We start from the raw sequence: 230,686 nt of genomic DNA, 5'->3' as shown, positions 1-230,686 counted from the left end.
GCTCCAGGCCGGCTACTCTGCTCTTCTGCTCATCTCTGCTCATCTCGTCTCAGCTCACTTTCCAGAATTAATCGTTAGGAAAAACAAGACCAATCTGCTGCCGGATCTGATCCATCACCTGCATGGTAACGTAGGAACGTTCATACGTGTTCATATCCGATTCCTTTTTGCCCTGCTGAATCAGATTGACAAACTCCTCCACCTCATAATACATCGACGGGTAAATTTGCTCGGCAGTGAGTTTTTCCACCGTACCATCATTGTAGCGTATCTCCGCATGTTCCGGTGAACCAATTTTGTCAATGAGGATGCTGCCGCGTTCGCCCATAATTTCACTTGGAACGTGAGAATTGGAGATTTTGGAGTACGTCACTACCGCTTCCATCTCATCATAATTCAGAATAACACTGCCTTGTCCATCTACCCCTGATTCCAGCATCAATGCCTGGGACTGAACTTGTTTAGGCTCGCCAAACAACGTAATCAATGGATAGAGACAATACACACCAAGATCCATTAACGCTCCATTAGCAAGATCGGGTTTGAACGCATTCAGGACGATTCCTTCCTTATACTTGTCGTACCGGGAAGAGTACTGGCAATAGCTCGCTACATATTTACGTACCGGGCCAATTTTATGTAGGTGAGATTGAACCATTTTGAACGAGGGAACAAGGGTCGATTTCATGGCCTCCATGAGCAGAACTCCATGTTCTTTCGCTGTATCAATCATACGACGGACCTCTGCTCCATTGGCGGCCAAAGGCTTCTCGCACAGTACATGTTTGCCGTTTCTCAGAAACAACTCTGCCTGTTCCGCATGAAAGGTATTCGGTGTAGCAATGTACACGGCATCGAGCCCATCACTCGTAGCCATCTCTTCGAGGCTAGTAAATCGAAGCGCAGCCTGATATTGATCTGCAAATGCATTAGCTTTATCTTCAGTTCTTGAGTACACGGCGGTCAATTCGAATCCTTCGACTTGTGCAGCGGCCTCAAGAAGTCTCTCTGTAATCCAGTTGGTACCTACCACTCCAAAACGAACCATTCAATCTACCTCTTTCGTAAATAAATTTCACAATTAAACAGCTTGCCATCCTGTACATTGTAGCCTATATTTCAACCTGATTGAAGGGATGTCCATTTCCAACATATTGATATCTTGCTTTTTTGTTTGAAACTTCGTCGATTCCCATAAATCAGGGGTATAATGAGACTTGAGGTGATTCTTTTGGAAAGTCACAATTCCTATCAATCAGATTCAGTTCCTATAGATGACAAACAGTGGAATGCCATTATCCACAACGATAGCAGCTTTGATGGAAAATTCTATTACGGTGTCAAAACAACAGGCATCTTTTGCCGACCTTCCTGCAAGTCGAAAGCACCCAAATATGAGAATGTCTCTATATTTAACAATCCTGAAGAAGCTTTGGCGCGACATTTCCGTCCATGCAAACGGTGCAAGCCAACGGGCGAGCGAGTTCCCGATCAGGAATGGATTTCCGTTGTAACAGACTATATTGAACATCATTATGCCGAGCCCCTTACACTTGATATTCTAGCAAATGTGAGTCACGGTAGTCCGTATCATCTGCATCGGGTGTTCAAACGGATTACCGGCCTAACTCCGGTGGAGTATATTCAGGAAAAACGAGTCACCGAAGCCCGGAAATTGCTTGAAAGCACCCGGCTTACCGTCACAGATATCGGTCGACAGGTTGGCATAGCCAATCCGGCGTATTTTATTACAGTATTTCGAAAACATACAGGATGCACACCTGCCAATTATCGTGAACAAAGGCGTGATCAATTATGAAGACCAGCTTAGTATACAAAGTACCCAAAACGTTGCTGAACAAAGGAACCGGGTTCCTTAATGGTTATACGCATACGCTGAATCCATACACAGGCTGCGCTTTTGGCTGTTCCTACTGTTATGTAAGGCAAATGCCCGTATCTTTATTTCGCAAAGAGCCATGGGGCAGCTGGGTTGATGTGAAACAGGAAGCCGCCAATATGTTTGCCAAGGAGCTGAAGCGTGCGAAATCGAAAGGTAAAGTCACTATTTTTATGTCATCTAGTACAGACCCGTATCAGCCCGTTGAATATAAGGAGCAAATCACGCGGTCTTTGCTAGAAGTCATGGCTGAGCATCAACCCGATTTTATATTGGTTCAAACCCGAAGCCCATTGGTGACCCGAGATATCGATCTGCTGAAAAAGTTGGGTGACCGGGTCCGGGTTAGCATGACCGTGGAAACGGATCTGGATGATATCCGCAAGCAGTTCAGTCCTTCAGCTCCGCCAATCGCGGGCAGATTGCGTGCCCTGGAACAACTGCAAGATGCCGGTATCCCCACACAAGCTGCTATTGCGCCAGTATTGCCCAGCAGCGAAAGCTTTGCAGCCATTCTGAGGCCGCTTGTTGATCGTATATGCATTGATGATTACTTTATGGGAGATGGCAGTGAGGGCAAGCGAACCCGGAGACTTGGCATGAAGCCACTTTACGAACAAGTGGGCAAGGAAGATTGGTTCAGTCCTGAGGCATACAAAATGGTAGTCGAGCGAATGAAGGCGCATTTTGAGGAACATGAAATATGGATTAGCCAGGCAGGATTCGAACCCTAATCATGCTTGATATAAATTGAAAATAGCCCTGCTTCCCACGTATCGGGAGTCAGGGCTATACTTCTAACTTAATCGATTATTGATCAAGTGTGTATAATGGAAGATCTGCCGGCAGTGCAGCTGGGCGCTGACATGTGCTATCCATTTTATAAAAAGTCTGCTCATCCGAAGAATCATGGAACGCCCACATCGCTTCAAGCACATGGTAGGCCAGCTCTCCACTTGCTCTATGAGCACGTCCGCTGCCCACGGCATAAGCCATATCTGCAACACCGATGCCACGTGTATTTTCCTGATATCCTGGCAGAAGCGGTACCTCAGTCCATTCCTCATCACCTAGCAAGCGGTAACGAACTGGACCACCGAATGTGTTTGGATCAGGAACCTGTAGTGTTCCATGCGTGCCGTATACTTCAATCGGTGGCAACACACTTCCGCCAAATACGTCAAAACTCGTAATCAGCGTGCCGATAGCTCCCTGCTCAAATTGCAACAATCCGGCTACATGCGTCGGAATTTCAACAGGGATGCTCTGACCCCGCTTTTTCTCACTCGTGATCGTCCGCTGTTCCATCGCTTTGCCCGTCATGCCAGCAATGGACTTGATTGGTCCCAGCAATTGTACGAGCGCAGTCAGGTAATAGGGCCCCATATCAAACATCGGCCCGCCACCGGCTGCATAGTAGAACTCCGGATCTGGATGCCAATGCTCATGCCCACGGCTCATCATGAATGCGGTAGCGGCCACAGGTTTGCCAATGACACCATCCTCTACCACTTTGAGTGCCGTCTGAATGCCTGAACCAAAGAACGTCTCTGGCGCACAGCCTACCAGCAGCCCTTTGCGCTTAGCCGTTTCCAGGACCGCCTGACCCTCTTCACGTGTGACTGCGAGTGGTTTTTCCACGTAGACATGTTTGCCTGCTTCGAGCGCTCTCAAGCATACATCCGCATGAACGGCAGGGATTGTCAGATTGATAATCAAGTCGATCTCAGGGTCTGCCAAAATTTCATCTACCGTGTATACGTTAGGAACATGATAAGCAGCCGCCTGCTCCTCTGCCCTGTTCCGATCTAGATCTGCAACCGCTACAAGATCAAGCACCTCAAATCGGTGACAGTTCTCCATATAAATACCACTGATTTTACCGCAGCCAATAATGCCTACTTTCATTGTTTTCATGCGTGGACTCCCTTCGTGTTCCCAATTGATATAGCGCTTCCAAAACAACTTAAGACCGCTATTATGTGGGTCAATATATTTATCTCAACGGATATGAATTAGGTTTAAATTAAATTAGTGATTTTGGTTATCAGCCATTCCTGTGTAAACTTCAGCCACTGCGTCCTTGCGGCTTTGCGCAAGTGCTTTGCCTGCGGCAGTCCATTTGAAACCACTACGCATCATCTCAGTAACTTGTTTCATCTCCACGATATCTGCATGGTGTCCGAGCGAGTTGTAGAACACACGGCCTGCACCCCAGCGTTTGGTCCAAACGACTGGCATATCTACTGGGCCATTCGCTGCATGCGGACCGTTAACAATTGGGAAGCGTGTCGTTGCCAGCACTTCCACAGCAGGGTCCACGTGCAGGTAATACTGTTCACTTTTCACCTGGAAATCTTCAATATGATCCAATAGCGGACTGGAACCACGTTTCATGTTTACCGTGTACTCTACGCCGTCGTTCCCTGGATGCGCAACCCACTGCCCACCCGTCATGAACTGCCAGTCGACGTTGTTACGGAACGCATCACACATCCCGCCGTGAAGACCCGCAAGACCCACGCCGCTCTGAACAGCCGCAGATACGTTATTGACCAGTTCCTGTTCAATCTGTCCCATTGTCCACAGCGGAACGATCAGATCCAGACCCAGCAGTTTCTCTGCATCCGCATAAGCTTCCAGTGTATCAGAGACTTCAACCTCGAATTGTTCTTCCTTCAAAATGCGTTCAAAAATCGCTGCTACCTGCTCTGGTTCATGTCCATCCCAGCCGCCCCATACGATTAGTGCTTTGCTCATCACCCATCACTCGCTTTCCGGAAGTTAAGTTATTGTCATTCTCTATCGGACCTTATGCAAACTCAAGACCTCTCCGAGGTCAACATCCTAGCTTAAATCTAGCTTATTTATTTCAAATGAGTGCCAACATGATGTCCACTTCACAATTCAGTGGTTTAATGCTTACATTTCTTCTAGCGACACCCAGCGACGCTCTGTAACGGAACGTTCAACAGCTTCTAATACCGCTTGACAGGCAACCCCATCGTGGAAACTTGGTTCAGGCTGCCGTCCTTCGGAAATCGCGGTCACCAGTTCCAGCATTTCATGTGTGAACGTGTGCTCGAATCCAATCGTATGTCCCGCAGGCCACCACGCCTCAGCATATTTGTGTGCCGGATCAGTCGCCAGAACACGGCGGAAGCCCTGCACATCTTCATCGTCCTTCGTAAAATACACTTCCAGTTCATTCATCCGTTCAAAATCAAACCGGACGCTACCGAGACTGCCATTGATTTCAAACGAGTTGGTACTGCGATGACCTGCTGCAAAGCGCGTAGCTTCGAAGCTTCCTAGTGCACCATCTGCAAACCGTGCGAGGAACAACGTGGCATCATCTACCGTTACTTCGCCCTTCGGAGCATCTGCGTTCGAACTGCCTTTGGCACTAAGTCCGGTCATTTCCGAAGCCAGCGGCCGCTCTTTAATGAACGTTTCGCTCATCCCGATTACTTCCTTGAATTCACCCACCAGGAAACGTGCAAGATCAATTAGGTGTGCGCCGAGATCGCCATGTGAGCCGGAACCGGCTACTTCCTTTTGCAGACGCCATACCAGCGGGAACGAAGGGTCCATGATCCAATCCTGAAGGAAAAACGCACGGAAATGATAGATTTTGCCTAGGCGTCCGCTTTGCACCAACTCTTTAGCCAGCTGCACCGCTGGAGAGAAACGGTAGTTGAATCCGACCATGTGCGCAACTCCTGCTTCTTCAGCAGCCTGGAGCATTTCACGCGAATCAGCTAGCGACAAAGCCAGCGGCTTTTCACAGAACAGATGTTTACCCTGACGAGCGGCTTCCAGTGCGATTTCCTTATGGGCATCACTTGGAGCGTTAATATCGATCAGATCGATATCATCACGCCGCACCAGCTCGCGCCAGTCCGTTATACTTTCAGACCAGCCGAACTGACTGGCAGCCTCCTGAACTCCCTGCTCGTTCCGTCCACAGATTACAGACATCTCCGGCTGCAGCGGGGCAGACGGGAAAAACATCGGCAGACTGCGATAAGCGTTGCTGTGGGCTTTCCCCATAAATTTGTATCCAACCATTCCGACACGAAGACGCTTTGACATGGTCACTTCCTCCTTTGGAATATAACTAGCAATGTATTAATTACGGATTGAAGAGGCACGGATGATCAGCTCTGTAGGCAACAACTGCCTTGCTGTTTCTGAGGGAACTTCGGAATTCACTGATGAAGCTGTTGCTCCCAGTGATCCGTGAATAAGTTTGGATGCGGCCAGTTCTCCCATTTCATAAAAGGGAACCCTGACGCTGCTCAGCGGCGGAACCGCCATCTCGGCCGCATCGGAGTCATCATAACCTACAAACGCAGGGAAATCCTGAACCTTGATCCCACGCTCACGCAAACCATGCATAACACCGATTGCCATCCGGTCATTCGCAGCAAATACAGCGTCAATCTCGTTAAGCCGGGCTGCAATGGTGGCAGCTGCCTCCACCCCGCTTCGTCTGCCATAGTTCCCCTCCAGCAACAGACTGGAATTTATATTCATTCCGGCCTCATTCAGTCCGATATGAACGCCCTGAAGCCGCTCCTGACTGTTGGAATAACTATCCGGACCATTAAGAAAGGCGATATTCCGGTAGCCCTGATCGGTAAGGTGACGGATTGCCAGCCTGCTGCCCTCCACATGATCGGCATCCACTTCCATGAATGATTCACCTGCAAAGTGCTGGCTCATAATGCAAAAGGGATGTCCTTCCTGCTGAAGCCTCTGCATGGCTGCCAGTTCCCCATGATCATCTCGTGCGCCGAGAATAATGCAAGCATCCACTTTCTGACGGCGGAACAGATCCGTATAATTCATCACTTCACCCGGTGTCCTGAACATGACCAGCAGGTCCATGCCGTTGTCCCTGGCTTTGCTCCCAATGCCACTCAGCATTTCCGAGAAGAAATACGCCGAGAACAAGTGTGCTTTCGGGACGTAGGGCAACACCACGCCAAGGTTACCGCTTTTACTTCTCGCAAAGCTGCGGGCCAGTGCGCTGGGGACGTAACCCAACTGCTCGGAAGCTTCAATAACCTTACGGCGGGTTTCCTCTTTAATAGGACCAACGCCATTAAGAACTCGGGATACTGTAGCTTCCGAAACACCGGCAAGATCAGCCACTTCTTTACGGGATGCCATGGATCTCACCTCCTTCATGTTTCCTGAACACCTGCCAAAACGATGCAATGTATCAAATAATTATGTACGCGCGTACATCTTCTCATGTGTTGTAACCGTTGTCAATGCTTTTAACACAAAAAAAGATGAGGATTTGTGTAAACAAATTCCCCACCTCTTGCTTACTATATTTTCTTGTAACTTGTCCTATATAACCTTCTTCTTCACTCGCTTTCACACGGATTCATGTTGGGGCAGACCAACTACAGTGCAGACCTATATCAGGTCGTCACACCGTTACCAACAGATGATTGACTGAACTCAGCCTGTTCCATAATAGTGACGTGACTTTGAATGCGATCTAAAGGCTCAGGTGTAGATTGAAGCTGCCGCACTTTGTGCAACACTTCCTTATTCGGAAGGAAATGCTGAGAACGGATGAAACGAATCGTTTTGGTTTTGGCACGCATGACGATGGAATCGGTCTCTGCCCGATCATCCGCGAGGTAACGTACACCACCAAGAATCTCACCCGGAGTAACACCTGTTGCTGCAAAAATAACATCTTCCGTACCGATCATATCCTGCATCGTTAATACTTTGTAGGGATTATCGATCCCCATTTGCAAGCAGCGCTGGAATTCGTCTGCGTTCGCAGGCATCAGGCGACCTTGAATCTCGCCTCCCAGGCAGGACAAGGCAGCTGCAGCAAGCACACCTTCTGGTGCCCCGCCTGATCCGACATACAGATCAATACCCGCCTCTGGGAACGCAGGTGCCATCGCGCCTGCAACATCACCATCGCTGAGGAACTTGATCCGCACACCAACCTTGCGCAATGTCTTGATCGTACTTTCATGTCGTACACGGTCCAGAATCATGACTGTCAGATCTGAGATGTTTTTGTTCAATGCTTCAGCGGCTTTCTCCAATGTCACCTCAACCGGATCTTCGATACTGACCTTGCCCACCAGAGCAGGCCCTACAGCCAGCTTCTCCATGTACATATCCGGTGCGTGGAGCAGGTTGCCTTTTCCCGCCACTGCAATAACCGATAAAGCGTTGTTCAGGCCCTTGGCTACGATCTCTGTACCTTCCAAAGGATCTACAGCCACATCAACCTCGGGGCCCTCAGCGTTGCCGACTTCCTCGCCGATATACAACATGGGTGCTTCATCCATTTCTCCTTCACCGATTACCACCGTGCCGCGAATAGACACGGAATCGAACATGGCGCGCATAGCCAAAGTAGCCGCCTCATCTGCACTATTCTTGTCGCCCCGCCCCATCCAGGGTGCTGAAGCTAACGCAGCCAATTCTGTTACTCGGACAATTTCCAACGCCAGTTCGCGTTCCATTTTTCCCACTTCCTTTCCAGTTTCCAAAAGCATACATTGAAAGCGGTACTAAATCCATCGCAAATCCATATGAAATTGATCTAAAACGGGAGTAATAACCCGATTTTGAGAAATCACCCCATTCTGTCCCTCATCGATAAATGAACACATTTACACAGCTTTGAACATGCCATTTTACGAGTCTTATCCACCGTATTATATCTGGTTTGAAGCAGTATATTTCATCTTATATTTTTCGATATTCTATATTCATTGCGTTGAGTGTTTCTCAGGAATAAATCAGAGTTAAAATTTGTATAACAACGGTTTATGAACATATAAGTTGCAATTATAGAGAGGAATCTCATCCGTTCTCAAGTTCTTCGAAAACGATTTATAATAAGACCCCTACAACCGTCCTGTACTCTTAAAGGAACAATATTGAAGACCATTTAAATGAGGTTTTTTATTCAAAGATTTGAACTGGAAATTGACCTAAATCCAGCTGTATCCGCCCCTTAAACATGGTTAGCAATATAGATACAGCTTATGGAGGTCATCGAAAATAATAAGTTTACATAATAATTATTACGTTATTGAAAATTCGATTATTTTTATTTCCCCTCAAAAGGTCTATTTTTTCCTCAGCTTTGTGTCACATAAATAAGATCTGACTCTTTGCTCAAACTATGTAGGTTAGCAGGTTTCTGCCTCAGCCCCCAACATGGCAAGTGCAATTTTCAGAAAATCCTCTTTTTGAATCTGCAAATGACCATATCTAAAATGATATCCCCAACGTGTCTGTCCCCGAGTAAGGATCAGTTGGTCCAGCAGATCAGCGATCTTCACCTGCTGACAAGGATAATACTGAACATTCCTCCGATACGGTACAAAGGAATCTGACACATGGTACGTGTATACCTGATCGTCTATTATGCGCCCTATGGCGGTGAATGCTTGAAGTACCTTGCCTCCTTGCATGCTTGTTCGCGGCGAATAATAGATCAGCCAGTCTCCTGCATTCATTTTGCGCAGAGAAGCTACCTTGCCGTGACAGAGCTGGGCGAAGCCCCCTTCCACCCCTTTTCCCACATGTGATGCAGACACAACGCCGATCCAGTATCGGTTTCCTTTTTCAGATTCAGCCTCAACTTCTAACTGAGAAGCCAGGAGTTCACTCGTATGAATCTGCATAATTCCTTTGCTGGTAGCCATCAAATCATGCTTTTCCTTTTCCTGTTCATTCATCTCTGCACCTGTTCTTCCCATGCCTTCTTCAGACGCTCAAGCTGCAAGAAATGATGACGATAATGCATCTCGACCAATGCAAACCATTCCTCTGCATTCAAACCACCGAAGCTTGGATGTGCCAACGTACATTCCTGTGTTGTTTCTTCCAACAGCACTTCCATTCTCCGCATTTCATCCCTTACCTCATTAAATCCTTGAATTATTGATTCTCTTCCATCCGGTTGTAGTGGAGTATACTCAGGAGAAGCAGGAACGTGGATACGTATCGGAGGAAAACTTGCTTGCGCAAAAACAGCTTCACCTGTTTCTGTTTTGCCCTGGTTTCTCTTCTTGCCCGAGTCCTCGTCTGCGCTTATACAAAGTTGAACATTGGCTAAATGCATTTTCATCGCAGACTGAATTAAATGCTGGTACATCTGGCCCATCGACCACTCAGTCTCACTGGGTTTGTAGCTTAACTGAGCATCGCTCATCAGCTCCAGTTCCTGCAAATAACGTTCCAGCGTCAGTTCAAAATCACGTCGAATCTCATCGTTGTTCCTTGTTATTATCGTTTCCATACAAATACACAGCTCCTTCAATCGGTTATAAACCGATCATACACAAACACTACTGACAGCGTTATGTCAGTAGTGTTTAAGGAGATTGCTTGCTTCCTCGCGAATTCGAATTCTTAATGATTCGGGCTCCAAGACCAGAGCCGAGGCTCCCCATCCAAGTATCCAATGCAGTACGTCTTCTGGATGCCTTACACGAAAATCTGCGTATAATCCATCTGTTTGCAGTTCTGCTTTCTCCATGTAGTAATTATTCGCTTCAATCACTCTATCTGCAATTCGACCATGAAACCAAACACGGACATGCACATCACGGTTGTCAGGTGGTGAGTAGCTGTGAATATTAAAACCTGGAGGAAGATCGAATGGGTCTGTGCTAATCTCCAGATCACTCATGCGGGATATACGAAAATGACGAATCTCCTGTCGCAAATCACATCGGGCAATCAGCATCCATGAGCCTTGCATCCAAAGCATCCCGTAAGGGGACGACATACGAACGGTCTTTTGTACGGTTTCATTAACCGTTCCAGGCTTATGGTAATGAAACCGGATTTTGAGTTTATGCTGCATTGCCTTTCGGATGATTCCCATATGTTCGATCTCTCGCTCGTGTGTATCACTGTCCGGTGAACGAAGTAAACGGATACCCTGTTGTATCTGTCCCACCTCTTCCCGAAGAGGCACAGGCAGGATTGCTTCAATTTTCGAACGGGACGTAAAGGATGTACTTTTGTAGTAGTTATCGAAGCGCTGTTCAACAAAATCAAGTCCGATTAGAAGTGTAACCGCTTCTTCAGCTGTGAAGCTGATCGGAGGCAAAAAGTATCCTTCCATAAGTGAATATCCTACTCCGGGTTCTCCCACCACAGGAACTCCTGCCTCACATAACGCCTGAATGTCTCTGTATATGGTTCGGACACTTGTTTCAAACAAGAGGGCTAAATCTTCCGCACGTTGAACCTTCCCCCGCTGCAGCTCAAGTACGATAGCCAGCATACGATCCGATTTGTTCAAGAACACACCTCCTTGTGTGTAATACTAATTACACTCATCTTCATTGGACATCTATTATAAGTAACATATGGACAATTGAAAAGCATACTGATTAACAAGCCCTCCTTGTGCTCAAGTTGACCCATGATCGTATGTTTTCATTAAACAACAAAGACCAACCCGCAGAGTATAGGTTGGTCTATAAAAACTTTTATGATATTGAAATTCAGAGAAAGCTCGGACCTCACTACTTCCAGGATCATTGGGTAGAACCCCTCCTATCGTGCTCATCAATCACCTTGTTTACCGCTCGTAGTATTCCTCCACAATATCCGTATTGGAAGCCGCCTTCTTCCACAAAAGCCGCTGAATTGGATGCAACTTCCCTTACTCTTCACCATGTATCCCTTCAATTGTTGTTATTTCACTGCCAACACATTGATAAGACATAACGAGACAGGAAACCTTCGTAATAATCATCCTTATCTATCGTCCGTTAGAGATAGTTAGCAAGCAATATAGATACAGCTTATGAGTTAATCCAAAATAATAAGCTTACATAATAATTGTTACGTTATTTTAAGTTCATTTTTTTGATGTTTTCTTTTAAAAGGTCGATTTTCTCCCCATCTTTATTCACCACATAAATATGGTCTGGTTTTTTGTCCAAACTTTTACCGCTAATCATCAATTGGTGCCCGCCTTCTATGTTGTATTTTCGAATATATAATCCCGATCCTTCATCTTCATAAGGGTACGCTGCAAAATCATTCCATGTCAGGCTGTCTCCTTTCTCTGCGAGAGTATTTAGTTTTTTTAAGGGAATGGATGTACTCGCCCCCCCCTGATCACTATTTGCCTGACATCCTGAACAAAATGCAACCAAAAGCAACAATACTAAACTGAGTTTTCTAGGAATAAGTTTTGTCATTATTCTTCCTCCTTAAATCTTTATGTGGAATAATTTGTAATAAATATCTTGCTTTTATCACTATTGTACCATAACATAATTACCGTATATTACATTTTTTTGAATTTATTCGAGAGGGGGTTCTCTATTCATAAGCACAGTTGAGTTAAACACATTTCACATCGCATTTGGAATCAAAATATTTAATAAATTTCAGGAGGGGACGTAACAATGAAAAAATTAGTTTCATCTTTATTTGCAATGATCTTGTTATTCACACTAGCGTTACCTGTATTAGCTGAATCAAACAGTTCCAAAAAGGATACTTCTCCCGCAGCTGAAACTCAAACATGGTTGAATTGGTTTGACAAACTCACTAAAGAAGATCAATTAAAAGTAAGTTACAAACCAGCTGAATTAATATCTTTTAACGAGAATGCCCTCCTATCGTTACCTAATGTAGACCCATTAGCTTCTTTCGCTCCAGATACTAAAGAATGGTTGAACTGGTTTAACAGTTTAACAGAAGAAGAACAATTACAGGTGAATTATCGACCTGCTGAATTCGCCTTATTGAATAAAACAGAAGTCACTGTTCATGAAACCCAATACAACAACCAGACTATTGATTCTAAAACAAACTCAAATGATCAATTAACTCTTCAAGCTCTTGAAACAATGCCTACTGGTGGATATGAACACCCTTATTCTTCAAGTGCATGGGAAAATTTGACGGATAAAGCTAATTGCTATGCATACATGTTGAATACATCCACATATTCTGGACATAAATTACAACCAGGTGAACTGGCCGGAAAAGTTTTTACAAGTTTAACTTCTTCGAGCATCATTAGTGCCTCTAAGCTTGACATGCCATATTTAAATAAATCCCTACGAACTTCTACATATAGTGAAGTTCCTGGATACAGAGAGTACAAGGTAGCACTTGTTATTGCACCAAATTATGATTATCATTGGTACAGACAGGATGCTGATGGTGGGTGGTCACATAAGCGTGGGCTAACTGCTATTGATTTTAGAGATGCCAGTGGTAATTCGATTCGTAATCCACAAACAGCTGATCGTAATTATGGAAATGGTCTGAATTATTCGACTTGGGGCGGATGGTACATTATCAAATATTAATCGTTAGAAATAAAGACCGAGCGAAGCGGAGATATGCCCTCCAGCGCCCGGTCTTCTTTAATTCCGTAGTTCAATCACAGGTCAATTACTTTCTTCTCTTCCGTTGTTAAAATGGATGATGATAAACAGGTTTCTCCTGCGGTACGAACTGCACGAAGAATCCCTCCATATCCAGTACAGCGGCACAGATTACCGCATAATCCCATTTCGATCTGTTCCTGGCTAGGCTGCGGATAGCGATCTAGCAATGCCTTGGTGGAAATCACCATCCCGGGTGTACAATACCCGCATTGGAAGCCGCCTTCTTCCACAAAAGCCTGCTGAATTGGGTGCAACTTCCCTTCCTCTTCACCATACAACCCTTCTATTGTTGTTATCTCGCTTCCAACACATTGATAAGCCATAACGAGACAGGAATTGACCGGCTCTCCATCCATCAGTATCATACAAGCACCACATCGGCCAACTTCGCAGGAAACTTTCGTTCCCGTTAGATTCAAATGCGAGCGCAGTACATCCACAAGACGGTTTGTCTGGGCGATGTGCAATTGTTTCTCCTCGCCATTCACAACGGCTGTCCAGAAATTGCCCAAAGGTTCAGTCATGATGAGCTCACTCCTTCCTGAAGCAAGACGCCAATTGGTTTGATCAGTTGATCGCGCGGAACCGGCAAACGATTAACCCACACCCCTGTAGCCTGATGAATCGCAGCGGTGATGGCCGGAGCAAGCGCCACCGAACCAATCTCGCCAATCCCCCGTGGTCCAAACGGATCTCCCTCTGGCAGATCTTCAATTGCCTCCACCTCCAGGTTGGTGTGAATGTCGCGAATCGTCGGAATCAGGTAGGTGTCCAGATTGGTTGTCATATAGCGACTGTCTTGCATCACAGCATCCTCGGTCAATGTAAAACCCAGAGCCATTACACTTCCGCCTTCGATCTGTCCGATGAATCCCATTGGATTGATGACAGGGCCAGCAGCAACCACATGCCTCGTATCTAGCAATTTGGCTTCTCCGGTTAGCGTGTTTACCTCCACTTCTGCCGCTACTGCCGCATACGTATATAGATAATGCCCACCCACAACATTGTCCGGCGTGGTCGGATATTCAAATTGAGTATCAAAAATCCATTCTTCCTCTTTTCCATGCTTCGCCAGATCAACGTAAGAAACAACAACTCTGGAATTCATCGCCGGTTCATTCGCTGTAACTTCTGGAGAAAGCTGTCCCTTGTGCCATACTCCCTCAATTCCAGTAATCAGTTCGGCAGCCGGAATTCCTGACAAAGCAGAGGCTACTGACAAGATTTTGGAGCGGAATGGTGTCTGTAATCGCTGGAGAGCCATCCAGGCCATCGTCGTTGAACGCGAAGCGGTGCTTGAACCACTGTGTGGCACTCGATCCGTATCCCCAATGATTATGCTTAGATCGGATGTTGAGCAGTAGAACAGATCGCAGAGCATCATTTCCAGCGTAGCAATAAGTCCCTGACCGAATTCTTCGTAGCTGAATGCCACTTCAATCTTACCTTCGGCATTCAGAGATAGACGCCCGCCCGCCGGATCGGGAATGCCATAACCAAGCCCTGCTCCGTGCATCGCGATGGCTGCACCTACTCCACGTTTAATCCAGGGAGGTAGAGCAAGATCTGCCGAGGGATATTGATGCTTTTGCCATAACTCCGAACGATCCAGCGCCTCCCATACTTGCGACAGACCATCCGTGACCAGAATCCGTTGATTTAGTGGCCCTGGATCGGTCTTTTCCCTCATGTTGCGTCTCCGAAACTCCCAGGGGTCTATATCCATAATCTCGGCGAGTCGATCCATCTGACCCTCCATTGCAAAGATCGCCTGATTTCCGCCAAATCCGCGAAACTCTCCCGACACCCCATTATTCGTATATACCGAGACACCCTCCACATCTACATTGGGAATAGAATAAGGTCCGAGACAGTGTTCCGTGCAAAAATTCAGGACGGGTGCCCCCAGCGTGGCATATGCTCCGGTGTCTGCGGTAATGCGGACTCGGTGAGCCTGGATCATGCCTTCACGGCTGATTCCGGTCTGCATTTCAATTTTCATCGGATGACGCTTTAATCCTGCACGTACGGATTCTTTGCGTGAATTGTGCATTTTCACAGGATGTCCGGACCTTAAAGCAAGCAGTGCCCCATAAGGCTGTACATTCAGCTCATCTTTCCCGCCAAAAGAACCGCCTATCGGAGACGAGACCACCCGAATATCTTCTTCGGAACAGCCAATGATTCGGGCAAGCTGCATCCTGTCCTTGTAACCATGCTGTGTCGCCGCGTAGACATGGAGTCTCCCACTTTCATCAGGAACAAATAACCCGCCTTCCGTCTCCATATAGGCATGCATCTGGCGAGGGGTATAATACGTCTCACTCACAATATGTTCGCATGCAGCAAAGCCCTCATCTACATTGCCTCGTTTGATTTCGGTACGGTGCAGCACATTGCCGGGACCATGTTCATGGAGCTCAGGTGCACCGGGTGCCAGTGCAGCCTCTGGGCTGTCCAGCGGAGTCCATTCTTCATACTCAACCCGGATGGCATCCAGAGCGAGCGCTGCACGTTCCGGGGAGTCCGCAGCAACTGCGGCAATGGCATCACCGACATAACGAACGACATGCTCGCAAAATACAGGCTGATCCGGAGTTGCAATGCCAAACAGGTTCAAACCGGGCACATCTTTCGAGGTGAGTACGGCAAATACACCCTCTATAGCCTCCGCTTCGGTTATATCGATAGACAATATGCGGGCATAGGGGTATGAGCTTCGAAGGACCCTTCCATGGATCATATCGGGCAGCGTCATGTCTGTCAGATATTGAAGCTGTCCTGTTACTTTGCCTACCCCATCTGGCCGCAGATGCCAGCGTTTCCCACTATTATCCCGATTCAACAGCATGATCTCTCTCCCCTTTCTCCCCTCAGAAGCTGTTGGGCTTACACTTTGCTTCTCCAAAATGGTTTTCTTCTATGAGTGAAGTGCTTCCCAGAGTCCGGCTCCGAGCATATTACCTGCCGTTTGCTTACGGTACTGTTCTGTAGCAAATGCATCGCTATAAGTCACGAATTCCGAAGCTGCCGAGGCAGCTAGCGATAAAGCTTGCATAACAGAAGCCTCCACGCCAAGAAGCAACTTTTCCGACTCCGTAAGTCGCATGGCCATGCCTGAACCTCCACCTGCAGCGATCGCTATTTTATTCCAGCGGCCATCTGCATCCACTTCTCCGTGAAATGCAATCGTCACCAGCGATGCTGTAAAGGTCTCCCGCCGACCCAGCTTGCGGTAAAATGAAATTTCACGCGTCGCAGATGCCCGCTCGCTGGTGACATCAGGGAAAGGCGTATTTTCCAATGGAATATGAATTCTCATTAATACATCATTCGGGTTGCGACTGCCGTCACGACCACCGTTCAGCCAGGACGAAAGACTGCGCATCTCCATGCCGTTGTCCGTCAACCAGTACAGCTGTGCATCGTAGACAAGGAGTGCGGGAATGGAGTCTCCTACTCCCGATACAATGTTTCCGCCAATTGTCGCCATATTTCGAATAGAAGGAGCGGCGATAGCGTTCATTGCAGATTGCAAAATGGGCAGCTGTTGTAGAAGAACGTCTGTGGCACAATGACTTAATCGCGTCAGTGCTCCAATGACCAAATCATCTCCATCCACATATACGCCGCTTGCATCTGGAATACGAGCAAGGCTGATCATATGCTCAGGTACAGGTACAAGACCGCCCTCCCACTGAGTACGTAATAATGTGGTCCCTGCTGCAAAACAATACTTCCCGGACAGTTCACTCTTTAAAGCTTGAAGCTCATCTAGATTAACGGGCTGCCAAACCGTTGGTTGTGCTCCAGACCCATATGCCGACATGACCATCCTTCCATCTCCCTTCTCTACCTGGAATCTGTCTGCGGGACGTTGGATATGAACGAATGATCCAAATAATTCTTCAAATCATATGGGACTGCAACAATAAGGTCAATTATCTTCACATCATTTTGGATAAATGTATAAATAGACTCTTTGATTTGTGCCTGATGCATTGTTTACTGTGATAAGCTAACACAAGCCATTTCATAACCAATTAGATCAAAACAATAAAGAGGCCAACCAGATGGTCTGGCTGACCTCATTACTGCGAGAAATAATACACAAGGAATCGCTCCTTCTGCCTTGATTTTCATTCATCTTATGCCATTCACATAATCCAAAATACGTTCCAGCTCTGGTTCGGTATCCGCATCCCAAAAGCTAAATTCAGACAAAGATACATGCTTGCCTGCATATTTGGGATTGAGCATGATTTTTCGCGCTCCCTCATCTCCGCTAAGCGACAAAAGAGGCCCCAGCATATGTTCACGAAAGGCGACCGGAGGCTTGCCTCCACCGCCATCCGTAGCTGCTGCATAATCACACAGTTTGTTGACGGCTAACGCCTCAGCAACCCTGTTAATATCTTGTGCCTGCAATAGCGGCTGATCTGCCAAAATTATCATCACACCTTCTGGCTTGTATGCTATAGCAGACAGAATGCCACAGTGAAGGGACATGGCGATACCGTATGTATAGTCGGTACAGATTGCAATCTGAAGCCTCGTCCTCGTATCTGGAGTACAACCATATGATGCTGCATTGAGCCACATGGAGGGGATCCACGCTAATGAATCCTCGGGTTTGACCACACAGATAACTTTCTCCAAATCGGATTTCAAGGCAGCTTCCAATGTCCATGCGGCCAAACATCTTCCATCAGGCATGACGATAGACAGTTTATCCCGCCCCATTCGGCTGCTCTTACCTGCCGCTAGCACGATGCCCGTCAGTCGCATGTGCAATCCCCCTCTGTACGTTGCGCCGCTCTGCGGCAACAGCTGCTCTTTTACAGGCAATAAGTTCTGCTGCGATGCTGATTGCGATCTCTTCCGGTCCATCGGCACCAATGGTCAAGCCGACGGGTGAATGCAACTGTTTTAGTGGAGGGAGATCGTTCAGCAAACGTGCTGTTCGCGTTCTGGAGCCCATAATACCAAGGTACGCATAATTCCGATCCTCAAGTAATTCAAGAAACTCCCGTTCTCTAGGAAACTGATGACTCATCAATACGATATAATCCCCGCTTTGGATATCCAGTACAGGCATGATCTCACTTGGGAAACCGCGAACAAACTCAACACCCGGAAAGCGTTCAGTGGTGCAAAAGGTTTCTCGCCAATCCGCTACAACCACACGAAATCCTGCTGATTTGCCCAAACGGGCGACCGGGATTACATCATTTCCGGCTCCAATGATAATCAGACGGGGTTTGGGCACATATTTTGCGGAGATCTGTAAAGGGATATCAGTCAATCCATGCCTCTGAAGATCATTCTCTCCAGAATTAGATGCGACAGCGTCAGCTTCAGACGAATGAATAACAACTAACGATAGTCGCGGTGTATCCTCTGTAATCAATGTGTTTATTGGACCTAGAGAAGCTCCCTTGGCAACTGGAGAAGGGGATAACGATGTCTGGCTTTCCGCATCCTCAGCGAGCTGAATCACATAATGAATTCGCGTGTATTGATCGTAGAATGAACGGGTTAGCTCCACAGCTGATCCAGATTGAAAATACGTATGCATGTGAGACAAGATCGACCTGAGTTCAGCACATACCGGCTCTAGCAGCACTATAATTAACCCGCCGCAGCCAATCGTTTCTCCCCAGGACAAATCATCTTCGGGACGCATATCATACTCCACGAATTCCAACTGTTGTGTATCCAGCACACGGTCCACCCTAGCCTGCAGATCACTCTCCAGACAACCTGGACTGATACTGCCATACATCACACCTTCTTCGGTCAAAAGCATAGAGACTCCCTGCTTACGGTAAGCATGACCTTCTACCTTAACCGCTGTTGCGAGAACACAGCGCGGTTCCCGCGCTGCAATTGCACACAGATCATGCATTTCCATCGCGTCTCCATCCTTTCAGGGATTTGAATCCGAATCCGAAGAAGTGAATCTTGACCTTTTTAGCGAAGATTGAAAGTCCAACTTCTGCTCAGACAGTTCATTGGGTGAGTTTCATACGGCTGCGTTCGATTAGATGCGTTTCATCAATCTTGCAATACTTTTATCCGATTCACGAAGCACAATGCCACGATCAATCGTTTGAATCTTCCGGTTTTGGAGCACGATGCTTCCATCAATAATAACGGTGTCTACACAGCTGCGAGTTGCGGAATAGACTACACGGGAATACACATCAGTCTCATAGGAAGGGTACGTATGAAAATCATCCAGATCCAGCAGCAACATATCTGCTTTTTTACCCACTTCCAGACTGCCGATTTCCTTGGACATTCCGAGCACTTCTGCTCCACCCATCGTCGCCATACGCAGCACCGTACGGGCGTCCATCACTGTTGGACCGTGAGGCACCTTTTGAATGAGCGCGGTCAGGCGCATTTCCTGGAACATATCTAGATTGTTGTTGCACGGCGCACCATCGGCACCAATCCCTACCGCAATCTGGCGATTCAGCAGATCAGGAATATCCGCTATACCTGAGGACAGTTTCATATTCGATCCAGGGCAGTGGGTGACTTTTACCCCGCGTTTGCGAATAATCTCCTTCTCTTCCTCACTCAGCCACACACAGTGGGCAAGCACCAGTCTTGGGGTAGCTAGACCGATATGATCCAGATAGACGATGTTTCGCATGCCACGTTCGTGTTCTACCAGTTCGATCTCGCCACGATTTTCGGAGGCATGGGTGTGCACTTTCACATGGTACTTATTCGACAGGTCACGTACCTCAACCAATAATTCTTCGGTGCACGAGACGACGAAGCGTGGACAAAATGCATACTGAATGCGGCCACCCCCGAATCCATTCCATTTCTCCAGCAAATCGACACTTTGTTGCAGCGAGGTAGCCGTATTTTCACGCAGCGGTTCAGGAACTTCATCCCCGTGATCCATCATCACTTTACCGGAAATCACCCGAATGCCGCTCTGTGCCATCGCCTGAAAAGCCGAATCGGTATGATGCACGGTCTCCATATCCAAAATGGTTGTTGTCCCGCTGGAAATCAATTCGCCCAAGCCGAGCATCGCCGAGTAATAGACAGACTCTTCATCATGCGCTGCCTCAAGCGGCCAGATGCGTTGACGAAGCCAATCCATCAGCTCCAGATCGTCCGCACGTCCGCGGAACAAGGTCTGACACAGATGAATATGCGTTTGGATAAAACCTGGAAGCAGCACTTTGCCTCGAGCATCAATGACCTGATCTGCCTGAACATCGATATGCTCTGCAATTTCTTTGATTTTATTGTCCTCGATCAGCAAATCTCCCGTAAATACATCCTCTTCTGCATTCATTGTGACGAGTTGTGCACCTTTTAGCAGGATCGTTCCCATGATAATCTCCCCTATCCGTATCTATCTGCGTAAATTTACTTATTCTGATCCTGCATTTTAAAGATGATCTTCTTTGGATCCATGCATGATGCTTTACATAAATCACGCTACCACCCGATAGCCATGCCATCTCCCCTGGGATCTGCTGCCCCGCTAATCATGCCATCTTCACGGATGACAATCCCTTGTGACTGCCCCATAATTCCGTCCCACGGCGCTCTGGCTTCGACGTTATGTCCCCATCGGGCAAGCGTGTCACATACGTCGTCATGATAGCGGTTCTCTACTCTCAGCGTGTCACCTTCTTCACCCCAGGTACGCCCATACACCCAACGCGGTAGCCCAATGGCTTCCTGAATGTTCAGACCATAGTCCAGCACACCCGTAAGAATCGATAACTGTGTCTGGGGTTGGCCCTCACCACCTTGCGTGCCTACGAGCATATAAGGTTTCCCGTTACGAGTGATAAGACCCGGCATTAGGGTGTGGAATGAGCGTTTATTCGGTTCCAATACGTTGGCGTCCTTCGGATCAAGTGAGAAAAAGGAACCGCGGTTCTGCATGATCACACCCGTATCCCCAGGCACATAAGCAGCGCCAAAATCAAAGTACAGGCTCTGAATAAACGAGACGGCATTGCCTTCATTGTCCACAACCGCTGCGTAAGCCGTATCCTGACCCATCATTTTGGACAGAAAAGGCTGTGCCACAGCAGGTGGAGCGGACTGAATCTCGTTCCATAACTCATTTCCATAAACCTTGGATAACAGATTTTCCAGCGGAATATCCCTGAACTCCGGGTCTGTGAGATAACGATCACGTTCACGAAAAGCCTTTTTGACCACTTCAGCCATCAGATGATAGAACTCGGGGGACGTCCGCGCAATGGAAGAAAGATCAATATGTTCCAGCATATTCAACATCATCAGCATCGAGAAGCCCTGTGAATTCGGCGGCATCTGGTGAACTTGATAGCCACGGTAATCGGTAGTGATCGGCTTCACCCACTCTCCCTTGTGAGCCGCGAAGTCCGCTGGAGCGAGCATGCCGCCATCCTCACGAATAGCCGAAGTTAGCTGCTCCGCCAGTTCCCCGGTATAAAAAACATCACGTCCACCTGCCTGAATCAGGCGAATGGAAGAGGCAAGATCAGGCTGCAAGAGTAGATCGCCTTCCTGCAAAAGTGTACCAAAAGGGGCAAATACCGCTCGCAGCGGTGAATGCCCCATAATGAAATCCTCATCACGTTCCAGCCACAGGCGCAGATTTCGGGATACAGGGCATCCCTTTTCCGCATATAGCGCAGCTGGTTCAAGCAACTGTTCCCACTTTAACTTCCCATAGCGGGACCAGACTTCCCACCATGCATCTACCATTCCAGGAACGGTAATCGCACTAAGCACACCTCGCTGAGGAATGGTGCTCATCCCCATCGCTTTGAACGTGTCGGCATGAATGCCTGCTGCTGAACGACCGCTACCGTTGTAGGCCGTTATGTCACCACTTGCTCCATCGTGAATTAGAAAGAAAGCATCTCCGCCAAGTCCTGTCATGTGTGGGTAGACTACACCCAGTGCGGCACTTACAGCGACAGCAGCATCATAAGCGTTACCACCTTGCTGGAGGATTGCGCTGCCAACCGCACTCGCTAAATAATGTGGGGAGGTAACCATCACCTCCCTGGATATCGGCATCTGGTTCAACATAAGACGCCCTCCTTTCCGGCATACACATCCAGCGCTGCCTGCACGGCCTCGCCTGCTGGCAAGGCGTGACGATGACGCAACAGTACAGCTTCCAGTGCGCCCAGCACATGAAGTATATTTTTGCGCTGGCAGCTGAATCCCATCGTACCAATACGCCAAATCTTGCCTTTCAGTGGTCCAAATGAGCTGGCAATCTCAATACTGAAATCGTTCAGAAGCATGTTGCGTACCGACTCACCATCCATACCATCGGGTATTTCGATACAGGTGACCACTGGAAGTTTACTGGACATCTCTCCATACAGTTTCAGCCCCATGCCCTGAATCCCCGCAACCAACGCTCGTTCATTAATCCGATGTCTCTGAAAACGGGCATCCAGACCTTCCTGAAGCAAAATTCGCAGTCCTTCGTGAAGACCGTAGAGCATCGAAGTGGCCTCCGTATGATGGTTCAACCGTGCCGAGCTCCAGTAGTCCTGCAATTGGCTCAGGTCAAAATAATTACTGGCAATCGTGCGCCCTTCAGCCCGAGCACTTGTTGCATCCCGGAGCCCTCGTTCGACGGTTTTGCGGCTCATCAGTTTCTTCTCCACACGGCTGTTATACGTTATTGGCGCCATCCCGGATGGAACGGACAAACACTTCTGCGTTCCACCCATCACCGCATCCAGATACCAGGCATCCGTCTCGACAGGTGTACCGCCGATTGTGGCAACTGCATCGACGACAAGTAAAATATCGAGTTCACGACAGGCTTTGCCAATCTCGGCGAGGGGCTGCATTTGCCCGGTTGATGTCTCGCCGTGAACCATCGCAACCAAACTCGGCTTATGTGCATGGATCGCCTTGATTACCTCTTCGGGATCAAATACCGTTCCCCATTCTGTTTCAAAAAAGATAACCTCAGCACCACAGCGTTCCGAAATTTCAACCAACAGATGTCCGAAGCGTCCATAGATGGGGACCAACACCTTGTCCCCCGGTTGAATCAGACTGACCAACACGGCTTCAATCCCTGAGCGGGATGTGCCATCCACCGGATAACACCACTCATTATCTGTCATGTATAGTTCACGCAGCATAGCCATCGTCTCATTCATCAGGGAAGTGAACTCCGGATCAAACTGCCCCAAAATTGGGAAGGATAATGCCCTCAGAACTCTTGGGTCAACTTCAACTGGCCCCGGTGTCATGATCGTCCGCAAGGAAGGGGACAATTCTTTATAGTTGGACATCTTCACTCAACTCCCGTAACCGTATTTATAGAGTAGCTGAACGAGAACCCGGAAACCTTTCATCAGGTCCTCTTCAGCTGTATATTCAAGGGGATTATGGCTAATGCCATCTTGGCTAGGTACAAAGATCATCGCTGTAGGGCAAGCCGGCTGAAAGATCTGCGAATCATGTCCTGCGCCGCTTGGCAAGTGCATATAGGATAATTGCTCCACTTCACAAATATCACGAATGTCTGACGTAATCTGTTCGTTCATCGGAATAGGTGTGACAGACAAGTGCTCCTCCCAGTTCAGTCCGAGCTGTTGCTCGGCTGCGATTCTGCTAAATTCCTGTAGCATATTGTGCCAGCATCGATCAATGCTCTCTTGCCTGATATGCCGGATATCGAGCGAGAATACGGCCCGGGATGCAACGACGTTACCCACACCCGGATCAGCTGTTATTCGACCCACAGTGGCTACAAGTGGTTCTCCCGCTTCAAGCGCAATGCGTCTTACGGCTGTAATCATCTCGGCTGCACCTGCAAGTGCATCCTTGCGCCAGGCCATCGGTGTAGTTCCGGCATGATTGGCTTCGCCACCTACTGTAATGCTAAAGCGTTTCTGGCCTACAATATCCGATACAATACCAATTGAATGGCCCAATCGTTCAAGGACCTGACCTTGCTCGATATGAAGTTCGATAAATGCACCGTATGTGTGTGAAGCCATTCTATAGCTACTATCTGGTCCAAAGCCTGCATCATGTATTGCCTGTGCAAAGGTAATGCCTTCTTGATCCTTCAAATGCTGAACTTCTTCCAGCACGCTTACCCCCGTTATACTTCGTGATCCCCAATAAGCGAAGGGGAATCGACTACCTTCTTCCTCGCATAGGGACACGACTTGAAGCGTTCGTTTGGGTGCCCCAAAATTTTTCTGTAGATACTCTAGCGCGAGCACTCCTGCAACTACGCCATATGCACCGTCATACTTCCCACCTTGTACCACGGTATCGATATGGGAACCCGTAACAATCGGCGCCTCTTCCATTCCTGTTCCTGAACCCGTACCGTGCAGAGTTCCATACAGGTTGCCCGATTGATCAAATTCAGGAGCCAACCCGTTCTCCTGCATTTTTGCCGCTAGCGCATGCTGTGCCTTACACCATGCTTGGTCGTACAAAAGACGTGTCACACCTCCCTGGGGATCAGCGCCATATGTAGACAACCAGTCAAGCATGCCTTGCAGCTGCACCTGCTCCAATTGCGGCAAAGCCTGGGTGGGACGTTCCGTACCGGAAGGCGTGTGTACTTCAAAGTCAGTCATAATACCCCTCCGTTCCTTCAACACCAACCGGAACAGATGAGTTAGCACGGATAAATCGTCCCACAGGTTCATCCGACAATCCTGTTTTTGAACTGTATACTCGTGTGCCCCGGCAGAACACCTCTGCAATGCTAGAGGAAAACGTGCGTCCCACATAAGGACTCTGTTTATGTGTGTAGTGCAGATCATCCGTATTTAAGGTGGTACTCTTCTCCCAATCAATTAGTACCAGATCCGCATCCTTGCCGATGGCTATCTCACCTTTTCTCTCCAACCCAAGTCTTCTGGCAGGTTGCAGAGACAGAACTTTTCCGAGCAGCGGAAGGGCTACATTTCGCTGAAGATGTCCTTCCTCCAACATGAGCAGCAGCGTACTTTGCGCACCCGAGATGCCACCCCAGATTTCAAAGAAATTATCAGATTGTTTCATCGATGGCGGACAGGGTGAGTGGTCGGATGCGATAACATCAATCAGACCTGCTCCCAGCGCATCCCATAACCGATTTTGCTCAGCCATACTCCGCAAAGGTGGCGCACACTTCGCTACAGCTCCCAACCGGACAACATCCTCCTCTGTCAGAGTCAGGTAATGGGGACATGTTTCAGAAGTTACATCCAACCCGCGCCGTTTTGCCTCTGCAATCAGATCAAGCGCTTCCCGTGTACTGATATGAACAAAATGCAGTGCACATCCGGTTTGCTCCCCATATCGCAGTGCTCGTGACACCGCCTGAACCTCTGCTTCTGCTGGGCGAGATTGCACGTAATCCATCGGGCCAATTCGTCCATCTGCAATACTTCTGGCTCTCAGTTCAGCAACCATCGTCTCGTCTTCGGCATGAAGCGCCAGCACACGGTTTAGTTTTGCGATCTCGTACATGCCATTCAAAAGTGTATCGTCATCCGCTCTGGCGAAGATGTCTTCCCCTTCTCCGCCAGGTTCGGACATAAATGCCTTGAATCCCGCCGCCCCCATATCAGCCAAAGGCGCAAGCTCACCCCGATTGCCGGGAACAAGTCCTCCCCAGAACGCATAATCAACATAGGATTGACCGTCGGCTGCTTTCATTTTCGACTCCCAAGCCTCCGGTCTTATCGTTGGGGGGACACCATTAAGCGGCATATCAACGTACGTCGTAATTCCACCAGCAGCTAGTGATGCGGATCCCGATTTGAAACCCTCCCAGCTCGCGAGTCCAGGTTCATTAAAGTGAACATGAATGTCCACAGCCCCCGGCATCACTGTGAGGCCAATTGCTTCTATTATTTCAGTATCTTCATCACCCACCAGGTGTGAGGACAAAGCTGATATTTGTTCACCAGTAATCCCAATATCCAGTTCTTCCACGCTATCTCTCAACACAACCCGGGCCCCCCGGATGATCGTATCTAATCTTGTCATATGGATGACCCTCCTCTGATCAGAACCGGATTCGTATATTTCAGCTTCCCCGGTATGTACTGTAACCTCCAGGCGCAATCAACAGAGGAATGTGGTAGTGACTTGAAGCATCGGATACGGCAAACCGGATCGGCACAACCGTCCATAATGCCTGCCCTAATTCTTCAAGAGATCGCTGTGCGTAATATCCCTCAACGTTGAAATGAAGCTCGTAGACCGCTTGCTCAAGCTTCCCGCCTTCAAGCAAAGGTGCATCCAGACGCCCATCGGCATTGGTCAACGATTCAGCAACTTTCATTTTGCTTTCCTTCTCGCCATCTCTGTGTAATACAAAAAGTTCAACCCGCACGCCTGCGGCCGGAACGCCCTTGGAAGTATCCAGCACATGCGTAGTAATCCGTCCTCCAGCTACCGACATCATGCCTCACCTTCTCTCTTCGAGCCCCTCTGGTCAGCCTCTAGATCATCCCTTGTCATTGAGAAACCCTGAAACCCATAAGGAGGCCTGGCCTCGGTGAATACTTTGCCTTCTCCTTCTTTTACTTCCTCCAGCACCGTTTCCCATGTCCGATTGTTGGATTCAAATGAAACCTCACTGAGCTGTCCAAATCGTCGCAATAGCCTTAGTCCAATCTGATAAATTAGATGCTGAATGGATGCCGAACGACACGCATGGAACACGGCTGCAGCTACATCTCTTACCTGCTCCGCCGCTACATAACGTCCGCGCTGATCGTCCATGCCATCTCTCGGGTCTTCGTAACGCCAATTGATATTCAGGAAAATGAACAGTGGACGGTCCCATGTCTCGGGTAAGGTGGTGTGCTCATCCTTGACGAAACCGGCAAATTCACTGCCTTTGACCTTAATCAGCCTGATATCTGCGACACCACTGAAATGATTGCTCAGTTCAACCTGATTTCCTTTTCGCTGCGCTTCAATTGCAGCCGTCGCGCGATCATTCTGGGAATAACGGAATACCAGCTCGCTTGCACGAAGGCTTCCTTCTCTGCGAACAGGCACATCTTCAAAAGGAATCTGATCTGCCGTCATTTGCACTTTGGTCATCTGCGGATATGTCTCCAGAAAACGTCGGCTAACGTAAGCGAGAAAACCCTCCACCGTAGCTCCGTAGTAATCCGCAGCATGTTTCAGGATGAAATTCTTCATTGAATCCGTTGCAACGACGCGAGAGTTATCTCCTTCGATAAAAGAAGGCAGAAATTCGTCGCCTTGCACGGCTACTTTAATGTTTAATCCGAACAGGATATTATTCCGTCCGGTGAATGGAGATTCCGGGATGGGCTGAATACCCGTCAACGGTTTGGCGTATGAGCGGTATATCCATACATCTCCTTTGCCGTAATACATGGTCCGTTGCTTTACTTCGGATGGCTTAAATTCAAACTCATGTTCATGACCAATCTGCACCAGCCACTGTTCCAATCGAATGGAAGCAATCTTGAACACTTCCTTCAGGGCGGTCTGGAATTCCTCCTCTCTTCCTCTCCGATTGCGCTTCCGCATGGACTCCAGGATGGACTGAGCTGTGTGACCTTTCACGGCCAATATAAAAGGAAAGCCGAATTGGCTTGTATATTCTTTGTTTAGTTTACTAAGTTCGTGATATTGCTCCGGCGAAAGTGAATTAAGCCCTGCACCAGCCTGTTCTTGAACAGAATTGCTGCTCATGCTGATCCGCGCACCGAGATCCGGGTGATTGCAAAGCAACTGCAACTTGACCTTCTCATCGGATGTCTGAACTGTGTTCTTCATGACATTCATCATGTGTTCAAAAGAGTCAAATGGCCGTGAAGGCCAGGAACGCTCCGCCACCCAAGGCGATTCTTCGAATAGTCCGCCAAACGTATGCACGAACTGTGTGATAGACCAGTTGTTAACGAGTTTAATGAAGTCGCCCATGTTAGAACCTCCGGTCTTCTGTGGATTGTTGTTTTTCATTTTAAGTGTCTCTCGATACTGCGACAACAATATTTACGTAATTTTGTAATATAACATAACATCAGTTATGTGATTTGTTAGCAATGCACGGGAATTGGTTGTTCAAATGTAATGAAAAGCTGAAAAACCGCACTTCCTCAAGGGAAATACGGTTTTATCTGACATGCCTGTTTCATTGTCATGCTGCACAACACTTGTTCTGGATAATGATTATGATCATAAAAGTATTTACGTATTAAGTAGGTCCACTCTTCAGTTAATAATGCTGCGAATACGGCCTAGCCGTAGTTTTGTCCCGCACAAACTTACGGAAGGTGAATACGAGCTTTAATTTTAGCAAATCATTAGTCTTCTTAAAGTCCATTTGCAGCAAACTTCCGACTTTCTCCATCCGATAGGTAACGGTGTTCCGATGGACAAACAGTTGCTTCGCAGCTTCGTTAATGAGTCCATCATTCTCGATAAAAGATTCCAACGTATTCATCAGCACCTGATTGGGATCGCCGTCCCTGGCCAGTAAAGGCTCAAGTACTTTATTGCAGTAATTCTCCATGATGTTATCCGGAACATGTTGGAATACATAGGCGAATTCCAGCATCTCAAACTGGAGAGCCCGATCCTTCATACCGAATCGGCGAGCCAGTTGGCGGGTATCCAGACATTCCTGATAGGCTTCGCGTAGCGACTTCGGCTCATGCTTCATTTTGCTGATCCAGAAACGCGGTGCAGATGCTCCCTTGGCTTCCTGTGCTGCAAGAACGTCACCGAATCTATTAAGCAGGAATGCTGATAATTCCTCTCCATAATCCCTCCCCGTTGGACAGGTATAGATGGATAGTATGCCATCTTCGATCTGAAAATGCTGTGAGGCCGTGAATTGCATAAGCGGATTGTACTGCAACTCACGGTGGATCTGCTTCAACAGCTTTCCTTCTGCAAAAACAGACGGTTCCAGTGTGATCAACACGCATTGGTAGGTCCCCTGAAATAGATGAACGCCTTTATTCTCGCTGAGCTTGGTGAGTTCATCTACCGTCATTTTGTTATCTAGATATTGGGTTAGCAGTGTACGCATCTCATCCTGAACGGTGGGGTTAATGTGTTCTCGATAGGTCATATCCATATAGAATGCCAGGACATCCGCAGCCTGCTGAAACAATTCTTCCTCCGCTCTAAGTGACAGCGCCGAGTCTGTGAAGACGAGCAAAAATCCGTATTCTTCATCATTCTGCTTGATGGGTACCCGGTGGCAGCTTCCCTGATTCCATTTCACTCGGTGCATGACGGATTTCCAAGGCCAACCTTGTACTACAGCATCTCCCGCAATACCTTCGCTACCATAGAGCACATGTCCGCGGGAGCCAATAACCGCAAGTGGATAATTCAACACGGTAGCTAGTTCGGCAAATACATTCCGATGCTGTTGCTGCTGCAATGCAAACTGCATCAATTTTTTCTGTTTTTGCACCACCTCGTGCAGTAAACGATTGCTGCGTTCATGTTCAGCCTTGAATAACGCATTCATCTGGTCGGAAAATGTAAACTGAAACGGCAGTTCCAGTAGCGGTAACCGCAGTCGATCTGCTTCCTCGATAATCCCTTGCGGAATGGCCTGCCAGAAGCGGCCCAATTTAATGCCAAGCCCAGCACAACCACGTTCGTTCAGGCGGCGCATCAAACGAAGTGCATCCGTCTCATTGTCTTTCATAATAAACGCGGTTGTGAACAGCAGTTCTCCGGATTTGATCCAATCCGCTATATCTGGAGCGTCCATGACGTTAACGGATTTCATCATCCGCGAAGTCCCTTCCCCACCTGCAACCAGTCTGGCCTCAGACAACGGGTATACCTGTAAAGCCTCTTTAACCGTGAGCTGCATGGACATTACCTCCCATATATATAACGCATAAAGCCGTATATATCCTTGATTTGGAACTGAACAAAGATTGAGCACTTGGTTTCAACCATTTTATTGAAATAAACCTTTATTGTTGTTAAGTATTATAACATCATTTTTATTTTAATAGCTTACATGAGAAAAAAATAAAACCCATGACACAATTGCAGCAATCGTTGCGCAACTGGCATAGGTTTTATTTTTGAGTTAATACTGTTGAATTTCAAACGGAAAAGATCAGATTCCCAACGTTTCATGACTCAGCCATAATTTCATGCGGGAGAGTACCTCTTTCATATTGAGCGGTTTGCTAATATAATCCGAAGCTCCTGCCGCGATACATTTATCACGATCTTCTTTCATGGCTTTGGCAGTCAAAGCAATAATAGGGAGCTTCTTGAGATTCAATCTATCACGGATCTGGCGAGTGGTCTCATACCCATCCAACTCTGGCATCATGATATCCATCAAGATAATATCTGGATTCGCTTCTCCGCTCTCTAACATCTCCAGACACTCGTAACCATTCTGAGCTGTTATCACTTTCATGTCATACTGCTCAAGGGCATTTGCCAAGGCATAAACATTTCGAATATCATCATCGACAACGAGAACCTGACGACCATTCAATAATGATTCTTCAAGTGGAGTCAGCAACATCTCGATTTTGGTTGAATTCATTCCTGAAGCACTGTTTATTTCAGGAGCAGTCACAGCAACCTCATTCAAGAACAATCTGGAGTTCTGCATAACCTCAGGCTCTTCCCTTCTAAGCGGGAGGAATAGGGTAAAGACACTTCCTTGTCCTTCGCGGCTCGTTGCCGAGATTGATCCTCCCAACAGATTGGCAAGGGATTGAGAGATCGACAGTCCCAGTCCGGTTCCACCGTATTTTCGAGCTGTGGCTCCATCGGCCTGTTTGAATGCATCAAAGATCTGCAGCAGTTTGTTCTCCGAAATACCAATTCCGGTATCACTAACCGAGAAAGCTATAACATCCGTCTCTGCTCCGCTCCCTTCAGGATTGGACAGACTCACTCTGGAAATAGTTAAGGCCACTTCTCCTTCATTAGTGAATTTGAATGCGTTGGAAAGCAAATTTCTCAGAATCTGATGTAACCGCATCTCGTCGGAAAAAATCGTTTCCGGCAGAGGGCTTTGAAGCTGAATACGGAAATCAATTCCTTTTTGCTCAGCCGTTTTCAGGAAATATTGATTCATCGCTTCGGGCAGGCTTCCAAGATAGACATCATCCAAGTCCACTTCCATCTCCCCGGCCTCCACTTTGGAAAGATCGAGAATATCGTTAATCAGATTCAACAGATCCTTGCCTGATGCATGGATCACCGAAGCATATTTCTGTTCTTCACTGTTTAAGTGCTGATGCTTGTTCTCAGCCAAAATCTCGGACAGAATCAGCATACTGTTCAGCGGAGTACGCAGTTCATGCGACATATTCGCCAGGAACTCAGACTTGTAACCAGAGCTTGTCCGTAACTGATCCGCTACTTCTGCAAGTTCACTGGCAGAGGTCTCAGCCGCATTTTTCTGCAGTTCCAGACGCTCGTTCAACATGTGCAGTTCTTCAGTCTGCATATGTAACTCTTCCGTCTGAGACACCATCTCTTCGGTCTGTGCCTGCAATTTCTCCGATTGTGTCTGCAATTCTTCATTCAGTACCTGGGATTCATCATACAAATGCTGTAATTCCATGCGTGTGACGGTGGAATGAAGCGACACCCCGAATATTTCGATCAGTTCGGTTAGCAGCTTTGTTTCCTTAGGTTCGATTGGCTTCATGGAAGCCAGTTCGATTACAGCTATCGTTTTACCTTCAAATACCACAGGTGCTACCGTGAGTGATGCAGCTGATGCATCACCAAGACCCGATGAGATACGAATATAATTTTGAGGCAAGTCGTTCATTTGCAGAACCCGCTTCTCAATTGCACTCTGACCAACTAATCCCTCACCCGGTGCAACGGACACTTTACCAAGGGAACGCTCTTTCTCGCCATCTGCTGCATACGCAGCTACACGAATGAGACGATTCTCTTTCATCGCATATAACACGCCATACGGGGCTTCCAACAGGATAGCGACCTGGTTTAGGAACAAGCGTGACAGTCCCTCCAGGCTCGTAGGGTTCTGCAGGAGCGTGGCGATGTTGGCAACCTGATCCTTAAGTCGATTCTGTTCCTGTACCGTGTCCAGCAATATATTGGTCTCTTGGCCCAAATCACCGACTTCATCATGTGTTCGGACAACAATACGCTGTGTAAGATTGCCGCCTTGGGATATGTCGGTGATGGTTTGTTTGACTTCACGCAGGGTTTTGACGATATTACCCGAAATGACAAGCGCTGCGGCTACAGATAGTCCAGCAACGACAGCCCATAAGGTGTACATAATCGTAAGCAGTGTGGAGCTTCGTTCGGCGAGCTCAGTCACCCGACTCTCCGTAAGGCCCATCTCTGTGTTGCGGAAGGTTTCAAACTGGGACCGTAACAGATCAATTTCGCTTTTCCCCGGATCGGAATGGAAAAAATCAATAACTTTCTCCTGATCCCCTTGTCTTTTTAGGGCTACCGAGGCTGTTCCGGCAACATCAATCCAGCGGACAATATGTGATTTGATGTTCTCCAGGCTCTTCTGCTGGGATGGGTTATCGCTAACCAGCTCATACAGTTGGGCATAATTGGAGTTCCATTGGGTCATCGCTTGGGTGTATGGCTCCAAATAACTTTCTTCCCCAGTAATCATGAATCCCCGCTGTCCTGTTTCCATATTCAGAACATTTTTCTCAATTGCGTTGGTCAGGTTATGCACTTCCAGGTCGTGGTGGCTGATAAAATCGATTTCCTTCTGCGATGCATCAATTTGGGCAGATAACACCAGCAAAACAGCACCAAATAACAACACAACCACTAGATAGCCCAATAGAATTTTGGAGCGTATCGTGAATCTTCTCTTTTTCGACAACGCAGAAACCTCCAATGAAATAAACAATTCCGATCGATTAAAAAAACAGTCGCATATGTAGTTTATATGTATACGTATAGACTGACAAGTATTAGTTCACGAAACCTCACGAGCTAAAAAACGACCTGCGGATGCAGGTCGCTTGTTTATTAGAATGAAGTTCGCATGATAATGATTGATTAGGCTTTCGGAGCAATCATTTTCGCTGGATCAACATACTGATCGAATTGCTCTTCCGTAAGCAGACCTGTCTGCAAAGTGGCTTCTTTCAGAGACAGTCCTTCCTTATGCGCAAGCTTGGCAATTTTGGCTGCATTCTCATAACCGATGTGCGGATTAAGAGCAGTAACCAGCATAAGCGAATTATTCAGATTATGTTCTATCTGACTGAGGTTAGGCTCAATACCCACCGCACACTTATCATTGAATGCAACGATGGAATCAGCGAGAAGCTGAACAGATTGCAGGAAGTTATAGATAATAACCGGTTTGAACACATTCAACTCGAAGTTACCCTGACTTGCCGCGAAGCCAATCGCCGCATCGTTCCCCATCACTTGCGTAACCACCATGGTCATCGCTTCGCTCTGGGTTGGATTCACTTTACCCGGCATAATGGAACTGCCCGGTTCGTTCTCTGGAATACGAATCTCTCCCAGACCACTTCGTGGGCCACTAGCCAGCCAGCGAACATCATTGGCAATTTTCATTAAGTCAGCTGCAAGCGCTTTAACTGCACCGTGAGCGTAGACCACTTCATCATGACTTGTAAGCGCATGGAATTTGTTTGGAGCGGATACAAAATCCTTGCCGGTATGCTTGCCAATTTCTTTGGCTGTATAATCACCAAAGTCAGGATGTGCATTAATTCCGGTTCCCACAGCTGTACCACCAATTGCGAGTTCTTTCATATAATTAACACTATCCCGGATCATGCGTTCACTCTTATCGAGCATCGCTTCCCAGCCGCTGATCTCCTGACCGAGTGTAATTGGCGTTGCATCCTGAAGATGAGTACGTCCAATTTTGATAATATCTTTGAATTTTTCCGATTTGTCTGCAAAAGTGGCTTTCAGCACCGCGATTGCCGGCAAGAGCTGATCTTCAACAGCAAGTACACCTGCAACATGCAGAGCCGTTGGGAATGTATCATTGGAGCTCTGGGACATGTTCACATCATCATTCGGATGCAGACGTTCTTCCTTGCCCTTTTGTTCCAGCAGCTGGTTACCCAGATTGGCAATGACCTCGTTTACGTTCATGTTGGACTGTGTTCCGCTACCCGTCTGCCATACCACGAGCGGGAAATGATCATCAATTCGGCCTGCAATAATTTCATCAGCGGCATAAGCGATTGCATCCGATTTGGCAGCGGACAATTTACCTAATTTATGGTTACTGGCAGCAGCGCTTTTTTTCAATATGGCAAGAGCACGTACAACTTCCATCGGCATATGCTCGCGACCAATCGGAAAGTTCTCCTTGCTGCGCTGCGTTTGAGCTCCCCACAGCCTGTCGGCTGGTACTTTCATTTCACCTAACGTATCTCTCTCAATGCGGTATTCCACTTGCTTTTCCTCCTCCAAAAAGATGGTTTGGGTCTCTACAAAAATACGTATACATTCTTTTCTTCACAGCATCTTGCATCTGTTGATTCCAAAATTAACTTTGGGCTTTATGCAAAATGCTTTTATGAGCAAAGCTTGTGTATCTTGTCATATTATACATGATTGCCTGACCGGTTTTCACCTTTTCGACAAAAATGTAAGCGTGACGCAAAATGTCCGAGTATTTATTTTTGCGGTTTAATCGGATAAAGACGGCTGGTTTGCTCAAATAATTCGCCCGGCTCAAGACCAATCAGACCGATCTCTTCAGCAGGAATGCCTTGTACATTCGGGGCATTAACCAGGTTCATCTGTGGCTCAGGACAGAAGAATCCGCCAGTCATATTGTTATTCCAGATCATCCAGTGCTTGTATGACGTGCCTACATCGTATACCAACTTGTCACCGGTACGATGATCGGTAAGCTCCATATAGTTTCGCCCATTCTGCGGTTCTGCAGTGTAATGGTTGTCCATGGCTGCAAAAAACGGACTAACACCCTCACCCTTTAATTGCTCTTCCTCTGGTGTAAGCGGTTGAAATTGTCCCGTAGGCAAAGAACGTTCATTTAATTCACGACGCTGACCAATCGTTATTTTGGCCGTGTAATCGGATGTATGGCTTTCCGGTGCAAAAGGTACGCTAATGGCTGTATGGAATGCGAACAAATTCGGCATACGTTCCTTCCCGTTATTGCGGACATTCAATTGCTGCTGAAGTCCCAGACTACTCAGCGAATAACGGAGTGTCACTGTAAAGGTGAATGGCAGGTATTTGTAGAACACATGTCCTTCTTTCACTTCCTGACTTAGCAAAACATAACTCTCCAGCTCGTTAGATCCGTAGCCCTCAACCTTCCACTCGGCATCATGCAGAAATCCATGCAGATGGTTACCTGTAGCTTGTTCGTTTATAGGTAGTTGATAGACTTCGCCGTTCCAAGGGAATCGACCATCCTCATAGCGATTTGGTGGAGAAAGAATCGGTATACCGTAAACGGCAGGTGCTGCCATAAACTCGTCCATATGTTCCTGGTCTGGCTCACGCAAATAACGGAATCCCTGCTCTGTATCACGGAAAGCAACAAGGTTGGCACCCACGCTCGGAATAACAGCTGCTTCGAATTGATTAAAACGAAGCCAGACGGCTGGTATACCTCCAAATTGTTCTTCGAAAGCTGCGTTTTGCTGTGTCATCGTTATATGTACCTCCTGCATACTAAGGTTATATTATACGGCTCGACTATATCATGACCACGCACAAAATACCAATCTATGATAGAGAACAAATTCATAATAGAACGAAAAAAAAGACAGCTACGATGCTCCGTGGCTGTCTCCATCCCCTTATGTTGCCGTACTGAAATCATTCAAGATTTCAAAGATATGCCCATACATGGCATCGGCTCTATTAATCCACATATTTGCCGTGATCCGGGACGGCGGTCTGTTCAAAATCAAGATCGAGCCGCTCCAGCGAATCTCTCAGCATTTCTCCGGTTAAGGAATGACCGTGCCCGGTAACAGCAACTATGGGCTCCAGTCGTCGAATAAGCTGAACTGATCGATGAGCCGCTTGCCAATCCGTCGTGAAATATGCAGGTGGACCGTGCAACTGTTTGTCCTGAAGCAGCACACTCCAGAGCGATTCCTGTTTTACAGTGACGATCGCGTCTCCCGCAATCAGGATACGGTCTTCTTTTCGAAATAGCGATACATGGCCCGGTGTGTGACCGGGAGTATGCAGCCATTCCCATCCAGAAACACCTGGAATTGAATGATCATCCGGCAGACTGAATATCCGATCATCGAGATTAATAGCTTCATTAGGATAAGCAAATGACAGCCGTGCCATCAAACCGCCACCTACAGTAGGGTCCGCCGGAGGGTAATCTTTCACACCTGTCAAATAAGGCAGTTCCAGTGGGTGTGCATACACCGGGACACCCCAGAATTGTTCGAGTTCGATGACGGTCCCTACATGATCAAAATGACCATGTGTCAAAATAATCGCAGACGGTGGACCAGGAAAGCGTTCAGTTGCAACATGAAGAATCTGATCAGTGAAACTGGCCATTCCAGTGTCCACGAGCACCCAGTTCCTGCTTCCAGGCTCCCCGATGAACACAACATTAACGAACAGTGTACGCAGACTGAGGATATCGTGCGCGACTTCTTCAAGTCCCGTCATTCCTGCTGTAATCAGATTGTCAGATGCCATTCACGGTTACCTCCCATTCAGGCGGATTGTCTCTCTGGTTCCATTCATCTGTCATAGACTTCCCTTTTCTGGAGTAACTATTCCTTATTCCCAATAAAATAGACGGTGGACGCCCTGTTTCAGGCATACACCGTCTAGTATAATCAGCTACATTCCATATTAGAACAAGAACCTCTCGGTCCTATTATGCCGGGTAAGCATCCAGTGCCGCATCAAGCAGTTGATTGTACATATCATCATCGTTTTCAAGCAGCTCGTCCATACGCAGCAATTCATCTTCATCACCGGATTGTTCAGTGAAATGCAGACTATAGTCCCAATCCTTGCCGTTCTTGCTCATAAACGTAATCTCATAAACTGACTTTTCGCCTTCTGCACGAAAAACCGTATTTCCTACATAATTCTTCTCATCTTCACGACGCATCTCTGCACGAATAATCTCAATATTCACAATCGTTCTCTCCTTTAATCTCTCTTCAGTTGCAGGTCTCCACAATTTATGGTAAACCTAGTTTGGTAATTATTATTGGTTAATTGTACAATATATATCGTAGCAACGTATACCTTATTCAATGAGGGAACCTCACTGACTCCTTACATACCTGTAATGAGGACTATAATAACAAACAGCTACGACATTATACCAAACAGGAGGAACAAATAGCATGAACAATTTTGAAACGAATTTACAACAATATGCCGAACTGGCAGTCAAAGTGGGTGTCAATGTCCATCCTGGGCAGACGCTCGTCGTAAACGCACCCATTTCCGCAGCACATTTTGTGCGCCTGATCGTCAAAGCCGCTTATGGCACAGGTGCCAAGTTGGTCAAAGTAAACTGGAGTGATGAGGTAATTACACGTCTTCACTATGATCTCGCACCAGAGGAATCCTTCTCCATTGAACCAAAATGGTTTGCAGGGGAAATGACTGAACTCGTAGAAGAAGGTGCCGCCATTCTGCATGTTATTGCAGAAAATCCGGACCTGCTTGCCGGTGTTCCTCAAGAACGCATCGTGACTAGTCAGAAAGTTCGCGGTAAAGCGATGGAGAAATATCGTTCCTATCAGATGGCAGACAAATTCAGCTGGTCCATTGTGGCAGTTCCTTCCCCTGAGTGGGCAGCCAAAGTATTCCCTGATCTTCCGGCTGAGCAGCAAATTGATAAGTTGTGGGATGTCATCTTCAAAACCGTTCGCATTGGTGAGCAGGATGCTGTCGCTGAATGGAAAACACATTTGCTGAATCTCGACTCCCGTGCTGATCTGCTTAACGAGAAGAAATACAAAAAACTTCACTATACTGCCCCTGGCACAGACTTGACGATCGAGCTTCCTGAAGGTCATCTGTGGGTATCCGGTGGAAGCATTAATGAGCAGGGACACGTCTTCGTTGCCAATATGCCTACAGAGGAAGTGTTCACCGCTCCACTGAAAACCGGAGTTAACGGTACAGTTCGCAGCACTAAGCCACTGAGTTATGGTGGCAATCTGATCGACGGCTTCTCCATCACTTTCGAAAATGGTCGAATTGTCGATTATACTGCTGAACAAGGACTTGATTCATTGAAAAGCTTGATTGAAATGGATGAAGGCGCACATTATCTGGGCGAGGTAGCTCTCGTTCCACATCAATCGCCAATTTCGGATACGAATATTTTGTTCTACAACACCCTCTTTGATGAAAATGCATCCAACCATCTGGCTATCGGTAACGCCTATGCCTTCTGTCTGGAAGGCGGCAAAACGATGTCCAAGGATGAATTGATCAGCCATGGCATGAACTCCAGTCTCACTCATGTGGATTTCATGATTGGATCAGGAGAAATGAACATTCACGGTGTCACTTCCGAAGGTAGCGAAGAGCCAATCTTCCTGCAAGGCAACTGGGCTTTCTAATTTAGACGATGTAAATGAGAGAGAGGGTCACTCCTCTCTTTTCCTGCGTATGCGGGGCATTCATGATATGGAGGAACTTGATATGTTGAGTTTTGAACAAAAACTGGATCGTTATGCTGAACTGGCTGTAAAAGTTGGAGCCAACGTTCAGCCCGGACAAATCTTCGTTATCAGCGCGATGATTGATACAGCTGAATTCGTGCGTTTGTTGGTGCGTAAAGGCTACGAGGCCGGAGCAAAGAAAGTCATCGTCAAATATGGAGACGAAACTGTCAATCGGCTGCGGTTTGAAATGGCGCCTGAGGACTCTTTCCAAGATGCACCGAAATGGCATGCCGCTGAACTTGAGGAGCTGGCAGCGAACAATGCTGCGTTCTTGACCATATTGTCATCCAGCCCAGACCTGCTAAAAGGCATCGATCCAGAACGCATTTCCACCCATCAGCGTACATACGGACAGGCGATGTCCAAATACCGTCAGTATCAGCAGGCGGACAAAATGAGCTGGACAGGAGTAGCCTGTCCTTCGCCGGATTGGGCCGCCAAAGTCTTCCCTGACCTTCCCCCTGCCGAGCAGATGAAACAGCTCTGGGAAGCCATTTTTGCTGCTGTAAGAGCTGATCTCCAAGATCCTGTAGCGGCTTGGGAGCAGCATATTGAGCGTTTGGAGCACAAAGCAGTTGCCCTAAATAGCAAAAAATATAAAACGCTACATTTTGTTTCTTCAGGAACCGACCTTACCGTTGATCTTCCTGAAGGGCACATTTGGGCGCAGGCTGGCAGCATTAACGAACAAGGTACTCGTTTTGTAGCCAACATTCCGACAGAGGAAGTATTCACCGCGCCGGCTAAATATGGGGTAAACGGCAAAGTGTCCAGTACCAAACCACTCAGTTATGGCGGAAGTATCATTGATCGCTTCTCCCTTACATTTGAGAACGGACGCATCATTGATTTCCACGCCGAAGAAGGTCAAGATACCCTTGAAAGACTCATTAAAATGGATGAAGGTTCGCATTATCTCGGCGAAGTCGCTTTGGTGCCCTTCCATTCTCCAATCTCGGAAAGCGGTATACTCTATTACACAACGCTATATGATGAGAATGCATCATGTCACCTCGCTATCGGCAGTTCATATGCTTTCAATATCGATGGTGGCAAAACCATGTCAACCGAAGAGCTTGCAGCTCGCGGTATGAACTCCAGTATTACACATGTGGACTTCATGATGGGATCGCCGGAAACGAACATTTACGGTGTTACAGCGAATGGCGAGCGTGAAGCCATCTTCCTGAACGGCGATTGGGCTTTCTAAGCCATTTGTATCTGTTATTCTACGATTATTAAATAACACATAGAGGCTGCCCTACTAACCATAATTTACTGGTTAGTGAGGCGGCCTCTCTCTATTTCGGCTATACTTTTTCTGCTTCTGTCGGACTAACCTCCCATTGTATCGCTTCCATATAATGTTGTAAAATGAAATGATACCAATGTTTGTGGATTGTTCACCAGAAAGGAGAACATCATGGCCAATCGGCTCCAATTACTCTTAGCCTCAGATTTCCATAATTTGGGCCCTCAGCTTCAAGAAGAAGTGTACTACGAATACTATAATATGGTACATGGTCTCATCGTTTACATCATCAAAGAACGTGCTGCAGCAGAAGATATCATTCAGGAAGCTTTTATCAAAATCATTAAAAACAAACCTCTCTTTGACAACGAAGTCAAGCTGAAAGCCTGGCTGAAGGTTGTCACACGGAATACCGCCATTAATTATCTGAGAAAAAATAAAAATAACCGTAACCAACTGGATACGGATAGTGTTTTTATAGATATGGAGACAATTAATCAGACGGCAGCTTCCGTGGAGAGCACGGTGGAGACTCAAATGATGCAGGAATCCATCGAGTTCTATCTGGAACAGCTTAAGCCGGAATACCGTGTACTCGTGGAGCTGCGCTGGAAAGAGGGTCTTTCCTATCGGGAAATGGCCGATCTGCTTGATACATCCGAAGAAATTGTGAAGCAACGTTTGTTCAGAGCCCGCGGAAGTATCAAGAAGAAATTACATAAGGAATGGGGTGGAAGCATTGAGCAAAGGCAAGTCCGATAAGCATATTGATTCATTCGATTCAGAGCTGGAAGACGATTTTTTCGATGCCGCGTTTGATATGGCTTTTGACGAAGCCTTCCATCAGGCTGTATCTGCCACCCCTGCTTCCAACACCGAATCCATGCGCCAATCCTGGCTCCAAGTTCAAAAGGAGATTGACCGGGTTGGCGTACGCAAGAAAAGAATGCGCACCATACGTTTGTCCGTCATTGTTGCTGCGTCCGTGACCATCGGCGCCGTCATCTTCAGTATGCCAACCGGGACGCAAGCCGTCTCCCCTTTTGTACAATCAATCAAGGACTGGGGCAATGGGATGAAATCCATTGTTATTGAGGATCGTACCACCCAACTAGGCGCCGATCCGTCGACTGCCAAGACGCCTCCACCTCCTGAACGAGGAGTTAATGAAGCTCCCAAATTCTATTCTGGAGACGAACCAGAAGAGGATGAAGATATTGTTCTCCCCTTCTATGAGACATCACATTTACTTGAACCTATTGTTGTAACCAAGGAAATAGCACGCTCGGGATTTATGGGTGATTTTTTGTTATCAAAAGCGATTCCCGAGCGGTTTACAAAGATCAAATTTGAGCTCATGCTGGATACCCTCAATCCCGTCAATCCGGAAGATTATTACGAATCTCAACGAATGAGGGTTCGTTATAGCGGCGAAGGCAAAAATGGTGAAGAAGAAGTCATTCAGTTTGATTATGCCTATGTTTCGCCTGGTCAGATCATTGAGGGGCCCATGCTACGCGAAACAAGTATCGTCAAATTGGCTGATGGCAGCGATGCATTTATGTACCTCGGTCCCCCCTATAACACCTTTCAATGGATGATGGGTTCTGTCAATATGAGCTTATTCGGAACCGTCTCGGAAGAAGAGATGACTGCCATTGCCAACGACCTGCAGGAACAAAAATTTCCAGGTAGTACTCGCAAGTAAATTAAAATAATACGTTGCTTGAAATATGTGTTGTCGTCTCAGGCTTGACCCCATCATCGGCCGTGTGAAGACTGACGACTCGATAGTAATAGCCGGTTATCACGGTCCAGCTCGATTGGGCATTCAGGGTCTGCGTTTGCGATTTCTTCTTGGAACCGGATTGATAGAGTATCCAGGCCGATCCCGTCCAGCGTTCAAGTCGATAATCGACTTGCAGCGATTTCATTTCCGAGAAAGTTGTTGTTGTTGTATTTACAACCGCAGTCAGCCCCCCTCCAGGTGTAACCGTCCCCTCTGCCTGATAAATATATTTTGGGGAAGTCAGTGCATGAATACTTGGTTCCAAAGGCGGTGGCGGTGGAGTAAGCGCGTGAGGCTGGATACTTGGACTGGCAACAGCAACCTCTTCGGTTGGTAGCGCAAGAATTATGGGTGCCGTTAGTGCTGCAACAATCATGACTTTCAGCATGGACGTTATTCTTAATTTCCGCATACGTATCCACCCTTCATTTTCCAAATTTGATTTTGTGTAAGTATTAAACGGATGTAGTGGTTAGAAGGTTTCAAAAAAATAAAAGACGCTCCGACTTACATGTCGGCAGCGTCTTTTGGTTCTCTGATGCATCATCGGGTAAATACATACTGACTGGATGAAACCTAAATAATTCCATTCCGTATCCATAAGATAACGTTGATATGAAATTATTCTCACATGCCTCAGACCAAATGACAGGCTACAAAATGATCCGCTCCAACGTTCCGATACGCTGGAATTTGCTGCTTGCAGATATCTTCTGCCCATGGACAACGTGTATGGAACTTGCATCCAGTTGGTGGATTCACCGGACTGGGGATATCCCCTTTAAGCACAATTCGTTCCCGTTTCAATTTGGGAATCGGCACAGGTACAGCTGATAGCAGCGCTTTCGTATACGGATGCAGTGGATTGCCGAATAACTCATCTCTGGAGGCCGTCTCGACCATGGAGCCCAGATACATCACTCCAATGCGGTCACACAGATGTTCCACCACACTCAGATCATGCGAAATAAACAAGTAAGCAAGGCCACGCTCTTGCTGAAGTCGTCTGAACAGGTTGATAATCTGAGCCTGAATAGACACGTCCAGTGCTGATACCGGTTCATCTGCGATAATCAGTTTCGGATTTAAGATCAAAGCTCGCGCAATCCCAATCCGCTGTCGCTGACCACCAGAGAACTCATGGGGAAAACGATCAATATGATAAGATGACAATCCGCAGGCTCCGAGTACCTCCTTGACGAGATCACGAACCTCGCTTGCGGTAGCCAACCCGTGATCCAATACAGCCTCCCCGATCGCATCACCAATGCGAATGCGCGGGTTCAGTGAACTGTAGGGATCCTGGAAAATAAGTTGAAGCTGCGGACGGATCTTCCGCACTTCCTGCATTGATAACTGATGCAAGTCAACACCTTGAAAACGAATCTGTCCTTCCGTTTTTTCCGTTAATCGCACGATCGTTCTTCCAACGGTGCTCTTGCCACTTCCGGATTCACCCACTAATCCAAACGTCTCGCCTTCATGGATTGTGATGCTGATATCATCGACTGCTTTCACATGGGCTACTGTACGATTCAATAAGCCTTTGCGCACTGGAAAATAGGTTTTGAGATGTTCAATTTCCAATAGAGGTTCAGACATGACTCAATGCCTCCTCATACAGCCAGCATGCAGCCTTCTGTCCGGGCCCAAGCTGCTTCAACGTAGGCATTTGCGTGGTGCATATCGACATACAGTGCTCACAACGATCAGCAAAATGACAGGAATCTTTTAAGGATAGTGGTTCAGGTACATGTCCGGGTATTGAATACAATTCGTCCTGCCTTTGATTGATAATGGGCTTGGAGCGAAGCAATCCCTGGGTATATGGATGTTTGGGAGACTCAAACAATTGCACAACTTCCCCCTCTTCCACCACTTTGCCTGCATACATTACAACGACATAATCCGCCATTTCGGCTACAACACCAAGGTCATGCGTGATCATCAGAATGGAGGTTCCTGACTGGGACTTGATATGTTGTAACATATCCAATATCTGCGCTTGAATGGTCACATCCAGTGCGGTGGTTGGTTCATCCGCGATTAACAGTTTCGGGTTACATGAGATGGCAATGGCAATCATAATGCGCTGCAGCATACCTCCACTCAGTTCGTGCGGATAGCTGTTTGCAATCTGTTCCGGTCGTGAAATACCAACTTCGGCAATCAGCTCCACCGCTCTGGCACGAGCCTTCTTTTTACTCATTTTCAAGTGTACAATCAGCGGCTCCATCAATTGCTCACCGATCTTCAGCACGGGATTCAACGAGGACATCGGTTCCTGAAAAATCATGGAGATGTCATTGCCCCGGATGGCACGCAGCGAAGATTTACTTTCACGGAGCAGATCCCGTCCATCAAAACGGATCACACCTCCTACTACCTTGCCAGCCGGTTCTTCAATCAATCCCATAATCGACATGGCGGTTACACTTTTGCCGCAACCTGATTCACCAACGATGCACACCGTCTCCCCTTCACGCACATTCAGGCTTACGCCGTCGACGGCTTTGACATTGCCTTCTTCCGAGTAAAAATGAGTTTCAAGTTGTTCAATTTCAATCATATTTTGCATGAGGCGTGCTCACCTTCTCTTCTGTTTGGGATCTAATACGTCTCGAAGACCATCACCAAAAATGTTAATCGCAATAACGGTCACGAAAATGGACAGCCCTGGCGGAATCCATAACCACGGATGCTGTTGAAAATCAATCATGTTGTTGGCCGCATCGATCATATTGCCCCATGTAGGCGTTGGCGGCATGACACCCAGTCCAAAAAAGCTAAGTACCGATTCGCTGAGAATGGACCCTCCGATATTCAGAGTCGCCATGACGATGAGAAGCGGGACAATATTGGGTAGAAGATGGTGAAACAGTTTGCGACGGTCACGCAAGCCAAGAACAACAGCAGCCTGCATGAACTCACGTTCTCGCAAGCTTAACATCTGTCCCCGTACCATTCGGGCCATACCGGGCCAATTGACAAAGCTGAGCATCAACATGACGATATACATTCTGGAATCCGGCGGAACTTTCCAATCCGATAACAACGCGCCGAAAATGAACAGCAGCGGCAATCCCGGAATCGTAAGCAGCAAGTCGGCAATCCGCATAATGACCTGATCAACAATGCCACGATAATATCCGGCGATGGCTCCAAGCAAGGAGCCGATAAATACGGATAGAACCATGGAAGCCAAACCAACAGTGAGCGAGATACGACCAGCCATCAGCACACGGGTAAGCACATCCCTACCAAGCGCATCTGTACCAAGCCAATGATGAATGCCTGGACCTTGTTTCATCGCCGCCATATTGATCTTGTTATCGGTATAAGGTGAGAACAGCGGTCCAATGAAACAAGCCACAAACATCAACAAAACCACGATGAATCCGCCAACGGCAAGTTTGTTCTTGAGCAGTCTTCGGAGCGACAATTTCCATAAAGAAGACTTGGTAGGAACCTTTAAAGGTAAGGCAGCTTCTGCGGCATTTCTCGTTACAGACGATGAAGAGATTGTCATTTTCATAGCCCCCTATTGCAAACGGACACGCGGATCTGCGATGTGATAGAGCACATCAGACAGTAGCGTTCCAATGACGGTCAGGATGGCGATAAACATGGTAAAGCCCATCAGCAGCGGATAATCACGCAGTGAGAAGGACTGCATATATAACTGGCCGATACCGGGCCAGCTGAATATTTTCTCAATAATCAGTGAACCGCCGAATAAGGACGGCAGCTCGAATCCAATCAGTGTAATTGCAGGTAAAAGAGCATTGCGCAAGGCATGGGTATACAACACTTTGCTTTCTTTTAAACCCTTGGCTCGCGCTGTTCGAATATAATCCTGCTTGATCACATCAATCATGTTGCTGCGGAAGTAACGGGTAAGTGAGCCTACCCCAAGCAGGGTCATGACAATTACAGGCAAGGTCATGTGCTGAATCACCTCTTTGACATAGGCCAGACCGGTGGCATTACTTCCTGTAGTCATCATGCCGCCTGGAGGCAACCATTTTAAGTCAACCGCCAGCAGTTTAATCAAAAACAATCCGATAAAGAAGGATGGCACGGACATGGCTGCAAATATGCCTATCATCACGAAGGTATCGAACCACGAGTACTGCTTATAGGCAGCGATCACACCGATAATAACCGCGATAAACCAGGTCAGGAACGTAGTCACCGCAGCTAACAGAAATGAATTCCAGATATATTCGTTGAACAGCGAGAGCACTGGCTTTTGTTGTGCCAATGAATATCCGAAGTCCCCGTGTACAGCATTTTTCATCCAGATGAGATACCGTTCGATAACGGGCTTGTCCAGTCCGTATAATTCGCGCAGTTCGGCCTTGCGCTCAGGACTCAGCTTAATGTTGCTGGAGATGTAATCTCCAGGAGTAAGTGCATACAGGCTGAAAATCAGAACGGAAGCGGCCAGCAAAATAAGAACCATGTATGTCATCCGTTTCACAATGTAAGTGCTCATATCAGGCTCCTTATCAATGCGTCCCCTGCATCTGCGACATCGCAAACACAAGGGACGTTTTGTTTATTTCGGTATGGATGTTTCTTGATTCATACCACCGCTTATTTCAGAGACCATTCCGGCAAGCTGGTTGCAATCCCGCGGTATGGACTGACAGAGAGCCCATCGATCCGACCGTTATAGGCATAGACTGTTTTTTTGTAACTGGTGAAAATGACAGGCAGCTCATCGTTGAGCAACTGGTACAACTCTTTGTATACTGCTTTGCGTTCCTCTATGTCTGTCGTAGCCAGACCTTTGTTGTACAGCTCTTTCACTTTGGGATTGTCGTACCCTTTCAGCTCACCATCCACAAATTGCATTACCCCGTCTGAAGGATCCGTTAGCATCGGTGTGGAGAAGGAAGCCACGTCGTAATCGCCGCCCTCCACTTTGGAGACAAGTGAGTTGAAATCCGCGAAGACTTCAGGCTGGAACTGCACGCCAATCGCCTCGAAGTTTTCTTTGGCCACCGCAATGAAGATATCCGTGGCCGGACTCTTCGTTCCGAGGAAATGCAGGGACAACTTCTTCCCGTTTTTCTCACGGATGCCATCCGCTCCAGGCACCCAGCCTGCGTCGTCCAGCAATTGATTGGCTTTGTCCGGATCATAGGCATATGGATTAATACCTTCTTCCGTATATGACCAGGAAATAGGTGAAGTCGGGATGTTAGCAACAGCGCCTGCCCCTTGGTTGGCATCTACATAGATGGACTGACGATCCAGGCCATAGGTAATGGCTTGCCGTACTTCTTTTTCCTGAAGCTGTTCATGTTCCAGATTGAGCTGTAAATATCCGTATGTACTTGGTGTGTAAGGCAGAAGGTTGAGGTATGGGATATTTTTCAGCTTATCAATATTCTCCTGGGTAGCCGTGAACGAAGTGAAGTCGATCTCTCCGGTCTCAATAAACTGCCAGGTGTCTCCTTCCGATGTTTTATATATGAAATGCTCGGTTTTCGGTTTGCCCTTGTAGTAGAATTCATTGGCAACGAATCGGACTTCCTGACCCGGAATGAACTTTTCGAGTTTATAAGGACCATTGCCTACAGGTGTTGCATGAAGATTTTTAATGTATTCGAGCTTTCCGAATTGATAGTCTTTGCCGTAGTAGGCTTTGGACAACACTTCAGAGCCCAATGTAAGCAGAGCAGTTGCGTTGGGTTGTTCCAGCGTGACCGAGATCGTTAACGAATCAATGACCTTAATACCCTCAATGTGATCTGCCTTTCCTTCGGTATACGCTTTGCCGCCTTTCACCTTGGTGGAGAAAATATCGAATCCACCGTCATACGACTTGTCATGCAGAATGGTCCATGTAAAAGCAATATCATCTGCGGTGAGCGTGGAGCCGTCACTGAACTTGGAATCTTTTCTCAGATGAAACGTGTATGTACGCTGATCGTCGGACACATCCCAGCTTTCAGCGAGATCAGGAACAGGCAATCCCTTCTCATCTACGGTCACAAGTGAAGCAAATAGCAATGAAGCAACGTTGCCATCATATCCGCTCTGATGGAAGTACGGTGTGAAAGCCCCGCTGGGATCCGTAAGTCCCACAATCACCGTATCCGTCCGTTTTTTTGCCGTCTCAGGTAATTGATTCAAGTCCGTCGCCTGAAATGGTGCATCCAGTGCTGCTGAAACCGGAGTGGCTTGTGTACCCGGATTCGTTGTCCCGCTTCCAGCAGTAGTGGTCTCTGCTCCCCCACCTCCAGCACATGCCGATAACACAATTGCACTACTGATAATTAACGATGCCACAGATAAACCTTTCACTCTCATAAAATCCTCCCCAATTCATAAATGATCCATATTTTTCTCGCTCAGCCGTTCCTAATTCCCGAAATAATCCAGAATATATATAATTCCTATGAAATTAGTAAGGTATAAGTTCGATAAGCCCTATTATAAGAACCTCATTCGGTTCTGTAAATAGAGAACCACAAAAAAATATTTATATTAAACCCATTAATATCCACTTTAAAGCGATAAAATAGCCGTATGTTTTGCGCGGATTTCCTGAATAAATTTCAGTTCGTCCACAACAAACATACGGCTGCATCAGAGGAATACTTTTTTTCTAAAAACCACATTTTGATAAACGTTATTGCTCCAAATAATTCATGACATTCGGTAAAATTTGCTCCAGTGCATGAAGACGAAGTGAATACTCAACCAGGCTCTCTCCTTCAAAATGAGCATAGACCAACCCTGCTCCACGAAGCTTGGAAAGATGGTCATGAGTAATTCCTTTGGAGAGCTTCAAGTGACGAACAATTTCTATGAACGAACGCGGTCCCTGATGCAGAAAACGCATGATTTTCAGTCGGTTCTTCTCTCCCAAGCTGCGAATCACACGCAAATGATGGGTCGGAATATACTCATGGTCTCCCATATACAATCTGGAGGAATAATGGCACAGCAGAGTATCCCCAAAATGCAGGATGACATTTAGCGGCTGAAAATGAAATTGTGGTACAAGCAGCAGTCTCTCCAACCCCTTTATGTCACGGAACATCAAACCGTTGGTCGCATCGTCGAGTACTTTTTCCTGGGGAGATTGACTTAACTGTTCCTTGCGGTTCAGAACCTCCTGGCGCAGATGTTGTAAGATTACGGGATCAAGCAAGCGAAAATATTGCTCATTCCACCCGGTTAAGACATAGGTCATCTTAGTCTGGAAAGCAGCGATATCATCTGTATACGGGAAGCTGTACCGACTAAAAATGTCATGGAGTTCAAGCACTGTTCGTTGGCTGAACCATTCAATAAAATCCTCCGGCTCCTCCGCTTCCACTTGCAAACAGACAAGCAGATACATCCATTTCCAATCATCATCCACGTTCATATTTTGCAAGACAGCAGCAAGCTCAGGAGTTAGCTGTCCTTCTGTTTCTAGCGCCCAGGCTATGGATAAATCAATCTTTTTATGCGATTTTCGGCAAATATATGTATGCAAACTAGCCATGAATTCAAATACAGACGTAAATCCAACCTCAATGCGATAGCTCAATCTCAACCTCTCCTATCTTGCAAAGTCGTTCCATTATACCCTGTTTGCAGCCGTGCATGCTACGATTATAGGGTAAACAAAAAGCCGCACAGTGAAATATTCCACCGTACGGCTTCTCAATAGACCGGATCTCCTGTCTCCAAAAATAATACCTTGAATCAGGCTCCTTCGCCTTCAACCATCAGTTCCAGCTTAATCACATTCACACGTGAAATCCGCTTATGTTCGGTCTCTTGAATAACAAAGACATATCCACCATACTCTACCGATTGCCCCACTTCTGGTGGGATGGCCTCTACTCTGGAGTATAACCAGCCGCCAATCGTATCATAATCTGCCCGGTCCATATCCAGCCCAAAGCGTTCACTAACCTCTTCAATCAGCATGAGGCCGTCAATGGAATATTCCATCTCATCCACTTTCTCAATTGATGGACGCTCTTGGTCAAATTCGTCCTGAATCTCGCCCACAATCTCTTCCATGATGTCTTCAAGCGTTACAAGGCCGGAGGTTCCTCCGTACTCATCAATCAGGATGGCAATCTGTGTCTTGCTACGTTGCATCCGCTTGAGCAGGTCACTGATGGGAGTGGAATCGGGTACTGCGAGAATCGGCCGAATCACCGAGATGGTATCTGTAAGCTGAGATCGCATCAGGTCTTTAATGTGAATAAAACCGATAATATGGTCTTTGTCACCGTTATAAACCGGATAACGGGTACGCATGCTTTCACTGGCAATTTCCAGATTTTCCAGCATGGACTGATTGGCATTCAGGCAGATCATTTCCGTCCGCGGAATCATAATTTCACGGGCGGTTGTTGCCGTAAAATCAAATATATTATCAACAAGTGCCAATTCAGTATTGTCAATTAAACCGCTCTTATTGCTTTCTTTCATCAGAATGCGTATTTCATCTTCACTATGCGCTGAGTCATGCTCCGAGGCCGGTGCCATGCGAAACACTCTCAGCAGGCTGTTCGCCATACCATTCAATGCCCATATAAAGGGATACATTAATTTGTAAAAGAACGTAAGCAACGCCGCAGACCATAACGTGATCGTCTCTGATTTGCGGATGGCCATCGTCTTGGGAGCAAGTTCCCCGAGTACAATATGCAAAATCGTAATAATAACAAAAGCAATCGCAATGGAAATACCGTGTACGTATACCGGCCCCATTCCAAACGCAGTAAACATGGGCTCTAACAGGTGAGCAATCGCTGGCTCTCCTAGCCAACCGAGTCCAAGTGAAGCGAGCGTTATGCCCAATTGACACGCGGATAGATAAGCATCCATGTTGCGTACAATATTGGAAGCATAAATCGCATTTTTATTACCTGTTTCCACCAAAGCTTCAATCCGGCTACCACGAACTTTGACCATCGCGAATTCTGCCGAGACAAAGAAACCATTCATCAATACAAGCAAAGCAATTAAAAATAAATTTAATATACTCGGTAAGGGGTCACTCAAATTATCATCCTATTCGCCGTCATTCTTCGGCAAATAGGTCCACCTCCTTCGAAAATGTAGGATATTTGCCATTCTGCCGCTCATATGCAGTTTCAACTTCCCAATGCGTTCACCTCCACCTTCTTCTGTAGAATAACAAGGATATGCTTCTTTTATTATATAATTCTACACTACACAGTCAATCCGTGTCCTATGACAACGAAATGATGCATACAGGCTATTTCGTTAACAAATGTACCGAATGCGCAGTTTTTTTTACGTTTTACTAACAAATATATGCATCTTCTTGCGTACGGTTTAACTTTTCTCTTACGCTCAGTTAATCATTCAGCGATATACTTCCAAATAGAACAACAATTTTTGATTCCGGAGGTATGTACATTGAAAAGCCATCATGCTATGAAATGGAATGCTCTACTACTCAGCGCGGCTGTTGCGATCACAGCAGTGCCCTGGCAGGTCAACGCTGAACCCGTATCTGCCCAGCTACAGACGGCCCAGGCCGCATTTACCATTTTACCTATCGACCGTGCTCAGATTCTCGCAGGCCAAAAGCTGGATTTCCGGGTTGAGCTGAACGGTGCCAAGCTGAATTCGAAAGACATTAAAATCCAGGTTAATGGTTTGTCACCGGACAAATACTTCGGCAAGTCCGGAACATGGACAACCAGCACCGACCTGAGTACAGAATACACCATACGGGATGTTGCCTTCAAAGAGAGCGATTCCATTGTGGTAACCGCCGAGACAACTGCTACAGGCAAGCGTACATATTCACGGGTCGTATACCAAGTGTTCGATCCTTCCAAAGACACAGCCACACTGACAAACGGTGAGCAAGCCAAAAATGTCGTTCTGATGATCGGCGATGGCATGAGTGCCAATATTCGTACCGCCGCACGTGTTGTATCCAAGGGTATTAACGAAGGCAAATTCAAGGGTTGGCTGGAGATGGAACAAATGGACGCCATGGGCATGGTCACCACGTCTGGCATGGATTCCATCGTTACCGATTCCGCCAATAGTGCTTCCGCTTATGCAACCGGTCACAAAACAGCTGTAAATGCCGAGGGTGTCTACCCAGACAATACACCAGACCCTTTTGACGATCCGAAGGTGGAAAACATCGTTGAGCTGGTGAAACGGACACGTGGCATGGCTACCGGCCTTGTAACGACTGCGGATGTGACAGATGCGACACCTGCTGCGATGGCTGTACATACACGTAAGCGCGGAGAGCAAGAAGCGATCGCCGGCATGTATCTGAATGAAGCCAATCGACCGGATGTAATTCTGGGCGGTGGACTGGAGTGGTTCCTTCCAGCAGCTGATGGCGGAAAACGCAAAGATGGACGCAATATTGTGGAGGAGTTCAAAAAAGAAGGATATACCTATGTTACAGATGCAACGAATCTGGACAAGTCTGCCTCTACCAAATCATTGCTTGGATTATTCCGCAAAGGCAACATGAACGTATATTATGACCGGGAGTATACTCAACCTAACAATGCAGAAATTGTGGGCAAGGATACCGATCAGCCAACGTTGATGGAAATGACCGACACAGCCCTTCAGGTGCTGGAACAGAACAAGAATGGATTTTTCCTGATGGTCGAAGGTGCATCAATTGATAAACAGGCTCACACGATGGATTTTGAACGTTCCGTATGGGATGCAATTGAATTCGATCAAACGGTTGGTCGGGTTAAGGAATATGCGAAGAAACACCCGGATACGCTCGTTATCGTCACATCCGACCATGGTCATTCCCTTACTCTCAATGGAACTTATAACACGGAAGCCGCCAAAGGTAAATCGGGCGACGAACTCCGTGAATTGATCGGCACATATGCTGATTCCAAGTTCCCGACGTATGTGGATGCAAACGGAGATGGCTTCCCGGATAATCCGGATTCCGAGTGGAAGATTGCTGTTGGCTGGGGCAATATGCCGGATAACAATGAGGACTATCTTGCTAATCCGGTACCAATCAGCCCTACCATTCAGGACCCTAACGTGAAGGACAAAACATGGTATATCGCTAACCCGGACAAAGATCCGGACGGTGTTCACTACACGGGTAACTTGCCTCATGATGAAGGCCAGGAAGTCCACACATTCGACGATGTGCCAATCAATGCCTCGGGACCCGGGTCCCGCCTGTTCTCCGGTTATCTCGATAATACGGATGTGTTCCGTAAGATGGTAACTGCATTGAAGTTGGATGCGTCCAAGTAGAATAACGGTTGAACTAACAAAAGAGTATCCTAGCTCATGCTCAGGCATGGCGGGATACTCTTTTTTCATAATTTTATCTATGATGAGGATTAGCTAGCATGTTTACTTAAAGCTTCGCTTTACTGCTTCTACTAATTTTATTCTGTTTCTGATGCCAACTTATTCTCTATAGGATCACTACGTTCCCATTAACGGTGTCCCAGCGCCACGGCGTGTCTTCCCCTTTGCCAATCTGAAGACCGCCAATCCAAGATGTATCATGTCTTAATAGTGCCCAATCTGCTTCTCCATTCAGCACTTGAATACCGAGTTCGGTCAAAGACAAGACACCGTGACGGAATTCATCATGATGCTGCTGGAAGTTAGGAAAAGCTTGTACACCGCTTAATTGAAGTAAAGCATGAGTTTCCTCCGTCATTCTCTTCAGATGAGCCCAGTACTCCAGATCACCCATTCCCAAGATATGCAATTGATCTCCAACATGCTTGAATAATGGATAAGGGCTATCCACGCCCTCTCTTACGGCCTCCAGTGTGGATTGCTCAATTATGCCCAGTCCGTTCGATACAGAAGGAAGACGGGACAAGTGTGCCTTGAATGCAGCATCTGCAAAAGGAAGCACCGATGTATTTTTCAGCAAGTAGTCCTTGTGATCCTGAATGTCAGAGGATGCATACGCACCCCAAAAATCGCTGCCTGCCTTGATTTCCTCTGCCCCCATCACATGCCAGGTACCTGATAAACGTCCGATCTGTGAGGGTGTAAGTTGCCCAAGTCCCCGAAAATGTTCAATATCTGGATAGGCATCGATGCATAACAGATTCAGCTTTGTATTTTTCAGGTCCTGTTCCTTGAAATAGTGCAGCAAATACGATAACATCGCCTGATCATAGAGGTCATACTCAAACCACAGGACGATCTCTTCGTGCTGATGGAATGACTTAAGCGTCTGCTCAAGTTCCTTAATTTTCAAATATTCAGTCTGTGGGATACCCAAGTGCTGCTCCAAATATTGTGTACGTCCACTTCGATCTTTCTCATTCCTCATATTTCTTGTTATCGGTCCAAATGTATAGAGCTCTCGCCAGACCAGAATTTCACCTTGAATCCCGCTTTGTCTTAATCGATCTGCCGCATGGTCACCATTCATAATGTGAAGCATCCCTTTTCCTCCTTCGTATAGATCACTAAATACTGAAATCACATCGGCCACAGGCAATGAACGTCTGAGCCTGGATCTGGCATCATACAACCGTTTCTTTAGAGCCGGAACATTAACCCCGAGGAATTCCGACATTTCCTTGAGCGAGTAGCCCTGAAAATAAAACAGTTCAACAGCAAGCTGCATGGAAGTTGGCAAAATGGAAATCGAATCTCGCAGGAGACGATGCACCTCTCCTTTCAAAGCCTGTTCTTCAGGGTTATGAGTCTGATCCTCTTCTTGAATAACATCCTGAATCTCCAGGACCGGGACGGTGCCATGCTGCTTACGCCTCATTAGACGGTAACACTGTCTCTCCACGATGACTTTGAACCACCCGGGAAAAGCATCAGGGCTGTCCAGTTTGGACAAATTCGCAAAGGCCTCCGTGAACGCCTCTTGTACTACATCTTCGGCCAGGAATGTATCCCCTAATTTTTGATAGGCGACAGCCAGTGCCATCCCGCGAAATTGCGTCACCAGCTGTTCATATGCCTCGGCTTCGCCCTTGATTGCTCCATCGATCCATTTCTTCAATATGTTTTGCTCCTTCCTGTGCGCTTGCTGCTTGATGTATTTATCTTTAAGTGCCCTGATTTGAGAAAAAGGTTACTTCTGCTTATGTTTAATTTTCTATTTGATTATGCTCTTTATCATCATATAGGAAAAGCTGCCCCGTTTGCGGAATAACATCCGCATTCAAGGCAGCCTCTGTATGGCCGTATTATATTATGTTCTTTTTTCCCTACAGATTAACGTCTGCTCGGTTGTTGCGGATAGTTACCGATCACACCTGGATATTGATACAACAACGGCTCATCGAATGTAGCGTAGTCGAAATTGACCATCAGAAGCATGATCCGTTTTCCGCTGTTCGGGTCACTGATGATGATATGGTCACGACCAGCGGCTTCCAGAATACCTTGGAAAATGCGGGCATTCCACTCTTTGTTGCCTTCGTATGTCATGTAGAATGTTCCACATTTGCCCAGGTTAAGCCGTAAAATATTTTCGATGTAGGATTGTTCAAACTGTGGCGCAGTTGTGGTTACAACTCCACCCGTAGGTGTCATTGGAGCACCGCTTGATACAAGCGGTGGTACGCCTGTGGAGCTAGGTGAAACCATGCCTGGTGTTGGGGACATCATCGGCATACCGTTACCGATTTTATATGATGTTCCTTGAACTTGCGAATTGGCCTGTTGGCCCATAACCTGTGTTGGTTGATAAGGCTGGTTAATCATAATGATTCCTCCCAAAATTTAATATACGGTTGGACAGTCTTCGCCTGTCGGACTGAAGAAACAATGCGCCTTGAAGCGGCCTGTATTTTGCTGGTCATACCACGTTGGCGGACATTCTCCCACCGGACGGAAAAACCACAGGGAGTTGCTGGCTGGCCAGAAGCGTTCACCATTAATGACACGCTGTGCCAAGCGTATTTCCGATTGTCTTGCCCGTTGGTAGAAATATCCCTTTTGCGTAGATTCGAAGCCACCCGGGTTCTGAAACACCATTCGATTAATGTCCCGAATATCACCGAAATCCAAGCAATCGCCGAGCACCCGGTTGACACCCACATTGCCTACAAGCAGCATGCCTTGTTCGCCGTCACCTTCAGCCTCCGCTCTCATCAGTCTAGCGAGCAGCTTGACGTCTTCCGAGTTGGCTTTAATAACAGCCATATCCTGTTTCCTCCCTTGTTGAACCTCTTCATCACCGTATATCGTATTGTGCAGATGCCCATTCGGTGACACGATTTTATCTTTTTCTCATAAAAAAAAGCCCGGAACCTCACCCTATGTGAAGTCCCGAGACATAACATTTCCTATATAACCTGCCTACTCAGGGCTTGGCTTGAATCCAGTAATCGTAAGCATGTACGATATTGCCTTTGTAGGCTTTATACTCACTTAACAGATCGGGAAGCAGTGCCAGCTGGCGTTCCATTTCCGCTGCTCCCTTATCATAAAATGAAATATGTCTACCTTCAAAATTCTCTTTCATCTCGACTGAGATCAACAGTGGTTTACCCAAACGATCCGCAATTTTCATTTCCTGACTGACGACGTCGGCAATTCCATTGGAGCCTTCAGCGATGTTACGGAATGCCATCAGAGATATGTGATCAAGTGTTGTGATCATGTATTCACTGACAGACATGTCTCTTCCCGGTAACGGGAACGTATCTAGCCAAACGGCCAGATCGGCACTCGTTTCGAGATCGCTGTCCTTTTTCGTCTCTTCATGGAAATAAGCAATATTGGCAGCCCATTCGGTCAGCAGCGTATCCCGATCATTTTCCCATTCAGGTAAGGTGTATGGTTCAATATCGAGATGGATTCCCTTAAAACGTTCATCCGGTTCAGATTCGGCGTTATAATTTTTCACATAATCGATCAAGCGCTGTATCCGTGGCCGATTTTCCTTTTTACCCCAGATTGGATGGCCGCCCATGGCATGAACCTCAATACCTTGAGCCTGTGCGCGTTTCACAAAACTGCGATAACTGGAGTACGGTTGATCCAAATCAAGCCGGACGTATAACCAATTGATGTTTTGCTCTTTGGCGAACTCCAGAATGTGATCTCCACCGTCATTCGTAACTTGAGAAGCCTGCCAGATATAGGTTCCCCGGATTTCCGGTTGATTGGATGGATTCTCCGGTAATGGTACTTCCTCTGGCTCCAGCTGCCCCCAGTACACGATGTCATGCACAGCTGAACCTGCGTAGGAAGCATGATCTGTGAATGCAGACGCCACTTCCTTTATGACACTCTCCAATTGCGCAGCGCCTTTTCCGGCAAACGTCGTGAACTCTTCCCCAGGCATAGGCTTGGTATTTACCCCAACGGTAATAGAACCATTTCTGGCGTCAGCCCATATCATTTCCTGTTCTACCAAACGTATAATTCCATTGTTTCCTTGCGCGCTGTCACGGTAAGCGAGCAGCGTAATATGATCAAATTGTCCGATAAACCAGTGTGACAACGACTCGTTATCCGCATCGTCAGTGGTTCTGCTACCCGTCACCGTGTAAGAATCCAGCCAAAAAGGCAAGTCAACATTCACTTCAACCGCCCCAGCCTGTTTCACCTGTTCCAGCAAGAGCTTCATATTGACAACCCAGGATTGGACCAGCGGCTTAGCATCTTCTTTCCACTGTGGCAGTACATAAGGTTTGATATCCAGGTGAAGGGCGTCAAATCGCTCTTCCGGCTTTGCAGCGAGGTTATAATTACTTACCCAGGACGCCAGTTTGAGCATTGGACCTTCACGACCACTCACTGCCCATGACGGATCTCCGCCCAGAGCTTCAACTGCAATTCCAGCCTTGCTGGCTTTGGATATAAACGTATGATAGACATCCTCTGACAGATTCATATCCACATTCACATACAGTCTGTTAATCTTATGTTTAGCTGCATTGTCCAGCAGCTCGTTTCCTCCATCACTGACAGATTTGGCCTGCCATACCCAGGCTGCTCTTATATCTGCGTCAGCCTCAGCAGTAGATTCAAAGCCTGTCATTATAATCCCTCCAATCAGCAGTAATAGCCAAAACACTTTCCGGGATGAGTTCCCGAACATATTCTCCCTCCATTCCTGTACTGTGGTAAAATCACATTTATTATAGCAACCGAGTTACCAAAAACAAATAAGCCCAAGTGCTTAACTTGGGCTTATTTCTGCTATGTTTTCAAAAGTTTACAATTGACCGGAGAAATCCCGGTACTAGTCCTCATATATCATTTTTCGGGTCATGCCCCCGTCAATAATCAGGTTGGTCCCTGTGACAAAGGTATTGCTCGGATCGGACAAATATAAACAAGCGCGGGAGATATCCGAAGGAACACCTACACGTCCTGCCGGGTGCTGTTCATGGTCCTCTGGCTTCAATTTCTCCACATTTCCTGTCTCAATCCATCCCGGACTGATACAATTGACCCGAATTTTGTCTTTACCCAAGGATACGGCCATCGCATGTGTCAACGCCACGATAGCTCCCTTGGACGCAGCATAGGCCTCTGTTTCTGGCTCTGACATCAACGCACGTGTTGAGGCCATGTTCACAATTGCTCCACCATTTTCGTTGTGCTTCATATGTTTGGCCGCTTCCCGGCTTGCGAGAAAGCAACTTCGCACATTGGTATTGAGTATATCGTCCCACTCTTCCAGCGTTAGCTCATAGGGAGACTTCCATCTGGAGACACCCGCATTGTTTATGAGCACATCAATCTGTTTGAATTCATCCATTGTCGTTTGAATGAGGTTCGTTATATCCTTCTCTTGACGTATATCACACTGGACAAAGATGGCTTCTCCGCCTTCATTGCGAATCGAAGCTGCAGCTGCAGCCCCTTCCGCTTCCTGATAGTCGGCAAGTACGACTTTAGCCCCTGCAACCGCATAGGCCTCAGCTACACTTCGTCCGATTCCTTGGGCTGCTCCCGTCACAACCACAACTTGATCTGTAAATGACATCATCATTTCCTCCTCTATTGGGATGGTCCATTCATTACATAAGCCTACATCAACTCACCGAATATGGACCATAAATTGAATAAAGTCTCTTCTTATATAAAAACACGTTAGCCCCATTAAGAAACGCTTGTCCATAAAAGAAATTAAAAAAAGCTTACGCCACTATGGCGCAAGCCAGCCGGTTTATCCGCGTACACGCTCTGAATACAAACGATTGTAGCGTTCAAAGCCTACATAACGCGTTCCCTTGAAAGAGAGTCGACCTTCATCTCCCTCGGCGCACAAGCCGTACTCATCACCATTCACCTTGAATTCGAGACGATCCCCGCTCTCCACTTCAAATGTGATGTAATAAAGCGTACGGGCTGTACTTCCTGGTTCGGAGTGCGACTGACTCATCTGCATTCTCCTGCTGGTAATCCGTGAAGGTACGGTAAGCAGAGGCTCTGAGTTATTACGACCCCATCTCCATACTTCTTTCCCTACCGACAGAAGAACGATACCTATAATCAGGACAAATACTACCGGAAAGACGGTTCCAAAAAAATCAAACATCCAGGATGATTCAATGCCCATGTCTCTCCCCTCCGTTCATCAAACCTAGGACAGCCGGAGTCTTGACCCGTCTTCTGTAATATATATGCACGTTAACACGGAACTTGTTATTCGGATCCAAATCCAATATGTATTAACATATCAATGCTGATCTTCCTAATGAATTCCTTGGCACCAACTGGGATAGCGCCTTGATGAATGAACGTTATCCCAGTTGAAGTACCTATCCCCTCTCTATGCTAATTGAGTAATAACCAGATGTGCCGATACAGGTCTTGTTCCGCCGGCAAGGGGGGTCATGGTTAGTGCCGTTGATTCTCCAGCTGGATTTCGTACAGTCAGTATGGAGTTAATTACTGTTGTTTGCACGATAGCCATCCCAGGCATTTGCGTTGTACCTGTTGCCCGACCGATTACGGTATAGGCGAGATCAGCGCCATTGAGTGTCAATATAAGTTGCCCAGCCTCGTTCATACTTCCTTGAAACAATACAAGATAGGAGCCTATTGCTGCTAGATTAAATGAGCTAGGTCCGGTACGAGTAATTGTAGTCCCGCTTGTAGGCCCATCTTGCGGAAAACTTACATCCGTGCCCGGAGCAACCGTTGCAGCATTGTCTGGAGGCATCAGCGCAAAGAAATCAGCAAATCCCAGAACGCCTCCGACTGCACCTGTAGCTCCAGTAACACCCGTTACTCCTGTGACACCTGTTGGACCTGCAACACCAGCTGCGCCTGTCGCTCCGGTAGGCCCCGCTGGACCTGCCAATCCTGCAGCACCCGTGGCTCCCGTGGCTCCCGCTGGACCTGCCACTCCAGCTGCGCCTGTCACTCCGGTAGGCCCCGCTGGACCCCCCACTCCTGTAACACCCGTGGCTCCCGTGGCACCTGCTGGACCTGCCACTCCAGCTGCGCCCGTGGCCCCAGTCGCACCGGGAAAGCCTTGCGGTCCAATAGCGCCAGCTGGGCCCGGCACACCCTGAGGTCCTTGTGGACCCACAAGTCCTTGTTCCCCAGGAATACCCTGCACGCCCATCGGTCCGGCTGGACCAGCCAGCCCCTGTGGACCCATGGCTCCCGCTGGTCCAGGTTGACCTTGAGGTCCTTGTGGACCTGGAGGGCCTCCGGCCGGACCCTGAGCTCCAGGTGGTCCTTGCACCCCTTGCTGTCCTTGAATTCCCTGTGCGCCCTGAGTACCTTGTGGTCCTGTTGGACCAGTGACCGTAGGCGTAATAATTTTCACTTTAGGTGGCGGACATTTTACCTGAACTATTTTTTTAGCCACCCTCACTTTGCAATCTTTTCTTTTAGATTTGCAAGGATATGCCGTTACCTTTTTTCTCTTAGATCGCTTCTTATCTTCTGAACTGCTCATCGTGTGGACACCTCCCTATAGACATAGTTTAACGTACGTATGTGGTTAGTTTGGGGTATGGACGAAAAACCATATTCAACTAAACTACAACCTATATTTAGGAAAAAGAGGCTATTAACATCGTAGATTAGCCCGATTATAGATGACTAAAATTAAAAAAAGACTCTGATCGTGATAGTATATAGTTTTGATTTATTATGTTTTAACCAATTATGTATCTTTCTCTTATAAATTTCTTTTGTGATTTGATTCCATAATCAAGAGGAAATCCGCTCAAAAAAGAAACATCCCCGCTTGGAGATGTTTCCTAACAATCTGACTGTTATATTCAGAACACTTAATATTCTTCCTATGAGTCTACGCGTACATCAGATTCATGAATCCGCGAGTGACTTCTTCACCATCCGCTTGCTCCGGTTCATCTGCCTGTGCGTGCTTCGCCATGCAGGCTTTGACTTCTTCCTCGGTGGTACAACGGTTGGCATCATCACATGTGTAGCATAATTGGAGCATGTATCTGGTTAACTCGTCCGCCTGCGTGAATTGAGCTTGTTCATTCGTTCTCATGTTCATCACTCCCATCTCTTCTTGAATTCAATATAACATCATTTGAAGGGATTTATTGTGATTTATTTCACAAAGTAATTAAAATGAAAAGAAACCCGTAGGTTCCTTTTCTTAAGACGTTTTATTCGAACGCAATTATAGTACTTTCCAACGCACACCGCCGTCTATGGTTTGCAGCAACAGTGACCTTTTGGCATCTGTATTTTCGACCAAAATCCAGCCTAGTTTCGAAGAAACCATTTGGAGCTTGACGATCTCAGGGTACTCTTTAAGAATGTTTTCCAGTACTTCACTTGTAGGAAGTGCTTTCCAAGTCTTGCCGGCATCTTTCGTGTAATAAGTCTTGCCTTTCTGCATGACCCAGCCTTCCAAGGGATTTAGAAATGTAGGAGTCAGACCGCGATTGATTCCGGTTTGTTTATTCAGACTGAACGTTGATAACTGCCAGCTCTCTCCGCCATTTGTTGTAAAAAACCCGTTGAATTTAGTGCTTTCCCCTTGAGAACAGGAGATCGACATCCAGGCTGTTTGAGCTTCCCGTCCAAAAAACTGTGGCGAGCTGATGTTAAAATTACCACATCCGTTAAATTTGTTCCGGTCAAAGAATGACGGGCCCGACTTCCAATGTTGGCCACCGTCCGCTGTAACGTACAATTTCGGCGTACCGAACTCTAGAGCGGTCAAGAACCCGTGATCCGAGTCCGAGAAAGTCATCCCCGTGGAATAACCCCGTGTAGGGATCTCTGCAGATGCTGGTTTACCATCTTCGTCACTCGAAGTCATCTGATTCCAGGTAATACCGCCATCTTCGGTAAGATACAATTTCTTGTCTTGCTTGCCAATGGAAGTATCCACAGTTGTCAGTATCCAGCCTTTTTCAGGAGAAACAAATGTAATGGCCGTCACTTTATCCGTCTTCGATAAGGAGGACAGACTCCAACTCGCTCCACCGTTATTCGTGCGCAGCACCATCGTATCTGTTCCGCCCATTCCTTCACGAACAATCCATCCATGTGTACTATCTACAAAATAAATGCTTTGTCCATATTGCGGATTAGCCGGAAACTGAACATTTTCCGAAGGTGAGATGTTGGTCCAGGTACTTCCCTGATCCTGAGTATAATACAGACGCAGGGCGTTCCGCGTCACTCCCCACGCTAATCCACCGTTACCATTAAGCAACTGGAAATCGGTTAAACGGGTCTGAATTTGATATTTGGCTGTATCCGCAGCTTGTGTACTGTTTGCGGGAGGAACAACAGTTAAGGTCTGGCCCATATTCCCGTTATCTTCTTGCTCCTGCGGCGGTTCTGCCACCGGGGTCTCTCCCGAATCGGTGCAAGCCGCCAGCAGAGCAGCTATACCGATAGACAGCAATGCTGTCTGCGCGATTTTGATCCATTGCGAACGCAAGTGGTTTCCACCTCTCTCATCCAATAAGCAGGCGCGCATGCCTGTCCATTCATGTTGTTTTTACGATTCATCTGAATCCACTGCTCCTATTCTACCACAAACGATGTCGAAAAGGTTCATCTCCACTCTCTGGAAGCAGACAGCGATCATTTACTGAATCTGTTTCTTGTATAAAACATAAACCGGGTTTTCGACGAAATCTTCCGTAAAAAGACATGAAATGTGAAAAAGTTTATAGACATGGCTCGCTTTTCGCACACTTATCCCTTAATATGGATGGAAGTATACCCCAAAAAGGAGAGGATATGAAAATGGTAAACAGTGCAGCGCTCAAACCAAGTCGTGTCGTTATTGTAGGCATGGGTGCGGTGGGAACAACAACGGGATACACGCTGATGTTAAGACAGCGTTCGTCCGAGTTGGTATTTGTGGATGTGAATCATGATAAGGCTACCGGCGAAATGCTGGATATGAACCACGGTCTCCCATTTACCGGAGGCGTTAAAGTATGGGCAGGCGATTACTCCGACTGCAAAGACGCAGACATCATTATTATTACTGCAGGTGCTTCCCAAAAACCAGGAGAGACTCGCATTGATCTACTGAAGAAAAATGCAAGCATTTTTAAAGAGATCATTGAACGTATTACTGAGGTTAATTCCCATGGTATTCTTTTGATTGCAACCAATCCTGTAGATATTTTGTCATATACTTCTTGGAAACAGAGCGGTTGGCCCGCTTCACGCGTAATTGGTTCTGGTACTTTGCTGGACAGCGCACGTTTCCGTTACCTTATTGGTAAAAACAAAGGAATTGATCCACGCAGTATTCACGCTCATATTATCGGGGAGCATGGCGATTCCGAAGTACCGGTATGGAGTCTCGCCAACGTTGCAGGAACGAATCTGGATCTGGATGAAGAAACACAACAAGATATCTTCGACCGGACTAAAAATGCGGCTTATGAGATTATTAATGCCAAAGGTGCCACTTCCTATGCAATTGCGCTCGCTTTGGACCGTATTGTAGCTGCCATTCTGGGCAATGAAGGCTCCGTACTGAACGTTTCCACATTGCTGGAAGATTACAATGGCGTATCCGATGTATATCTGGGTGTTCCATGTGTAGTTGATCGCAACGGTGTGCGCGAGATTTTGCCACTTCCTTTGAATGAGACGGAGAAAGTCGCTTTCCAAGCCTCTGCTAACAAATTGAAGGAACAGATTGCCGGACTGGAGTAAATCCAAATCCAGGCGTTTGACTAATCACGTTATTTTATAATGATTAAATAGCGTTAAGCTTGTATAACTAAAGGACCACCTGTATCTTCATTGCGAAGATGCGAGTGGTCCTTTGGTCTTATTAATAGCTTACACTGTTGTATATCGTTAAGGTCATTCTCTGGCTAGTTTATCACCCTATTACATATGGGCAAGAAAAGTAAACATTGATTTCGATTTTCAGTTTACATAATAATTATTCTGTAATAATAAAAAACGAAATTATTTTATAATTTCAGACCGCCTCTCATTTTCCATTAAATGTATTAATAATCCACTCCATCAAAATGCAAAAAAAACCTGTCGTTTTGGACAGGCTTTTCTATCATTACTTTCTTCTATTATATAAACAAAGCTTATCTTTTACATATCAGCCGCAAACGCAGGAAGTTTGACATCCAGCAAGGCCATCGCTTCTTCCTTCTCGCGGCTGGTTACGTGAGTGTACACTGTGGTGGTTTGAATGGAGGAGTGACCCAACAGCTCCTGAACCGTTCGCAGATCTGCTCCGCGTCTAAGCATCATGGTCGCAAATGAGTGACGCAGTTTATGACTGGAATAGTTCACACGCTGATTGGAGGCTGATTCCTGCTGAAAGCGTTCAAAAGTTTCGGTTGATATAAGCTGAATACTGCGTATCGACAATCGTTTCCCCTTTTGAGACACGAATAATGCCTCTTCTTTCGCCCGCCATGGATCCAGCCGCTCCTGAAGAGCCTGGGATAACAGTTCGGCAACGGTCTCAGGCACAGGCAGTGTACGCCATTTCCGGCCCTTACCGAATACGTCCAGCGTGCGCCGTTCCGCATTATAGTCTTTGCAGTTCAAGGCATGAACCTCTCCAACCCGCAATCCCATGTATCCCATGAGCAGAAAAATAGCCAGGTTTCGTGTACGATACTTACCCTCGACCGATTGCAAAAATCGTTCCAAACCGCTTTCATCAAGGAAGACGGGGGCACGATTTTGCTCGGTTTTGGATTTCTTGATTCCAAAAGCAGGGTTATTGGTCACCAATTCAAGCTCAATCAATGACTTATAAAAACAGTTCACCGCAGCGTGTTTCCGATTACGCGTCGAGTCACTGACCCCTCTTTCCCGCGCCCGGGACAAGAAGGATAACACATGAAGTTTTTTGACCTGCTCCAGTGACTTTCCATGAATAGAGACGAGAAATTCAGCAACGTCACCTGTGTATGATTTTACCGTATGTCCCGTGTAGCCCGCATCTTTCATCCATATATGAAAAGCTTCAAGCTCATCGGCGTATTGCTCCTGAATCTCTTCGGTCATCATCTGTGTTCGTCACCACACTTCTATTTATTAATCTACAATTACGACATCGATTAGTGGAATGATCGCTTCGGGTTGTCCCTCACTGCGGGTGAGTACAAATGAAGGTAGTGGATTTTCGTGCAGTCCATTCACTGATTCACAGATCTGAACATACAAGTCCATACGCAGCGTCTCGCCTTCACCCGCAACATCAATTACAGGCCATGCTTTCTCTGCACAGGATGGCCAGTATGCCAATTCGTTTACCGGCACGATACTTAATTGTTTAATTTCAGGATGCACACGGTATATTCCCGTAGTCTGAGGTTCATCACCCAGCTTGTCTACCGAAAGTATAGTTCTCGAATGTTCATCCGGAGCTGAATATATCGAATAACACCATGGTGTTACTCCCCAGGCAATCGCCATGAGACCTTCCTCAAGCAAGGTGTCCGAAAGGTCACCCTCACTGAATTGTTCTATCAGATTATGGCTTCCAGAACCGATCAGATCTTCTACACGTTTCGCCATACGAGGCAGATCTGCGAGAATAAAGCCACCACTGCCGTAGGAGTCAAATACATGATTATCCCGTGTCCACACCGTTTCAAGCGCTGTATTCATCTGCGAAGCTTCGGCTGGAAACAGACATATCGCTACAGTTACCACCTGAGCATATTTCACCATGGCATGCTGCTCGGGCTCCAGTGGTCCCTCTGCGATACGGGGTGTTTTGACATGCAGTGAAATTCGCAGCTCGTACTCCCCTTCTGCAAAGTCACCCAAATCCAATACGATCGGATGATCTATTCCTTCAATGGGAGTGAGTGAGCATGTACTGTCTGGTCGCAGGGTAACTGCATATTGTACAAATCCCAGCTCCTCCCCATATATGATAATGGCATCTTGCCGATCCGGCGGTGCATCCATATACTGCGCAACAACCGATACTTTGCGTCCATCCTTCAAACGGCGCTGCGGATCAATATCCAATTGATATTCGTTTGTGTCCTCTGAATGTGAAATGATTAGCTTCGTCTCGGCAAGTACGGCTGAGTCAGCCAATGCAAAACCGAAATTCGAATTTTGGTGATGTTGATTGGTATGTAATGGTGTGTTCATGATACATCCCCTCTCTTATGTCTGATGGCATGTCACACCCCCAAATATATGTCATATTTGCCCTGACCGCAACCCCGGTTCCGCTCACAAGGATAGATGTATTACTTATTAGATACCCATTTATAGCCTCATAAATTACCATTTTTTTATATTACACGAACTGCTCTCACAAAAAAAAGCCCCATACCGCGCCGCTTTGGCGATGCAGTATGAGACAATGCAGTTGACTCTATTAACGTATAGTTTTAGTGTGATAAATTAATTTACTAACTTTCAAGATATCTCTACAATGTAGGAATCAGCTATGACAGCTATTTCCCCTTTGTTGTTTTGAACGTGTCCGATATACGCCGTGCCGGATTCAAATGACTGTGATGACGACCGTAGGCAAAGTAGATGATTAAACCAATAATTAACCAACCGAAGAACGTAATCCAGGTGAGAGCTGCAAGACGTGTCATGAGATACATACAACCAACAGCACTCAGAATAGGAATCAATGGGACGAAAGGCACGCGGAATCCCCTTTTGAGTTCCGGGTTGTTTTTACGCAATACGATAATCCCCAAACTTACCACCGCGAAAGCAAACAGTGTTCCGATGTTGGTCAACTCCGCCAGATGGCCAAGTGAGATGAAACCCGAGAATAAAGCGACGATGATCCCAGCAACCCAAGTACCTGTAGCAGGTGTTTGGCTTTTGCCACTGACTTTGGAGAACACCGGAGACAATAGTCCGTCTCTTGACATGGAATAAAGCAAACGTGTCTGACCATACATCATTACAAGTAATACAGTGGTAATTCCCGTAATCGCTCCAAGCGAAACAATCCAGGACAATCCTTTCAACTGTACAAATTCAAAGGCAAAGGCAACCGGATCACTCACATTCAGCATGTGATAAGGTACAATCCCTGTCAGGATCAACGATACAACGATGTAAAGCACGGTACAGATCGCAAGAGATGCAATAATACCGATTGGCAAGTCCCGTTGAGGACGTTTCACTTCTTCCGCAGCCGTAGATACCGCATCGAAACCAATGTAAGCAAAAAATACCGTTGCCGCCCCTGCGGTTACCCCTGAGATGCCAAACGGAAGGAATGGTTGCCAGTTATCCGGCTGCACATAGAACACACCCACTCCGATAAAGATCAGCACCACGATAATTTTAATCGCTACCATGATTCCGTTGGCACGAGCAGCCTCTTTCACCCCTCGGGTGAGCAGGAATGTAATGATTAACGTAATCACCGCTGCGGTGATATCAAAATAGGTTCCCTTTTCAGGACTAAATGCACTTGTGAGCGCATGGGGTAATTGCAACCCAAATCCGGACAATAACGTTTGAAAATATCCAGACCAACCGCTGGCAACAGCCGCACTCGCAAATCCATACTCCAGAATAAGATCCCATCCGAGAATCCAGGCAATGACTTCGCCAAAAGCGGTATAGCTATATGTATACGCACTTCCTGAAGCAGGCACACTGGATGCAAACTCCGAGTAACACAATGCAGCGAAGGCGCAGATAATACCTGCCAGTAGAAAAGAAAGTACCAAACCGGGACCTGCATATTTTGCGGCAGCAACACCAGTTAATACAAAGATACCCGTACCGATAATCGCACCTACCCCAAGAGTCATCAGATCCAATGGGCCAAGCACCCTTTTCAACATATTGCTTTCGTTATCTCCGGTGGCAATCGGCTTTTTTCTAAACAGGGAAGATCGATTCTGGTTTTGGTTCATACACAGTTTCCTCTCGTATTGAAAATGATGTTTGTGTCTCTATACTTCAAATATTTGTTTGGTTCATCTGTTCTATGAAAAATCCCTTTGTTCTATCTTACCGACCAACTACAAAAATCTATCGATTTCTACACTTTGTCGCGTTGCTTTGCTAAATTTATTTTGGGATGATGGTATATTCTGTCCATTCCAGACGAAACTTATCATGATCTGTTGGGCAGGGGTGAATATGAAAATCGTTTTAAAACAAAACTGCGTATAATTTATATTATGCGCAGTTTTTTAATAGCTTTTTTCTTTACCAAAACATCATAAACTCGTTGTTACATGCAACTATGCAAATGCAGTGCCTTTTCGCCTCTTTTTGCGGTTTATTCCTTGCTCCCCCTGTCCTGTTGCACGATAAACACTACGCCAAAGAGCCGCATATCCGTATGCGGCCCATCACTTGTAACGCTATTAGATCTATAAACGAGATAAGAACATCCACTCTATTCATTCCGGAAGAGAATCACTCTTTCACTCACACGGATCATCTAACTTATGAAAATACAATTCGCTCTGCATCCGACATCTGATATTGAGATAGCAGATATTCCTTGCTGTCTAAAGCCTTCCGCCGAACCTCGTTCAGATCGACATGCAGCAGCTTGCCTTCGCGCTTCACCAGCCGACCTGCTACAAACACGGTATCCACATTGGATGGATTGGCAAATTGAACGACGGCTCCAACCGGATCATGCACCGGGAACAAGTTAAGATCGGTGGTTCGGATCATAATCAGATCTGCTTCTTTACCTGGCGTAAGTGTACCGATCTTCCGCTCAAGTCCCAGAGCCTTCGCCCCAGCAGAAGTTGCAAATCTTAGAACTTGACTGGATTGCAGATTAAGCTCGCCAGGCATTTCACCCTGCAGCAAAAGTTGTTCATTTTCACGGGAACGTTCAGCTTGAAGTGCAAATTTCATCTGGGAGAACATATCCCCACCCGTCGATGTTACAACATCGACTCCGAGCGTTGGAGTTCCTCCGTTTTCAAGGAAGTACCCCGTTGCCGGATACCCATGCCCCATCATCATCTCTACTTCTGGTGTGACGGACAGCGAGGCGCCGCTATCGGCCAACATTTTATACTCATCCGTATCCATCGTATTTCCGTGTACGACGTTCAGACCTGGGCTCAGTAAACCAGCCTCATACATTTTACTTATCGAACGATCTACGGATCCCCAGCTTCCAAAGCCAACATGCATTGAACATATCGCATCAAGCTCTTGGGCAAGCTGAATTTCCTTCACTGTGGTATCCCAATGGCTGAACTCCGGACCACGAATTGCAAGGCCGAACGTGAGAAGCTGATCCCGTGAAGAAAAATACTGTTCCTTGACTCTTCTCACATCATTCGAATACGTCAGCTTGCTCTCTCTGTTCCAGTAGGGCGTCTCACCCGGTAGACCATAAGCGAAAACCGACCGAATACCCGCATCCTGAAGTCCGCGAATCAGTTCATCCGTATGCTCCGGGGAATACGGCATACTCCAGTCAAGCACCGTGGTCACTCCTGCATTAAGCGCTTCCAAAGAACCGAGAAAATTGGCGATATAGCTGTCTTGTGGCCGGAGTTTACTTCCCATCGCTCCATAGTAGAGATTCTGCAGATAGACCGGAAGTGACCAGTTGGTTCCCGCTGTTTTTAGAAGTGATTCCCATACATGCCGGTGCGTATCTACAAGTCCAGGGAGTATGATCATCTCCGATGCATCTATTACTTCCGCTTCAATACAACTCAGGTCGGGCCGGATAGCAGTTATAAGAGAATCCTCAATAAGAACGTCCGCCCGTTTATACTGACCTACCGACGAATCCATAGACAATACACAACCATTTTTCAGTAGATAACTTGTCCCCACAAGACACATCTCCAATCATTGTTTTTTGTTGGATATACGCTTGAATCCCGGATGTTAATCTCTGATGATGAAATGACTAGCTGAAATATTTTAAGTATATAACCATTATATAGAAGAGGATGGAAACATTCAATTTTGATTACAAAAAAACCTATTGAACATTTCCCGGTTGTCGAAAAGTACCGCAAATCACTCTGTGCATACGCCGTACTCTCATACACTCTACTCTTGCTGCTGATCCTTCTTCTGTTTTGCCCGAAATCTTCTAACCTTCATCAGATTACCACACATCTTGTCATCACAATACTTCTGGGTTCTACTGCGCGTATCGTCATAGAACATCCAACGACAATCCGTATTGTCACAGATACGAATCCTTCCCCCATCCCCTTCAACTACGGTGATGGCAAAATCGGCTGCTACCTCAGCCATGACCTGCTTCCATTGAGTTCCTACAGGAATAAGTGAAAGCTTAAGTCCCTCATCTCCAACGTTCAGTTTTCTTATGACTTGACCTTCCTTCATCATGGCGTTTAGCCATTCCAGGTCTTGGTTCGATAATGCATTTCCGTCAGATAAACGACTTGCAAGAGCCTGCAATTCATTTCTAAAGTTTCTCAAGGCTCCCTCCTCTTCCGGAGAAGCAGGTACAGGTGCAATCAGTTGCCATTGTTTGATAAATCCTTGCTGCCATTCGGTTTTACCAAGCTTGTCCTCTGAACGATCCCCGCCACGCCAGTCATGGTAATCACTGTTTACAAAATCAGTCCATAGTCTATCCATACGTACCTCCGCTAAAATGTAACTACCTATATTTAAAAAGATAGTTACAATTATTCATGTTTGGGTTATATTAATTGTAACCACATTTAAGCACTTTAGCTAGTTACCATGAATTCATTTTAGGGAGGAAAAATCAATGACTACAACAGCAACAGAACTATTGCTCATTCAGAAAGATGATACCTGGGATCAATGTAACTGGATTGTGCCTTTATCCAAGGCACTCGAAGGACTGACTGCTGAACAGGCAGCCTGGGTTCCATCATCCGGTGGATTAAGCATCTGGCAGTTGGTTAACCATATGTATTACTATAATCATCGCTTGTTGAGTCGTATTCAGGGCACAACACCCTCTGGTGCTCCTGCCGAAAACAATGAATCCACCTTCGGAGATCCGGGCGACCCTTCTGATACTGCTGGCTGGAGTGTACTTATGCAAAATACAACGCAATTAGCCGGACAACTTCGTGATCAGCTCGCTTCATTAGAAGAATCCGATCTTGAAGCCCCGTACATGGATACAGATGAAAAATGGGCACATGAGCTTGCCCGCTGGGTACTCCACGATGCGTATCATGCAGGACAGATTGTATTATTACGCAGACAACAAGGAAGCTGGAATATCATATTCTAAAAAAACACTTGAACTGCTAGCGCTTACAGGAATAAGATGGACTTATTAATGTTACAGCTTGTTCAATACACAATATAATTGAATAGGATCTTCGGGGTAGGGTGCAATTCCCAACCGGCGGTGATGTTCTTCGGAACCAGCCCGCGACTCGCTGTTTGACCCGATGTAGGGATTCAGCGACTGACTTGGTGTGACTCCAAGGCCGACGGTAAAGTCCGGATGAGAGAAGATCAACACATTGACATGCCGTTACCGAAAGGCTTATTTTCGTACGACATGTCAATGATTGAGCCCCCGTTTATTTGGTGTATACCAAAACGGGGGCTTTTGTCGATTTTGCCAACTGAAGATTCCGTGTTCTGACGAAGGAGTCCTGAATATGGAAAAGACACAACCTGCATCAACAGTTTACCGCAAGGAACGAAGTAATACCGGATTCTGGCTCGTCGTGCTCGGCGCCGCCCTTTGGGGTGTAGATCCACTGTTCCGTATTATTTTGCTCAAAACGATGACCTCCACGCAGATTGTACTGGTGGAACATATTATTGTCAGCCTTGTGGCGATTCCCGTGTTATGGAAGTTCCGGGCCGATCTGAAAAACCTGCGTGCTCGCCACTGGATTGCCGTGATATTTATCTCCTGGGGAGGATCTGCTCTCGCCACGGTATTGTTCACCCTGGCACTTACGCATAACGATCCCAACACCGTTTTGTTATTGCAAAAGATGCAGCCGCTATTTGCGATTGTTCTGGCTAAGCTGCTGCTGAAAGAAACATTGCCTCGCCGCTTCGGTGGACTGTTTATCATTGCACTTGCAGGAACATACCTGCTCACGTTTGGATTTACCCTTCCCCTTGGCAACTGGGACAATTGGGTTCATGCAGGTAGCCTGTTATCACTGGGTGCAGCTGCATTGTGGGGCGGTTCAACAGTTATGGGGCGGCTGATGCTGGGGCAAACCCGTTATGAAACGGTCACCTCTCTGCGCTTTGTCGTAGCCTTGCCACTGCTGATCTTTATGACGTGGAACGAAGGTGCTGCCTGGACATTCCCTTCCGCTACAGGTGAACAGGCGGCTGTAGCACTTAATATTCTGGGTCAGGCATTACTGCCAGGGTTACTGAGTCTTCTGTTATATTACAAAGGGCTCTCCTCCACCAAGGCCTCAGTCGCAACGCTCGCAGAACTGAGCTTCCCGATGGCCGGTGTACTGGTAAACTGGATTGCATTCCGCACATTAATTACATGGGAGCAACTGGTGGGCTTCATCCTCATCTGGATTGCCCTATTCGCCATCTCCAAACAGCAAGAACGATCAGCGACTCCGGCTGACGGTGCACCAAAGCTCCGTACGGATTGAATTTTATATAAAAGCAAATCAATTAAGGCACTGGACATCCTTTGAGATGTTCAGTGCCTTTTGTCTTTTCGCTATTCCGGTGGTACGATGACTTATGGAATAGTAGATTAAGTCAATTTAGAGAGGAACGATCATCATGTCTTCGTCTTCATCATTTTCGTATACATCTTACGATGCTATAGGTTTGGCTGAATTGGTTCGCGCACGGGAGATATCGCCTGTCGAATTGCTGGAAGCGGCGTATGCACGCCTGGAAGAAGTGAACCCGCAGCTCAATGCAGTCATTCGTACATATGAAACACGTGCACGTCAGGAAGCGAGTATAGTTCGCCCGGGAGAGCAGCCCTTTGCCGGCGTGCCCTTGTTATTGAAAGATATCTCTCAATCCCTGGAAGGTGAAATTCTCACCTCGGGTTCTCGTCTTCTCAGTGAGCATCGGGCACAGCGGAATTCTAATTTCGTTTCCCGTCTGCGCGATGCAGGCTTCATTATCATCGGACATACCAATACACCGGAATTTGGCCTGAAAAATATTACTGAGCCCCGTCTTCACGGTCCAAGTCGAAATCCATGGAATACGAATCACTCGCCAGGCGGTTCAAGTGGAGGTGCCGCTGCCGCGGTAGCCTCGGGAATTGTCCCCCTTGCGGGAGCCAGTGACGGTGGCGGTTCCATCCGAATCCCTGCTTCATTCAGCGGCTTGTTCGGACTAAAACCTACACGTGGACGGACACCTGTTGGACCAGGAGTTGGTCGTCAGTGGCAGGGTGCTTCGATTGATTTTGCCTTGTCCCGTTCCGTTCGCGACAGCGCTGCTTTGCTGGATACCCTGCAAGTGATTCAGCCCGAAGCTGCGTTTCATGCTCCCCTCTTTCCAGGCAGCTACTTGGCTGATATGAACTATCCTCATCAACGCAAACTGAAAGTCGCTTACACGACAGCTTCGCCTGTAGGAACACCTGTGAGTGATGAAGCCAAAGAAGCTGTATATAAGACGGTTCGCTGGCTGGAAGAACAAGGTCATGAGGTTGAAGAAAAGCTGAGCCCGGTTAATGGTGTCAAATTGATGGAGAACTATTACTTGATGAACAGCGGCGAAATGGCGGCGATGATCTCTTCGATGGAACGTTCTATGGGCAGAACATTAACCTCTGCTGATATGGAGATCGAGTCCTGGGTTCTGGCTGAAGCCGGCAAAAAAGTATCCGCTGCCGAATTCGTACATAGTCTGGCCGAATGGGATGTTGCCGCAGCTCAGATGTCCACATTGTTTGAACGCTATGATTTTTATCTCACACCTGTCAATGCTTTTCCAGCACCCAAAATCGGCGAATTGACACCTCATGATGAACAAATTCAGCATCTGATGCGTATTAGCGATTTGGACAAGATCCAGCAGCAGCAGTTGATTTATGAGATGTTTGAGCCAAGTCTTACCTACACTCCGTTCACTCAGCTCGCGAATCTGACGGGTCAACCCGCCATGAGTGTTCCTGTGCATCTGACTCCTGAAGGCCTGCCCATGGGTGTACAGATTATGGCAACCAAAGGCCGTGAAGACTGGTTGCTTCATCTGGCTGGTCAGCTGGAAACATCCGAACTATGGGTCGGCATGAAGGGTAATCCACTGTTTCCAGCATAAACGCTGAATACAACCTGTATCATTTTCAATGTGAGCCGTATGTTTGCCAAAGTGCATGAAAGCCATGTCAGCTCCGCATACTGAAAGCAAAAACAGCGGAGGAATGTGACGAATGAAAATGAATACTACGGAACGCCATAAGCAGTCTGTTCGTATCCCTGCCAAAACGGGTTATGCCGTCAAGGTAAATAAAGGTTCATTAATTCGGGTGACCGATTTGGAGGGTCAGCAGGTCGTTGATTTTGTTGCATATGATGCTCAAAATGCCAATAATCGATTAGACCCAGGTGTAACGATGGACGTACTGCGGTCCTACCGGATCAAACCAGGACAGTCCGTGTATTCCAATCAATATCAGCCGTTGCTTAAAATCGTTCGTGACACGGTTGGTGTTCATGATTTCTTCAACTCCGCCTGTCGTCCGGAAATGTATGAAGTATTATATGACAAAAAGGATCATGCCAGCTGCTATCATAACCTAAATCAGGCTCTTGAACCGTTCGGGATCTTGCCGCCGGATCAGCATTATCCATTTAATTTGTTTATGAAATCGGTCGTAGATGATCTGGGCAAGATTGATGTCGTAGCTCCAGATTCGCGCGCCGGTGATTATGTGGAGATGGAGGCATTGACCGATCTGGTTGTCGGTTTATCCGCCTGCCCATGTGAAGAAAGCTCATGCAACGGATATCATTGTACAGCTATTCAGCTGGATGTAGAGTCCTTATTAGATTAAGCGACGCACAGCTTGTTCTAATTTGCTCCAGACGGGAATACGATGACTTGTACCCATATGTGTGTGACTTACCGGTACAATTCGTCGAACCCGTTAAGGAGTGAACGCGTATATGTCTGTACTGTTTAGTTATATTATTCTGGGAATCTCACTATCAGCTCCAATTGGTCCGATTAATGCCGCTCAGTTGGATCGCGGAGCCCGCCACGGGTTTATGCATGCCTGGATTCTGGGACTGGGAGCCATGTTTGCCGATTTGGTGTACATGCTTCTGATCTATTTTGGAGTTGCCCATTTTCTGGACACGCCTTTCATGCGCTCTTTTCTTTGGTCTTTTGGCAGTTTTATTCTGGTGTACACTGGTGTGGAAACACTTTCCAAGTTGAAAGACGGTATCCAGACCTCTTCTACAGCAGAAGCAAGAGTGGGAAAATCTTTTGTCTCTGGCTTTCTCATGGCCCTGTCCAATCCCCTGAATATTTTATTCTGGCTCGGCATTTACGGCTCTATTCTTGCTACAACCGTGAAGCATACCGACACCGCTCATCTGCTACTATACAGTTCTGGTATTTTCATAGGAATCCTTGTCTGGGATGTCATCATGGCTGGCATGGCTAGTCGATTTCATAAACGCAGCAACGAAACCGTTTTGCGCTGGATCTCCATTATCTCAGGGATCTGTCTGATCGGATTTGGCCTGTACTTCGGTTTTGAAGCTGTACGATCTATCTTTTTCTGACATAAAAACTACACTGGACAGTCACCCAACGCCATCCTCATTAATACGTTAACGGTATCATGTGGAATGGAGTTGGGGAATCCATGGCAGAGCTGTACAGTGCCGATGAAATAAATGCATCATTCAAAGGTCTGCCCGAATGGCAGCAGGACGCTTATTCAAAATTTGCCAATATGATTGCAGATGAGGGTAATACGTATCCTTGTGTACCCGGACGTATGGGTTTTCTCTCCGGACATTTGAGATACGGATTCACAAGGGATCCGCGAACCCAAGCTTCTGCTGAAGACATGGCGGAATTACTTAGTCAATATGGGCCTGTTTCTCGGGAAACGGGACATTACGCTTCTTTGGTTGTCATTTGCGAGACACCGGATGATTTGAGAAACAACACAACGGTGGAGCAGTATCAGTCCTTGTTCTGGGAGATGCTTAACCGGGTAAGTTCACTCGATACTGCCTCCTGGCCTGAACATATTTCGACTGATCCGCATGAAGCCACATGGGAATTTTGCTTTGGCGGGGAGCCTTACTTTTGTTTCTGTGCCACTCCCGCGCACGAACTTAGAGCCAGTAGGCACTTCCCTTATCTTATGTTTGCTTTTCAACCAAGGTGGGTGTTTGAATCCATTAATGACAACACACCTCTTGGCCGGAAAATGAAAACCTTGATTCGCAAGCGCTTGGCAGCCTATGATGCCGTTCCTGCTCATCCTTCGCTCATGTGGTATGGGGAGCAGGATAATCTGGAATGGAAACAATATTTCCTGCCCGATGACGAGCAGACCCCTTCCAAATGTCCTTTTTTGCGCATGAAGCAAGCCATTAGCAAATTGACGAATAGCTGATACGAGACACCCATTCAGGGCTTTGATGGCTCAGTAGATGATGGAGGTCGCGGTTTTCGTACTTTGTTTACAATGTAAGTAATCAAGGCAATCAATACAACAAGACCTATACTGGCCAGCAGACCTCTTCTGCTGGCTTTTTCCATAGCCGTGCCAGCTACTGCTGCAAGTATAAGGACCATGGCGATCCACACTTTGATGCGATTCCAACTTGTTGGCTTCATTTTCTTGATATACGTGACGCAAATCAGAAGCCAGGTATACATTAATACCAAGCTACCTGCGGTTGTTACATATTCGAATAGGCTCTTAGGCATCCATAATGCCAGGAGAGTAGAAAGGATTAATCCAGCCGCAGTACATCCTAATGCATATAGGGGCATGTTCTTTTTTCCCCAAGTCTTCGTAAACATCTTCGGTGCATCTCCGTCTTCACCCAGTTTAACCAACATGGACGTAATCGCATAGATTGAAGCGACCATCGTGGAGAATCCGGCGATTATCAAAATTCCATTGAGAATATGAACCACGACCGTAAATCCAATTGATGACATCGCTTTGACGAGAGGACTCTCGTCTGGTGTTAATTTAGCAGCAGGAACCAGAAGAAGGATTAAGGCAATTGCCACAACATACAGCGTACTGACGGTTAATAACATCACTCTGCCTGATTTCACTGCATCCTTAGGTTCTTTCAGCTTGGCTGCCATTAAACCCATGACCTCAATCCCGGCAAAGGCAAAAAAGGCATAAATAAACCCGGTCCACACGCCTTTTATTTTGTGAGGGAACCATTCATTCGTTATTTTCTGCGGCGTAATCTTCACATCTAACCAGCCCAGACAAGCCGCTGCTGCAATTGCGATAAAAGCAACCGTTGCAGCTAACTTGATTACTGCGAGTACATTTTCTGTTTGAGTTAACCCTTTGGCTCCCAATGCGGCGATGAACAATCCAATACATGCGTATACTGCCACAAACACCCACAACGGAAACTTGGGAAACCAAAATTGAGAGAATAATCCGAGAGCAGTTAATGAACTGCCCATGATCAGCATTTCGGAAGACCAATACATCCATCCGCTTCCGAAACCGGCCCATGGGCCGAACGCTTCACCGGCATATGTTCGAAAAGCCCCTTCTTTCGGATCTTCTGCCGTCATCTGAGCTAATGCTCCAAATACAAAATAGGTCCCCGCAGCAGCCAGCACCAAAAGTACAAGCACGTATAAACCGGACCAATGAATAGCCAGACTTGTTCCGAGGAAAAATCCGGTTCCCAGCGTACACCCCGCTCCAAATAAGGAAAGACTAATCCAGCTCAGTTTCTCTTCTTCTTTTTGATGCACATGACTTTTCATATGTATCCTCCTTCATGCGTACCCCATTACGGTTTACATATGATGGAGGTTTTATGTCATTAAGGTAAAAAGAAATAAAACTGACTTAAATAAGTTTACATAATAATTTTTACGTTAACTGTACCTATTTCTTTCCTAACAACTGTTGAAGCTCATCCAGTTCTATCTTGGCTTCCGGTTGGAAGTCCTCACTTTTTACATATTGTGCAAGGCTGTAAAGTAACTGGCGCCCTTCTGTCTGTTTAATCAATTTATCATAATGTAGTGCTCCAACCAGCAGCTTGCCTTTTCCAACTTGACATTCAAACAGCAGCCCCAGCTTATGATTACGTTCAAAATTATCGATGGTTTGAACGAAAGGTTGAACATTCTCTGCGACTTTATCCAGAATAATAGACCGTGAATTCATAACGATATGCCACCAAGGATAAGTGGAATGGGTCTCACTTGGAAAGTGCTTCAAAGCAGGGTGTGAGTTATTGATTAGAAGGCCTAGTGTGCCGACGGGAACTTGCTTGTTCATGCTTTCCGAAATGGATCGGAACATCGGATAACACCAGAAATCGGTACAATATGTGCCTTCGACTGAACTGTCGTTATCTTCGAGTGTTGGGAGCAGCAGCACGCTCTCACCTTTTTCAAGTAAGGCAATGACTTCATCGGACAATTCCTTATAAATATAGTCTTGTTCAATAGCTGTCACATCATGATCAGGGTATACCCATAGGTCATATTGTTTCCGAATATCGGTACCTGGAATATGCAGGGATAGAGTGATTGGCGTCATCTTTTTCACATCAGGCAGCTTGAACTTTATTTGGCTAATCTCAAACCAAGTTTCTCCAGATACAAAGGAAATCTCGTCTTTTCCTTGTGCAATCCGCTGATCCGAATCACGCATTTCCCACTCCACAGTCTGACCCCTCAATGAATCTGTTCGGTAGTACCTTAATTGAATATAGGCATTGAAATCTTCACCCGAATTGTAGTTAAATTTCTCGAATCGGGCCAGAAGTACTGCATCGGAGCAATACGTCCTCCACTCCTCAGGAGTAACCAGCCCTTTCGAATCCATGAAGGCATCCAAAATACCTACCAGTGCAGTCCCCTGTCCACTAAAGTCCTGAAGATCGAGCAATTGAAATCCTGCCAGATGATTGGATCGAAATGCCGCCTCAAGCTCTTCCTTATAGCAGGCTACTGCAAGTTTTCCAGAACTTTTGAAAAAGGGTTCAGCCAGATGTCCCATTCCTTTGGATTGCAATCGTTCCCGAAACACCTCGAAGTTTTTTGCCTTCAGCGATCCGGTATACTTCTCGATCTCTTCATAATTGGGATACATGGCATATTGTCCAATTTCATGGGAAATGACGGGTAGATGCGGAATGAGCTGTTGTTCAACAGAAGCGGCTTTCACGGTCTTGGCTTCCGTTCCATATTGAATTTGAATCTCCGATTCATCTGCTTGAATTCCCTCACTCTCCGAAACTGTTCCATCAGGCAAGATCATGTCGTCGTAGTCCTTCAGAGTACCAGGCACGTCGGTTTGAACATGACCCAACGGGGCATCACACATGGCATAAGAGCCGCGGAAAAGTCTATCTTTGGAAAAACGTACGCCACAGTAAAAATCTTCTTCCTCTAGAATCAGCGGAGTGAACTGAAAATTGTTTGAACCCTGGGTGTACAGATGGCGTGGATCAAATGCTCTGTACGCTTTAATAATGGCATTCAGTCTTTCTTTACTGCCCCAAAGTTCATTACCAAGTGACATCATTACAAAAGAAGGATGATTCCCATACGCCTTGAGCATGGCAAAGCCTTCACGAATAAGATAGTCCTGTTCAGCCTGATTATGCTGTGGGTCGAGTTCATCCGTGATTGTACCCCAGAATGGCAATTCAGGCTCCATATAGATGCCAAGCAGATCTGCAGCGGTGAACGCTGCTTCAGGCGGACAACATGTATGGAAACGATAATGATTTATACCATATGATTTGGAAATACTCAGGATTTGCAGCCATTCATCCACATCGGTTGGCGCGTAACCTTTAAGTGGGAAGATTAGACCATCATGTTTTCCACGAAGAAAGGTCTTTCGACCGTTGATAGTAAAAGCATCTCCATTAGCTTCAAAATCTCGCAGTCCTGTTATGATTTCGGTTGTATCCAGCACATCGCCATGTTCCCCCAACAGAGTAAGGGTCAGCACATACAGATGTGGATCTGAATCACTCCAGAGCAATGCGTCGTCTCCCATCTTGTAGAGCACATGAACTTCGTCCTGGCTGCATGGATAAGTTTGCTCATTCACCACATGATTTCTGTCTGATGCCACATATCCATGTGTCTCTTTTAAAAGGGGCTTGAAGGTTTGCGCAGTAACGGACAATACAGTACCTGATATCGATTTGGACAATGTACTTGTGATTCTGAATGTTCGCTCTGTAGCATTGGGATAGATCTGTACCTCACCCATATGCACCTCGTGGTAAAATTGAATCTCCAGCTTCCCGGTAATTCCGTTCCAGTTGGTCTGAGTATCGACGGATGTAAGATGCCCGCCTTTCGTCGGATAGTCCGTATTATCGACTCGGATGGTGAGGGTGTGTTCTCCCTGCGATAGCCCTTCCGGTAAGCTGGATATATGGGGGGTGTTAAGACTATCCTGTGCTCCAACTTCTTCACCATCGACCCATAACTTGGTTATGCGCGTGCGTTCCAGATACAAACTGCATTTCTTGCCAGCAAGCGTTGAAGGTATATCAATCTCCCTTTTCAGCCACACCCATCCTTCATATGCATATTCATCAGTCAAAGACCCGATGTGAGCCACAACATTCTTTCTTCCTTTGCGTGCATGAGAAGTCGTGTTCGGCAGCGTTATGGTATCGTCAAATGGGCCTTGTACGCCTTGTTTATGTTCATCCAGTTGAAGCTCCCAGCTTCCCTGCAAGTTCATTTTGGTTAACATGATCTTAGCTCCTCTATACTTTATGTATGCAATCTATTCTTCTGTTTACGTATTTCTATTATATAACTGTAATCTTAGTCCACCCATATAATAAAATTTATGCTGAGTATAACAATATGGAAATAATCCAAAGGTTATCGCTGACAAGTTCGTCTCTATAATGACTTAGAAATTCAAAAAAAAGTCGCCTAAAAGGCGACTAGTGCTACTTATTTGAGTAGTTCAATTCTCATACGCTGTTAGATCAGACATACCCGGCATGTTTACTCCGCTTTATAGGCCTCCGATTCCTCGTACAAATCCGCTGGCAAGGCCTGTATGAATGGCGACCAATCGCCCGCCATGTACAGATGAAGGCGATGCATAGCGCGCGTACACGCCGTATAAAGAAGTTTGCGTTCATTGTCGCGGCTATAAGCTCCAGACGAACCATCATAGACCAAGACTGCATCGAACTCGACACCTTTGGCAAGGTACACAGGAATGACCATTACACCTTTTTCAAAGTTGAACGTTTCCTTCGTAACGAGCTGCAACACTTCGCCTCCTTGAATCTGTAACGATTCATGGGCCTTGTGGCTTTCGGCGGCGGTCTTCGTAATAATAGCGATGGAATCAAAGCCCTCGGCTCTTAGCGCAGCGATATCTGCCACCATTTGTGCATCCAGCTTCTCTCTGTCGTTTCTTCTCGTCAGCAGGGGCTTTAGGCCTTTTCTTTCAAAGGGTACAATTTCATCTCCGTCTGGAAGCATCGCTCTTGTAAATTCAACGATCTCCTTCGTTGAGCGATAACTGCGTACTAGGGAGAAAAGACTTGTTTCGGCTTCACCGTAGAGACGGACTAATGGTGAATCAGCTGCGGCCAAATTAGTAGCCTGCGTGAAGATCGCTTGCCCGAAATCGCCGAGCACGGTCATACGGGCTCGAGGAAACAGCTTTTTGAGATATTCATATTGAAATGTTGAATAATCCTGACCCTCGTCAACGAAGACATACTTAATTTCCGTGTTTGTCCGGACACCTTCAATCATTTCTTTTACATACAAATAGGGCGTCGCATCCTCATGGAACAACTCGTTCCGGATCAGGCTTTCCTTGGTTTGACTGCATATCTCAGGCCATAGCGAGGGGATAAACGTAGCATTCGTTTTCTCCCGATAAGTGGCTTCGTCAACAAACAATTCGCCATATATGCCTTTGATATCAACAAACGAGAATTTCTTGATACCTTTTCTTAGTGGGCTAAACCGTTCTTTCACGATCTTGCGGCCGAGCAGTTCCTCCTCCTTCTGGGCAAAGTCAAAATCACCTTCATCTTCTCGACGCTTCTTGCTTATTTTCTCACGAATTTGGGCGTACTGTTCCGCGATATCAAATACTTCCTTATCTTTATGCAGTACTTCGAAGATATCCGCATACTGATCGTTGTCGAGATAATTCAATTCTTCCTGTACCCATGATTCTTCACGTTCCATACGTTCCAGGGAAGCCAGCTCTTTCAGCAGCCACTCCTGTAAGAGTACAACGCGATTTAACAAGGGCAGGGAACGATCATAACCGTAAAATTCGGCTCTCATTTGCTCCGCAGTAATCAAATCACGATTTCGAAACCGAATGCTGTTGAATCGCATGCCTTCCTGCCCCAACCAGTTTCCATAATTCTGCAAGGCTTGCAGAAAAGCATCGGAGGCTTTATATTCAATCCCCTGAAGCCGAGCCTCATAGCCCGGAGCTTCATGCGAGGTCAGTACATATTCAATCTGATCAAAGACATCCTCCGGACGCAACGAAGAGCCGAGCCAATAGTCGAGAAATTGTTGAAAAGTAGTCTGCTGCATATTATCTTCACCGAGCTCCGGAAGGACAGTGGAAATATAACTGCCAAACATCGGATTCGGTGAGAAAAGGACGATCTGATCAGCACTGATCGTCTGGCGGTGTTTGTACAATAAGTACGCCACTCGCTGCAAGGCTGCCGAAGTTTTACCGCTACCCGCTGCTCCTTGTACGATAAGCATTCGGCTTGTGTCATTACGGATAATGGCGTTTTGTTCCTTCTGAATGGTTGCCACGATGCTTTTCATTTGTGAATCCGCACCTTTTCCGAGCACTTGCTGCAACAATTGGTCTCCAATCGTCTCGTTTGCATCAAACATATTGCGGATTTCTCCGTTATGGATCTGAAATTGCCGTTTGAGCTCTATTGTGCCATCGATTCTTCCGATCGGCGTCACATAGGACGCTACACCGGGGGAAGAATCGTAGTACATGCTCGCGATCGGTGTACGCCAATCATAGATCAGAAAGCTCAATCCATCTTGGTCGACAAAAGAAGATACGCCGATATAGATCTGATCGGTGTGGGCCAGACCTTTCTCCTGAAAGTCGATGCGGCCAAAATAAGGGGATGGGAGCAAACGTTTCATGTTATTCCATTGCTGCGTCAACCGCATGTGACCACGTTCCCGCTCGGCCAATACCGCGGACTGCTGGTTAATGGTGTAGAAGGTCTCTTCGAAATCTTCGTGGGTGCTAGTGTTGATCGTAACTTCTTCCCAAAAGCGCTTGCGAATTTCCGTAGCCTGGTCATGCATTCCGGCAACCTTTGGCTCCAATTCTGCGATTTTGGCCTGCAGTTTGTTCCTTACAGACTCCAGCCGTTCCTGTTCCAGCTGCCAATCTTTTGTTTGCATCTCTCTAACCACTCCTTTTCCTATTTTTGGATGAAAAAGAGCATTGACAAATCAAAATTCCAGATGTAAAATTAAAGTAGGGATAAAAATAAGTACATACTTTAATTTTGTTTGTCAATGGCGCTAACGATTATATCATAGCGTTATTTTTCGTTCAATTCTTTTTTTCGTTTGCCAAAAGATGGCCTTTGCATTTATCAGGGGGTCATCTTTTTTCGTGTGTATTGGGTTTCCCTCTCCCTCTTTCCCTAACCGGACAAATGAAAGCACATAATGACAGGTTTTTGAATCAGTCTTTATCTATTATAGGAATCAAGGAGTGGTTAACCGTATGAACTGGATCGAATCATTACAGCTAGCTATTGCATATATGGAAGAACATTTACTCGAAAATATGACAATGGAGCAAATTGCAGCACAAGCTCATATTTCTCCCTTTCATTTTCAACGTACGTTTGCCTTATTAACTGATGTTACCGTAGCCGAATATATCAGACGAAGACGATTAACATTGGCAGCAAATGAACTTATACAGAGTGATCACAAAATCATTGATCTGGCGCTCAAGTATGGCTATGACACTCCTGAATCTTTCTCCAAAGCTTTTCGGAGGCAGCACGGAATTGCCCCCAGTGAAGCGCGTAAGAAGAGTACTTCTATCAAATCGTATAATCGTTTGGTTATTCAATTAAGTCTAAAAGGAGCAGAACCGATGAATCACAGAATTGTTGAACAAGCTGCGTTTACATTAGTAGGGATAAAGCAGGCTTTCTCTTATATTGATGGGGAAAACTTACGAGGCATAGCCAAAATGTGGCAGGATGCGTATACGAGTGGTACAGAAGATCGTTTATTTGATTTGAATAATGGTGTAATTCAAGGATTGCTAGGCGTCTGTGTGGATCAGAACGAGATTCAGGAGAAGCAGATGGAATACTGGATTGCTACGTCGTATGATGGTGAAGTACCTGAAGGATTATCATCCTTCACAATTCCAGCTTCTAAATGGAGTGTCTTTGAAGTTGAAGGTCCAATGCCAGAAAGTATGCAGCGTTTATGGAAGCAGATTATTTCTGAATGGTTTCCTTCCAACCCTTACAAGCATGCGGGTATACCTGAACTTGAAGTATATCCAGGTCCTCAAAAGCCGCCACAAATCTGGATACCGATAAAATAAAGAGAATTATAGTATCCGTTCTTGTCCTCCATTCGGACAAGAACGGTATCCACCTCCATTAAACACTTCACTTCATTTTAACGATGACCTTTCCTTTGGCACTTCCACCTTCAAGATACTGAAATGCTTGCCCGACATCCTTGAAATTATAAACCTTATCAATCACCGGTTTAATGAGACCTTCCTCCAAGTAACCCTTTATTCGCTCTAATTGCAACCCGCTTGGTTTCATAAACAGAAAATGATATCTTGCCTGGTTTTTCTTCTCAAGAGTTGTAATCCTATGGCTCACCATCGATAGCAGTGTGGTCTTTAACCAGCCTAAGTTGGCTTCTCGCCCGAATCTCGCGTTCGGCAAACCGGAAATAGATACTATTTTCCCATTCGGCTTAAGTACTTGGAAGGATTTTTCCAGCACCTCGCCTCCTATCGTGTCATACACCGCGTCATATCCCGACAGCATTTCTTCAAAATTTTCTTTACGATAATTGATAATACGATCGGCACCAAGGGATTGGACCAATGCGTAACCTCTATCGCTGGCAGTAGTGGCAACATAAGCTCCCATTAATTTGGCCAACTGGATGGCGAACGTGCCAACCCCTCCTGATCCTGCGTGAATCAATATTTTTTGGCCTTTCTGAAGGTTCAAAATATCGTAAAAGGCTTGATATGTCGTAAGACCGACCAGTGGTATGGATGCTGCTTCTTCAAAGTTTAAGTTTTGGGGCTTCAGCGCGATGTCTTCTTCATGGACAGCAATGTATTCAGCCAAAGTTCCAATTCTGTCTTTACGAGGTCTTCCATATACCTCATCTCCAGGTTTATAAGCGTTTACCTGTTTACCTACCTTGACCACAACACCGGAAAAATCATTTCCAAGGATCAATGGCATCTTGTAATTCAGCAGGAGCTTTACCTTGCCCTCTTTTATTTTAAAATCAATCGGATTTAAGCTTGCTGCATGGATTTCCACCAATACATCATGATCTCCGATTTGAGGAATAGGCATTTCTTTCTGTATCAAGGGAACATTCTTCCCGTATTTCTCAATTACCATGGCTTGCATTTAAATCACTCCATTACGTTTAAGAGTTTAAACATATGAACATATTATAACTAACACGTTAACAAATCAAGCATAATATCGTGATATCCAGACTGGAAGCTGGGATAAGGCTTACCTCTCTTCCAGTCTGAAGTCAAAATCCATCATAATATGCGTTAAATAACATACCCTAATCTTAGGAGACAAGGACCGCTCAAATCTTTTTAATTCGGGTCAGTTAGCGGTAAACATCCTGTCAGAACTGCTCCACCGTCAGGGTGGTTACTTACCATAAGTTCGCCTCCATGTTGCTTCATCATTCGTTGTGAGATCGTTAATCCTAATCCACTGCCTCCAGTTGCACGACTTCGAGACGTTTCCCCACGATACAAAGGTTCAAAAACGCGCTCTAATTCTTCGAAAGAGAAACCAGGTCCAGTATCACGGATTGTAAACCTGATTTTCTTGCCGTCTTTACAGCATCGGACTGTTATTGCGCCACCTGATGGCGTATATCTTACGGCATTCTCCAATATATTGTTCATCGCACGCTCCAATACATACGAATCTCCGTTAATAAAACAACCGTCAGTTAATTGGTTTAAGATAGAAATATGTTTCTGCTCAGCTTGTGGACTCACACTCTCTATCGACCTTCGGAGGATCTGTGTTAAATCTAGCGTTCTTGTGTTAAGTTCACTTTCCAAGTACTCCATTTTTGTAAAAGTGAAGAGGTCCTCAACCAATCGATCCAATTGAGCGGATTTCTCTTTGCATACGGCAATATATCGGGTGACCTTCTCCGGTGACTGAGCTATTCCTTGTTCCAATCCATCCAAATACCCCCGCAAGGCAAACAACGGTGTGCGTAAATCATGTGCAACGGCTGCGGTGACAAATCTGCGTTCTTCCTCAAGCTCCACTTGTTTACGGTGGGATTGTTCAAGCCCCTTCACCATAACTTCGAATCCATCACGGACTTCGGCAATTTCCGTGATTCTGGATTTAGGTAATTGGACTTCCCAATGTCCTGCTGCAATTTTTCTGGCCGCCTTGCTCATTTTCTCAAGAGGTTTAAGAAGGAATCTTCTCATTTCAACTCCAACCACAAAGAAAGAAAGCAGCAGTCCGAAAAATGCAGCAATCATTGGAACTCCGTTGGATTTAGGCAGATAAAGAACAACCCTCCCCAGCAATTCCCCATCCTTTATGACAGAGAACTGTTCGGTCGACGAGAATCGACTGTGACGCTTCGGGCTGGAACGATATATTTCCGCATTGGACGCAGATTCAATCTCCACATCCATCTTTGCTTTGCTCAACTCAGTATGAAGTTCGTTTTGCCAACCGGTATCCGTCCATTTATCCGTACCAACTTCAATCATGTGGATCATCTCACTGAGATGTCTTTGCAGCGTTTCATTTTGCTGTTGGCTTGTAGAGATGCTAAACGACTGAGTGTCCATAAAGTGAGCCGTGACAAAAAAGATCCAAGGCAATGTAAGCAAGAAGAATAAACAAAGCATAGTAAATGTACGAATACGGAGTTTTCTCATGTTACACTCCCTCAAAACGGTATCCTACTCCCCACACGTTGATGAGGAATTGTGGGTGGTTTGGATCGGATTCAATTTTTTCGCGAAGCCGGCTAAGATGAACCCGAATGGTATGCCTGTCGCCTACACCTTCCCAAAACTTTGCAAGCAGTTGTTCGTAGGAGAAAACCTGCCTCGGGTGCTCCGCAAATAATCGCAACAACTCATATTCTTTAGGTGTAAGCTCGACTTTTCCCCCTTCGACCAGGACTTCTCTTGCAGTCAGATTTAACTGGATGCGTCCATAATCTAAGATCTTCCCTTTCATGGGTTGCCTGGAAGTAGTGCGCCGTAACACGGCTTTCACTCTGGCAACAATTTCCCCAGGCGAAGCCGTTTTGACGATATAATCATCTCCTCCGAGCGTAAGGCCACGGATCTTGTCCACATCATCACTGCGAGCACTCAAGAAAAGGATTGGAACATTGCTGTCCCCTCGAATTCTACGGCATAGCTCAAATCCGTTTTGTCCCGGCATCATAATGTCCAGTACAATGCAATCTATGGAATGCTGTTGCAGTATGGCCCAAGCTTGTTCCGTATCACAAGCAGTCTTTACGTGAAATTGGTCATTCTCTAGAAAGTCCCTTAATAGCTCGACGATGCTCTGATCATCATCTACAACAAGTATCGTATGATACATACTCATGCTTATCCCACCTCTGCCATCTAGTTTATCATTTTTTCTTCCTTTACCAAGTCGAGACTAAATTCTGTGATGATTTGTTTATCGTTTTGTGACCTTTTTAGGACTTCCTTTGAGATATTCGTTTGTTACGATTCTAACTGTGAGTACGGACGACTTAAAGATAAGGGGATGGATGAAATGTTAACTGTTCAAATCGTGTTATTTGATGGCTTCGACCTATTGGATGCCGTTGCACCTTACGAAGTATTTTGCGCCGCTTCCATGCATACCGACAACGCCGTAAGAGTAGAGATGGTCACGGCTGAAGGTCCAAGACCAGTGACTAGTGGTATGAATGGTTTGACAATTGAAGCGAACAACACACTTGACCCGGAACGTGGGGGTATCATACTTGTGCCTGGTGCAGCCGGTAATGTTGAAGGAGATGGTCCAGACTCGATTCCTGCCATTCTTGGTAAAGCCATGAATACGGAATTGACTACAATGATCAAGACAGCTCTCGACCACAAAGACATCTTAGTCGCTACAGTCTGCGGTGGTTCCCTCTTGTTAGCTATGGGAGGACTCCTGGAAGGAAGATCTGCTGTAACACATCGTTTGGGTATGGATTTACTTGGTGCGACTGGGGCAATTCCTGTCCCGGCACGCGTAGTGGATGATGGTAATCTGGTTACTGGCGGCGGTGTGACCTCGGGGCTTGATGTTGCGTTGTATCTGGTCGAACGTGAACTGGGACCACGTATCGCACACGAGATAGAGCAGTTGTTTGAGTATGAGCGTAGAGGAACCGTTTGGAGAGCAAAGGGCATTGCGCCCACCACTCACAAGTCGTTGACGGACAACGAACCGAACATTGTAATGAATCAAACGGTAGTGACCTCTGGCATACTGCTTAATGAGAACACTCAGACAACCGTCTTTGATGGGAATTGGGACACAACAATCGCTACACCTGTCGGTAAACTGGAGGTCAAACTCTACATAAAGACAATTTCTGATGTGATCCAGGGCACAGCAACACAAGGTAACGAAACAATCCCATTTATGAACCCTGTACTCTGCGACAACAAGTTGACCTGGAGCCTGTCAATTACTAAACCTATGCGTTTGAATCTGAAATTCGAAGTTGCCGTGGATGGAGATCAAATGAATGGAATCGCTAAGGCTGGCCTTCTTCCTGCTTCCAAATTAACAGGAAAACGAATAAACTAGCCTGGTTAGCTATGTGCACAAAAAAGAGTTTCGGGGGTTGTAGTTTGATATGAAGAAACGAGGAACGTTATACGGATGGCTGGCCTGCGTCAGTATTTTCTTTTTTGTGTATGCTCTAGTGAAGAACTATTGGATAGACCCTGAAGCTTCAAGCTTTTTAAGCCATAAGACCGGTTCGAAGCGTGAGCTTCATCTTCCGATCTGGCTGAATGTCATGTACGTTCATGTTGCGTTTGCATGTTTGGCCATGGTGTCTGGGTTACTCAACTTCTCTAATCGGATTTTTGAAAAGAGCCGCAGGTTCCACCGTATAAATGGTTATGTTTACATTGTGTCCGTAGCGCTTGTTGTACTGACTTCCGGTTATATGGCCCCTTACGCTACTGGAGGGAAAATAAGCAGTATCGGTTTCAATGCGCTTAATATCATCTGGCTATTCATTACGATTACCGCTCTCATTCAAATTAAACAGAAACGAATGGTTCAACACCGGAACTGGATGATTCGAAGTTATGCCTTTTGCTTCACGAACATGTTGATTCACCTCATCACTTCCCTTTTTCATCTGGGATTCGGGTTGGCTTATGTTACAAGCTACACTGTAAGTATTTATGGCTCTATTGCTTTGCTGCTAGTTATTCCAGAATTCATCATCAGAATGAACTTCAAATCAAGAACAGCCCCCGAATAATTTTTCGGAGGCTGTTCTGCATTCTAGGTTGCATCTGCCCTGAGTGGAGCTTTACTTAGTTAACATCAGCTTACTGCGGCAGTCAAACGGATCACGGTTAACTCCGGTTTTGCGAAGAAGCGCAGAGGCATTCTGGTGGTTCCAATTCCTCGGTTGACATATAGCTTTAGCGGCTTGCTTTGGCCTTGCAAGGAGTATAGTCCTGCGACATATTTGTGAGCTAATGCAGTTGTGATAAGCGGTTTGATCAAAGGAATTCTGACTTGCCCTCCATGGCTATGGCCGGACAGCTGCAGGTCAATCGGATATGCGCTCAATTGATCCGCAACATCAGGTTCATGAACGAGTAGCAGGTTGAAATCCTCTTTACGGAGCGATTGCAGCGTACGCTTAACTTGCGGCTTTCCAAGCAAAAAATCATCGAGTCCGGCTATGTTTATTTTATCCCCTGTGGCGGTACGGATCGTATGCACCTCATTAACCAATACGGTAAATCCCGCGTCCTCCATGTATTGCTTATACTTTTGGCTGCCGCCGCCTCCCCTGTCGTGATTTCCGTAAACCGCATATTTTCCGAGAGGGGCATTTATTTTCGCTAACACTCGCTGTGCTTTCTTTCTATTTTCCGAGCCAAAGCGTGTGTAATGATCCATTAAATCTCCAGTGAACACCACGATATCTGGATTCAGACGATTCATACGATCAACTAAAGATTGAAGCTGATCCACCGAATAATCGGGACCCAAGTGGGTGTCAGAGAATTGCACAATTTGAATTCCATTCATTGATATTGGCACAAATTCATTGACGATATCCAGGCGAGTTACTGCCAGAGCTTTAGGTTCAATCTCCCTTGCATAACAGCCGATTCCTAATAGAACAAGCAATATTGCAATGGTGATCTTTCTCCATTTCACTTCGTCAGGCTTTCCTTGATCTCATTCCAAATCGGATTGTCTGCCGTACCGCGTGCTGGCTGCTCTCCTTTTTCAATAGCATCCCAATACTTCCAGTTGGGCTTCTCACTGCCTAATTCATAGTCCATCCCATCCCATGTATCTTCACGAAATGCATAGAAAGCCCAATGCCATCCGTATTCATTAAAGATAGATATTAGATCCGCCATGTATCGATCTGCACCTTGAACCATTCGGTTCGTTCCGAATTCCGAAGCTATAATCCGGTTCGCAGGTATGTTATGATCAGAAGCCCACTTGGCGACAGGCTCGACAAATTGTTTCAGAGTCTGACGGTTAAACTCTTTTTCAGTCTTATCATCTCCAACCTTTACGCTCCCCGGATAAGAATACGTAAATCCTTTTTTCTTGTTCTGGCTTGTCATCTCATAAGGCTCATACATATGAAAAGCATACAGCACATTAGGATCATCAATCGGTTTCAGATACGTAAAAGCCCAAGGTGTTGCGTAGAGCCCCGAATCCAGAATGATGGGCGTTGTCTGGTCTACCGTCCTGATCTCTTTGGTTATCGTGTCATAGAGTGAATTCAGATCAGCTGCGGTATGTTCCACTTTGGCATACCACTCTGAATAATCCTGCGTCCAGAAGTCATGAAAACCCGTACCCGTTTCCGGATGAGGCTCATTAATCAGGTTATAGCCGATGACGGCAGGATGATTCTTCAATCGTTGTGCAAGATCCTTCCAAAACTGAGCGGCCTGCTTGTGATATTCAGTATCATTCCAGATCCGATCATCATTTTTGGCCCCGTTGAACTGCCGCCAACGATCTCCTGGTAAGCTAAGCACCGTAATAATCACTTTCATCCCTTTAGCTTCCGCGGCGTCCAGATCCGCTTTGAGTCGGGCAAAATCTTCTTCCACGATACCTTCGTACTTATCCGAGCTGCCTATCAAAAAATCTGCGTTGATATTGGCATCTGGCTTGTCGTTAAACAAAAAATCTCGATCCTTACTCCACTTATCGGGCGCAAGCCGTACAAACTCTATGCCCTGTTCCTTGGCTGCTTCATAGTTGTCAGGGAGGGATGTGGAGTTCATAAAATTAGTCCCTTTTCGCTGTTCATTCCAATAGCTCATTTTCTCCGAAGGAACGGCCTCCTTCTCCTCCTGACTGCTGTTCATCCCTGAAATCTCCAATGGCTTTGGAGAAGCTGAATTAGAACTGCATCCAGCTAGTGCAATCAAAATGGCCGCTGAGAGTAAAACATTTTTTCCGATAGGCCAACTCGATTTGGTTGATATTTTCTTCAAAGTCAATCACCTCGATAGCAATCTTACCCGTTGTCTGTTACGCCAATATGACAAAACGAGCTATTATCCAATCGGAGTTCCATCGGGCAGTTTGATATCTGGTTTTAACAGAACGACATCCCCTTTTTCGGGTATTCCTCCCAGAACCAATACCTCTGATTTAAACCCGGCTATCCGGCGCGGTGGAAAGTTGACTACCCCTATGATTTGTTTCCCGATCAGTTCCTCGGCGGCATATCTTTTAGTAATTTGTGCACTAGAATTTTTTATTCCAATGTCTTGCCCAAAATCAATCTCAAGTTTGATCGCAGGCACTTTCGCTTCTGCAAAAAACTCAGCTTTTGTAACGGTTCCGACGCGAATATCCAGTTTCAAAAAATCATCAATGGTAGCCATATATATATTCTCCTCTTCTACTTGTCTAATGGTTAGAATAATTCCTGTAAATTCATGTCAAGTTCGATACTCAGAAACGTTAGAAGTGGTATAAGGCAATGATTTTGCCCAAAAATAAACCCCCATGCCGAGTACGGTCAGCATCCCGCCTATAAACTGAAACAGAGAGATGGTTTCTCCCAGAAATACAAAGGCGAGTATGATGGCAAGAACAGGCTCTCCAATAATACCCACAGATAAAGTCGTTGCGCCTAAAGATTTCAATAATAGATTAATTAGTAATTGTCCAAAGATGGTTGGAATTATGGCAAGCAACAAGAAATACATCCAATCTGAAGTGTTATATCCGGTCAGGGAGATATGATTGAATAGACTGTAGATAAGCAAGACACTTCCCGCAAGGAAGAAAACAATAACGCTGTACACATTTGCATTGATTTTATGACTTACTTTTTGTCCAGCAAGCATATATGCCGAAACCGCGATTGTACCTAATAAAGATAATCCATCTCCGATCAGTGCCTCTCTTGACACCCCGATGTCGCCCCATGCGATAATGACTGATCCTGCAAGAGCAGTGACCATGCATAGGATGGTAACCATGTTTGCTCGTTCCTTGAAGATGAAGTATGACCCGACCATTACAAATAAGGGCTGCAACGATAAAATGACCATGGAACTTGCAACAGAGGTATGCACCAATGACTCCATCCAAAATAAGAAATGTAACCCGAGAAAGAGTCCGGCTAACAACACAACACTCCAATCTTTTTTGTTCATCTTAAGGTTTCGAAGACTTTTCCAAGGTACAAAAGGAAGCATTAGTATTACGGTTATGAACAATCTGTACATCCCAGCTACAGAGGTTGGCGTCTCTGAGGACTTTATCAATATGGAAGAGATTGAGATGGACAAAATGCTGATAAATAGCAGCATGTACGGATGAGGCGGATACAACGATTTATTCATTTCTAAACTTGCTCCTTCAACATGTTCTATCCAAATTCTGTGCACAGGATTATAGTGATAAAACAAAGATTGGATATAATAATATCATCGTTAATGTTTTAATTGTGTAATAATATCGCTATATTATATATAAATATCATCTTCGAAAGGATACATTTAAATGTCAAAGCAGCTTCACGAGACGATCCTTTTCCCTGATGCTTCATTTCCATACATTATGTACACAGCTAATTCCGAGAAAATTATTCCTGAAGGTAGAGGATTTAATGACCTGCATTGGCATGAAGAACTACAGATTACATTGGTTACTCAAGGAAGGTTAGTTATACAGGTAAACGGTATGGATCATGAGCTATTGGCTGGTCAAGCTATCCTAATTAATAAGGGAGTTCTGCATGTTACGACGCATCTGACCCACAACGGACAATATGTGAGCTTTAATTTCCCTGAAAAGCTATTAGCCTTCTACGCGGATAGTGCCATGGAGAAAAATTATGTATTACCTTATACGGACTCTGCCCTGGTTTCGCTAGTAATCAAGGGCGATGTAGAATGGCAACAGATTGTGCTAGATATGTTATGGGATATGAAAAAGAGATTTGATATGAAAAAAAAATGGGGATGGGAATATGAGGTTTCCATTAAAACCGTACAATTGTGGCTAATATTGATTCATAATATTACGCTTTCCTCCGAGGAGGCGCCCAAATATGTAAAACTTCAGCAAGAGCGCCTTCAACTCATGCTCAGCTTTATCCATCAGCAGTATTCAACGAATATTACCCTGCAAGAAATTGCTGATACAGCACATCTGAGCATCTCGGAGTGCACACGGAGTTTTAAGAAGACCATTCATATGACACCGTATGATTACTTAATTAAGTACCGGATCAAAAAGAGCATGGAGTTATTAATTTCAACCGATTATACAGTAACTGAAATAGCTCATAGGGTTGGTTTTAACCATGTAAATAACTTCATTCAGTCTTTCAAAAAACATCAAAACCAAACGCCTAAGGGTTTTCGGAATTCGAGTAATGAGATCAAACAACAAAGAAAGAATTAGTCTGTTTTCTCTGTTGTTCTGCTCAAAAAAACCAATCCGCTTTCCGGATTGGTTCTTCTTCTTACATTACTTAAATCCAACATTAAGTCCATATACCGGATGAGGTACATACGGCTCTTCCAAGCGCGCCATTTCTTCTGATGTTAATGCAATCGACAGAGCTTCAGCTGCATTTTCGAGATGGGATGTCTTCGTAGCGCCAATTATCGGAGCCGTAACCGGATTCTTGTGCAGCAACCAGGCAAGAGCGATTTGTACACGGGGAACGCCGCGTTTTTCGGCGATTTCTGCAACCCGCTCTACCACCAATTGATCGGTGCTGGCTGTCGCATCGTATTTGGCCTTTTGAACCTGATCCGTCTCGGAACGTTGTGTTGTTTCCTGCCAATCCCTGGTCAACCGGCCAGAAGCAAGTGGGCTGTAAGGAATTACTCCGATTTTCTCTTCCTGACAAAGAGGCATCATTTCCCTTTCCTCTTCACGGTAGATCAGGTTATAGTGGTTCTGCATCGATACAAAGCGGGTCCATCCATTTCTCTCGGCAACATACAAAGCCTTTTGGAATTGCCACGCTGACATGGCAGATGCACCAATATATCTTGCCTTCCCTGCCTTCACCACATCATGTAATGCTTCCATGGTCTCTTCAATAGGGGTATGGTTGTCCCAGCGGTGAATTTGATACAAATCCACATAGTCCGTTCCCAGCCTCTTGAGGCTCTTGTCGATCTCACTCATAATTGCCTTTCGAGAAAGTCCGGCGCCATTCGGACCATCATGCATGCGGGAAAACACTTTTGTTGCAAGGACAATTTCATCTCGATTAGCGTAGTCCTTGAGAGCCCGACCGAGGATTTCCTCACTTGTTCCGCCTGCATATACATTTGCTGTATCAAAGAAATTAATACCTAACTCCAAGGCTTTCTGAATGACGGGACGACTATTCTCTTCATCCAGCACCCATTGATGAAATCCATGCCCTGGTTCACCAAATCCCATGCAGCCAAGACAAAGTCGAGATACTTCCATGCCTGTCTTTCCTAATTTCACATATTCCATTGGTTAATCCTCCTCAGACATTTAGGTTGAGACAACGTTGTAACGCATGAGACAAGAATAACAAGAAAATAGATGCATTTCTTTGCTGCTAAGCTCATTGGATTTGTTTATTTAGCTCATTTGTCTCAAATAATGAAAAAAAGCGTTTCACGATATTTTATCGCGAAGCGCTTTACTCAACAGTGGTACATAGTCACTTATGCTTAAAGTATGGACCGATTAAGCTGGCTTTATGTTGTTTTTCCCTCGCTTCGTTTGCATTGCTGTCTAAACTCCGAGGGCGGAAGCCCGACCTGAAGCTTAAACACTTTGGAAAAATGAGCAACGTTTTCGAAACCTGTTGAGAAACAGACATCGGTAACGGACAGAGACGTCTCGGCCAACAGTTTCTTGGCTTTATCCAGCCTCTGATTACGAATCCATTTCAAGGGTGAAGTGTGGTAGAGGTCCTGAAAATCCCTTTTGAAGGTAGACAGGCTTTTGCCGGACAAATAAGCCAGATCACTTATGGAGATGGGATTGGTGATATTCTCCTCCATTATTTTGCCGAAGTTACTGTTTTTATCATGATTCGGTAGCAGAAGTTGGTGTAAGAAATGATCGTTGGCCTGCGCCAGATGAAACAGGAGTTCCATGAATTTGAGGCGGATCAGACCGTCTTTTACCTCATCTGGATTTTCGAAATAGGGTTTCAATGACGCTATATAAGAGCGAGTGAGTTCATTGACCGGAATAATGGACACCGGCATGATTTCATTCACGGTATCCGTCGGTTTGAAGCCAGAAAACTGAATAAACTCCGCAAGCATATTTTCGTTCAGGAAAAACATCATATAGTCCAGTATGAACTCCGATCCTTGTTCACCCGACTTTATGTAATCAATGCGAATTGATTTGTGAAGAAACACCATTTCATTACTGCGTACAGTGTACTCCTGATCCATGAATCGAACCGTGTAGATGCCTGATATAACGAACAACAACATATGATCTTTCAGAAAATAGGAGCCTGTTGTCCCTTGTGTGTGTAAACAGAATTGAATGACGGATAACCCATTCTGCTTTAAGCTTCCTTGTTTGTCTGGTGCACGTTCCAGTCCTTGTGGTGCTTTCATTATCTTTCCGTTTCTCATGGACATGAATTAGTCCCGCCTTTTTAGCTTTTAATAATAGAATAACAGGAAACGGAATTCAATGCATTTTGGGCTTCTCTAACCTACGTTAGTGCTCTAACAACTTCTCCACTGGAGCCGTTTTCCGTCAAGGAAGCGAGATTAACAATTTTATCAACAACTGAATTCGGTTCCTTCTCACCCCTTGGATTTTGTTCAGTTCTCAAATTGCCCGGATCGAACATATTAACCAATATTCCATGTTTTGCTTCCTCAATTGCTATCGTTCTCATTAATGCCTCCAGCCCGGCTTTGGCAGCTGAATATGCCCCGAATCCCGGATAGTTCAGATTGGCCATTATGGAAGTAATGGATACAATGCGTCCATAATGCTGAGCTCTCATGATTGGAAGAAATGTTTTGGTCACCAAAAATGGACTATATAAATTGAGGCGGATGTTATCATCCCATGTTTCCAATGTCATATCATGAATGGGGATGTGCGCACCTGTACCCCCTGCGTTGTTGATCAATACGTCTATCCGTCCTGTCTGCTCCAGCACTTGGTCACGGAGGCGCTGAACGTCATCCTGATCCGTTATATCCGCAGGAATGATCAAAGATTGGCCTCCTGAGTTTTTTATGATCTGTGCCACGTCCTGCAATTTTTCTTTTCGACGTCCAACTAAAACAACTTGTGCTCCCTCTTCAGCCAGTTTTATCGCCACAGCTTTACCAAGGCCGGTTCCTGCACCTGTAACAATGACTACTTTATTCTTCATCAATACCATCTTCAATCCATCCTCTCAGATTGTTATTATGAAGCGAACAATTTGAACCATTATCTAAAATGGCGTACTTAAAGGATAAGAGGAGAGTTCTCCACTTAACCTCTATTAAATATTAAACGGAGAGTTCTCCTCTTGTCAACATTGTGACTTTAAGACAAGTGTCAGATATGGCGAATGTGATGGATGGTTTCTACAAAAAGAAAAACAGCCCCGTGATTAGGGCTGTAGGGCTGTTCATTGAAAATGTATGTGCACTCATGGTTCAGAAAGGATCATCTGCGAAACAGAGTCTCGCTCGACACACTGTATATTGATCCTATAAGTAGACTCAACAGCTTCTCCTTTTAACATTTGAATGAGTACATGTCCAGCAAAGGAGCCTGCATCTGTTTTGGGTTGTCGAAAAGTCGTAAGAGGTGGATTTAAGTATTCGGTTACATGTATGTTATCAAATCCAATAATGGATAGATCTTCGGGTATGGAAACCTGGTGTTCTTTAAATGCCTCTAAGCCACCAATGGCCATTTCATCATTCGCAAAAAAGACTGCCGTTGGAAGCTCTCCCTCCATTAGCAACTTGGCTGCGTTGTAGCCACCTGTTTTCAGAAATTGGCCGCCAAGTCTCCAATTCTCATTCTCTTCCACCCCTGCTTCATGCATAGCTCTCAGATAACCCTGATATCGCATCAGATTACAATCCGAACTTAAAGGCCCGCTAATATAGGCTATTGCGCGGTGACCTTTATCCAGAAGAAAACGGGTTGCCATATAACCACCTTGCTCATCATCCATCAGAACATTTACAATATGCTCACTATGGAGTTCCCGGTCCATCACTACAATAGGAAATCCCGTTTCGGCAGCCTGCAACAACAACTCATCTTCAATATTTTCAGCGATTACAATCACGCCGTCCAGCCTTCTCTCCCTGATAAAGCGTGCAGCTGTCGATCGCTCTCCGCCTAAAGAGCTGCATACGATCAAGTCGTATCCCTGACTTATGGCGCTGGATTCAATCCCACTCACCAAGTCTGAAAAATAGGGGACGGACATATCATGAACAATAACACCAATCGTTTGTGTGTTTTTTCGCTTTAATTCGGATGCGGCTCCATGCTTGATGTAATTAAGCTCACTTGCTGCTGCAAGTACTTTCTGTCTTGTGTGCTCACTTACATGTTTTTTGCCGTTGAGTACATAGGACACGGTTGAACTCGCGACACCCGCTAACTTTGCTACATCTTTAATCGTTATCATTAAATACTCCCCAAGAAGACTGTTATTGGTTCACTGACACATGAATTCTTATATCTTTCACCGCATTTTAACACAGTCATCTTGGGAAGTGCACAAAAAGTTACAATACAATCATTCTGAAATTTCAAAATATATTATCGATCAGGTCCAAATACAAGATTGGCAGATTGTTTGGCTTGTTCAATAACCTCCATCACCTTCTCGCTATGCTCAAGCATAGCTGTGACTTTCTCCAGATCTTGTTCACGAATCATACGCTCGAATTCAACAAACTCGTCATACATGCGATGAGGATGATCCTTAATATCTACCCGAATCGGCGTTTCCTTATGAAGCGCAAGATCAAAGGATTCACATTTGTTGGCCGAGCTCGTCATATGGATATATCCTTTATTCCCTTGGATGTTCATTGCATTGGGGGCTGTGCTGTCTTTGGAGCCTATGCAAACACACTTGAACTCACCGTAGTCCAAAAGCAACATGCCTGAAGTGTCAATTCCGCGTTCCACGTTGGCCCAGTATTCCACCTTCTTCGGGCTTCCGAAAAGCCCTACGACCAGATGAATATTATACAAATTAATATCCATCAAGGCTCCACCAGACATTTCCGGATTAAATGCTGGCAGCACTTCTCCAGCCTGAAAAGCCTCATAGCGGGATGAATATTGGGAATAGTTACACTCCACAATTTTGATGTCACCCAGTTTGCGCAGATTCTCCTTCATAGACAAATAGTTCTTCAAATATTGGTTTGTGATGGCTTCGACCAACACTAGCTGTTTTTGCCGTGCAATCTCTTTAAGTTCAAGAAATTCTTGCAGGTTGGAAGTGAACGGCTTCTCACAGATAACATGTTTGCCGCCCAATAACGCTTCTTTGGCATATGCATAATGAAGATGATTCGGAAGCCCGATATAGATCGTATCCACTTCATCATTCGTAATCATTTCGCTATATTCTAAATGTATTCGAGCAATTCCATACTGCTCTTGCAGAGTCAGCAATTTATCCAGATGACTAGGTCTGGAACATATGGCCTCCAAGGTAATCGCTGGAATTTCATGAATAAAGCTCAATAGATCCTTTACAATCATTCCAGCTCCGACAATTCCGAGTTTCATATTAGTTACACTCCTCCATACCTTTTTCTAATATTTCCATAACCGCGATCGTTTCTTGGTCTTGAATCACTTTTTCTTTGCCATGGTTGATGGCTTCATAGATATCGTCGTACACTATTGCATAATCGCCTTGTTCAGAAGTTACTTTTTCTTCATAATAGATTCCTTCTTCATCCAGATACGTCAGTACGCCATAGTGCTGAGGCATATCCTTACCAAAATCGGGATGTCCTTTGGGAAGGTAAAATAACTTCAGATGTTCCTCTTGACGATCCTCAGTTTGTTTTACGAATACCCCCTTTTTGCCGTATACTACAAAACTCGGGCGTGGCTTTAAGCGGAAAAAGCTGGATTTGACTGATACTTTCAGCGAAGAATAATAAAAGTCTAGATCGAAATAATCATTCATTCTGCCAGGACCCAGTAATTGACGAACATCGTAATGTATCTTGTCCGGTTGCCCGAAATAGGATAATACCTGATCAATGGTGTGAACACCGTGCCCGTATAAATAACTTTTGTATTTGGAAAAATGGGTGGTAGCATTCGGAATCTCCGGTCGATAATAATCGTAATGCATCTCCACTTCCAGCAAATCGCCAAGCTTTCCTGATTCAATCACTTTCTTGGTCGTCAGAAAATCCGAGTCATATCGTCGGTTCTGATAACATTGAATCAAGAGATTTTTTTCTTTGGCGTATTGGAAAATGGATTCGGCTTCTTCTTTGGTCAGCATAAAAGGTTTTTCAACAAGTACATGTTTTCCGTGATCAAGTGCCCTCTTTGCATACTCATAATGGGATTCGGTATGTGTACAGACCACGACCAACTGAATGTCATCGTCATTCATTAAAGCTGCAAGATCATCTGTATACAGAACACCAGGAGCCTTCTCCCACTCTGTTTTCTCCGGATGACGGGCGTATATCGTTTTTACTTTCAAATGATCCCGATTCAATGAAAAAGGAAGATGATAACGATTTGTACTTTTGCCATTGCCAATATAACCGATGGTTAACATATGAATTCCCCCTTAGGCTCTTTTTCATTTATTATAGAAGAAGAAAATCCTCCGGAGGAGCTTTGAAGAAATTACGGTACATTTGACCAATAATTCGTATTTCGGATGCCCTCTCTTTAAACAAAATGTTTACTGGACGCTCTACATCAACGTTATTTCAATGAATCCGGGGTGAACCTGTTGAAAATATTGACCCAATTAACAGACATGAACAACTTTACACCAAATGAAAAAAGCATTGCTTCTTATATTCTGACTCATAAGGAGCTAATGCTTCACTTGAATATTCAAGAGCTTGCCAAAGCTACATACACGTCACATTCTGCCATCAATCGATTGACTCATAAGCTTGGACTTTCGGGGTTTAAGGAGTTCAGCATTAAGCTTGCTCGAGAGTTTCAACAAGATGCTCAGAACATCTCCAATATCGATCCCAATTATCCGTTCGCTCTCGGTGAATCTTCACTCCAGGTGGCAAAAGATATAGCTGAACTAATGAAAGAAACGATTGAGAAAAACTTTGCTTTTATGGATGAAGCCTCTCTAACAGAAGCAGCCCATTTGCTCGATCAGGCGAAACGAATCTTCATCTATGCGTTGGGGGATTCTCAGATTCGCGCGAAGAGCTTTCAGAATAAATTGATTAAAATCAATAAATACGTCGTGATCACAACAGAGCTATCTGAATGGGCCTACCACACCATAAATCTTACCCCACAGGATTGCGCCATTTTTTTGACCTATCATGAAAAATCGCCCATTTTCCTAAAGGCAGCCCAACATTTCTCGCGTGAAAAAATTCCATTTATTACGATTACCGCGAATCATCAAAGTGAGTTGGCCAAAATGAGCACGATCTGTATCCAGGTGCCTAATGACGAAACAAAACATGCAAAGATTGGTACATTTTCATCACAAATTGCCTTTGATTACGTATTAAACGTGATTTATTCCTGTATTTTTCAAATTGACTACGCCAAAAACATGCAAATGACTACATATTCGTTGAAGAATTTCAATTTGGATGAGTGATATGAGAGGTCCGGGTGTAAAAGCAGGTAATTACAACATACCAAAAAACCTTCAAGAACGAAGCCTTGAAGGCTTTTTGGTATGGTTTTAGAGTACTTTCTCCAGGAAGCTGATCGTCCGTTCATTTTTTGGATTCCCGAATATTTCAACAGGGGTGCCCTGCTCTACCACATATCCACCGTCCATGAAGACAACCCGATCCGCAACTTCACGGGCAAAGCCCATTTCATGGGTCACGATAATCATCGTCATACCTTCGCTCGCAAGATCCTTCATTACACCAAGGACTTCGCCTACCATCTCGGGGTCGAGCGCCGAAGTTGGTTCATCGAATAACATAACGTCCGGATTCATGGCAAGCGCACGAGCGATTGCTACGCGCTGTTTTTGTCCGCCCGAAAGTTGGTTGGGATAGCTGTCAGCTTTATCCGACAAACCAACCCGATCCAGCAAACGAAGTGCCGTATCGCGTGCTTCCTGTTCTTTTAAAATCCCAAGTTCTCTGGGTGCAAACATAATATTTTTGAGCACGCTGAAATGAGGAAACAGGTTAAAGTGCTGAAATACCATACCTATGTTCTCGCGAGCTTTGTTAATGTTCGTTTTGGGATCATTTAGATCCCGATCATCTACGATAACCCGTCCAGCTGTGATCTCATCTAACTGGTTAATGCAACGCAAAAACGTACTTTTACCCGAACCTGAAGGTCCAATGACACAGACAACTTCACCTTCATTAACCGATATATCGATGCCCTTCAGCACATGATTCGTGCCAAAACTTTTCTTTAATCCTTCAACGTTAATTTTACCCACGACGAACCCTCACCTCCAGGTAGTCAGCAATTTTAGTCAATGTGATGATTACAATCAGGTACATAATCGCAACAGTCAACCAAATGTCGAAAGAGGCGAAAGTTCTTGCGATGACAATCTTACCGGATTGCGTCAACTCCACCAGACCAATGACGGACAAGATTGACGTATCTTTCAATGTAATAACCATCTGATTAATAAATGAAGGAATCATAACCCGTATGGCCTGAGGGATTACAATCTTTATCATCGCTTTGCGATAAGGAAGTCCCAATGAACGGGCAGCTTCCATCTGTCCACGATCAATCGATTGAATACCCCCGCGTATAATTTCCGTTACGTACGCCCCTGCATTCAGACTCAACGTGAGAATGGCGGCCAGGAACAGCGGCATGGTGAAGCCCATCGCCTGAGGAATCCCGAAATAAATAAAGAATGCCAAGACGATCAACGGTATCCCGCGGAAAATATCCACAAATACAGTAGCGACCCCACGAAGGAACTTATTTTGACCCACTTTCATAAAACCAAAGATCAAGCCGATGATGAAAGCGAAAAACAGCGAAATAATCGTATATAAGAGGGTATTTCCCAGACCTTTGAACAGTGCGGGCAGAGATTTTTGGACTAATTCCCAACGACCCTGATTTGCCGCAACGGCATTTTCACCAAGGTAGTTCCCTTTAATACGATCATACTCCCCGCTTACCTTAATATTCGTTAGGCCGTCATTAAACATCTTTAGGAGTTCCTGGTTCTGTCCCTTGCTAACCGCAAATCCGTAGGAAGCCCCGTCTTCTTTCTTGGTCACGATTTTTAAACCGTTATTCTGATTTACCCCAAATCTTAGAACAGGTTCATCTTCAAAACACGCAACCGAGTTTCCAGTTTTCACATCATCATACATTTGCGAAGAATCGTCGAATGGAACAATGGTAAAACCATATTTTGAGGCGATAGACTCAGCAAAGCTGTATCCTTCTGTGCCCGTTTTCACGGCGACCTTTTTACCGCGAAGATCTTCGTAGCTTTTTACAGTATCATTATTGGCACTAATTCCCATAACAACGCCTGATTCATAGTAATGCTCTGAGAAATCAAACTTTTGTTTCCGTTCATCTGTAATACTCATCCCGGCAATAACGCCATCCACCTGATTGGACTCAAGAGCTTGCACAGCCGCATTAAATCCCAGGGCTTTGATTTGATAATTAAAGTTCTGGTCTTTGGCGATCGCATCCAGCAAATCCATATCGATGCCTACATAATCCCCGTTTTCATCTTGATATTCAAACGGTGCAAATGTGATGTCCGTACCGATCACATAGGTTTTACCTGAATTGGAGTTTGCATTGGCATCCCCCGACCATCCGGATAACCCCGCCACTAGGAGCAGAATTAGTGATAGTACAAAAAATGAGACCTTGGTTGTTTTCATATGTCCTCCTCATCTCGGTGTTCTCCGAATCCTAATCATTTTCTTGTCATTGATGTTACTGTCGTACATTTTTAGGTGTCTTTGCACATTATATTGTTATTATTTGCAGTATATTAACAATCAATGCTTTCCCTAACATTCTTCACTTTCCTCCGCAACGTTTTATTTGACATCCATTTAAAGATCCACGTTATATTTACCCTTCAGGACTACTTTTAAAAACCTAAATTGAACTTAAATAAAAAAAGTCGCCATATAGGCGACTCTATAACAAACAATATGATGATCTTCCGATGACAATTGCCAAGGTATTTAATCTTTCTTTATAAGAATGAACACTTCGGGTTATTCCTCAGCGAATAATTTTGAAAGTGGATTTTCCACTTTTTTATCCAGGGTTACCTTGCCCGTCTTGTCCAACATATAGTACTGATAATAAGCGCTGCTGAATCCAATGGATTGCTGCATCTTCATCATAAATGGTTCAAGACTCCCACTGCTCAGATGATCTTCATTCCAGAAGTAGTGCAGCATCAAACGATTTTGATTATAAGGGTGTTTGATCACATAGGCTCCAGCAGCAGACGGTTGGTTCATAGTCGTTTTCCATTTAAACCCGATATGGGTAGCACGGTCTATAATGCTGGATTTTAATGCTTGTACCAAACCATTTGATTTGGCGTTACCAAGTACAATCAGGTTGCTGGTAGCTAGTTCTTTTTTCATTTTTTGCTTCAATTCCTGCCGGTCCTGGATCAGGTCATACTTCACTCCGGTTAAATCCAGAAGAGTTGTCAGTTGGTTTACCATAGCTTCCTGTTGTTTGTTCGCTGCCTTGCTCACCTGATCACTGAGCACAATGGCTAACCGCTCACCTTGAAGGGCTTTATCCATCACACGGCTCATCGTTTCAAAAGGTAAATTCGGAACCTGAGTTAACGCTGATCCATACAACGATTGAAACTGATCATGCAGGTATGCCGTTTTCTCCTCATTCGACAGTTGATACTCGGGCTTCAGCGTAAAATTAGGCTCATATAAAGCCGTCTTCATATCATCTCGCGCCTCTTTCCCCAGTACATCTTCTATCGTTTGCAGAAGTCCGTCAATCGTAGCGTTTTGGTACACATAGCGTTTAAAATACTCTTTCATAAAGGCATCGAATTTCTCTTCCCCGACGGAACGGTACAATTGATATATCGCTTGGCGGCCTTTATCGTAATAAACTGGGCTTGCCCAATCTCCCACCTCGTCATTAGTTGAAGCAATAGCCTTATCCACAGTGGAATCGTCAAATTGGATGGACTTGAACCCATTCATCGTATCCCCCTGCTTCTCAGAAAAATACACTTTGGAGAAATCTGCAAAGCCTTCGTCCAGGAAAGACTCTGTCTCCGAATTATTCCCGATTAACGCATGAAACCACTGGTGCGCGATTTCATGCACAAATACCGTGTCTTGTTGTGGAGCAGAATTTATTCCGATTTGCCCCATTTGGATAAGCCTTGAATACTCGATAGCTACACCTTCTACATATGATTCAACAATCCGGAATTCAGGATAAGGGTATTTACCGTATTTATCACTGAAAAAATCAATGGCTTTGAATGCTTGATCAACATACCCATCAACGATCTTTTTCTTACCTGGCTGGTTGTCAAAATAATAATACTCTACGGTGAGGCCATTCCGGGTTACGCTGTCCACTTTGAAGTTCGGGCTGGCAAAGAAAGCAAACTCCCTCGTATTCTTGGCTACGGTGGATACCAGTTTGCGTCCAGTCTCTGCATCCTCCCGTGTGGTTATCGTACCAGGCATAACTACCTGATATTGATCGGGAACATTGAACTGAACTTCATAATCCGCGGAAGTATAATAATCCGTTTCAAATGTTTTACTGTAAGGTTTGCTATCCCATTCATGCTTGGCCTCGTCATAGACTGACATTACAGGGAACCAATGAGCCCCATTGATAATATCTTTGTAATACGATAACCGCTGTGAGCCATAGGGAATCTTCAGATTAAAATGGACTTGAACCGTCACGGATTCACCAGGCTGAAGGGCTTGCTCCAATTTCACCGACATAGCTTGGTCTTTATTACTGAAATCAAGGGCTTGCCCACCGGTCGTCACCTTCTCAATATCAATTCCTCCAAGAAAGTCTTCCGGTTTCTTATCAGGGTTATTTTTGCTAATCTCTTCATTGGAATGTTTAAACATGGTCGTCTGTGTCGATTCCGAAAGATTGGCATCAGCATAAGTATGAAAAACCAGTTGCTTCAATGTATCTTTGCTCGTATTTCTGTAAGTAATGGATTCACTCCCCTCTATGGTCATCTTCTTCTCATCCAGCCGGGCTTGAATTCGATATTGGATAGGCGCTTGAGCCTGAATATCTTTTGTGGCCTGTGAAATAGCAGATACAGGAGCTGCATTAGCGGCAGCACTACCCGTACTTATGATTGGGCATGCGGTCAGAATCATAGCGAGTGCGCTGATGGCTGTTATTCTGATTCGATTTGATGTGTATGAACGTGAATGATTGATATAAATCTCTCCCTCGAATGATTTTTGAAGCTCAGAGGCAAGTATAGAAGATCAACCTTACATTGGTTTAATGCGTATCTTAAATTTCGTTTAAAAAAAGAAGCTGTTTGTATTAAATAAGCACGCTATATCGGATTGTCTCCGCTTCAATTTCGAAAGCAATATATGACTACGTAATGATGTGAATTATGAGATTCGACACTATAACGTCTGCGTTGCCGATGATTTCTGGCGTCGTAAGGTCATCATGATTAAAGATGCAGCTAATACCGTCAGGATGATTCCGAGCATTTGAAATCCTATAAAACTGAATGTGTCTCCCATGACAATTCCAATCAACAACGATGACAAAATGGTCCCCAGATATCTCGATGTATTAAAAATACCTGAAGCGACACCGATCATATCTTTGGGTGTGCTCTTAAACAAAGCCGCCTGCATACCAACACTGTTGAGCCCATTACTTATACCAAATACAGCTAAGGGCAAGATGACATTCACCACTGGTGAGCCTTTATCCAATGCCACAATCAAGATGGACCCGAACGTCATTAACACCGCTGAAACGATCAAAGCTGGCCGCGTACCTGATTTGTCAATCCAGCGTCCGGCGAGAGGAGAACTGATGAGTGAACATAAACCAAGGGTTAGCATCAATAGTCCTGTATGAACTTCGTTCAGATGGCGTACCTGCTGTAAATAAGATGGCACACCAAAAAACAGAGCGTAAAACAGAGTGTTAACCAGCATAAATTGTACATTAACCCAGGTCATTTCAGGATATTTGGCAAATACTTTCAGCGGAATAAAGGGGAACGCTGTTTTCAATTCATGTCGGATAAAACTTGCTAATGCAAGCAAACCGATCCCCCCTGCCATAAGGTGCCCAGTTAAAAGATGTCCGGTTGATTTAACGGAAAGCACGCTCATTAGCAGAGTCACCAATGCGACGGTGAACAAGAATATGCCGGGCGCATCAATCAGCAGGAACCATTTTCTGATGGACATGTTGCCATAGTTGGATTTAAGTGCCGCTTCTTTGGGAATGGTTTTCCAGGCGAATATAAAGCTTGCGATCACCAATGGAATATTCACTAGAAAAATACTTTGCCAGTTCCACCAATGAATCAATACACCGCCAATAAAAGGGCCTATCGCGGCTGCACCGGACAGGAACATCGCAAGGATAGACAGGGCAGCAGCCTGCTTCTCAGTAACGTGGATTCTTACAATCGCCATTCCGACGGCTACCATCATGCTTGTTCCAACAGATTGAATGATCCGGAATACGATAAGCCAAGAAAAGTCTGGAGATAACGGAGCTAACATGGAGGAACCAAAGACAACAACCAGACCGATAAGGAATATCTTTCTGCGGCCGAACAGATCACTGCACTTGCCCATGACCGGTTGAGCCACAGCACTTGCAATGTAAAAGGAAAAAATAATCCATGACACGGTCGTAACATCAAGTATAAACTCCTGTTGTAGTCTTGCAATCGCTATAGATATCATGGAGGAATTGAGCGGATTCAGCATGATTCCCAAGCCTACAGATATCATTAACCATATATTTCGAGCGTTCATTATGTATACCCCTCCTTCTTCTGTTGTCATCTTAATGGAATCCCTTTATTTATTCCAACGCATTTTATGTTATGATTTGATGAACTAAAAGGAATAAGAGAGTGGTGCGAAATGGAACTTCTTCAGCTACGCTATTTTCTAACGTTAGCCCGATGTGAACATGTTACGGAAGCTGCGGGTAAGCTGCATGTCACTCAATCCTCACTGAGCAAGACAATACAACGTTTGGAGGATGACTTGGGTGCACCGTTATTTGATCGATTGGGCAGAAAGCTGCGGTTAAACGAATTCGGAAGAACATTCCTTCGACGGACCGAAAAAGCCTTATTCGAATTGGAACAGGGAAAACAGGAAATTGCTGATCTCTCCAACCCGGATCACGGTACACTTCAATTGGCAGTCACTACAGCAAGCACATTACCAGGAATCTTGCGGGAATTCCGAAAAAATAAGCCGAATGTTCAGTTTCATGTACAAATGGTTACGTTGGAAGACATGTCCATCCTTCTCCACCGAGGCGAAATTGATTTTTGCCTGTCTTCCCCTCCAATCCAGGGAGATGATATCGAATGTCAGATGCTGTTCCAGGACCCAATTGTAGTAGCTGTGCCTCTCGGTCATCGATATGCGGATCGAAGCAGCATCACATTAGAAGAGCTTAAGGATGAGTGGTTTGTGGGGGTGACAAAAGGATATGGTATTCGTGATCTGGTGGACTCCAAATGTCAATCCGTCGGATTCGTACCGAAGTATGTTTATGAAGGAGATGAGCCTGCAAGATTAACTGCACTTGTGGAGGCGGAGATTGGGATTGCCTTTATACCCAATACAGCAAGAAACCCGCAGGAACGAATTGTATATCTCCGGATCGAGGATCAGAACCTTGTGCGGGAAATTGCTTTATTGTCGCATAAAAACAGATATATCTCGAAAGCAGCTATCGCGTTTCGCAGCGTAGTCATAGATTATTTTGGTGCAATGTGCAAACCAATTACTGAATGACCATTACAAAGACCCCGCTCACCGACGTAAGTGAGAGCGAGGTCTTTTGTTGTAGGCTATCGATCATGCCTATTTCCGCCAAAAGGTTGAACAGTCTGCTTTTTCCGTAATGTTGAAATCAATCATTCGTTCCAGTAATGAAAAATCAACCGGCCCATCCCACCGGATACGCACCAACTCCTTGGTGTGCTCATAACCGGCATTCACAATTTCATCGGAAAAATGATTAATCCCTGCCTTTTCAGGCGCCACAGCCAAATGATGTTTGGATACACTAAATCCAATAATAAATGTGCCATGATCGGTAAACATGGGCTGATTCCACGCTATTTTTGGTACTAAATTGGGGTATTTCTTGATAATCCATTCTAAAACTTCTTCCGTACGATCCCGATGTCCCAGGTTATCAATTCGTGCTAGATATTCTGCAAAAACGTCCATATTATCTTCTCCTAACCCAGATTTATTTCGCATTCATCTCATATTATCATGAAAATGAAATTGAAAAACCCTTTGGTCCAGATTCGCCAAAGGGTTGAAAGAATATATATTACTCAAGGACTACTTCACCGAAAGCAGGCTGTCCGAAATAAATTTCAGCTGACCTTCAAGCGATACAGGGTCGTTGTATGTATCGGAGGTCGGATCAAGCTGGAACACATGGCCCTCTTTGACCGCAGTTAGGTTTTTCCACACCGTATTATCATAAACAATCTTCGGATCGGTTGTATCTCCTGACCACGGGCTGGTGAAAATGATGTCGCCTGCATATTCCGGTAACACTTCCATCGAGATTGATGCCCAGCCTGTGCCACTGTCAATTGCCTCTGTCTGAGCCCTTTTTGGTGCCTTGAGGCCAAATTCGTCATAGAGTATTTCACCACCACGACCGTAATTATGCCCAAATACAAATAATCCTTTGGCGTATGGATTCAAAATGGAGACTGTACGATCTCCCACAGCGGCAAGTACTTTTGGCTTGAGCTCATTGATCTTCGCTTCCCATTGCGAAATCCAGTCTTTTGCCTGGGCTTCTCTATTGGTTAGTTTACCCATCTCCAACATGAGATCCTTGAAATTTCGCTTACCATATTGTAACTGTACCACTGGTGCAATTTGCGACAACTTGTCGAGACCCTCCATACTGGTGTATGCGATGATCAGATCAGGCTTTAGGCTGATCAGTTGCTCGGCTGTTGGCTGCTCTCCCAGATCTGTTGCCCCCTCACTTTTGAGCTGATCCTTAATGTACTTGTTGTTTATGGCGCCTGACGTTGCACCGACGACTGGAGCATCAAGTGCAACAAAGTAACCTGTTGAAAATGCGGTCAGATCGATAATCCGCTTCGGATCCACAGGTACTTCCACTTCACCTGCATCTGACTGATATGTAACGGTCTCTCCCTCGGCACCTGTTGTGGTAGCGGCACCAGACGCAGAAGTTGAATCGGTTGATGATTCAGTGTCCGCAGCTCCGGTTGTTGTTGTCTCCGTTGTATTGCTTGTCGTTGCGGCCTGACCGCATGCACTCAGTACAAGCAATATAATGAGAGCAGACAAAAGCCATATCGAGTTTCTTCGTTTCAGCAAAATAAACCCACCTTCTTCAAATGATATTGATAATCGTTATCAACGATACCATGCAATAGTACATTTGACAAGATGCTTTCATATTCGACAAAAGACAAAACAAAAAAACACCTACAAAGGCAGGTGCTTCGACGCATATAAATTATTTTAAAACAGGCTGCTTCCCAAATTACATTAACGGTTTAATCATTTAACCCTTTACCATCCAGAATCTGCTGTGTAGATTTCTCAACCCTGGACTCGCGTGTTTTGGATTGCTTGGGTTGCGAAAAATAAAAAAGGTATGCTCGTTGACGTCCAGGCGTCAATGCTTCAAATGCCGTTTTCAAAGCAGGATTTTCATCCAGTTTTGTTTGAAACTCTTCTGGAACAGCATATTCTGTATTCTTTTTGAGTTCCACTTTCAATCCGGCCTTTTCAACCTCAATGGCTTCAAGAATGTACTCTTTCAGGATAGTTTCCAAGTCAACGATTTGTTGAAGATTGGTGAACCGGATTTGGCGGGCAGCTTGTACATTTTCTGTTTGTTGGATTAGAATACCCTGCTTATCCTTTAACAAGGCTCCTTTATGGAAAAGAAGCGCACAATACTCCTTAAATCCATGAATGATAACGATGTTTTTATTCTCCAACGTGTAACAAGGATGCATCCATTTATAGTCTTCTGTAAGGCCACAGGATAGAACGATCTCTCTTAGCTTCTCTGATTCTTCTTTCCACTTCTTTGCTTTGTTTAAATATTCATCCACCTTGGGATTTGTTTTATTAGTTGTCATCAGGGACCATCCTTCATCATGCTAGTCATATTATTGTGTTTTCTAAAATGATTCTTCTCCTACATATGATTGCCAAGAGAAAGCAGTTAATTTCATTCGAAACCATGTAGTGTCGCTTAAATATTATGACACCATTTGGCGTCTGGTCAACACTAACTATTATTTAACTCATATACATATGTCCTTTGTCCCACCTCTCATCCCTTACTAGAAAGCCGATAATAAAGAAATCAAAGTGAGAAAGCCCCTAGGATTTGGCGTATTGTAAAATTGCCGCCGCTGCACGGATTCGTAGGTCCTCTTCTTCGCTATGCAATGCCTTTTTTAGAACATTGAGCGCTTCTTGAATAGTACCTTCATCTACTCTAACTGAAGAATCATTATCTCCTTCAGTGGTTTCAGAGGTGATCGAAACCCAAGGTTCCAGTTGAGCCTGAGAAATTGGATGTTCGAATTTCGCAATGATTGAATAATGACTTACAAGTGCAAGTACTTTGTCACTTAACTCTGCTAAGGGAATACGTCCCAGCCAGGTAACACCTCGTCGATGACATATGTATTCGTCTCCGGTTCCGTTGGAATCATCGTAAAAATAATCGCCCAAATCCCCAACATATGCCCATTCATCATCGTTTATCAAGACATAGTCCCCATCCTGCATGATGTAGACAAAAGTATGGAGCGTATCTAAGACATCACTAAGTTCTGCCTTTCCTATCCTGTAGCGTTGAACTAGTTGCGCTTTCCATTCTTCTGTAGACTCGTGCTCCAAATCTCCTGTCGCCGGCCAACCAATGCCGATAAAGTTATTCTCCAGGAACGACGCGGTCCAGTCGACCTCTTGCAATGTAGATTGTATATGAAACAGATTCATATGAATTCTCCTCTATAGTGATTTCAGGATTTAAGACTAAGTATATACTCCAGACATTCGTCTCTGCATTAAAATCAATCAAAGATTGAACTTATATAGCTGGTACAAACCTAACTTTGGTTCCGCAGCATCCATTCAACACTTGACTACCTACTACACATTGTAGTAAATTGTATCTACTACGTAGTGTAGTAATAACCTTCGATATGGACGCATAACGAAGTTAAGGAGTGTTCACTGTGAACCATCTTCAAAAATTATCGGATACTGAAATGGAGCTGATGGAAGTGATCTGGGAGTGTGAGCCACCTGTCACCTCCACCGAACTGCTGAACATGTTTTCCCAAAGGGGTAAAGCATGGAAGGCGCAAACCATCTCCACCTTTCTCTCTAGGCTAGTAGACAAAGGGGCTCTTACAGCTACAAGGGATGGACGTACCAATAAGTATGTCCCCCGTATTTCGCCCGAAGACTACAAGCTATTGGAGGCACAACAAGTCCTGGATGGATTATATCAAGGCTCTGTAAAAAATTTGATTTCAGCTTTGTATGATGGCGACAAGCTTTCTGATCAAGACATTGCAGAGCTGAGACAATGGTTTTCAGAAAAGTAGGTGTAGTCAATGAATACCATTCTTGTATTACTGTCTACGCTGACTGTTGCCGGAAGTGTCGTTGTCGCTTTCATTCTGTCTTTGCGCCTTGCTCCCTTTCAAGTCATTCCTGCAAAATGGCGTTTTGGAATTGGGAAAATGGCTTTAGCTTTGTATCTATTGCCCATCTTTCTGGTCTTTAATTGGATTTTTTCGTTGTTCACATCCAGTACTACAGTAAACGAGTTACCCTTAAATGTTCAACAAGTGTTACCTGGAGCATTCAATCCGACTCCTGCCATCCAGGTACAGACCATTTCAGCAAATGTAGCTCTCGCTTTAATATGCTTATGGGTAATCGGGGTCATAGCTTTTGCAGCATGGCAAACATATTGTTATCACAGGTTTCTCAAGACATTAAAACTTACGCGAACTATCGTTCCGAAGAACAGTGAAGTTGCGATGCTGCTCCCTGTAATCAAGGAGAATCTGGGTCTCAAGAGCGAGGTTCGGCTTGCTTACAGCGCTCTAATTCGCAGTCCTTTTCTAATTGGATTGAGCAAACCTACTATTTATCTGCCTCTGAAGAATTCTGAAAGTGTGGATATCGGTATGGTGTTCCATCATGAACTGATCCACTTAAAAAGGAAAGACCTATGGATCAAGGCGCTCATATTAGTAGCCCGTGCATTGCATTGGTTCAATCCATTGGTTCATATGCTTTCCAAAGATATTCATACGTGGAGTGAACTGTCCTGCGATGAAGAAGTTGTAAAGGGAATGTCCCTTGCGGATCGTAAACGCTATGGGGAAACCATCCTGAACGTAGTGGCAGGATCAAGGAATTTACCTATACAATTCTGCTCCTCTTTATCCGGGGACGGCAAACAACTAAAAAGGAGATTAAATTTTATGCTTAACGTAAAGAATGTGAACAAGAAAACCTTTGTTATAGCGATATCGACGTTATTTGTTGTTGGTGCAGTTAGTACAGTGACAACGGCTTGGGCTTCCAGCAATACTCCGAGGGTGGTTGCAAGTGAAGAAGATTCCGCAGTAATGCGCCCATCGCAGCAAACGGCTGTCCGTGAAGAAGCTCCTGCAGTAACACGTCCATCAGCTCAAGCGGCAGCTCGCGAGGAAGTTTCTGTGGTACTACATTCGGATGACCAAGTGGTAGCCCGTCAAGAAGCTCCTGTAGTAACACGTCCATCAGCACAGGCGGTTGTGCCTGAAGAATCTCCTGTGGTAGCACGTTCAGCAGCACAACCCACAGTTCGTGATGAAGCAGCTGTAGTAGCTCGTCCATCGGCTCAAGCGGCAGTTCGTGAAGAGGCTTCTGTAGTACCCGCTCAAGAATCTTCCCGTCGTTAAAACCATTTCCATGAAATCACAAAATAAATAGGCTTGATATAAAAATTCTAAGAAGCAGCCTTCGTTCAATTGTTGAACGAAGGCTGCTTCATTATTGTAGAAAAGATTAGTTTCGCTTGAGACTAACCGGCTACCTTCTCAAACGACAAAGACCAACAACATTTTGTTGTTGGTCTTGCCTGTCTTTTCTTATCCGTTCAGCTTGCCTCATCACCCATAACTATGGTGACTGGCCTCGACACGACCCCAATCGCGGAAACGGCTGTTTTATTACTGTTCTTTATACACACGTACATAATCCACTTGCATAGTTGCCGGGATATCGGATGCGTTTGGAGTACGGCCACCGTCGAAGTTTCCGCCGACTGCCAAGTTCATAATGAGATAGAACGGCTCATCGAAAGGTGCGTTCGGATTGTTCGGTGCAGCTGTGGAATACCACTGCTGGTTAGTGACTTTATAGAAAAACTTGCCGTCGACATACCATTTAATGTTGTCCTCTTCCCAGACTACCGAGTATACATGATAATCATTGGCAAAAGTTTGCCCTTCTGGGAAGTGATAATCGCCACCCGAAGACTGGTTCACCGGCCATTGTCCGCCAAAATGTACGGTACCGCTTACAGACCCAGGTAGACGTCCTCTTGCTTCCATAACATCGATTTCACCTGATGCAGCCCATGTGCCGTATACAGAATCTTTTGGAAGCATCCACAGTGCTGGCCAAACGCCATCCCCTGTAGGAAGCTTAGCACGAAAATCTACTCTGCCGTACTTCAAGGAAAGTTTATCCTTGGTGTTAATCTTACCTGAAGAATACTGTGCATACCGATTCGGATCCTGCGGGAAAGATTTGCTATCATTCATGGCTTTGATATTCAGCTTCCCGTCCTGTACATAAACATTTTGGGTGCTGTTCGTGTAGTGTTGCAGCTCTGCATTACCCCATCCCCAAGTAGCCGGATCGTTATTGAGATAATATCCTGTTTCATAGTTCCATTTACTTGTATCCAGCGTAGTTCCGTTGAATTCATCCTGCCAGATGAGATTCATGCCCGCGATAGCTGGGTCAGTTGGTGTTCCGATGGAGATATCCTCTTGATCGGATACATCCGGACGCGGAGCATTTGGATTACCGATGAAGGTATAGTTGACAAAGTTGTTGCCAATATTTCCACCCGCCTGTCCGTTCAGCGGATATCCGATACGGATTTGCATATTTTCCTGGATTGGCTGGAACCAAAGACCATAGATATAATCGGCCCAGTATCCCCACTGGTTGGCATCAGACATATTGTTGTAGCCATTAGCGGAGTATGCAAACTTGCTCTGACTGGAGTTACTCAACTCCACCCATTGCCCATTGATGTTAATCTGGTATACAAAGTTGCCCAGTTCCTTGGCGATTGGCGCACCCCCATCAATTTTGGGAAGTGGAATTCCAATGGAACCATTCGCATCTGCTGTGAAGGTTGTTCCTTCGTATGGCGTAATGACATATGAATTTCTTGTAGGTTCATTAAACGTAATGGTATAAACAAGGTTAGCTGAAGAAGTCTTTGATTCCAATTTGACGTTGATCGACTCCGTTACGTTAAACCAGTACCCTCCACCACCGTCGGTGAATTGGCCGAAGTTATGATCATAAATCCAGCCGCTAGCTGCATTATTGTCAATATCAATCCATGTGCTGCTGTTTACAGGTTTTACATACACCTTCAAATCATCCGCTACGGCTTCATAGGTTACCGCAGAATCATTGTTGAACGTTGGATATGTAAAGCCTGCACCGCCTGTGAAACTTGCTGTAATTTGCGGCCCTTGTGTTGGATTCATGGCTGTGATGGTTGTTTTGTTAATGTTTTGGAATACAAGTTGATATTCAAGCTTAACACCATTTGCTTTGGAGTACAGTTGAATTTCGGTTGTTGCGGAAAGGGTGAACCAATAGCCATTGAAACCACCATCGCTCCAGTGCCCCCAGTTTTGGTTATAGATGTAACCTCCGGCTTGATCAATATCAACCCAGTTGTTACCGACTTTCACATTGACCCCCACATCACTGTAGACATCATTCCACGTAGCGGAGCCTCCATTGAACTTAGGCATAACAAATCCGTAGCTGGCTTTGCCAACCCCTGATTTTGAAATAACAGGTCCATCTGCTGGTGAGAAGTACTCCATTGAGGTAACTGTCGTTCCAGCTGCTTGAACTTTTGAAGTTGGCAGCACGCCAACACTAGCCAGCATCACAACCACTAAGAACAAACCAAGTACCTTTTTCATAAACCGTTTCTCCGTAAAGTGAGATGGTTTCATAATTGCCCTCCTTTGATAGGATAATAGTTTCACCCAATCTATGCGTATAAAGGTAATCGCTTACATCGGGGAATATCTTTATTCTATCGAATAGGATAATCTGCTGAAAAGGTACAATTATTTTTGTTATATCCCATTTTTTTGGGTTTTGATTCAATTTATATATTTGTACTGTGATATTGCACTTCACGTTCTACCTTTTGGCGCATCATTTGTCGATACTCTGTGGGTTGAATTTCCATCACAAGGCGGAACGCTCGCGTAAAGCTTTTGTAGCTTTCATAACCTACCATAGCAGCAACTTCAACAATCTTATGATCGGTTTCGGCTAGGAGACGCCGTGCTTTATCCATACGTACATCTCTCAGATATTCGGCAAAACCTTTGCCAATGTTCTTCTTGAATAGATTTGAGAAATAGGCGTAATTAAGCGACACATGATTGGATACCATCGCGAGGTCCAGCGGCTTATGATAGCTCTCGTGTATAAAACGGATGGCTTCATTTAAATCCTGAGAATTGCGATAACTGTGCTTATAATCAAAATAGAACTGATTCAGTCGAAGCAGCTGCTGTTGCAGCGCTTGAATATAATCGCGCATCCCCGGATAATCAAAGAGATTACGCAAAGATTCAAGATCCAGCGCTTCTTCACCCATGTAGGGGCGAATTACTCGTTCGTATTCCTCCATCATCTGCACTGTGGCACCACAGAGCTGTTGGGTATAGCCAATATGATAGCGTTGAAGCACATTTTTATGAAATATTGCGGAAATGCCCTGAGCAATTTTACCACTATCGTCGGTCCCAACAGACTGGAACAGTTCATACAGTTCTTCATAGGGAAGTTGCCACTGCTGCTCCATATGCTCAATAGCTGCTGGCAGGATGATATATTGATCTGGAAACAGATAACTGTGGTGGAATAGCTCATGTACTTGTGTATAGCTGCCGGGCAACATCTTTAATCCTTGCTGCGGCTCAGTCATAACGGTTATGGCATCGATCATTCCTTCCTTGAGTGCCGCTGGCAAAGCCTCCGGATCTATCGTTGCATCCACTGCGAGGATCAGATACGGGCTATGTTGCAGGCAAACGCAACCTTGTCTGCCGAACACATCATAAGCAATAGCTTCCATGCTATGGACGCTGCTGGAACCCGGCTGGTTGATCCAACATTTCTCTCGCAGCAAACATAAGCGATAATTGTGCCAAAGCGCAGGATTTTGTTCCTGGATTTGGAGGATCCAAGCCTCATTGTTTAACGCTCCCTGCATAAACATTCGTAATTCTTTACGATCTGTCTCTCGGGCGAGACGGGAGACATGCTGCATGTTGTACGTAAGCGTCTGCCGTGTCTGGATTTCTTGCCATACATGCTCTAGTGAAGTTTGCAGATCCTCTCGCTTCAGAGGTTTTAACAAGTATCCCTTTGCCCCAAGTTCGATGGCTTTTTGAGCATATGTAAAATCACTATAACCGCTAATAATGAGGTATTCCACCTCGATGCGCTCCTCTTTGGTCTTTGCCATCAGTGCGAGTCCGTCCATGTCCGGCATCATAATATCAGTAATAACGATGTGAATGTTATGCTGGCGCAAAAGGATTAGCGCCTCCATCCCACTTGCGGCAGAGTATATGTTGTTCAGCTCCAGAGGAAATTGATGCAGCATCGCCTGCAGACCGTCACGTATGTGCTTTTGATCGTCCACAACCAGAATATTGATCACTCCTACCACCCTCCAAGATTTACATTTTCCCAAGGCAAATGTATCGTTACACAGGTATAAGCGCCCTGAACACTATCAATCCAAAGACCATAATCCTCGCCATAATGAAGCTGCAGCCGCTTATTCACATTTTCCAAACCAAGTCCATTCTTGCTGGTAACAATCGGCGAATCCGAGTCTCCCCGCAGTGCCGCTTGCAGTCGAACTAACATCTCCGGGTCTAACCCCTCTCCATCATCTTGTATCTTAATAAGCAAGCGTTCATTCTCCACTGAAACGGTGATCTGAATACACACACTCCCGCCTGATGGTGCAGCGTGATGCACTGCATTTTCAACAATAGGCTGCATGCACATTTTAGGAATTGCATAGCGGAGCACCTCCTGCGGGAGATCTGCCGTCAACATGATGCTGCCGCCTTCCATTAAATTAATAAATTGAATATAACTTTGAATGTTGGCAAGTTCCTCGTGAAGCGCAACCGTATCGCTGCGCCACTGCATGCTGTAGCGAAGTTGCGAACCTAATGATACCAATGAATTCGCAATAGCAGGTTGTCGTTGAACCTCCGCGAGCATTCGAATAGATTCCAGTGCGTTATACAAAAAATGAGAGTTGATCTGCGAATGCAGTGAATGCAGCTGTGCGTTTTTGGCGATTAATTGTTTATCCACTACCTGTGTCATCAGACGTTTGACCTCATGTAACATTTTGTTGTAGCTCACAGCCACCTCATCGATCTCATCCCCTCTTTCGTTCTCATCTAGGCCGGTATCAATCGTTGCATCCAGTTCTCCTTTTCGTACCTGACGCATTGAAGCCAGTACGCTGTCCAGCCGTCGGAAAATGCGCCGAGTTGTGTGTGATACGAGCAGCATGATGAGCAGCAGAACACATAATGTAATCGTTACCACAAATGCATACCAGCTGCGTGGCCCCTTCATCAATGCCTGATGGGAGGCGATATCGACCACATAAGTGTTTAGCGGAGCGATGTAGCGGTAAAGTGCATAGTAGCTCTGATCTCCTACCTTAATTTTAACGGGACTTCCCTGTGGCAGTACATCCAGCTGGCGATGAATACCGCCAAGGATTTCGTCCAGTCCTTCACCGGCTTTTCGAGAAAACTCATGCTGGGGATTATAGACATATTGGGGAGGATCGCTTTCGTTCATCAAAACAGAAAAGAAGTCTCCCTTGCTCTCCTGGAGAAGGTCGCTGAAAAACATACTGTGCGGAACGCGAATTTCCATAATACTAGGTCGCTTTTTCTCCTGACCCTGAAGGCGAACCAGCCGGTAGTATGATAGCGTATGTTCACCATCCTTAAAAGAAAATAAGCGGTAAGCCGCACCACCTTCATCCCGAAGCTTTGCCCAGTAATCCTGCGGCCAAAATTTCTGATAATGATAGATCTCAGGCCAGATTTCATACAAGTTCGGGTTATCCACGTAAAAGCTGAGCTCACTGATCATCGCATTACTTTGAATGATGTTTTGCATTTGCTCAAATTGGTTTTGCTTAAATTTCACCAGTCGTAGTCCATCCACAAGCATATTGGAATGAATAAAATCCACAAATGACTTTTGAGTGAGTGCCGTGTTGGAAGCGTTCTCAATGATATCCATTCTGCTGCGCAATTGTTCGTTTAGCCATGAAACGTGGCTGTTGCCCGCTGACATAGCGTCCTTGTATAGCTGGGTTTCCTGCATGCGAATATATAAAAAGGATACTAAAATAACGGGTATGGCAATCATCAGGCTAAACGCCAGAAACAGCTTTTGGGATATACGGGCATTGCGGTAAAGTTTCCTCATTCTAGTCAGTAGGTAATTCACTCTGAAATCCGCACCACCTTTGTTATACCATATATTACAAGTTAGTCGATAGAGAGCGAGGTTGTTAGGGAATGATTATTCAGCCATCTTGGCTTTTCTCGCTTCCAGCTCGGTCTGACGGTATTCCATTACCTGATTAAAACCGTAATTCACACGACGGGCCAAGAAATTTTCGAAAATTTTATCAAAAGCAGCTTCATCTTTGGCAGTAATCAGTTCAGGCAGAACTTCTTCCCAATTCTGTGAAATACGCGACCAGGATAAGGCTATATCGGAATCTCCTACAGGATCTATTCCCTTATAGGTGCCGCTGTCCATATCCGCCTGTTTGTTCGCGAACTCCTCCATTTGCTTAACGGATGCCGCCTTTTCTGGTCTCCACTGGTTAACGAAAGCAGGGTTGCGCAGCATCCAGTAGGTATCCATGATACCGTATTCCTTTTCCAGACGCTCCCTATCTGTGTCAAGCAATTGGACCATTTCCGCCGTCAACTGCGGTTTGCCATCCCTCATCGCCCATGTTTCGCCTTCTTTGCCCAGAAATACAACCCTTTGGCCTTCTTCGCTCGCTAAATAGCTCAAAAATCGGATGGCTCGTTCAGGACTCTTGGTGGATTTGCTAATCATCGTAACCATCCAGCCGTCCATGTTGCCAGGGAACAGTCTGGCGGAATCACCGTGGCTGTTTTGCGGTCCATCCACAGCGATGTAGTACGAATTCGGATATGCACCCGCAGCTAGGATCGGATTGATAGCCGCCATACCAGTCCACTCGCGAATCATCATAAAATAACGGGCATTACTGGTTTTTTCCTCTACCTGAGCATTCGAATCCACCAGAAAATCCACATTAATCAGGCCACGCTCATAAGCTGTACGGAAGGTTTTCAACCAGGTGATATAGTCTGGGTCGGTCATACGGTCGTTAAATTTTCCGTCCTTTTCATGCGGAATAGCCAGCAGGTTTTGCAGGTACTCGGTCATCCCATAAGAGACATTCCCCTGAGCAAAGAAGGGACTAATGAGCTGACCTTTATACACAGAATACTGATCTTTTAACAATTGTAATGCGTTCAGAAAGCCTTCCGGAGTGCTCAAATCGGGTCTACCCATAGCCTCATAGAGATCCTTTCTTACCAAAAAGGTTTGGTTCGCAGCCGTCAAACCGGTTGTCTGCATTAGGCTGGGGCTGTATGAATCATTTGGAATGCCATATGTATTGCCGTTTTCCTGACGATACCACTTCAGTGTACCGTCCCCCGCGACCTTGAAAAAGTAAGGATCATATTGCTCCGCCAGTTCATTTAAGGCATACACCTGATCCCCTTCCCACAACTTATGAATCGCACTTTCCCACGAGCCTATTGTCATCAAATCCGGCAGCTTACCGGAAGTCATCATGAGCGCAATTTGTTCGCTTGCTTCACCCGATGGCACTTCGAATTTGATGTTAACACCTGTTTTCTCTGTTACAATTTTGGAGGTCATGCTCTTACCCCATGTGTGCCCATACCAGTTCGCACCTACAAACCAGGTTAAATCCACAGGCGTGGTATCAAGCTTCCATGCGGGTTCATCGGGGTTCGACTTGTATTCAATCGGCTGTTGTTTAGGATGAATGGGCTGTGGGAGTGATGGATTTTCAATTTGCTCTGATTGGGAACACGCGGCCAAAACCAGCATTAAGATTATGGTCCCATAGATGACCATGCTGTGCTTAATGGAACCGGGTTTCATTCCACATCCTCCTTTCTTGACTACAGTTGTGAATTAACCTTTGCATTAATCATCCTATCACCGATTTTACTATCCTTGGATCGAAATGGAAATGCCGCTGACTACCTAAATATTGGTTTAGATAAGTTCTAACTCAGGCACGGCTATTTAAAGAGGATTATTACTCTTTAAATAAAATAAAACAAAGGCAGCTGATTACTCAGCTTCCTTTGTTTTATTGCCTTCGGGAGAGTCTTCCCGTTAGATTATAAATCTCACTCGTAAGCGCCGATATTCACAGCAGCCCCCTGTACTCTCGGTTTCCCCTCAATGTCCAGTGTTCCGATAATAGCGTTGTCCGTGTTCCCGGCATCAATCGCTGGAGATGTAGATTGGAGATGGAAATCGTATCCTGAAGCATTCACAAATTTGGGATCGATGAACAAGGAATGCGCGTCATTGCCAGTTCCCGTTTTATAAGCGGAGAATCCTGTGTAATCTTTATTTTTCCAAGTCCAGCTGGCTCCATTGCTTCCGGCAGGGGCGAAATAAAGATTATAATCCACAACGTTTCCGGAATTTTTGGTGTATTCATTGTAAATCAATACATCTGTAGAGCTGGCTACAAAAATGTTGTTCTTAATTACGTTATTTTGTGTGTCGTATTGAACGTAAAGCTGGCCGCTGCCATCGCCAAGCGTATCATTTTTGTATACGGTATTGTTAACGATCTTACAGTTTACGGTGGAGCCGCGTTTGGTATCATACCCGCCCATGGCGATGCCAGTGAGTCGGTTGTTGTAGACTGCGTTGCTGCGAACAGTAATATTGCTGGTAGATTTACCGGCATGCTCGGACGCAATCTCGATACCGATATCATTGTTGTAGCTGTAGTTCTGTTCAATAATACTATCCTTGCCACCATCGACATAAATGCCATCGGCCGCATTACTGTTATTCGGAAGTGACTTCCCATACGAAGGATTATTGTTGGAAGTGATATTGTAGACTCTGTTGCCCTTCACGAGTCCGTTCCGTACCTGATCGTAAGTCGTATTCGGCGCTTTACCCTCATATCCGATGAGATCAATGCCGATGTTGTCGTTATCGTGGATGACATTATTCGTCACTGAGAAGGTGTCCACGTTACCGTTGAGAACCAGAGATTCGCTGGAGCCGAGCACAAGATTATACAGTTCATTACCACTAATCGTAATATCGTGAATGGATTCCGGTGCCTTTGTTCCATATACGGCGATCCCATGTGCGTCACGGCCAAGCAGATCACTGCCGGTTGGGGTGGCCGTGTTTTTGATATCATGGACTTTGTTACCAGACAAATTGATGAAGCTGCCTGATCCGTGAACATAAATGCCTACGGGCATGACGTCCTTAGTAGCTGTAGTATAATTGCGAATTTCAAATCCCTGAAGGGTAACGTAATTCACATCGGTCAGGTCAATCAACCCTTCAATCCCGCTAACCGAAAGTCCTGTACCGTCAATAATCGGAGTCTCCGTGCCATCGTTAGTGAATACAATCGGCCCCTGTGAAGCGGAGCCTGAGCGGGTGATCTTCAGCTTCTGGTTGTACACACCGCCACGAACATGCACCGTACTGCCTGCAGGAACAGCATCCGCTGCGTGCTGAAGCGTCTTCCATGGCGCGCTGCTCGTTCCCGCACTGGAGTCATTTCCGTTTGTCGCTACGTAGTAATCTGTGCCTGCTGCGGCAGCAGATGAGGACCATTCAATGCCTGAAACCAGTCCTATCCCTACCGCCATACTTAATCCCACCAGCAATGTTTTACCGAATTTCAACATATTCTCAACTCCCTTTGATCAATTTGGTTGTGTTAGATTAAAATCAGGATTTATTGTTCATGCTCAGCCTGCAAAAGAAGAACAGCCTCCATTGTCGGCAAACTCCCTGTGCCACCAATGCCAAGTGTGGACAATGCTCCACATGCATTGGCAAATCGCAGCAGTTCATCACTTCGCATCCCAAGCAAGTATCCATATATGATTCCTGCGTTGAAACAGTCTCCTGCCCCTGTCGTATCGACGGGTGTCAAAGTGTAAGATCCGGCCGATATTCTACTTTCGTCCAGTTGACGTAGTGTAGCACCTTTTGACCCTTGTTTGACCGCTACAATTCCTGCCACACCAGGAAGCATGGAATCAAGTACATGGCTTACCCCAGCGGCAGGGAAAATGTGCAGCAGTTCATCCTCGCTGGGAATAAACAAATCAGTTACCGTCAGTAGTGCACTTATGCCCTCGCGGTCCCATTGATTGGATACATCCCAGCCGGTATCAAAAGACGTGCTGATCCCATCTGCCCGCAATCTTGTAAAGAGCTCTCGCCAATGAGGTCTCATTCCATCCTGCAAATAATAGGAACCAAAATGAAGATGTGCGGCCTGCTGCAACAGGGACTCCGGGATATAATCCGGTGTTAACAATGGGATACTGCCAGCGTAAGTTAACAACCCGCGGTCATCGGGTGTGGAAAGCGACAGAGTTACACCTGTCTTGATGCCAGACAATCGGGTTACATGCTCTGTATTTACGCCCATACGCTGCAGCTCAGCTATACAGAATTTTCCGAAATCGTCATCTCCCACTACGCTAACGAATCTCACATCCGCTCCCAGGCTTGCCAGCGCACAGGCCGTTATTGCTGAAGAGGAACCAAGTACAATCTCAAAACCATCAACCATTTTTTCCCGATTCCATTCCGGCATGACATCCGTTCCCGATACAATGACGTCTACATTTAGCTCGCCAACAATGACAACAACGGGACTTGTTTGTTGTCTCTGCATCATTTCAATACCGGAACAAATCCCTGTTCCGCCTCATACAGTTCATCGAACATACTTCCGATCTCCTCCAGGGAGCATACGGCTGCAGTTAGCGGATCCAACATCAGTGCATGGCGAGCCATCTCCCTGTCACTCCTCCGCACAGCTTCCACTGCCAGGTCAAAAAAAGCCATGTTCGAGCGGCACAATGCGGCCAAATGCTCGGGCAGTCTTCCAAAGCGACAAGGCTGAACGCCTTTCCCATCAACGAGACAGGCCACTTCCACCACACCATCAGCCTGCAGATTTTCAATCAGCCCCCGGTTAGGAACGTTACCATAAATGACCTTCGGCTCATTCTTCAATACTGCTTCGATAATAATGGCTGCATATTCATTACTGGATTTCAGCTCAAGCGGTGCTGTTCCCTCAAGCTGTGAAACGATCTGCTCATCATTCTCTCTCCGCCAGATCGGCCAGTTGTCAGCGTAGAATCCCGTAGCTCCGTTATAACCTGAGTTGCAGTGCTGGTCGATAAGTGATTGGCGTTTACGGTAATACGGGATATATTCCGAGAAATGGCCGCTGGATTCCGAAACGAATGCACCCAGGTATTTCATCGCATCAAAGCGGACCGGATCCTGCCGCAGCAGTTCAGGAGTTTGTATTTTCTCCAGTAATACTGGATACAGATCTCTCCCGGCGTGGGACAGCTCCACGAACCAGGACATGTGGTTAATACCTCCGGCTTTCCATGACATCTCTTCATATGGAACTCCTGCATATTCAGCCAGTTGAGCCGACGTGTTCTGGATAGAGTGGCATAGTCCCACCACCGGAATATCCGTAATGCGGGAAGTCAGGAGTGTAACCGCCGACATCGGGTTGGTATAGTTTAGAATGATGCAGTCTGGGCAGAGCGCTTCAATGTCCCGCACGATCTCCATCCAGCTGGGAAGGGTACGGAGTGTCTTGAACAGTCCCCCTGGTCCCAGCGTATCGCCAATGCACTGCTTTACCCCGTATTTCAGCGGAATTTCATATTCATAACGAACCGTCTCCAGCCCGCCTACTTCAATTTGGTTAATCACAAACTGTGAACCGCCGATGACCTCTCTGCGATTTGTAGAGGCAATCACCTCCCACGTCTTCCCTGTCTGTTCCACGATCTGAAGCACCAGCCTGCGTGCCAACTCAAGCCGCCGCTCGTCAATATCAACCAGGGCAATAGTGCCACCCTCCAAGCCTTCAATCAGCAGGATATCCATAGCGATCTCTCGCGTAAATGCACTGCCTGCTCCGATAATTGAGATTTTAGTCATAACTCTTCTCCTCACCCGTTATTTCATGCCCGTCATAGCTAGGCCTTTAATAAATTGCTTCTGGAAGATCAGGAACATTATAATAACCGGTATTGTAATCAATACCGCAGCTGACATGACGACGTTGTAATTGACCTGGTGCGTTCCGTTAAAATAGACCAATGCCAGCGGAACGGTCATCTTGCTCTCATCATTTAATACAATCAGTGGCCACAGATAGTTATTCCAGGAGTTCATAAACGTGAATATTCCCAACGCTGACAGCATCGGCAGAATAAGCGGCATAACGATGCGAAGCATCAGCCTGAATTCGCCAGAACCGTCCATCCTTGCTGCCTCCAGCAGCTCCTGTGGAATCTCTTCTATGAATTGTTTAGCCAGAAATACGCCGTAGGAGCTAACCAGATTGGGCAAAATAATCGCCAGCAAATGGTTAACCAGTCCAAGCTCAGCCGTGATCAGATACGTGGGAATCATAATAACCTGAAAGGGAATCATCATGGTTGCCAGGATCAGAATGAACAGCAGTTTCTTACCTCTAAACTGATGCTTGGCAAAGACATATCCGGCTAGAGCGCTTGTAAACAAGGTCACCACCGTTATGATGACGGAAGTCATCAGACTGTTCAGCAGCCACGTGACAAACGGCGCCTCGCTAAAAACCGTTCGGTATCCGTCCAGACTCGGCTTACTTGGAAAAAAACCGGCGGAACCTGAGACGATGTCCATGTTACTTTTCAGTGATGATAGCACCATCCATACATAAGGCAAAAGCATAACACAAGCTATAACTGCAAGAACTGCGATAGTAAACCCTTCCCACAGGCTGAATTTACGCGGCATCGGCTTCTTCTCCCCTCTCCTCTCAATGTTCCCATTGCGTGCGTCCCCACCGAAGTTGCAGCAGCGTCACAAGCAGGATGATCATTAGAAATACGGTTGCCATAGCAGATGCGTACCCCATATTGGAGCTGGAGAAGGCCTGTTCATAGATTTGCAGTGACAGCACTCGTGTTTCGTTGAAGGGTCCGCCCTTGGTCATAATCTGAAATTGTGGGAAGGCCTGAAAATAGGAAACAACTGTCGTGATGGAAACAAACAGCAACGTTCTGCGCAGCAATGGCAGTGTGATGTGAAGAAAGACATGCCATCGGCCCGCCCCCTCCAGCGTCGCTGCTTCATAGTACATATCCGGGATGGAATCCAGTCCCGCAATGAAAAGAACGATATTATAGCCAATATCAGCCCACAAGGTCATCATAATGACGGAGTAGAGCGCATAATGCGGATCACTGAGCCACTGGATCGGCGCCATATTCATCTTGGCGAGAATCATGTTGAACAAGCCGTCATTGTAATTGAACATGGTATTCCATACGATGGCCGTTCCCGCCAGCGGAGCGATCGTGGGAAGAAAGAATATAGTCCGAAAGCCATTTTTAAGCCACGGGATGCGGACTCGCTGAATCGCTGAAGCAATCAAAAGCGTAATGACAATGTTTATCAATACGGCGATAAATACAAATTTGAAGGTTACCCACAGTGACTTCAGAAAGATGGAGTCCTGGAACATGCGAATATAGTTTTCCGCCCCCACGAATATCGCGTTTGAGCTGAGCGGGTCATACTTGAATGCGGATAAGCCCAGGCTCCATGCGATGGGAAGGAAAGCAAACACCCCGAACAGAAGCAAGATCGGTACGAGTGAGATGATGATGAACCTTCGTTTTGCCCTGTAAGCTGTTGACTTTACCGCTGGGTTAACCTTGTCCGCCTTGTTGGTAGATATAGCAGTACTCATGCCCCAGCACCCCTATCACTTATGTTGATCCTGATTATCGTTGATCGTCTGTTCGATGTTAGCCAATCCGTCCTGGACACTCTGTTGTCCACTAGCCATCAGCTGGAAATTGTCGTTAACCTGCTTGAAGAAGAAATCCCGGTCTGCTATTGGGCCGATCCATTGACCTAACGCCAATATGTCCAGCGAAGGCTTTAGATGAGGATTGTTCTTCAGGAATTCCGGGTTTTCGGCAATTTCTTTTTTGGCTGGTACGGTAAAGGTGTCCGTATTCCATGTCGAGAGGTTGTCCTTCTCCGAGATGAATTGGATGAAATCAAGCGCAGCCTCCTGCTGTTTGCTTTTTTGGGACACCGCAAGCCCCCAACCGGATTCGGCAGCAAAAACGGGTGGGTTTTCCGTAAAGGAAGGCACGGAAACGTATTCAAAATCATCAACCTCATAGTTGTTCTGTCCTGCAGCAATCGTCCAGGGACCGCGATAGGTCATGGCTGATTTCCCCTGAAAAAAATAGTCAGAGGTATCCAGCTCACCGCCGAACGTGGTTAAATCCGCAACTTTGTCATCGGCCACGAGCGAGACCAAGGTGGACATCGCTTTCTCCGCCTCCGGTGAGTGGAAATTAACATGTTCGTCTTCACCCATAAAACTTGCACCTTGCTGCAAAATAAGGGATAAGAAAGTAAACGTAATATTGTCTGCTGATACAAAATCGAAGCCTTTGACTTTGATGACATTGTTCTCACGGACAGTCAATTTTTTGGCGTAATCCACAAGCTCTGTCCAGTTGGACGGTGCGTGATCGAAGCCTTGGTCTTTGAGCATTTGCGGGTGAATCAACATGCCGCCGTTCTCAATGTTGTATTCAAGTGGCAGCCCGTATAACTTGTTGTCTCGCAAATATCCCCCAAGGGGAGCATCATAGTACTCTTTTTTTACATTTTCACTATCAGGGATTTCGACAAGCAGACCGTTCTTGGAATATTCGGGCACCCACGTACCGAAAAATTCGGCAATATCGGGTGGTTTCTTCGCGGAGAATGAGGCTTTCAGCTTCTGGCTGTATACATCATATGGAAAGGTCTGATACTCGATCGTTATATCGGGGTGTAAGGTCTGGTATTTGGATATTAATTTCTTGTATGCGCCCACAATGGCGTCTTCCTGATGACTCCAAAAGACCAGATTCACCTTACCTTGCGGGTCTGCGGATGTATCGCCGCCTGAAGAGGAGGAGCTGGAACAGCCTGCTTCAGCGAATACAACACAAACCATCGCAATGATCAGCATAAACTTGGAAAAATGCATTCGCATATCCTCCCTTGTCCTGCAAATTAGCCAGCATATGAAGGGAAGGGCGTTTGAGTATTACGCGTATTTAAATAGAAGCAATGTGGTCTGTAGTTGTATGTATCGCAATCTGATGCTCCTGGCACGCCTGCTCAAACCATCCCTCCGGCTGTTTATTCGTAATTACCCCTGTCACCTGAGTTAAGGGAGTAATCGTAAACAAAGCACTTTTCTCAATCTTGCTTTGATCGAATACAGCATAAACTTCGCTGGAACGTTCCATTGTTAATTGGGCAATACGAGCTTCAAGCTCGGAATGCATCGTAAAGCCAAAATTCTGCGTTACTCCGTCCACCCCGAGAAACATTTTCGTAATGTTAATTTTGTCGATCACACTTTCTGCCAGCGGACCGCATAACTCGTAGCTTTTAGACCGCATAACGCCGCCAATGACCACAACCTGAATATCTTCGGCATCAGCCAATTCATAAGCAATATTCACCGCGTTGGTGACAATCGTAATATTACGATGCTTTTTGAGTGCTTTCGCAATAAAGAACGTCGTTGTACCGCCCGTCAGGCAGATAATGTCTCCCTCTTTAACAAGGGCAGCGGCCGTGGCAGCGATCCGTTCCTTATCCATCCGTCGGAAATCGCGTTTTGCTGCAAATGGTAGCTCCGATACCGCCGACGTCAGGCCCCCTTCATATATGGCTCCCCCATTTGTTCGAATAATCTCGCCCGCTTTTTCAAGTGCGTCCAAGTCACGTCTTGCGGTTGCTTCCGAGCAGCCAACCGTCTGGACAATCTCTTGCAGCGATATTTTTCCATGCGATTTAATCAGTTCCAATGTTTGTGCTCTGCGCAGTTCACCCTTTGAATATTGCATAAGTCTCTCCTTTAATATGTCTGGGCCTGCATGATATCCGTTAACTTCAGCCCGTGCTAGCTCTATTGTGTAGGATGAAAGGATGGATTGCAATATGTCGACGTGAACTGCATCCCATAAGAAAAGTATCTCTCTAACGGTTATTCATGAGGGATATGAAGCTGATTTTCAAAACCTTCAACCATCATAAAGGTATAATTTGCACCTGATGTTCGTACTCCTCAAACAGAACATAGTCGATGTCACCTGCTTTAGAAGACATTGCATTCGTAGCAGCAGCCGCGACAGCCGTACGCAGTCTGGACTCATCCGAATCGCCGCGCTCTCCTGCATATGCCATGCCGGCAACAAAGGCGTCTCCGCAACCTACCGTATTCACAGGCTGAATGGTTGGCGGCTTCACCATATATGCTTTTCCGTTTAAAATAGCCAGAGCACCGTCACTGCCGAGTGTTATGCACACCTCATCAATGTCTTGATCCGCCAACCTGTGCGCTGCACGGGCCCATTCGCTCACGTTTCTTGGCTTCTGCCCCAGCCATTCGGCCAGCTCCTGCTCATTCGGCTTCACGAAATGGGGTGTTGCACTCAGCCCAATGGTGAAACTTGTTCCACCTGTATCCAGAAAGGCTCTCGCGCCTGCTGAACGAACAATACAAATCAGTTCTGCGTACAAAGTGTCCGGTGCACCTGGGGGTAAGCTTCCAGACATAATAACTGCACTAGACTGGATGGCGAGCTCCTGTACTTTTTTCTTGATCGCTTCAACTTCAGCTTCTGACATATTTGGACCCTGCCCAAGCAGCTCGGTAGAGCTACCACTGGAATCATCCACAATGTTGAGGCAGACTCGTGAGTCTCCCGCTGATTGGATAAAAGCAGTCCGTATCCCTCGTTCAGTCAGATTTCTCTCAATAAATACACCGTTATTGCCGGCAATAATGCCTGTAGCTGTGACTTCACCGCCGAGCTGCCGGATCACTTTGGCTACGTTATTGCCTTTGCCACCTGGCTCATTAACCTGTCTTGTCACCCGATGCACTTGGCCTACGCCAAACTTGTCAACGTATAATGTCCGGTCGATGGCCGCATGGAGTGTGACTGTGGTAATCATCGAACTACGCCGGCTTTGCCAGTGCTTCCACATAACCGTATTTTCTCCATGGCAAGCCGTTTAACTGCTTCCTTCGCCGGAGCCATGTATTTACGTGGATCATTCTCTTCTGGATGGATTAGAAATACATCCTTGATAGCTTCGGAAAAAGCAATACGCAGCTCTGTGGCTATATTTACCTTGGACATCCCCAGTGCAACCGAACGATGAATCTGTTCAGCTGGTATGCCCGAACCACCGTGCAGCACCAAAGGAACCGATACTCGATTCGCAATGGTTTCAATTCGTTCAAAATCTATGTTCGGCTGTCCCTTATAAATACCGTGTGCGGTACCGATTGCTGGAGCCAGTGTAGTTACACCAGTACGTTCAACAAACTGCACGCAATCTTCCGGATCTGCTAGGGAAGCATGCTGTTCCTCGACGACAATATCGTCCTCAACGCCGCCAACCTTACCAAGCTCAGCCTCCACGTTTACGCCAGATGCCTGAGCAACCTCCATCACTTTACGGGTTAGGTTCACATTTTCTTCAAAAGGATACATGGATGCATCGATCATAACGGAGGTATAACCTGCTCGTATGCATCGGATAATCGTTGAAAAATCAGTGCAGTGATCCAAATGAAGTGCGATGGGGATATCCGTCAAGTCCGCTGCGGTTTTAGCCGCATGAGCAATGTAATCTGGTCCCAAGTGGTTGACTGTGCCCACCGTGGTTTGAATAATGAGCGGTGATTCGGTTTCTACAGCCGCTTCAACGACAGCCTGAAGCATCTCCAGGGTATGAACGTTAAATGCAGCGATGGCGTATTGATCCCTGCGAGCTGTTTGCAGCATTTCAGTGGACGAGATCAGTGGCATATCCATTCCCCCTTTTAAGGTTTCGTCGTTACATAGCGACGATTTGAACGATCCTGCACCTCCCTTCACGGGTCAGATGAGTATGGGAAACATTTGATAATTTCTAGCTTGTGATCATAATAATCTTTTTATTTGATTAAATCAATCATTATTTTGGAAAACTATTGCAATTCAGAGGGATATAAAGGCATAATTATGATTAACACAATCATTTAACTATATATTTGATCGAAAAGATCACAAACTGAAGCTATCAATCTAAATCATTCCCGGGAGGTATTTTTATGAATTTGACGTATCGTGAAGTAAAAGAACAATATAAGGCCCTGCAGCAGACCTACAACTATTTACTGGCCAAGCGCACGGAATTTACTGCCTTTGTCCAAGCTCAAGCGATTACCTCCGTAACCTTTGTTGGCGCCGGGTCCAGCTATTGTTTGAGCGAAGCGGCCGCTTTTTCCTTCCGTTTGCGTGCTGGCCTGCCTGCAATGTCACTTGCCGCTGGTGATCTCATGCTCCATGCAGACCGCTATCGTCCCATGCTGGAGGGTAGCCTGATCATAGCGCCGTCACGATCTGGCAGTACGAGTGAGGTCGTTGAAGCATTGCGTTTACTTCAGTCCGATCAACGTATTCCATTATTAACGATTTCTTGTGTAACGGGCTCGCCGTTATCCAAAAACGCTGATTTCCCTCTGGAACTGCCCTGGGCTTTCGACCATAGCGTTTGCCAGACCCGCACAGTAACCAATCTGTATGCAGCCAATCTGCTGCTTGCCGCTTTTCTTGCTGGTGATGAGGAGCTGATTATCGATATGCAGGAAGCGATTCATCAAGGTGAAGCCTACATGGCACGTGTAGAGGACAGCATCCGCCGTGTCTCCGACTTCAATTGGACGAATGCAGTCCTGCTTGCAGACGGTGAACTACAAGGCCTGGCAGCCGAGGGTGCCATCGCTCTGACCGAAATTGCCAAGACACAAGCCCACGCATACCATCTTCTTGACGTTCGGCACGGCCCGATGGTCACCGTGGGTTCGGATACTTTAGTGATTGCTGCCTTGTCGGACAGCGGTATTGAGCATCAACGCAATCTGTTGAGGGATATTAAGGAGCGTGGAGCCACCATTATTACATTTGCCGATCGGGCGATGGGCATCCCGCAGGAGTTCATCGACCTTGAAATCACAACTAGTCATCCGCTTAATACAGCGGTGCGGGGTATTCCTTTCATCTTCATCTCGCAAATCGCTGCTTTGGCTAATGCCGAACGCCATGGTATTAACCCGGATCAACCCGATGGGCTGGTGGCCTGGGTCAAGCTATAAAAGATAGCTTAGTTCTTTCAATTGGCTTGGAAGGTTGGAAAAGGGGATTTTCAGAGGGAGATCCAAAGACTTCTATTCAGCGGAATAGAAGTCTTTTACTTGAACGTCAAAAATCAATTTTATACGTCCTGTGAGATAATTAGGCAAACATTTGATATGAATGATATAACGCTAGAATGATGATTTGGTACATAATAAACCTATAAGAAGGAGGGCTTTAACATGGAAAAAGTAATACTTAACAATGGTGTGGAGATGCCCATTATGGGTTTTGGTGTTTATCAAATTGCAGATCAAAATGAATGCGAACAAAGCGTTTACGATGCCATTATGGCAGGATATCGCCTGATTGATACAGCTGCCTCATATCTGAACGAAGAAGCCGTTGGTCGAGCCATTAAACGAAGTGGTGTCCCAAGAGAAGAATTATTTATTACTACAAAGCTTTGGGTTCAGGATACTGGATATGAAAACACTAAAAAAGCATTCCAAAAATCTCTGGATCGATTGCAATTGGATGTGTTGGACCTGTATTTAATTCATCAGCCTTTTGGCGATGTGTACGGCTCTTGGCGCGCTATGGAGGAATTGTATCGTGAAGGAAAGGTCCGTGCTATTGGAGTTAGCAACTTCCAGATGGATCGTCTGATCGATTTAATCATTCATAATGAGATAGTTCCTGCGGTAAACCAGGTTGAAACACACCCTTTCAATCAACAAATCGAAAGTGCTGCTTTTATGAAAGAAAATAATGTTCAGATTCAATCCTGGGCGCCTTTTGCTGAAGGAAGAAATGATCTTTTCCAGAATGATGTATTGCTATCCATTGCGAAAAAGGTGAATAAATCTGTTGCTCAGGTCGTTTTACGCTGGTTGACACAAAGAGAAGTCGTTGTCATTCCGAAGTCTGTTCGTAAAGAGAGAATTGTTGAGAACTTCAATATCTTTGACTTTGAATTAAGCCAAAATGATATGGAATCAATTACTGCATTAGATACGAAGCAAAGTCTGTTCTTTTCTCATAACGACCCAGAAATGGTGAAGTGGCTTGGTACACGTAAACTTGAAATCTAACCCTTTCTATCGATAAAAAAGGTCGCCATTTCTGGCGACTTTTTGCGTTCATGCCCTATTGAACTGTTTACTACAATCCAATAAACATATTTCTACTGAACGGTCCCCAATTTCCACCAGTGAATCCGGATCTCCCCTCCAAATTGACAAAGCATGGAAGCAAAATATAAAGAACACCCATAGTCGCGTTAACATTGAAGGTTATAACAAATCTCGTTTTGGAATTATTAATAGGAGCGATCATCCCCCGATCAGCACGAATCGAATTTTCTTTCCCGATGGCTTCTCCCATTCCTAGACTGGCTATATCTGATGGACTAGCCATATTACTTCTTATCCAATAGTTCGATATGTTTGTTGCGGATGCTAAATCCGCTGGCTGATCGTAAGTCACTACAATCTGATTGGATGCGACTTGCCTAACCTCCACAACTACAGGATGAGGAATCAAAGCTTCCCTTTCTCTCCCGCCCACGTTCTCGATCCAATAAGGATGTGATGTATTCGAATGATGATTAATTGACATAAGATTAAAACCTCCATGACTGACTTCAATAGTCATTTGTCCTGAGATAATGTATGTAGGTGAATGACCAATGGTGTCTTACAGTGCACCCCAGATCACCAGCCATAGCTTCAAATCATCAGCACTCAAATGTTATTAAGCTTTTATCTCACGTACAGTCACAAAAAAATACACTTCACACAATGATAAAGTGTCTGAGTGTATTTTTTATGGTCAACCTATTATTCTAGTATTATAAATCCGTTGGTGAGTATATTGAATGTTATTATTTATTTAGAATAGGTATTTCCCCTAGCAGGTTCTTCAAGTTGATTGAATCCCATGGCATATGCTCGGTAATACCCAATCCCACAACATCTGTTTCTTCCGACAATTCTTTGAGCAGATGAAGGAGCTGAGGAATTTGCAAGCTTCCCGCAGGAGAGTACGTATAAGGGCCTTCAGGATTAGCGAATAATAACGAGCGAAAAGCCTTAGGATCAAGCACATCTAGATCCAGGTGAATAGCCAGATGTTTAATGCCGCTTTCTTTGATCCACTGTTTGATGGATGCTGTACTTTTCGTTAACTCTTCAGCTCCGGCAGTTTTAATGCCAAGTCTTTGAATCATTTCAGTATCTGATTCTGCAGTCGTTATACCTAATCGTTCAAACGCTTCTGAGATCACTTCGTCTTCCTGTTCTGTAGGTGTTGCCAACCCCGCGATAAAGACATTTTCAGGTTTTAGAGGGATTTTTACATGTTTTGCAAACTCTTCATCCCCTTCTCCCAAAAGATTACCCAGAGGTAGCGTATGTCCGTTATCATAACCCACGTAACCAACCAAATCGCTGTGCGCGTCGATCCAGATTAAGCCTAATTCTCCATTATACCGTTCGTTTAAATAGGCAAACGGAGCTTGTTCGACCAAGCAATCCCCACCAAACATGACGATACGGTCAGGCTTGTGAGCATGAATAATATGCTGTGCTGCTTCCAATTGTTCAATGAGCTGTTTTCTCCCATTTACACCATTCTCGTTTTCCAGTGACGTTCCATCATATGCTTGTACAGGAACTTGAATCAGGGGTTGATCATTACCAGGAGCCAGCCAGGCAAGCAGTTCCGCCCCAAAAGAGTAGTTAGGATTATTCCCGCCTTGCCATTGTGGCATTAACAGACGTATTGTTTTTTGATTCATGTTTTTCTCTCCTTTACTTCAAAGTAAGGTTAGTATAAACTGAACGCAAATCAAAAAGTAGTACGCACTATTATGACAGGTACTACCCGAAAGGATAGCATAAATATGAGCATGGCTGAATATCAAGGTAAGGTTAAACATATTCAAGATACGCCTTTTGGCTACACATTGTCTGTCATTGGCGGCAAATGGAAGATGGTCATCATTTATCTTTTAGCAGAAAACCAACCGGTACGCTTCAATGAACTGAAAAGACAAATTGGAGCGATTACGTTTAAAACACTGAGTTCACAACTAAAAGAATTGGAAGCGGATGGTATGGTCGAACGGAAAGAGTATCCACAAGTCCCGCCTAAAGTCGAGTACAGACTGACCGATAAAGCCGAAACGTTATTGCCCGTTCTGGAAGGTTTATGTGAGTGGGGAGTACAAAATCAAAGTGAAAGAGATGTGTTGGAGGATGATTAACTTTAGAAATAAAACCTATCGCTGTACTTCAGAAATTGTCATGAGCTTACTTAGCGGCAAATGGAAAATTTCTATACTCAATCACTTAACTAAAGGTCCCATTCGGTTTAATGAGTTACAGCGACTTCTTCCGGACGCAACTCAACGCATGATTACAATGCAGCTCAGAATGCTTGAAAGCGACGGTCTGATTATTCGCAAAGTCTATCCGGTTGCACCACCAAAAGTAGAATATTATTTGTCCGATCTGGGTGAGGAACTGGCCCCCATGCTACAGATGTTGTGCAAGTTTGGCACGACTTATATCGAGAAATTCCCCGACGAAGTATCTTGCGACAATGATAACTCTCGCCGCGACATTGTTAATGTAAATTAAAGTAGTATAATTTGACGGCAGCAGCTCTGTACGAATACGCTGCCGCCGTCATCTCATCTGTCACGGATGGTTTAAGGCATTACAACACCAGAAATTGCGTTCCATACCCCTTCCCGGCAACCAAAGCTGCTTCCAGCTCTTCTTGATCTCCTTTAGCCAATAACACCACATTTTCAGGATACAGCTTGCCTAACAAAGCCCATTGTACAAGTTCATTTCCGCCTGTTGGTATGAAATGGACTCCATCATCCGTATTTGTCACCAATCCGGAATGCGACAGAATGTTTGCTACCTGATGAATGCTGGTCGATGTTCGCTTCACAGTAGCATCCTTGGAATGGTTGTTCTTTTCAGGCCGATATGAAAATCGATGTCCCCTGAAGAGCTGACCGAGATCCACACTAGATTCTACACTAGATGATACATGACCTTCCCTCTCCAGTCTGAAACGCAAGGTCGTTCGATCTGAATCTGTATTCGGAAGCAGCCGTGCGATGGATGGAAGATCACTATGATCCTCTGAAATGTGAAAGTGATCCTTGCTGCCAGGTATACCCGTTCCTGCTTCGTCGCGTGGTGCAGCATAATAATCGTCATATTCATATTCGAAAGAGATGGCAACTAAATCTTTTGTATCTTCAGTCTCAATGGTTTGTACCGGATGCCACTTCAGAAGATAACGTGCAGCCGTACCAGCCGACTCTCCCAAGCCAGCGGGCAACACAGTTCCCAAAGGATATTGAAAGCCGTAACCAGCAGAGGTCAAACTCGAGCTAAGCACACTCTGTGCATATTGAACAATCGCCTTGTGAGTTAATTCCTTCCCGAGCAATTGAGTTAAAAAGACCTTACGGGCAGGCTCCAGAAAACGTAATCCTTTGAATTGCGTGTGTTCCATGACTTCAAACGGTACTTGTTCCCAATTGGCAAAGGGAAGTAATGCATCCCGCAGCAATACAAATTGGTGCAAGTATTCATTATATAACTGCATAACTCTTGGTCCCCCAGCGGGACCCCAAACCTGAGCAATAGCTTCCGGTATCAGGGTATGACCATAGCAATGACTTCTAAATTCCAGCTCTCCTAGGGTTTCCGGTCCATATTGCGCCAGTGCCCTCTTTTCAGAATTAATCTCTCGTGCCCAGAGAACCAATTGTTCACCGATACGTGCCGCCTGTGCCGTAATTTCAACACCTGCCTTATCCTTCAAAGCCAAAGGTCCAAGCGGTAGTGATGAAAGATCACCGGAGATCGCCAAATTGGCCTGAAGGCTGTCCAATAACACCGAAGGATTACCGTCTATCGGTTCGCCCAGCTGAACCAGTATCGCCTCAAGCAGTTTATCCAGCTCTATGACGACCTCTTTTGCTCTATATATGCCATTAGGCAATTTCCAATCCAAAGCCGCATTCTCTCCTGGTCTAATTGAATCCTGTGGATATGTGCCAATGAGAGACTCCACATCTATTGCGTTTCCCCATACGATCCGTTTATCTTTCAAGTGAAGTTGATACGCTGGCATTTTTCCCACCCCTTCAGTACGATTTTTATATTGAACGACAATTCAATTTGCCCTTCGAATGTTAGATTATCAGGTGTCCTGATCGTTGAATAGTACGCACTTTTTTGTATGATCCGATCATTTCTGTGTCGTAGGATACTTTTTGATCCTGCAAAATAAAGGGTCGATTTGTACGACAAACAATGCATCACCTTTCCGATCCTGTGCATTAGAATGAAATACAAGCATTTCAAAAAGAGATGCCCCGGCTAATCTGCTATAGCCTTGGCATCTCTTTAAGTTCAACGACCTACTTTACAGCATATAGCGCCGTCTTAAACTATTTGGGTACTTTACAACGTTTCGACTATTCTCCGCGAACAACACGAAACCCCTGATCCGGACCAAAACCATTTGCATCAAATTTTCCTCGAAAAGCGATCTCGTTATTGTTGACACTACCGATCCAGCCCCCGCCTTTTATTACCCGAAATGAAGCCATTTGGCTCTCAGCATCGCTGTACCAGTCCCAGCACCATTCTCTTACATTGCCAGACATATCGTAGATTCCAAGCTCGTTGGGCTGTTGGGTACCAATCGATTTGGTTTTGGTTTTGTTGCTCTCTATGGCAGGCCAGTTCCAGTCTCCAGTTAAGATTTTGTCCCCGGCGTTCTTCCAATACCATGCGACTTTGTCGGCGTTGTTGCTGCCGCTGTATGTGTAATTCTTGCTCTCCTGACCTCCGCTTGCGGCATATTCCCATTCCGCTTCTGTAGGCAGTCGGTAACCGTTAGTTCCCTCATTAATCGTTACTGTCCATTTTATATTATCGTTATCATTCTTATTATTCTGGTCTTGGGTATCCTTATCGATGTTGTAATGCGGCTTCAAGCCCTCTTGTATACTTCTTTGATTGCAATACTCTACCGCATCATACCAACTCACCATTTCTACCGGTAATTGATCTCCTTTGAATCCGGAGGGGTTATTTCCCATGACATCTTCCCACTCTTTTTGAGTTACCTCATATTTCCCGATATAAAAGTTAGACAGGGTCGCATTTCTTCCAGCAAAATTGGACTTGTTGTTCTTAAACGTTCCACCTTGCACGAATACAAGGTTATCCTCCGGTTCGGGTTTATCCTGCGAACAAGCACTCATCACTACCATTGTTGCTATTAAAAAGAACATTAATAGCTTTCTCATTGAACAATCTCCTTTAAGCTAATGGGAAAATAATTGGCTATGATGCCTGCCATTCGTATGCGGCAACGTCGAAGACCGTTTGTCTGACTGAAACGGCCTTCAACATTTCCGGACTGATGGTAGAACTGAGGAAAAGGCATTGAGCCTGTCCCTAATGTATAAAAATCTGTTTTACTTTCATTAAACGGATCACCGTGGGGTTGCTTACCATGGATTACTTACCACACCGTTACGTTAGAACTTCCGCTGCTTTGATATCCTTCTGTCGCTAACACCTGGTATGACCAACTGCTACCCAGATTCATTCCTTTACTTGCCCATGCGTTCACATGGTTGCTGAACGTAATAGCGGAGTTAACCCCGGTCGCTCTCTTCGACTGTCTTACGCTCCAGTACTGGGCAAAGGTTTGTGTGCCATCAATGGAAGGTGCATTATATCGCATCGTTGTATAGATGTCATAGGTTCCTCCGTCACTGGTGACAGTACCTTTAAACGTTCCTGTTGGTCGGTAAGTGCCCCAGCTATCTACAACGTAATATTCAATAAGTGCATTTCTTGTCCACCCGTAGAGTGTCAAATAGCCATTGCCAGATGGAGACCAAACCCCAGCATTATAGTTAATTGTCCGGTTTGGAGATCCAACATTCCAGCCTTTACCAACAACAAAGTTCCCCGTATTTTGCCATGTCACACTGTAATTTCCGCCCGACCCATTCACAGCATTAACCGTACCGCCGCCATCGGTCCAATTCTGCCAATAATCTGTCGCTGCACTTGAGGTTGCTGCAAACACGCCAAAACTCATGGAAGCCGCAAGAATGACCGTCAACATTTTTTTGCTAAATTTAAACATACTCTACCTCCCAATATGATTGTATTTGCCCTATCGACTGCTTTCGTCTGATTCTCGGTTGAAGTTTTCAATTACCATTTGATGCAATTATTTTTTTTACTTTTACCTCCTTTCTGACTAAATTATAGAATGATAGCGGTTACATAAAAACCTGACAAATTAAAGATTAATCTCTAATATGTTTAGATCTATATCTGCTTTCCTTCTAAAAATCGACTTCTACCTACAGGAAAACAAATATGCAAAAAGCCGCCCAGAAGGGCGGCAGTGAAAGTGATGCTGAGGATATTAGTGCTGGATAGACTACACATTAATAAATTATTTTAGCATTACGGACCAGTCCGGGTCTTTGTACCTTTTATCCACTACACGTCTTACCAGGATAAGTTCCTCCGGAATGTGGTCTAACCCCATAATCCGATATTCATAAGGCTGCTGCGTATCGCGATTCCCCATACTAATAAATCCCTCTCTCCAATTATTAGAAAGCGTATTTTTTAAGGTTGAAATCCCCCACTTACTAACGTCATACTGCTTGCCTGCTGAATCGTATGCTTTCCATTCTTCATTGTTTATTTCGTTATCCATTTCCCCGTAGAACGATACGGCTGTTTCAAATGTGGCATCAGGGTTTTGTGAGTCCTCAAGCGACGTCCCAACCAACTCTATGCGGTCTGTTAATATTTGAAAAGATTTGGGTTCTATCAGCTCCGATGGCCTAAAGGAAATTCTGCTACCGTCTGTTTCCGCGACCGAGTAACCATCCAAAATAAAACGATATGGTTCATGCTCTGGCAAGTACTTGAAAATATAACTCCAACGAATCTTCCCGTCTCCAATGACTGCATAATCAGTAGACATCAGACTAACCATGTCACCATTCTTTCTCGAATTTACCGAATGAATTTCTTCATTCTCTTTAGTTTCAAAGTGAAAGCTCAACATCTGCTTTTCCCATAAATCACCGGGTGACCTTGCCATTGCAGCATCATTAAGTTCAGTCTCCAGTTCAAAACGGACTCCTTGTACCATTCTCGTTAACCTCTTTAAAGTGACTGTCATTCCGTGTGGCGTTGTGTAGCTACCTGATAATTCTTCTATCTTCGTTTGCTGGTTAGCCTCTCTCATATCTATATCAAAGCTAAAGTTCCATTCTCCTTCAATGGAAGGCTCGTTTCTGTTGCCAAGCGTCCCAATATTCCCTTCTATCGTAATCTTGTCTGTCTCCAATGGCTCATTGAAGAAAGCAACCATATAATAAAAATCATTTGTGTACCCCATATCGTACATGGTGTCCAAGTCTTTACCGTTAGCATCTTTGATTGTAATGTTGTTCAGATCTCCAAGGAGTAACTTATAGCGATCGTGCTTACCTTTTTTATCAAAGAGTTGAAGAGCCATCGTCACTCGGGTAGGGTCTGCAACTGCTTCATCAATTACCAGCGTATAACCTTTGTCCTTGACTTTAATGTGAGGATTATGCACTAGTCCCAATTCTTGTGCCCGCAAAAGTCCAATATCCGGGTTATCCTTGGCAAATAAAGACCGGATCATCTCACCAAATGTTGGTACGGAATAAATCGAAACCGCTCCTAGGATGAAAAAGAGGGCTAAAGCTGCTGCTGCCCATCTCCATTTTTTATGGGGATATTTCTTTTTTACCTTCTGCTCCGAAATGGAGGAAAGTGCGTTCTCCATAGCAAGTTGTACTGTATCAGGAATGATCAGGTCTTTTCTTTTAGCATTTAATAATTGCTTGATCTCACGGTCAACCGGATCATGAAAATTCATATTTGCCCTCTCCTTCCTCTAGAACGAGCTCTGATAATTGTCGTCTGGCCCTGAATAACCTTGACTTTACTGTTCCTTCAGAAACTTCAAGCACTCTAGATATTTCCTTGACCGATAAGTCCTCGATATAAAAAAGTGTCACGATGGTTTGAAGCTGTTCATCCAATTCGTCAATTACCTCAAACAGCTCAATTTGTTCAAAATCCCCCTTATAAGATGTCTTTCTCATATCATAAGGGACAAGGGATACTCGCTTTTTTTTCTTAATAATCCGATTACACTCATTGATTAAAATCCGAATGATCCAAGTTTTAAAATAAGTTGGCTCTTTCAGTGTATGTACATTAGAAAAAGCTTTAGCAATGGTCTCCTGTATCGCATCTGCACAATCTTCATCCGTTTTAACGATTGATCTTCCTATAACAAATAGGCTTTGTTGAACAGCACGTATTAAAAATACAAAAGCTTCCTTATCTCCTTGCCTTGCAAGTTCGGCTTTTTCTGATAAATCCACCAATGCTCCCCCTTCCCTTCATTCCTTCTATTCATTAGATCATCCTATACTTGGTTTGGTTCACGAGAAAACAATAATCTTTTTTCCAATTCTATCCCGTATCTTTTTAATGACTTGATTCGTTTACAAAGAGATACTTTATTTATAAATTTCTTTCTACGGAGGATTAATATTATGGAAATTTCAAAGGGAGTCGAAATGCTCCATCTGGACTATCCTGGGAATGTGATACACCCTATTCTTTTAAAGGATCAAGAAATGACTATTCTAATAGACACTGGTTTTCCAGGTCAATTTAAGGATTTGCGTGTGGCAATGGAGAAGGCTGGCGTTTCAATAGACCAATTAAATGCAGTTATTTTGACCCATCAGGATGTCGATCATATAGGGAATCTACCGGAGATTTTACAGACGCGTGGCAACGCTGTTTATGTATATGCACACGAATTGGATAAGCCGTACATCCAAGGGGAACTGCCTCTGATAAAAGATGGTCACCTGGATAATCCGCCAAAGGGCACAGTAAACCATACTTTAATAGATGGTCAGGAACTGCCGTTTTGCGGTGGGATTCGCGTTATTCACACGCCTGGACACACACCCGGTCATATCAGTCTTTATTTGAAGGAAAGTAAAACTCTCATTGCCGGGGATTCCATGTACAGTGTAGAAGGTATACTTGGTGGAATTCACGCCCCGACTACACCGGATATGAACGCAGCAAAGCTCTCGTTGAGAAAATATGCAGATTTCGATATTACATCTGTCATTTGTTACCACGGGGGATTAAGTAATGTAAATGTGAAAGATCAGATAGCAGCACTCAACCAAGATTAAATTTTCAATATACACTATCGGTAAGTATTATTCAGTTATTTTAAAACCAGACTGCTCATTTTGCTGTCAATATAAATCATAAAGACGCTTCTTCAGGTGCTCGCCACCCGTGGGAACGTCTTTTTTCGTTGAAGAGAATAAGTAAATCATTGGACATTTTTGTTGCAAACCCATAATTGTTCGTATACAATAAAACAAACTAGTTGTTCTATAAATATAGAACAAGAAAGACAAGGGGGAAATTCGAGCTATGAACTACAAAGTGGAAGTTGATTTCGCGCCCATTTATGAATGTGTAAGCAGCCTGACGGTTTTCATGAGTAAACAGAATCATAATGCTCTGGATGCTGGAAAACTATGGGTCAGAGAAGTACAAGATCGGTTCGCACCTGCCAAACTACAACAAATGCGGGAGACGATGAAACTTGTAGATGATTTTAGCCTTGCACCTTATATTTGGAGTTGTCCCGGTGAACGCTCAGTGAGTGGTTTTTTGGATTGGCTTGAAGACCTAACCACGGGCCAGCTATATGACATCGCTGCTAATGTGAAGTTGTCCGTTCCCTCCAATCTCCCGGAACTGCGCAGCCGGACATCCGAAGCGCTGCGTGAATGGGATACCCACTATTTCAGCCAAATTGATTCGGCGATTATCGAAGGTCTCGCCTTAGAAGCTGAAACCAGACAGTCCAGTTTAAACGGAACCAATGACTTAGAGGTCTATGAGGAGGCAACAGAAGGTATGCGTCTATACCCCACCCCTCTGCTCAAACAAGTGATTCTAATCCCTCAATATCATGCTCGTCCCTTTGTCACCTCAGCCATCTTTGATGAAGTGATTTTCACAAGTTACTCTGCCGATATTCTCCCACCAGCAACGGGTCGGCCTGAACATCGGTTGTTGCGTCTAACGCGAGCTTTGTCCGACGAGACCAGATTATATATCCTCCGCCTGTTGGCTGGAAGGCAGTTAACATTCACTGAGATCGTTAGCGAGGTTAAACTTTCTAAAAGTACGGTTCACTACCACCTGATTTCATTAAGGGCAGCGGGGCTTGTCATCGTGCATTATAACCAGAAAACGACCTCTTACAGCTTGCGTTTAGAAGCTCTCAACAAGCTTTCGGAACAGATTTCAGCTTATATTGAAGAATGATGATCATGCCCTTTAACCTACGCACACGGAGGAACACTCATGCTTAAGCGCAGTTATTATGGTTTACTAGCGACTGTCACTCTGAGTTCATTTGGTGACGTATTTGGTCTTCTGGCTATGGAATGGCTTGTCTATGAAATAACTGCATCTAAGATGGCCATGGGTGCGATGGCACTAAGCTTTAGCATTCCAGAAGTGGCCATTCGGTTGCTCGGCTCGCCGTTAGCCGATCGGTTACACCGAGGGCGGTTCATGGCAGTGCTTGCTTCTGTTAGGTTGCTTGCTCTCTTATTACCGCTGAGTCTGGGACTCGCAGGACACTTGCAATTATGGCATCTTTTCCTGGCCGCAGGACTAAGCGGGGCATGTTCTGCCCTATTCATGCCCACCGCAATGGCAATTATTCCCGGAGTAGCAGATAAACACAAATTGGTGCGTGCATTCGCGGTAATCGACGGCTGCCGTAATGCAGCTGCTTTGTTGGGCCCAGCTTTAGCCGGAGCTCTTACTGCCGTAGCTGGGGCGTTGCCAACGCTGGGCATCAACGCCGTTTGTTACACCGCCGCCATTGCCACGTTGCTCTATCTGCCCACAATGCAGAAGCCAGTAGCAGCTAAGTCCTCATTTTCAATTAAGGCTTATTTCAGAGATATCCATGAAGGTTTCTCCTTTTATCGTAGTTTCCCGGCCATGCTTTCGATTATGGGAATGGTTTCGATCAGCAACATGTCTTCTGTAGCGATCTGGACGATGATGATTCCTTTTGTTCGTGAAGTGTTAAATCGGGATGCCGCTGCTATGGGTACACTCACCACTGCTTCAGCATGTGGCACATTAATAGGACTTTTGGTCATCTCGTGGATGGGTGAAATCAAAAGACGACGGACAGTTATGTTGTGCAGCCTAGCCGCCATCGGGCTTTTTAACGCCTTACTGGGCCTATTCCCGAGTTATCAGTTTGCGCTCGTTGCCTTATGTACCGCTGGTGCAGCAGGACCTTTCTTTGGTTCTCTCAGTTCAGCTTTGCATGGTACACTTGTCCCCGGACCTCTTCAAGGCCGAGTCAACTCAATACGGTTCCTCATTGGTGGCGGACTACAGCCTGTAGGTGCTTTTGCAGGTGCAGCGGTTGCAGAACTCTATGGTCTGCCTTTCTTATTCTTGTCTTTGGGTCTGCTCCCCTTGCTTTGTTCGGTCGCCGCAGCTTTCCTTCCCAACCTGAAGAATTTAGATGGTGATTTATCTACTTTACAGAATAGAACACAATTCAATTCTCATAACAAGGTAATTAACACATTATAGGAATATCATTTTTCTAAAATAGGTGAATCTCTGGATTAGTTGTGTGTATCCGCTATAGCTGACTTGTAATCTACAAATCGGATACACACCGCACAAAAAAGAACGACAATCCCGATCAAGGTTTTGTCGTTCCTCATTCATTTAAATTTTCTTTCCTATATCTTCTCCGCTACAGCAGTTCGAACTGAAGCTGAGGTTCTGTTATCTCAGTTTTCCCTTCCAGCTGTACAGCGCCATATCCCAATTCCAGAACCGCAGCAATTCGCTCGTTGCCTAACACGCCAAACTTTTCAGCACGACTCCGGTCGTACATCCAGTCATGCAACGTACTGCGCACACCCAGGCCCTGTTCATGGGCAAGCAAACGAAAATTTTGGATCAGACAGCAGACAGCTGCAAAGTCCTCTTCCCGCTTATGATGATCCGCCTCTTCCTTCACCAGAACCAGAAGATACGCTGGAGCGTGCTCCTGCATTCCCTGCATGAGTTTCCCATTACGATTATCGGCAAAAATAAATCGCCACGGCTCACGAAGTCCATCATTTGGCGCCCACACGGCGTGATTGAGCAATTCAAGGATTAGCTCCTGTGATACCGGTCGATCCAAAAAATATTTCGGACTGTGTATGCCCCCTTGCAGATCGGACAATTCCATATTTACATCCTCCCTTCTACGTAGTCTGACCCTGAAATACAGTCCACTTTTGCTCAGCTGGTGTTCTTTTCCGGCTTCTTGGCGCTTTGTCGTAATATCCCATATGAAGAATGCCAACAAATCTTTCATCCTCACGCAGTCCAATTCCTTTGAAAAAGCCTTCATTCTGAATCATGGACTCTGTATCCCACAGCATTCCTAACCCTTTTTCCCATCCCAGCAGTTGGAAGCTCTGCATCATCCCGCAGGCAGCCGCATAATTGCGGTCATTGGTCAGACGATCCGGTCCTACAGTCGACATAACAATGACATGAGCAGGAATATCGGTAAACCTCTTTTTAAACACATCCAGCAGTTTTCCCGGAATCAACTTGCCGAGCTTGCTCTGCGACATCTGTTCCAGCATGCAGTCCACCAACCGTTTGCGTGCTTCGGGAGTTCCGGCATAAACAACACGCCATGAGCCAGATTCAACAGATGGTTGAAGCCGTGTAGCCTTGTGCAGCAATTCAACAACCAACTCCTGTTCCACCGGTGTAGAATTACATTTACGAATACTTCTGCGTTCCCTGATCAATTCTGCCAGACTCAAGTGTTTCACTCTCCTTCAGTTTATCTGGATTCCATATCCATGCTGCTGTCTTGAAGAAATTGAAGTATTATTTTCAGCTCCGGTTCCGAATATTTGTCCAAAGAACGATAGAACCGTTCAGCCTCAAGTACATGTAAACGTTCATGCAGTTCAAAGATCTTTTTGCCTTGCGGTGACAACCGGAAGTAGCTCTCCTTTTTGTTGTCATTCATTTTCGTACGTTTGACGAATCCTTCCTCCAGCAGTTTGTTGCCGATCTTGGTAATACTCGCTTTGGACAAATTCATCGCCTCAGCAATACCTGTGTTGTTTATAGGCTCATGCTTGCCAATGCAATCTATCATATGAACCGCGGTCAAATGCTGAGGGATTTTGTCCATGCTTTCCCGCTGGGCGATACTTAGAAAATGTTCAATTTCCGTATCCTTGTGATTCTCATATACATGTAAAAACCGGATAAATTGGTCATACAGTAACTGTTTTGTTCGATCGTTTGAATCCATTCTTCAATCGCTCCTTATTTACTTATAAACAATAAAAAAACCTTGAATGATTATGCTAATTCAGGAAATTAATCTGAAATAGTTTACTTGTTAACAATATATCACGAGTGAGAACAGTTATCAACTATTTCCTCTGGTAAAAGAAAAAAATTAGAATTAAGCCCTAGGCTACCTTACTGCTTGGAGAATGGCATCTTACATACAGAAACATTTTCTATTTTGATAACGTCTACATATTCAAATAATTAATCCTTAGTGGAGGAGCCTATGTTTAAAAAAATCACTATTTCCTTGCTGACAACGACTCTGCTCATCCTGCCGAGCTTTGCGGCTACCGGGGAAGCTGCAAACCAGTACATCACAATGGATACTGGCATGCTACAAAATAATCGTGTTCTAATTCCGTTACGGGCAGTGTCCGAAAACTTGGGAGCGGAAGTTAACTGGAACAAAGAACTAAAAAATATCACCATGACCAAAGGTGAAACGACAATACTTTTGACCATTAACTCTAAAAAGATATTGGTTAACCAAGAGGCAGTTTCTCTGGATGTTCCTGCGGAATTAAACGATAACACCACCTATGTCCCGGCGCGGTTTATCAGTCAAACTTTAGGCGCTGACGTGCAATGGAATCAACAAACCAGCCAAGCAACTATTACTCTTGATGGTAAGCAACTACAGGTAACGATGGCAAAACCCAAAGTGCAAGTGCCCAATACAAAGAGAATAACGGCCAAACAACAGCAAATCTTCGTTGACAAATTAAATGAAGCGACAAATCTGTCGTCGATTAAGCAAATTCGGACGTACTTTAGCACCTATTTTACAGATCGTTTTATCAATCAAATTATTCAGGATAAAGGGCTGGAATATGACTTTAAATTCAAAATCATTAGCCAATCCAGCCTGACTTACCCTGACAGTAATACAGCTAGATTAAGTCAATACTCGGGTTCTAGTTCCGTTTACGGTAACAAGGAAACACTCTACCGAAGTGCCACACTCGTCTATACAAATAAGGGCTGGAAAGTAGATCGTGTTGAATTTTCATTAATAGACGAGATACTTAATCCTTAAGATCATCTCTCTCTATAAGAGAAATCCATTAACTATTGAACAATTTTGCTTTTTCAAGTACTATCAATCTAAACAATTTAAACGATCATATGTAACTGGCGAACACGGTGAACCGTGAGGGAGCATATGGTTTTGTAATAAGCCGTACGCCTGGGCAGAGGTAAGGAATATTTATTTCCTTGCCTCTTTTTTATGTTGAAAGGGCGATGTGAAAATGAGTACTGACAAACTGATCTTGAATGGACAAACGGTAGCAGATTTTATGAAGGAAGACATGGCCTCGAAGGTTGCCATTCTTAAGGAAAAAGGCATTCAGCCTTGTCTCGCTACAATTCTCGTCGGAGATGATCCTTCTTCAGCGACTTATGTGCGTATGAAAGGAAATGCTTGTGCTCGCTTAGGCGTGCAATCCATTAAGGTCGTTCTTTCTGCGGATACCACCACGGATGAATTAATTCAAGAAATAAACAAGCTAAATGATGACCCTTCCGTACACGGTATTTTGCTTCAGCACCCTGTCCCGAATCATATCGATGAAAGAGCAGCTTTTGATGCCATTAGTATCGAGAAAGACGTTGACGGTGTTACGACTCTCGGTTTTGCACTTAATGCTTTTGGAGACGCAGAATTCCCTTCCTGTACACCACAGGCTATTATGCGCATTTTGGATTTCTACAATATTCAGATCGAGGGCAAACATGCAGTTGTCATCGGAAGAAGTCCAATTCTGGGCAAACCTGTCTCAGCCATGCTGCTCAACCGGAATGCAACGGTGACGACTTGCCACTCCAAAACCGTGAATCTGGAAGAAATCGTGAAGCTTGGCGATATCATAATTGCAGCCGTGGGCAAACCGCTCTTTGTTAAAGGAGACTGGATTAAACCAGGTGCTGTCGTTATTGATGCAGGTTATAACAAAGGCAACGTCGGAGATGTGGACTACGAAGCTTGCTTTGTTCCTTCTTCAGCAATTACACCTGTACCGGGCGGTGTTGGTCCTGTAACGATTGCGACGCTCATTGAACATACGATTAAATCTGCCTACAAGCTGTCTGAAAATGCATAATTGAATTAGCCAAAAAACAAGGTCCCTCCAGTTGACGAGGGGCCTGTTTTGTCTTTGAATAAGCTCGAATTGAAAATAAGAAAATATATAGATCTTTTTTTCTCTTTTTACAAACGGACCATATCTATATTATTATGAACAAGGCTTAGGAAGGAGATAAACATAACTTGAAACCTTTAGTACAGCTCCTGCATTTTGGTTATCATCAGGCGATGAGTTGCATTTTTCCTGTGGCGATCTTTGGAACGTTGGCCCTTTCTAGCGTAATTCAGATACCCTTTCTTTATCGCTATGATGCCATTCTGCTTGTTTTATTAGCAGTACAATACCTTATGTACCGGAGCGGATTGGAAACACGTGATGAAATCAAAGTCATATGTATATTTCACGTGATTGGATTGGTACTGGAGATGTATAAGGTGTGGATGGGATCCTGGTCATACCCTGAGCCTGGTTATACCAAGCTCTTTGGCGTTCCCCTTTATAGCGGATTTATGTATGCAAGTGTAGCAAGCTTTATGTGCCAAATATGGCGCAGATTGCGTATGGACATGACAGGCTGGCCTGGGTTTGCATCTTCGGTTCTGTTAGGAGGAGCCATCTATATCAACTTTTTCACACATCATTTTATTCCCGATTTTCGTTGGTGGTTGACCGCGCTGGTATTTATTGTTTTTCGTAAAACATGGATTATCTATCGGGTACGATTAACTACCTATCGAATGCCGTTAACGCTCGCTTTTGTCATCGTAGGTTTTTTCATCTGGACTGCTGAAAATATAGCTACATTTTTTAACGGCTGGAAATACCCTGACCAGCATGACTCCTGGCAACTGGTCAGTTTTAGCAAGATCAGTTCGTGGTTCCTTTTGGTGATTATTAGTGTCATCATTGTGGCCCAACTGAAATATGTCAAAGCTAATCGAAAATAATGAGTAGGAGGATACAATGGAAGACTTTATTTTGTGGTTGAAATATGTGTTATTAGGTATCGTACAAGGGGCTACAGAGCCTATTCCGGTTTCTTCAAGCGGACATTTGATTATCGTTCAACGACTGCTTGGCATGCAGCAGAACGGATTATCCTTTGAAATTTTGACAAACACAGCCTCACTGATTGCCATTATGTTTATTTTTCGGGAAGATATCAAAAAACTTATTGTAGGAGGCTGGCGATTTCTATTCTCTCGCAATGCGGAGTACAGAGCAGATTTTATGTTTTGTCTATACATAATCATTGGTACCCTGCCTGCTGCAATCGGGGCTGTGCTATTCAAGGATAAAATTGAAGAAATATTCACTTCTGTCTATACGGTTGCGATTAGTTTACTGATCACAGGGGTTGCGCTGTGGCTTATTCGAAACCTTCGCGGGCGCAAAAGAGATGGGGATTTGTCTGCGAAAGACGCAGTACTGGTGGGTCTGGCTCAAGCGGTGGCTCTTATTCCGGGAATAAGCCGCTCTGGTGCAACAGTGATTGCATCTATTGCTGTCGGGATGAAACAAGAAACGGCGTTGAAATTTTCTTTTATGCTCTACATTCCGATCAGCATTGGCGGGGTAATATTAGGGGCTTCTGACATTGTAACCGATCCGCACCGAGCGCAGTTAGCTATACCTTACATTTTAGCGTTCATTACGACCCTTATCGTAACCTACTTTTCAATGAGATGGTTCATGGGAATTATGGCAAGAGGGAACTTGATTTACTTTTCATACTATTGCTTCGTAGTCGGAATTCTTTTACTTATTTTTTTGTAAACCCGAATTTTCCTTGTAACGTATAAGGGAACAACCCTAAACAGTGGGTTGTTCCCTTTTTATTGTCTTCCAGACTTGACGATCTCGCCCTACTCGCAGGTTCCGTACGAACACTCTTTAACGTTCTCCAAGAACCATGGCGCCCATGCCATTCGGATCATCAATTTGTTTATGGGTTACGAGTTCTCCTTTATCGTTGAATCCCTTCATTTCATACGGAATTGTTACAGACGAGGGCAGTGATACAAACCAGATTATGCTTTCCGGCCCCACCTCAACCAACTTGGCTTCGGCAACTACTGGTTTCTCATTTCCCTCAAACTCGACTGTTACACGCTGAATAGCCGGGTCTAATATATGTCCAAACAGCATAGGGAAAGGTGTCGATATGTGACTCAATTCAGGTATGCTCATGTAATCCAGTGCAGACGTGAATTGAGATGATTCACCAATGGAATATCCGCCACCCCATGCCCACTTCCATCCGAATATTATTTTCCGAGCATACTCCATCTGAAGATTGCTGTTATTTTCCTGACCCGTTTTTTGTTTGAACAAAATTATGCCGCCGTCTACCGGTTCTTGATGAATGATTTGTAATGAATCATCATTATTTCTAAACTTTCGGATCGCTTCTTCAGCAGTTTTTCCTATAGGAATATGCATGGTTTCACTCATTCCCATTGCTTTGGACATGCGCCGATCGGCTAGTCCGCCAGGTCTGTCATTAACATAAACAAATGCGATGCACGTTATGAGCAAAAGTAAAATGACTATCGCAGTAATTCGAATGATTCGTTTTCTTCGCATTTTTGGCATTACGATGTCCATTCACTCCTTAAGATGACGATGACGACTATTCGCCCTGAACCGTAGATAAGGAAACAAGGACCGGACTAGCGAAATCGGAAGCTTCTTCCCCTTTGGGATTGTGAAGACGGAATAAAAAAGCGTCACCTTTTTCTGATTTCCAGACCATATAATCGTTTATCCCTTTTTCACCTGAAGCTTGAAGATATAGCTCGGCGAAACCAAGCGGGTGCTCAATCAACTCGCCACTATAATCAGTCACCGCACCGAATTTTTCCAAGTTCTCTTGACCAGTTGTCTTAAGCTTTTCCAGATCATAATCTGAGGGCAGTGGTTCAATATCCACATAGTAGTCCGGATTGCTTGTCAGCGACAAGCGGCCTTTGGCAGCATCAAAAGAAAACTTCTCGAACACGTACAATGTAAAACCTTCCCCTTGATGCAAGGTGGCCGTTTGTGATGAATTCCCCTCCCCTGTCATCAAATCAAAACTTTCTGTTTGCGGTCTTGTCGTTGCAGATGTTTCCTCATTTTCTGTGGTTGGAGCTGTAACCGACTCATTTGTTGGTGCTGATGGTTCAGAGGTTGCAGGCAGCTCTGTTTCTCCAGAGCAAGCTGTAAGTGCAACAAACATAACGAGTATCGGGATTTTAATAAAAACAGAACGAAGTTCTTTCAATTGTATCACTCCTTACAAGTTTAATGGTCAATATGTTATTACCCATGGAAGCGCATGGAAACCATACGATTGCCCCTACTCACTCCATTCTCCATCTGAACAATATGTTATGTTTAAAACGAAAAAAAGTCGCCATAATGGCGACTTTTTACGTAATTTAGATTGTACAGATTGTAAAATTAATTGAACTTATAGGTCCAAAATGCTTCTCGTCCAAACCGATTTCGGATTTGTTCATCGTCCAATTTCCCCTTGCCGACAAGTTCCGGCGCTTGGAATTGTGAACGGTGAGCTCGAATCGACGCCATTTTCTTGGCAAGGAATCCGCTCACGTCTTCAATCACATCCGCTTTCCCGATACTCTCTTCGTGATTGTTCGAGAATGCGCAGCAGTACACAATAGGTCTCTCCTCTGCGGGCAATAGACCAATCGTTCGCGTAACCGCGGCTCCGGTTGCATCATGATCGGGATGCACACTATACCCCGGATAGAAAGTAATGACCAGTGAAGGGTTAAGCTCCTTGATCAGGGCTAAGATGTGGCCATCTAGCAGCTCAGGGTCTTCAAACTCGATCATTTTATCATGAAAACCGAGCATCCTTAAGTCTTGAATACCAATCGCATTGGAGGACTCTATGAGTTCATCCTTACGGATTATTGGCAAGGTGACCCGGTTGGCAAATGGAGGGATGCCCATATTACGTCCCATCTCCCCTAGAGTCAGGCAAGCATAAGTGACTTGAGCACCGCCTTCTATGTACTTCGCCAACGTTCCCGAAGCAGTGAATGCTTCATCATCGGGATGGGGAAACACAACTAAAATGCGCTGATGTTCAATCTGTTTGTTATTCATGCTTATTTGATCCTCCGCTTTCATCAGAACAATTCCCGACTAAGTTGTAAAGCTACAACCAGCTTTCCTTGACTATCGTGACCAGCCAGAATGAGTCGTTCTTGTTCCAGCTCGTCAATGTGTGTAAGTCCTTCAGCGTATATCCAGCCGTGAGTGGTTTTTAAACCAACTCGGTATGGGCCTGTGCCCGAGATAGATCCTTGCGTATATCGTATGACCGCATTGGAAATGAATGCCGACCCCGGATGCCTTGTGCTATCGAAGTGACTGGCGTAAGCACCTGACGTGAGTTCGAGGTGTAAATATAGGTCCTGATCGAGAAGTTGATTGATCCGGTGTTGGATGTCTTGAGGCTCTATTGGCTGCATGGCGGCCTCCTTTTTAATAAAAAGTAACGTTCTACATCCATTTTAACATATGTCCCGTGAGAATAAACATGGAATGAGTGAGCGAATGTTTGGAATACTCTCTATTTACTGTTTTCTAAAGAATCCTCTTCCTTCTGCACGGGTTCGGAGCACTCTCTTCTTAACAAGGCAATTTCATGTCGATAAGGTGCACTTTTATATTTTATTTTGCCAATCGACGGCGTCTCAAGCAGTTTCGGAATTGACACGAGCTGGGGATGATGTACGATATAATCCAAAGTCTGAAGTCCGATATGTCCGTGCCCAATGTTTTCATGGCGATCTTTCCTCGATCCCCGCACATTCTTGGAGTCATTGATATGCAGTACTTTTAATCGATCAAGGCCAAGCACCTTATCAAACTGCTCAAGTACCCCATCAAAATTATCAACAATATCGTATCCGGCATCATGAACATGACAAGTGTCCAGACATATGGAAATCCGTTCATTCCGCTGCACGCCATCGACAATCTGTGCCAGTTCTTCAAAGCTTGTTCCGCACTCTGTTCCTTTTCCCGCCATCGTCTCCAACGAAATCTGTACCTCCGGGTGATTATCGTCTTGTAATACTTCATTTAATCCCCGGATTATTTGTCGAATACCGATGTCCAATCCAGCATTTACGTGGGCCCCGGGGTGAAGAACAAGCTGATTTGATCCAAGTGATGCCGTTCGTTCGATCTCGTCTCGCAGGAATTGTACGCTAAAATCAAACACCTCTCGTTTGCAACTATTCGCCAGATTAATCAGGAATGGAGCATGCACGACAATATTGGAAATGCCATGCTGCTTCATGTGCAAATGACCTGCTTCTATATTATATTGCGAAATAGATTTTCGTTTCGAATTCTGCGGTGCGCCAGTGTACATCAGAAAAGTAGATGCACCGTAAGAAGCGGCTTCTTTACTAGCCTGGAGAAGCATCTCTTTTCCTCCAAAGGATACATGCGATCCAATCAGCAGATCACTACTTTTCATCATTACCAACCACCCTCTCCTGTTGAAACCATCATTCAATTATCAATGAAATGGGTTGGATTGGCTAATGGGAAATGACGGTGGTGAAGGAGATCAGAGGAAGGCATCATTTGGTCGCAATAGCTTACATGTTTAAGGCAAAAAAGCCGCCAATTGGCGGCTTGATATGCATTTCAGTTCTCGTTACAACCATTTTCATTCTCAACGCTTGGCTTCCGGTTCAGGGAGTAACAGATACGTTATCGAAGTGTGTATGCTTGTTTGCCGTTCTAACACCGATTTTGCCATGCGTGAACGGATTCAAGCTGTTGTCCGTATAATCGATCTTCGGAGTGACCATATCATCCACATAAACTTTGATGTTTGTACCATTAACGGCAACTTTCATATGATACCAGGTATTGGTGGAATATGATTGCGCGTTGCTCTTGAGGAGCGCCCAATTATAATTCATCTTGCCCAGACTAACTCCGCTTGTGGTCAGATAGGCGTAATATCCTTGTAAAGCATCATAATTGTTCTGACCTCGTTCTGTGCCGTGGGATGGATTGGACACTCTGACAAGTAACCCCCCATCTCCCCCTGAGTCAATCATCTTAATATCCGCCTCGACCGTATAATCTGCCCATCCTGAATCTCCAAATGTAGATTTGGCAGGTCCGGTGCTCGCTGCACTGTATTCACCATTCTCTACAGCCCAGGTTCCTTCAAACCGTGTCCATCCATTATCGTCGCCGTCGTTAAAATTATCACTTACACTTGTCACATCAACATTCTTCTGAAACGTCATTCTTGAGAAATCAGCCTCGCCTGTTACGAATTCAACCTTTAATTCCCGTTGTCCAGCATTTAAATAAACCTTTTTCTTGGAGATATTTTTCCAATTATCCCATCCGCCCGTATTAGGTACATTGACTATACCCGTTAAGTCGGTCGAACCATCCCACACTCGGATCTGAGCCCCGTCCAACGAGGTAGCCATGCGAAAATCAATATCGTAATATCCACTTGACTCCACGTTTACTTTGTATTTATACCATTCTCCCGTCTGATTCCAGCCCAAGTTGTACAGTCCTTCGTTATTCAGGCGAATATCCCCGGCATCGGTACGATAAGCCCCGCCCAGGTTCCCAGCCGTTGTATCGTGATAAGCGACACCCTCGCCTCCTTTCATATAATGAACGGCCTCAATTGTGCCTGGAATCGGCTTGGAGGCATTCCATGCACTGCTTCCGTTCACATCATTGCTAAAAGCAGTATAGCCGAAGTCCGCATGTGTATCCTCTGTCAGAACACCAATTTTGCCTGCTCCTACATTGGCGGTACGCGTTGCTTTGAACATACCATCTACGTAGTATTTAAACGTTGATCCCGATTTTTCTATCCGTATGTTATGCCATTTCGAATAATTGAAGTCGGCAGGCAGATCGAATGTTTGCCAAGCCTGATCCACTCCGTTAATTCGGAAAAATGTCTCAAGTCTTTTGTTTTTCGAACTGATCAGCGCAACACCGTAATTGTTCTCATTCGTATAGGAGAATGTAGCGCCGTATCTCGGATTGGTGGACGTTCCCCGATTCATTTCCTTCATGTTAAATTCAGCCGTATAATCCGATGCGCTGCTCGAAGCCGTCACTTGTTTATACCAAGTTGAGCTGCCCATTGAATTTTGCCACATGAGTTCCTGATTGTAGATGCCCCAATTACCACCGTTCACGTTGGACCAATTACTTCCGATTGCAGAACGATCGAAGTAGTCATAGAAAACAGGCATTTCTGGATTGGGTTGATCCGTTGAAGTCGGACCTTGCACGATCATCTTATCGTTGTTCCATACAATTCGGTCCATGTTCAGATGTCGTAGCGGTCCAATGATTCCGTTACCTTCCAAGTTGTGATACATCATATAGTGAGTGTCCAGATTAGGTCCTGTTACTACAGTGTTGTGTCCCAATCCCACGGTTGGGCCCTCTGTACGAATTAATACCGGGTTTGTGCTATCGGTAACATATCCGGACCTCGGACCTGTGGTGCTAACAGCCACATCGACCCGATATCCTTTGCTAAATACATGGTTACCTGTATAGGTCATATAGTATTTTCCATTCCGTTTGAAGACGGTTGAACCCTCAGTCCAGCCTCCCATCCCCACTCCTGTTGACGCACTCACTCCGATCTCAGTCGGACTGCTCATCGGTGCTGCGTCTATGCGGCCCTGTGCGGCATGATAGAAGCTGAACGAGCCATCATCGTCAATGAACACATTACCGTCAATCGACTTTCCAAGGTTGCCCGTTACTACATTGAAGGGTCCGGTAGGACTTGGACTGCTCAGCACGTAATGACCTTTACCGGCAGGTGATGTATACATATAGAACATGCCATTCCAGTAAACGACTTCAGGAGCATAAGCTCCGTGCGTAATGGGATCTGTTGCAGCTAAGCCACGGTACGACCAATTCACCAGGTCTTTGGAGCTCCAGACTTTGACACCGTCGTCCGTATCTCTTGTGCTTACATAAAGGTAATAGTATCCATTAAATTTCAATACATAGGGGTCCCCGAGTCCATATTGTCCCCATTCATCCGGTAACGTTTGCGGATTTTGATAGGCTGTGGCAGGGAGTGGCACTGACGAAACCATTAATAAAATGACCAACAGCGTGAACATGAATCGACGACTCTTCCTCACATGATTTCCTCCTAGTCTGTTTTTTGTTACCGCTTACAAATACATCAAGGTTCTCTACTTGCACTTCTGTCTTACATCCGAAGAACTTGTTTTCTTCTGCACAACGGCTAACCCTCATAACCGTATGTACAGACATAATCCAGTCTCTTCATCGGGTGTTGAAATCTAGCATAAAGTAAGCAGTTACAAATAGAAATAACATTTCGTTGTCATTTATTTAGCATTTTGTTGGAAAAAAGTGCTTATCTTTTATTAGAACTCACTCGTTCATACAAACAAGAAAAAACCTCAGGAAAACTCTCCTGAGGTTTAAACGTCTATTCCGTTTCTTACGTATTAATCCAACAACGGGGTAACGGTGAGACTTAAAAGATTGATCTCACCATGTCCACCTGAAATTTGGATTGTGTTAACATTACCCGGCTCCAAAGGAACGGTGATATTGGTGATTCCGCCGAACTCCTGGAAACCGCCAGTGGATAGCGCATTCAGTAAAGAATAGTCCTGGTCATTAATCGTCAGATGCAATTTGGCTAGTTGTTCATCAGTCGCATAATGAAGCTCAATCGATGTTCTTCCGCCTTCGCCTCCATCTATATTCTTAAACAAGGCGTACGCTTCTGAGGATTGAAGATTCCCGACCACGGTTTGACCGGATTGCAATGTCCTGATTTCAGCTCCTCCAAAAACCTGACAAGCTGCACCTGCATAAACTTTCTGTTGCCGTGCAGGAATCGGGACTGGACTAACGGACGATACACCTTCCCTTGTCTGAACCACAGGTCTGATGGAACCATCTTCATCGAACTCCAGATAGTCGATACATACGCTTCGCAGCGTACCTTCTCCAGAGATCGCTTGATTGTGATAAAAAAGATACCATTGCCCTTTGAATTCTACTACAGAGCCATGGGTCGTGGAACAGCCTGTCGGCTCCAGAAAAATGCCTCGGTACGTCCATGGGCCAAGCGGATTCTCGCTTGTTGCGTATCTCATACGGTTGTTGTCTTCCAGATTGTCCGCATAGGTAAGATAATAAAGATTGTTTCTTTTGAACACCCAGGCCGCTTCATGAAAATCCTCAAGTCCTTGCATTTCTGTCATACCGTTCTCCAGTGACATCATATCTTCATTGAGCTTGCCTCCCAGACAGACACTGCCGCCACCATAGTAGATATAGGCGCTATTGTCATCGTCTACAATTACACACGGGTCAATCAGTGCAAACCCGCCAAGCCCCTCGATATACCCTTGATCCGTAAAGCCATGTGCTGGATAGCTACTGGTGGCAACCCCGATCTTCCAGGAATCATTCCAGTTCGAATCACTTGGATGCGGATAATAGAAGTAATAGGTCCCATTCTTGTATGCACAGTCAGGCGCCCACATGAAGCCGCCCTCCGGTCTGCCCCAGGAAACATCGTCTGAACGGAGTATTTCCCCTTCGTCCAACCAGTGAACCATATCCTCCGAGGAGAAAACATGATATCTGTCCATGAGATCGCAACCTCTGGCTGGGTCCATATCATGAGATGCGTAAATGTAAATTTTACCGTCGTTCCATACATGGGCCGAAGGATCTGCTGTATATATAGATGTGATTGCTGGATTCATGGATGTCGTCTTTTGGCGTGTGGTTTCGAAGCCAATATCATTAGTAGTCATTTTTAATCCTCCTGAACGTATACGAACTTGTTATAATCATGCCATTTGGGCTCTATTGATGACTTGTTGGATGGTTTGCCGTCACTGGAATCTGGTTTTTGAACATGCGATTGATATCCCCTGCAAGTCGGAGATAAAAGTCTGAAGATACGGCAACACCGTCGGCATCCAGCGTTAGAAAATATTGATTGGTTGGAATCATGGAGCTGTTCTCTGCCATCTTGGCAATAGCCGTACCTTCATCGTACTCGTCAAACATCGCGATATATCCGGTATTGATACCGATGCTCTTCAGATTGTAGGCCTGCCTCCACATGAAGTCTCCATGCAGACGCGGATTCTCGTTTCTTGGGCCACCAGTCATGTTCGACCAAGCCGAACCCGGCCAGATCACTGGCTGATAGTCAATTCCGTTTTGCTGTGTGAAAGCCAGATCAGGTTGAAGCTGATTGGTTTTGAAGCTGTCCGCTTGCTGAATATTGCCGAAGCGGGCAACGGACCAAGGCGAGATCATATCCAACGATTTGTAGACGTTCATAAAATCAGATCGAGAGTCGTTATTTCCCGTTCTCCAATACGTAGGCACGCCACCGATGACATAGATCCCCTGGTTTTTGAACCAACCGATCAAATCGGCCGCCTCTGCTGCAGTACCCGGCCGATCCGTGAAGCCAATACCCCAGATGCAGACAACCATTTTGCCATTCTGCTTCGCATAGGCCGAAGATGATGGCAGGTGCATGTTGTTCACAACATTGGTCGTCCAGTCATGCTTAACTGCCTGTACCCAATTGCTCGCATTCATGCCCGTAATGTCATACATGACATAGAACTTGCGATTATAAGATTCCGCGGCATTTTTAACCTTGACGGCTACGCTGTCCCGGTTGCTTTTCCAGTTGTTAGGTGTGTCACTCTCATCTGCGCCGAAACGTTGCAATGCTGCACCGTCGATATTGTAGGTTTGCATCCACTCAAAATGTTTGTTGACCGTCTCCTGATCGTAAGAGGAGAACAATTTGGCAGGAGAACCATTACCGAGGTTCGCCAAACTTGTCTGATACAGCTTGGAATATTCGCGGAGGTCTGGATACAACTCGAAATTCACGTTGCCATTTGCTGATGGCGCACTGCTATTTTTGGACCAGTGCACCCAGCCCCCGTTCGGTGAACCGTCTCCGGCTGCGTTGAACCAGCCTTGATACCCGGCATACAGCTTGCCTACGACATCGCCTCCGCTGCCTGCGGCGGAAGCACTAAACTTGAACCAGAGTAGATTGAATAAATTGCCGGTTCCGCCCGTGAATTTAAGATAGACTGTGTGTACACCAGTGGCACCATTGATTGACCCGGACTTCGTTTGCCAGGATTGCCACCCGCCCGTAGCTGGAACAGCAACAGTTCCCGCGAGTGTCCCGTTTAGGCTATCCAGACGGACCTCAATCGTACCGCCACTGTTATTACTGGCTACTCTCACGTCGATTGAATTGGCACCGCTGCCAAAATCCACATTGTTGAATACAATGTAATCGCCGTTGTCGATAAATGCGACATTTTGCCCTCCCTCGCTGGAACTTTCCAGTTGGACTCCGGATTGACTGTTATAACTGGAAGCCTGCGTTTGATTAAACGCGGAAGCTGCCGATACGATGGAAGGTGAAATAGACAAACACAACGTAAGAATCAATAATGCCGCACTTGCAAAAGCCAAAACCTTCTTGTTTTTTTGCATGAAATTTAGCATATTATCCCCCTATTCATTTTAGTTGCGCATAAGCTACTCCTGTTCTTCATCCGCCCACGAATGCTTCGGGCCCCAGGACAGAAGCTCTTTCACCATTCCATTACTAACAATGGCTTCTCGACTAGAGAAAGGTGTCCGTAGATCTTTTACATCGGGATAAAAGGTGGCGAGCAATTCTGTCGTTTGCCGATCACTTAACGTATCATTAGCGGTAACATTAACGTGAACAGCCCCATCATAATCGGCGTGCAGAGCAGCCAAACAAGCATCCACGGCATCCCTAATATCAATGTAGCTCCACAATATGTGCTTGAACGTTTCCGCCTTCGCAATAGCCAAATGTCTGTACTCTCCTGGTCCGACAATCATTGAAAAACGGAGGGAAATTACCTGCATCCCGCTTCTACGATGAAACATCTCTGCAGTGACCTCATTAACGATCTTAGACAGGCCGTAACATTCCTGTGGCTGTTGCGGATGCTGTTCATCCACCGGGAAATAATCGGGAGCGAAGGGTTTGTTGGCCCAGGCAAACCCGTAGGATGATTCACTGGAGCCCATGACCACCTTTTTTATACCGAGCAAAGAGGCTGCTTCCAGCACATGGTATCCGGAAAGTGTATTATTAGCGAAAATATAGCTGTGAGGGTAGTGAAGCGGCGCAGGAATCGCTGCTAGATGGATGATCGCATTTACTCCGGCAAGCGCTCCCACGACTTGACCATAATCGTTCAGGTCGACAATGATCTGTTTGCAACGCACCCGGTCTGACAGGTGTTTATCCAGCGATACGACATCATGACCTTGTAATTGCAGCTTCTCAATGACTTGTGAACCCAGCTTTCCGCCTCCACCTGTAACTGCAATCGTCTTCATTCCTATATCTCTCCTGTCTGTTCTTGTCACTTCGTTAGGGTCGCACCAATGTTCCATCCGCTTTGCGGTCCAGAGGATACGGCCGATGATATTTGTTGGGATCCCATGAGTCACTTAGTAATGATTTGGCCTTCACTTCATCCAGTTCAATGCCCAGTCCCGGTTTATTGGAAGGGTATAGATATCCTCCCTCTCTGACGATATGTCCGGGGAATGCCTGCAACTCATGAGGTTTAAAATGATTGATTTCCTGGATACCAAAGTTCCACAGGGCCATATCCAGATGGACAGCAGCTGCCTGGTTAACAGGATCATTCTCCCCACCCTCCTGCCAGGCTGTTCGTACTCCGTAGGCTTCGCCCAGCGTAGCGATCTTGCGACAAGCGCTGATTCCGCCTGCTTTCGATACTCGAACTCTGATAAAATCGATCAACTTCTCTTGAATCAGACCCGTCCACTCCTGAGGATTAACAAATAATTCTCCCACTGCCTGCGGCGTAGCACTCTGTTGACGAAGCTGTCGATACCATCCGATCTGTTCCGGAGCAAGTGCATCTTCCAGAAAGAAAAGATGATAAGGTTCAAGCCGCTTCGACAGCTGAATGGCATGAATGGGGGATAAATGCTCATGCACATCGTGAGTAAACTGAATCCCATTACCAAATTCCAGGCGCAACTTCTCGAACATGTCAGGGATGGCATGCAGATACGCATGTTCATCGAATACAGGACCGCTGCTCCAGGGCTCGCGTGGCAAATTCGCGTCCTTGCCGCTGACAAATCCCCCGCCACCGTAACCTCCCATCTGCACTCGAATGACCGTGTATCCTTCTTCCATAAAACGAGATACATCTTCTTTCAGCTCGCTGATATCAGCACCACCGGCATGGCCGTAACAGGGAACTGCCGAACGGCAGGCCCCTCCTAACAATTGATATACCGGTAGATTCGCTTCCTTGCCCTTGATATCCCACAGGGCCATGTCAATTCCACCAATGGCCGTATGAAATATTGCCCCATTTCTCCAATATCCGCTCATATGCATGAGATGCCACAAATCTTCAATTTGGGATGCATCCCTTCCCACGAGTAATGGTGCCAGCAGTTGTTCGATGACCTGAACCACCGCTTCGGGATTATAAAGATCGGAAGCAGAACCCAATCCGTAAAGACCATCCTGATCCGTCGAAATCTTCACAATGGTCCAGCTTCCGTCGTGTCTTGTACGTATGCATTCTATCCGTGTAATTTTAGCCATGTGTTCACTCTCCTCATCTGCTCCATTTCAATCCTATCGGAAGATTTAAGGCAAACGGTTGTATAAACGATACAGCAGCACTGCGGTCTCAGCACGTGTCATTGTATCTTCCGGATGGAAGCTGCCATTACTTCCTTCCATCATTGTTGATCTGGTTAATGAATCAATGGCATCGCGGGCATATGCCTTAATCAAATGAGTATCTTTATAGTCATTCAGACCGGATTCACCTTCAGGAAGAGGCTGCATCCCGATAACTTGCATAGCTCTGTAGATCATAACCGCTGCTTCTTCCCGGGTAATTGGAGATGCTGGCGAGAATCGATCGGCGCCTTCCCCTTGAATGATGCCCAGCGTTCTTGCGGTATTCACGGACTGTTCGTAATAAACATGCTCAGGTACATCCGCGAAGCGTTCCACCTTGCTTCCCTGATGAGGTTGTAATTCTAAGGCATTGGTAAGCAGAGTTACGAAATCCGCTCGGCGGATCATGGATTGAGGCTGATATTCTGTTGGTGACATTCCAAGAATAACCCCTTTGGACACTAGAACTTCGATGGCATGACGGGCCCATGATAGCTGCTGTATATCCTGGAATGTTCGATTATCCTGAGTCATTGCATAAACTCCGTTTTGCCGTGTTTTGAAAATCATTTGTTCCGATTTTTTATTGAACTTCCCATTGGGAATGGAGATCATTTGCCCGTCATCCGAGATACGTCGTACTGCAAGTTTTTCCGGGTCCAGTAGTTCAGTTACATTAGGCTGATAAGGTAAACTTACTGTGATTGGCGTAATGGAATTTTGCCATGCAACGGGTTTTCCATCCGATATCACAGATAATGAAATCGCAGGCCGCTCTCCTAAGTCTGATTTCATCTTGGCACTCCAAGTGCTTCGGTCAGCCTTACTTAATACCAAGGTAATACGCTCTCCAATCGTTCCTTGGGTATTGGCCAGCAAATTGCTCGGAACCTGCAGCACTCCCCATGCTGTTCGAATCTCCAACCAATGGGTAGATGGTGTTTCCTGCAAAAAGCTGGATGGAAGTGTCAGAGCATACCCTTCAGCACCATCCACGGATTCGATGTCTACAATCAGCTTCTTTTTCCCGTCCTGATCAGGGGTGATGCGGTTGAATGCATCCTCCATCATCTTGTTGGTGAGCTCGGCTGTTGCCAATGCAGCAGCTTTATCCAGCTTGGGCAGAAGCTGCATTGTAGCACCAGGAGCGGCAGGTATTGCTTCATTCTCCTCTCCAGTCGGAGAGCCCCCTCCAGCACTTGGCTGCGAACCCGAGCCTGGCTGTGGATTGGGTCCCCCAGGATTCGGATTGGAACCTGATGTAAGAGCAGCGAGTCTTACGAGTAATGAGGACTTCAACGTACCGCCCGGTAGCAGAGTGACGAAGTTGGATGCTGTATCTATAGAGGTAACATCTTTCTTTTGCTCCGCAGTACGAACACTCGACTCGGCCGATTGCTCCAACAATGTCACGTAATCACCCGTAAGCAGATACAAGTTTCCGAATAAACGTGCATCTTTACTTGTACCGATCCCTCCATTAAACTCCATAAATCCTGATCGTCCTTCGCCATCGTTTTCATTGACAAGTAATGCAAAACCGATAGGTTTGTCAGGTTGGAATGAATATCCTTCCTGATGAAGCGCTGCAAAAGGCAGCGTAATTTGATAATGAGTAATATGAGTCGTCTCGTCCCGGGTAATGTTTGCTGATGCGGATTCCAGTAATCCTGGTGAAACCCCTTCCGGAGCTCGCCATCTCCATTTCGTGATGACACCTTCCTGATTCAGTGCAAAACCAAGCTCATTCACCTGTTTGCTGGCCGCACCATCCTCTTTACCAAGGTCAATACCGAGCTGTAAACTGTCTCCTTGCCATATATCGCCATTGGTATTGGATTGATGGTGAATATCGTCTTTGACGTCCACCTTGAGAACCAAATTTTCCGCATCCCAACTTGCTTTAGCTTGAATGCTGAGGTCATTCGGACCTCTCCAGCTTCCACCGACACTGTTGTAATGCTCCGGACTGGAAACCTCAATGAATGGCAGCGTTCCAACAGCATCTTTTTGTGCCGCAAAGGATTGTGACAGTTTGACTGAAGTCTCATAACGGAATCCGTTTTCAAGCGTTACTCTGAATTTGAGCAAGTCACTTGATATATAGGGAAGCGCCACATCCATGCTTTTCCCAATGCCCAGCCCCTCAAATCGTACTGGCTTAAACATCCCATGATACACACTCGGTTCAATCAGTTCGATCTGCCCTTTAAGCAAAACCTCACCTGCAACATTAGTCAAAGTCAGCATGCTTCCGGGATCACCTGGTCTGGATGGATCATACCCAAGCTGGTTCAGTTTGAGTGCCAAAGGAAACAGATTGGTACCCGTCACTTTTCCAGGTGGGGCTTCATTCTCCATCTGAAAACCGCCATTAAACAGGTTGTTGGATATCACCATCTTCTCTACGTTTGGACCTGCAACCACATGATTCGTACGTGGCTGTTGAAAATAGGAATTGTAGAGGGTAATATCACCACCGATTGCGTTAATACCGATTTCACCAACGTTCGTGAAGTTTCCTTGCTGTATGCGGATATCTCCTCCGTGAATATCAAAAGATCTTGTTGTGTCTCCCCACATGGACGTATTGAAGAACACCGCTTTGGAACCAAAGTCAGGCCCAACCTCCACGTATACCTTGTCTGTTGTACTCATGGAAACAAGCTCTGTGTTGATAAACGAAAGACCTGCTGTTCCCGCATGTTGTAATACGGCTCCCTTTTTGCTGCCATCGGTGCCATGACCAATAACGACGGCTTCAGGCCCTCTTCCATTCTGTTCTTCAAAATGAATGCCGTACTTTGAACCGTATACAAATGTATTGAAAATAACCTGATTTGTGACATCCCCAATACGGAAGGCGTCCAGATTCTCTTTTTGATAATTCCAAATTTGATTAAATTCTTCATCATTCGATGGATGATTCGGATAATTGTTCCGACCATAATAATGCGGATTGAACTGCACATTCCGCATGTATCCTCCGTCTGACCCGCCACCAAGATATATGCCTTCCTTGAGCGGTGATCCCGCTACATAATCGATATAATGACCACTTGTATCATGGGTGCCGAAGTCGACAGCCTGATAAGGGTTAACCAAGGTTGTATCGATAAGGTATACGTTTTCACCTTGACCTTGCACAGTCCTTGCATAAGGCTTCACCGGATTGGTATCAGACCATGTTTGTTGATCGTAATAGACGGATAATCCGCGTAACCCCGATGCTTGCTTCAGCTGAATGAAGGCATCGGCATCCGGAGCATTTTCGCCATAGTTCGTAAAAATAACGGTTCCATTCCCGATCGTATGATGAGGTACATCATAATTGCCCCGCAGTTCTACGGCAGTCGGGACCACCAAAGCCTGCTCAACGCGGTATATGCCAGCAGGCATATAGACCGTTCCTCCACCTGCTGCTTCGGCATCATTCAATGCCTGTTGAATGGCTTGGGATGAATCCGTATTCCCTGTGTTATCAGCCAAATAGGGCTGGCTCACTACGTTAAACAATTCGCGAGTACCCGGCTTGGGCTGCACAGCAATATCTACTGAAGGAACATTAGGGATCGTTTCCAACACCAAATTTTCTTCCTGATGGATGTTCAGTTCCGCCGAGGTACTTTCATCGTTCACTGCAAGGTTGCCTTCGTGTCCGGAATGTATGGCATTAATTGTTGCCACATCTCCCTGAAGAAGCAGGTGCCGATCCGGCTTGGCGAAGGTAGAACTACCCAGTATAAGCGAACCACTTTTGGCAACTATGGCGTAATCTCCGCTTCCTTCACCCCAATTATCGAAAGAACTGCTCTCAAAGGACAACGTTCCACGCCCTTCATTCACCACCGCATGTTTGGGCTCCCCGCCCACCCTTACGCTGTTAAACTGGGCAATGGAGTGAAAGCCTTCCGTTGCATAAATGGCAACAGGATTCGGACCAGCACTCGCTTCGAATTGGCTATCTGTCACCAGCAATCCATAATCATTGACGCCTTCAATCTTCAGCGCTACGTTGCAGTCGTCGATCTGAATTTTGTACAGCTGCGCATTGGCTGTTTCAAGGCTTCCTGTTCTTGTCGTGATTCGTATCCCTGTCTTATAACCCGAGATATGAATATTCGACATATACTCCCAATCCGAGCGCCCCATTACGATACCTTCTGATTGCTGTATCATATATTCACGCAATTGAGATTGCTCAGGTGCTCCTGGTAAACCAGAGTTCGCCCATACATTCGGGGAAAGGTGAAGCTCTTCCAGTCTCCCAATGTCTGTTGTGAAATCCAGAAAGATACCGGTTTTCAGTGTGGTGCCGTATACATCCTTCACATAATGAAGTTCGTTCCATTCCGGGCCAATCTTAATCCCCTGGTACGCATTGACGAGTGTTACATTTTTCACCGTGGCACTGTCACCTGGAAGCTGTTCCATCGTCCATGGATAGGCCACCGGGTTATTCATATTCTGTTCGGGATACCAGATCGACACATGTGTTACCCCACTAGAAGGCTCCATCTTTATGAAGCTGTTCCCGTTAGCTTGACCTTTGCCGCCGTATACAGCAAGGATCGTACCTTTGACTAACCCGCCATGCTCGTCGGGATTCCCCCAATCGCCGCGAAGCGTAACGCCTGTTGGAATAACCAGCTCTCCGGTTAATTTATAGGTTCCAGATGGTACGAACACAACTCCCCCACCTTGATTTCCGGCTACTGCCAGCGATTCTTTGAATGCTTGAGTATCGTCTGAGACCCCGTCCCCTATTGCTCCATAATCGGTTACGCTTCGATCTGCAATGACGATATCTGATGTAGGGAATTCCGTATCATAGACCTTGGTCTGAGTACCCGACTGCTGCTGAGGCTGCTTATGGACGGTTACTTTCGCCAGATGAAGTTCCGGATTGTTGGCTGGTGCCCCTGCGCCGCTAACCCCGATTCGGAAATCCGCATCATGGGTGCGGTTACCGAAATTGGCATCGCTGAGCTTGAAGGTATGTGTCTTCCAGGTTCCCGTATTTTCATACCGGAACAAAGGGGCATCCTTGAAATTGGATTGCTTCGAATCGTATTGCAGAGACAACGCTCCACTATCGCTATCGTAATATTCAATAGTGACGAACACGTCCTGATCGGTATTTTCAAACAAATATTCATCCGCAACATTAAAGTAAAAATACAGGATGTTATCGGCCGGATTTTTTGGATTCACCGTCTGATTGGTTTTCCAATAATCCTTGCCGTCAAACGTCCCCACTTGAAGACCTGCTGGAGGTCCATCGCCGGGACGAGCCGTTATGCCCTGCTGCACAGGAGTTTCCCCCAACGTAATACTTACCGAGTCAGGTGACACATCATTTAGATGGACGTCTCCCTGTTCAGTAACATCTTCCCCCTCTGCTGCCGCGTGTGTGGTTGCTGGTGTGATGTATAGCCCTGAACATAACATGACAATAGTCAACAGCACTGAAATGGTACACCTGGCACCTAACCATAATCGTTTGTTCACAATCGTACCTCCCATTAACTTGATCATGTAATCAAGCTGCACGAAAACAGGGTTGTCGTATGTGGAACATGATGCATCCGTTTTCAATCCGCAGCAGTGGAGAGAACTCCAAGACTGAATTGTTTATTTTAAACGTGTTGTGGGTTGAATGCCGATCGTCTGAATTTTTGCTGGTCCCACAGTCAAAGCATAACTTCCCTCATCCGCTACCTTCATGGCTTCACCTTGATCTTCAACAATTGTACTTTCGTACACTTCCTTAGCCTCAAACGAAGGCGTTACCTTCAGTGAAGTCGTCTCCGATGATACATTGAACACCCTGAACAGCATGTCATCATTTGCCTCGCCCCGTTTAAGCGCACTAAAAGCGAGATGATCACCCTCCCATTGCAAAAACTCGTGGGTAACGGGTAACGTACCACCATGTACCCCTGTCTGTTGAACGGTCCAGGGAACCGGGAACTGGTACGCCTGCTCATAAGCCTCGGACTCAATAACATCCAGATCATGTGAGATGAGCTCCATTTCCAGAATGTGCTGTCCGAGACATTGGGCCTCCGGCGTTGCAAATACTCCCCAATCCCCAAGCTCGCGTACCCCACGCAGCAGTGTCACAGCAATGGTATTCTGATTAGCCAATACTTCGTACTCATTAAGACCTTTATTCGCAATCGTTAGCCCTTCACGACCATTGCTGATACTGACAAATGCATTTTGATGCTGCGCATTGCTAGGATTTCTCCATTCCGCTTCCGGCTTTATCGGGCGCTTTGCCAGTTCGTAAATAGAGTCAACGGTAACATGACTTGCTTCGAGTCCCGTTTGGAACAACATGCGAATTCGATGATCCTGAACCGTGTTATTGATATAACTTTTAATGCCAACCGAACGCCCCGTTTTTTCAAGGCTCAGCTCTGTACGAATCCTCACTTCTCTAGTTTCATCAAGCCGCCGGGATTTCCGATAACGAAATGGAACCATGGAGCGGATCTCTTCATCCAGCAGTTCATCTGCGGAGGTCGGGAGATTCCAGTTATGCACGATCTCATAAACGGCTTTCAGTGGTGTATGATGTACCAGCTTAATCTGGGCAGGCAGTCCCTGCGTAGTCAACGGAGCTTCCTGATCCGGTTGTCTGTACATATACTCATTTCCGATATCCCCCGTATCCTCATAAATACCAAGCCCTGTATAATTACGACCGTTTACTTTATCCAACATGGTAAACGATCCATCCCCCGCAATCTCGATCCGCACATAATCGTTCTCCATCACTTGCTCTTCTGTAACAAGTTCAGTGGTAGTCAGTTCGCTAAGCGCATTCTCTCCAGAAACACTCTTAGGCACAAGAGCAAAACTATGATATCCAAAACCAGGGATGTTCTGGACATAAAGCTCTACATCCACTTGATATGCCCAGTAAGGTTGACGGAATCGATCATCCGGCAAATCATATCCAAATGTCGGTCCAACGGGTGTGATCACGGATTCCACTTGCTTGCCTTCCGCGTTCAATACAACCCAATCGTTCGAGTCAAAGGCTTCATATTCGCGCTTAAACTCCTGATACTTTTCATGCGGAGGCTGGTGGTCAAAGTAACGTCGCTCAACGTCCATCCTAGTTACAATTACATTGGATCGACGATGTCCCGAAGTGTTAAACACTACAAAAGGCAACGCACAATCTGCGTCAAAACCAGATGTATCCACGGATTCAGCTATTGTACGAGCACTCTGAACCGATATGGCTTCAGCCACTTCTTGCGATTTGGCAAATCGGGTCATCATTTCCCTATGAACCTCGTCAACACTGCACCCGCAGATGCTGTCATGAGGATGATTCTTCAGTAACGTCTTCCATGCATATAACAGCTCATGCCGTGGATAAATGCCTGTGTACAGAGAGGCCATGACTGCCAGCGGCTCAGCCACTTTCTCCAGTAACGTCTGGCTTTTTACATTTTGCTGTTTGATATATACCCTTGCTGAAGCCGTATTTACAAGTGTGATCCAGCCGTCGGTCCATTGGCTTCGAAGTTCACCGCGAATGACGTCCAATGATTGTGGTTTCGCTTTTTGCAAAGCCTGAATGTACTCGGGAAAGCTGGAATGACGAAACGTCACGTCTGGCATAATCTCGGTGGCTGTTTTTAACGCTTGTGTCAGATCCTTCTGGAGCGGCTGATGATCACATCCGTTCATGAACAGGAGTTCGGAACTTGAAGAAAACTCTTCTGCTGCAGCCAGTTTTTCGGCCCAGTAAACTTTCGCCTTCTCTGGTTCCACCGGAATCTCCATGCCATTGTTGTACCAATTGGCGAACAGGATCGCCAGTACACGAGTACCATCGGGTGATTCCCAATACATCTCCGAGTATTTGGAGGTATGTTCATTGCCAGACTGAATTTCGTTATTGAATCCAACTGGCTTCACTCCACGTCCATATACAGCTACCTCAATGCCTGCTTGGCTAATGAGTTGTGGTGCCTGACCCATATTGCCGAAGGAATCCGGGAAATATCCGATTTTCGCATATCCTCCCATTTGTTCTGAGGCTTGAATACCAATTAAAAGATTGCGTGCATTGGCTTCACTGCTGACGAGGAATTCATCTTGAAGGATGTACCATGGACCGACAATCAGCTTGCCCTCTTCAATTAACTTGCGAACCTGATTCGACCTGTGCGGCATGATTTCCAGGTAATCCTCCAGCACAATAAACTGCCCATCCAGATGGAAATTCGTAAATTCTGGGTCATTTTCAAACGTCTCGATTAAATCCTCTATGAGCTGAACAAGCAACATTCGGTGCTTCTCGAAGGATAGATACCACTCCCTGTCCCAGTGAGAATGTGCGACAATATGTGCGGTTTTTGTAGTCATTCATTTCATTCCAATCTTGTATGATTTAGTTGTTGTGTATTTACATTTTCACTGAACCTACCGTCATGCCCTTGACATACATCTTCTGCATGAACGGGAAGGCAAGCAGGATTGGAATGACCGTAATCAAAGCCCCTGCCATGAGTTCATTCCATTTCTTAAATGAAGATGAATCCAAATACATGAGTCCCATTGGTAACGTAAACATATCCCGGCTATCCACGATGATCATCGGCCACAAAATATTGTTCCAGCTTCCGATAAAGTTCAGAATCGCAATGGTTCCGATAGCTGGCAACGCTAATGGCAGATAGATTCTGTAGTAGATTTTGAAATTGTTGCATCCATCCAGTACGGCGCTCTCGTATAACTCATGTGAGATTGTGCGGAAGTAACTGGTGAATAGGAAAATGGCGAAGGGTGCAGCACCATTAATCATGGGCAGAATCATGCCAATATACGTGTTTTGCAGCCCAAGATTGGTCATGTTGATATAAAGCGGAATCAATGTGGTTACCCCTGGAACGAGCAGCAAGGCAATAAACGTGTAGTAGATGAATTTTTTGCCCCGATAAACAAATTTGGCAAACGAATAGGCCATCATGGTATAGATGAGAATGACGCCTATAATCACGACTGCACTTACGATCACGCTGTTGATGAAAAACTGATAGAAGTTCAATTTGTTCCATACGTCACCAAATGTGGACCACAACGGTGCAGCTTGTGGAAACGGACTTTGTGGATTGGCTAATGCATCCTGAGATGTCTTCAGCGAAGTGCCGATCATCCAGACAAAAGGATACAGGCAGGTCAATCCGTACAAGATTAGAATGATATGCTTAATATATTTGACCATGTGCTCCTCCTTTTAGATGTCTGCCTTGAATGAGCGAATACTGAATATGGCAATGGCACCTGTAATCAGAAATGATACCCACCCGATTGCGCTGGCCAGACCATAATCATTGTTTAGAAAAGCTGTACGGTACACGAGCGTACCAATAACCTCCGAACTGCCAGCCGGTCCGCCGCCTGTCATGATGAACACATTCTCAAAGGCCTGAAAGGCTCCGTTCACCATCTGAATGACGGCAATAAGCGTGATTGGCTTCAGTAACGGCCAGGTAATTTTCAATATCATAGTTGTTTTCTTGGCACCATCCACACTTGCTGCTTCATACAGTGTCGGATCAATGGAAGTCAGACCAGCGTAGTACAGAATCAGTGTTCCAGGCAGACCGCCCCAGATTGATGTCAAAATAATACCGAGTAAAGAAGTAGACGAACTCCCTAACATTCCACCAGGTACAGCAAGGAAATCCAAGCCCATCCATAGGAAGAGTGAGTTGAATGCTCCACTAGGTTCAAACAAGCCTTTCCATACATAAAAGATAGCTACGCCAGATGCGATCATCGGCAGAAAATAAATCGTCCGGTACCACGTTGCTGCCTTCGTATTTTGCAGCACAAAAGCCAGCACAAGTGCGATTGGAACGACGACCACAACCTGTGAAACGGCAATAATCAGATTGTGCAGAACGGCATTATAGAAATTCCGGGTTACAATCGGATCATCACCGAGCAGGAACTGACGAAAATTCGCCAGACCTTCAAACCTTGCGGTGGAAAAATCAATCCCGGACCAGTTATAAAAGCTGAGCATGATCGAGAATCCGACCGAATACACGCCGATGGCTAGAAACAAAAGCACGCCAGGCAGTAAAAAGAGATACGGCATCCACTTATTTCGACTTTTTATCATGATCAATCACCTTTTGCTCTCAATTTGGCAATCGACAGCCCCTTACGGGGCTTGCCGATTGCTTTGGTGTTCTAGTTCCCGCTCGCTTTCAGACTTTCCATGGTGTCGTCGAACTTCTTGGCGACTTGTTCAGCAGTCATCTTTTTCTCGATCATGGATTGCATGGACTGTGCATACACTTCCCATTCTTTGTGCTTGCCACGATACGTATTGATCGCTGGTGAAGCTTGACTGTAGGGACCAGGCTCGGCAGCGAATGCATCTGAAATTGATTTCAGGTTCGGGTCCAGATCATTTGCACGATCTCCCAGATTCAGCGCAGGTACTGTATACGCCGCATTAGCAAAAGCGACAGCTGCATCCGGATCACCGGTTAGAAATTTAATGAAATCAAGCGCTTCAGCCTTGTTCTGCGAATCCTTATTCACTGACAGCATCGTTAACGTGAATGGATCAGTCGTCCAGCTGTTAATTTTCGATCCTTCAAGCGGTGGTACCGGGAAGGTGAAAATATCGTCAGGACTCATTCCCATAGCCAGTAACGTAGACATCGTGAAGGAACCACCGAGATCGAAAGCGGCTTTGCCAGCAGCAAACGCCTGGTCTGCTCCATCAATATCCGTTGACAAAATTCCCGGCATAAGCAGATCTTTGTTTGCCAGTGTCTCCATCGCTTTCACTACCGGCAGATTTGAAGGGTCGCTTAGTTTAGACTTTCTTTCGAGCAGATCAATATAACCTTGAGGTTCGTTCAGCATGATGGACAGTGCCGAACCGGCCCAGTTCTCCCACAGATCAGGCAGCTTTGCACCAAACACAAGCCCAGGAGTACCTGTTTTCTCTTTGACAGTCTCCATCATGGTGACAAACTCTTCCCACGTTTTGGGCGCTTCAGCTGTCAGCCCTGCTTCTTCGATCAGCTTCTTGTTACCATAGAAAGTAAAGAATCCTCCGATATCGAGCGGCAGTCCGTAGAACTGGCCAGTCTTCAGTGACTTTTGAATGGTGGTGGCGTTCTTGTCTTCTTTCCAGGAATCAACCTGGCTCTGTGTGACAATGATCGGGTCCATTGCAGCACTGTAGTAGCTGTTCAACAGATCATCGTCGACTTCACCTGACAGTTCGAGCACTGAGTTCTCGATGGAATCGCCTGCCGTTGCCCACCAGTTCACAATATCCGGCAAATTTTTGGAGTTGGCTGCTGCCTGGAATTTTTGGCGATACGTATCATCTGGTGTAAAGGTCTCGAGTTTGACTTTGATTCCTGTTTTCTCTTCATACAATTTCGCAGCTGCTTCAATCCCTGGCGTGTAAGCAACCTTCCACGTCCACATCGTCAGCTCTTTACTCGCTTTGGGTTCCGTCCCCCCGGACTGCGCATCACCGCAAGCGCTTACAATGAGTGAGAAAACAGTTATCAAAGTAACGATCATGCCTGCTCTTTTTTTCATCCTTTAACCACCCTTATCTTTAATTTTTGATCTTTCCTAGCTTAATGAATATTCCACAGCAACCAATTAGTGTTAAGAACCGTTGCACCCCCTTTTTCGAATTAAGGAACACTTGAGAATAAATTTGTGGCATAGATAAGATTGTGAAGGCTCGTTGGAAACGCTTTATCCAACAAACTTTAAAAACAATATAAACAACATACTTTTACTTGTAAATGTTTATTTTTAGATACAACTTAACAGAATGTATTTCTAATAAATTGTTTATTCATAAGGTTTTTTTATCATATTTATTCGTAATTTCAATCTTCTTGTCTTACTCACTTGTTATTGATTTTTAGCACTTGTATATGTTGTATTATTATAATATATTTAGAACGAACTAATAGTGAATGGAGATAAAATGCGATGGTGAGAACCTTCAAGCCAATGTACAAGAAAATCGAGACTTATATCATTGACCAGATTCGAAGCGGAAATTGGAAACCGGGCAGCCGAATTCCTTCCGAAAATGAACTGGCTGAACAATTCAGTGTGAGCCGTATCACGGTGAAAAATGCCCTTACTGCTCTAGTTGATAAAGGAGTGGTCTACCGACTTCAAGGCAAAGGCACCTTTGTTAACGATCACAGTCCAGAGGAAATTCATAACATCACTTCAGCGGTAAAAGAGCAGCTCACAGTACCAACAATCGGGTTCCTTCTCCCCCGTCTTGACAATAGGTTCACCGCCAATCTGCTGAGCGGAATTGAGGACACCCTTTCAGAGAATGGCTATCAATTGTTATTTGCCAAGACGAATGATTCACAAGAGACAGAGATTCTCAAAATTCAGGAAATGAAACAGGCAGGCGTCAGAGGACTAATTATCTATCCCGTTGAGGGTGAGCACTATAACAATGAGATTCTTGCGCTTACGCTAAATCGCTTTCCCCTTGTCCTTCTGGACCGCAATCTAAAAGGGGTGGAGACCAACTCCATCAGCTCGGACAACCATGAGGCAGCTATTCAGGCGGTTAAGCATCTTCATGAGCTTGGGCACAATCGAATTGGCTTTATTTCCACTCTTGCTGAGGGAACATCAAGTATTGAGGACAGATTGCATGGGTATGAGAAAGCCTTGGAGGACCGTCATATTCTGATTGATCGCAGTATACAGATGACACGTCTGGCCATGAGTGCCAGCGATGAAGAGGTTATCATGATGATTCAGAAGTTTTTACAGGCCAATCCGCAGATGACGGCCCTTCTATCCTCCAATTTCAGCCCTCATGTTATTCAAGCGGCGATGCAGATGGGAATCTCTGTACCAGAAGATTTATCTGTCGTGTTCTTCGATGATGTCGAATTTCCGGAGTTCTGTATCATTCCGCCCACGGCTGTTGTACAGCAGGAACTTGAACTCGGACGAGAAGCGGGCAGAGTCATCCTGAAACAAGTGGAGAATCCAAACAGTGAGTACCTTCAAGTTAAATTACCTACGATGCTTATTCCCAGACAATCAACAGCAAAGGCGAAATCATAGCTACCGTTACTTGGTGTTCAACAGGATGAATTTTCTGAAAACGTTTATAGTGGCATTAGATAAAGCCATTTCAATGCCTCAAATTGTTTTCCACATAAATCGAAGGACCCTTCCATTTCAGAAGGGTCCTTCGATTTATGTGAACCATGACTATTGTAAATTTGCGGAAGTAACATTCTTCCAATGATTATTCGTTCCTATTTCAGCATGCTTTCCAACAAAGGCCATGCTTGCCTCCGAATCATTCATCAATTGATATCTCATCCAAGCTGTCAAATAACCTCTATGCTGCCCGCCATCCTGCTCTATCGCTGTATGTGCAGCGCCCTTAGCCATGGCCATCAAGACCGGAAGATCCGGACTGGTATTGTTCAAGGCCAATTTGTTGGAGTCTGACGGGGAGATGATGAAATCTCGGGTTCCTCCTATAACAAAAAATGGAACCTTCAGCGCTGATGTATCATACACGTCCTCTGGATCACAATATTTCAGCTCAGGCAGAGCAATCGATACAACCGTTTTGATGAGATCCCCGTTCTCAAAATTCGTGTGAGCGTTAATCACACCCGTTGATCCCTGCGAATGCCCTGCCGCACCGACCTGATCTTTTTGAATCCTGTGATAGAACGGGCTGACCGTCGCTTCATTTTCACTGAGCATATATTGGATCGCAGCCATAATTTCTTTTCCTGTACCCGTGGTTTGACTGTATGTATCAATGACAATAAATCCCCAACTGGCCAGGTGTCTTAACAACTGATCATAATTGTCAGGTAATGCCCCGGTTCCGTTGCCCCAAGCGATGAGGGGATGCAAGACATCCGTTGATTGCGGAGAATAAATCCTGTACAGCTTCTCGCCTTGCTCGTCCTTGATCTCCAGCGTATCTACCTCGTACGTGCCGGGTAGAGCATATTTTTCTTCAACACTTCCGGCTTCAAAAGTAGCCGATACCGAATTTACCAGGAAGAAGGATAATACGCAAAATGCAGCGATAAAAATACCGATAACACCTGTTATCCATAGAAACCACTTGCTCCGAATTACTCTTTTCACTTGTGGCATACAATCTCCTCTCACATTAAAGCGGTATTCGTACGTAAAACATACCACAGGTATAACGCTTTTTGTTTAGAGATATTTTTGTTACATCAACCTTTTCGCATTTCATAATAAAACACCCACGAAAAACTGAACATGTCTTCATGAAAAGCCTTCGAAATGATGTTTCTTAGTTAATGGTCAATACTCCAAATGTATGACTTGCAAAATTAGGAAAACGTGCTAATATAAATTCAAACACTGTTTAAAACATTGTTTGAATAACTTTATTGGAGGTTTTACATATGGAACCAGACAAGAAAAGTGAAACAAAAGAAAAGATTATGCAAGCCACACTAGAGTTCACCAAACAAAGTGGATTTGAAGGCATCACCATACGAAAAATTGCCGAAGCCTCTGGCACAAATGTATCCCTGGTTAATTATTACTTCGGCTCCAAAGAAAATTTGATCAGTGAATCTATTAAAATGATTCTGAGTAGCTTTCAGCATACCTTTGTTATACTCGATGAATTATCCATTCCCGCCCGAGATCGATTAAAGCAATTCTTAATGGATTATTTACAAGTCATCCGTGAATATCCCGAATTGTTATCCAGAATTATTCTTATGGGTTCAGCAGATTTCTCATCTCAACAGGAATACGGTTCATTCTTAAATTTATTGGGGTTCCCCAAAGTTCAAAATACGTTAAAAGAGATAACCGGAGAGCAACAACCGGAACGACTGACCACAATGATGACGCAAGTTTTCGGGGCGCTTTTTCTCCCGGCACTTATGAGTCCTATTCTGGAAAAAGGAGCTTCTGTGAAGATTGCTCCGATAGAAGCACAAATTGACTTGCTCTTTGAAAGATACTTTCATTAAACAACATTGATGGAGGCGATTCAGTTGAACATGTTAAGAAAACATTGGCAAGACTTGGGATCGATCATTGCATGCCTTGTATGTATTTATCTCATCTTGGATTGGGGAACACTTCCGCGCATTAACAGCATTTTATGGTTAAGCTTTATTGCCATACTCCTGCATCAATTTGAAGAATATCGATGGCCGGGTTACTTTGCAGGTTTGTTTAATAAAGTTTTGTTCCAAAGTAAAACACCTGAGAGATATCCGTTAAATCAGCAGTCAGCGATGATTATTAATCTGATTATCGCCTATGTGTTTTATTTACCGCCTGTATTCTTCCCTTCCGTTGTATGGCTGGGTCTGGCACCTATATTAATGGGATTTTTCCAGATTATCTGGCATGGCATCTTCGCTAATATAAAAGCAAAAAGCATATATAATCCCGGATTATTTTCAGCGATATTTCTGCATTTGCCAATTGGAATCTGGTACATTAAAAGTGCCTATGAACAGAATATGTTAACACCAACAGACTGGCTTTGGAGCATGATTTACTTTGTCGTAGCTGTCTATGTTTTAATTGTTAAAGGCAATATGTGGCTAAGAAACAAAAACTCCGTTCATCCTTTTTCACAAAAACAATTAGGATCTTATACTAAAAAATAAACCTGTGACTTCAATATAAAATAAACGCATCGCGTCTATGGATTCGATGCGTTTTACGTTTCTCTTTTGAAATGATTATATTTCAAACTTGAACTTTTCTGAAACTTCCTGAAGACGTGATGCCATGCGAGCAAGATAAAAAGCAGTAGAGCTGATTCCAAGACATTCATTTAAGTAACTTCCTGTACTTCTATCCCATTGAAAAGAAATGGAGCATTCATTAAATATTCTCTGATACACGCTTGTGCGTACGGCTGCTCATCAATTAATCGTGATGCTTCTCTAGGATCGGAAGAGTGGTGGCTGTAATTCTCAATTATGCACATGATAAAGAAACTTTCCAGAACCTCAACATAATCTGTTGGCAGTGTCCTTACACTTTCATAACCTCTGATGAACTCCAAACGTTGTGCGGGAAAAAGCCCTAATATTGTGTTTGCTATATCGTAAAGATAATATCCGTAGCCACATCGTCCAAAATCAATTGGATTAGGTTGTTCATCGTTGAATACGATGTTACCAATATGTAAATCTCCGTGGATGATTCCGTAATGCTGTGGATTCTGATTCAAGTCTGCAAGTTGGGATAATATTTTATGGGATGCTCTCTGATACGTCTTCCATGCCTGATCGGATAAAAACCTTGTATAATAACGTCTCAGTTTGGTCATATCCACTTTAAAACTCTCTTCTCCCCATATGGGACGAGAAAAATCAACAGATGGTACAAAACGGGTAATTGCTTCATGGAGTTTTGCGGCCATAGAGCCCATACGGTATGCACAACGTTCATTAACCTCATTTCCATCCATATGCTCTCCGTCCACCCAATTCATCATCGTGACATAAAAGTACATCCCCTCTTCTTCTGCCTCTATGAACAAAACATACGAGCCATCGCGACTCGCCACACCCTGAGGTACGTGGAGATCATCAGATGTGCCCAATGATTGAAGCAAAGTAAGTTCTGAACGGATAGACTCTTTACTTAGCCGATTGGAATGAATGCGAAGCAAATAGCTTTTCAATGGAGATGTATCGATTTTGTACGTGATGTTATCTGACAACTGAATAAAATGTATACAATCCCATGCTAATTCATACTGATCTAATGCCCTTAGACATACACTTCTCGCCTGAACGAGCAAACATTCAAGTTCTTCATGTGTCCCATTTTGAAAAAAAGTCATCATTGTCCTCCTCATTCATCATCCGCAAGCGAATCCAGATGTACAACGAATTATACAGAACAGACCATTGGGGGCGTATATAACAAACGATTTTAAAACATCTTTTACATAACGAAGGGCATTTCCAACACAAAAAAAGCCGCCATTTCAGGCGACTTTCCTCGTGAACAGAAAAAAAGATCTTAAGAGGTTGATAGATATGTTTGAGTCAACTGGGCTGAAACTTCCCATAGACGACGGGCTTGCTCAGGGTCGATGGCATAGTCCTTGACTCCAAAGAAGGCTCCGTCCGCAGGAGCTGGCTCACTGATGTCACAATCCTCGCAGTACACGCCACCTTTTCCCTCAAGTTGAGGAGAAGTCGCTGCCCATACTTGCGTTGCTGCCCCTTGCTCAGGTGTTTTAAAGTTTGGATTGGCAACTTGACCAGACTCATCAATCCAGCCCAATGCAATCATTTCTTCCTTCGGCATATGTCGTTGCAACGGCGTCAGAATTCCACCCGGATGTACAGAGAACGCACGCACGCCCTGATCTGCACCGCGTCTATCCAGTTCGACGCTAAACAGAATGGTTGCTGTTTTGGACTGCCCATAAGCAGGGAACTTTTCATAGCCATTTTCAAATTGCATATCGTCCCAGCGAATTGGTGAGAAATGATGCCCTGTTGAGGCAACGGATACAACCCGTGCTCCTCCATGGCTGACGAGTGCCGGCCATAATAAGTTCGTCAGGGTGAAGTGTCCAAGATGGTTCGTAGCAAATTGAGCTTCCCAACCCGGGCCTACGCGAGTCTCTGGACAAGCCATAATTCCCGCATTCAGGATCAACATGTCGATACTCCGGTGGCTTGCCAGAAAACGCTCGGCAAAAACACGGACGCTAGTGAGATCTGCGAGGTCCAGTTCATCAATCTCTACATTAGCGAGCCCTGCAAGAGCCTCTTTGGCGATAGCTGGCCGACGTGCGGTCACAACAACCTTGGCTCCAGCACGAACGAGTGCACGTGTAGTTTCCAGTCCCAATCCGGAATATCCACCCGTGACGATGGCAAGTTTTCCGGATAAATCCGTGTTATTCAATACTTCCTCAGCTGTCGTCCGATGGTTGAATCCGGAACCGATTTTATGTTGTGAGGTTTTTGGCTTATTATCCTGGTTCATCAAAATAATCTCCTTCCAGATGTGTCTTCTTCAAGTTTACAGCTTAGAGTGCCCTCTAAGTCAAATATAACGAATTCACCTACATCAATGCTCCAAACCTTTGCTAATACAAAAAAGCCCGGTTCATCACCGAGCCTATAAACAAAAGTATAAGGTTGTATTTCTATTATATTTCTATATACTTCACCCATTGCTCATACAGTTCAGTCTCACTGCATTGAAAGATCCCTTTGAAATCTAGAGGATTGCGAATCAGTTTGTTTAATGCCTCTATCCCGTATCGCTCAACCACAAATTCCACCATCATATAAGAGAACTGAAAACCTTTCATCGTTTCAAAATCCCACGTATCGTTATTTAATTCATCAAAAGATGGAATCGACTGATTGCGTATGCTATCTTCCGTTGATCCTTTAATGAAATCTTGGGACATCTGTTTAGCTTCATATCCACCAATACCCTGTCTTATCCATTTGGGAGCTGCAGGATTAATGTCGCTGATTAGCCACATGGCGAACAAGTGGACTGTGCCTTTCAGAATGGATTGATACGTATGCTCCGGTCCCGGATTCAATGGAGAAACAATCTTCAGAGTACGCCCTTCATATGTGCCCATAAACCAATTGGGGGCATCTGTTTCGCCGACGGCTTGATGGAATGTTGGTAGATCAGGATAAATTTCAATAACTACCTTTTGTGATGGATGATGTTTATATTTGGTCGACACTCGTTCAACACTATTATTGAGTTCATCGAACAAATCTTGATGCACTTTCTTCGTACGATCATTCGTATCATGGTTTTCACCTTTATTTACAATGGAAATCAGGTCTTGAATAGACATGATGGCAATATCCCCCCACTCTTTTAGTTCTTTTCTTAATTTCTCCAAAGCCCTGTATAGTCTGTTCTTTACTGCACTTTCCCGTCGTCCAACTATCTTGGATATTTCGGGCAAGGTGCAGTCAACGAAAAAGCGTAATGCAATAATTTCCTGATCAATCTCATCCAGCTTTTGTAACGCGGAGCCAATATCAATTCGAATATCAACATGTTTCGTAAATTCAAGAGAGATCGATTGCGATTCATAATCTGTAAAATCATAAGGAGATTCTTTTTGTCGCGATAACCTGCGATATTCGTTCTTCACCGTGTTCTGAGCAATCTTAAAGATCCAGGTGAATAAATTAGAGCCTCCTTTAAAGCTGTGAATATTTTCGACTGCTTTCAAAAATACCTGTTGGGTCAAATCGTCTGCAACCAACGGATTCAATTTCAGTGAGAAGTATTTGCTGATTCGTTGACGATATTGCTCATACGTGTTCTCAAAGATGGTGATGCTTTCCTGTTCATCCGGATAAACAGGTTTCGTGTCATGAGCTCCTGACATGGTGGGGAACCTCCTCTTGATTTACATATAATTAGACACCGGAGGAAGCAAAAAAGCCACGCATGAGAAAAATAACTTTTGACTACCCACCTCTTTGATATGAATTCTGCTAACTTTTGAAGTTGAAAATAAACAAAGGCAGCCGATCGTACTGATCGGCTACCTTTGTTCTTTAATGAAACATAAATTTAATCCTTGCTTATTTCAGCTCGATGAAGCTTTTAGTTGAGTCTGCATGAAGACCAGTTCCTCAGCCAACTTTTCCAGCCGACTTAGTGCTTCAGTATCTTTAATGTTATTCTCAGCATCAAAATGATCACTATTCAGATATACATAGCTTGGGGCGACATAAGAGCGGAAAAAGCCAGCAATCGGTTTTAATTGATTTTCCACTACCAAATAATGCTGATAGGTGCCCCCGGTTGCTATAAAACCCATCACTTTATTGTAAATGCTCTGCACGGGCAGAAGGTCGAATACATTCTTCAGTACGCCTGTCAGAGAGGATTGATATATTGGTGTGCCGATAACGTAAAAGTCAGCATCAATCAATTTTCGGACCACCAACTGGGTGTCTTCATTGTATTCCTCCAACTTGCGACCATCGCAAAATTCGATCCCTTTATAATCTCTTAAATCTATGAGTTCCACTTCAATTTCTGGATGATTATTTTTTACGAATTGGAGTACAGCATCCACACCCACTGGTGTCTTTGATCCAATCAGTGACCCGGATAATCCGATTAATTTCACAACATTAACCTCCTATGATTTCTTCTTCATCATCAAACTATTCCATGGTTTCCAATGCACATTCCTTCATCACATGAAGCATACTGCCTAGGGTGATTTTTTCTAACTGCTGCATTAACTGTTGTTCACTTTCTATGAAAATGTTTGCGAGCTGAATATCTACCTCTGCAGTTAAATTCCCTTTTTTCATAATGGATGGTTTGGGAATCTGAAGCGGTTTGGAAGACACCAGGGTGTACACATCCTTCAAGGTTATCTCATACGGGTCTTTAGACAAAACATAACCACCGTCAATACCTTCTTTTGCCTTAACGTATCCCACTTTTTTGATCGAGCTAAGGACTCGGCGTATCCTCGCCGGGTTCACCCGAATCCTTTCAGAGATCTGAGTACTGGTTAGTTTCTCATTTTCATGTGAACTAAGGAGAACCAGAATATAGATGACAACACTTAGCTCACTGTTCATAGCTGCCTACTCTCCCAAGATAATGACTTCCGTCTCCAATTCAATATTAAATTGATTACGTACTGTTTTTTTAATTAATTTGATTAATTCTAAATAATCCTCAGCAGTGGCATCATCTGCATTAATGATAAAACCAGCATGCTTCTTGGAAATTTCCGCTCCCCCAATGCGAGTGCCTTGTAAATTACACTCTTGAATGAGTTTTCCGACATAATGTCCCTCTGGACGTTTGAATACACTTCCGCAAGAGGGAAATTCAAGCGGTTGTTTGGATTCCCGTTTAAACGTTAAATCCTGCATGATACTCGAAATGACATCCTTATTCCCTGGTTTAAGCTTAAATTCCACTTCAAGTATGATGTATTGATCCGTTCGAAAGATACTGTTTCGATAACCAAGCTGCATGTCATCTCGGACCATGTTTATCAGCTCTCCGTTTTTAGTAACCACTAGCGCTCGCTCAACGACCTCATCCATCTGACCACCGTAAGCTCCCGCATTCATATATAAGGCGCCACCTGTACTTCCGGGTATTCCACATGCAAACTCCAGACCTGTTAAGCTGTTATGCAAAGCAGTACGTGACACATCAATAATGTTGGAACCGCTCTGCACGACAATCTTGTCACCATAGACTTTAATCTGATCAAATTCGCTCAGAGAGAGCGTTATTCCACGCACGCCCTGATCTTTGATAATGACATTTGATCCTTTTCCAATAATCGTTAGAGGTATTTGATGTGTTTTTGCAATGTTAACCACGTTAATAATTTCTTCTTTCGTTGTGGGATGGATAAGTATGTCTGCTTTACCACCCAGCTTTATATACGTGTGGTCTTTTAATGGCTCATTCCATTTCAATTTTTCCAAAGGTATGTGATTCTCAAAAATATTCATGACATTCTCTCCCTGAGTTGAAAAGACATGATTGCACGATCAGCAAATAGAAAGCTCCTTCATTGTATGTTTAATATGAGATATTGGTTGAAAATATTCCGTCATCCTGACAATTAATCACATTTTTTGACCTCACCACGGTAATTCGCCATTCGGAAACTGGCCCCGCATCCACATGAAACTTTTGCATTAGGATTATTCATGGTGAATCCCCCTAACATTCCACTTTCTTCGTAATCAATCTCAAGTCCTTCAATATATGGAACCGTATTGGTGTGAACCAATATACGAAATACACCTTTATCTAATAAGATATCCCCTTCTGCTTGCTGTTCATCTACGATAAGGCTATAGGATAAACCACTGCATCCCCCCTCATCGACCCCGACCCGAAGGAAAGAATTCTGGGTATCCGTACTTGCCAGGATTTCAACGATTTTTTCTGCTGCTGCTTCACTGACCTGAATCATTGTTTTATACCTCCTTGGAGCGTATTTTTTGGCTAGCCGGTTGTTTTTCAAACGCAGCCCATTAAAATCTTAATGATTTCTTCAGGACTCGTATATGCATTAAAATAACGACAACCTGTTGATTGCAGATGGATAGGAATATCCATAAGTTCCAGCGACCCGCTATACAATATCACTCGATATTTCTCGGGAAATTGTTCTATAAGCAGCTCAATATTGTCCACATTCATATCTACGATGATCACAGAATTATCCGGAAGTTGATCCATGTTGCCGATCACATCACGAGGAGCCTCCAGTACATGTAACGACGGCTCGGTTTGAATCAACAAACTTAAACTTTTAACAATGTGATGCGTATCGGATAGGATTAACACATGGTTCATTCAGAAAACCTCCGGATAAAATGATGGCAATCGCAGGATATTCCTTTGCGTTAATTCATGTTTGTAGTAAACCATTCCATCAAGCAAGGTATGAAAGCAGCTAGAGCGGCCCCTTTGGGTGTAAGTTCATACATGATCTGTATGGGATGTGTTAGGGCTTTTCTCTTCACCAACTGATCATTCTGAAGATCTTTTAATCGTTTGGAGAGGATCGCTTCTGAGATGGAAGGCACATTTTCGTAAATTTCGCTGAATTTCTTAGGACCTTGCGAAAGAGTACATAGGATATGGATCGTCCATTTCGTTCCGATAATACGATAGGCTGTGAAAAGTTTCTCGGTATCCGAAGTCAACATCGCATGAACACACCTTCCTTGGCTTACCCCCGTTTATTTGTTTTTCAAGCCTAACGATTGCAGTCCCGTTCTTATTTGGTCTGTTATTGGTGCAATTCGAGTACTGGCAATCAAGCTCAAGACGATTAACACCAGATGAAAGCCCATCGTTACGATTAATCCTGATTGCAATGACATCCCGCCAGCTTGACACACCACCAGGATAGAACCACCGATCCCGATGACTACGCCCGGTGTAAAGGAATCTGCAAATTGCAGATTTGCCGAGGTTTTGCCAACGCCTTCCTCTCCTGTTTGGGAAAACGCAACAACACCACTAATCGGATGTGCCAATCCAATGCCTATTCCAGCTACGATTTGGCCTATAACCGCTACGGTAACGGTCACAACAGGAACCCAAAATACGATGGTAATTCCGATGGCAAGCAGGAGTACACCAATAATAATTCGTGTATGACGTCCTCGACCCTGATCTGCCGAGTCCCAACGCCCTTGCAAATAAGCAATGACACACCAGCTCAGTGCAGCGCTTGCTACAATTAAACCAGCCTGAGAAGGTGTAATGCCTTTCACCTCAATTAAAGCCAATACCAAGAAATTTTGTGTACTGGTATAAGCAGCGAAGAACAGTCCACGCGTAGCGAGTATAGCGGGCATACCTCTTCGCAAAGCAAGGGTTCCCTCCGGCAGCAGTTTGCGCAGTGGGTATACCATCAGTACTCCCCCAATAAAGACGATAACAAATCCAATAATTGACGGAAGCTTTCCAAGTCCCACTAATAAAGTCCCCGTACCTATCGTTAATAGCAGTGCCATCCAAGTAGCGGCAGCTCCATTCTCCCCTTGTGCAGGCTGTGATTTTAATTTCGTAAATGCAGGTAAGCTAAGGAGTGCTGAAATCAACAAGATCGGTAGAATCCCCCAGAACACAAAGCGCCATGACCACTGATCTGCAATAAGGCCTGCAATGTATGGACCAAGCATGGACGGAAGAACGTAGGCTGTACCGAATGCGCCCAGTATTTTGGCACGTAATTCGTCCGGATAACTTAAGGAAATGGCCGTGTACACGCAAGTCATCATAGCTCCGGCACCCAAACCCTGCATGGCCCGTGACGCGATCATGGTATACATATCTCCTGCAGTTGCGGCTGCGACCAGTCCGACAATAAACAATAGAAGTGCGAGCGTAAATGGTACTGCGGGTCCCCTTCTATCAATAATCCGACCAACAACCAAGGTGCCTATAATCTGTGCAAGCAGATATGTACTGAATATCCAGCCAAACAGGTTAAGACCGTTCAGGTCTCCAGCAATGGAAGGAGCAATTGTCGTTACCGACAAACCTTCAAATCCAACAGCCATCACTGACAATATAATTCCTATGGATAATGCAAAATAACGCGGACTGAAAATACTTTGTGAATGGGACGACATGGTATGTGACCTCCAAGAGAATTTTATGTATACATCGTATCCGGATACTTAGTAAACATTTTACTTTACAAAGTTTAAACTACAGTTCGCCTTTGACTTTGTCAATGTATTTGTTTAAAATGTATGAAATAATGAAGATTCAGTTGCTTAAAAAGGAGGTTCACCATGAGCCGGGATCAAACGAAAAAGGATGCCTCAACCAGTACCCGAAAAGCAATCATTAACCTGCTTAAACAGCAAGGTGGAATGGATGTTGTGGCACTCTCCTCCCAATTTGCGTTATCTGGAATGGCTATCAGGCAGCATTTAAATGCACTGAAAGAAGAAGGATTGGTTACTTTCGAAGAAGAAGCTCGTCCCATGGGTCGACCAACCAAGCTATGGAGATTAACCCCCGCTGCTGATCGTTTTTTCCCTAGTGGATATTCGGAGTTATCCGTCAGTCTGATCAATTCCATGAAAGAAGCTTTCGGAAATGAAGGGCTGGACAAGCTCCTCAATGTTCGGAATAAGAACATGCAAGAGCAATATCTACAGTACATTGGCGATACATCCGGCGTGAAGGAAAGGCTGGAGAAACTGGCTGAAATCCGAACAAATGAAGGCTATATGGCCGAGGTCAAGGATCAAGGCGATGGTAGCCTGTTGTTTATAGAGAAGCATTGTCCAATCTGTGAAGCTGCGGCGGTATGTACCGGGTTATGTAAGAATGAATTGCATTTATTCAAAACGGTTCTGGGGGATCAAGTTCATATTGAACGTGGAGAGTATATTTTGGCTGGAGGAAGAAACTGCATATATACGGTTAAAGAACATCATTCATTGTAAGTCATTCCGAACAGTTTGAGTCCATTTACTCCCACATGCTGCTTAACGAAAAAAGAACCTTGAGCTCAGCTCAAGGTTCTTTACGTTCACTTGTATAGTGAAAAACAAGTTTAGAAGATGGTTGGCACCATTCCCCCATCCATACGGATTGGAGAACCTTTGAATGCCGATGCATACGGACTGCATACAAATGTGGCCAATCTGCCAATCTCAACAGGCTTGATAAATCGTTGGATTTCGGATTGAGGCAGGTTTTTGCGCATAAAATCCTTCTCTTTTTCTAAAAAAGTCATCGATTCATCAGGGTAGATGCTCTCAATGATTTGTTGCACATTTTCAGAGAGGGTTGGTCCTGGCATGATTGTATTGACGGTAACTTCTGTTCCTACCGTTATTTTCGATAAACTTTTGGACAACGATAATAACATGGATTTGGTCATGCAATACTGAGGCATTTGTCCTGAAGGCATAATGGCTTCTTCACTCGCAATAAAGATCATGCGGCCATAATCATTTTGCAACATTTTTGGCATATAAAATTTGGACAATGCATTTGCAGCGAGCACATTCGTACGGAAGTATTTCTCCCAAACCTCATCGCTGATATCCTCATATTGCATCATTTCATAAATCCCCATATTGTTCACTAGGATATCAATTTGGGGGTATTTTTCAAATAAGGCTTCTCTTTGACCAATGTCCGCCAGATCAGCTGTAGCTTTTTGAGGTGAGGTAGCAGGAAAATCGGACTTCATTTCATGAACCATGCGCTCAACCTCTGCATCATTTCGTCCATTGATGAGCACATTAACCCCTTCTTTGGCAAGTTCAATAGCAATGGCTTTCCCTATCCCCTTCGTTGATCCTGTAACCAAAGCTGTTTTACCGTATAAACCCATATCCATATCAACTACTCCTTTTATTCTCTTGTAGCGGCAAGCTGAATCGTTATCATGTTATAAACAGTCTTGTGCTCCGGATAGGATTTATATTACCTTGTCTACATAGTCGAGTAACTAGCGTGTTGCGCCAAAGTTCTTGCATAACACGCCAAATGATACAAAGCATTTAGTTAATGAAGAGTTGATGATTCTGGCGGTCCTTCGGATAGCGAATTCGTTCCTAAATATACCGTACGCCAATTCGTTGGCGTATCCCCTTCCCATGAACGAAAGGCGCGGTAGAACGAATTCTGGTCTTCATATCCAATCAAGAAAGCTACTTCTTTAATATCCAGTGTAGGGTCTGCCAAGTAGGCTCGTGCCTGCTCATGTCTGGCTTGCGTCAATAGATGCTTGAAACTTGTATTCTCTTCTGTAAGCCGGCGCTGCAAGGTCCGATCGCTCATACCCAATTCCTTGGCAACGACTTGAATGTCGGGGCGACCTCCTGTGAGACTGCGTTTCATAATCCATTTGACCATGTCTGTAATAGAACGACTGCCCTGCTGTTCATCCAGCGATCGGTCCAGGGCGGGAGTAAGGATCTCCAGTAACTCTTCGTTGTATGAAAGAAACGGACGGTCCAAATCTTTACGATGTAAGGTAAGCCGGTTACAAGTTGCACCAATCCGAATTGGGCAGCCAAAATAAGTCTCAAGGGTTCGAACATCGCCCATGGTGCGCGAAAATTCGACAAGCCGCGCAGTCAAAGGTTGACCTGTTCCCCGGCGCCCAAGTTCGAGGAGAAATGCCAGTGTGACTCCAACCAGCAATGACGGACCTGGTTGTTCGTTAGACCATTCCAGTTCAATTGAACAATCATCGCCCTCCTCAGTAATACGTAAGCTTTCAGGGGGACAAAGTTTTTTGTAGCGAGCCATTCGGTGTAATGCATCACGGTAGTCACGCGCATGGTAGGTTGCTAAGACACTCGGCGGGTATTTCCCCGTTTCAAAGACGGTCGTAAGCTTGATGATTCCTTCGGCAGTGTCACCGACGAGATCAGAATATGCCTGCCAGATCGCGAAATATTGAGCAGTCGTGACGGCTGGTTCAGTTATAATCGTGAGCGGCAGTTGTGCTTTGCGAGCTACATCGTGGGCCGCAATCCCTAATTGATGCAAGCTTGTCCAAAACCCTGCCGGGAATTTAATACGCTCAGAGGTGTGGGACTTCATAAATACCCTCCTTCTTGGAGTCATTGTTGCTTAATGATTCATCCACTGTACAGGGACTCTGATTCTTTTGCAATAACTCTAATATTTCCCGGTCTCTAGAATAAAACAAGAAACCAATGCGGGAACGTTCCGCATTGGTTTCTTGGAAATTAGGTTTAGCGTTATTTCGATTGTTCAAGAAGCCCAACAATAAGTGTAACTGCTTCAGCACGGGTAGCTGTCTGCATCGGAGCAAATCGATTGCCACCTACACCGCCCACCAGACCTGCTTCCACAGCAGAAGCTACATAGGATACTGCCCATGCTGGGACATCTTTTGCATCTTTGAAATCCAGTTTCGCATTGGAATCTGTTTGGATTCCGCCAGCGCGTGCAATCATAGTTACCATCTCCGCCCGGCTCAGCGTCTTGCTAGGGCCGAACGAGCCATTCTCGTAACCATTGACAATGCCAGCGGATGCAGCTGCTGTAATATAAGGCTTCGCCCATGAAGGAATCTTGTTATCATCCGTATAGTGAATACTCTCGCTTACGGTATTCAGATTCAAGGCACGGCCCAGCATCGTAATGAACTCGGCACGTGTGACTTTCTGATTTGGACGGAAGGTCTGATCGCCATAGCCATTGACGAATCCAGCCGCCAGGGCTTTATCAATTGTAGATTTTGCCCAGTGTCCGGCTGTATCTTTCAACGCTGGCGCAGTGCCTCCGTTTCCGTTATTGCCTGATCCAGTATCCGGTTTGTTGCCGGAATCAGTTCCGCTACCACTACCGCTGTTCGAACCGTTACCGGTAGTTGTATCGCCACCGCTTCCTGAGGAGCCATTACCGCTGCCAGATCCATTACCTGAACCTGAACCCGAGCCGGGATTCGATGTTCCCGGATTGGAGGTTCCTGGTCCCGGATTCGAAGGTTCTGTCTTCTTCACGATACCGAACTGATCAACAATGAACGGGTCTGTTCCCTTCAGATTTTGGTCAATTTCATACGTTATAGCTGTCAATTTGCTGCCGTCAATCGTAATGCCCACAAAATTTTGTACCTGACTGCGCATTGGACGACGGTTGTCATTCGGATCAGGGCCATATTTGGCTGCATGATTCTCCTCTGCCAGTTCAAAAAGATTGTAATAAGCATCACCGAGACTTGTGCTCGGATTTTTGTAATACACTTTTGGACCAGCTGTTGCCGGAATCAGATAGATCGTGCCATCCGGATTCACAGAGTACTCGATTTTCTGTCCGTTTTGCATCTCCGTGATCATTTCTGGCTGACGCGCTTTCCCCTTCTGATCAATCGGTTTTGTGCGCGCATAGATGTGATCATGTCCCTGGAGTACAAAATCAATGCCAAGCTCCGCCATGATCGGTGCAATCTTGGTACGCACACCGTTTGCTCCCATGATATCGGAATCCGTTGCGTGATTTGACGTCGTGTACGGTCCCTTGTGAATGTTGACGATTATCCACTGGGATCCATTCTTCTTGGCAGCCTGAACATCTTTCTTCAGCCACTCGACTTGCTCTAATGAGAAGTTGTCATACTCATCCGAATCCTCATTGGAGTTCAACACAACAAAATGCGCATTGCTGTAATCATAAGAATAGTAAGCTCCCGTCTCCGTAGCGGAATTTACCGGTGACTGGATGTTGAAATGATCGATAAACGCATAATTTTCGTCCTCGTGGTTCCCTGCGGATGGAACGATGGTTGTATTTAAGAGGCTTTCCTGCGAATGCCCAAGCAGCCAGTTCCACTGCTCCTCTTTCACACCATTATCCACGATATCCCCGTTATGAACGACAAATTGTGCATCCGGTACTGTAGCCAATGCTTTGGCCAATGTCTCAGAGGACAGAATTGCCTCATCCTCTTCCTTCGCTTGTGTATCCGCCAGATCAATGAAAGTGAATTTACCTTTCTCCGGTGCTGTACTGAAGGTACCTATCTCGCTCCATACTTGCTGGGAAGCATCCCCTACACGGAAATAATAGGTTGTATTAGCTTTCAGATCTGTCACTTCTGCTTTGTGCATCAGTTCTGTAGGAGCATTCGCAGGTTGTGCAGAGCGCCCTTGAACCGATTTGGCTTGCGTGAAATCAGGTGTTGCAGCTGTTTTCTCCACAACCTGAAGGTCGCTATTCGTTACTTGATCGGAAGTGTACCACGTGAACCCCTTGCTCTTGGTAGGATCTCCATGGAACGTTACCGTTACCTTGTTTACCTGTTCTGGAACAGGAACTGTATCCGATTCCTTGATAATCCCGAAAGTATCCACGACAAATGGTTCTGCATTCTTATTTTGGTCAATCTCATACGTTATGGCGGACAGCTTGTCTCCGTCAATAGTCAATGAAACGAAGTTCTGAACCTGCCCTCTGGCTGCGCTCGTGGTGTCGCCATATTGCCGAGCGTGGTTTTCCTCCGCACGCTCGAACAAATTAAAATATGCATCTCCTAATTCAGTTTTCTGGTTTTTGAAATATACTTTAGCCCCGGCGGTAGCAGGAATCATATAAATGGTTCCATCCGGTTTGACCGCGTATTCGATACTCTGTCCATTGAATGTCTCCGTTATTTTGGACACATCTTCAGCAGTACCATCGCTCTTGATTGGTTTCGTCCGTGCATAGATATGGTCATGTCCCTGAAGGACTAGATCAATCCCCAGTTCGTTCATGAGTGGAGCGATTTTTTTTCGTTCACCGTTCGCACCAATAATGTCACTATCCGTGGCGTGATTCGATGTCGTGTACGGACCTTTATGGATGTTCACGATAATCCACTTGGCTCCTGCGGCTTTTGCTTCCGCTACATCCTGCTTCATCCATGCGACTTGCTCATTCGAGAAGTTGGCGTAATCCGATGAATCCTCGTTGGAGTTCAATACGATAAAATGAGCTTTGCTATAATTATACGAATAATATGCGCCTGTTACCGTTGTAGCACCGTCTGGCTGCTTCACATTAAAATGCTCGTAGAACGCATAATTTTTATTCTCATGATTGCCAGCAGACGGTGCAATGGTCGTGTTCATAAGACTGGCTTGCGAATGACCAAGCAACCAATTCCATTCTTGCTCTGAAGTGCCATTCTCCACAACGTCTCCGTTATGGACGACAAATTCAGCATTCGGAACAGTCGCGAGTGCTTTGGACAGAGTAGATCCGGACAGGATCGCCTCATCCTCTTCCTTCGCTTGTGTATCCGTCAGGTCAATAAAGGTAAATGCTCCGTCAACCGGAGCCGTTTTGAACGTTCCAACCTCACTCCATATACCCAGATCCTGATCACCAACACGGAAAGAATAAGAAGTGTCAGGGGAAAGGCCTGTCGCTTCCGCCTTATGCACCATTTCTCCCGGGGAGTTGGAAGCGACGGTTGCACGCCCATTGAAAATTTGGGCCTGACTGAAGTCAGCAACGCCTCCTCCTTGTTTCGGCACCACTTGAACAGTGCTCTGTGCAGATGCAAGAGGAGTATACCAAGTGAAGCCTTTGCTACTTGTTGCATCTCCATAGAAGGTAACCGTTATTTTGCTGATATCCAGCGATGGCGCATTAGCCAAGGCTTTAAGCTCCATGTCAAAATAAAGGTCAGAGCTGCTGTCGCTCTGTTGATGCACTTCGACCGCAATTTCGTTTGAGCCTTCATGCAAATTGACTTTCATTGGCTCAGTCAGGTCGATATTCTCATACATTACCGGCAAGTCCTTATTTGAGGTTGCTTGGGTGGAGTACACAATCTCTCCATCCGGCATGCCAAAACGAATGACTTCCACACCATTCACATAGATCACTGCACCGTCATCAATACCGAATGTGCCGAGAATTTGCCCGTAATCGTCAATTTGATCTTTGTTAACGGTTAGGTTTGTCCGGAAATAGGTTGTGCGGGGTTTATTTTTTTTGTCCTGACCGTAGCTGACTTCCGTTTTGAGTGATCCAAAATAGGAAGTGCTTACGCCATTACCGTTGTCTTTGTAACCAAATGGAGCCTGTCCCGAATTCCAGGACGAATCATCGTATGAAGCACGCCAATCCGATTGCAAATCCTGGCCCTGATCGAAATAATGCCAATTGGCATTACGCTCTAACAGCATCTCAGGCTCAGACAATGATGCGGCTTGGGCTGAATTAACTCCCCCAAATCCCGCAAGCCATCCGAATACCAAAGCAATCGATAACAGGATGGATAACACTTTTTTGTAGAGGTGACTGATCATAATTCTCTCCTTTGTATGTATGATTGGTTGGCTTATGTAAATCCAAACAGGCCTAGCATAACAAGGGAAGATCAGCATTCGGTTAGCGGGAAGTAAAACTTATGTAAACTCTTACATTTATTTGACTTATAATATGGACAATGTTTTTAGTTAACATAATAATTAATATGGTTTTCCTCCTATTTGTATCAAAATATACAGACTATTTTTAAAGGTTTGATGAATTGGCTTTTAGGAAGTAGACTAATGAGGATAGACTATACAAAAGTTAACATGTTCTGGGAAAGGGGAATCATAATGTCATCCAGTGTCATCGACATGCTGCAGCTTGAATATCAACGTTTTTCAGCGAAAGAAAAGGAAATCGCTGATTATGTGATGCGTAATAAATCATCCATTAATAATATTAATATTAGGGATTTGGCTGCTTACACCAATGCTTCCATGTCAACCATTACTCGATTTTGTAAAAAAGTAGGTTGTTCTACCTTTGTAGATTTTAAAATTCGACTTAACCGTGAAGTGGATCAACCCCGCAATCAAACGGATTTCTTTATCAGAACACAGCAGATCCACAATGATATCATCAACGCAACCGCAGAAATGCTGGATACCGACAGAATCGAACAAGTGGTCCAGTACATAAAAAAAGCTCGCAGAATCTATGTTTATGGTTTGGGAAGTTCAGGTTTATCTGCTCTGGAGTTCAAATACAGACTAATGCGGATGGATATCGTCATTGATGCGGTGACGGATTCACACATGATGATCATGAGTGCTTCTCTTTTGGGCGAAGATGATCTGGTCATTGGTTTATCCAATTCAGGACGAACCTTAGAAGTCAGTGACGCATTAAACGCAGCCAAAAAAAGAGGAAGCAAAGTTGTTGGAATTACTAATTTTGATCACACACCCCTGTCTGAAGTCTCGGATTTGTGCATTTTCACACCGGATATCGGGCGAACCGGAGATGTGAGCTTCATCAACAGCCAATTAGCCATTATTTACATCCTGGATGTGATTTCTCTTCTATTACTTGAGGATGAACATTTACTCCATGCGCGGCAGCAAACGTTAAAAGCTCTTTATTCTGCTGAATAAATAAACAGCCAATCTATTTCGTTGGCTGTTTTGTTGATTTCTTCTTTTTTTATTGGACAGAAGGAGAAGGCTTTTTCACTTTAGCAATTTCTGAGACAAAACGTTCCGTAATTTGTTGAGGACGCGTAATGGCTCCACCAACAACAACACAATAGACTCCAGCTTCCAGACACGTTGCTGCCATCTCCGGGGTCATGATATTCCCTTCCGCAACAACAGGCGTTTGTACGCTAGTTAGAATTTCTTTCAAGGCTGCAAATTGATTATCATACAGTTTAATCCCTGCTGTCTCCTCTGTATATCCGACCAATGTAGAGGAGATCAGGTCAAAACCAAGTCGTTCTGCATTAACGGCTTCCTCTTTCGTTGCAATATCCCCCATTAATAGAAGTTGAGGATGTTTGGTGCGAATTTCATGTACGAATTCATCCAGTGATTTACCGTCCGGCCGTGCACGTAAAGTGGCATCAACCGCAACAATCTCTGCTTGGACCTCGGCAAGTTCATCTACTTCCAAGATCGTTGGTGTAATAAATACGGGATTGGTTCCGTAGTTTCTTTTCACTATACCTATGACGGGCAGATCAACCTGTTCTTTGATCTCTTTCACATCTACAGCAGTATTCGCACGAATACCGATCGCTCCTCCCTCTTTTGCTGCGACTGCCATGCGTCCCATAATCAGCGAACTATGAAGTGGCTCGTGCTCCAAAGCCTGACATGATACAACGAGACCACCTTGTAAACCTAATTTATCTAAATTCATTGCAATTACTCCGTTTCCATAATTTCTTCGATTTCATTTTTGATCACGGTAACCTGAGGGCCATAAATAACCTGCACTCCGTTACCGACAAGTACTACCCCTTTGGCTCCAGTAGCTGTAAGCGCATCCTTTTGAACCTTCTCGATATCCTTCACAGATACGCGAAGCCGTGTTGCACAGCAATCCAATTCGTTAATATTGTCTGCACCGCCAAGTCCATTCAGGATAGCGATGGAGCGTTCTTCACCTTTCGTTGATGCGGGTGTATTAGACTGCTGACTTTGCGTTTTGGCGTCTGCCTCTGATGTTACTTCTTCCTCACGTCCAGAAGTTTTTAAATTGAGCTTCACAATCAAGATTCGGAAGGTGAAGTAATAAAGGAAGAACCAGACCACTCCGATGATGGGAACGATAATCCAGTTCGTTTTGGCATTACCCTGAAGTACCCCGAATAAGATAAAGTCGATTAATCCACCTGAAAAAGTCTGACCGATTGTAATCTCAAAAATATGTGAAAGCATAAATGCCAATCCATCAAATACGGCGTGAATGACATACAGGATTGGAGCAACAAACAGAAATGAGAATTCCAGAGGCTCCGTAATTCCTGTCAAGAACGAAGTGAGTGCCGCAGACAACATCAATCCGCCAACTACTTTTTTACGTTCAGGCTTGGCCGTATGATAAATAGCGAGTGCCGCACCGAGCAAACCAAACATCATCGTGATAAAACGTCCTGACATAAATCGGGATGTACCCGAGAAGAACTTCTCGGTTGCAGGGTCTCCCAGTTGAGCAAAGAAAATATTCTGTGTTCCTTCGTAAACTTTTCCCGCAACGTCCATTGTTCCTCCGACTCCCGTCTGCCAGAAAGGCAGATAAAAGATGTGGTGCAACCCAAGTGGACCCAGCATCCGTAAAATAAATCCATATAACAGTGTTCCGATATACCCAGTTCTATCGACCAAACCTCCAAGCTGCGTTATACCGAGCTGGATGGTTGGCCAGATCAAGAACAAAGCAATACCAATAAAGATGGCCGCAAAAGATGAAACGATAGGAATGAAACGTGAACCTCCAAAGAATCCTAAGAATTGAGGAAGTTCTATTTTGTTGTATCGATTATGAAGCCATGCGGTAACCAATCCGACGACGATCCCTCCGAGTACACCGGTTTGCAGGGTTTGGATTCCAAGTACCATACCTTGACCGACACTAGCCAAATGATCTGCGGCAAGTTTCCCCGAATTGATCAGCATCGCATTGATCGATGCATTCATGACCAGATAAGCCAATCCTGCTGCCAATCCTGCTGTACCTTTGTCCGCTCTAGCGAGTCCAACAGCCACCCCAATGGCAAAGATCAAAGCCAGATTATCAAACACTATACTTCCTGCACTGCTCATCACCGTAAATATTTGCTGCAACCATGTGATCTGCAAAAATGGATACGAGTTAATCGTATTGGCGTTGGACAAGGCCCCTCCGATCCCCAGTAATAGACCCGCCGCTGGTAAAACAGCAATAGGAAGCATAAACGATTTACCAAACTTCTGAGCCTTCTCAAAATATTGCTTCACAGTGATATCCACCTCTCTAAAACTATTTTCATTTACATAATAATTATGAAAATGGTTTTCGTCAACACAATTTTAAATCGCTTTCATTACGTGTGAGGTCTAATCATTTGATGAATAACCCGGTTCAAATATAATTATTTCCAGCAAAGTAAAGCTCAGTCTTTTTGTTCCAATGCAAAAAAAGCCGCCAGTTTGGCGACTTTATCGTGTTCATATTCTTCCCCCGCGAATCCAAAACCTAAACCTGAATCATGCATTATTTCAATATTTTAGTTACAAGTTTTACCTGCCCATTCATGCCCGAAGGTAGTGAAGACTTTCCGTATAGATTCTCCAGTGTATTAGCCACATGAATGTCGATTACATTATTACCTGGCACCATGTAAGGCGTGACGTTCCAATGATAGGGTGGCCATAGCCGGATGCTAACCTGCTCCCCATTCACGTACAGGCAAGCCGTCTCTCTAAAGTCTTCCGCTTCCAGCCAAATTTCATTGGCCGTATTCAAGCTGATACCAGACAAATCCACTTGCTGCGAGTACACTCCTGCTCCCGAATAGAAAGGATAACCTTCAACATTCCAAACCCCAGTCATTTGTTCAGGTTCAACGGTTAATGTAGTCTGATTTTCTACAGCAAATGAACCAATCAGATAAGCAGGAAAGGAAATGGCTGGCATCGGTTCCAGCAGTGAAACCGTGAGAACTTCAAGCTCATTCTCCCCTTTAACAAGATGTTTGGTAATGTCCACACCAGCGTAATGAATATCTTGCCACATTGAAGGCTGGAGTGCTTCCATCCGTACTCCATTAATAAAGATTTCAACATTACGTCTGCGTTGGAGGAAACCAATATGGGATGGGATTTTTTGCTCGATATCGTCAAGAATTAGCTCAATCGTGAAGATCTGCTCATTTCCAGGTTCGTTTAAATGGACTGCATCTTGCTGTGATTTCATAAGCTCGATCCATTCTTCCGTTACGACAAATGTTGTCCGGTACGTGTTGACTTGGCCTGGCATCGTTGCATTCATTCTGGACTGACGGTCATTCAATGTGACCTGCCACTGATCCAATACAAGCACATTGGGTTCGACGGTCTGAAACTGCCAATGATCACCTAGTACCAACACATCGGAGGTATCTTGCACTTTATGATTTATAGGCTCTTGCGGTTTGGGATGTGTCGAATCTTCAGTGTGAAGCGGATCAGGTAAATGATCAAGTCTAACGGATAGAAGACGAAGCTCTCCCGGTACAAATGTTAGAACAGCATCATGACTCAACGGGTTTATACTCCCGTTTTCCAAGTTCCATTCTTCCATCTGTTCTTCTATGTGTTCTTTCACAGGGTTCTGATGGAGTTGAATGGTCACGGGCTGCTCCGACCAGTTCATCAGCCATGTGTGCACATGATCTTCAATTTTGCGTTCAACGCTAATGAGATCCTCAGCTTGCCCCTCGATCTGTTTCCAGGCAATCGCTGGTGATGATGTCGTTAACTCTCTTAACTGAACACACAAGTTCATAAGTGTGTCGTTATGAGCTGTGTTTTTCATGGAATAGAATAAGCTGTACCCTTTGCCAACCGCTTGTAATTTCCCGTCTTGAGGATTGGAACCATATAGTTCGTTCATATACTTCCGTAATTCCGGATCTTGGCGCTGTCGCTCACTGTCACAAGGAATTGCCCCAACCGCAATAAGCCTTCCACCACAGTTTACAAAGGTAACAAGCTGTTTTGCGATATCTACAGACATGACCGTAATTTCCGGCAAAATCAAAATCGAATATTCGTTTCGTTCTCCGTTAAACTGATATCCTCCAGCATGAGTAATCTTTGCCTCTCTGAGCTGATACTCATCCACATAATCGTAATCAATAGAGCTGCGCAGCATGCGGTCTGATAATAACGAAAACAGTTGATCCGTAGCTGGATGCTGGTTCGATTCACCGGATAAGAACATATGCTCATATACCGTGTGGATAGGTGACAACAGAAGTACTTCAGGTGTACGCTTCGTGAAAGAACCAAGTACACTCAACCGACCCAGATAATCGGCAAAAGCCCGATAATGTGGCCAATGCGGTGCATGCTTGAATTCCGTAGGTGGAAAGTCTGTTTTCCGATACCCTGCGAACGAATAGTAAAATGCATGCGGGATAAACAAATTAACACCCAAAAATGCCATAAAATTGGCATCAAGCCGCCTTTGTCGCATGGCATAGGCATGACCGCTTGCACCAAATGACTCACAAATAACTCTTTTTTTCCCGTCCAACTGTGCGACAGACCCGGCCGTCTTTACGGATACGATACGATGTGGATTCTCCTTTGTACCGATTCCATGTGTCAGGTAGTCCACACCTGCATAATGGAACTGCTGCAATACACGGGTTTGATTCCCCTGCGACCGAGCCTGCCCCCAGACGGGTTCTTCCAGCGTATGGCCGATGTATAGCAAGCTGTGTGATTCACACCACGAACGAATAGCTTCATGATAACCTTCTACATACCAACGGGTAATCGTATCATAATAGTCCTGCCTCGCAGACCTGCTGCCATCGGCCATACCATATAACAACGCGCCTAATCTTGGAATCAGATCATATCCGTTCTCCTGCTCATACCGCTCCACCATCCCATGTGTCCAAGCGAATACGATTCCGGGCAGATTTGCATTCACATCCTGAACCGACGTTCGGATGGCTTCGACTCCAAAAAAACCGTCATGGATCATGAGCCCGGGTTCATCCGTGAATACACCTTGAATGGTCACTCCGAAATGAGACTGAAATTGCTGAAACGGCTCGTATGCCGACTGAATGAAAGCCTGCACGGCTTCCGGGTTCAACGTGTCCAGATAATACCCTTTTGCAAACGTGATCCCTTCAGCAATTTCACAGGACCAGCAGGCAAGTATAATATAATCCTCGTCGTTATCAGGCTTCCATTCCTGTCCGCATAACTCTGTAATATCCTCAGGTTGATCATAGATCAGCCATTCCCCTTCTTGCTGGATGGCACGATAAGCGAGAATTGCGATGAGTTCATTGTTAGCGTAGGTGGCAAAATCGAGAGATAACATTTCCTGCTGCGCATCGTGTAAATATCTTCGTTCCTCAACCCTCAAGTATCTCATCCGATACTCGGGATATTGCCTCGTCAGCTTACCTCCCAGTGTTCCGCTCGGCCAATTGTCCTCATCATACAACCAGACCACCATATCACGCTTCTGGCACTCTTTTGTGCAGAAATCCACCGTATCCATGAACTCCTCTGACAGGTATGAGGCCTGCATCCCGTGACGCGCATGTAATACAACGCCGCCAACACCGGCTTCAACCATGGATTGAATTTGGTTTTCTAACTCAGGCTTGCTAAAACTGTGGTTCAAAAACCAAAAGGGCTGTGGACGATACGTCGCCTCAGGATTCTTGAACTGCTGTTGTAATTTATGAATATCCGTGATTTTCAACTCCAATTCATCACCTGATCTCATCATGATTTTGATACAGATGTCTTTCTCAGCAAAGGAATGAAAAATCCACCGACAACCGACCGATTTTGAAAATTCAACTGCTTTCCGGTGATGGTGTCATACCAGTCTGTTACAGGTACACGGCTCGATGTTTCATTCATAAAGTCCCACAGAGGAGAAATCATCTGTTCGAACTGAGGCTGCGATTCGCTCATGGAGGCACACCATACGAGCCAATCAGACTTGGTGTATGTCTCACGGCTATCCAGCGGTATGCCATATCGATTCTGTTTTAGCTGATAATAAGCCAACTCTTTAGCAGCCACTTCTTTTGAGAAAAGGTTGAAGTCCAACAAACGATCCCACACCAGATTGTATTTCATGCTCCATGACTCATCCGAGCTGTCAAAAGTCAGCTTGTAGTGATCACCTGCTGTCGCCATGGATGACCACTCCTCTGCCATTTTTTCAGCCGCTTCACGATAAACGGCACCATCCGGCAAACCAAGTTCATCACACATATACGCATAGGCGGCAATGCCTAATATCGCTTTAATCGATAAGTTCGCATTGTGCGCTAGATGTCCGGCGAAGTCGTCCGTGCACAGTTGATTGTCAGGGTCCAGACCATGTTGCAACAAATATGAAGCCCAAGTTGTTAGAAGTCCCCAGTGCTCACGGGCAAATTCCGCATGCTTCTCATATTTGCATACCGTTGCTGTCATCAGGAGCATATTGCCACATTCCTCGATGGGCATCTGGTATTCGAGTTTGTTCTCTCCGTAAACCTGGCCGTTAGCTTGGGGGTAAGTCCCCACGTCATGTGGAGCAAAATCAAACGTCCAATCCGTGCTTTCGGCATACTTATAGATTGGACGCATCATACCTTTGACCAATTCGGTGTTATACCTCAGAAACAACGGAATCGAGGGGTAGCTCACATCCACCGTCGCGATACAGCCGTTACTAAAATTCTCTTTGGAGAAAAATAATACTTCTCCTGCTTCATCAGCAACCAATTTATGTGCAGCAATCGCTTGCCGATAGGTCAATGCCAGAATGTCTCTATATTGGTTCCCACCTGTAGCCTGACTCTCCGTTAAGAGTTCCCGATTAAAGCGGTCGCATCGTTGTACTACCTCTTCATATTGATCCGCTGCTTTTACCAGCATTTCCTCAAATGTCACACCATCTTTCTTCCAATACGCATTCAGTGGTTGGTGAAAATATTCAATTGCATGAATATCATCATAGGCGAGCATCAGGTAGCGGGATGCTGGCTCTTCATGGATAAGACCCAAATCCATTTCAGTTGCCATAATAGCCATATCGCCAGATATGGACTTTGGCTGGATAGAATCATCTCCTGTCTTAAAAAGACCTGACCGGGCATACTCCTCACGCTTGGATACCGCATGGATGACCGATTGAGATTGATGAGATCGCTGAACCACCAGATACATATAACCCCAGTCTATTCTCGTATCATCTCCGGCACGTTTTAATATAGGTTGTTCCACCGTTCCTATAGACATGGCGTGTAACTGTTCATTAATTATATGAGACTCCCAGGTGACTTGCTGATCAGGAGTATGTGCACACCATTCACCTGTCACATCAAAATAGATTTTCACTAGATGGCCTTGACCATCTATCGCTCGAACATGGAACGTAACATACGTCACAGGTCTGGATAACATTTCAAGATCATCGAGCAATAGCGGTGTGGTAAAATGAACCTCAAGTTCGATGCCTTCTCCTTCAAAGGTGTAACGGGTAGTCACCGGCTCAACGGTTAGATTCGTCTGAGTGAGCACGTCAGGCTCCTCAACGGTTGAAGCTTCGTGAACGTCTACTTTCCCCATAAACCTTCTGATTTTGCCGTCAATGACAATCATGCCAACCATACCTTGAGTTTTATTCGTCCAGTGCCTGGTGTGATCATCATAGAGATGGTCAGCAGCAGACCATACGCTGAAATAAGGGTCTACCGTAATTAAAGGTACGGATGGTGGTCTAAATGTCGTCATTTGTTTCATCTCCTTCAATTCATTTTCCCAACGAAAACGGTACATCCTGATTAAAAGGGAAAGGCTTCGCTCGCCTTGTTGACCAAGGCGCTGCAAAGCCTATTTGATTTCCCTGATAATCGTTAACCTAACTCTTCAGCATCAGTTCGGCATTTGAACAGTTACGATATCTTTTCCTTTCAGGTTCTCATTGGTGAACTGCATCGCTTGGTCGTATCCGGTCTTCCGAAGCTGTTCCCTGAGGTCGTTGATAATGCTAAGGGCTGCTTCATCCGATTTTGCGAAAATAGCTTCCTTCCAGGCATCTCCCATCCGGTCCATGGAAGGCTTCAACATTTCCCATTCCGGTGATTTGGTGATCACATCGCCCGGGTTATAGGCTGTGATTACATGAATACCGTTTGGACGTAAGATTTTCCGGGCATTTTCCATGGCATCGAGTCTTTCCTGGTCTGCCCAGATGTCGCCGCCTGCTGCCGAATTGATCCGGTCAAGCCCCGTGATCGATTCCAGCCCAATGGAAATGCCCTCGTTTTTGCGGACTTTACCCGATTGATCTGCTGTAAACTTATCGAACCATTCTTGATTCGGTACAGGTTTACCATCCTTCATATCCCAGTGAACCCCTTGAACTCCGTACCGGGCCAGCATAAAACCTTCGTCAGAAGCCATGTAATCGAGAAACTTGAGCGCTGCATCTACACACTCGCCCTTGCAGCTACTGGTGATAGCCGTTACGTTGTTTCCTTGAATGCCAAGATCAACAGGCCGGCTCGGGTCAACATCTGCCCGCTCCAATGGTCCGATCGGGATGTAATCGCTTCCAGGATGTGAAGTAACATATTCTTTGGAGGCGTCCAAAATGGCCGGATAATGTGCGGCAAGGATAGCAATGCGTCCTTGATTAATTTTTTCTTTGGCAATAGGATCCGTCTGAGTAAAGGCTTCGGGGTCCATCAGCCCTTCCTCAACCAGTTTACGATAGAACAGCGTGTATTCTTCGTATCCTTTGGTGAAAAAGTTATGTTCTACCGTTCCGTCACCTTTGTCTACATAGCCTGCTCCGGAATAGAACATCGTGTTTCCGATACCTACGGACCATCCGTTACTAAATCCGCCCAGTGGAAACACGGGCTGACCGCTCTCCTTCAGGTTGGCATCTTTGATTTTTTGGAGGAAGTTATAGAAGTCTTCCTTCGTCACGACAGACTGAGGATCCACGCCGACTTTCTCGGCTATGTCTTTGCGAACATAGAAGCCATATAGCCAATCCATGCCGTCTTCGTTCGTTGCGGGCTGATTTTGTAAAAGTAAATATTTCTTGCCGTCATACGCATCTATCGCTTTTTCATACAATGCTGGCGGAACATTCTCTTTCGCGATGGATTTCGCCAGGTTTGGGTAATCCCCCAATTTATCGGATATATCTACCAGCTGTCCTTCTTTGGCAGCCTTGATGATCCCGTCCAGCTCGCCGCCCCATGCAGGTCCGGTGTAGATATCCGGCAAATCCTGTGTGGCGAAAATCTGGTTTACTTTCTCCGTCTCGCTGCCTTTCGTATATTCCCACTCCAAGGTGACGCCAGTTTTCTCTTTGATGACTTCCTCGACAGGGGTTATCCCATTATCCGATCCGCCTGAGCCATTCCAATTGTGCAAGATTTTGAGTTTACTTCCGTTCTCCCCTTCTGCGCCTTCCCCGTTTCCTGATGAATTCGTGCAACCGCTCAGCAAACCTCCAACCATGATGGACACGAGCAAGATGGATACGCCTTTCGACCAAATCCTGTTCAAACCAATCGCCTCCTTGATTAAATGATCTCGGTAAAGCTCTAGCAAATTCAGGTCAGGATGATCTACCCTTTAACCGAACCAATCATAACCCCCTTCACGAAATATCGTTGTAGAAACGGATATATACATAAGATCGGGAAAACCGTAATAACAAGCAATGCCATTCGAAGTGATTCAGGTGTTGCTCCTGCTCCACCGACTCCACCAACCGTCTGACCACCCTGCTGTGCTGCACGCTGCATCGAATTGGATAATGCCTCTGCTTCTGTCAGCATTTCTTGCAGTAGGGTCTGCACCGGTATCAAATCTTTGTTCGAGACGTAATAAGCGCCCGAGAACCAGTCATTCCAGTGGGCTACCCCAATAAACAGCGAGATCGTTGCAAGTACCGGCCCGGAAAGAGGCAGAATGATTCGTACGAAGATTTGAAAATCTCCATACCCGTCAATACGCGCCGATTCCTCCAGTTCCTCAGGTATGCCTTGCAGGAATGTCCGAATAATGATGATGTGCATGAAGTTGAACAACAAGGGCAAAACGTACACCCAGAAACTATTAATCAGATGCAGTTTTTGAAGTGTAATGAAGAACGGGATGAATCCCGCACTGAAAATCGTAGGCAAAAAGATGTAAAAGGTGAAAAAGGAGCGACCTGGCAATGTTTTTTTGGAAAGTGCATAGGCCATGAGTGTACACAATACAACGTGGAGAAAAGTACCCAGCACGGTGCGCATAATCGTAATTTGATATGCCTTCCAGATCCTTGCGTTATCGAATACCTGAGCATAGTTATCCAACGTGAATTGGCGGGGAAGAAAATAAATCGCGCCTTGCATCGAATCCTTACCGTCGTTCAGTGAATAAGCCAAGATATATATAAACGGGTAAATCATCGAGAATCCAACCAAAGCAAGAAAAATATAGTTAAGTACCGAGAATAAGGACCATTTTCGTTCCATAAGGTCACCTCCTTAGAACAGGGATACATCACTGACTTTGCGGGCGATGCGATTAACGGTTACAACCAGAATGAGTGCGATAACACTTTGGAATAGTCCTACAGCTGCAGCGTAACTGAGACGTCCTTCTCGAATCCCGGAGTTAATGGCATGCACGTCCAGTACACTGCCAAGACTTGCGGTTGCCGGTCCATTCAGGAGAAGCAGTTGTTCATAACCTGCGCTCATCAGACTGCCCACAGCGAGTATGAATAATATGATAGCTACATTGCGGATACCTGGAAGCGATACATGCCACATCTGTCTGAAGCGTCCCGCACCATCCATTTTGGCAGCTTCGTAAAGCTGCTGATCAATACCCGCAATGGCGGCCATAAAGATGATGGAATTCCAACCGATATTCTTCCAGATGTCTGAACCGACGATCATCTGATAGAACCATGTTGGATTATTCAGGAACTGGATCGACTCCGCTCCAAATGACCCCAATAAGTCATTGACTGGCCCCCCATACGGCGTTAGGAGCCGTTGCATCAGCGTAACCACGACGATCCAGGATACGAAATAAGGCAAGTAAGAAAGGGTCTGAACCGTCTTTTTGAATTTGATCATTCGTACTTCATTTAAGAGGAGTGCAAGAATGATTGGCATCGGAAAGCCAATTAGCAGTTTCATGAGACTGATGATGATCGTGTTACGGATGATGTCACCGGATTGATAGTAATTGAAGAACTGTTGAAAGTACTTAAGGCCTGCCCATGGACTTCCGGTGAATCCGCCAACGAAATTGTAATCCCTAAAAGCAACCTGAATTCCATATAGCGGTACATAGGAGAACAGGAAAAACCAGACGATTCCGGGCAGCATAAACAAATAAAAGAGTTTATGCTGCCAGATTCGCTTCATCAATCGATTGTTGCTCACTCTTGTCTTGATCACATTCCAACCTCTCCTTTCTCATAATGGACGGTCATCCATCCCAGCTATAGCTATCCTAACTTCAATCGTAACGTGATGATTTCAAATGGAGTGAAGGATAAAGCCATCTCGGATGCTCCTGCAAATGAAACGGGTGAAATGATATTTTCCATAAGATCAGTCGTCCAGGCTTCTGCTATATGGAATCCAAGATGTAATGCCGTGATGGCATGTGTTCCCGAAGTTTCATATAGACGGACGATGATGTCGTCTGCATCCTCGGCTTTTTTGACGGATTCCACCATGATGTGCGGATGATCCGGCTGAAGAAATGTTTTCGAATATGGGAGCTTACCGTTATGCTTACCAGATACAGATGATAAGGAAACTGTACGAAGCGGGATGTTCAGTTCATTACCTCTTCGATAGATCTCAGCCTGAACATGGTTGCCTTGATGCGGATATAACGAATAGGTGAACGTATGCTCCGCACGATCCGCTTCCGGATCAGGATACGAGCTGCTGCGCAGCAAATTCAGACCAAGCACATTATTGATGGCTCTATGACCATATTTACAATCATTAAGCAATGCGACTCCATAATCTGGCTCCGATAAATCAATCCACTGATGAGCACATATCTCATCCTTGGCGAAGTCCCACATCGTATTCCGATGAGTTGGTCTGGTCAAACTGCCAAATTGGATCTCACAGTGAACCTGATCTGTACGGATATTCACCGGGAATGAAGTACGAAGCATTTTACCATTCTCTCTCCAATCCACGGTCGTCTCGAAATCAATTCGTCTGCTGCCTTCTGTCAGAACCACCGTCTGGATCAGAGTGGATTCTCCATAGTTATATTCGAAGACCAACCCGACTTTTGGTCCTTCACGAAGCTCGCGAATGTCATGAAGCGTTAATGGCATACCTGTATGTGCGGAATAGTCATGACTGAAATCCCAAGCATCTCCTTCGTCGTGATACACACGAAGTGCATTTCCCGGATGACCTTGCGGAATGACTTCCCGCGCTTCAGCCTTGTCCTGTATGGAGATAATGGCTCCATTCCGATCAAACTTCACGATGAATGTGTCGTTCTCCACACAGCGTTCTTCAGCGGAAACGTGAAATTCCGACTCTTGTATTCCCGGAACTAACTGGGCGCATGATGCGATTTCATCTATAGCACCCTGGTCCACATGATCTGATACCATTGTGTATCCCATGGATGGAACCTGAACCTTGCGCCAGTTTCCATTCGTGTGAATCCATTCCTGACGCTCCCAAGGCAATGAATTGAATATCACCACGGAGCAGCTGGATGAGGATTCGATATTTGAAGAGATCTGGTCTGCCATATGGCTGTAGGTTTCGTTGATCATATTTTCTGTCTGATCTAAAAGTTCTTCATATCGTATGAGTGACTCATCGTACACACGCTTGATGGAAGACCCCGGAAGGATATCATGGAACTGATACAGGAGGACTTCCTTCCATATCGTTTCCAGTGACTCGGACGGATAAGACTTGCCTAGCTGTGAAGCCACAAGTACTGAGGCGAACTCCAATTCGCGCAGTGCTTTCTCCATCTTCCGGTTATACCGCTTACTTCGCGCCTGACTGGTCAGGGTTCCTTGATGCTTCTCCAGGTAAAGCTCACCGCGCCATGTCTGGAACCGTTCACGTTCCTCATTAAGTCGTTCGAAAAATTTCCAAGAAGGTTCCTGTATAACAGGGGACAAGCCAAGCAGGTTTTTCACCCGTGTCAGCCGCTCCAAATGCTCTTCGCCAGGTCCTCCGCCTCCGTCTCCTATACCAAAGAGCATTAGCGCATGGTTTGATACATTTTTATCCAGATACCCCTGTTCAGCACTGATGATCGAACGCGGAGCTGCAGGACTGTTGTAAGTATCCTCTGGTGGCATATGTGTTAATACAGCTGAACCATCAATTCCCTCCCATAGAAAGGAATGATGGGGATGCCGGTTATACTCACTCCAGGAGAGCTTCTGGGTCATCATGTAATCCACACCGGATTTCTTTAATAACTGGGGCAAACTTGCCGAGTAGCCGAATACATCAGGCATCCAGAGCGATTTCATTTCCAGGCCAAATTCCTGCTGGAAATAACGCTTGCCATACAAAATCTGGCGTACGAGTGATTCACCACCAGGCACATTGGTATCCGATTCTACCCACATGGCGCCTTGCGGTTCCCATCTGCCTTCACGTACACGTTCCTTGATCTGCTCATACAGCTTGGGATAATGCTGCTTCATCCAATCGTACAGCTGCGGTTGGCTCGCTCCGAACACATAATCAGGATAACGCTCCATCATGCGAAGCACAGTTGAGAACGTTCTAGCTCCTTTACGGATCGTTTCACGGATCGGCCATAACCAGGCCAAATCTATATGAGCATGACCCACAGCGCTTAGGGTTAAGACCGGATCGCCCCCCTGCAGGGTTAGCTGTTCATGTAGTCGTTTCTTCGCTTGCTCGACACTCTCTTTCGAGAAATCGATCAACTGTACTGAAATATCATAGAGCGTCTGATAGATTCTCTCCTTCCGAGCGGAACCGTCATGGAGCTGCTCTGCGGTCTCCAAGAGCACCTCGGTATCGTAATAGAGTTCCCGAATATCTTCCCTACAGTAGGCGATAAGTGCTTCTTTCAACGTCCCTCCCCGATACTTGCCGAACAGATCGTTATTGCCTGCATCTGCCCACACTTCAACTTCCTGTCCATTTACAGATGTCTCATGGAGCTGCACGACTCGTTTCCCAGGCAGACCTAATGAAAAATCAAATTCGGAGTTAATCGTCGTCAACCCTTGGATAGGTGACCCTTCATGGTCAACCAGACACAGCTCACCGTTGACATCCAGCAAGAGGACCGTGGTTTGGTTACCTGTGACTGCCGGAAGATTACCTGCAAAACGGAACCAGGCACAATCCCATAATTCTCCCCATTGTTCTCCTTGCTTGAGTGTCACTTTCGTGCCGGTCATCCGTTCCTCGTAAGGTACGGGCTCTGGTGTAATCCAAGCCGTCACTTCTAATTCGGCAATCGGCTCATATATGGCTTCCCGAAGTTTGTTTAACATCTGTTTTAACCGTTCTGGCCTTATCGGTTCGTAGGGCATGCTAGTATACTCCTCTCTGTTACATCAATCAGGTTGTATTGTGAATTCAGGAAGTCCAGCGGACATGAACCTCTGCATTGTTCTCTTTGCCATGTTCGTACTGAAGAAGCACTGTCTTTGAATCCGGGTCCCATTCCCATACCACGGGGACCATCTGCTCTTGAATGACATACTGGGCAGATAATGGTCTGGCCTTGCAATACAACCTTGCTGTTGCCTTCATGTTGGAAGGTCCTCTTGCAATGAATCGAAAACCTGTGGCCGACTGAGATAGACCTTCTATTCGGGAAGAAGCAGCAATGACGGATACTTCTCCATCCGTTGGACGACCCGCTTCAATATCATAGAGCAAGGCTTGCTCTCCCGGATTTAGGGTCACCTGGCTCAGCACTGAGAGCTTTGAATTGAACAAATCCACAATCGGACCTGGAATGACTACTGCCTCTTCGCTGACCGATTCATCGAGCACCGATACGATTAGATAGGGACCTCGTCTAATTTTGAAATATGGTTTCGATTCCCACTGTAGTTCTGGTCCGTGGACAGCTTCCATCGTTTCTTTGACAGATTGGCGCAGCCGATCAGCCCCTGCCTTCGATAAAGTGAAGTCAGCCGGATGTTCATCCAGCCAGTAAACTACCCCTTTTCCTACCTTATTGACACCTTGCCTCTTATCTTTTAGACCTAGTTGTTCAAACAAATGTGCTCGAGGGGAGTTATACGTCTGATCTGACTGCTCATGCTTGCGGTCATGGTTCCACCATGCACGAATATCTTGATACGGGTCGCTGTCATCGCCTACATAGATTAACGCTCCACCATCCTGTACCCACTGTGCAAGGGCATAATGAATGTCCGGATATTCCGGTTTGATAAATTCATAGCTCAGTATGAGCACACGATAAGTTGCCAAGTAACCCGGATACCGCCTTACATTATCCAGTTGAAGTGGACGGACAGGAATACCATGTTTCAATAACGGCAGTGTCAGACCGTAAAAAGGAGAAAAATCGAGTAGTTCTGTATCGCCATCCTCCTGGAATCCTTCAGGATCTGTCCCATCGTATTTACCGGCATGAGGTGCATTTGGATCTGGCTTCATTCGTTGAAACATTGCTGAGTCAGCAATAAAAACGCCAACTTGTAATGGCTCCTCTGCTGTTTCAATCACATCCTGATTCATGTTACCAAGAGTGTGCATGACCTGAAGCAAAGTTGTGGCATAGTCTGACGGAATTTGCTCCTTGCCAGAACCATCCTCGGATGGATAAGTGCATTGAAAGATGCGTCGAGGCCAAGGTGCGACTTCATAATGGGCGACCCCGGGATGCAGCAGTGAGGCAACCACCGTTTTTAAATAGTTCTGGCGGTAATCAGCCCAGGTGTAATTCGGGTTATCTTCGATCGGATCATGCAGGAACCACATTCGTCTGTCGGTCCCACGAACCAGTTCCTGCATGACGCCGTATTCGAGGTAAGCGGTTTCAAACGTACGTTCCTTACGCAACCCTTCATACACATTGGGGGTTCGGGATGTCCCGGTCCAGATCTGTGCAATATACCCATCGATGGAGGGCAGCTCTAGAAGCTGAGATTGTGGACTGACAATACGCCACTGTGTGTAATTAATCAGACTATGAGTCGGAACATAAAAGCGAAGGACACGACCATAACGTTTTAACGCGTAGTCCTTCATCTCGGCACATAATCGGTCCAGGACACGTGTATATAAATACGCTTTTAATTTGGAAGCTCGAAATTGGGCATCAGGTGAAGCATGTGGCGGAATCCAAGGCTCTTTGTAATACAACTGCCATTCCCGTTTAAAAGCTTCTGAATAGCCTCCGTTTACCCAGAATTCAGGTTCCTCCAGATGGATGGCTTCCACACCGGCGTCAACGGCAATACGTATTCGATCCGCTATGTAATGACCAAAGGAAATGGTAGGCACCATGTATGGAATGACTGGCTCGCTCCCATGAAGAATCATGTTGCCTTCCCGGTCCATTTGAGCTTCATCCCAATGTGTTGCTCCATCGACCTCACCATCCAAATAGCTGTTGTAGGTCCCCCAAGCAACTCCTGTCATCAAATGAACCACATATCCTTTTTCTTTCCACTTCAGAATGCGTTCCTGCATCGACTCATCAATCCCGTAAACCATCACAAAGTCAGTCTGTAAATCATAATCCGGATGGTAAGCAGCAGATTCTTGAAATCCCGTACGCTCTTCCTTTCGATCTCGTGCCATTTTCTTAACCTCCCCAAGCTCGTATTTGATTTGGGTTGCAATGTATGACTATCCATCTTTTTCTAGACTATAATATATGATATGAATATATTCAATATGTTTTTTATACAAACATAAAAAAACCTTCTCCGCTTCTCTACGGAAAAGGTTTTCTTTTCTTGTTAAATTAAGCTTGAGGAACCGTTCCGGTAGTTTGACGTACGACCAGCTCGGGTTCAATCAGCATTTTGCTATAACTTTTCGTTTCCCCATGACCACGTAATACTTCCAGTAATTTAGCAGCTGCCCGATACCCCATATCCCGCTCAAATTGCTTAACATGGGTAAATATACTGAATTCCTCCACGATTGAGGTGGGATCATCGAAGCTTACTATCGATACATCTTCAGGCACTTGAAGCCCTGCTTGCTTGGCCATTTGATAGATTTGCACACCCAACCTGCCGTTAAGCGAAACATAGGCTGTGACCATTCGATTTTGGATATATCGATACAAAGGATGGGCCTCCGCTTCCTTAAGTTCAGTTAACGGTTGGAAATCTGTGATCATATGAGCAGGATTAATTAACGCGCCTTTGCCTTTTAAAGCCTCAATATAACCTTCGATCCGCTCCTGAACCGTAACTGTCTGAAGGGGAGAATCCGAGCAAATAGCGATATCCCGGTGTCCCAGCTCCCAAAGATGCTCCACAGCTAGCCTTGTGCCCCGTCTGCCATCTGCCGCAATATAATGTGTCTCGACCCCTGGCAAATAACGGTCCATCAGTACAAAAGGAAAACCCGAGAGCTTCATGCCAAGGATCTCCTCGTTGTAGTTCTCTTCATCAACAGGAAAGATTAATAGACCTTCTGCCCCAAGCGCCTTCATTTCCTTGATGACATCCTTCTCTTTATCCACCTTGCCATGTGTAAACATGATCATGCTGCGATATCCTTCGTCACGCAAGGCTTGCTCAATTCCCTCAACGAGCCTGATGGCAAAATAATCATGGATGGAGGGCACAATGATGCCAATCATTCCTGTAGACAGTGTCCCCTCTCTACCTTTCATTGTGTTCGCTTGCGATGAGGTCATAGAAGCACTATCCGCTTCTTCAGCTACAAAACTGCCTTTCCCCGGCACACGCGCAATTAACTTTTCATTTGCTAATCCGGTCAAGGCATTGGCAACTGTAATTTTACTGACCTGAAACTGATCCATCAGTTCCTTCTCTGTCGGTATGCGATCACCGGGTTTCATATTTTCTTGAGTTATGACATGTCTGATATAGTCCTGGATTTGTTGATACAGTGGAATTCGATCATTTGTACTCATTTTGATCACATCACCAATTCATTCATAATATTTGAGATATATAATATATCCTTTCACCTGCAAGTGCAATAAACAAGCTGAGCTTATCTGCAGTTGCAAAGATTATCTCCTTGATATCATCGCATTTAATATGCCTGATTTCCAGGAATAATGGGAAGTTTTGTCGAACCCCTTGTAAAATTATATATGAATATATTTAATATGTGTTGGATAGAGATGTGTGGATTGGCTTTTGGCCACAAGAGGAGGGTGGGTATTACGGGCACATACTCTAATTCTTGACTATAACAAGGAGTGAATTCGCCATGGCTCGTAGATTCACGATGCTCTGTTTAGCTCTCATATGCGCTTTTTCATTAACCGCCGGCGCTGCTTCAGCTACGGAAACGAATGTACAGACAGCCAAACCTGATGGGTCCAAACACCGTGAACTGCCAAGTTTCAAAAAGCCGAAACATTTGGATGCAGCCGACATCTATGATGCGTCAGGTGACATCAAATTGTTGCTGGGAACATTACAGGGTATCGTTAACAGAGAACAACCCCGAATCTATCTGATTGAGTCCCAGGAAGAAGGAAAATTGACCTGGCTTAAGGACATCAAGGTGCCTTACACGCTTCATCAGGATTATTGGGAAGTGTTCTCTGCTTATCGCAACGAAGTCAAAGGCATGGTTGTATATGATCCCAAAGTACCTGATACGATTAACGTAGCAACCACGCTCGCAGGACTGAAGAATGCTGTGGTTGCCAGTCCCGAGTTAGCAGTCAAATTGTCCAAAGCCCCTTACAAATTGAAGATTGTAGATGACCTGCGGGGTAAATTCAATAGTCGGATAGATGCCTATACCTGGCAGTATGAGAATCTGTGGAAGAAAACGAACCACCAGATGTTAATTGGACTTGATCCGGATACGGCGATTCGCATTCCATCCGGCATGCCTGAATCCTTTGTTACGATAACGGAGGAAAAACAACAGATTCGAGATGCAAGCAACCGTGACACGTATTCCCTGGACCTTTCTTCACTCTTGGGAAAATCTTCAGTATATCTCCGATTTGATGACGCTTTCACTCAGGATGGCTGGGGACCGGCTGTACATGAGATTACGGTCAAGGCGGATGGAAAAGAGATCGCTAACTTTATCGCAGGAACACCGGAAGAAGAACAATTCCTCTATGACAGACAGAATTCCAAGGTTGCTGAAGGAGAAGGCGGCCACCGTTTCGCCGATAATGGCAATTATTTTGTGTATGAATTCACTCCTCCTGCGGGTACTCAGAACCTGACGGCTGAAGTGGACATGTGGAATCAGTATAAAGTATCCGCGGGTAATATCCGCCCTCTCTCGGCTGAGCAACGGGAGCCCTATGCATATTTAAGGGATTATGCAGTCGCTAATAAAGCGATGGTATTCTGGTTGGATTCCAATATACCTGAGCAAAAAGCACTCTTCGAGAAGATCATGTCTGATGTAAAACCCGGAACTCCCTACCTTGGCTGGTTTAGCAATGATGTCGAAGGTGAGTTCAGCTCCGTTGAGATCGCATCTCGATATGGCGTCTATGTTCTCGCAGCGGATTGGTTCAGCAACCTGACTGTTTTCTCGGGGACAAAACCGAATCTCACCCCGGTGAAAAAATCTCCGCGACCTGCGCTGGAGAACAAAATCTATGTAACGTATACCTTTACGGAAGGCGATAATTTTCAGTATAACCAGCATCGCATGCGTGTGATGTGGGATGATCCGGCCAGGGGTAAGGTTCCGATTAACTGGACTTCAAGCCCGCTTCTCTACGAAGGTGCACCAGCAATATTGAATTATTATGTGAACACCGCAACCCCGAATGATCTGCTGATCGCAGGACCATCCGGTGCAGGATACTTCTATCCAGAGGCATGGCCCGACTCAAGCTTCCGGCAATTTTTGCAGCAAACTGAAAAATATATGAAAAAGACTGGCATGACCATTCCTTATGTGTTGAACCGTGTAGACAGCGAGAATGTACCTCTCACGCCATTTAAAGCCAAGGCTTATGCACAGGATTATCATGCACCCGGCTTATTCATCAGCTATGAAGACAACTATGGTGTGGAAATCGTTGATGATAGCCTGCCCGTATCCACAATTCGTGGGATAAGTACCGTGCAGGATGGATTACAGGTGCTGAATGAAGCGAAAGCGAATTGGGATGGTAAATCGCCATTGTTCGTTTCCCTTGGATTGCTTGCATGGAGTACGACTCCATCCGATGCACTGGCGATCACCGAAGAACTCGGAACAGAATTCAAGGTTGTCCGTGCTGATGACTATTTCTCCCTAATCCGAGAAAGCTACAACTTACCCGCTAGCAAGTAATCACCATACCTACAATGAATTTGCAGACGCATAAAAGCATCGTACCCTGAGTAATTGGGTACGATGCTTTTTTCGAATGAAGCCTCACGCTGATTTACCGTTTAACAGTGACACCGGAACATAACAGCACCGCATGATCTTTCTCTTGGAAAGACTCATGCAGGCGCTGACCTCTAATAATTACTATCCTATTAACCTATCTTCCACTCAAATGGCTACTTCTTCACTGGTCTATCCGGTTTACCTGGCTTATCCGCTTTGCCGTCTTCCAGCTTAGCAGCTCCTTCCAGCAGAAATACGCCGCTGAGCTGAGCCGTAAGGTCGAGTGGGTTCTGGGCTGCTTTACCCCATGCCTGACCGAACAATCCATTGTCCCGGCTACCTTTCAGTAAGGCATCGGCATTGCGATAGACTGCCTTTTTCAGGCTCTTGTTATGCCCGACTTCATACAACTCAACCATGTAGCGGATCAGGATGCCTTTGAACAACGCCCCGTCCCCGTCGCCGTCCTCTTTAAATATGCCCGTCTTCTCATCCGTTAAGGTCTTCAAAGAACCAGCTGCGGTTTTCTCGGCATCTTTCATATACGTCTTCTTTCCTGTTATCCGGTAGAGTTCAACACCCGCTCCGATAAACGTGCCTTGATTGTACGTAAAGATCCATGCTTCATTCACATCCAGTGTGCCATCCTCCTTCAGCACCAAACCATCCGCTACCAGGCCCGTTTTCGGATTAACCAGATGTTGTTTCTCCCAATCATATATTTTTTTGGCCCATTCCAGATCCCGCTCATCGCCAAAACGTTCATACAACCTTGCAGCCAAGATAGCGGCAGGCCCATTGGAGCATGCATTTCGGTTATAACGCTGATCCTTTTTCCAAGCCATACCGCCAAGCTCATCTTCCCACCAGGCGGTCTTGATGTCATCCCACAACTCCATTACGTATCCCTTCATCTCTTCACTGCCTGTTGCATCATACAGACGAAGCCCGGCGAGCGCGAGCCATTCCATATCATCGTAGAATTCATTGTGAAGTGAACTATTGCGTGCAATGATACTGCGAACGAGTTCTTCTGCACGCTCAGTGTAGGCCTTGTCTCCTGTACGTTCGTATCCGTCCACCAATGCATCGACCGCATGGGCCTTCCACCAGTAATTCAATGCCTGTTCACCTTCTGGTGTTGATGGATAAGCATTATTCATCATTTTTGATGCATCGTTCCAGTAGTATTCATGCAGCTTCTCTTGCGACCACTGCGCCTGATCTGCATAGCGATTCTTGCCACCGCTTGTTGCCCCCATGGTGGTGACCAGAATAATGCTGAGTACCAGCGTGAGGCTAACCATTTTCCTTTTGCTCATCAGATCCCTTCCCTTCTCCAATCGACGTATAACTAACAGTTTTACCCGTAAAGCAGTGTCAATCCCTTGCTCCAGCTCTGTTCACGCCTGTCCCTGACGGTGTTCCTTCACCCCCTTCCATATTTCTCAGGCAGAACTGCAGATGATGCTGATAACCAGAACTATTCTTTTACGGCTCCAAGTACGATTCCGTGGATTAGATAACGTTGCAGAAAAGGATATATCATCAGAATGGGAATCATGGATACCAGAATTTTGGCAGAATTCAACGTTGTATTGGAGATTTTATTGAACTGCTGCAGCTGTTCGACCGAAAGATTCTGCATCTGATCCCGTGTGAGACTGAGCTGCTGCAGATAGGTCTGGAGCGGGATTTTGGAGCTGTCGTTAATCAGAATGATGCCGTCGAAGAAATTGTTCCAGTGCCCCACAATAACAAACAGCATGATCGTTGCCAGACTCGGCATGGAAATGGGGATGAAGATTTTGAGCAGAATTTTAAGCGGACTGGCACCGTCAATAAATGCGGCCTCTTCCAGTTCCTTTGGAATTCCCTTGAAGAAGTTCATGAGGAGAATCACATTAAAGACAGGAACTGCCCCCGGCAGAACCAGCGCCCAAATGCTATTAATTAACCCCAACTTGCTGATGACCATATACCATGGAACGATTCCGCCGCTGAAAAGCATTGTAAACACAATAATCCACATATATGTGTTTCTCGATCTGAATTGTGTGACGCTTCGTGACAACGGATAGGCCATGAGAATGGTCAAAAACATGTTGATTGCTCCCCCCAGCACCACCCGCTCGACCGAGATGAAAAAAGCCTTCCAAAACTTCGTATCATTCAGAATCTGGCCATACGATGAGAAATTCAGCTCCACTGGAAAAAAATAGACCCGACCTGCATTAACAGCTGTACTGCTGCTGACGGACACCATAATGGTATTGACAATCGGCGCCAAGGACATGAACGTAATCAGAATTAACGCAAACATAATCAACAGGCGGGATAGCCTGGAGCCGAGCGATTTGGATTGAATCATGCTAACCCTCCTAGAAAATTCTGTACCCCGCATACCTCGAAGCCAGTCTGTAGGAAATCACGATCAGAACAAAGCTGATCACCGATTTCATCAGTCCAATCGCTGTTGCAAATGAATATTGCATGTTGATCAGACCCATACGGTATACAAAAGTATCGATAATATCGCCCGTTTCATATACCAGCGGATTATACAGGTTAAACACCTGATCAAAACCCGCATTCAGTACATTACCAAGACTCAGCGTACCCAGCAGGATAATCGTTGGGAACATACCCGGCAGCGTGATATTCAGCGTCTGTTTCCAGCGACTTGCGCCGTCCATTGCGGCAGATTCGTACAATGCAGGGTTGATTGCCGTTAATGCAGCCAGATAGACAATCGTCCCGTAGCCAAATTCCTTCCACGTATCCGTCACAATGAGCAGCGGCCTAAACCAGTCATTACTCGCCAGAAACATAATCCGCTCCAGTCCGAGAAACTCAAGGAAGTTATTCACCATGCCATCGAAAGAAAAGATCATGGTCAGCATGGTGCCCAGAACCACCCAGGACATAAAATGCGGCAAATAGACGATGGTTTGAATTGTACTCTTGAATACTTTCAGACGCACCTCATTTAACAGCAAAGCGAATACGATGGGTACAATCAACCCTAGAGCAATCTTTCCAACCGCGATAACCAATGTATTAATGAAAATCTGCTTCGCGTCCGGCAGTTGAAACATATATGTGAATTTGGAAAGCCCTGCCCACTTTGACCCGAATATTCCTTTGGCAGGAATGAACTTTTGGAATGCCATCACGACCCCGAACATCGGTACAATTGAGAAAATGAACAGCATGATCATGCCAGGCAGCAGCATAAAATGATAGGTCATTTCGTCAAAGGTTTTACGTTTCTTTTTGCTCCGGTAACGCACTTCCCGCTCTTGATTAACGGTTGTTTCCATTTGCGGCATTGTCCTTTCCACCTCCATCATGTGCCTAATTGGACAGGCTTTATCGACGAAAGCCCGTGCGGAAGTCCACCATCAGGCTTTCGCACCTAAGCTCACGCGATCCTTATCTGTTGCTCATCTCGTTGACTTCTTCTGTAATCTCGTCACCACCCGTACGTTTCCAAGTGTCAACAAACTTATCGAATTCATCTACAGGAGCTTCCCCCATAATGATCTTGAGCATGGTTTCCTCTTCGAGCTTCTGCAGATTCGCCCACTTCAGCTTCATCGTCTCGGTTGTTCCGTAGAAGCCTGCGGGAATCACTTCCAAATTCGGGTTATTCGCCTCACGCTGTCCCTCGATCCGGGAGAGATATTCACCATAGGTGTTTGCATCGATCGCATTACCTTTCTCTTTGAATTCCTGATAGGCCTTGAAAGAAACCATTCGATCTTCCTGAACAGCGGAAGCATCTCCGGCCTCATCCGCCTTAATCAGATCATCGTAATACCGCTTCAGCACATCGTCATAATCCACTTGCATCGGAATCTGGGTAGGATCATTGTTCCAGCGGCTTGCATCGGTGAGCAACTCGTCAGCATGCTCTTTCTTGTAATTGATTGCGTCCTCCGTTAAGGAGTACAGGAAATCCGTTGTTAAATTGACTGATTTCATAATCGCTTCAGGATGAGCAAAATCCTTCTTCACAACGACGATACCACCGCCCACCGGATCTTGCCGGATCGTCTTGAACTTGCCATTTTCATCCACTGGTGCAGATACGGCAACCCAGACTGCTTCAGGATCTTGTTTGATGGAATCCTTGTAGTTGGTGTAGCCGATCCACCATGGATTAAACACCATTCCGGCCTGTCCGTTGATGACGAGAGCTTCCTTCTCTTCACTCGACCGGACAGCAAACTGTTTATCAATCAAACCTTCTTTATACATGGCACTCAACTCTGTCAGCGCTTGCTTCACTTCAGGCTGAACAGATCCATATTCAACCTGACCGTTCTTCTGAATCCAGTTCATCGGAAAGGCACCGTGTGCAGCAAAGATCGGCGTAAAGTTCATCGCATTGGAATCCATGACCATGCCTACCGTCTTGCCTGTTCCCGAAACGTCCTTCTCCACAAACATTCTCGCGAGATTCCATACATCCTCGACGGATTCCGGGAGCTTCGCGCCTACTTTATCCACCCAATCCTTCCGGACCCACAGCAATTGGTGCTGGTTTCCGATATTCGTCATGGGCAGACCCATGATTTTACCATCCACCTTTACCTGATTCAGCAGCAAATCTCCGTAGGAACCATAAATATTTTTAACACCCTCGGATGCTGTCTTCTCATAAACCTCTGTCATGTCGGCAATGAGATCGTTATCCACCAGTTGATTAAATATTTCGCGGCTGACAAGCATTACATCCGGGAGGTCACCTGTCGTCATCGAGAGTGACAGCTTCTGATCCATATCATCTGTTTCCCAAGCCACCTTGGCTTTGACGTTCACCCGGTCTTCTACATAGCGTGTAGCCAAATTGTTTTCAATGGTATCGCCGGCAGGCAGATTGTTCACATGATTGGTATTTCGGCCAATCGTAAATTCCACGGGTGTCTCATATTTACCATAAGGTTCATAGTCCTGTTGTGAAATTTGCGGTTGTGCACTCTCGTTATTGCCCCCGGTACAGCCACTGATTACAGCTATCATCATGCTTCCGATCAGCAGCGTAGCCATCTTACTGCGCTTCTTCATTCTGTCATCCCCTTTATCTGATTTGCTTTTGATAACCAAATTGTATGCGTTTTCACAAATGGCGTATATGCCACATTTTTCGGATATGTAACACTTTTTTTATGACCTCCAATTTACTTTATTTCTCTGTATTAAAAGTTTATAACAGTAACAAATAAGCGGTCGCAACAGCAACCGCTTCCGTACTAACGCTATGTTTTTAATGTAACTACACGCAATCATGTGGCAGGAAGGACGATTGACACTTCCGTTCCGCTGCCTGGCTCACTATGAATAACGAGCCCGTAATCCCGACCATAATACAGCTTGATTCGGTCATTAACGTTCCGAACACCACATCCGCCGTTCTCTCCTGTTAACAACCCTGCCGTCTGCATAGGCGTCATGCCAACACCGTTATCACAAACGGTTAGTTTAATCCCTTCTCCCACCCGGTTAACTGTAATGTGAATGCGATAATCTATCGCATCTGCCTCCACAAAACCATGCTTGATGGCATTTTCCACAATTGGCTGCAAAATAAAATGAATCACCTCTGTATGTAATACCTCGTCATTGATATGGTAATCCACATCAAATCGGCCATCGTTCATGATGAGCTGCAAATCCAGATACGCTCTAATATGCTGCACCTCAGCCTCAATGGTGGCCATATTCTTCCCCTGGTTTAGTGTTGTTCTATAGAAACGGGCTAATGCAGATACCATATAACTCGTTTCTATATCCGCCTTTTTCTCGGCCCTCCAGCGTATAAATGAAAGGGTATTGTACAGGAAGTGAGGGTTGATCTGACTAATCAACTTGTTATATTCACTTTCCTTCTTGGCAATTTCGGCGTTATACACCTGAGAGATCAGGCTGTTGATCCTTGTCAGCATTTTACCGATACCGTTAGTCAGCTCACCAAATTCATCCCTGGATGAACTCCGGATAATCACATCCAGATTGTTCCGCTCTACCTTGTCCACCTTGTTCTTGATATGGATAATTCTTTGCGTAAAGTTATTAGAGATGACATAAATGAGCAGGAAGGTAATGACCAGGCTGAGGATGATGACAAACAGCGTAATTTGAAAAATACTCATTGCATTGGCGTACGCATTGGTATTCAGCAGATTATAGTGAATGGTCCAGCCGTTGTTAGCGAGTGAGCGGCTAAGACTTAGATCGCCAGACTCCCCAACTTTCGAACCTGCGGCCACAGCAACACGCTTGTGGTTTTCCTGAAATATCACATGCTGCTTCGCGTCCTCAATATGAACAGCTACATGTTCCGACAGATTGTCCAGATCTGCAAAGATGCTATCATGCTGAATGGAGATCACCATAAAATTGCTGTCTTTCGGATTGCTGATCAGTTCCTGAACGAGATAAAGCTTCTCCCCATCCACAATCCAGCGCCTGCCTCGAAATCCGTCATACCAAGCCTTACTCTTGAGATCCCCAATTGGCAAAATATTATTGCGGATCCCCAATAACTCCCCGGATGTATAAAAGGTAATGCCTTCAATATCATCATCCATCAGCCGGATGTTCGAGATCAATGGCTCCAGAATGTCCCGGAAATCCAGGTACATATTATAATAATTATCTTCGTAGTCTTTCGTAAATATTTGGGATAAATCCCGGTTAAGCACCATGAACTCACTTAGCGTATTGTAGCGATTAATCTTATAATCCATAATGTTAGCCACCTGCTCCAGACTCGCTTCAGCTTCGCTCCGCAACTCCTTCATTTGAATACGGTAAGACTGTATGAAGGAGAGCAGTCCAAGCAGAAGGATCGGAATGAGTGCAATCACCAAATGGGATAACAGCAGCTTGTTTCGGAACCTGATATCATTGAATTTGCTCTTGATCCATCCGATCATGAAGCACCCCGCACTCTCTGAACTGTAACGGACTGACGCCAAACCTGTTTCTGAACAGCTTGGCAAAATAAGAATGATTGTCGATGCCAACGGCCCCTGCAATATCATTGATTTTCATATTCGAATGAGCCAGCAGATGGCTTGCACGCCGCAAACGATAATCGGTCAAATATTTCGAGAAGTTCTCCCCGGTCTCTTTTTTAAACAAAATGCTCAAATACCCTGGCGATAGATAAACATCGTGGGCTGCCTCGGATAATGAAATATCTCTCTGATGGTTATCCTTCACATAATCCTTCACCTGTCGAATGACCTTCGATTCCACGGATTCCGGTTCGGGACCTCCGCCATAAGCACGGATCTGCGTGATATCCTCCATCACCTGTAGAAACTCTTCCCTAACCAGTGGCTTGAGCAAATAATTAACCACACCCAGTCGAATGGCACTGCGGGCATATTCAAATTCATCATAACCGCTGCAGATCACAATCTTTATATTCTGCTGCGTTTTCCTGGCTTGTTTGCTAAGCTCTAGTCCGTCCATAAGAGGCATTTTGACGTCGGTGATGAGGATATCAATCGCGTTCTCTACCAGAATTCGCTCTGCGCTCTTTCCGTTCTCGGCTTCCAATACTTGAAAGGGAAAGCCGTAGTGAGAGATCAAATCCTTAATGCCTTCTCTTTGCACGCACTCATCGTCAACAACAAGAACATTAAACATCATGACATCTCCTTTGCAAGTAAAGTGAAGGCAAACTATAAGGGGACTATCTTGGTGTACATAGTATTCAGTCATATCGTAGTATATCATAGATTTAGGAAAGGGCTTTCAAAAAGGTAATCCACCAATTTTCAGGCATCGATGTCCATGATTTAAGTGCCCAGCGACATAGAAATATCATGTAAAACAACAAAAAAGCCGCCAAAAAGGCGACTATTTCCGTACACGTGCTATCCCTTAACCGCACCTAATGCAACGCTGCCTATAATTTGTCTGGAGAATATCGCAAAGACAATGATAATAGGCAAGATCGAGATCGCAACACCCAAATACAACAGTCCGTAATCCATTCCATAATATCCTTGTACCAGCGCAACGAGTACCGGAAGCGGATATTTATCCAGGGAGAAAAACAGGACCAGCGGCGTGAGAAAATTATTCCACGAACCGATAAAGGTGAATATACCAAGGGCCGATATGGCCGGGCCCAGAATGGGCAAGACAATCTGATTGAACGTGCGGAACTCCCCTGCACCATCTACACGTGCAGATTCAATAATCTCGTCTGGAATGCTGCTCTCCATAAATTGTTTGATAAAAAACACATTAAATGCATTCGCCGCTGCCGGCAAAATGATCGCTGCATAGCTGTCCAGCAAACCTAACATACTGAACAGACGATACATCCCGATCAGCGCGAGCTGCCCAGGCACCATCATGGTCGCAAGCAAGAACAGGAATAGCCAGTTGCGACCTTTGAACTTGAACTTGGCGAAGCCATAAGCCGTTAGTGAACCGATATACAAAGATAGCACCGTAGACGTTCCGGCAATGAAAAAGCTGTTGGCAAACCCGCGCCAGATATTGATTTTGGAAGCCATGTTCGTATAATTATCCAGCAAGAAGGGGCCGGGCAGAAACGTAAATGTCGATGCAATCGTCGCATTATTATGCGTGGAATAGATGAGCATGAGATAAAATGGAATGATACAGAGCACGGCTAGGCCAATCAAACACAGATAAATAATGACTTTGCCCAGTGTCAGACGCCTCACAGTATCGTACTGCTGTAGAGTAACTTTTTGTTGTTCGACTGGTTTGACGGTTGGCATTTCATTTCCCCCTCCCTATGCACGGCTCTTGCGCTTCGTCATCATGAAGGATACGACCGATAGCAGGATAATGATGATGAACAGACAGAATGCAATGGCCGCCCCATAACCAAAACGTGTACTTTGGAATGCCACATTATACAGATACATAATACTCGTCATGGCTGCACGATCCGGACCACCCGTTCCATTCGTCAATGTAAACGGCTGATCGAAAATCTGAATACCCCCAATAATGGACGTGATCATCTGAAATAGAATGATTGGGCGGAGCATTGGAACGATGATATGAATGAAAATATGTTTCTTTTTCGCCCCATCCATTTGAGCGGCTTCCTGCAGTGCCGGATCAATACCCTGCAGCCCTGCCAGATAGATGACCATGGAGTAACCAAAGTATTGAAAGAACAGAATGGATGAAACAATCAGTCGCATAAACCAAGGATCATTTTTCCAGTTAATTGGATCATCGATAAGTCCAACTTGAACCAGAAAATGATTTAAACCGCCGGATTGCCAATCAAAGATCAGACTCACAAGCAGACCCAATGATGCAGCGGTAACGATGTTGGGAAAGAAATAAACCGCTCTGAAAAAGTCTCTTCCCTTAAGTAACTTGTCGTTGAGGATAAAGGCGAGTACAAGCGAAACAGTAAGTTGTGGGACCACAGAGACACCCCAGATAAAAAGAGTATTAAATAATGTCTTGTAGAACAAAGGATCTTGCAGAACAGCAATATAGTTACCCATTCCGACGAAGTCTGGCGTAGTAATCCCATCAAAGTTGGTGAAGCTGATATAGAGAGAATACAGAATGGGGTATAGCCCAAAAATGGCGAAAAGAATGAAAAACGGAGCAATGAAATAGTATCCGTAATGATCTTTGCGGATTGACTTGGCAAACATGATTTGTACCCCCAGTCATCGGATGATTAAAAGGCATTCGCTTACTTCTAAGCTAATCCACTTCCAGCTCCGGAAATCTCAATTTGACATCACGATTGATTCGTTTTACGGCTTCTTCTTTGGTCTGAATGTCATTATTGAGATACAACTGGAGAACATTTTTGAAGATGTCATTGTTAATGGTTGAATCATATTTGGTTCGCTCATATACAGGAACCTGCTTGGCTGCTTCCGAGAAAAACTCAAAATGCTTCTGCCCTCCCAAATACGCTGAAGATACAGATCCCGCAAGCTGATCATTCACGACCATGTTACTTGTGAAATAGTCCTGTTCCTTCGCCAGCCCAGACAGAAAATCATGATCAAAGTTATAAAACTCAATAAACTTCCAGGCCAGATCCTTTTTGTCACTTTTGCTGTACATCGCAATATAAGTTCCACCGGCACTAAAAGCAGATGGCCCCGGCGAGAGACCCCACAATCCTTCGGTATCCGGAGCGTTCGCCTTAAAGGTGTATTGCAACGCCCAGGTTGCTCCCGGATAGAACATCACTTGGCCTTTTTGCATCGAAGCCGCATATCCTGCACTACCATCATCCAACTCTGCAAGCACATGCCGCTGACGGGCTTCACGAACAAGGTCAAGCACCCTCATATAAGAGGGATCGATGACTAACTTCCCATCCTTAACCCAAGGGATACCATCATATGAATTGGATATCGCATTCCAGTTGGCAAGGGCATGAACTTTATTTCCACTCTCCTGCTCAACTCTCTCTCCAATTTCGAATATCTTCTCCCATGTATCAATTTGCGGCGCTACCTTCTCCGGATCGTCCGTACCCAAATATTCTTTGGCCAGATCTCTCCGATAATAAATACCTCCAGGCGTTCCCTGATAACCGATCGCTTTAATATTTCCTTCGCTATCCTTCTCATTAGCCTGCACAAAAGCATATTGCTCTGGAATTAATTCATTGGCGTTATACGGTGCTGCCGATAAATTCTCCAGATAAGGCACATCAATTAGCTCTCTTATATTTGCATTCTCGATCATAAACACATCCGGAGCCTTAGACGTTGTCTGTAGTGCAGACTTAAGCTTGGTGATGTAGAAATTGCCTGGAATATTGACAAAATTCACCTTAATGTTAGGATATTTCTCCTCGAATTTTTCAATAGCATAACCTGCTTCATCCGTAAAACTCCAGACGGTGATTTCCTCCTGCTTGGACTGGTTGGCTCCACTTGGTTGGCAGCCGGACACCATTAACACTGCGCTTACGAGTGCAATCATGGAGATATATTTAAGCTTAAACTTCTTCATGGGCCCCCTCCTTCAAAAAGGAAACGCTTACAATTTATTAGAGTATATGGATTTTGGAGAAGGCTTTCTCCCCAAATATTGTGAATCATCCTTCATATGTTGTGATATTTGTACGATGCTTCTTGCGAAATTCGGACGGGGTACAATCATTATATTTTTTGAACAGACGGTTGTATGAGTTCACATTGTTGAACCCATGACCAATGGCAATATCCAGAATAGATTCGTCGCGAAACAATAACGCCCATTCTGATTTGATTATTCGAAAATGATTCAGGTATTCCATCAGTGTGATTCCTTTGATCTCTTTAAACAATTTACATACGTGAAACTTGCTAAATTTAATGTGCTCTGCGACTTGATCCAGTTTGACGGGTTCAGCGTAGTGCTCCTCCAGGTATTCACAGACCGATTCAAGAAATTCAAACTTTTTGGAAGGCGTACAAAGGCATCCTGAAGTTAATTCATCTGTAATCGGTGCCTTTGTGCGCAGCATATGAACGATGAGATCATATAATCTGGCAACCATTAACCAGCGATACCCCGCCTGTTGATCTTTCTCTTCATTCGCTAAAGCATCTATATATTTCCCAAGATTTTTCTCATTACAAAGGTTGGACGGGATGACCGTCGTTTTGTTGAAAAGCTCCCCCAGGTCATGGGTTTCTTTTTCGGTTGTGAAGCTTCCCGTTAATAACTCCAGCCGAAACAGGATAATAGTTAAATGATCTGTACCTGGCAAGAAACAGTGAATGTCTCCCGGTTTAATAAGCAGCACATCTCCGCGTTCAAGGTCAAATACATGGTTATTGATGCCAATTCTCGCGCTTTTCCCATTGACTACAACCAATTCAACCTCTTCATGCCAGTGTGCGGCAAAATTAAACTGTTCCTCGGTATGAATTACCTTGATTGGAAAACCTTCAGTCATATGACCTGTTTCAAGAAAAGTAGGTACACCCATCAAATCACCCTTTCCACATTTTCCAGTTCAACAATGATCTAGTTATCATTATTATGCATCAAGTATAGCTGTCCCTTCTAATCGAGATAAAAAACGATTGAAAAAACGAAAAAAAAGCTCCCCAACATTTGTTAAGGAGTCTCTATTATGAGTCTATCTTCTTAACAACCATGATCCTGAATAGTACCTGCTGAGAAGGATCAAAACAAAAAAGTCGCCTTATAGGGCGACTTCCTAAAAACTATAAGTATGATGTGAGGACAATAACGGATCGAGTCAGGTTCAACTTTTACCACTTTTCTTGATCCACTCATGCATGCTTTGCAAATTGGACTTGAAATACGTAGTGAAGAACCATTCCTGATAGGCTGATGGTACAGTAATTTCGTCCAAGCTTTGGTTTCTTTGAGCAGCATCGGTCACTATTTCCAATAGATCCGTTATGTAGTCTTTGACTTCATGTAGTGCGTTCAATGAACATACTTCTCCATGCCCCGGTACGATGATTTCTATATCCAGCTGTTCGACTTTGTTCAAAATATCCAGCCATTGCTGAGGATTAGCATACATGAGAACCGGATGATGTTTAGATAAGACCAGATCCCCCATTATCGCAATTCTGTCTTTCGGAATAAACACCAGGGCATCGCTCTGGGTATGACCTCCGCCAAAAGTAATAAGTTCAACACTGCGCTTACTGCCATGAATAGTCATCTGCTGATCAAAAGTCAAGTTCGGTAATGAATATACCAGATCGGGGAGCATCTTCATATATTCACGGTCACTGGCATTATCCCATTGCATTTCCTGTCTTAACTTTTCGTTTGTCTCTCGTTGTATTTGTTCATCGAGTTCGTCTATAGCATCATATATCGCTTCAGGTTTTGCCAACTGCTGCGTTATCCTGTTCCTAACAAAAGTATCCATAATTTCGCGAGTAATCGATGTGGAAATAATCTGTGCTGCAGGGACAAATACTTGATTGCCACATGTGTGGT

General features: G+C 45.3%; 188 protein-coding genes, 1 pseudogene and 2 riboswitches (2 of these 191 cut by a window edge). Of the genes and pseudogenes, 40 read left to right on the top strand and 149 right to left on the bottom strand.

Translation table 11 applies throughout. From position 1 onward, the window contains the following. Both PTQ21_RS21185 and PTQ21_RS21180 read right to left on the bottom strand, forming a co-directional pair. Positions 1 to 43, bottom strand: the 5' portion of a protein-coding gene (locus tag PTQ21_RS21185) for a class I SAM-dependent methyltransferase (RefSeq protein WP_274567034.1). The gene continues 674 nt to the left of window position 1, outside the view; 43 of the gene's 717 nt are visible here — the first part of the coding sequence; its start codon is at positions 41 to 43; the stop codon falls past the left edge of the window. 24 nt (positions 44 to 67) lie between these two features. Then, positions 68 to 1,048: a Gfo/Idh/MocA family protein gene (locus tag PTQ21_RS21180; RefSeq protein WP_274567033.1), complete on the bottom strand. Its 981-nt coding sequence runs from the start codon at positions 1,046 to 1,048 to the stop codon at positions 68 to 70. A 174-nt stretch (positions 1,049 to 1,222) separates the two neighbouring features. On the opposite strand from PTQ21_RS21180, the gene PTQ21_RS21175 reads away from it, so the two are divergent. After that, positions 1,223 to 1,819 carry a bifunctional transcriptional activator/DNA repair enzyme AdaA gene (locus tag PTQ21_RS21175; RefSeq protein ID WP_306291816.1) on the top strand — a complete coding sequence of 199 codons (597 nt, stop codon included), beginning with the start codon at positions 1,223 to 1,225 and terminating at the stop codon, positions 1,817 to 1,819. Then, the gene (locus PTQ21_RS21170) at positions 1,816 to 2,634 is read left to right on the top strand and encodes an SPL family radical SAM protein (protein WP_274567031.1); all 819 of its coding nucleotides are present in this window, start codon (positions 1,816 to 1,818) and stop codon (positions 2,632 to 2,634) included. Before PTQ21_RS21175 ends, PTQ21_RS21170 begins: the two co-directional genes overlap by 4 nt. Before the next feature lie 76 nt (positions 2,635 to 2,710). Here PTQ21_RS21170 and PTQ21_RS21165 read toward each other — a convergent pair whose 3' ends face one another. The 9 genes from PTQ21_RS21165 to PTQ21_RS21125 form a co-directional block, all read right to left on the bottom strand. Next, entirely contained in the window at positions 2,711 to 3,817 is a 1,107-nt protein-coding gene (locus PTQ21_RS21165) for a Gfo/Idh/MocA family protein (RefSeq protein WP_072732920.1), read from the bottom strand. Positions 3,818 to 3,931: 114 nt separating this feature from the next. Then, on the bottom strand, positions 3,932 to 4,660 hold the full coding sequence (locus PTQ21_RS21160) for a ThuA domain-containing protein (protein ID WP_063563915.1): 729 nt from the start codon (positions 4,658 to 4,660) through the stop codon (positions 3,932 to 3,934). A 162-nt stretch (positions 4,661 to 4,822) separates the two neighbouring features. Then, entirely contained in the window at positions 4,823 to 5,995 is a 1,173-nt protein-coding gene (locus tag PTQ21_RS21155; protein WP_063563916.1) for a Gfo/Idh/MocA family protein, read from the bottom strand. 36 nt (positions 5,996 to 6,031) lie between these two features. Next, positions 6,032 to 7,078: a LacI family DNA-binding transcriptional regulator gene (locus PTQ21_RS21150; RefSeq protein WP_274567030.1), complete on the bottom strand. Its 1,047-nt coding sequence runs from the start codon at positions 7,076 to 7,078 to the stop codon at positions 6,032 to 6,034. A gap of 260 nt (positions 7,079 to 7,338) precedes the next feature. After that, complete coding sequence (gene glpX, locus PTQ21_RS21145; protein ID WP_274570542.1) at positions 7,339 to 8,415, bottom strand: class II fructose-bisphosphatase; 1,077 nt, start codon at positions 8,413 to 8,415, stop codon at positions 7,339 to 7,341. A 675-nt stretch (positions 8,416 to 9,090) separates the two neighbouring features. Continuing rightward, positions 9,091 to 9,642: an EVE domain-containing protein gene (locus tag PTQ21_RS21140; protein ID WP_371121375.1), complete on the bottom strand. Its 552-nt coding sequence runs from the start codon at positions 9,640 to 9,642 to the stop codon at positions 9,091 to 9,093. Next, positions 9,639 to 10,205 (bottom strand): DinB family protein, encoded by a 567-nt coding sequence (locus PTQ21_RS21135; RefSeq protein WP_090950027.1) that lies wholly within the window; start codon positions 10,203 to 10,205, stop codon positions 9,639 to 9,641. The genes PTQ21_RS21140 and PTQ21_RS21135 overlap by 4 nt, the downstream gene beginning before the upstream one ends. A gap of 66 nt (positions 10,206 to 10,271) precedes the next feature. Next, a complete protein-coding gene (locus PTQ21_RS21130; protein ID WP_090950026.1) occupies positions 10,272 to 11,219 on the bottom strand; it encodes a helix-turn-helix transcriptional regulator in 948 nt (315 codons plus the stop codon). Positions 11,220 to 11,772: 553 nt separating this feature from the next. Further along, positions 11,773 to 12,129: a hypothetical protein gene (locus PTQ21_RS21125; RefSeq protein ID WP_274567029.1), complete on the bottom strand. Its 357-nt coding sequence runs from the start codon at positions 12,127 to 12,129 to the stop codon at positions 11,773 to 11,775. A 210-nt stretch (positions 12,130 to 12,339) separates the two neighbouring features. On the opposite strand from PTQ21_RS21125, the gene PTQ21_RS21120 reads away from it, so the two are divergent. Further along, on the top strand, positions 12,340 to 13,254 hold the full coding sequence (locus PTQ21_RS21120) for a hypothetical protein (protein ID WP_072732913.1): 915 nt from the start codon (positions 12,340 to 12,342) through the stop codon (positions 13,252 to 13,254). A 74-nt stretch (positions 13,255 to 13,328) separates the two neighbouring features. Here the strand turns inward: PTQ21_RS21120 and PTQ21_RS21115 are convergent, their stop codons facing one another. From PTQ21_RS21115 to PTQ21_RS21030, 18 genes are all read right to left on the bottom strand, one after another. After that, the gene (locus PTQ21_RS21115; RefSeq protein WP_274567028.1) at positions 13,329 to 13,859 is read right to left on the bottom strand and encodes a (2Fe-2S)-binding protein; all 531 of its coding nucleotides are present in this window, start codon (positions 13,857 to 13,859) and stop codon (positions 13,329 to 13,331) included. Next, positions 13,856 to 16,189 carry a xanthine dehydrogenase subunit D gene (gene pucD / locus PTQ21_RS21110; RefSeq protein WP_274567027.1) on the bottom strand — a complete coding sequence of 778 codons (2,334 nt, stop codon included), beginning with the start codon at positions 16,187 to 16,189 and terminating at the stop codon, positions 13,856 to 13,858. Before pucD ends, PTQ21_RS21115 begins: the two co-directional genes overlap by 4 nt. A 69-nt stretch (positions 16,190 to 16,258) precedes the next feature. Beyond that, the gene (locus PTQ21_RS21105; RefSeq protein ID WP_274567026.1) at positions 16,259 to 17,173 is read right to left on the bottom strand and encodes an FAD binding domain-containing protein; all 915 of its coding nucleotides are present in this window, start codon (positions 17,171 to 17,173) and stop codon (positions 16,259 to 16,261) included. Positions 17,174 to 17,481: 308 nt separating this feature from the next. Continuing rightward, positions 17,482 to 18,126: a nucleotidyltransferase family protein gene (locus tag PTQ21_RS21100; RefSeq protein ID WP_274567025.1), complete on the bottom strand. Its 645-nt coding sequence runs from the start codon at positions 18,124 to 18,126 to the stop codon at positions 17,482 to 17,484. Further along, a complete protein-coding gene (locus tag PTQ21_RS21095) occupies positions 18,092 to 19,252 on the bottom strand; it encodes an XdhC family protein (RefSeq protein WP_274567024.1) in 1,161 nt (386 codons plus the stop codon). The genes PTQ21_RS21100 and PTQ21_RS21095 overlap by 35 nt, the downstream gene beginning before the upstream one ends. 129 nt (positions 19,253 to 19,381) lie before the next feature. Next, on the bottom strand, positions 19,382 to 20,704 hold the full coding sequence (locus PTQ21_RS21090) for a 5'-deoxyadenosine deaminase (protein ID WP_090806403.1): 1,323 nt from the start codon (positions 20,702 to 20,704) through the stop codon (positions 19,382 to 19,384). 107 nt (positions 20,705 to 20,811) lie between these two features. Beyond that, positions 20,812 to 22,410 (bottom strand): gamma-glutamyltransferase, encoded by a 1,599-nt coding sequence (gene ggt, locus PTQ21_RS21085; protein ID WP_274567022.1) that lies wholly within the window; start codon positions 22,408 to 22,410, stop codon positions 20,812 to 20,814. Beyond that, a complete protein-coding gene (locus tag PTQ21_RS21080) occupies positions 22,404 to 23,645 on the bottom strand; it encodes a pyridoxal-phosphate-dependent aminotransferase family protein (protein WP_274567021.1) in 1,242 nt (413 codons plus the stop codon). The genes ggt and PTQ21_RS21080 overlap by 7 nt, the downstream gene beginning before the upstream one ends. 6 nt (positions 23,646 to 23,651) lie before the next feature. After that, positions 23,652 to 24,953 carry a Zn-dependent hydrolase gene (locus tag PTQ21_RS21075; protein WP_090950009.1) on the bottom strand — a complete coding sequence of 434 codons (1,302 nt, stop codon included), beginning with the start codon at positions 24,951 to 24,953 and terminating at the stop codon, positions 23,652 to 23,654. Then, a complete protein-coding gene (gene allB, locus PTQ21_RS21070; protein ID WP_090950008.1) occupies positions 24,946 to 26,355 on the bottom strand; it encodes an allantoinase AllB in 1,410 nt (469 codons plus the stop codon). The genes PTQ21_RS21075 and allB overlap by 8 nt, the downstream gene beginning before the upstream one ends. A gap of 40 nt (positions 26,356 to 26,395) precedes the next feature. Then, positions 26,396 to 26,776 carry a hydroxyisourate hydrolase gene (uraH, locus tag PTQ21_RS21065; RefSeq protein WP_338020284.1) on the bottom strand — a complete coding sequence of 127 codons (381 nt, stop codon included), beginning with the start codon at positions 26,774 to 26,776 and terminating at the stop codon, positions 26,396 to 26,398. After that, positions 26,773 to 28,278: a factor-independent urate hydroxylase gene (gene pucL, locus PTQ21_RS21060; protein ID WP_274567019.1), complete on the bottom strand. Its 1,506-nt coding sequence runs from the start codon at positions 28,276 to 28,278 to the stop codon at positions 26,773 to 26,775. The genes uraH and pucL overlap by 4 nt, the downstream gene beginning before the upstream one ends. 295 nt (positions 28,279 to 28,573) lie before the next feature. Next, positions 28,574 to 30,196, bottom strand: coding sequence for a PucR family transcriptional regulator (locus PTQ21_RS21055; protein ID WP_274567018.1), 1,623 nt, complete (start codon positions 30,194 to 30,196; stop codon positions 28,574 to 28,576). 255 nt (positions 30,197 to 30,451) lie between these two features. After that, positions 30,452 to 33,196, bottom strand: coding sequence for a CHASE3 domain-containing protein (locus PTQ21_RS21050; protein ID WP_072732900.1), 2,745 nt, complete (start codon positions 33,194 to 33,196; stop codon positions 30,452 to 30,454). 179 nt (positions 33,197 to 33,375) lie between these two features. Next, complete coding sequence (fumC, locus tag PTQ21_RS21045; RefSeq protein WP_063563935.1) at positions 33,376 to 34,764, bottom strand: class II fumarate hydratase; 1,389 nt, start codon at positions 34,762 to 34,764, stop codon at positions 33,376 to 33,378. Between the two features lie 224 nt (positions 34,765 to 34,988). Next, positions 34,989 to 35,999 (bottom strand): aldose 1-epimerase, encoded by a 1,011-nt coding sequence (locus PTQ21_RS21040; RefSeq protein WP_274567017.1) that lies wholly within the window; start codon positions 35,997 to 35,999, stop codon positions 34,989 to 34,991. Between the two features lie 214 nt (positions 36,000 to 36,213). Beyond that, entirely contained in the window at positions 36,214 to 37,023 is an 810-nt protein-coding gene (locus PTQ21_RS21035) for an MBL fold metallo-hydrolase (protein ID WP_090949999.1), read from the bottom strand. Between the two features lie 184 nt (positions 37,024 to 37,207). After that, positions 37,208 to 37,474, bottom strand: coding sequence for a hypothetical protein (locus PTQ21_RS21030; protein WP_079696002.1), 267 nt, complete (start codon positions 37,472 to 37,474; stop codon positions 37,208 to 37,210). Between the two features lie 214 nt (positions 37,475 to 37,688). Here PTQ21_RS21030 and PTQ21_RS21025 point away from each other — a divergent pair, with 214 nt between their 5' ends. The 4 genes from PTQ21_RS21025 to PTQ21_RS21010 all read left to right on the top strand — a co-directional run bounded on the left by PTQ21_RS21025 (position 37,689) and on the right by PTQ21_RS21010 (position 41,986). Next, positions 37,689 to 38,921, top strand: coding sequence for an aminopeptidase (locus tag PTQ21_RS21025; protein ID WP_063563938.1), 1,233 nt, complete (start codon positions 37,689 to 37,691; stop codon positions 38,919 to 38,921). Positions 38,922 to 39,003: 82 nt separating this feature from the next. Beyond that, positions 39,004 to 40,236 carry an aminopeptidase gene (locus tag PTQ21_RS21020; RefSeq protein WP_274567015.1) on the top strand — a complete coding sequence of 411 codons (1,233 nt, stop codon included), beginning with the start codon at positions 39,004 to 39,006 and terminating at the stop codon, positions 40,234 to 40,236. A 213-nt stretch (positions 40,237 to 40,449) separates the two neighbouring features. Then, positions 40,450 to 41,040: an RNA polymerase sigma factor gene (locus PTQ21_RS21015; RefSeq protein WP_063563940.1), complete on the top strand. Its 591-nt coding sequence runs from the start codon at positions 40,450 to 40,452 to the stop codon at positions 41,038 to 41,040. Then, the gene (locus PTQ21_RS21010; protein WP_274567014.1) at positions 41,018 to 41,986 is read left to right on the top strand and encodes a hypothetical protein; all 969 of its coding nucleotides are present in this window, start codon (positions 41,018 to 41,020) and stop codon (positions 41,984 to 41,986) included. Before PTQ21_RS21015 ends, PTQ21_RS21010 begins: the two co-directional genes overlap by 23 nt. Position 41,987: 1 nt before the next feature. Here the strand turns inward: PTQ21_RS21010 and PTQ21_RS21005 are convergent, their stop codons facing one another. From PTQ21_RS21005 to PTQ21_RS20970, 8 genes are all read right to left on the bottom strand, one after another. Next, positions 41,988 to 42,479 (bottom strand): hypothetical protein, encoded by a 492-nt coding sequence (locus PTQ21_RS21005; protein ID WP_274567013.1) that lies wholly within the window; start codon positions 42,477 to 42,479, stop codon positions 41,988 to 41,990. 224 nt (positions 42,480 to 42,703) lie between these two features. After that, entirely contained in the window at positions 42,704 to 43,669 is a 966-nt protein-coding gene (locus tag PTQ21_RS21000; RefSeq protein ID WP_076288624.1) for an ABC transporter ATP-binding protein, read from the bottom strand. Beyond that, the gene (locus PTQ21_RS20995) at positions 43,662 to 44,645 is read right to left on the bottom strand and encodes an ABC transporter ATP-binding protein (RefSeq protein ID WP_274567011.1); all 984 of its coding nucleotides are present in this window, start codon (positions 44,643 to 44,645) and stop codon (positions 43,662 to 43,664) included. The genes PTQ21_RS21000 and PTQ21_RS20995 overlap by 8 nt, the downstream gene beginning before the upstream one ends. Positions 44,646 to 44,654: 9 nt before the next feature. Next, a complete protein-coding gene (opp4C, locus tag PTQ21_RS20990; protein WP_063563945.1) occupies positions 44,655 to 45,596 on the bottom strand; it encodes an oligopeptide ABC transporter permease in 942 nt (313 codons plus the stop codon). 12 nt (positions 45,597 to 45,608) lie between these two features. Then, positions 45,609 to 46,565, bottom strand: a complete 957-nt coding sequence (locus tag PTQ21_RS20985) for an ABC transporter permease (protein ID WP_063563946.1) — start codon at positions 46,563 to 46,565, stop codon at positions 45,609 to 45,611. 101 nt (positions 46,566 to 46,666) lie between these two features. After that, a complete protein-coding gene (locus tag PTQ21_RS20980; RefSeq protein WP_274567010.1) occupies positions 46,667 to 48,391 on the bottom strand; it encodes an ABC transporter substrate-binding protein in 1,725 nt (574 codons plus the stop codon). A gap of 322 nt (positions 48,392 to 48,713) precedes the next feature. Next, the gene (locus tag PTQ21_RS20975; protein ID WP_244552079.1) at positions 48,714 to 49,622 is read right to left on the bottom strand and encodes an ArsR/SmtB family transcription factor; all 909 of its coding nucleotides are present in this window, start codon (positions 49,620 to 49,622) and stop codon (positions 48,714 to 48,716) included. A 158-nt stretch (positions 49,623 to 49,780) separates the two neighbouring features. Further along, on the bottom strand, positions 49,781 to 51,040 hold the full coding sequence (locus PTQ21_RS20970; protein WP_240321333.1) for a hemolysin family protein: 1,260 nt from the start codon (positions 51,038 to 51,040) through the stop codon (positions 49,781 to 49,783). Positions 51,041 to 51,478: 438 nt separating this feature from the next. Between PTQ21_RS20970 and PTQ21_RS20965 the strand changes: the two genes are divergently transcribed. Beyond that, on the top strand, positions 51,479 to 53,335 hold the full coding sequence (locus tag PTQ21_RS20965; RefSeq protein ID WP_211754037.1) for an alkaline phosphatase: 1,857 nt from the start codon (positions 51,479 to 51,481) through the stop codon (positions 53,333 to 53,335). A 166-nt stretch (positions 53,336 to 53,501) separates the two neighbouring features. Here PTQ21_RS20965 and PTQ21_RS20960 read toward each other — a convergent pair whose 3' ends face one another. From PTQ21_RS20960 to PTQ21_RS20920, 9 genes are all read right to left on the bottom strand, one after another. Next, positions 53,502 to 55,073, bottom strand: a complete 1,572-nt coding sequence (locus PTQ21_RS20960) for a sigma-70 family RNA polymerase sigma factor (protein WP_274567008.1) — start codon at positions 55,071 to 55,073, stop codon at positions 53,502 to 53,504. 215 nt (positions 55,074 to 55,288) lie between these two features. Beyond that, the gene (gene gerQ / locus PTQ21_RS20955) at positions 55,289 to 55,780 is read right to left on the bottom strand and encodes a spore coat protein GerQ (RefSeq protein ID WP_063563951.1); all 492 of its coding nucleotides are present in this window, start codon (positions 55,778 to 55,780) and stop codon (positions 55,289 to 55,291) included. A gap of 18 nt (positions 55,781 to 55,798) precedes the next feature. Then, positions 55,799 to 56,221: a cell wall hydrolase gene (locus PTQ21_RS20950; protein WP_063563952.1), complete on the bottom strand. Its 423-nt coding sequence runs from the start codon at positions 56,219 to 56,221 to the stop codon at positions 55,799 to 55,801. Between the two features lie 160 nt (positions 56,222 to 56,381). Then, positions 56,382 to 58,067, bottom strand: a complete 1,686-nt coding sequence (locus PTQ21_RS20945) for a hypothetical protein (RefSeq protein ID WP_244552078.1) — start codon at positions 58,065 to 58,067, stop codon at positions 56,382 to 56,384. Between the two features lie 204 nt (positions 58,068 to 58,271). Then, on the bottom strand, positions 58,272 to 59,021 hold the full coding sequence (locus PTQ21_RS20940; RefSeq protein ID WP_274570540.1) for an SDR family NAD(P)-dependent oxidoreductase: 750 nt from the start codon (positions 59,019 to 59,021) through the stop codon (positions 58,272 to 58,274). A gap of 183 nt (positions 59,022 to 59,204) precedes the next feature. Next, positions 59,205 to 59,597, bottom strand: coding sequence for a DUF2500 domain-containing protein (locus PTQ21_RS20935; protein ID WP_062319566.1), 393 nt, complete (start codon positions 59,595 to 59,597; stop codon positions 59,205 to 59,207). A 213-nt stretch (positions 59,598 to 59,810) separates the two neighbouring features. Then, positions 59,811 to 60,860 (bottom strand): collagen-like domain-containing protein, encoded by a 1,050-nt coding sequence (locus PTQ21_RS20930; protein WP_274567006.1) that lies wholly within the window; start codon positions 60,858 to 60,860, stop codon positions 59,811 to 59,813. A gap of 447 nt (positions 60,861 to 61,307) precedes the next feature. After that, entirely contained in the window at positions 61,308 to 61,517 is a 210-nt protein-coding gene (locus tag PTQ21_RS20925; protein ID WP_274567004.1) for a hypothetical protein, read from the bottom strand. 135 nt (positions 61,518 to 61,652) lie between these two features. Then, positions 61,653 to 62,930 carry a VPS10 domain-containing protein gene (locus PTQ21_RS20920; RefSeq protein WP_274567003.1) on the bottom strand — a complete coding sequence of 426 codons (1,278 nt, stop codon included), beginning with the start codon at positions 62,928 to 62,930 and terminating at the stop codon, positions 61,653 to 61,655. Between the two features lie 311 nt (positions 62,931 to 63,241). On the opposite strand from PTQ21_RS20920, the gene PTQ21_RS20915 reads away from it, so the two are divergent. After that, complete coding sequence (locus PTQ21_RS20915) at positions 63,242 to 64,171, top strand: L-lactate dehydrogenase (RefSeq protein WP_063564963.1); 930 nt, start codon at positions 63,242 to 63,244, stop codon at positions 64,169 to 64,171. A gap of 402 nt (positions 64,172 to 64,573) precedes the next feature. Here the strand turns inward: PTQ21_RS20915 and PTQ21_RS20910 are convergent, their stop codons facing one another. The 5 genes from PTQ21_RS20910 to PTQ21_RS20890 form a co-directional block, all read right to left on the bottom strand. Then, on the bottom strand, positions 64,574 to 65,506 hold the full coding sequence (locus PTQ21_RS20910) for a tyrosine-type recombinase/integrase (RefSeq protein ID WP_076288609.1): 933 nt from the start codon (positions 65,504 to 65,506) through the stop codon (positions 64,574 to 64,576). A 27-nt stretch (positions 65,507 to 65,533) separates the two neighbouring features. After that, positions 65,534 to 66,607 carry a hypothetical protein gene (locus tag PTQ21_RS20905; RefSeq protein ID WP_274567002.1) on the bottom strand — a complete coding sequence of 358 codons (1,074 nt, stop codon included), beginning with the start codon at positions 66,605 to 66,607 and terminating at the stop codon, positions 65,534 to 65,536. Between the two features lie 311 nt (positions 66,608 to 66,918). Then, positions 66,919 to 68,358: a branched-chain amino acid transporter BcaP gene (locus tag PTQ21_RS20900; protein WP_420800338.1), complete on the bottom strand. Its 1,440-nt coding sequence runs from the start codon at positions 68,356 to 68,358 to the stop codon at positions 66,919 to 66,921. Positions 68,359 to 68,899: 541 nt separating this feature from the next. Further along, positions 68,900 to 70,276 (bottom strand): amidohydrolase family protein, encoded by a 1,377-nt coding sequence (locus PTQ21_RS20895; RefSeq protein ID WP_274567001.1) that lies wholly within the window; start codon positions 70,274 to 70,276, stop codon positions 68,900 to 68,902. 213 nt (positions 70,277 to 70,489) lie between these two features. Continuing rightward, positions 70,490 to 71,050 (bottom strand): CGNR zinc finger domain-containing protein, encoded by a 561-nt coding sequence (locus tag PTQ21_RS20890; RefSeq protein WP_274566999.1) that lies wholly within the window; start codon positions 71,048 to 71,050, stop codon positions 70,490 to 70,492. 136 nt (positions 71,051 to 71,186) lie between these two features. Between PTQ21_RS20890 and PTQ21_RS20885 the strand changes: the two genes are divergently transcribed. The 6 genes from PTQ21_RS20885 to PTQ21_RS20860 all read left to right on the top strand — a co-directional run bounded on the left by PTQ21_RS20885 (position 71,187) and on the right by PTQ21_RS20860 (position 77,009). Next, positions 71,187 to 71,684: a DinB family protein gene (locus tag PTQ21_RS20885; protein ID WP_090806364.1), complete on the top strand. Its 498-nt coding sequence runs from the start codon at positions 71,187 to 71,189 to the stop codon at positions 71,682 to 71,684. An 83-nt stretch (positions 71,685 to 71,767) separates the two neighbouring features. Continuing rightward, positions 71,768 to 71,919: riboswitch (FMN riboswitch) on the top strand. A gap of 144 nt (positions 71,920 to 72,063) precedes the next feature. Then, entirely contained in the window at positions 72,064 to 73,044 is a 981-nt protein-coding gene (locus PTQ21_RS20880) for a DMT family transporter (RefSeq protein WP_063564970.1), read from the top strand. Positions 73,045 to 73,180: 136 nt separating this feature from the next. Then, positions 73,181 to 74,686, top strand: a complete 1,506-nt coding sequence (locus PTQ21_RS20875; protein WP_274566997.1) for an amidase — start codon at positions 73,181 to 73,183, stop codon at positions 74,684 to 74,686. A gap of 112 nt (positions 74,687 to 74,798) precedes the next feature. Beyond that, positions 74,799 to 75,422: an urea carboxylase-associated family protein gene (locus PTQ21_RS20870; RefSeq protein ID WP_274566996.1), complete on the top strand. Its 624-nt coding sequence runs from the start codon at positions 74,799 to 74,801 to the stop codon at positions 75,420 to 75,422. Between the two features lie 112 nt (positions 75,423 to 75,534). Beyond that, entirely contained in the window at positions 75,535 to 76,161 is a 627-nt protein-coding gene (locus PTQ21_RS20865) for a LysE family transporter (protein WP_063564972.1), read from the top strand. Positions 76,162 to 76,244: 83 nt separating this feature from the next. Further along, positions 76,245 to 77,009 carry a YqcI/YcgG family protein gene (locus PTQ21_RS20860; protein WP_274566995.1) on the top strand — a complete coding sequence of 255 codons (765 nt, stop codon included), beginning with the start codon at positions 76,245 to 76,247 and terminating at the stop codon, positions 77,007 to 77,009. A 14-nt stretch (positions 77,010 to 77,023) separates the two neighbouring features. Here PTQ21_RS20860 and PTQ21_RS20855 read toward each other — a convergent pair whose 3' ends face one another. From PTQ21_RS20855 to helD, 3 genes are all read right to left on the bottom strand, one after another. Continuing rightward, on the bottom strand, positions 77,024 to 78,370 hold the full coding sequence (locus PTQ21_RS20855; RefSeq protein ID WP_274566994.1) for an amino acid permease: 1,347 nt from the start codon (positions 78,368 to 78,370) through the stop codon (positions 77,024 to 77,026). Between the two features lie 124 nt (positions 78,371 to 78,494). Beyond that, positions 78,495 to 81,344, bottom strand: coding sequence for a glycoside hydrolase family 2 TIM barrel-domain containing protein (locus tag PTQ21_RS20850; protein WP_274566993.1), 2,850 nt, complete (start codon positions 81,342 to 81,344; stop codon positions 78,495 to 78,497). A 263-nt stretch (positions 81,345 to 81,607) separates the two neighbouring features. Beyond that, positions 81,608 to 84,037 carry an RNA polymerase recycling motor HelD gene (gene helD / locus PTQ21_RS20845; RefSeq protein ID WP_274566991.1) on the bottom strand — a complete coding sequence of 810 codons (2,430 nt, stop codon included), beginning with the start codon at positions 84,035 to 84,037 and terminating at the stop codon, positions 81,608 to 81,610. Between the two features lie 331 nt (positions 84,038 to 84,368). On the opposite strand from helD, the gene PTQ21_RS20840 reads away from it, so the two are divergent. Further along, complete coding sequence (locus tag PTQ21_RS20840) at positions 84,369 to 85,214, top strand: AraC family transcriptional regulator (RefSeq protein WP_274566990.1); 846 nt, start codon at positions 84,369 to 84,371, stop codon at positions 85,212 to 85,214. Positions 85,215 to 85,281: 67 nt separating this feature from the next. Here PTQ21_RS20840 and PTQ21_RS20835 read toward each other — a convergent pair whose 3' ends face one another. The 3 genes from PTQ21_RS20835 to PTQ21_RS20825 form a co-directional block, all read right to left on the bottom strand. After that, positions 85,282 to 86,283: an NADP-dependent oxidoreductase gene (locus PTQ21_RS20835; RefSeq protein WP_274566988.1), complete on the bottom strand. Its 1,002-nt coding sequence runs from the start codon at positions 86,281 to 86,283 to the stop codon at positions 85,282 to 85,284. 203 nt (positions 86,284 to 86,486) lie between these two features. Beyond that, complete coding sequence (locus tag PTQ21_RS20830; RefSeq protein WP_274566987.1) at positions 86,487 to 87,818, bottom strand: sensor histidine kinase; 1,332 nt, start codon at positions 87,816 to 87,818, stop codon at positions 86,487 to 86,489. A gap of 1 nt (position 87,819) precedes the next feature. After that, positions 87,820 to 88,506 (bottom strand): response regulator transcription factor, encoded by a 687-nt coding sequence (locus PTQ21_RS20825; RefSeq protein WP_090949953.1) that lies wholly within the window; start codon positions 88,504 to 88,506, stop codon positions 87,820 to 87,822. Between the two features lie 177 nt (positions 88,507 to 88,683). Here PTQ21_RS20825 and PTQ21_RS20820 point away from each other — a divergent pair, with 177 nt between their 5' ends. Both PTQ21_RS20820 and PTQ21_RS20815 read left to right on the top strand, forming a co-directional pair. Beyond that, positions 88,684 to 89,718: a DJ-1/PfpI family protein gene (locus tag PTQ21_RS20820; RefSeq protein ID WP_274566986.1), complete on the top strand. Its 1,035-nt coding sequence runs from the start codon at positions 88,684 to 88,686 to the stop codon at positions 89,716 to 89,718. A gap of 49 nt (positions 89,719 to 89,767) precedes the next feature. Further along, on the top strand, positions 89,768 to 90,409 hold the full coding sequence (locus PTQ21_RS20815) for a DUF2306 domain-containing protein (protein ID WP_274566984.1): 642 nt from the start codon (positions 89,768 to 89,770) through the stop codon (positions 90,407 to 90,409). A 65-nt stretch (positions 90,410 to 90,474) separates the two neighbouring features. Here the strand turns inward: PTQ21_RS20815 and PTQ21_RS20810 are convergent, their stop codons facing one another. The 5 genes and pseudogenes from PTQ21_RS20810 to PTQ21_RS20790 all read right to left on the bottom strand — a co-directional run. Beyond that, entirely contained in the window at positions 90,475 to 91,326 is an 852-nt protein-coding gene (locus PTQ21_RS20810; protein WP_274566983.1) for a metallophosphoesterase, read from the bottom strand. Continuing rightward, on the bottom strand, positions 91,323 to 92,513 hold the full coding sequence (locus tag PTQ21_RS20805) for a glycoside hydrolase family 5 protein (RefSeq protein ID WP_072732871.1): 1,191 nt from the start codon (positions 92,511 to 92,513) through the stop codon (positions 91,323 to 91,325). The genes PTQ21_RS20810 and PTQ21_RS20805 overlap by 4 nt, the downstream gene beginning before the upstream one ends. A 192-nt stretch (positions 92,514 to 92,705) precedes the next feature. After that, positions 92,706 to 93,038 carry a chaperone CsaA gene (csaA, locus tag PTQ21_RS20800; protein ID WP_063564985.1) on the bottom strand — a complete coding sequence of 111 codons (333 nt, stop codon included), beginning with the start codon at positions 93,036 to 93,038 and terminating at the stop codon, positions 92,706 to 92,708. Positions 93,039 to 93,095: 57 nt separating this feature from the next. Then, positions 93,096 to 93,641, bottom strand: coding sequence for a DMT family transporter (locus tag PTQ21_RS20795; protein ID WP_244552115.1), 546 nt, complete (start codon positions 93,639 to 93,641; stop codon positions 93,096 to 93,098). Positions 93,642 to 93,647: 6 nt separating this feature from the next. Further along, positions 93,648 to 93,974 (bottom strand): annotated as a pseudogene (locus PTQ21_RS20790) (EamA family transporter); the annotation flags it as partial. Between the two features lie 193 nt (positions 93,975 to 94,167). On the opposite strand from PTQ21_RS20790, the gene PTQ21_RS20785 reads away from it, so the two are divergent. Next, a complete protein-coding gene (locus tag PTQ21_RS20785; protein WP_072732869.1) occupies positions 94,168 to 95,073 on the top strand; it encodes an AraC family transcriptional regulator in 906 nt (301 codons plus the stop codon). Positions 95,074 to 95,139: 66 nt separating this feature from the next. On the opposite strand, the gene PTQ21_RS20780 is transcribed toward PTQ21_RS20785, so the two are convergent. The 6 genes from PTQ21_RS20780 to PTQ21_RS20755 all read right to left on the bottom strand — a co-directional run bounded on the left by PTQ21_RS20780 (position 95,140) and on the right by PTQ21_RS20755 (position 101,434). After that, positions 95,140 to 96,132 carry an aldo/keto reductase gene (locus PTQ21_RS20780; RefSeq protein WP_072732868.1) on the bottom strand — a complete coding sequence of 331 codons (993 nt, stop codon included), beginning with the start codon at positions 96,130 to 96,132 and terminating at the stop codon, positions 95,140 to 95,142. 230 nt (positions 96,133 to 96,362) lie between these two features. Beyond that, a complete protein-coding gene (locus PTQ21_RS20775; RefSeq protein WP_072732867.1) occupies positions 96,363 to 97,271 on the bottom strand; it encodes an AraC family transcriptional regulator in 909 nt (302 codons plus the stop codon). A gap of 77 nt (positions 97,272 to 97,348) precedes the next feature. Beyond that, positions 97,349 to 98,026: an SDR family NAD(P)-dependent oxidoreductase gene (locus PTQ21_RS20770; protein ID WP_274566982.1), complete on the bottom strand. Its 678-nt coding sequence runs from the start codon at positions 98,024 to 98,026 to the stop codon at positions 97,349 to 97,351. 264 nt (positions 98,027 to 98,290) lie between these two features. Further along, positions 98,291 to 99,292, bottom strand: a complete 1,002-nt coding sequence (locus PTQ21_RS20765; protein WP_072732865.1) for a LacI family DNA-binding transcriptional regulator — start codon at positions 99,290 to 99,292, stop codon at positions 98,291 to 98,293. 134 nt (positions 99,293 to 99,426) lie between these two features. Next, positions 99,427 to 100,413: a Gfo/Idh/MocA family protein gene (locus PTQ21_RS20760; RefSeq protein WP_274566981.1), complete on the bottom strand. Its 987-nt coding sequence runs from the start codon at positions 100,411 to 100,413 to the stop codon at positions 99,427 to 99,429. A 1-nt stretch (position 100,414) separates the two neighbouring features. Beyond that, complete coding sequence (locus tag PTQ21_RS20755) at positions 100,415 to 101,434, bottom strand: Gfo/Idh/MocA family oxidoreductase (RefSeq protein ID WP_274566980.1); 1,020 nt, start codon at positions 101,432 to 101,434, stop codon at positions 100,415 to 100,417. Between the two features lie 180 nt (positions 101,435 to 101,614). Between PTQ21_RS20755 and PTQ21_RS20750 the strand changes: the two genes are divergently transcribed. Next, positions 101,615 to 102,466: a MurR/RpiR family transcriptional regulator gene (locus tag PTQ21_RS20750; RefSeq protein WP_274566979.1), complete on the top strand. Its 852-nt coding sequence runs from the start codon at positions 101,615 to 101,617 to the stop codon at positions 102,464 to 102,466. Between the two features lie 87 nt (positions 102,467 to 102,553). On the opposite strand, the gene PTQ21_RS20745 is transcribed toward PTQ21_RS20750, so the two are convergent. The 4 genes from PTQ21_RS20745 to PTQ21_RS20730 all read right to left on the bottom strand — a co-directional run bounded on the left by PTQ21_RS20745 (position 102,554) and on the right by PTQ21_RS20730 (position 108,857). After that, entirely contained in the window at positions 102,554 to 103,282 is a 729-nt protein-coding gene (locus PTQ21_RS20745) for an amino acid ABC transporter ATP-binding protein (protein ID WP_274566977.1), read from the bottom strand. After that, on the bottom strand, positions 103,275 to 104,720 hold the full coding sequence (locus tag PTQ21_RS20740; RefSeq protein ID WP_274566975.1) for an amino acid ABC transporter substrate-binding protein/permease: 1,446 nt from the start codon (positions 104,718 to 104,720) through the stop codon (positions 103,275 to 103,277). Before PTQ21_RS20740 ends, PTQ21_RS20745 begins: the two co-directional genes overlap by 8 nt. Positions 104,721 to 105,065: 345 nt before the next feature. Then, positions 105,066 to 107,207, bottom strand: a complete 2,142-nt coding sequence (locus PTQ21_RS20735; RefSeq protein ID WP_274566974.1) for a M1 family metallopeptidase — start codon at positions 107,205 to 107,207, stop codon at positions 105,066 to 105,068. 264 nt (positions 107,208 to 107,471) lie between these two features. Then, positions 107,472 to 108,857 (bottom strand): MFS transporter, encoded by a 1,386-nt coding sequence (locus PTQ21_RS20730; protein ID WP_274566973.1) that lies wholly within the window; start codon positions 108,855 to 108,857, stop codon positions 107,472 to 107,474. A 111-nt stretch (positions 108,858 to 108,968) separates the two neighbouring features. Between PTQ21_RS20730 and PTQ21_RS20725 the strand changes: the two genes are divergently transcribed. Further along, entirely contained in the window at positions 108,969 to 109,859 is an 891-nt protein-coding gene (locus PTQ21_RS20725; protein ID WP_274566972.1) for a LysR family transcriptional regulator, read from the top strand. Between the two features lie 69 nt (positions 109,860 to 109,928). Here PTQ21_RS20725 and PTQ21_RS20720 read toward each other — a convergent pair whose 3' ends face one another. The 4 genes from PTQ21_RS20720 to PTQ21_RS20705 form a co-directional block, all read right to left on the bottom strand. After that, complete coding sequence (locus PTQ21_RS20720) at positions 109,929 to 110,300, bottom strand: iron chaperone (protein ID WP_274566971.1); 372 nt, start codon at positions 110,298 to 110,300, stop codon at positions 109,929 to 109,931. 120 nt (positions 110,301 to 110,420) lie between these two features. Beyond that, positions 110,421 to 111,449, bottom strand: a complete 1,029-nt coding sequence (locus PTQ21_RS20715; RefSeq protein WP_274566970.1) for an ABC transporter substrate-binding protein — start codon at positions 111,447 to 111,449, stop codon at positions 110,421 to 110,423. Between the two features lie 182 nt (positions 111,450 to 111,631). Further along, positions 111,632 to 112,225, bottom strand: a complete 594-nt coding sequence (locus PTQ21_RS20710; RefSeq protein ID WP_274566969.1) for a YdeI/OmpD-associated family protein — start codon at positions 112,223 to 112,225, stop codon at positions 111,632 to 111,634. Between the two features lie 247 nt (positions 112,226 to 112,472). Then, positions 112,473 to 113,099, bottom strand: a complete 627-nt coding sequence (locus tag PTQ21_RS20705; RefSeq protein ID WP_274566968.1) for a hypothetical protein — start codon at positions 113,097 to 113,099, stop codon at positions 112,473 to 112,475. A gap of 239 nt (positions 113,100 to 113,338) precedes the next feature. On the opposite strand from PTQ21_RS20705, the gene PTQ21_RS20700 reads away from it, so the two are divergent. Both PTQ21_RS20700 and PTQ21_RS20695 read left to right on the top strand, forming a co-directional pair. Further along, the gene (locus tag PTQ21_RS20700; protein WP_076288565.1) at positions 113,339 to 113,713 is read left to right on the top strand and encodes a BlaI/MecI/CopY family transcriptional regulator; all 375 of its coding nucleotides are present in this window, start codon (positions 113,339 to 113,341) and stop codon (positions 113,711 to 113,713) included. 9 nt (positions 113,714 to 113,722) lie between these two features. After that, complete coding sequence (locus tag PTQ21_RS20695) at positions 113,723 to 115,066, top strand: M56 family metallopeptidase (RefSeq protein ID WP_274566967.1); 1,344 nt, start codon at positions 113,723 to 113,725, stop codon at positions 115,064 to 115,066. A gap of 270 nt (positions 115,067 to 115,336) precedes the next feature. Here the strand turns inward: PTQ21_RS20695 and PTQ21_RS20690 are convergent, their stop codons facing one another. The 13 genes from PTQ21_RS20690 to fba form a co-directional block, all read right to left on the bottom strand. Next, positions 115,337 to 117,385: a glycoside hydrolase family 16 protein gene (locus PTQ21_RS20690; protein ID WP_064638366.1), complete on the bottom strand. Its 2,049-nt coding sequence runs from the start codon at positions 117,383 to 117,385 to the stop codon at positions 115,337 to 115,339. Between the two features lie 158 nt (positions 117,386 to 117,543). Next, positions 117,544 to 119,115 (bottom strand): response regulator, encoded by a 1,572-nt coding sequence (locus PTQ21_RS20685; protein ID WP_274566966.1) that lies wholly within the window; start codon positions 119,113 to 119,115, stop codon positions 117,544 to 117,546. Positions 119,116 to 119,117: 2 nt separating this feature from the next. After that, positions 119,118 to 120,932: a sensor histidine kinase gene (locus PTQ21_RS20680; protein WP_274566965.1), complete on the bottom strand. Its 1,815-nt coding sequence runs from the start codon at positions 120,930 to 120,932 to the stop codon at positions 119,118 to 119,120. A gap of 96 nt (positions 120,933 to 121,028) precedes the next feature. Further along, the gene (locus PTQ21_RS20675; RefSeq protein ID WP_274566964.1) at positions 121,029 to 122,690 is read right to left on the bottom strand and encodes an extracellular solute-binding protein; all 1,662 of its coding nucleotides are present in this window, start codon (positions 122,688 to 122,690) and stop codon (positions 121,029 to 121,031) included. A gap of 254 nt (positions 122,691 to 122,944) precedes the next feature. Next, positions 122,945 to 124,492 carry a right-handed parallel beta-helix repeat-containing protein gene (locus PTQ21_RS20670; RefSeq protein WP_274566963.1) on the bottom strand — a complete coding sequence of 516 codons (1,548 nt, stop codon included), beginning with the start codon at positions 124,490 to 124,492 and terminating at the stop codon, positions 122,945 to 122,947. A gap of 50 nt (positions 124,493 to 124,542) precedes the next feature. After that, complete coding sequence (locus PTQ21_RS20665) at positions 124,543 to 125,499, bottom strand: carbohydrate kinase family protein (RefSeq protein ID WP_274566962.1); 957 nt, start codon at positions 125,497 to 125,499, stop codon at positions 124,543 to 124,545. Then, positions 125,496 to 126,797 carry an alpha-galactosidase gene (melA, locus tag PTQ21_RS20660; RefSeq protein WP_072732848.1) on the bottom strand — a complete coding sequence of 434 codons (1,302 nt, stop codon included), beginning with the start codon at positions 126,795 to 126,797 and terminating at the stop codon, positions 125,496 to 125,498. Before melA ends, PTQ21_RS20665 begins: the two co-directional genes overlap by 4 nt. Before the next feature lie 18 nt (positions 126,798 to 126,815). Beyond that, a complete protein-coding gene (locus PTQ21_RS20655) occupies positions 126,816 to 127,526 on the bottom strand; it encodes a carbohydrate ABC transporter permease (protein WP_274566961.1) in 711 nt (236 codons plus the stop codon). Between the two features lie 136 nt (positions 127,527 to 127,662). Then, positions 127,663 to 128,598 (bottom strand): carbohydrate ABC transporter permease, encoded by a 936-nt coding sequence (locus tag PTQ21_RS20650; RefSeq protein WP_063565013.1) that lies wholly within the window; start codon positions 128,596 to 128,598, stop codon positions 127,663 to 127,665. A gap of 15 nt (positions 128,599 to 128,613) precedes the next feature. Then, entirely contained in the window at positions 128,614 to 129,906 is a 1,293-nt protein-coding gene (locus PTQ21_RS20645; RefSeq protein WP_274566960.1) for an ABC transporter substrate-binding protein, read from the bottom strand. A 70-nt stretch (positions 129,907 to 129,976) separates the two neighbouring features. Further along, positions 129,977 to 130,777 carry a DeoR/GlpR family DNA-binding transcription regulator gene (locus PTQ21_RS20640; RefSeq protein ID WP_274566958.1) on the bottom strand — a complete coding sequence of 267 codons (801 nt, stop codon included), beginning with the start codon at positions 130,775 to 130,777 and terminating at the stop codon, positions 129,977 to 129,979. Positions 130,778 to 130,961: 184 nt separating this feature from the next. Next, on the bottom strand, positions 130,962 to 131,891 hold the full coding sequence (locus PTQ21_RS20635) for a 1-phosphofructokinase family hexose kinase (protein WP_274566957.1): 930 nt from the start codon (positions 131,889 to 131,891) through the stop codon (positions 130,962 to 130,964). Beyond that, positions 131,888 to 132,754: a class II fructose-1,6-bisphosphate aldolase gene (gene fba / locus PTQ21_RS20630; RefSeq protein ID WP_274566956.1), complete on the bottom strand. Its 867-nt coding sequence runs from the start codon at positions 132,752 to 132,754 to the stop codon at positions 131,888 to 131,890. The genes PTQ21_RS20635 and fba overlap by 4 nt, the downstream gene beginning before the upstream one ends. A gap of 437 nt (positions 132,755 to 133,191) precedes the next feature. On the opposite strand from fba, the gene PTQ21_RS20625 reads away from it, so the two are divergent. After that, the gene (locus PTQ21_RS20625; protein WP_274566955.1) at positions 133,192 to 134,082 is read left to right on the top strand and encodes an SIS domain-containing protein; all 891 of its coding nucleotides are present in this window, start codon (positions 133,192 to 133,194) and stop codon (positions 134,080 to 134,082) included. Between the two features lie 222 nt (positions 134,083 to 134,304). Next, a complete protein-coding gene (locus tag PTQ21_RS20620) occupies positions 134,305 to 135,156 on the top strand; it encodes an aldo/keto reductase (RefSeq protein ID WP_274566954.1) in 852 nt (283 codons plus the stop codon). Between the two features lie 70 nt (positions 135,157 to 135,226). On the opposite strand, the gene PTQ21_RS20615 is transcribed toward PTQ21_RS20620, so the two are convergent. Both PTQ21_RS20615 and PTQ21_RS20610 read right to left on the bottom strand, forming a co-directional pair. After that, complete coding sequence (locus PTQ21_RS20615; protein WP_274566953.1) at positions 135,227 to 135,682, bottom strand: hypothetical protein; 456 nt, start codon at positions 135,680 to 135,682, stop codon at positions 135,227 to 135,229. 265 nt (positions 135,683 to 135,947) lie between these two features. After that, positions 135,948 to 136,862 carry an arginase family protein gene (locus tag PTQ21_RS20610; protein ID WP_274566952.1) on the bottom strand — a complete coding sequence of 305 codons (915 nt, stop codon included), beginning with the start codon at positions 136,860 to 136,862 and terminating at the stop codon, positions 135,948 to 135,950. 105 nt (positions 136,863 to 136,967) lie between these two features. On the opposite strand from PTQ21_RS20610, the gene PTQ21_RS20605 reads away from it, so the two are divergent. Continuing rightward, positions 136,968 to 137,330, top strand: coding sequence for a winged helix-turn-helix transcriptional regulator (locus PTQ21_RS20605; protein WP_063565019.1), 363 nt, complete (start codon positions 136,968 to 136,970; stop codon positions 137,328 to 137,330). Next, a complete protein-coding gene (locus PTQ21_RS20600) occupies positions 137,323 to 137,706 on the top strand; it encodes a winged helix-turn-helix transcriptional regulator (protein ID WP_274566951.1) in 384 nt (127 codons plus the stop codon). The genes PTQ21_RS20605 and PTQ21_RS20600 overlap by 8 nt, the downstream gene beginning before the upstream one ends. 79 nt (positions 137,707 to 137,785) lie before the next feature. Here the strand turns inward: PTQ21_RS20600 and PTQ21_RS20595 are convergent, their stop codons facing one another. The 5 genes from PTQ21_RS20595 to PTQ21_RS20575 all read right to left on the bottom strand — a co-directional run bounded on the left by PTQ21_RS20595 (position 137,786) and on the right by PTQ21_RS20575 (position 143,573). Then, complete coding sequence (locus tag PTQ21_RS20595) at positions 137,786 to 139,228, bottom strand: hypothetical protein (RefSeq protein WP_274566950.1); 1,443 nt, start codon at positions 139,226 to 139,228, stop codon at positions 137,786 to 137,788. Between the two features lie 346 nt (positions 139,229 to 139,574). Further along, entirely contained in the window at positions 139,575 to 140,414 is an 840-nt protein-coding gene (locus tag PTQ21_RS20590; RefSeq protein WP_274566949.1) for a formylglycine-generating enzyme family protein, read from the bottom strand. A gap of 218 nt (positions 140,415 to 140,632) precedes the next feature. After that, positions 140,633 to 141,268 (bottom strand): glycoside hydrolase family 11 protein, encoded by a 636-nt coding sequence (locus PTQ21_RS20585; RefSeq protein ID WP_072732839.1) that lies wholly within the window; start codon positions 141,266 to 141,268, stop codon positions 140,633 to 140,635. 318 nt (positions 141,269 to 141,586) lie between these two features. Continuing rightward, the gene (locus tag PTQ21_RS20580; RefSeq protein ID WP_274566948.1) at positions 141,587 to 143,059 is read right to left on the bottom strand and encodes a DUF4179 domain-containing protein; all 1,473 of its coding nucleotides are present in this window, start codon (positions 143,057 to 143,059) and stop codon (positions 141,587 to 141,589) included. After that, positions 143,046 to 143,573, bottom strand: coding sequence for a sigma-70 family RNA polymerase sigma factor (locus tag PTQ21_RS20575; protein ID WP_090806298.1), 528 nt, complete (start codon positions 143,571 to 143,573; stop codon positions 143,046 to 143,048). Before PTQ21_RS20575 ends, PTQ21_RS20580 begins: the two co-directional genes overlap by 14 nt. A 174-nt stretch (positions 143,574 to 143,747) precedes the next feature. Here PTQ21_RS20575 and PTQ21_RS20570 point away from each other — a divergent pair, with 174 nt between their 5' ends. The 3 genes from PTQ21_RS20570 to PTQ21_RS20560 all read left to right on the top strand — a co-directional run bounded on the left by PTQ21_RS20570 (position 143,748) and on the right by PTQ21_RS20560 (position 146,868). After that, complete coding sequence (locus PTQ21_RS20570; protein ID WP_274566947.1) at positions 143,748 to 144,410, top strand: MBL fold metallo-hydrolase; 663 nt, start codon at positions 143,748 to 143,750, stop codon at positions 144,408 to 144,410. Positions 144,411 to 144,660: 250 nt separating this feature from the next. Beyond that, positions 144,661 to 145,566 (top strand): ArsR/SmtB family transcription factor, encoded by a 906-nt coding sequence (locus PTQ21_RS20565; protein ID WP_072732836.1) that lies wholly within the window; start codon positions 144,661 to 144,663, stop codon positions 145,564 to 145,566. Positions 145,567 to 145,605: 39 nt separating this feature from the next. Continuing rightward, positions 145,606 to 146,868, top strand: a complete 1,263-nt coding sequence (locus PTQ21_RS20560; RefSeq protein ID WP_338020283.1) for an MFS transporter — start codon at positions 145,606 to 145,608, stop codon at positions 146,866 to 146,868. Between the two features lie 169 nt (positions 146,869 to 147,037). Here the strand turns inward: PTQ21_RS20560 and PTQ21_RS20555 are convergent, their stop codons facing one another. From PTQ21_RS20555 to PTQ21_RS20545, 3 genes are read right to left on the bottom strand one after another with little or no spacing between them, the layout of a single operon-like run. After that, on the bottom strand, positions 147,038 to 147,523 hold the full coding sequence (locus PTQ21_RS20555) for a nitroreductase family protein (protein ID WP_063565029.1): 486 nt from the start codon (positions 147,521 to 147,523) through the stop codon (positions 147,038 to 147,040). Between the two features lie 16 nt (positions 147,524 to 147,539). Beyond that, positions 147,540 to 148,124 (bottom strand): nitroreductase family protein, encoded by a 585-nt coding sequence (locus tag PTQ21_RS20550; protein WP_244552076.1) that lies wholly within the window; start codon positions 148,122 to 148,124, stop codon positions 147,540 to 147,542. Positions 148,125 to 148,135: 11 nt separating this feature from the next. Continuing rightward, positions 148,136 to 148,618, bottom strand: coding sequence for a MarR family transcriptional regulator (locus PTQ21_RS20545; protein WP_063565031.1), 483 nt, complete (start codon positions 148,616 to 148,618; stop codon positions 148,136 to 148,138). Positions 148,619 to 148,885: 267 nt separating this feature from the next. Between PTQ21_RS20545 and PTQ21_RS20540 the strand changes: the two genes are divergently transcribed. From PTQ21_RS20540 to PTQ21_RS20525, 4 genes are all read left to right on the top strand, one after another. Continuing rightward, positions 148,886 to 149,698: a stalk domain-containing protein gene (locus PTQ21_RS20540; RefSeq protein ID WP_079696070.1), complete on the top strand. Its 813-nt coding sequence runs from the start codon at positions 148,886 to 148,888 to the stop codon at positions 149,696 to 149,698. An 81-nt stretch (positions 149,699 to 149,779) separates the two neighbouring features. After that, a riboswitch (ZMP/ZTP riboswitch) is annotated at positions 149,780 to 149,861 on the top strand. 51 nt (positions 149,862 to 149,912) lie between these two features. Next, entirely contained in the window at positions 149,913 to 150,764 is an 852-nt protein-coding gene (locus PTQ21_RS20535) for a bifunctional 5,10-methylenetetrahydrofolate dehydrogenase/5,10-methenyltetrahydrofolate cyclohydrolase (protein ID WP_063565033.1), read from the top strand. A 212-nt stretch (positions 150,765 to 150,976) separates the two neighbouring features. Beyond that, positions 150,977 to 151,696, top strand: coding sequence for a DUF817 domain-containing protein (locus PTQ21_RS20530; protein WP_063565222.1), 720 nt, complete (start codon positions 150,977 to 150,979; stop codon positions 151,694 to 151,696). A gap of 16 nt (positions 151,697 to 151,712) precedes the next feature. After that, positions 151,713 to 152,525, top strand: a complete 813-nt coding sequence (locus tag PTQ21_RS20525; protein ID WP_274566941.1) for an undecaprenyl-diphosphate phosphatase — start codon at positions 151,713 to 151,715, stop codon at positions 152,523 to 152,525. Positions 152,526 to 152,642: 117 nt separating this feature from the next. On the opposite strand, the gene PTQ21_RS20520 is transcribed toward PTQ21_RS20525, so the two are convergent. From PTQ21_RS20520 to PTQ21_RS20450, 15 genes are all read right to left on the bottom strand, one after another. Continuing rightward, positions 152,643 to 153,356 carry a hypothetical protein gene (locus PTQ21_RS20520; protein ID WP_274566940.1) on the bottom strand — a complete coding sequence of 238 codons (714 nt, stop codon included), beginning with the start codon at positions 153,354 to 153,356 and terminating at the stop codon, positions 152,643 to 152,645. Positions 153,357 to 153,381: 25 nt separating this feature from the next. Continuing rightward, entirely contained in the window at positions 153,382 to 154,023 is a 642-nt protein-coding gene (locus PTQ21_RS20515; RefSeq protein ID WP_420800337.1) for a hypothetical protein, read from the bottom strand. A gap of 170 nt (positions 154,024 to 154,193) precedes the next feature. After that, positions 154,194 to 154,868: a bacillithiol biosynthesis deacetylase BshB2 gene (gene bshB2, locus PTQ21_RS20510; RefSeq protein WP_274566938.1), complete on the bottom strand. Its 675-nt coding sequence runs from the start codon at positions 154,866 to 154,868 to the stop codon at positions 154,194 to 154,196. Positions 154,869 to 154,891: 23 nt separating this feature from the next. Then, complete coding sequence (locus PTQ21_RS20505) at positions 154,892 to 155,236, bottom strand: YojF family protein (RefSeq protein WP_024631702.1); 345 nt, start codon at positions 155,234 to 155,236, stop codon at positions 154,892 to 154,894. Positions 155,237 to 155,337: 101 nt separating this feature from the next. Then, on the bottom strand, positions 155,338 to 156,258 hold the full coding sequence (locus PTQ21_RS20500; protein WP_240321384.1) for a deoxyribonuclease IV: 921 nt from the start codon (positions 156,256 to 156,258) through the stop codon (positions 155,338 to 155,340). Between the two features lie 217 nt (positions 156,259 to 156,475). Beyond that, positions 156,476 to 158,947, bottom strand: a complete 2,472-nt coding sequence (locus PTQ21_RS20495; protein WP_274566934.1) for a family 43 glycosylhydrolase — start codon at positions 158,945 to 158,947, stop codon at positions 156,476 to 156,478. 336 nt (positions 158,948 to 159,283) lie between these two features. Then, positions 159,284 to 160,612 (bottom strand): family 43 glycosylhydrolase, encoded by a 1,329-nt coding sequence (locus PTQ21_RS20490; RefSeq protein WP_274566933.1) that lies wholly within the window; start codon positions 160,610 to 160,612, stop codon positions 159,284 to 159,286. Between the two features lie 52 nt (positions 160,613 to 160,664). Next, positions 160,665 to 162,344 carry a carbohydrate-binding protein gene (locus tag PTQ21_RS20485; RefSeq protein ID WP_274566932.1) on the bottom strand — a complete coding sequence of 560 codons (1,680 nt, stop codon included), beginning with the start codon at positions 162,342 to 162,344 and terminating at the stop codon, positions 160,665 to 160,667. Positions 162,345 to 162,389: 45 nt separating this feature from the next. Next, positions 162,390 to 163,232, bottom strand: coding sequence for an NAD-dependent epimerase/dehydratase family protein (locus PTQ21_RS20480; protein WP_063565039.1), 843 nt, complete (start codon positions 163,230 to 163,232; stop codon positions 162,390 to 162,392). 34 nt (positions 163,233 to 163,266) lie between these two features. Beyond that, on the bottom strand, positions 163,267 to 164,490 hold the full coding sequence (locus tag PTQ21_RS20475) for an enolase C-terminal domain-like protein (RefSeq protein WP_274566931.1): 1,224 nt from the start codon (positions 164,488 to 164,490) through the stop codon (positions 163,267 to 163,269). A gap of 45 nt (positions 164,491 to 164,535) precedes the next feature. Then, complete coding sequence (locus PTQ21_RS20470; protein WP_274566930.1) at positions 164,536 to 170,085, bottom strand: glycosyl hydrolase family 28-related protein; 5,550 nt, start codon at positions 170,083 to 170,085, stop codon at positions 164,536 to 164,538. A 123-nt stretch (positions 170,086 to 170,208) separates the two neighbouring features. Continuing rightward, positions 170,209 to 172,968: an alpha-mannosidase gene (locus PTQ21_RS20465; protein WP_274566929.1), complete on the bottom strand. Its 2,760-nt coding sequence runs from the start codon at positions 172,966 to 172,968 to the stop codon at positions 170,209 to 170,211. Positions 172,969 to 173,008: 40 nt separating this feature from the next. Next, positions 173,009 to 173,827, bottom strand: a complete 819-nt coding sequence (locus PTQ21_RS20460) for a carbohydrate ABC transporter permease (RefSeq protein WP_062319098.1) — start codon at positions 173,825 to 173,827, stop codon at positions 173,009 to 173,011. Between the two features lie 12 nt (positions 173,828 to 173,839). Further along, positions 173,840 to 174,733, bottom strand: a complete 894-nt coding sequence (locus PTQ21_RS20455; RefSeq protein WP_024631712.1) for a carbohydrate ABC transporter permease — start codon at positions 174,731 to 174,733, stop codon at positions 173,840 to 173,842. A gap of 71 nt (positions 174,734 to 174,804) precedes the next feature. Continuing rightward, positions 174,805 to 176,184 (bottom strand): ABC transporter substrate-binding protein, encoded by a 1,380-nt coding sequence (locus PTQ21_RS20450; RefSeq protein WP_063565043.1) that lies wholly within the window; start codon positions 176,182 to 176,184, stop codon positions 174,805 to 174,807. Positions 176,185 to 176,613: 429 nt separating this feature from the next. Here PTQ21_RS20450 and PTQ21_RS20445 point away from each other — a divergent pair, with 429 nt between their 5' ends. Continuing rightward, positions 176,614 to 177,708 (top strand): GntR family transcriptional regulator, encoded by a 1,095-nt coding sequence (locus PTQ21_RS20445; RefSeq protein ID WP_161490581.1) that lies wholly within the window; start codon positions 176,614 to 176,616, stop codon positions 177,706 to 177,708. Between the two features lie 150 nt (positions 177,709 to 177,858). Here PTQ21_RS20445 and PTQ21_RS20440 read toward each other — a convergent pair whose 3' ends face one another. After that, positions 177,859 to 178,773: a poly(ethylene terephthalate) hydrolase family protein gene (locus tag PTQ21_RS20440; protein WP_274566928.1), complete on the bottom strand. Its 915-nt coding sequence runs from the start codon at positions 178,771 to 178,773 to the stop codon at positions 177,859 to 177,861. A 281-nt stretch (positions 178,774 to 179,054) separates the two neighbouring features. Between PTQ21_RS20440 and PTQ21_RS20435 the strand changes: the two genes are divergently transcribed. Next, entirely contained in the window at positions 179,055 to 179,636 is a 582-nt protein-coding gene (locus PTQ21_RS20435; protein ID WP_072732822.1) for a TetR/AcrR family transcriptional regulator, read from the top strand. Between the two features lie 24 nt (positions 179,637 to 179,660). Beyond that, positions 179,661 to 180,287, top strand: coding sequence for an HXXEE domain-containing protein (locus PTQ21_RS20430; RefSeq protein ID WP_090806275.1), 627 nt, complete (start codon positions 179,661 to 179,663; stop codon positions 180,285 to 180,287). Between the two features lie 170 nt (positions 180,288 to 180,457). Here the strand turns inward: PTQ21_RS20430 and PTQ21_RS20425 are convergent, their stop codons facing one another. The 10 genes from PTQ21_RS20425 to PTQ21_RS20380 all read right to left on the bottom strand — a co-directional run bounded on the left by PTQ21_RS20425 (position 180,458) and on the right by PTQ21_RS20380 (position 188,795). Further along, complete coding sequence (locus PTQ21_RS20425; protein WP_274566927.1) at positions 180,458 to 181,315, bottom strand: phosphotransferase enzyme family protein; 858 nt, start codon at positions 181,313 to 181,315, stop codon at positions 180,458 to 180,460. A 344-nt stretch (positions 181,316 to 181,659) separates the two neighbouring features. Next, on the bottom strand, positions 181,660 to 182,640 hold the full coding sequence (locus PTQ21_RS20420; protein ID WP_274566926.1) for an SDR family NAD(P)-dependent oxidoreductase: 981 nt from the start codon (positions 182,638 to 182,640) through the stop codon (positions 181,660 to 181,662). 166 nt (positions 182,641 to 182,806) lie between these two features. Beyond that, positions 182,807 to 184,030 (bottom strand): RNA polymerase sigma factor, encoded by a 1,224-nt coding sequence (locus tag PTQ21_RS20415; protein ID WP_274566925.1) that lies wholly within the window; start codon positions 184,028 to 184,030, stop codon positions 182,807 to 182,809. A gap of 204 nt (positions 184,031 to 184,234) precedes the next feature. Beyond that, positions 184,235 to 184,783, bottom strand: coding sequence for an NADPH-dependent FMN reductase (locus tag PTQ21_RS20410; protein WP_274566924.1), 549 nt, complete (start codon positions 184,781 to 184,783; stop codon positions 184,235 to 184,237). Between the two features lie 37 nt (positions 184,784 to 184,820). Next, a complete protein-coding gene (locus PTQ21_RS20405) occupies positions 184,821 to 185,249 on the bottom strand; it encodes an Rrf2 family transcriptional regulator (protein WP_090806271.1) in 429 nt (142 codons plus the stop codon). A 6-nt stretch (positions 185,250 to 185,255) separates the two neighbouring features. Beyond that, positions 185,256 to 186,146, bottom strand: a complete 891-nt coding sequence (murB, locus tag PTQ21_RS20400) for a UDP-N-acetylmuramate dehydrogenase (protein WP_274566922.1) — start codon at positions 186,144 to 186,146, stop codon at positions 185,256 to 185,258. A gap of 113 nt (positions 186,147 to 186,259) precedes the next feature. Then, positions 186,260 to 186,616, bottom strand: coding sequence for a HesB/IscA family protein (locus PTQ21_RS20395; RefSeq protein WP_063565054.1), 357 nt, complete (start codon positions 186,614 to 186,616; stop codon positions 186,260 to 186,262). Between the two features lie 47 nt (positions 186,617 to 186,663). Further along, complete coding sequence (locus PTQ21_RS20390; RefSeq protein ID WP_274566921.1) at positions 186,664 to 187,002, bottom strand: hypothetical protein; 339 nt, start codon at positions 187,000 to 187,002, stop codon at positions 186,664 to 186,666. A gap of 50 nt (positions 187,003 to 187,052) precedes the next feature. After that, a complete protein-coding gene (locus tag PTQ21_RS20385; RefSeq protein WP_072732816.1) occupies positions 187,053 to 187,358 on the bottom strand; it encodes a winged helix-turn-helix transcriptional regulator in 306 nt (101 codons plus the stop codon). Between the two features lie 33 nt (positions 187,359 to 187,391). Continuing rightward, complete coding sequence (locus PTQ21_RS20380; RefSeq protein ID WP_274566920.1) at positions 187,392 to 188,795, bottom strand: MFS transporter; 1,404 nt, start codon at positions 188,793 to 188,795, stop codon at positions 187,392 to 187,394. A gap of 165 nt (positions 188,796 to 188,960) precedes the next feature. On the opposite strand from PTQ21_RS20380, the gene PTQ21_RS20375 reads away from it, so the two are divergent. Continuing rightward, on the top strand, positions 188,961 to 189,623 hold the full coding sequence (locus PTQ21_RS20375) for a helix-turn-helix transcriptional regulator (RefSeq protein ID WP_274566919.1): 663 nt from the start codon (positions 188,961 to 188,963) through the stop codon (positions 189,621 to 189,623). Positions 189,624 to 189,733: 110 nt separating this feature from the next. Here the strand turns inward: PTQ21_RS20375 and PTQ21_RS20370 are convergent, their stop codons facing one another. The 3 genes from PTQ21_RS20370 to PTQ21_RS20360 all read right to left on the bottom strand — a co-directional run bounded on the left by PTQ21_RS20370 (position 189,734) and on the right by PTQ21_RS20360 (position 195,968). After that, positions 189,734 to 190,528 (bottom strand): SDR family NAD(P)-dependent oxidoreductase, encoded by a 795-nt coding sequence (locus tag PTQ21_RS20370; protein ID WP_274566918.1) that lies wholly within the window; start codon positions 190,526 to 190,528, stop codon positions 189,734 to 189,736. A 167-nt stretch (positions 190,529 to 190,695) separates the two neighbouring features. After that, on the bottom strand, positions 190,696 to 191,742 hold the full coding sequence (locus PTQ21_RS20365; protein WP_274566917.1) for an AraC family transcriptional regulator: 1,047 nt from the start codon (positions 191,740 to 191,742) through the stop codon (positions 190,696 to 190,698). Positions 191,743 to 191,903: 161 nt separating this feature from the next. After that, positions 191,904 to 195,968 (bottom strand): S-layer homology domain-containing protein, encoded by a 4,065-nt coding sequence (locus PTQ21_RS20360; protein WP_274566916.1) that lies wholly within the window; start codon positions 195,966 to 195,968, stop codon positions 191,904 to 191,906. A gap of 318 nt (positions 195,969 to 196,286) precedes the next feature. Between PTQ21_RS20360 and PTQ21_RS20355 the strand changes: the two genes are divergently transcribed. Next, positions 196,287 to 197,069, top strand: a complete 783-nt coding sequence (locus tag PTQ21_RS20355) for a MurR/RpiR family transcriptional regulator (protein WP_274566915.1) — start codon at positions 196,287 to 196,289, stop codon at positions 197,067 to 197,069. A gap of 49 nt (positions 197,070 to 197,118) precedes the next feature. Here the strand turns inward: PTQ21_RS20355 and PTQ21_RS20350 are convergent, their stop codons facing one another. The 10 genes from PTQ21_RS20350 to PTQ21_RS20305 all read right to left on the bottom strand — a co-directional run bounded on the left by PTQ21_RS20350 (position 197,119) and on the right by PTQ21_RS20305 (position 215,312). Beyond that, positions 197,119 to 197,835, bottom strand: a complete 717-nt coding sequence (locus PTQ21_RS20350; protein ID WP_274566914.1) for an N-acetylmannosamine-6-phosphate 2-epimerase — start codon at positions 197,833 to 197,835, stop codon at positions 197,119 to 197,121. 5 nt (positions 197,836 to 197,840) lie between these two features. Continuing rightward, on the bottom strand, positions 197,841 to 199,415 hold the full coding sequence (gene ptsG / locus PTQ21_RS20345) for a glucose-specific PTS transporter subunit IIBC (RefSeq protein ID WP_274566913.1): 1,575 nt from the start codon (positions 199,413 to 199,415) through the stop codon (positions 197,841 to 197,843). Positions 199,416 to 199,671: 256 nt separating this feature from the next. Beyond that, positions 199,672 to 202,920 carry a glycosyl hydrolase gene (locus PTQ21_RS20340; protein WP_274566912.1) on the bottom strand — a complete coding sequence of 1,083 codons (3,249 nt, stop codon included), beginning with the start codon at positions 202,918 to 202,920 and terminating at the stop codon, positions 199,672 to 199,674. After that, entirely contained in the window at positions 202,917 to 204,935 is a 2,019-nt protein-coding gene (locus tag PTQ21_RS20335; protein WP_420800336.1) for a glutaminase family protein, read from the bottom strand. The genes PTQ21_RS20340 and PTQ21_RS20335 overlap by 4 nt, the downstream gene beginning before the upstream one ends. Positions 204,936 to 205,067: 132 nt before the next feature. Beyond that, entirely contained in the window at positions 205,068 to 206,720 is a 1,653-nt protein-coding gene (locus PTQ21_RS20330) for an extracellular solute-binding protein (RefSeq protein WP_274566910.1), read from the bottom strand. 62 nt (positions 206,721 to 206,782) lie between these two features. Next, positions 206,783 to 207,679, bottom strand: coding sequence for a carbohydrate ABC transporter permease (locus PTQ21_RS20325; protein WP_063565068.1), 897 nt, complete (start codon positions 207,677 to 207,679; stop codon positions 206,783 to 206,785). 12 nt (positions 207,680 to 207,691) lie between these two features. Continuing rightward, the gene (locus PTQ21_RS20320; RefSeq protein WP_082935088.1) at positions 207,692 to 208,618 is read right to left on the bottom strand and encodes an ABC transporter permease; all 927 of its coding nucleotides are present in this window, start codon (positions 208,616 to 208,618) and stop codon (positions 207,692 to 207,694) included. A gap of 50 nt (positions 208,619 to 208,668) precedes the next feature. After that, positions 208,669 to 211,746 (bottom strand): alpha-mannosidase, encoded by a 3,078-nt coding sequence (locus tag PTQ21_RS20315; protein ID WP_274566909.1) that lies wholly within the window; start codon positions 211,744 to 211,746, stop codon positions 208,669 to 208,671. 46 nt (positions 211,747 to 211,792) lie between these two features. Continuing rightward, the gene (locus PTQ21_RS20310) at positions 211,793 to 213,997 is read right to left on the bottom strand and encodes a hypothetical protein (protein WP_274566908.1); all 2,205 of its coding nucleotides are present in this window, start codon (positions 213,995 to 213,997) and stop codon (positions 211,793 to 211,795) included. Between the two features lie 166 nt (positions 213,998 to 214,163). Next, positions 214,164 to 215,312 (bottom strand): GntR family transcriptional regulator, encoded by a 1,149-nt coding sequence (locus PTQ21_RS20305; protein ID WP_274566907.1) that lies wholly within the window; start codon positions 215,310 to 215,312, stop codon positions 214,164 to 214,166. Positions 215,313 to 215,617: 305 nt separating this feature from the next. Here PTQ21_RS20305 and PTQ21_RS20300 point away from each other — a divergent pair, with 305 nt between their 5' ends. Continuing rightward, positions 215,618 to 217,672: a GxGYxYP domain-containing protein gene (locus PTQ21_RS20300; protein WP_274566906.1), complete on the top strand. Its 2,055-nt coding sequence runs from the start codon at positions 215,618 to 215,620 to the stop codon at positions 217,670 to 217,672. Positions 217,673 to 217,887: 215 nt separating this feature from the next. Here PTQ21_RS20300 and PTQ21_RS20295 read toward each other — a convergent pair whose 3' ends face one another. From PTQ21_RS20295 to PTQ21_RS20245, 11 genes are all read right to left on the bottom strand, one after another. Further along, positions 217,888 to 219,036 (bottom strand): glycoside hydrolase family 76 protein, encoded by a 1,149-nt coding sequence (locus PTQ21_RS20295; RefSeq protein ID WP_274566905.1) that lies wholly within the window; start codon positions 219,034 to 219,036, stop codon positions 217,888 to 217,890. Between the two features lie 161 nt (positions 219,037 to 219,197). Further along, a complete protein-coding gene (locus tag PTQ21_RS20290) occupies positions 219,198 to 220,085 on the bottom strand; it encodes a carbohydrate ABC transporter permease (RefSeq protein WP_063565073.1) in 888 nt (295 codons plus the stop codon). A 10-nt stretch (positions 220,086 to 220,095) separates the two neighbouring features. Beyond that, on the bottom strand, positions 220,096 to 220,965 hold the full coding sequence (locus PTQ21_RS20285; RefSeq protein ID WP_274570537.1) for an ABC transporter permease: 870 nt from the start codon (positions 220,963 to 220,965) through the stop codon (positions 220,096 to 220,098). 184 nt (positions 220,966 to 221,149) lie between these two features. Beyond that, a complete protein-coding gene (locus PTQ21_RS20280; protein ID WP_063565074.1) occupies positions 221,150 to 222,787 on the bottom strand; it encodes an extracellular solute-binding protein in 1,638 nt (545 codons plus the stop codon). A 218-nt stretch (positions 222,788 to 223,005) separates the two neighbouring features. Beyond that, positions 223,006 to 224,658 (bottom strand): sensor histidine kinase, encoded by a 1,653-nt coding sequence (locus tag PTQ21_RS20275; RefSeq protein ID WP_063565075.1) that lies wholly within the window; start codon positions 224,656 to 224,658, stop codon positions 223,006 to 223,008. Beyond that, on the bottom strand, positions 224,627 to 225,382 hold the full coding sequence (locus PTQ21_RS20270) for a response regulator transcription factor (protein ID WP_079696107.1): 756 nt from the start codon (positions 225,380 to 225,382) through the stop codon (positions 224,627 to 224,629). Before PTQ21_RS20270 ends, PTQ21_RS20275 begins: the two co-directional genes overlap by 32 nt. A gap of 227 nt (positions 225,383 to 225,609) precedes the next feature. Next, positions 225,610 to 226,491, bottom strand: coding sequence for a carbohydrate ABC transporter permease (locus PTQ21_RS20265; protein ID WP_063565077.1), 882 nt, complete (start codon positions 226,489 to 226,491; stop codon positions 225,610 to 225,612). Positions 226,492 to 226,506: 15 nt separating this feature from the next. Next, the gene (locus tag PTQ21_RS20260) at positions 226,507 to 227,397 is read right to left on the bottom strand and encodes a carbohydrate ABC transporter permease (RefSeq protein WP_063565078.1); all 891 of its coding nucleotides are present in this window, start codon (positions 227,395 to 227,397) and stop codon (positions 226,507 to 226,509) included. 52 nt (positions 227,398 to 227,449) lie between these two features. After that, positions 227,450 to 228,724 (bottom strand): ABC transporter substrate-binding protein, encoded by a 1,275-nt coding sequence (locus tag PTQ21_RS20255; RefSeq protein ID WP_274566904.1) that lies wholly within the window; start codon positions 228,722 to 228,724, stop codon positions 227,450 to 227,452. A gap of 85 nt (positions 228,725 to 228,809) precedes the next feature. After that, positions 228,810 to 229,655 carry an AraC family transcriptional regulator gene (locus tag PTQ21_RS20250; protein ID WP_161490583.1) on the bottom strand — a complete coding sequence of 282 codons (846 nt, stop codon included), beginning with the start codon at positions 229,653 to 229,655 and terminating at the stop codon, positions 228,810 to 228,812. 315 nt (positions 229,656 to 229,970) lie between these two features. Continuing rightward, positions 229,971 to 230,686, bottom strand: partial view of an MBL fold metallo-hydrolase gene (locus PTQ21_RS20245; RefSeq protein ID WP_274566903.1) — the 3' portion only. Its footprint extends 250 nt past the window's final position; only the last 716 of its 966 coding nucleotides appear in the window; its start codon lies beyond the right edge, outside the window; the stop codon is at positions 229,971 to 229,973.

Origin of the sequence: Paenibacillus marchantiae (assembly GCF_028771845.1) — a bacterium.
GTDB lineage: Bacteria > Bacillota > Bacilli > Paenibacillales > Paenibacillaceae > Paenibacillus > Paenibacillus marchantiae.
This window is presented reverse-complemented; position numbering and strand designations above follow the sequence as displayed.

Excerpts from the sequence above, each read along its gene's own strand:
- PTQ21_RS20435 (WP_072732822.1), top strand. The coding sequence starts at position 179,055 with ATGGAACCAGACAAGAAAAGTGAAACAAAAGAAAAGATTATGCAAGCC.
- PTQ21_RS20335 (WP_420800336.1), bottom strand. The coding sequence starts at position 204,935 with ATGAAACAAATGACGACATTTAGACCACCATCCGTACCTTTAATTACG.
- PTQ21_RS20665 (WP_274566962.1), bottom strand. The coding sequence starts at position 125,499 with ATGATGCAGAGACAACAAACAAGTCCCGTTGTTGTCATTGTTGGCGAG.
- PTQ21_RS20595 (WP_274566950.1), bottom strand. The coding sequence starts at position 139,228 with ATGCCAGCGTATCAACTTCACTTGAAAGATAAACGGATCGTATGGGGA.
- PTQ21_RS21115 (WP_274567028.1), bottom strand. The coding sequence starts at position 13,859 with ATGACTGAACCTTTGGGCAATTTCTGGACAGCCGTTGTGAATGGCGAG.
- PTQ21_RS20465 (WP_274566929.1), bottom strand. The coding sequence starts at position 172,968 with ATGACTACAAAAACCGCACATATTGTCGCACATTCTCACTGGGACAGG.
- PTQ21_RS20890 (WP_274566999.1), bottom strand. The coding sequence starts at position 71,050 with ATGGATAGACTATGGACTGATTTTGTAAACAGTGATTACCATGACTGG.
- PTQ21_RS20640 (WP_274566958.1), bottom strand. The coding sequence starts at position 130,777 with ATGCAATATTCAAAGGGTGAACTGCGCAGAGCACAAACATTGGAACTG.
- PTQ21_RS20535 (WP_063565033.1), top strand. The coding sequence starts at position 149,913 with ATGAGTACTGACAAACTGATCTTGAATGGACAAACGGTAGCAGATTTT.
- PTQ21_RS20525 (WP_274566941.1), top strand. The coding sequence starts at position 151,713 with ATGGAAGACTTTATTTTGTGGTTGAAATATGTGTTATTAGGTATCGTA.
- PTQ21_RS21015 (WP_063563940.1), top strand. The coding sequence starts at position 40,450 with ATGGCCAATCGGCTCCAATTACTCTTAGCCTCAGATTTCCATAATTTG.
- PTQ21_RS20390 (WP_274566921.1), bottom strand. The coding sequence starts at position 187,002 with ATGAACCATGTGTTAATCCTATCCGATACGCATCACATTGTTAAAAGT.
- PTQ21_RS20305 (WP_274566907.1), bottom strand. The coding sequence starts at position 215,312 with ATGAGTACAAATGATCGAATTCCACTGTATCAACAAATCCAGGACTAT.
- PTQ21_RS20855 (WP_274566994.1), bottom strand. The coding sequence starts at position 78,370 with ATGAAAAGTCATGTGCATCAAAAAGAAGAAGAGAAACTGAGCTGGATT.
- PTQ21_RS20875 (WP_274566997.1), top strand. The coding sequence starts at position 73,181 with ATGTCTTCGTCTTCATCATTTTCGTATACATCTTACGATGCTATAGGT.
- PTQ21_RS20860 (WP_274566995.1), top strand. The coding sequence starts at position 76,245 with ATGGCAGAGCTGTACAGTGCCGATGAAATAAATGCATCATTCAAAGGT.
- PTQ21_RS20695 (WP_274566967.1), top strand. The coding sequence starts at position 113,723 with ATGAATACCATTCTTGTATTACTGTCTACGCTGACTGTTGCCGGAAGT.
- PTQ21_RS20940 (WP_274570540.1), bottom strand. The coding sequence starts at position 59,021 with ATGTCATTTACAGATCAAGTTGTGGTTGTGACGGGAGCAGCCCAAGGA.
- PTQ21_RS20370 (WP_274566918.1), bottom strand. The coding sequence starts at position 190,528 with ATGGATATGGGTTTATACGGTAAAACAGCTTTGGTTACAGGATCAACG.
- PTQ21_RS20650 (WP_063565013.1), bottom strand. The coding sequence starts at position 128,598 with ATGAGTACTGCTATATCTACCAACAAGGCGGACAAGGTTAACCCAGCG.
- PTQ21_RS20880 (WP_063564970.1), top strand. The coding sequence starts at position 72,064 with ATGGAAAAGACACAACCTGCATCAACAGTTTACCGCAAGGAACGAAGT.
- PTQ21_RS20415 (WP_274566925.1), bottom strand. The coding sequence starts at position 184,030 with ATGTCAGGAGCTCATGACACGAAACCTGTTTATCCGGATGAACAGGAA.
- PTQ21_RS20655 (WP_274566961.1), bottom strand. The coding sequence starts at position 127,526 with ATGGACATCGTCTCAGGTTCCGCCGGTTTTTTTCCAAGTAAGCCGAGT.
- PTQ21_RS20805 (WP_072732871.1), bottom strand. The coding sequence starts at position 92,513 with ATGAACAGCAGTCAGGAGGAGAAGGAGGCCGTTCCTTCGGAGAAAATG.
- PTQ21_RS20560 (WP_338020283.1), top strand. The coding sequence starts at position 145,606 with ATGCTTAAGCGCAGTTATTATGGTTTACTAGCGACTGTCACTCTGAGT.
- PTQ21_RS20340 (WP_274566912.1), bottom strand. The coding sequence starts at position 202,920 with ATGATGAGATCAGGTGATGAATTGGAGTTGAAAATCACGGATATTCAT.
- uraH (WP_338020284.1), bottom strand. The coding sequence starts at position 26,776 with ATGATGTCGGTAGCTGGAGGACGGATTACTACGCATGTGCTGGATACT.
- PTQ21_RS20795 (WP_244552115.1), bottom strand. The coding sequence starts at position 93,641 with ATGGTTACCATCCTATGCATGGTCACTGCTCTTGCAGGATCAGTCATT.
- pucD (WP_274567027.1), bottom strand. The coding sequence starts at position 16,189 with ATGCTGTTGAATCGGGATAATAGTGGGAAACGCTGGCATCTGCGGCCA.
- PTQ21_RS20585 (WP_072732839.1), bottom strand. The coding sequence starts at position 141,268 with ATGTTTAAATTTAGCAAAAAAATGTTGACGGTCATTCTTGCGGCTTCC.
- PTQ21_RS21055 (WP_274567018.1), bottom strand. The coding sequence starts at position 30,196 with ATGCAGCTCACGGTTAAAGAGGCTTTACAGGTATACCCGTTGTCTGAG.
- PTQ21_RS20895 (WP_274567001.1), bottom strand. The coding sequence starts at position 70,276 with ATGTGTCTTGTGGGGACAAGTTATCTACTGAAAAATGGTTGTGTATTG.
- PTQ21_RS20375 (WP_274566919.1), top strand. The coding sequence starts at position 188,961 with ATGAGCCGGGATCAAACGAAAAAGGATGCCTCAACCAGTACCCGAAAA.
- PTQ21_RS21125 (WP_274567029.1), bottom strand. The coding sequence starts at position 12,129 with ATGACAAAACTTATTCCTAGAAAACTCAGTTTAGTATTGTTGCTTTTG.
- PTQ21_RS20455 (WP_024631712.1), bottom strand. The coding sequence starts at position 174,733 with ATGATAAAAAGTCGAAATAAGTGGATGCCGTATCTCTTTTTACTGCCT.
- murB (WP_274566922.1), bottom strand. The coding sequence starts at position 186,146 with ATGAATATTTTTGAGAATCACATACCTTTGGAAAAATTGAAATGGAAT.
- PTQ21_RS20725 (WP_274566972.1), top strand. The coding sequence starts at position 108,969 with ATGGAACTTCTTCAGCTACGCTATTTTCTAACGTTAGCCCGATGTGAA.
- bshB2 (WP_274566938.1), bottom strand. The coding sequence starts at position 154,868 with ATGAATAACAAACAGATTGAACATCAGCGCATTTTAGTTGTGTTTCCC.
- PTQ21_RS20580 (WP_274566948.1), bottom strand. The coding sequence starts at position 143,059 with ATGAATTTTCATGATCCGGTTGACCGTGAGATCAAGCAATTATTAAAT.
- PTQ21_RS20450 (WP_063565043.1), bottom strand. The coding sequence starts at position 176,184 with ATGAAAAAAAGAGCAGGCATGATCGTTACTTTGATAACTGTTTTCTCA.
- csaA (WP_063564985.1), bottom strand. The coding sequence starts at position 93,038 with ATGGCTACCATTGATGATTTTTTGAAACTGGATATTCGCGTCGGAACC.
- PTQ21_RS20500 (WP_240321384.1), bottom strand. The coding sequence starts at position 156,258 with ATGATGAAAAGTAGTGATCTGCTGATTGGATCGCATGTATCCTTTGGA.
- PTQ21_RS20900 (WP_420800338.1), bottom strand. The coding sequence starts at position 68,358 with ATGAACCAAAACCAGAATCGATCTTCCCTGTTTAGAAAAAAGCCGATT.
- PTQ21_RS20590 (WP_274566949.1), bottom strand. The coding sequence starts at position 140,414 with ATGAGAAAGCTATTAATGTTCTTTTTAATAGCAACAATGGTAGTGATG.
- PTQ21_RS20250 (WP_161490583.1), bottom strand. The coding sequence starts at position 229,655 with ATGACTGAAGGTTTTCCAATCAAGGTAATTCATACCGAGGAACAGTTT.
- PTQ21_RS20760 (WP_274566981.1), bottom strand. The coding sequence starts at position 100,413 with ATGAAACTCGGAATTGTCGGAGCTGGAATGATTGTAAAGGATCTATTG.
- PTQ21_RS21100 (WP_274567025.1), bottom strand. The coding sequence starts at position 18,126 with ATGCGACTGACGGGCATCGTGCTAGCGGCAGGTAAGAGCAGCCGAATG.
- PTQ21_RS20730 (WP_274566973.1), bottom strand. The coding sequence starts at position 108,857 with ATGAACGCTCGAAATATATGGTTAATGATATCTGTAGGCTTGGGAATC.
- PTQ21_RS20270 (WP_079696107.1), bottom strand. The coding sequence starts at position 225,382 with ATGATGTTTAATGTTCTTGTTGTTGACGATGAGTGCGTGCAAAGAGAA.
- PTQ21_RS21160 (WP_063563915.1), bottom strand. The coding sequence starts at position 4,660 with ATGAGCAAAGCACTAATCGTATGGGGCGGCTGGGATGGACATGAACCA.
- PTQ21_RS20260 (WP_063565078.1), bottom strand. The coding sequence starts at position 227,397 with ATGTTTGCCAAGTCAATCCGCAAAGATCATTACGGATACTATTTCATT.
- PTQ21_RS20755 (WP_274566980.1), bottom strand. The coding sequence starts at position 101,434 with ATGTTAACCATCGGTTATATTGGCAATGGCAAAAGTACAAATCGTTAT.
- PTQ21_RS20705 (WP_274566968.1), bottom strand. The coding sequence starts at position 113,099 with ATGAATCTGTTTCATATACAATCTACATTGCAAGAGGTCGACTGGACC.
- PTQ21_RS20315 (WP_274566909.1), bottom strand. The coding sequence starts at position 211,746 with ATGCCCTACGAACCGATAAGGCCAGAACGGTTAAAACAGATGTTAAAC.
- PTQ21_RS20360 (WP_274566916.1), bottom strand. The coding sequence starts at position 195,968 with ATGATCAGTCACCTCTACAAAAAAGTGTTATCCATCCTGTTATCGATT.
- PTQ21_RS21120 (WP_072732913.1), top strand. The coding sequence starts at position 12,340 with ATGAAAAAATTAGTTTCATCTTTATTTGCAATGATCTTGTTATTCACA.
- PTQ21_RS21005 (WP_274567013.1), bottom strand. The coding sequence starts at position 42,479 with ATGCGGAAATTAAGAATAACGTCCATGCTGAAAGTCATGATTGTTGCA.
- PTQ21_RS21000 (WP_076288624.1), bottom strand. The coding sequence starts at position 43,669 with ATGTCTGAACCTCTATTGGAAATTGAACATCTCAAAACCTATTTTCCA.
- PTQ21_RS20710 (WP_274566969.1), bottom strand. The coding sequence starts at position 112,225 with ATGACAACTAATAAAACAAATCCCAAGGTGGATGAATATTTAAACAAA.
- PTQ21_RS20420 (WP_274566926.1), bottom strand. The coding sequence starts at position 182,640 with ATGAACCAGGATAATAAGCCAAAAACCTCACAACATAAAATCGGTTCC.
- PTQ21_RS20380 (WP_274566920.1), bottom strand. The coding sequence starts at position 188,795 with ATGTCGTCCCATTCACAAAGTATTTTCAGTCCGCGTTATTTTGCATTA.
- PTQ21_RS20985 (WP_063563946.1), bottom strand. The coding sequence starts at position 46,565 with ATGAGCACTTACATTGTGAAACGGATGACATACATGGTTCTTATTTTG.
- PTQ21_RS21105 (WP_274567026.1), bottom strand. The coding sequence starts at position 17,173 with ATGGTCATGTCGGCATATGGGTCTGGAGCACAACCAACGGTTTGGCAG.
- PTQ21_RS20950 (WP_063563952.1), bottom strand. The coding sequence starts at position 56,221 with ATGGCTGTTATTAAAGCCAACTCGGAAGACGTCAAGCTGCTCGCTAGA.
- PTQ21_RS20980 (WP_274567010.1), bottom strand. The coding sequence starts at position 48,391 with ATGAGAGTGAAAGGTTTATCTGTGGCATCGTTAATTATCAGTAGTGCA.
- PTQ21_RS20475 (WP_274566931.1), bottom strand. The coding sequence starts at position 164,490 with ATGGCTAAAATTACACGGATAGAATGCATACGTACAAGACACGACGGA.
- PTQ21_RS20280 (WP_063565074.1), bottom strand. The coding sequence starts at position 222,787 with ATGAAGAAGCGCAGTAAGATGGCTACGCTGCTGATCGGAAGCATGATG.
- PTQ21_RS20820 (WP_274566986.1), top strand. The coding sequence starts at position 88,684 with ATGTTAACTGTTCAAATCGTGTTATTTGATGGCTTCGACCTATTGGAT.
- PTQ21_RS20290 (WP_063565073.1), bottom strand. The coding sequence starts at position 220,085 with ATGATTCAATCCAAATCGCTCGGCTCCAGGCTATCCCGCCTGTTGATT.
- PTQ21_RS21140 (WP_371121375.1), bottom strand. The coding sequence starts at position 9,642 with ATGAATGAACAGGAAAAGGAAAAGCATGATTTGATGGCTACCAGCAAA.
- PTQ21_RS20925 (WP_274567004.1), bottom strand. The coding sequence starts at position 61,517 with ATGAGAACGAATGAACAAGCTCAATTCACGCAGGCGGACGAGTTAACC.
- PTQ21_RS20645 (WP_274566960.1), bottom strand. The coding sequence starts at position 129,906 with ATGCATTTTTCCAAGTTTATGCTGATCATTGCGATGGTTTGTGTTGTA.
- PTQ21_RS20670 (WP_274566963.1), bottom strand. The coding sequence starts at position 124,492 with ATGTTGAAATTCGGTAAAACATTGCTGGTGGGATTAAGTATGGCGGTA.
- PTQ21_RS20545 (WP_063565031.1), bottom strand. The coding sequence starts at position 148,618 with ATGGATTCAAACGATCGAACAAAACAGTTACTGTATGACCAATTTATC.
- PTQ21_RS20905 (WP_274567002.1), bottom strand. The coding sequence starts at position 66,607 with ATGAACACACCATTACATACCAATCAACATCACCAAAATTCGAATTTC.
- PTQ21_RS20275 (WP_063565075.1), bottom strand. The coding sequence starts at position 224,658 with ATGATCGGATGGATCAAGAGCAAATTCAATGATATCAGGTTCCGAAAC.
- PTQ21_RS20610 (WP_274566952.1), bottom strand. The coding sequence starts at position 136,862 with ATGAATCAAAAAACAATACGTCTGTTAATGCCACAATGGCAAGGCGGG.
- PTQ21_RS20395 (WP_063565054.1), bottom strand. The coding sequence starts at position 186,616 with ATGATTCAGGTCAGTGAAGCAGCAGCAGAAAAAATCGTTGAAATCCTG.
- pucL (WP_274567019.1), bottom strand. The coding sequence starts at position 28,278 with ATGGGCGACTTCATTAAACTCGTTAACAACTGGTCTATCACACAGTTC.
- PTQ21_RS20870 (WP_274566996.1), top strand. The coding sequence starts at position 74,799 with ATGAAAATGAATACTACGGAACGCCATAAGCAGTCTGTTCGTATCCCT.
- PTQ21_RS20915 (WP_063564963.1), top strand. The coding sequence starts at position 63,242 with ATGGTAAACAGTGCAGCGCTCAAACCAAGTCGTGTCGTTATTGTAGGC.
- PTQ21_RS20350 (WP_274566914.1), bottom strand. The coding sequence starts at position 197,835 with ATGAATTTAGATAAATTAGGTTTACAAGGTGGTCTCGTTGTATCATGT.
- PTQ21_RS20635 (WP_274566957.1), bottom strand. The coding sequence starts at position 131,891 with ATGATTACCACAGTCACACTCCATGCGGCCATCGACCGGACATTATAC.
- PTQ21_RS21075 (WP_090950009.1), bottom strand. The coding sequence starts at position 24,953 with ATGACTGACTTTGAAGTACACACGCCTTCCGGTACGGAACGTCCCACC.
- PTQ21_RS21090 (WP_090806403.1), bottom strand. The coding sequence starts at position 20,704 with ATGGGAACGATCCTGCTAAAAGGTGCACAACTCGTCACAATGAATGCA.
- PTQ21_RS20555 (WP_063565029.1), bottom strand. The coding sequence starts at position 147,523 with ATGGAATTGTCCGATCTGCAAGGGGGCATACACAGTCCGAAATATTTT.
- PTQ21_RS20680 (WP_274566965.1), bottom strand. The coding sequence starts at position 120,932 with ATGAGGAAACTTTACCGCAATGCCCGTATATCCCAAAAGCTGTTTCTG.
- PTQ21_RS20300 (WP_274566906.1), top strand. The coding sequence starts at position 215,618 with ATGGCTCGTAGATTCACGATGCTCTGTTTAGCTCTCATATGCGCTTTT.
- PTQ21_RS21135 (WP_090950027.1), bottom strand. The coding sequence starts at position 10,205 with ATGGAAACGATAATAACAAGGAACAACGATGAGATTCGACGTGATTTT.
- helD (WP_274566991.1), bottom strand. The coding sequence starts at position 84,037 with ATGCAAACAAAAGATTGGCAGCTGGAACAGGAACGGCTGGAGTCTGTA.
- PTQ21_RS20540 (WP_079696070.1), top strand. The coding sequence starts at position 148,886 with ATGTTTAAAAAAATCACTATTTCCTTGCTGACAACGACTCTGCTCATC.
- PTQ21_RS21095 (WP_274567024.1), bottom strand. The coding sequence starts at position 19,252 with ATGGAAATGCATGATCTGTGTGCAATTGCAGCGCGGGAACCGCGCTGT.
- PTQ21_RS21155 (WP_063563916.1), bottom strand. The coding sequence starts at position 5,995 with ATGTCAAAGCGTCTTCGTGTCGGAATGGTTGGATACAAATTTATGGGG.
- PTQ21_RS21080 (WP_274567021.1), bottom strand. The coding sequence starts at position 23,645 with ATGTCCAACTATAAAGAATTGTCCCCTTCCTTGCGGACGATCATGACA.
- PTQ21_RS20310 (WP_274566908.1), bottom strand. The coding sequence starts at position 213,997 with ATGGCACGAGATCGAAAGGAAGAGCGTACGGGATTTCAAGAATCTGCT.
- PTQ21_RS20785 (WP_072732869.1), top strand. The coding sequence starts at position 94,168 with ATGTCAAAGCAGCTTCACGAGACGATCCTTTTCCCTGATGCTTCATTT.
- PTQ21_RS21040 (WP_274567017.1), bottom strand. The coding sequence starts at position 35,999 with ATGACACAGCAAAACGCAGCTTTCGAAGAACAATTTGGAGGTATACCA.
- PTQ21_RS21170 (WP_274567031.1), top strand. The coding sequence starts at position 1,816 with ATGAAGACCAGCTTAGTATACAAAGTACCCAAAACGTTGCTGAACAAA.
- PTQ21_RS21020 (WP_274567015.1), top strand. The coding sequence starts at position 39,004 with ATGTTGAGTTTTGAACAAAAACTGGATCGTTATGCTGAACTGGCTGTA.
- PTQ21_RS20780 (WP_072732868.1), bottom strand. The coding sequence starts at position 96,132 with ATGGAATATGTGAAATTAGGAAAGACAGGCATGGAAGTATCTCGACTT.
- fba (WP_274566956.1), bottom strand. The coding sequence starts at position 132,754 with ATGCCACTGATCTCGTCCACTGAAATGCTGCAAACAGCTCGCAGGGAT.
- PTQ21_RS20505 (WP_024631702.1), bottom strand. The coding sequence starts at position 155,236 with ATGCAGCCAATAGAGCCTCAAGACATCCAACACCGGATCAATCAACTT.
- PTQ21_RS20850 (WP_274566993.1), bottom strand. The coding sequence starts at position 81,344 with ATGTTAACCAAAATGAACTTGCAGGGAAGCTGGGAGCTTCAACTGGAT.
- PTQ21_RS20265 (WP_063565077.1), bottom strand. The coding sequence starts at position 226,491 with ATGCCAACCGTCAAACCAGTCGAACAACAAAAAGTTACTCTACAGCAG.
- PTQ21_RS20775 (WP_072732867.1), bottom strand. The coding sequence starts at position 97,271 with ATGTCCATGAGAAACGGAAAGATAATGAAAGCACCACAAGGACTGGAA.
- PTQ21_RS21150 (WP_274567030.1), bottom strand. The coding sequence starts at position 7,078 with ATGGCATCCCGTAAAGAAGTGGCTGATCTTGCCGGTGTTTCGGAAGCT.
- PTQ21_RS21165 (WP_072732920.1), bottom strand. The coding sequence starts at position 3,817 with ATGAAAACAATGAAAGTAGGCATTATTGGCTGCGGTAAAATCAGTGGT.
- opp4C (WP_063563945.1), bottom strand. The coding sequence starts at position 45,596 with ATGACAATCTCTTCATCGTCTGTAACGAGAAATGCCGCAGAAGCTGCC.
- PTQ21_RS20865 (WP_063564972.1), top strand. The coding sequence starts at position 75,535 with ATGTCTGTACTGTTTAGTTATATTATTCTGGGAATCTCACTATCAGCT.
- PTQ21_RS20325 (WP_063565068.1), bottom strand. The coding sequence starts at position 207,679 with ATGGAACGAAAATGGTCCTTATTCTCGGTACTTAACTATATTTTTCTT.
- PTQ21_RS20295 (WP_274566905.1), bottom strand. The coding sequence starts at position 219,036 with ATGAGCAAAAGGAAAATGGTTAGCCTCACGCTGGTACTCAGCATTATT.
- PTQ21_RS20735 (WP_274566974.1), bottom strand. The coding sequence starts at position 107,207 with ATGATTCTGACCGCATGCCCAATCATAAGTACGGGTAGTGCTGCCGCT.
- PTQ21_RS20815 (WP_274566984.1), top strand. The coding sequence starts at position 89,768 with ATGAAGAAACGAGGAACGTTATACGGATGGCTGGCCTGCGTCAGTATT.
- PTQ21_RS21025 (WP_063563938.1), top strand. The coding sequence starts at position 37,689 with ATGAACAATTTTGAAACGAATTTACAACAATATGCCGAACTGGCAGTC.
- PTQ21_RS20620 (WP_274566954.1), top strand. The coding sequence starts at position 134,305 with ATGGAAAAAGTAATACTTAACAATGGTGTGGAGATGCCCATTATGGGT.
- gerQ (WP_063563951.1), bottom strand. The coding sequence starts at position 55,780 with ATGATTAACCAGCCTTATCAACCAACACAGGTTATGGGCCAACAGGCC.
- PTQ21_RS20355 (WP_274566915.1), top strand. The coding sequence starts at position 196,287 with ATGCTGCAGCTTGAATATCAACGTTTTTCAGCGAAAGAAAAGGAAATC.
- PTQ21_RS20910 (WP_076288609.1), bottom strand. The coding sequence starts at position 65,506 with ATGATGACCGAAGAGATTCAGGAGCAATACGCCGATGAGCTTGAAGCT.
- PTQ21_RS20885 (WP_090806364.1), top strand. The coding sequence starts at position 71,187 with ATGACTACAACAGCAACAGAACTATTGCTCATTCAGAAAGATGATACC.
- PTQ21_RS20570 (WP_274566947.1), top strand. The coding sequence starts at position 143,748 with ATGGAAATTTCAAAGGGAGTCGAAATGCTCCATCTGGACTATCCTGGG.
- PTQ21_RS20825 (WP_090949953.1), bottom strand. The coding sequence starts at position 88,506 with ATGAGTATGTATCATACGATACTTGTTGTAGATGATGATCAGAGCATC.
- PTQ21_RS20255 (WP_274566904.1), bottom strand. The coding sequence starts at position 228,724 with ATGAAGAAGTTTAAGCTTAAATATATCTCCATGATTGCACTCGTAAGC.
- PTQ21_RS20490 (WP_274566933.1), bottom strand. The coding sequence starts at position 160,612 with ATGACTACTAATGATATTGGCTTCGAAACCACACGCCAAAAGACGACA.
- PTQ21_RS20530 (WP_063565222.1), top strand. The coding sequence starts at position 150,977 with ATGAGTTGCATTTTTCCTGTGGCGATCTTTGGAACGTTGGCCCTTTCT.
- PTQ21_RS20935 (WP_062319566.1), bottom strand. The coding sequence starts at position 59,597 with ATGGGCATTGAATCATCCTGGATGTTTGATTTTTTTGGAACCGTCTTT.
- PTQ21_RS20945 (WP_244552078.1), bottom strand. The coding sequence starts at position 58,067 with ATGACAGGCTTTGAATCTACTGCTGAGGCTGACGCAGATATAAGAGCA.
- PTQ21_RS20770 (WP_274566982.1), bottom strand. The coding sequence starts at position 98,026 with ATGAAGAATAAAGTAGTCATTGTTACAGGTGCAGGAACCGGCCTTGGT.
- PTQ21_RS20740 (WP_274566975.1), bottom strand. The coding sequence starts at position 104,720 with ATGAAAACAACCAAGGTCTCATTTTTTGTACTATCACTAATTCTGCTC.
- PTQ21_RS20365 (WP_274566917.1), bottom strand. The coding sequence starts at position 191,742 with ATGAAGTCCCACACCTCTGAGCGTATTAAATTCCCGGCAGGGTTTTGG.
- PTQ21_RS20460 (WP_062319098.1), bottom strand. The coding sequence starts at position 173,827 with ATGGTCAAATATATTAAGCATATCATTCTAATCTTGTACGGATTGACC.
- PTQ21_RS20285 (WP_274570537.1), bottom strand. The coding sequence starts at position 220,965 with ATGACCTATCATTTTATGCTGCTGCCTGGCATGATCATGCTGTTCATT.
- PTQ21_RS20970 (WP_240321333.1), bottom strand. The coding sequence starts at position 51,040 with ATGAATGGTTTCTTTGTCTCGGCAGAATTCGCGATGGTCAAAGTTCGT.
- PTQ21_RS20840 (WP_274566990.1), top strand. The coding sequence starts at position 84,369 with ATGAACTGGATCGAATCATTACAGCTAGCTATTGCATATATGGAAGAA.
- PTQ21_RS20385 (WP_072732816.1), bottom strand. The coding sequence starts at position 187,358 with ATGTTGACTTCGGATACCGAGAAACTTTTCACAGCCTATCGTATTATC.
- PTQ21_RS21035 (WP_090949999.1), bottom strand. The coding sequence starts at position 37,023 with ATGGCATCTGACAATCTGATTACAGCAGGAATGACGGGACTTGAAGAA.
- PTQ21_RS21180 (WP_274567033.1), bottom strand. The coding sequence starts at position 1,048 with ATGGTTCGTTTTGGAGTGGTAGGTACCAACTGGATTACAGAGAGACTT.
- melA (WP_072732848.1), bottom strand. The coding sequence starts at position 126,797 with ATGACTAAAATCTCAATTATCGGAGCAGGCAGTGCATTTACGCGAGAG.
- PTQ21_RS20480 (WP_063565039.1), bottom strand. The coding sequence starts at position 163,232 with ATGAAGACGATTGCAGTTACAGGTGGAGGCGGAAAGCTGGGTTCACAA.
- PTQ21_RS20835 (WP_274566988.1), bottom strand. The coding sequence starts at position 86,283 with ATGCAAGCCATGGTAATTGAGAAATACGGGAAGAATGTTCCCTTGATA.
- PTQ21_RS20675 (WP_274566964.1), bottom strand. The coding sequence starts at position 122,690 with ATGAAACCCGGTTCCATTAAGCACAGCATGGTCATCTATGGGACCATA.
- PTQ21_RS20765 (WP_072732865.1), bottom strand. The coding sequence starts at position 99,292 with ATGATAACGATTAAAGATGTAGCAAAGTTAGCGGGTGTCGCGAGTTCA.
- PTQ21_RS20605 (WP_063565019.1), top strand. The coding sequence starts at position 136,968 with ATGAGCATGGCTGAATATCAAGGTAAGGTTAAACATATTCAAGATACG.
- allB (WP_090950008.1), bottom strand. The coding sequence starts at position 26,355 with ATGACAAGATTAGATACGATCATCCGGGGGGCCCGGGTTGTGTTGAGA.
- PTQ21_RS20405 (WP_090806271.1), bottom strand. The coding sequence starts at position 185,249 with ATGAACAGTGAGCTAAGTGTTGTCATCTATATTCTGGTTCTCCTTAGT.
- PTQ21_RS20445 (WP_161490581.1), top strand. The coding sequence starts at position 176,614 with ATGTACAAGAAAATCGAGACTTATATCATTGACCAGATTCGAAGCGGA.
- PTQ21_RS20520 (WP_274566940.1), bottom strand. The coding sequence starts at position 153,356 with ATGGACATCGTAATGCCAAAAATGCGAAGAAAACGAATCATTCGAATT.
- PTQ21_RS20830 (WP_274566987.1), bottom strand. The coding sequence starts at position 87,818 with ATGAGAAAACTCCGTATTCGTACATTTACTATGCTTTGTTTATTCTTC.
- PTQ21_RS20485 (WP_274566932.1), bottom strand. The coding sequence starts at position 162,344 with ATGCAAAAAAACAAGAAGGTTTTGGCTTTTGCAAGTGCGGCATTATTG.
- glpX (WP_274570542.1), bottom strand. The coding sequence starts at position 8,415 with ATGGAACGCGAACTGGCGTTGGAAATTGTCCGAGTAACAGAATTGGCT.
- PTQ21_RS20690 (WP_064638366.1), bottom strand. The coding sequence starts at position 117,385 with ATGAAACCATCTCACTTTACGGAGAAACGGTTTATGAAAAAGGTACTT.
- PTQ21_RS20600 (WP_274566951.1), top strand. The coding sequence starts at position 137,323 with ATGATTAACTTTAGAAATAAAACCTATCGCTGTACTTCAGAAATTGTC.
- PTQ21_RS20720 (WP_274566971.1), bottom strand. The coding sequence starts at position 110,300 with ATGGACGTTTTTGCAGAATATCTAGCACGAATTGATAACCTGGGACAT.
- PTQ21_RS20440 (WP_274566928.1), bottom strand. The coding sequence starts at position 178,773 with ATGCCACAAGTGAAAAGAGTAATTCGGAGCAAGTGGTTTCTATGGATA.
- PTQ21_RS20995 (WP_274567011.1), bottom strand. The coding sequence starts at position 44,645 with ATGCAAAATATGATTGAAATTGAACAACTTGAAACTCATTTTTACTCG.
- ggt (WP_274567022.1), bottom strand. The coding sequence starts at position 22,410 with ATGTTGAACCAGATGCCGATATCCAGGGAGGTGATGGTTACCTCCCCA.
- PTQ21_RS20565 (WP_072732836.1), top strand. The coding sequence starts at position 144,661 with ATGAACTACAAAGTGGAAGTTGATTTCGCGCCCATTTATGAATGTGTA.
- PTQ21_RS20615 (WP_274566953.1), bottom strand. The coding sequence starts at position 135,682 with ATGTCAATTAATCATCATTCGAATACATCACATCCTTATTGGATCGAG.